Raw genomic sequence first — 225,083 nt, 5'->3', positions numbered from 1 at the left:
CCGCGCGCCGGGATCGCGCCGCCCTCGCCCACCCGTGCGCTGTGGAACGACTTCGCCGTCAACCGCGGCGCCGTCATCGGCCTCGCGGTGCTGGTGACGATCCTGCTGATCGCCGCCTTCGCCGATCTGATCGCCCTCCACGATCCGATGGAACAGTACCGCCAGCACGTGCTCCAGCCCCCGGTCTGGGCCGACGGCGGTTCGTGGGCCTTCCCCCTCGGCACCGACGACGTCGGTCGCGATCTGATGGCCCGCATCGTCCACGGCTCGCGCTATTCGCTGTTCATCGGCTTCTCGGTGGTGGCGGTCTCGCTCGCCGTCGGCGTCTGCCTCGGCCTCGCCGCCGCCTTCATGGGCGGCCTCGTCGACACCGCCATCTCGCGCATCATGGACCTGATCATGTCGGTGCCGAGCCTGGTGCTCGCCATCGTCGTCATCGCGGTCATCGGCCCGTCGCTCGCCAACACCATCGTCGCGGTGACCGTCGTCTACATGCCGCGCTACGTCCGCATCGTGCGCTCGACCGCCATGGGCGAACTCGCCCGCGACTACGTCACGGCGAGCCGCGCCGCCGGCTCCGGCCCGTTCCGTCTCGCCTTCGTGACGGTGCTGCCGAACTGTCTGGCGCCGCTGATCGTCCAGGCCGCCCTCGGCATCTCCGACGCCATCCTCGAGGCGGCCGCCCTCGGCTTCCTCGGCCTCGGCGCCCAGCCGCCGACGCCGGAATGGGGTGCCATGCTCTCCTCGGCGCGCGAGTTCATCCAGCGCGCGCCCCATGTCGTCACCCTGCCGGGCCTCGCCATCCTGATCACCGTCGTCTCCATCAACCTGATGGGCGACGGTCTGCGCGACGCGCTCGATCCCAAGCTGAAGCGGAGCTGAGCGCATGGCCCTGCTCGAGATCGAAAACCTGTCGGTCGACTTCGAAACCCGCGCCGGCGGCCTCTTCCGCGCCGTCGACGGCGTGTCCCTGAAGGTCGACCCGCGCGAGATCGTGTCGATCGTCGGCGAGAGTGGTTCCGGCAAGTCCGTCGCCATGCTCGCCGTCATGGGCCTCCTGCCCAAGACCGCCCGCGTCACCGCCGACCGCCTCGCCTTCGAAGGCATCGACCTCCTCGCCGCCTCCCGCGCCGTCCGGCGCCGGATCGTCGGCAAGGACATCGCGATGATCTTCCAGGAGCCGATGTCGTCGCTGAACCCCTGCTTCACCGTCGGCTTCCAGATCGGCGAGGCGCTCGCCACCCATCTCGGCCTCGGCCGGGCGGCGCGCCGCGCCCGCACGATCGAACTCCTGGAACAGGTCGGCATCCCCTCGCCGGAGAGCCGCCTCACCGCCTTCCCGCACCAGCTCTCCGGCGGCATGAGCCAGCGCGTGATGATCGCCATGGCGATCTCCTGCTCGCCCAAGCTCCTCATCGCCGACGAGCCCTCGACCGCCCTCGACGTGACCATCCAGGCGCAGATCCTCGACCTCCTCGTCCGCCTGCGCGACGAGAAGGACATGGCGCTGGTCCTGATCACCCACGACATGGGCGTCGTCGCCGAGACCGCCGAACGCGTCGTCGTGCAATATGCCGGCAACCAGGTCGAGGCGGCGCTGACGGAAGAGCTCTTCCGCGATCCCCACCATCCCTATACCGCCGCCCTCCTCGCCGCTCTGCCCGAGCGCGCGACGGAGAAGCGCCTGCCGGCGATCCCCGGCATGGTGCCCGGTCAGTGGGACCGTCTCGCCGGTTGCCGCTTCGCCCCGCGCTGCGGCGTGGCGACGCCGCTCTGCTCGACGCGGCCGCCGGTGCCTGCCGCCGACGCGCTCGGCCGCGCGCTCTGCCACACGCCGCTGGTCGACGGCCGGCCCACCCCCGCGACCGTCGAAGGAGTGCCGGCATGACCGCGTCCGCCGCCCGCACCGAGGCGCAGCACGCGCCGATCCTCGAAGCCCAGGATCTCGTAAAGACCTACGAGGTCGGCCGCGGTTTCTTCGCCGCCCCCGGCGTCGTCCACGCCGTCAACGGCATCTCGCTGTCGCTCGACCGGCGCCGCACCCTCGCGGTCGTCGGCGAATCCGGTTCCGGCAAGTCGACGCTCGGCCGCATGCTGGCCCTGATCGAACCGCCGACCGACGGCCATCTGGCGATCGACGGCCACGACGTCACCGGCGTCTCGGGCTCGCGCCTCAAGGGTCTGCGCCGTTCGGTGCAGATGGTGTTCCAGAACCCCTACGGCTCGCTCAACCCACGCCGCACCATCCGCGCCACGCTCGAGGAGCCGCTGCTCGTCAACACCGACATGCCGGCCGACGAGCGCCACGCCCAGGCCCTCGACATGCTGTCGCGGGTCGGCCTCCGCCCCGAACACGCCGAGCGCTATCCGCACATGTTCTCCGGCGGCCAGCGCCAGCGCATCGCCATCGCGCGCGCGCTGATGCTGAAGCCGAGCGTCATCGTGCTCGACGAGCCGGTCTCCGCCCTCGACGTCTCGGTCCGGGCGCAGGTGCTGAACCTCCTGGCCGATCTCCAGCAGGAGTTCGACCTCGCCTATGTCTTCGTCAGCCATGATCTGTCGGTGGTGCGCCACATCGCCGACGACGTCATGGTGATGTATCTCGGCGGCGTGGTGGAACAGGCCTCGAAGGACGAGATCTTCGCCGATCCGCGCCACCCCTACACCAAGGCGCTGCTGTCGGCGACGCCGGTCGCCGACCCCGGCCGCCGGCGCGATCGCATCGTGCTGCAGGGCGAGCTGCCCTCGCCCTTCGCCCCGCCGCCCGGCTGCGTCTTCAACCCGCGCTGCCCGGTCGTCACCGACCGCTGCCGCGTCGACAAGCCGGCGCTCCTCGGCGACGGACACCGCGTCGCCTGCCTGCTGGAAGAGTGAGCCGATGAGCCTTGCCGCTCGCCTCGCTTCGATCGCGGTCGCTGCCGCCCTCGCCGGCGGGACCGGCGGCGCCTTCGCCGCCTGCGCGACCCCGCCCGACCGGTTCGAGGCCGACGGGACGAGCGTCGTCGATCGTGAGACCGGTCTCGTCTGGCAGCGCTGCAGCCTCGGCCTTGCACCGCAGGGCGCCGCCTGCACCGGCGAGATCGGCCGCCTCACCCTTGCGGAAGCGAACGATGCAGCGACGCGGGCCGGCGACGGCTGGCGGCTGCCGACCGCCGACGAGATGATGAGCCTGCTCGATCCCGGCTGTGGCAGCCCGGCGATCGACGCCCGCGTCTTCCCCGACGTGCCGATCGACCCGTCGGGCGAAGGCAGCCTCTACTGGACCTCGACCGAGGCCGGTTTCGAAGAGATGCGCATCACCGTCGACTTCCGGCACGCCTTCCCCGACATGCATTCGCCGGGGCTCTCCTACCATGTGCGTCTGGTGAAGGACGGCCCGCGGGGGTGAAGGACGCGCCAGACGCCGAGAGCCCGCGGCAGATCGGCCTTGCGTCCGAAGCCCTACGTCCCCGCTGGCGCACCGCCCTCCGGCGGCGGAGGCGGAGCGCCCTGCGGCCGCTTCAGCCGCGGCCCGATGTTCTCCGCCAGTTGCCGCGCGTCGAGCGCCTTGGCCTTGTCGTCGGCGCTGGCGTCGGACTTCAAGAGGCGGATCATCACGTCCTCGCCCGACAACCCGTCGATCGAATGGCGATTGGCCCCTGTCATGTCGGACATCAGCCGCCCGCCGTCGGCGCCCGCGGCGCCGCCGAAGGCATAGAGCCCGGTCTGGCGGCCGTTGCGCGCGGTGCCGACCTCCGACAGGCCGATGATGACGAAATGCGTCCGCCCCGCCGCCAGCGTCGTCTCGGCCGCCTTGAGCAGCACGAAGTCCTGGATGCGGGTCGGCTCGGTCAGCGCATTGCCGCGCGCCGAGACGCGATAGACGTCCTCGGTCATCTTGGCCGCGGTGACGCCGCCGCCGGCGCTCAGTTCCTGATAACGCGAGGCGCAGCCGCCGAGAGCGAGGATCACAAGAGGAACGACCAGAAGACGCATGGCACACCCCGCAAGCCGGAAGAGACACGCCAGAGTGGCGTGATGCGTCCGAAAACGCGAGTGAATACGTCTCTACACGCCGGCGACGGATCGTCTCGGCGGCGGCACCCACGAAGAGGCTTGCGCCGAAACGACGAAGGCCGCCCCGAGGGGCGGCCTTTCGTGCGGTGTCTTGCGAGATGGTACAGCTGGGTGGACTCGAACCACCGACCTTCGGAGCCACAATCCGACGCTCTAACCAACTGAGCTACAGCTGCATGTCTCGCGACGGGCTCCTAATAGGGGCTGACGCCGCGCTTGGCAAGTCCCGTTCGTGATCGTCCACACCCCGACGTGCGGGAGGGCGGATACGAAAGCGCCGCCGAGACGGCGGCGCATCGCATCGATCGGCGGAAAGGCGCCGAATTCACTTCTTCTCGACGGCGTCGATGGCCTTGCCGACCACGTCGCGGGCGGCCTTGGAGGCCTCGCCGGCGACTTCCAGAGCCAGCGCCTGGATCTCCTTGGCCTGGGCGCTCAGCGTCTCGTACTGGCGGCGCAGGAAGGCCGTCTGCAGCTCGACCACCTCGGCCACCGTCTTCACGCCGATCAGGTCCTTGGCATGGCCGAGCGTCGCGTCGGTGTTGGTCTTGGCGTGGTCGATGCCCTTGCCGTTGAGCTCGACGATGCCGGCGCGGGTCGCTTCCCAGGCGTCCTCGAAGGCGTCGGTCGCCTCCTCGGTCAGGGTCTTCAGCGTCTCGTAGTTGGTGCGCGCCTGCGCGATCGCCTTGTCGGCCGCCTCGCGCAACGCCGCCGGAACCTCGATCTGGCCGAAGGCGGCGGTGTCGAACTTCGGCAGTTCGAACTTGGGCAGCTCGAAGGCCGGGAAGACCGGCGCCGCAGGAGCGGCCTTCGGCGCAGCGGCAGCCTTCGGCGCCGGAGCGGCCTCGACCTTCGGCGCGGGCGCGGCGGCGACCGCCGGAGCGGGAGCGGCGACCGGCGTCGCCTTCGGCGCGGCGGGGGCAGGCGCGGCGACGACGGCGGGTGCGGCAGCGGCGGCAGCCTTCGGGGCCGGGGTCTTGGTCACGCGCTTCGCCGGGGTCTTCGGCTCGGTGGTCATGTCGATGATCTCCTCGAAATCGGTTCGCCCCGCCATTGTCGGGCACCCTCGCGGGCCGGCGGCGGACCTGCCGCGCCGGTCTCGGCGGCGGCGACGAACACGTGTCACATGTAGCTCTGATTGTGCTGCAATGCAACATTATATTGCATCGCAATAATCCGGATGGCGCGCGTGGCGGCGAAACGAAAACGGGCGAGACACGTCCGTGCCCCGCCCGCGCATTCGATCCGACCGCGAGGCGGTCGTCGGATCAGCCCTTGGTGACCTTCTCGGTGATCGCCGAGACGGTCTTGGCGGCGGCGTCGCCGATCTGGCGGACCTGCTCGCCGAACGAGGCGGCCTGGGCCTTCAGGTAGTCGCCCTGCAGAGCGAGGACTTCCTGGGCGTCCTTGGCCTTGACCAGCTTCTGGGCGTGAGCGAAGGCGTTGGCGAGGTTCTCCTCCGCCAGCGCGAGGACCTTCTTGTTGAGGTCCAGGGCGCCCGACTGCACTTCCGCGGACGAGGTCTCGACCTTGTCGACGGCCTTGTGGGTGGCGGCGATGAAGTCGTCGACGGCCTTCTTGGCCTGCTCGACCGACTTCTCGGCGAAGGTACGGATCTGCTCGGGGATCTCGAAGGTCTTTTCGGCGGCCATGGGTCTCTCCTTGGAGCCGGCTAGCATCGCCGGCATCGACTGTGCTCGCGTCGCGAGCCGAACAAGGTCCACGCGGGCCTCCCGCGCGGGTCGCCGGAGGCGTTCCTCGGCGACGGTTCTGGTGTACGCCCTTTTCTGCTGCACTGCAACATAAATCTCGCAACGCACTATAACCCTGCGTCACTCCGAGATTAACCCTGCCCCGCGAAGAACGGGGTCGAAGCGGTCGGGCGAGTTGGACCCACCGCTGGTTTCGTCTATATTAACGAGAGGTTAACAGCGTGATGACGATCCCGTGGTCGTCGTCGACAGTCTTCGCCCTTAGCCCTGCGGTCGATGCGCACACCGAAACGTGCGCCGGTCGGTAGAGGGCGACGCGAAGACGTCGCGACCTCGGGAGAGAGAATGCGGACGATGAAGACGATGGTCGATGACTACGCTGCGATCTGGCCGATCGTCGCCCTCGACGGGGTGGGCGACCTGATCGGCGACGCGCGCCCCGGCTTCGTCGCCGTCGAGAGCGGTCATCGCCTCGCCTTCGCCAATGCCGCCGCCGGCCCGCTCGTCGCCGAGACCCCGTGGGGAGCACCGCTCGCCCTCGAGCCGCGGCTCACCGGCCGCATCACCCGTTTCGCCGCCCGCGCCGCGCCCGGCGAGGAGACGCGCGAGCTGCTGCGCTTCGCCGAAGACGGCCGCCCGACCCTGCGCAACGTCGTCCTCCGCCGTCCGATCGATTCCGACGACGCCGTGATCGTCCGCGTCGAGGGCTTCCGCGCCGCCCCCGAGACGGCCGGGCCCCAAGCGAGCCTCGCGCCCTTCGTCGCCGATGGCGGCCTGGTCGCGCTGTTCGACGGCGAGGGCGAGATCGTCGCCGTCGCCGGCGACGTCGACCTCGCCGAAGGCCTCGAGGACGAGATCGCCGCCGTCCTCGACGAAGCCGACGAGATCGCGGTCGTCGAGCGCGTCGTGACGCGCGGCGCCACCCGCCATCCCCTCGCCCTCGTCCGCCTCGGCGACCACGCCGACGCCCGCCGCCTGCTGCATCTCGGTCCGGCGATGGACGCCGCCCCGGCCGATGCGCCCGCGCCCACCGAGACGCCGATCGCTCCGGCCGCCGACGCTGCCGAGCAGGCGCCTGCGGACCACGAGCCGAGCGAGGCCGTCGCCGCGTCCGATGCCGTCGAAGCCGCACCGGCTCTCCCGGCCGCGCCCGCCGAGCCCGAAGTGGTCGCCGTCGCCGACGCCCCGGTTTCGCTCGAGCCGGAAGATCTCTTCGAGACGTCGTTCGAAGAGATCGCCCATCTCCTGCCGCCGCCGCCGGTCACCACCGCCGAGGCCGCGCCCGTCGTCGCGACGCCGGTTGCCGAGACCGTCGCCGACGAGGATCGTTTCGTCGCCGCGCCGCCGCTCGCCGTCGACCTCTTCTCGGATTTCGACGCCCCCGACGCCGAGCTCGACGCCGCCTGGGCCGATCGACCGGTCGCCGTGACGGCGCCGGAAGCGCCCACGGTCGACACCGCCGCCGAGACGCCCGTTCCCGTCGAGCTTCCGGTCGCTCCCGCCCCGTCGACGATCGAGGCCGAGGAAACCGAATCCCTGGCCGAAACCCCGGCACTCGCCGCCGAAGAGCCGGCGGCGCCGCTGGTCGGCGGTCGCCCGATCTCCGACGCCGCGCTCGAAGAGGTGCTGCCCGAGCCGAAGAGCGCCCTCGTCGCCCCGACCGTCGAGGCGGTCGAGGAGCCTGCGACGATCGAGACCACGGCCCTCGTCGCCCCGACCGACATCGCCCTCGCGCCCGCCGCCGAGGAAGCCGTCGAAGCGATCGACGCCGCCGATGCCGAAGAACCCGCGACCGGCTTCGCCTTCGCGCCGCTCGAACGCTCGGTGAAGTTCGTCTGGCAGATGGACGCCGACCACCGCTTCACCATGGTCTCCGACGAGCTCGCCGGCGCCGTCGGCCCCGCCGCCGCCGATCTGGTCGGCCGGCGCTGGGACGAGGTCGCCGCCCGTCTCGACCTCGACCGCGACGGCACCATCGCCGGAGCGCTCGCCCGCCGCGACACCTGGAGCGGCCGGACGCTTCTCTGGCCGATCGAGGGCGAGGCGCTGCGCCTGCCGGTCGATCTCGCCGCCCTGCCCGCCTTCGGCCGCGGCCGCACCTTCGCCGGCTTCCGCGGCTTCGGCACCGTCCGCGCCGAGGCGCCGGTTCCCGATCCGCACGCCGTCGGCCTGCGCCTCGCCACCGAGGAAGCCTCCGCGCCCGCGCCGCTCGCCGCCGAGGTCGCGGCGATCGAGGCCGCGCCGGTGGCCGAGACCGCCGTCACGCCCTCCGTGGCCGAAGCCGAGATTGCGGTGATCGAGCCGCCGACCTTCCCGGACGATTGCGAGAGTGCCGATCTTTCGCCCGATCACCCGATCGACGCCGCCTTCGCCGGCGACATCGGCGACGATCCGGTCTTCCATCTCCACGACGCCCCGACCCATGCGCCCGAGACGCCGGTCGCCGACGAAGCGCCCGAGGCCCCCGCGGCCGAGGCCCTGCCGGCGACGACCGCCGAGACGCCTGCGCCGGAGGCCCCGGCCGCGCTGCTCGCGGAAGCCCCTCCCGCCGAGGACGTCGAGACCGCTCACCCCACGCCCGAGCAGACCCCGGCCGAGACCGTCGCCCCGCTCGCCGCCGAAGCCGCGGCCGTCGCCGCCCGCGTCGTCTCGCTCGACGGCACGCCGCATGCGACCGCCGATCATCCGCGCCTGTCGGTGCCGGAACGCAACGCCTTCCGCCAGATCGCCGAGGCGCTCGGCGCGCGCATCGAGGGCGAGGCCGTCGGCCCTGCCGCCGACGACGGCGCCCCGCCGATCCCGCCGCCGCCCCTGACGCCCGCGACCGTCGTGCCGCCGCGCCGCCGTCTCAACGAGGCGACCGGCACCTCGATCGACGCCCGTCTGCTCGACCGCCTGCCCGTCGCCGTCGCCCTGCTGCGCGACGACCGGGTGCTGCATGCCAACGAGCGCTTCCTGTCGCTGCTGCGCTTCCCCGACCTCGCGACCTTCCAGGCCGCCGGCGGCGTCGATGCGCTCTTCGCCGGTCCCCACGTCGCCCGCCGCTTCGAGAGCGAGGCCGGCCGGGTCGTGCCGCTGATCGCCCACGACGGCACCATCGTGCCCTGCGACGTCGAGATCGGCACCGTGCCGGTCGAGGGTGGCAGTGCGCTGATGCTGACGCTGCTCGAACGCGACCTGTCCGCACCCGCCCCGCTCGCCGCCATCGCCACGGCCCCCACCGGCTCGGTGCCGGAGGCGATCTCCGCCGCCGACCGCGAACGCATCGCCGAGCTGCAGGCGATCGTCGACACCGCCACCGACGGCGTGCTGATGCTCGACGGCTCCGGCCTCGTGCTCTCCGCCAACACCGCCGCCGAGGCGCTGTTCGGCGCCGAACGCCGCGCCATGATCGGCCGCCCGCTGACCGAACGCCTCGCCCCGGAGAGCCATCGCTCGGCGATGGACTATCTCGACGGCCTCGCCTCGAACGGCGTCGCCTCGGTGCTGAACGACGGCCGCGAGGTGATCGGCCGGGTCGCCCCCGAAGGGCTGATCCCGCTCTTCATGACGATCGGCCGCGTCTCCACCGGCCCGATCGCCAAGTACTGCGCCGTGCTGCGCGACATCACCCAGTGGAAGAAGTCGGAAGAGGAACTGACCGCCGCCCGCCGCCGCGCCGAGGAGGCGTCGATCCACAAGTCCGACTTCCTCGCCAAGATCAGCCACGAGATCCGCACGCCGCTCAACGCCATCATCGGCTTCTCCGAGCTGATGATGGACGAGCGTTTCGGCCCGATCGGCAATGAGCGTTACAAGGACTACCTGCGCGACATCCACGTCTCCGGCAGCCACGTCATGAGCCTGGTCAACGACCTGCTCGACCTCTCCAAGGTCGAGGCCGGCAAGATGGACCTGCGCTTCGAGGCGGTGTCGCTCGCCGACGTGGTGGGCGAGAGCGTCGCCATGATGCAGCCGCAGGCCAACCGCGAGCGCATCATCATCCGCTCGTCGCTGCCCGCCGGCGTGCCCGCCGTCGTCGCCGATCCGCGCTCGATCCGTCAGGTGGTGCTGAACCTCCTGTCCAACGCCGTGAAGTTCACGCCCGCCGGCGGTCAGGTGATCGTCTCGACCGCGCTCGAGGACAACGGCGAGGTCATCCTGCGCGTCCGCGACACCGGCTACGGCATGAGCGAGAAGGAACTGGAGACGGCGCTCGAGCCGTTCCGCCAGCTCCACACCACCCGCTCGCGCTCCGGCGGCACCGGCCTCGGCCTGCCGCTGACCAAGGCGCTGGCGGAGGCGAACCGCGCCGTGTTCCGCATCGACTCGACGGTCGGTCAGGGCACGCTGGTGTCGATCACCTTCCCCGTCACCCGGGTTCTGGCGAGCTGAGCCCGACGACGTCTTTCGCGGGGACGAGCGGAACGATTTTCCGCATTTCCCCGCGATCGATCGTCCGGAAGAGCGAAATTTTCCACGGCCCCGGTCTAGAGTGGCCGTCGGCGGCGCCTTCGCCGCCCGCCCCCGAGAACCGGATCCGCCCATGCCCAGCCTCGCAGACTTCGAAGCGGCCGCCCGCCTGATCGCTCCCCACGTACCGCCGACGCCGCAATATGCCTGGCCGGTGATCGCCGAGACCCTCGGCGTCGAGACCTGGGTGAAGCACGAGAACCACACGCCGACCGGCGCCTTCAAGGTGCGTGGCGGTCTGGTCTTCGTCGACCGGCTGCTGCGCGAGAAGCCCGAGACCCGCGGCATCGTCTCGGCGACCCGCGGCAACCACGGCCAGTCCCTCGCCTTCGCCGCGCGCGCCCGCGGCATCGGCTGCGCCATCGTCGTGCCGAAGGGCAATTCGCGCGAGAAGAACGCCGCGATGCGGGCCTTCGGTGCCGAGCTGATCGAGATCGGCGACGACTTCGACGCCGCCCGCCTCGCCGTCCCCGGCCTCGCCGCCGAACGCGGCTTCGCGATCGTGCCGTCGTTCCATGCCGATCTCGTGCTCGGCGTCGGCACCTATGCGATCGAACTCTTCCGCGCCGTGCCCGATCTCGCCGTGGTCTTCGCGCCCATCGGGCTGGGCTCCGGCGTCTGCGGCCTGATCGAGGCCAAGGCGGCGCTCGGTCACACGGTCGAGATCGTCGGCGTCGTCTCGGACAAGGCCGATGCCTACAAGCGCTCCTTCGAAGGACCGGATCTGGTCGAGACCAGCCATCCGGCCACGACCTTCGCCGACGGCATGGCGGTGCGCTGCCCCTCGCCCGAGGCGCTGGCGATCATGCGGCGCGGGCTTTCGCGCGTCGTCACCGTCGACGACGCGGCGATCGCCGACGCCGCCCGCCTGATCTTCACCGCCACCCACAACGCCGCCGAAGGCGCCGGCGCCGCGGCGCTCGCCGCGCTTGCCGCCGAGCGCGGGCGCTGGCGCGGACGCAAGGCCGGCGTCGTCCTGTCGGGCGGCAACATCGACCGCGACTGGTATGCCGCGATACTCGCTGGAAACACGCCGGTGGTCGGCGCGTGAGGGCCGGAGTGGAGACGCGACGCCTCCTGCTTGCGATTCTCTCTCAATTCCGTGGACGACCGCCGATTTCGCGGCCGTCGCGGCATTGGTCCGTTGCAAGCCGGCGCGCGGGACGTTAACCGAAGTGAATGACGGCCCACCGCCACGTTTCCGGACGCGCGCCATGAAGCGCCTCATCGCCGCCCTGATCGCCCTCGCGGGGCTGATCGTCGGCGCGACGACGCTGCGCGGCGCCATCGCCCCCGACGAGATCCGACGCGAGGTCGAGACGACGCTCGCCGGCTGGATCGGCGCGCCGGTCCGCGTCGCCGGCGAGGCCCGTGCGACGCTGCTGCCGACCCCGCGCCTGCGCTGGACCGACGCCGCGATCACCGACGCCTCCGGCGCGACCATCGCCACCGCCGCCGAGATCGAGACGCCGATCTCGCTCGCCGCCCTTCTCTCCGGTCGGATCGAGACCGACGGGTTGGTCCTGCGCGGCGCGCGCCTGAAGCTCGGCGCCGAGGCTCTCCGGTCGCTCGCCCTGAGCGCCCGCCTCTTCGCCCTGCCGCCGATCGACCTGCGGCTGGAGAACGCCCGCATCGACGTCGCCCGCCCGGCGGACATCGAGACGATCGAGGCGCTCGATCTCACGATCGCCCACAAGGCGGTCGGTGCCGGCCTCGAGTTCGACGGCAAGGGCCGCTGGCGCGGCGAAGCCGTGAACCTCGCCGCCCGCCTGCCCGGCGATGCCGCTTCGCCGCGCTGGCGCCTGTCGCTGAGCGGTGCCGGGGCGACGCTCTCGGCCGACGGCGAGAAGACCGCCGATCCCGCGGCGCGCTGGAGCGCCTCGACCTCTCTCGACGTGACCGACCCCGCCCGTCTCGCCCGCCTCCTCGGCGTCGGCGCCGACGTGCTGCGCGCGCCGCTCCGCCTCGAGGGCGCGCTGACGGTCGCCGACGGCACGGCGACCCTGACCGACGCCGCGCTGCGCCTCGGCCGCGCCACCGCCAAGGGCAGTCTGGCGCTGGCGATGGGCGGCGACGAACCGACCATCGGCGGCACGCTCGCCTTCGGCACCATCGCCTTCCGTGCCGACGAACCGCTGTTCGGCGACGGCTGGCGCGATCTGGCCCTCGCCCGCGACCGTTTCGGCATCGCCCTGGCGCTGCGCCTGTCGGCGGCCGAACTCACCACGCCGCGCTTCACCCTGACGCGTCCGGCGGTCGCCCTCGACCTCGCCGGCGGTCGGCTCGATGCCCAGATCGGCGACGTCGGTCTGTGGGGCAAGCCGGCCTCGCTCGGCGTCGTCGGCAATCTCGGCGCCGGCGGCCTCTCCGCCCGGATCCGCGCCGTCGCCAAGGACCTGCCGGCGGCCGAACTCGCCACCCTCTTCGCGGTCGACGGCGTCGAGGCCGGTGTGGTCGAGACGTCCTTCGAGGGGGCGACCACCTGCGCCACGCTGGGGGCCTGCGTCGAGGCGATCTCGGGCCGCGCCACCATCGCCGCGACCGGCCTGACGGTGACCGGCCTCTCGCCCTTCGGCGACGTCACCCGCTTCCACCCGATCGTCCTCGGCCCGAAGAGCGCGCCGAAGAAGACGACCTGGTCGAGTGCCCGCGCCCTGATCGATCTCGCCGGCAACGATGCCCGCATCGAGACGGTGGAACTGATCGGCCCGGATGCCCGCTTCGCCCTCAAGGGAAAGGGCGACCTCGCCCACGGCGGCGTCGAACTGACCGGCCACGCCTATTTCCGCAACCTGCGCCCGACCCCGTCGCGTCCGACCAGCGACGAGATCCGCATTCCGCTCCGGGTCCACGGTACGGTGCAGCGGCTGGAGATCACCCCGGCGATGCCGGAACCGGTGCCGGTCGAAGCCCCCGGCCCGACCCTGGCGCCGATCCCGATCGTCCCGCCGGTCGGCGGCTCGGGTCAGTGAGCGGATCTCACGTCGTCGCGATCGCGTAGATCTTGCGGCAGGGCTCGATCGTCTCCCAGACGCCGGTGAAGCCGCGCGGGATGACGAAGGCGTCGCCCGGCCCGTACTCGGCCGAAGATCCGTCGTCGCTCGCGAGCCGCACCCGCCCCTCGAGGACGACGCAGAGCTCGCTCTCCTCGTAGGTGACCCGCCACGCCCCGACGCTCGACGCCCAGACGCCCGAATAGAACCCCGTCGCCTCGTCGTCGTGGACGGCGACGAAACCGGTCGCGGGCGTACCGGCGACGACCTTCTCGGGCGCGATCGCCTCGTCGGTCTGCGGCCGCAGCGAGGTGTCGACGGGCAATGTGGCGACCATGTCTTCCTCCGATGAAGGGACTTCTGCACAGTTCGGGAGAAGCGGCTTCGGTGTCGTGCGCGATGCTTCGAGACGGCGTTCTTCGAACGCCTCCTCAGCATGAGGCGTTTGTAATTGCCGGAGAAATCTCCAGCGCCTCATCCTGAGGAGCGCCGCAGGCGCGTCTCGAAGGATCGCGCCCGGACGTCGATCCGCTCCTCTTCGAATCTGCGCGGAGATCCAATGAAGGGGACGGCCTCAGCCGGCCGCCGCCGCCCGTTCCGCCCGTTCGCGCTCGAGTTCCTGCCGCTTGGTCAGGATCGAGGCGGTGACGACGGCGATCGAGATGACCGCGATCACCAGTGTGCAGACCGCGTTGATCTCCGGCTTCACGCCGAGGCGCACGTCCGAATAGATCTTCATCGGCAGCGTCGTCGCCCCCGGACCGGTAGCGAAGGAGGCGATGACGAGATCGTCGAGCGACAGGGTGAAGGCGAGCATCCAGCCCGACACCACCGCCGGCCAGATGATCGGCAGGGTGATGCGGAAGAAGGTGCCGAAGGGCCGGCAGCCGAGATCCATCGCCGCCTCCTCGAGGCTGCGGTCGAAGCCGACGAGGCGCGACTGCACCACCACCGCCACGAAACACATGGTGAAGGTGATGTGGGCGAGCGTGATCGTCCAGAAGCCGCGGTCGAAGTCGATCGCCACGAAGAGCAGCAGCAGCGACAGGCCGGTGATCACCTCCGGCATCACCAAGGGCGCATAGACCATGCCCGAGAACAGCATCCGCCCGGGAAACCGCCCCATCCGCGCCAGCGCGATCGCCGCCATCGTGCCGAGGACGGTCGCCACCGACGCCGAGGCGAGACCGACCTTCAGCGTCACCCAGGCGGCGTCGAGCAGCTGCTGGTCCTGGAAGACTTCCGCGTACCAGTGCACCGACCAGCCCTGCCAGACCGCGACGTTGCGGCCGGCGTTGAAGGAATAGATGATCAGGATGACGATCGGCACGTAGAGAAAGGCGAAGCCGAAGGTCAGCGACACGACGTTGAAGAGCGAGAAACGCCTCATCGATCCGCCCCTTCCGCCTTGGCCTGCGCATTCTGGAAGATGACGATCGGCACCACCAGCAACATCAGCAGCACGATCGCCACGGCGGAGGCCGCCGGCCAGTCGCGATTGTTGAAGAACTCCTCCCACAGCGTCTTGCCGATCATCACCGTGTCGGATCCGCCGAGCAGATCCGGGATGACGAACTCGCCGACCGCCGGGATGAAGACCAGGAACGAGCCGGCGATGACGCCCGGCAGCGACAGCGGGAAGGTCACCCGCCAGAAGGCCTGGAACGGCGTGCAGCCGAGATCCTGCGCCGCCTCGATCAGGGTGTCGTCCATCTTCTCGAGGCTCGAATAGAGCGGCAGCACCATGAAGGGCAGGTAGGAATAGACGATGCCGATGTAGACCGCCCGCTGGGTCGCGAGGAAGGTGATCGGTTCGGATATCACCCCGATCCCCACCAGCAGCGAGTTGAGCAGGCCCTCGTCGGAGAGGATGCCGATCCAGGCGTAGACGCGGATCAGGAAGCTCGTCCAGAACGGCAGGATCACCAGCATCAAGAGCGTCGGCCGCCACGCCTTCGGCGCCCGCGCCATGGCATAGGCGAGTGGATAGCCGATCGCCAGCATGATCAGCGTCGAGGTCGCGGCGATCCACACGCTCGACAGATAGCTCTCGACATAGATGCTCTCGGTGAAGAGACGCAGATAGTTGGCCGGCGAGAACTCGCCGATCTTGGCGAAGAAGTCGCCGATCGTCGCGATCACCGGCTCGTAGGGCGGCTGCGCGATGACGCTCGACGAGAAGGAGATCTTGGCGACGATCAGGAACGGCACCAGGAAGAAGACCAGCATCCAGACGTAGGGAAAGCCGACCAGAAGGAAGCGACCGACGCGCGGTTTCGACGAGCTCATCGCACCCTCCTCAGGCCTTCAGGACCACACCCGCCGTCTTCGACCAGGTGAGCCACACCCGATCGTCCCAGGAGATCGGCCGCTCGACCGTGCGGCTGACGTTGGCGACCGTCGCCCGGAAGGTCCCGCCGCCGTCGAGGCGGACGTGATAGACCGAGGTGTCGCCGATGTAGCCGATGTCCCAGACCTCGCCCGCGAGCGCGTTGACCGACGGATCGACCGGCTCGTCGAGCGAGACACGGACCTTCTCCGGCCGCACTGCCGCCCAGACGGTCGCGCCGACCTCCGGCTTCGCTTCGTCCTCGAGCACGATGGCGACGCGCGGCGAGGCCGCCTCCATCCGCACAACGTTGCCCTCGACCGAGGCGACGCGGCCCTCGACGATGTTGATGTCGCCGATGAAGTCGGCGACGTAGCGCGAATTCGGCTGTTCGTAGATGTCGGAGGGCGGGGCGACCTGGACCAGCTTGCCGTGATCCATCACGGCGATGCGGTCGGCGACGGTCATCGCCTCCTCCTGGTCGTGGGTGACGATCAGGAAGGTCATGCCGAGGTTCTGTTGCAGATCCATCAGCTCGAACTGGGTCTCCTCGCGCAGCTTCTTGTCGAGCGCACCGAGCGGCTCGTCGAGGAGCAGCACCTTCGGCCGCTTGGCGAGCGAGCGGGCGAGCGCCACGCGCTGGCGCTGACCACCGGAGAGCTGGTGCGGCTTGCGCTTGGCGAACTTCTCCAGCTTGACGAGCTTCAGCATCTCCTGGACGCGCGTCTCGATCTCGCCCTTGGGCATCTTGTCCATGACGAGGCCGAAGGCGATGTTCTTCTCGACGGTCATGTGCGGGAAGAGCGCGTAGGACTGGAACATCATGTTGACCGGCCGTTCGTAGGGCTGCATGCCCTCGAGCGACTGGCCGGCGAGCGTGATGTCGCCGTCGCTCGGGTGTTCGAAGCCGGCGAGCATCCGCATCAGGGTGGTCTTGCCGCATCCCGACGGCCCGAGCAGGGCGAAGAACTCGCGCTCGTAGATGCCGAGGGAGACGTCGTTCACCGCGGTGAAGTCGCCGAACCGCTTGATCACGTTCTTGAACTCGATCAGCGGGCGGGCCTGCGGATCGTCCCAGGGGGCGAATTTGCGGCGAACCGGGCCGAGTGTCTTGGCCATCGAGTACCTCCGGCGATCTCGGGAGACGACTGGGGAGCCGGCGGTCCCCGAGGGAGCCACCGAAGAGCAGAGGGGCGGTCGCCCGCCCCTCCGTTCATCCGTTCGTGATCACTTGCGCTTCATCTCGCGCCAGACCGAGGTCAGCACGCGCTGAGACTTCTGGTCGAAGGGGGTGATGACGTAGAGCTTCTTCATCGTCTCGACCGACGGATAGATGCTCTTGTCTTCCAGCACCGCCTTGTCGACGAACTTCTGCGACTCGAGGTTGCCGTTCGGGTACTTCACGAAGTTCGACGCCTTGGCGATCACCTCGGGCTTCATCATGTAGTTGATGAAGGTGTAGGCCTCCTCGACGTTCTTCGCATCCTTCGGGATGACGAAGTTGTCGAAGAACATGTAGGCGCCTTCCTTCGGAATGATGTAGCCGATCTCGACCTGCTTCTTCGGGTCCTTGACGGTCTTGTTCTTCTCCTCGGCGCGGCTGGCGGCCTGCTTGATGTCGCCGGACCAGCCGACCACCAGACAGGCGTCGCCGTTGGCGAGCGCGTTGATGTACTCCGAGGAATGGAACTTGCGGATTGCCGGCCGGATCTTCTTGAAGTATTCGGCCGCCTTCTGCAGGTCTTCCGGCTTCTTGGAATCCGGATCGAGGCCGAGATAGTTCATCACCGCCGGGACGATCTCGTCCGGCGCGTCGAGCATCATCACGCCGCAGCCCTTGAGCTTGAGGACATACTGCGGATCGAAGGCGAGCTTCCAGCTGTCGAGCGGCGCGTCCGGGATCAGTTCCTTGATCTTGGCGACGTTGTAGCCGATGCCGGTGGTGCCCCACATGTAGTTGACGGCGTACTTGTTGCCGGGGTCGTACTTGGCCAGGATGTCGGTGACGGTCGGCCACATGTACTTGATGTTCGGCAGCTTCGCCTTGTCGAGCGGCGTGAAGACGCCGGTCTGGATCTGACGGCCGAGGAAGTTGCCCGACGGCACCACGACGTCGTAACCGGTCTTGCCGGCCAGAAGCTTCGTCTCGAGAAGCTCGTTCGAGTCGAAGACGTCGTACTTAACCTTGATGCCGGTTTCCTTGGTGAAGTCCTCGAGGATCGACGGGTCGATGTAATCCGACCAGTTGTAGACGTTGACCACCTTTTCCTGCGCCTGCGCACCTGCGGTCCACAGGGCCGCCGCGACCACGGAGGCGAACATCGATGCGAAGTGATGCGTCTTCATGGGTGTCGATCCTTTTCGTCGTCGCGGGTGTCTCTCGTCCCGAGCAACCCAGCCTAGTCCCGTCCGTCCCGTCCTGTCAGCCCCCGTCGGATGCCCCGTGCTCGTTCGTCGCGCATGCCTGCGTTTTGGTCAGAGGTAGGTGGCCCGCTCCAGCGGCGTGATCTCGGCTTCGAAGGCGGCGACTTCCGCCTTCTTCAGATGTGCGTAGAGCGAGCGATACTCGACCCCGAGGGCGCGCCGGATGAAGTCCGAGCGCTCGAACAGGCGGATCGCGTCGTCCATGGCGTCGGGCAGGCGCTGCGCCGGCTCCTCGTACGCGTTGCGCACGATCACCGGCGGCGGCGCGATCTCGCGCTCGAGCCCCTCGATCATGCCGGCGAAGACGGCGGCGAGCACCAGATAGGGATTGGCGTCGGCGCCGGCGATGCGATGCTCGAGCCGCCGCGCGTCGGGCGGGCTCGCCGGGATGCGCACGCCGACCGAGCGGTTGTTGAGCCCCCACGACGCCGTCGTCGGCGCGTAGGAACCCGGCTGCAGCCGGCGATAGCCGTTCCAGGTCGGCACGAAGAGCAGCGTCGCCGCGTTCATCGTCTCGATCAGGCCGCCGATGCAGTGCTTGAGCTTGCCCTCGCCGGTCGCCGGGTCGGAGAAGATGTTGATGCCCGCCTTGTCGAGCAGGCTGACGTGGACGTGGAAGCCGTTGCCGGCGACGTCCATGAAGGGCTTGGCCATGAAGCTCGCCTTGAGCCCGTGGCGGCGCGCCACCTCGACGATCAGGCGACGCAGCATGACCCCGTCGTCGGCCGCCGCCATCGGGTCGGCGCGGTGCTTGAGATTGACCTCGAACTGGCCGGGTGCCGCCTCCGACACGATCGTGTCGATCGGCAGGCCCTGGAGCCGCCCCATGTCCCAGATGTCGGAGAAGACGGCGCGATGTTCGGCGAGGTCTTCCAGCGCGTACATGTTCTGCGGGCTGGGGCCCGAGGTCGCGCGATAGACCGGCGACGGCATGCCGTTGGGCATCGGCGGCGCCTTGGGGTCGAGCAGGTAGAACTCGAGCTCGATGGCGCAGCATGGCGTCAGCCCCATCGCCGTCATGCGATCGACGATGTTGGAGAGGCAGACGCGCGGATCGCCCTCGAACGGTCGACCGTCCTCGGAATTCATCGTCAGCAGCACCTGCGCCGTCGGCCTCTCGGCCCAGGGCACGATGCGCAGCGAGCCCGGCACCACGGTGCAGATGCCGTCCGAGTCGCCGGTCTCGACGTGGAGACCGGTCTCCATCACCTCGCGGCCCCAGACGTCGAGGCCGAACATCGAGACGGGGAAGTTGACGCCGGTGGTGAAGGCCTTCTTCAGGCTCTCGACCGGACCCCACTTGCCGCGCAGCACGCCGTTGGAATCGGTGATCAGATACTCGACCGCCTCGACGTTCGGATGGGCGGCGAGGAAGCGTTCCAGCTCCTCCACTCCGCCTTCCGCGCCTCGCGCCGTCGTCGGCTCGCTCGAAATCGTCATTCGTCGCCTCGGAGCCGGTCGCTCGTGCCGAAGGGCACGCGACGAGCCTTGTTGCAAGTCGACGAAAATGTGATCACATTGATTTGGTACTGTCAATCACGTACGCCGGGCTCCCGGCGAGATCGGGGAAGACCGCATGACGCGACGCACCACGGCCGCGACGCTCGCCCCCGAGGTCGGCGACGACGACGACATCGGCGACGGCCCGCTGCACGACAGGGTCTACCGTGCGTTGCGTGACGCATTGGTGACGGGTCGCATCGTTCCCGGTCGTGCCGTGACGCTGCGCGGTCTCGCCCAGTCGCTCGGCGTCTCGCCGATGCCGGTGCGCGAGGCGATCCGCCGCATTGCCGCCGAGGGCGGCCTGGTGGTCGGCGCCAACCGCCGCGTCTGGGTGCCCGACATGGACGTCGAGCGCTTCGACGAACTGGTGCGGGCCCGCTCGCTGCTCGAGCCCGAGGCGGCCGTGCGCGCCCTCCCCCACATCGATGCCGCCCGGTTGGAACGGCTCCGCACCATCGACGCGGCGATCGACGCCGCCCTCGAGAGCGGCGACGTCGAAGGCTACATGGCCGGCAATCATCGCTTCCATTTCGAGATCTACGGCGCCGGCCCGTCACGCGTGCTGGTGCCGCTGATCGAGAGCCTGTGGCTGCAGTTCGGCCCCTTCATGCGCTCGGTCTACGGCCGGCTCGGCACCGCCGCGCTGGTCGACCACCATGTCCATGCCCTCGCGGCCATCGCCGACGGCGACGCCGCCCGCCTCGCCGAGGCGATCCGCGCCGACATCATGGACGGCATGGACCTGATCGACGGTACCGTCCTCGGCCGCGTGCCGCCGCGACCGGTGCCGTGACGTGACAGAACGCGCGGCCGGTTGACGGACGAACCGGCCTCGCTCAAAATGTGATCACATTTTTTGAACGGGTGGCCCATGGCCAAGAAGAAGAAATCCCAGGGTTCGACCGCCGACCTGCGCGGCGTCGCCGACAAGAGCGCCGCCGCCGCGTGGCTCGAGGACCGCGGCCTCGAGGACATCGAGTGCATCGTGCCCGACATCGCCGGCGTGGCGCGCGGCAAGATGATGCCGGTGGCGAAGTTCGTCGACGCCCCCGTCATGTCGATCCCCGGATCGATCTTCACCCAGACGATCACCGGCGAATACCCGGACGAAGACGACGACTTCCAGGTCGACGACGCCGACGGCGACATCCGCCTGATCCCCGACTATTCGACGCTGGCCGTCGTGCCCTGGGCCTCCGACCCGACGGCGCAGATCATCCACGACGCCTATCACCAGGACGGCCGTCCGGTTGAGATCGCGCCGCGCCAGCTGCTGCGCCGGATCATCGACCTCTACGAGAAGAAGGGCTGGAAGCCGATCGTGGCGCCCGAGCTCGAGTTCTATCTGGTCGAGCGCAACCAGGACCCGGACTATCCGCTGAAGCCGCCGATCGGCCGCTCCGGCCGGCCGGAGAGCGGTCGCCAGTCCTACTCGATCGCCGCGGTCAACGAGTTCGACGATCTCTTCGACGACATCTACGACTTCTCGGAGACGCAGGGGCTCGAGATCGACACCCTCATCCACGAGGAGGGCGTCGCCCAGATGGAGATCAATCTGCGCCACGGCGATCCGCTGGCGCTGGCCGATCAGGTCTTCCTGTTCAAGCGCACCATCCGCGAGGCGGCGGTGCGCCACAACATGTACGCCACCTTCATGGCCAAGCCGATCGCCGGCGAACCCGGCTCGGCCATGCACATCCACCAGTCGATCGTCGACGTGGAGACCGGGCAGAACATCTTCTCCGGCCCCGACGGCGGCCCGACGCGGGAGTTCTTCCACTTCATCGGCGGCCAGCAGAAGTTCCTGCCGGTGGTGATGTGCATGCTCGCCCCCTACGTGAACTCCTATCGCCGCCTGATGCGCAAGTCGGCGGCGCCGGTGAACGTCCACTGGGGCTACGACAACCGCACCGTCGGGCTGCGCGTGCCCAATTCCTCGCCGGCCGCCCGCCGCGTCGAGAACCGCGTACCCTCGTCGGACGCCAACCCCTATCTCGCCATCGCCGCCTCGCTCGCCTGCGGCTGGATCGGCATGATCGAGGGGCTGAACCCCGGCGATCCGGTGGAAGGCTCGGCCTACGACCTCGACTTCGGCCTGCCGCGCGGCCTGCTCGAGGCGGTCGCCCTCTTCGAGGAGAGCGACGAGATGACCGACATCTTCGGCAAGTCCTTCTCCTCGACCTATCGGGCGATCAAGCAGGCCGAATTCGAGACCTTCATGCGGGTGATATCCCCTTGGGAACGCGAGTTCCTGCTGCTCAACGTCTGAGCCGTCGACGCCGCGCGAACCGCGGCCCGCTCGCCGTCTTCCCCGGCGAGGCGCGACGAGACCGAGGGAAGGGGATCCATGCGGCGCGAGCCCATGTGCCGCATGGATCCCCTTCCCCTCCGCACCCCCGAGGGTGCCCGGCCGGGGATGACGGCCGCAACGAAACCCAGCCGACGCCGGATCGCAGATCCGGCGAACGGTGAAGCCATGCCCATCGCGTCGGAGATCGCCTCGACATGACTGCCTCCAACCTCTACCCGACCGCCGAACTCCAGGCCCTCGACAGCGCCCACTACCTCCACCCCTTCACCGAATACGCGAGCCTCGCGCGGGAAGGAGCCCGCGTCATGGTGCGCGGCGACGGCGTGTGGCTGACGGATTCTGACGGAAGGCGCTATCTCGACGGCATGGCGGGCCTGTGGTGCACCAACATCGGCCACGGCCGTCGCGAGATCGCCGACGCCGTCCACGAGCAGATGCTGGAGCTCGCCTACTACAACTCCTTCTTCAAGACGACGAACGCCCCGGCGGTCCGCCTCGCCGAGAAGCTCGCGAGCGTCGCCCCCGCCCACATGAACCGCGTCTTCTTCTGCGGCTCTGGCTCGGAGGCCAACGACACCGTCTTCCGCATGGTGCGCTGGTACTGGGACCTGCTCGGCAAGCCCAAGAAGAAGGCCTTCATCTCGCGCCGCAACGCCTACCACGGCTCGACGGTCGCGGCCGCCTCGCTCGGCGGCATGAAGCCGATGCACGGCCAGGGCGACCTGCCGATCGCCGGCATCTCCCACATCGCCCAGCCCTACTGGTTCGGCGAGGGCGGCGACATGAACCCGCACGAGTTCGGCGTCTGGGCCGCCCGCGAGCTCGAACGCGAGATCGACCGCCTCGGCGAGGAGAACGTCGCCGCCTTCATCGCCGAGCCGATCCAGGGAGCCGGCGGCGTCATCATCCCGCCCGAGACCTACTGGCCCGAGATCAAGCGGATCTGCGCCGAACGCGAGATCCTGCTGGTCGTCGACGAGGTCATCTGCGGCTTCGGCCGTACGGGCGCGTGGTTCGGCGCCGACACCTACGGCGTGACGGCCGACCTCCAGCCGATCGCCAAGGGGCTCACCTCCGGCTACCTGCCGATGGGCGGCGTCATGGTCTCCGACAAGGTCGCGGCGGTGATCACCGCCGAGGGCGCCGAGTTCAACCACGGCTACACCTACACCGGCCACCCGACCTGCGCCGCAGCCGCCTTGGCCAATCTCGACATCATCGAGCGCGAGGGCCTCGTCGCCCGCGTCCGCGACGACATCGGCCCCTATCTTCGCGAACGCTGGCTGACGCTCGGCGACCACCCGCTGGTCGGCGAGGCGCGCATGAAGGGCCTCGTCGGCGCGCTCGAACTGGTACCGGAGAAGGCGTCGCGGTCGAAGCGTTTCGCCCAGGTGACGGACGAGGGCCGGGTCGGCACCATCGCCCGCGATCTGTCGTTCAAGAACGGCCTGATCATGCGCGCCGTGCGCGACAGCCTGATCCTGTCGCCGCCGCTGACGCTGTCGCACGCCGAGGCGGACGAGCTCGTCCGCCTCGCCGCCAAGACGCTCGACGACACGCATGCCGCCCTGAAGAAGGAAGGCCTGGTCAAGTCCTGACCAGTGGAAAGGTCGATGCCGCCGATCAGGCCCAGCGGGCGGATCGGCGGCATCGCCGTCTCCGATCGAACCGGCTGAGCCTGCGCTTCGCCGTGACGTTTCGCCCTCCGCAACGCCACCACCTCGACGAACGACGCGAGACGGGCGAGAAAGGGCAATTCGGCGGAAGTCCCCGCCGGCCGACACCGGACCCGCTCGGATGACCGAACCCGCCCCGCACGCCCCCTCCCTCTATGCCGCGACCGCCCACGAGGCGCCGGAGCGCCCGCCGCTCGACGGCGACGTCGCCTGCGACGTCTGCGTGATCGGCGCCGGCTACACGGGGCTCTCGACCGCGCTGCATCTGGCGAAGAAGGGGCGTCGGGTGATCGTGATCGAGGCGAACCGGGTCGGCTGGGGCGCCTCGGGCCGCAACGGCGGCCAGCTCCATTCCGGCCAGCGCCGCGACCAGGAGACGCTCGAGGACTGGTTCGGCATCGAGCGCGCCCGCGCCCTCTTCGACCTCGCCGAAGAGGCCAAGCGCACCGTCAAGGGACTGATCTCCGCCCACGGCATCGACTGCGACTGGCGCGAGGGCCTGATCCACGCCGTCCACAAGAAGTCGTGGCTGCGCGAGGCCGACCGCGAGGTCGAGCATCTGATCGCCCGCTACGGCTGGGACGGCGCCACCTTCCTCGACCGCGAGGCGCTCGCCCGCGCCATCGGCACCGACGTCTATTTCGGCGGTTGGCGCGACGGCACCGCCGGCCATCTCCACCCGATGAACTACGCCCTCGGCCTCGCCCGTGCCGCCGAGGAGGCGGGCGTGCGCATCCACGAAGGCACCCGCGCCGTCGGCCTGAACGGCGAGGTGGGCAGCGCGCGGCGCGTCGTGACCGCCACCGGAACGATCTCGGCCTCCGACGTGGTGATCGCCGCCAACGGCTATCTCGACGGGCTCGACCCCGAGATCGACGCCCATGTCATGCCGATCCGCAACTACGTGCTGGCGACCGAGCCGCTCGGCCCCCGCGCCTCGCGGCTGATCCCGCTGCGCGAGGCGGTCGCCGACAGCCGCTTCGTCGTCCACTACTGGCGCATCGCGGCCGACGGCCGCCTCGTCTTCGGCGGCGGCGAGACCTACGGCCACAGCGATCCGAAGGACATGAAGGCCTTCGTCCGCGCCCATATGCTGAAGATCTATCCCGACCTCGCCGACGTGAAGATCGACTATGCCTGGGGCGGCACGCTGGCGGTCACCATGAACCGCATGCCCTATTTCCGGCGACTGCGCCCCGGCGTCTACACCGCCGCCGGCTATTCCGGCCACGGCGTCGCCATCGCCACGCTGGCCGGCAAGCTGCTCGCGGAAGCCATCGAGGGCGACACGTCGCGTTTCGACGTCATGGCCTCGATCCCGGCCAGGTCCTTCCCCGGCGGACGACGCCTGCGCCACCCGTCGCTGGTGCTCGCCATGAGCTGGTACGCGCTGCGCGACCGCCTCGGCTGAGGCGGTCGCCGCTCGCCTTCGTCAGCGCACGTAACGCAGCGACGAATCGCGCGGATCGCGGTGCCAGTGGCACTGGACCTGGCGATGGAACGCCATGTCCTCGGTCGGCCAGGCGTGATAGTGGCAGTTTTCGCCCATGGGGCTGCGGCTCGACGCTTCGCGCGACGGGCGCTCGAAGGGCCTGAGTACGGGTCCGCGCGGCCGGTCTTCGAAGAAGGCCGGCGGCTGCCAGCCCCAACGCGGCCGCGGCACCACCACGATCTCCTCGTCGTCGTCCTCCGGCGGCGGCACGTAACGCGGCCTCTCGACGGCGCGGCGCGCTTCGTCGCGGCGGATGGCGGCCAGCCGATCGGCGAAGTCGCCGCCGCCGTCGGCACGCGGGATGTCCTCGTCGCGCGACGGCGCGCGCATCGCCTCGCGCTTCGGCGGCAAGGGTTTCGCCTTGGGCTCGACCGGCTTCGTCTCCGCAGCCTTGGGGGCGGTGGCGGCCGGACGGCTCGCCTCGACCGGCGGCGTGATCACCGTGGGCGCCGCGGACGGCGGCGCGGCGACCGGGGCTGCGGGCTCGGTCACCGCGACGGCCGGCTTCTCCGGCTGGGACGGCTGCGGCGCGACGGCGACCGGCGGCTGCGGCACCTGCGGCGGCGAGGCCTCGACGATCGATCCGCGCGGCGTAGCCGGTTCGACCGCAGCCGAAGGCGCGACGGTGGGAGCTGGCTTTTCGGGTTCGGCGATCCGGGTCGGCGGCGCGGCGGCCGCCGGATCGGTCATGTCGCCGGTGCGCTTGTCGATGCCGATCACCCGCACCGGACGGCCGTCGGGCCCGAGCGGCACCGGCGCCTCGGCGGTCGCGGCGGGCGCGGGGGTCGGAGCCGCGGCGGGAGCCGGCTCGGCGGCGGCGCTCGGCGCCGGAGCCGGTGTCGGCGTGGTGGCCTGGGTCGGGCGGGCGATGTAGGGCAGGTTGCCGCCGGAGGTCGACGGGGCGGGCTCCGCCTTGGCGGACGGCGTCTCCGGCTTCGCCGGGGCGACCATCTCGGTCTCGGCGACCTTGGCCGCCGGTGCGGCGTCGGCCGGCGCACCCGCCGTCCGCGTCCACATCGCCCAGGCACCGAGCGGCAGGCCGACGATGGCGACGGCGGCGAGGATAACACCGAGATTGCCGCGGCGCCTGGGGGGCCGCTCGTCGGGATCGGGTGGGGTGACGGGCGGGACCCAGAGAACCGGCAGATTGGACGACATGGGCGAAGCGCTCCGAAGCGACGCGTCCCGGCATCCCGGGACCGTTGCATCACAGGATCGGCCGCGATCTCGGCGAGACGAGGGCAGCTCTTCGGCCGGATCGCGGCGCGGCCCGTCATCGTGTCTCGGAATCGTTTCTGCCCCCCGGCGCTGGACAAGCGCGTCCGCCCGGACGATGGTCTGCGCCCAGCCCGACGGAGCCCGCCGTGACCGAACTCGAAGACGCCCTCGCCCGTATCGACCGCCTGGAGGCGACCGTCGCCGACCAGGACCGCACCATCGAGGAGCTCAACGCCATGGTGGTCCAGCAATGGAAGCGCATCGAGGTCCTCGATCGCCGCACCGCCATGCTGTCCGACCAGTTGCTGGAGATGGAGAGCCGCTCCGGCCTGTCGCGCCCCGCCGATCCGCCGCCGCCGCACTGGTGAGACGGCGACCGCCGGTCTATTTCGCCACGTCTCTATTTCACCACGTCGTAGAGCCGATAGAGCCCCACGTGGGCGCGCGGCGTCGCGCGGAAACCGACGAAGTCGGGCAGGGTCATGGCGTCGCGTTCGCCGATACCGAGCACATGGTCGAAGCGGGCGGCGTGATCGCCGACGTCCATGCCGAACATCGTGTAGTTCCGCCGCATGTCGGAGATCGTCGTCATCGCGTTCTCGGGCGTGTTCTGCAGCCACGCGTCGCGGAAGCGCAGCGGCTGTTGGCCGGGATAGACGAAGAGCGACTGGACGACGATGCCGCGCTCGATCACCGCATAGGCGGCGAGGTGATAGATCCCGGTGCGCCGCCGCCGTTCGGCGCGCGTCAGGTTGTGGCTGGCGTCGGTCTGGACGACGAAGACCCGTTCGCCCGGCTCGACCGCGGCGAGCACGGCCTCGAGATCCAGCCGCTCGCGGTCCGTCCCGGCCCAGCGCAGGGCGGTCGCCGCCGAGGCGAGGCCGACGACCACGACCAGCATTGCCACCCACGCCGTCGCCCATCGCCGGTCGAAGCGCACCGACGTCTCGATGCTCGCCGCCAGGAACAGGGCGGCGACCAGCAGCGGCCGCCAGCCCGCCATGTGGACGCCGCCGAAACTGTTGGGCGTGACGGCATAGAGCGCCAGAGCCATGAGGATCGCCGGTAAGGCCCGCCGGTCGATCCGGAGCGCGCCGAGAATCCAGGCGGGCAGCAGCAGGCCGATCACCAGCGTCAGCGCCACCGCGTTGTGCCACCACGGGCCGATGTCGAGCAACCGCTCGATCTGCCCGAGGCGGACGATCGGGTTCTCGAACCCGCGCACCGACGTGTCGATCACCGCCCATTCGGTCCGCGTCGCCCGTTCGAAGACGACGAGCGCCGCCACCGGCACGATCTGCGCCGCGTCGCGCGCCCAGCCGCGCAGGCGGTCGCCCATCCCCCCTCCCCGGCCGAGATCGCGCAGCCGCGCCCCGATCACCCACAGACCGTAGGCGCCGAAGCCGGCGAGATGGGCGGTGTAGAGCAGGAGGCAGAAGATCGCCCCGCCGACGCCCCTGAGCCACGGCCGACGGTCGTCGATCGCCTCCCAACACGCCGCGGCGAAGAGCATCAGCGCCATCGACAGATTGAAGGAGAGGAAACCGCGATCGAAACCGGAGTTGAAGACGAGCGGCACCGCGAGGAGCTGCGGCAGGCCGATCCGTCGCCGGAGCGCCCAGGACAGCGCCGCGACGCCGCCGAGCGTCAGAAGAGCGGTGACGAAGACGTAGAGCCGCCCGGCGTCCCAGACGTCGAGCAGGCGCCCGACGGCGACCATCCACAGATCGAAGGCGAGGTTGGGCACGAGCCCCCAGGCGGCGCGGTACTGCGCCGCGACAGCCGGATCGTCGAGATGGGTCAGGATCCAACCGCGCGCCAGGTGGTTCGGATAATCCTGCATGCCGAGATGGACGAAGACGACGACCGGCCAGATCGCCAGCGCGAAGAGCGCGACGCCCAGCACCAGCACCGCGCCCGAGGTCGGACGCACACCGCCGTCGGCCGCCGCCGCGCGGCGGGCGAGGAGACGACGCGCGGACGAGAACCGACCGTGCGGCTCGCCCGTGATGGCGTCTCTCTGCGACGTCCCCATCGCGCCCCCTCGTCTTCCACCCCGTGTCGGTCACCCGCCGCGGCGATCACACGTCGAGGACGCGGAGCGTGGCACCGTCCGACCGCGCGGACGGCGCGCCGTCAGGCCTCGACCTTCAGCACCTGGATGAAGGCTTCCTGCGGGATGTCGACCTTGCCGAACTGCCGCATGCGCTTCTTGCCCTCTTTCTGCTTGTCGAGGAGCTTGCGCTTGCGGGTGGCGTCGCCGCCGTAGCACTTGGCGGTGACGTCCTTGCGCAGCGCCCGGATCGTCTCGCGCGCCACGATCTTGCCGCCGATCGCCGCCTGGACGGGGATCTGGAACATGTGCGGCGGAATGACGTCCTTCAGCTTCTCGCAGATGGCGCGACCGCGGCTCTCGGCGCGGGTCTTGTGCACCAGCATCGAGAGCGCGTCGACCGCCTCGCCGTTGACCAGGATCTGCAGCCGGACGAGGTCCGATTCGCGATAGTCGGCGAGGTGATAGTCGAAGGAGGCATAGCCCTTCGACACCGACTTCAGCCGATCGTAGAAATCGAACACCACTTCGTTCAGCGGCAGCTCGTAGACCACCATGGCGCGCGAGCCGGCGTAGGACAGGTCGAGCTGGACGCCGCGCTTGTCCTGGCAGAGCTTGAGCACCGAGCCGAGATACTCGTCCGGCGTCATGATCGTCGCCTTGATCCAAGGCTCCTCGATCTCGCGGATGCGGCTGACGTCCGGCATGTCGACCGGGTTGTGCAGCTCGATCTCCGAGCCGTCGACCAGCTTCATCTTGTAGACGACCGAAGGCGAGGTCGCGATCAGGTCGAGATTGAACTCGCGCTCGAGCCGCTCCTGGATGATTTCCAGATGCAAGAGGCCGAGGAAGCCGCAGCGGAAGCCGAAGCCGAGCGCCGCGGAGGTCTCCATCTCGAAGGTGAAGGAGGCGTCGTTGAGGCGCAGCTTGCCCACCGCGGTGCGCAGGTCCTCGAAGTCGGCCGCGTCGACCGGGAACAGGCCGCAGAACACCACCGGCTGGGTCGGACGGAAGCCCGGCAGCCGCTCGGCGCAGGGCTTGCGCTCGTCGGTGATGGTGTCGCCGACGCGGGTGTCGGCGACTTCCTTGATCGAGGCGTTGATGAAGCCGATCTCGCCGGGGCCGAGCTCCTTGAGCTCCACCATCTTCGGCGTGAAGACGCCCATGCGCTCGACGTCGTAGGTGGCACCGGCCTCCATCATGCGGATCTTCTGACCCTTGCGCATGACGCCGTCGACGATGCGCACCAACACGACGACGCCGAGATAGGTGTCGTACCAGCTGTCGACCAGCATCGCCTTGAGCGGCGCGTCGCGATCGCCCTTGGGCGGCGGCAGGCGGGTGACGATGGCCTCGAGCACGTCGCCGATGCCGATGCCGGTCTTGGCCGAGATCGGCACGGCATCGGAGGCGTCGATGCCGATCACCTCTTCGATCTGTTCCTTGACGCGGTCGCAGTCGGCCGCCGGCAGATCGACTTTGTTGAGGATCGGCACGATCTCGTGATTGTTGTCGATCGCCTGATAGACGTTGGCGAGCGTCTGCGCCTCGACGCCCTGCGAGGCGTCGACGACGAGCAGCGAGCCCTCGCAGGCGGCGAGCGAACGAGAGACCTCGTAGGCGAAGTCGACGTGACCGGGCGTGTCCATCAGGTTCAGGACATAGGTCTCCCCGTCCTTGGCCTTGTAGTCGAGGCGCACGGTCTGCGCCTTGATGGTGATGCCGCGTTCGCGCTCGATCTCCATGTTGTCGAGCACCTGCTCGACCATTTCGCGCGTTTCGAGGCCGCCGGTCGTCTGGATGAGACGATCGGCCAGCGTCGACTTGCCATGGTCGATGTGGGCGATGATGGAGAAGTTGCGGATGTGCTTCAGATCGGTCGTCATGGCGCCGTGGATACCAGCGCCGACAGCCGAATGAAAGGCCCGCAGCGCGACTTTTCGGCCCTTCGCGGCCGTCGAGCCCCCACGATGTCGCACCACGCGCATGCGTTGCCGCACGCGACCGCGTCGCGCCTATTCCATGAGAACTTCATTACATAAGCATGTTCTGAACTCGCACCGTCGGAGGAGGGCCATTTCGACGGGCGAGCGGCCGACCGCGAGCGACCTCGGACGGGGACGTCGCGCTCGGGCACCCCGGAGACCGTTCCCATGAATCTCAGATCGATCGCCCTCGCCGCCACCGTCGCTCTCGTCGCTGCGCCTGCCTTCGCCGCCGGCCCCGACGGGGTCTACTCCCGCCCCAACGGCACCACCGCCAAGGTCACCACCTGCGGCGGCAACCTCTGCGCCAAGGTGCAGGAATCCGGCTTCGACATGTTCATGACCGGCATCGCCCCCGCCGGCGAGGGCAAGTGGAAGGGCGACATGAAGCATCCCGACATGCCGGGCTTCATGACCTTCAACGGCACCGTCACCACGACGCCCGGCGGCCTGAAGATCCAGGGCTGCGCCGTCGGCCAGTCGATGTGCGATTCGGAGGTGTGGACGCGCAAGTGAGCGTCCCGCCCGGCGACGTCGCCGCCGCCCCTCGCCTCGGCGATCCGGGCCCGCGCCCGGATCGTCCCGTTCACCGCTTGCGGCGCAACCGGATCGTCACCTCGCAGCCGACGATCTCCATGCCCTCGGGCGGGGTCGGCAGACGGTCGATGCCGACGTCGTCGGCCGAAACGTCCATCATCACGCCCTCGTCCTCGACGTAGAAATGGTGATGGCTGTCGACCCGGGTGTCGAAGAAGGACTTCGCCCCCGCCGCCGCGAGCTCGACCAGCAGGCCGGCCTCGGTGAACTGCTTCAGCGTGTTGTAGACGGTGGCGAGCGACACTTTCGCCCCCGCCGTCAACGCCTCCGAATAGACCTGCTCGGCCGAGAGGTGGCGATCGCCCTGGCTGAACAGCACGCCGACGAGATCGATCCGCTGCCGCGTCGGCCTCAGCCCATGGGCGCGCAGCCGCTCGACGGCGGGGCCGTCGCGACGGCCGATCGACACGACGACACCCTCGTCCGCGCCCTCGAAGGCGTCGTCGGACGGATCGGCGGCGTAGGCTCTGGCGGCTTCGAACATGCGGGCTCTCCGGTGGGTCGACGATTGATCATATAATGCGACGCATTCGCAAATTCTGCAAGAGCCACCCGACCGCGACTGCGACCATGGACGCGTTCCCCCGCAGGTCCACGGATCTTTCGGCGGCTTCGCCCCTGTGTTAGGAAGGCGCCGAACCTCCGCCCGCCCCGAGGACGACGCCGGCGCGACGCCCGTGGGACGAGCCACCATCCCGATCAGGGGGAAGAAGAAGAGACGATGTCCGAGCGCCCCTCCAGCCTCTCCTACGAAGACCTGCTCGCCTGCGGCCGCGGCGAGATGTTCGGCCCCGGCAACGCCCAGCTGCCGCTGCCGCCGATGCTGATGTTCGATCGCATCGTGGAGATCTCCGAGACGGGCGGCGCCAACGGCGTCGGTCTGGTGCGCGCCGAGTTCGACATCCGTCCCGACCTCTGGTTCTTCCCCTGCCACTTCCAGGGCGACCCCGTCATGCCGGGTTGCCTCGGCCTCGACGCGCTGTGGCAGCTGACCGGCTTCTTCCTCGGCTGGCTCGGCCTGCCCGGCAAGGGCCGCGCCCTCGGCGTCGGCGAGGTGAAGTTCTCCGATCAGGTCCTGCCGACCACCAAGCTGGTCGAGTATCGCGTCGACCTGAAGCGCGTCTTCAAGACCAAGCTCAAGATGGGCATCGCCGACGGCACGCTTCTCGCCGACGGCAAGCCGATCTACGAGGTCAAGGACATGCGCGTCGGCCTGTTCCAGGCCTGATTTCCGCGAAGGGTCCGGCGCACGTCGCCGTGTTCCGTGATAGAGTTCCCCGCGCCGCCCGAGCGGCGCGGGGTCGAACGCCGATGGGCGGTTCGAAGTTCGACACGAGCGCCGCCGGTGGGCGGACGCCAGCGAAAGAGGTGATCCCATGAGGCGGGTCGTCGTGACGGGTATGGGCATCGTTTCCTCCATCGGAAACGACAAGGCGGCAGTTCTGGACAGCCTGCTGAACGCACGCTCCGGCATCGAGCGCGCCGAGCAATACGCCCAGCTCGGCTTCCGCTGCCAGGTCCACGGCATGCCGCACATCGACGTCGAGGCGCTGATCGACCGCCGCAACATGCGCTTCCACGGCGGCGGTACCGCCTGGAACCACGTCGCGATGGATCAGGCGATCGCCGACTCCGGCCTCGAAGAGGGCGACATCAAGAACCCGCGCACCGGCATCGTCATGGGCTCGGGTGGACCCTCCACCCGCACCATCGTCGAGGCCGCCGCCATCACCCAGGACAAGGGCCCCAAGCGCATCGGCCCCTTCGCCGTGCCGAAGGCCATGTCCTCGACCGCGTCGGCCACGCTCGCCACCTTCTTCGGCATCAAGGGCGTGAACTATTCGATCTCCTCGGCCTGCGCGACGTCGAACCACTGCATCGGCAACGCCTACGAGATGATCCAGTGGGGCAAGCAGGACGTGATGTTCGCCGGCGGCTGCGAGGATCTCGACTGGTCGCTGTCGAACCTGTTCGACGCCATGGGCGCCATGTCGTCGAAGTACAACGACACGCCGGCCACCGCCTCGCGCGCCTACGACAAGAACCGTGACGGCTTCGTCATCGCCGGCGGCGCCGGTGTGCTGGTGCTCGAGGAGTACGAGCGCGCCAAGGCCCGCGGCGCCAAGATCTACGCCGAGATCGTCGGCTACGGCGCGACCTCGGACGGCTACGACATGGTCGCCCCGTCGGGCGAGGGCGCGATCCGCTGCATGCAGCAGGCGCTCGCGACCGTGAAGACGCCGATCGACTACATCAACCCGCACGCCACTTCGACGCCGGTCGGCGATCAGAAGGAAATCGAGGCGCTCCGCGCGGTGTTCGGTGCGAATTGCCCGCCGATCTCGGCGACCAAGTCGCTGACCGGCCACTCGCTCGGCGCCACCGGCGTGCAGGAGGCGATCTATTCGCTGCTGATGATGGAGAACGACTTCATCTGCAAGAGCGCCAACATCGAAGAGATCGACCCGGCCTTCGCCGACATGCAGATCGTGCGCGAGCGCATCGACGGCGTGAAGCTCGGCACGGTCCTGTCGAACTCCTTCGGTTTCGGCGGCACCAACGCGACGCTGGCGTTCTCGCGCCACGACATCTGATCGGGCACGCCCGATCCGAGGCAAGATCACGGCTTTCCCGATGGCGTGACCACGCCGCGGGAAGGCCGTCGTCTTTCCGTCACGAATTCGAAAGAAGACCGACGCGTCGTCCCGCGGGATCCGATGCGGCGGGGCAAGAAGAGAAAGGGACCCGATGAGCGGGATCATGGCGGGTAAGCGCGGCCTCGTGATGGGCGTCGCCAACGATCATTCCATCGCCTGGGGCATCGCCAAGAAGCTCGCCGGCCAGGGCGCCGAGCTCGCCTTCACCTATCAGGGCGAGGCCTTCGGCCGCCGCCTGAAGCCGCTCGCCGAGACGATCGGCTCGACGATGCTGCTGCCCTGCGACGTGGAAGACATCGCCTCGGTCGACGCCGTCTTCGAAAAGCTCGCCGCCGAATGGGGCAAGATCGACTTCCTCGTCCACTCGATCGGCTTCTCCGACAAGAACGAGCTCAAGGGCCGCTACGCCGACACCACCCGCGAGAACTTCTCGCGCACCATGGTGATCTCGTGCTTCTCCTTCACCGAGATCGCCAAGCGCGCGGCCGCGATGATGAACCGCGGCGGTTCGATGATCACGCTGACCTACGGCGGCTCGACCCGCGTCATGCCGAACTACAACGTCATGGGCGTGGCCAAGGCGGCGCTCGAGAGCTCGGTGCGCTATCTCGCCATGGACTTCGGCCTCGACGACATCCGCGTCAACGCCATCTCCGCCGGCCCGGTCCGCACGCTCGCCGGCTCCGGCGTCTCCGATGCCCGCGTGATGTACAACTATCAGAAGCGCAACTCGCCGCTCGGCCGCACCGTGACCATCGACGAGGTCGGCGGCACCGCGCTCTACCTCCTCTCCGACCTGTCCTCCGGCGTCACCGGCGAGATCCACTTCGTCGATTCGGGCTATTCGATCGTCTCGATGCCCCGCCTCGAGGAGCTCAAGGCCCAGGAGAGCCGCGAGGAAGCCGCCGGCAAGGTCTCCGCCGCCGAGTGATCCTCGGACACCCGAATGCACGGCGGCCGCGCGGGAGACACCCACGCGGCCGCTCTCGTTTCGCCGCCCCTTCGGAAGGCCGCCATGTTCGCATCGCTGTGGATCGTCACCACCGTCACCGCCGCCGGCGCCCAGACGCTGCGCAATGCGCTGCAGCGCGGGCTGACGACGTCGCTCGGCACGCTCGGCGCCACCAACGTGCGCTTCCTCTTCGGCCTGCCCTTCACCATCCTCTTCCTCGCGTCGCTGATGGCGGCGACCGGCGATCGACCGCATCCGCAGGCGCTGTTCTGGCTCTGGGCGATGCTCGGCGGCTTCGCCCAGATCACCGCGACCGCCCTGATGCTCGCCGCCATGCAGGATCGCTCCTTCGTGGTGACGATCGCGCTGACCAAGACCGAGGCGGTGCAGGCGGCGCTGTTCTCGCTGGTCTTCCTCGGTGAAGTGCCGACGCCGACGTTGGTCGTCGCGATCGCGCTGGCGACGCTCGGGGTGATGATCATGTCCTGGCCGAAGGGCGGCCTCGCGGCGGCGACCGGTTCGCGCTTCGCCCGCCTGCGCCCGGCGCTGCTCGGCATCGCCTCGGGCGGCTTCTTCGCCCTCTCCGCGGTGCTGTTCAAGGCGGCGATCCGGGCGGCCGATTCCGGCGGCTTCCTCGTCGACGCCGCCACCGCGCTGGTCACCTCGGTCGCGGCGCAGACCATCGTGCTGACCGGCTGGCTGGCGATCGCCCGGCGCGACGTGCTGGTCGCGACCTTGCGCGAGTGGCGCCCGTCGATCGGCGCCGGATTCCTCGGCGCCCTCGCCTCACAACTGTGGTTCGTCGGCTTCGCCATCGCGCCGGTCGCCGCGGTGCGCACCCTCGGCCTGATCGAGCTGCTCTTCGCGCAAGGCCTGTCGCGCGGGCTGATGAAGGAGAAGGCGAGCCTGCGCGAACTCGCCGGCATCGCCCTCCTCGTCCTCGGCGTCGTGCTGGTCTTGAGGGCCTGAGCCGAGGGAGAGCGGCGGTGCTCGACGGAGCAACTTGTTCGGCTTCATGTTGAGGTGCTCGGCAAAGCCGAGCCTCGAAACACGAAGCCTCGACGGGCCGTGCCACTCGGCCCTTCGCCCTTCGAGGCCCGGCTGCGCCGGGCACCTCAGGGTGAAGGACCTCTGCACTGATCCGACTTCGCCCGAGGAGCCCTCAGAACCCGCCGCCGGACGAGTTGTCTCCGCCGCCGCCGAAGCCGCCGCCGGTGGTGAAGCCGCCGCCGTCACCGCCGAAGCCGCCGCCACCACCGCCTCCGCCGCCGCCGAACCAGTCGCCGCCGCCGGGGACCCGCGGGCCGCCGCCGATCCAGCCGTCGTCGCGCCGATGCGGTGCCTGATAGCCGCCGAGGATGACGCGCCACAGCTCGGGGCTCGACACGATGCCGCCGATGATGCCGCCGATCACGCTGCCGAGCATGTTCTCGTTGTTGAAGGTGACGCCCGGCCGGTCGTAGCCCGACCGCAGGAAGCGATCGCGCGTCTCCTCGAGATCGGAGCGCCGCCGCGCCACTTCCGCCATCGCGGCGCGCGTCGTGGCGATGTCGTGCTCGGCCGCCTCGACCGTCTTGGCCAGCCCCTCGATGTCGCGGACGATCTTCTCGTCCTCCGGCGTCGGCGTGGCGAAGGCCTGGGCATAGAGCGTCTTGAGATCGGTCGCCGCCAGCGACGAGGCCACCCCGTCGAGGGCACGCGCCAGATCGGGGTCCTCGCCGGTCACCAACCGATCGTGGCTGGCGTCGAGCGTGGCGAGATCCGACTGGGTCGAAGAGATCCCCTTGTTGCCGGCGTCGATCTCGGCCTTGGCGGCGGCGAACTCCGCCTCCAGCGCCTCGATGCCGTCGGCCTCCAGCGCCCTGCGCTCGATCGCCGTGCGCAGCGCCGTCTTGTCGGCGACCTCGGCGCGCAAACGCTCGGCATGGGCCTTCAGCCGCACCGGGATCTCGGTGAGCATGGCGTAGTTCGGCCGCGCCTCGATGAAGTTGCAGAGCCGGGCGACCTTGCGGTCGAAATAGCGGGCGAAGAACGAGGCCGAATAGGCCGATGTGCCGAAACCGTTCTCCCACAGGTACATGAAGAGCCGATCGCTCTCGAAGGGCTTGCCCTTCTCGACCCGGTCGGCCTCCGCCTGCGTCGCCTTGGTCTCGGCGCGTGCGGCGACCTTCTCCGCCTCCTTGACGACACCGTCGGCGGCGACCCATTCGGCGACGCCCGGCAGCTTCGCCCGCGTCGCCGCGTCGAGCGCATGGATCTTGTCCGAAATCGCCTCGAGCCGGCCCGCCACCTCGTGGCGACGGCCCTGCGCCTCGGCGAGTTGCCTGTTCGCCGCCTTGCGCTTCTCGGCGAGCTCGGCGACCGCCTTGCGCTTCTCGGCGAGGATCGCCAGCGCCTCGCGCTCGGCCTGATCGAGCCGGGCGTCGACCTCGCTCCCGGCGAGGCTGTCTAGCCGCACCTTGGCCAAGCGGCGGAAGGCCGCCGTCTGGCTGGCGCGGGCGTCTTCGGCCTTGCCCGTGGCGGTCGCGAGCGCGTCGTCGAGACGGCTCTCGTCGGCGCGCGTCTCGGCGATCGCCTGTTCCAACTGTCGAAGGGCGTCACGTCCGGAAATCATGGGGTTCACCACTCGGTGATGGTGCCGGTCTCGACCGGCATGGACCAACGCACGTCGACGTCGCCGCGGGCCTTCTGGCCGAGGCGGTCGTTCTGGATGATGCCGTCGTTCTGCTTGTCGGCGGCCACCCGGTCGTAGGTCGCCTGCGGCACGCGCTGGCCCCAGATCGACACCGTCTTCTTGACCTGATTCTCCTCGTTGACGATCTCGCGCGGGATGGCCTTGCCGTCCGGTCCGATCGCCTCGACGATGAGATAGTAGTTGCGCGCCTGCTTGCCCGGCGGCAGCCGGAACACGCCGGAGCGCACGCCCGGCCGCGACACGATCCTGACGTCGTACGCCTGACGGAGCACGCCCACCAGCGTGTCGGCCTCGCCGATCGCGGCGCGGGCGGCCGGAACGTCCTTGCGCGCGATCGCCGCCTCGCCGCGCTTGGCGATGTCGTCGATGCGGGCGGTGGCCGCCGGTACACGCGCCTCGTCGCGGGCGGTGCGCACCGCCTTGGCGAGCGCCGCCGGCAGGGTCTGGGCGATTTCGACGCGCGCGGCTTCCGCCGCCCGCTTCTCACCGCCGACCACGAAATACGAATAGGACCCGATCGCCAGCGACAGCGCGATCACCACGCCGCCGACCACCGCCGCGACCCGGCCACGGTTCACCCAGGCGAGCGCCATGGTCCGGGCGAAGCTCGGCGGCGTCGGCGTGTAGGAGAAACGGCTCTGCTCGAGACCCCGCACGCCCTCCTCGATGATCGAGGGCGGCACCTCGATGCCCTGATCGGCATAGAGCTTCTTCAGGCGGGCGACGAGTTCGGCCTTGCGCGCGTCGTCGTCGAGTTCGCGGGTCGCCAGGCTCTCCTGGTGACGCAGCGTGTCGACGACGTCCATGGCGAGCATGAGATCGTCGAGCTTCTGGGGCGCCGCGGGCGCGGCAGGGGCGAGCCCTGCCGCGTTCGGCGACGTCGTGGCGACGTCGGTCATGGATCGGACCCTGTTCAGGAGGCCTTGTCGAGGTCGGCGCCGGCGGCGACGAGACGGGCGATACGGCGCTTGCCGTCCTCGACCGCGTCGCGGATCTCCGCCGAGTTCTTGGTCGAGGCATCGCGCATCTCGGCGATGATCTCGGTCGACTTGACCTGGAAGTTGACGACGCTGTCGACCAGCTTCTTGACCGCGTCGGCGCGGATCGTCGGGCCGTAGCCGGCGCGCACCGCCGCCTCCTGCACCTTGTCGCCGATCTCGGCCAGCGTCTCGAGGCTCTTCGACACGCCTTCCTTCATCGCGTTCAGCGTCTGGGTCGCCTCGTTGAGGCCGAACATGCCGGTGAACGAGGCCTTCAGCGCCGTCAGCACCGAATCGTTGGTCGAGAAGAAGCTGACCGCCTGCTGATAGACCCGCTCCTTGGCGTTGGTCGTCTGCATCAGACGCGCCATGATGACCTCGGACGTGTTGTAGCCGATGGTCAGGTTGTCGGAGAGGTCCTTGGCGATCTGGTAGCGCTTCTCCTCGTCCTGGGTGCGGCGGACGTATTCGTCGCGCTCGAGCTCGAGCTGCGCCTTGGCGGCCGGTTCGCCGGTGAAGGCGGCGACCTTCTGGGCGGCGGCGTCGAGGTCGACCTTGGAGGCGTTCCACTTGTCCTCGGCGGTCTTCAACACTTCGAGGGCGAGCACCTCGGCCTGCTTCAGCGCGCCGCGGAAATCGCGATAGCTCTCGAGGATGATGCCCTCGCGCTCGATCTGGTTGCGGGTCTCCTTGGAGACGTCGAGATAGATCTCGCGCACCTTGTCGAAGCGGTCGGCGATGTCGCCGCGGGAGAGCTTCATCCAGGCGTTGGTGGCGCGCTCGAAGATGTCGATCTTCCCGTCGGCGATCTGATCGACCATCTTCTTGGCGTCGTCGCGGATCGAGTCGAAACCGGCGGTGACCGCCTTGTAGCGCTCGCCGATCTCCATCTGCGAAACCTGATTGCGCACCACCTCGTTGAACACTTCGGTCTGGCCGAGCGTGCGGGTGATGATCGCGACCTTGTCGGGCGAGAGATCGGAGATCTTCTCGAGCAGGCCGACGATCGGCGCGTCCTGGGTGGCCGGCGGGGCGAGGCCGAGGTCGCGCAGCGCGCCCATGGCCTTGTCGAGATACTGCAGCGGCGTTTTCACGATGACGTCGGACACGGGGCTTCTCCCTGGGAAGTCGATGGCGGGTTCTCCGCCGCGCGAAGATGGTGACGAAACATCCCGTCCACCAGACCCCCTCGGAATGAATCCGTCGGATCACGGCGTGATGACGCACCGTCGCCGCCGCATTCGACACCGAGCCGACCGGGTTGTCCACCGGCGCGCCGCGACCCGACGCCGGAGACCCGACATTCATGACGCTTTTGACCGGAAGTTCGCGTCGCCCGACTGGCGCCCGTCGCCGGGAACGTTATGGTGCGGCAACAAGAAAGCACCGAGGAAACGCCTTGCCCACCCTCGTCGTCCTCGTCTTCGGCTACCTGCTCAGCCAGTTCTACCGCTCCTTCCTCGCCGTCATCGCGCCGGAACTCGCCCGCGACGTCGGCCTCGACGCGGCCTGGCTCGGCATCGTATCGGCCGCCTTCTTCGCCGCCTTCGCGGGCGCCCAGATCCCGATCGGCACCTCGCTCGACCGGTTCGGCGCGCGCCGCACCGTCGCCGGGCCGATGCTCGCCGCGGTGACCGGCGCGGTCGTCTTCGCCGCTGCGACCGCCCCCTGGGTGTCGGTCCTCGGCATGGCGCTGATCGGCCTCGGCTGCGCGCCGATCTACATGGGCGCCCTCTTCGTCATCGGCCGGACGACGACGCCCCACCGCTTCGCGCTCTTTTCCTCGGCGATCGTCGGCATCGGCTCGCTCGGCAATCTCGCCGCCGCCACCCCGCTCGCCGCTGCCGCCGCGACCTGGGGCTGGCGTGCCACGATGATCGCCATCGCCGCGGCGACCTTCGTCTCCGCCGTCCTCGTCTTCCTCGTGGTGAAGGACCCGCCGCCGCTCGAGAAGCACGAGGACGGCCCGCGCCCCGGCATCCGCGCCGTCCTCGCCATCCGCGAGCTGTGGCCGCTCTACCCGATCGCGCTCACCTCCTACCCGATCGTCGTGGCTGTGCGCGGCCTCTGGGTCGGCCCCTATTTCTCCGACGTCCACGGCCTCGGCCCGGTCGATCGCGGCAATGCCGTCTCCGTCATGGTCTTCGCCATGATCGCCGGCGCCTTCTTCTACGGCCCGCTCGACCGCTGGCTCGGCACCCGCAAATGGGTGGTCGTCGCCGGCACGCTGGCGACCGTCGCCGCCCTCGCCGCCCTCGCGCTCGCCCCCGACATGTCGGTCGGCCGGGCCTCGATCATGTTCGCGGTGATCGGCGGCCTCGGCATGACCTACGGCGTGCTGATGGCCCATGTCCGCGCCTTCCTGCCGACGCCGGTGCTCGGTCGCGGCCTGACGCTGATGAACATGTGCCTGATCGGTGGCGCCGCGGTCCTCCAGCCGCTCTCCGGCTTCTTCATGAAGGCGATGACGACGGCCGGCCTCTCGCAGGCGGTCGCCCACGGCACGCTCTACGGCACCTTCGCCGCGGCGCTCGCGGCGTCGCTCGTCGTCTATCTCTTCGCCCGCGACGCCCGTCCGCGCTGAGCCGCGACGGGACATCGGCCGGGCACGGCGGGCCTCGCGTTCTGTCGAAGGGCGGATGCGCGAAAATCTGTTTCGCGCCCGCCCGCGATTTCGCAATCGGCATCGGCGCGTCGCCCGCCCCCTTACCCTAGAAACGATCCGAGGAGTTCCGGCCCGTCCGAGGAGGGCCGGCGCTCGACGCAGCGTTTCCGAAGGGTCGACCGCCATGCAGATCGTCACCGCCAACCGCTTGATCGACGGCCGCGTCGTCTTCCGCGACGCCGACGGCGCCTGGGTCGAGGCCTTCGCCGCCGCCGCGGTGCTCGCGGACGCCGCAGCCGCACTCGCCGATGCCGCGAAGGACGAGGCGAGTGGCCTCGTCGTCGGCGCCTATGCGGTCGACGTCGTGACCGTCGACGGCCGTCTCGAGCCCAAGGCCCAGCGCGAGAAGATCCGCGTCACCGGCCCGACCTCGGGTTCCGAAGCCCGCGCCGCCCGCGTCGCCTGAAGCCATCGCCCGAGGAAGAGCGCCATGTACGTCTACGACGATTTCGACCACGCCTTCGTCCGCGCCCGCGTCGCCCAGTTCCGCGACCAGGTCGAGCGCCGTCTCGCCGGTGACCTGACCGAGGAACAGTTCCGTCCGCTGCGCCTGATGAACGGCGTCTATCTCCAGCTCCACGCCTACATGCTGCGCGTCGCCATTCCCTACGGCACGCTGTCGTCGAGGCAGATGCGGACGCTCGCCCACATCGCGCGCAAGTGGGACAAGGGCTACGGCCACTTCACCACCCGCCAGAACATCCAGTTCAACTGGCCGGCGCTGAAGGACATTCCCGACATTCTCGACGCCCTCGCCGAGGTCGAGATGCACGCCATCCAGACCTCGGGCAACTGCATCCGCAACGTCACCGCCGACCAGTTCGCCGGCGCCGCGCCCGACGAGGTCGCCGATCCGCGCCCCTATGCCGAAATCCTGCGCCAGTGGTCGTCGCTCCACCCGGAGTTCACCTACCTGCCGCGCAAGTTCAAGATCGCCGTCACCGGCGCCGCGGAAGACCGCGCCGCCGTGCGCTTCCACGACATCGGCCTGACGCTGAAGAAGAACGAGGCCGGCGAGATCGGCTTCGGCGTCCATGTCGGCGGTGGTCTCGGCCGCTCGCCCTTCGTCGCCTTCGAACTGCGCGAGTTCCTGCCGGAGGCGGATCTCCTCGCCTATGCCGAGGCGATCCTGCGCGTCTACAATCTCTACGGACGGCGCGACAACAAGTACAAGGCGCGCATCAAGATCCTGCTGCACGAGGCCGGTCGCGAGACCATCCGCGACGAGGTCGAGGCCGAGTTCGCCGCCATCGAGAAGACCGGCCTGAAGCTCGACCCCTCCGACGTCGCCCGCATCGCCGCCCACTTCGCCCCGCCGGCCTTCGCCGCCCTTCCCGAGCGCAGCGCGATCGAGGACGAGGCCCGCAGGATCGATCCCGACTTCGACTGCTGGGTCGCCGCCAACGTCACGCCCCACAAGGCGGCCGGCCATGCCTCGGTCACCATCTCGCTGAAGCCGGTCGGCGGCGTGCCGGGTGACGCCACCGCCGAACAGATGGAGGCGATCGCCGATCTCGCCGACGCCTACGCCGGTTCGGAGATCCGCATCTCCCATCGCCAGAACGTGGTCTTCCCCCACGTCCGCCGCGACGATCTTCCCCGTCTCCACGCCGGTCTCGTCGCGGCCGGCCTCGCCACCGCCAACGCCGGCCTCGTCACCGACACGATCGCCTGCCCCGGCCTCGACTTTTGCGCGCTCGCCAACGCCCGTTCGATCCCGATCGCGCAGGCCATCACCGAGCGTTTCGCCGACCCGGCGCGGATCGCCGAGATCGGCCCGCTCGACATCAAGATCTCGGGCTGCATCAACGCCTGCGGCCACCACCACGTCGGTGCCATCGGCATCCTCGGCGTCGACCGCAAGGGCCGCGAGTTCTACCAGATCACGCTGGGCGGCGATCCGGGCAACGGCGCCCGCATCGGCGACAGTGCCGGCCCCGGCTTCTGGCCCGACGAGGTGCCCGGCGCGGTCGAGACCATCGTCGAGACCTATCTTTCGCTGCGCAGCTCGCGCGCCGAGACCTTTCTCGAGACCTATGCCCGCGTCGGCCTCGCCCCCTTCAAGGCGGCACTGACCAGCGAGAGCGAGGCGGCATGACCTCCGTCTCGATCGTCGCGCCCGACCTCCGGCCCAAGACGACGGCGGCGACCGCCGCGGAGACCCGCGCGCGCGAACTCGACGCCACACACGCCGGCCTGCCGACCGAGGAGCTGATCGACCGCGCGGTCCATCGGCTGTTTCCCGGCCGGATCGCCGTCGTCTCCTCCTTCGGGGCGGAATCGGCGGTGCTGCTCGACCTGGTGGCGAGCGTCTCGACCGCCGTGCCGATCCTCTTCGTCGACACCGGCAGGCATTTCGACGAGACGCTGCGCCACCGCGACCGCCTCGTCGAACGCCTCGGCTTCACCGACGTCCGCGCCCTCGGCGCGAGCCGCGAAGAACTCGTGAACCGCGACCCCGACGACTGGCTGTGGAACGACGACCCCGACGCCTGCTGCGCCCTGCGCAAGGTCGAGCCGCTCGCCCGCGGCATGGAGGGGTTCTCGGCCTGGATCTCCGGCCGCAAGCGTTTCCAGGCCGCGACCCGCACGACGATCCCGACCTTCGAGGCCGACGGCGCGCGCATCAAGGTGAACCCGCTCGCCGCCTGGGAGCCGAGTGCGCTCGTCGAGCGCGCGCGTCTCCGTGGTCTGCCGGCCCATCCGCTGGTCGAGAAGGGCTACCCCTCGATCGGCTGCCTGCCCTGCACCAGCCGCGTCGCACCGGGCGAAGACCCGCGCGCCGGGCGCTGGCGCGGTCGCGCCAAGACCGAATGCGGCATCCATCTCGGCCTTGCGGCCGGATCCGAAAACGACGGCAGTGGGATCTGACCGATGAGCGACGTCTTCCGCAATTCCCGTTTCGAACCCGACGCCCGGGTCCTGGTCGCCGACGACGCGGAGCTTCCCGCCGGAGCCTTCTTCGTCTCGCTCGCCCGCTTCCTCGCCGAGCGCGAGACGCTGCTGGCGCGCGGTGGCGACCTCGGCATCCTGCTCGAACCCGCCGACAGGATCGAAGAGATCGGCGCCGACCTGCCCCGTGTCGGCGCGCTCGCCGTGCGCTTCCCCAAGTTCGGCGACGGTCGCGGCTATTCGACCGCCCGCCTCGCCCGCGAGCGCTGGGGCTTTGCCGGTGAACTCCGGGCGATCGGCGACGTGTTGTGGGATCAGCTCGAGGCCTACGGCCGCTGCGGCTTCGACACGCTGGTGATCGTCGACGGCCCGACCCGTCGTCGCCTCGAGGCGGGCGAACGCCCCGTCGTGCCGATCCACTACCAGCCGGCCGGCGACAGCCCCGCGGCTTCTCTCCCCGGCCGTCCCTGGGCCCACGTCGTCCGCTGAGACCATCGACCCCGAAAGAACCCGCGCTTCTCCCCCGAACGACGGAGGGCGCGGCGATTGATCGGGCGGCCCGGCTGGAGTATCCCCCCGGAACGCACGAGGAAGACGCCGTGACCAGCCCGCATGTTGCCGCCCCGATCTTCGACGAAGATCCCTTCGATCCCTTCGACGAAGGCGCGATCAAGATCCATGTCGTCGACCGCGACGGGGTCGAGCACACGCTCGCCGCCCTCGACGGGTTTCGCGTCATGGAGGTGATCCGCGACTGGGGTCTGCCGATCAAGGCGGAATGCGGCGGTGCCTGCGCCTGCGGCACCTGCCACGTCTATGTCGATCCGGAGTGGATGAGCGCAATCCCGCCCGCCACCGACGAAGAGATGGACCAGCTCGACCAGATCTTCGAGGTGCAGGACAACTCCCGCCTGGCCTGCCAGATCCTCACCGCCGAACACCTCGACGGTCTGAGGATCACGCTGCCCCCCGGTTCCGAGGTCGATTGAGATGAACGCGCCCGAAACGAAGACGGGCGCCCTGCCCTTCCGCATCCTCTCCCGCGAGACGCTCTGGAAAGGCTTCTGCACGCTGGAGCGCATCACCTTCGAGCGCACCCGCTCCGACGGCACGCCCCACGTCCAGAGCTTCGAGATCGAGAACCACGGCCGCGCCGCCGCCGTACTGCCCTACGATCCGATCACCCGCCGCGCGGTGTTGGTGCGCCAGCTGCGCCTGCCCCAGGCCCTCCAGGGCGACGATCCGCTGATGCTCGAAGTCGTCGCCGGTCTCCTCGACAAGGCGAACGAAGACCCGGAAGAGACCGCACGCCGCGAGGCGATGGAAGAGGCCGGGCTCGCACTCGGCCGGCTGGAGCTCGCCGGCGCCGTGCGTCCCTCCCCCGGCCTCGTCGGCGAGAAGGTCTGGGTCTATCTGGCGGAAGTCGACCTCTCGACCGCTCGTGTCGCCGAAGGCGGCGGCCTCGCCCACGAGGGTGAGGACATCGAGGTGGTGACGATGGATCTCGCCGAACTGGCGGCCTTCGTCGATCGCGGCGACAACCTCGACCTCAAGACCGCCTTCGCCGTCCAGACGCTGCGCGTCAGGCGGCCGGAACTGTTCGGCTGACATCACACGCCGCCGCACGCCACGCCCCGGGCGTCGTGCCGGTCACGGTGCGGAAGGCGCGGGTGAAGTGGCTCTGGTGGGCGAAGCCGCAGGCGCTCGCCACCTCGGCGAGGCCGACGCCCGCCCGCATCAGCCGCTTGGCCTCTTCCACCCTGAGATGCTCGAGGAAGGCACGCGGGCTGAGCCCGTGGCTCGCCCGGAACATCCGCTGGAAATGAAACGGGCTGAGGCCCGCCTCCGCCGCCAGATCCTCGAGGCTCGCCGGCCGATCGAGGTCCTCGCGCAGCCGCGCCGTCACCCGCCGCGACACCGCCGGCGAGAGCCCACCCCGGACCGGACGCGCCATCGTGCCCGCGCCCGGCGCGGTCAAGAGCCGATGGCAGATCTCGGCGATCACCCCTTCGGCGGCGAAGGCGTCGCCCGCCTCGCAGACCCGCGCCAGCGCCACCATGCCGGCGGCGAGTTCGCCGTCCTCCCAATAGGTCCGATCGGCGAGCGACACCCGCGCCGGATCGCGGTCGAGCGTCGCCTCGGCGAAGTGTCGGAGGCGGGCGTCGTCGAGATAGAGATGGACGAAGCGGAAGCACCCGCCGATGTCCCAGTCCGACGACGATCCCGCCGGCATCAGGGTCAGCGCCCCCGCCCAACCGCGCACCGCGCCGCGATCGAGCCGCCGGCTCTCCTCGCCGCCGACGAGATAGAGGCTCAGCGTGTGCAGCGCCGTGTCGTCGTAGCGCACCCGGTCGGCGTCGTTCGACCACACCGCCGCGCCGCGCCCGCGGCCGACGTCGAGCCGGTGCCACAGGTGGGCACGCGAGCGCGAGAGCTGATCGAAGACGGACTGGGCGGCGGTCATGGCGCCACTCTGCCCCTCGTCCGCCGACGCGGCAATCCCGCGCCCGCCCGCGCAGGATCTTCACCGCAAGATCGTGCAATCCGAGCGGCCGCCGACGGGTCCATCCTGCCGGCCGACCACCGCCGGAGCCCCATCGATGAATCTCGCCCTCTTCGCCGTCACCGTCTTCGTCTGGGGCACCACCTGGTTCGCCATCGCGCTGCAGCTCGGCCCGGTGCCGGTCTTGACCTCGATCTTCTACCGCTTCGCCCTCGCCGCCGTGATCCTCGGGCCCGGGCTGGCGATCGCCGGAAAGCTCGCGCCGATGCGCCCACGCGACCACGGCTTCGCGGCGCTTCTCGGCGTCTGCCTGTTCTCGATGAACTTCGTCTGCTTCTACAACGCCACGCGCTTCATCCCGAGCGGGCTGGTCTCGGTCGTCTTCTCGCTGGCGACGCTCTACAACGCCGTGCTCGCCCGCCTGATCTTCGGCGAGCCGATCGCCCGGCGCACCCTCTTCGCCGCAGCCCTCGGCCTCGGTGGCCTCGCCGTCCTCTTCGCCCCGGCGATCCGCGACGGCGCCTTCGGCACCGACGCGCCCGTCGGCCTCGCGCTCGCGGCCCTCGGCACGCTGTGCTTCTCGCTCGGCAACATGGTGTCGCGGCGCAACTCCGCCGCCGGCATCCCGCCGGCGACCGCCAATGCCTGGGGGATGAGTTATGGCGCCGCCTTCCTCATGGTGCTGCTCCTCGTCACCGGCACGCCGATCGTCGCCCCGCCGGATACGACCTACCTCCTGGCGCTCGGCTGGCTGGCGATCTTCGGCTCGGTGATCGGCTTCACCACCTATCTGATGCTGGTCGCCCGCATCGGCTCGGGGCGCGCGGCCTATGCGACGGTGATGTTCCCGGTCGTCGCCCTCGTTCTCTCCGGCCTCTGGGAAGGCTACGTCTGGGACGGCCGCACCGTCCTCGGTCTCGGCCTGACGATCGCCGGCAACGTCGTGATCTTCGCCGGCCCCGCCGTCCTCGACCGCCTGCGCGGCCTCGCTCGCGCGTGAGGCCGCATCGATCGGCGCGGTCTCGTGGACATCCCTCGCCGCGACGCCACCCCCTCTTGCATTTCCTCGCCCGATCCTCGATATGAACGCTCGGGAGGTCGGCGGTGGACGTTGTCACTCGCCGACCGGGTCAGGTCCGGAAGGAAGCAGCCCAGACGAGTCGGACGCGGGTCGCGCGTCGGCCTCCTTTTCGCCTTCGGGCGACGCCGATCGGCTCTGCCGATCCCCTCTCCGACCGGTTCGAGGAAAGGCTGAAGCGCATGGACGGTCTTCTTCCGCCCGATGCGACGCCCCCGGCCGCGTCCGGCGCCTATCGGGTCCTCGCCCGCAAATATCGCCCGCAGAGCTTCGATGACCTGATCGGCCAGGAGCCGATGGTGCGCACCCTGTCGAACGCCTTCTCGATCGGCCGCATCGCGCAAGGGTGGATGCTGACCGGCGTGCGCGGCGTCGGCAAGACCACCACCGCCCGCATCCTCGCCCGCGCGCTGAACTACGAGATCCCCGGTGAGATCGACCGGCCGACCATCGAGATGGACCGGCTCGGCACCCACTGCAAGGCGATCATGGAAGGCCGCCACGTCGACGTCATCGAGATGGACGCGGCTTCCCACACCTCGATCAACGACATCCGCGAGATCATCGAGGCGGTGCGCTACAAGCCCGTCTCGGCGCGGATGAAGGTCTACATCATCGACGAGGTGCACATGCTCTCCAACCAGGCCTTCAACGGCCTGCTGAAGACGTTGGAAGAGCCGCCCGAGCACGTGAAGTTCATCTTCGCCACCACCGAGATCCGCAAGGTCCCGATCACCATCCTGTCGCGTTGCCAGCGCTTCGACCTGCGCCGCATCGAGACCGACGTGCTGGTCGCCCATCTGAAGAAGATCGCGGACGCCGAGGCGGTCGAGATCGACGACGAGGCGCTGCGCCTCGTCGCCCGCGCCGCCGAAGGCTCGGTGCGCGACAGTCTCTCGCTGCTCGATCAGGCGATCGCCCACGGCGAGGGCCGCATCGAAGTGGCGGAAGTCCGCCAGATGCTCGGCCTCGCCGACCGCGCCCGCGTCATCGACCTGTTCGAACACCTGATGAAGGGCGACGCCGCCTCGGCGCTGGCCGAGTTGCGCGCCCAGTGGAACGTCGGCGCCGACCCGACCGTGGTGATCGCCGATCTCGCCGAGTTCACCCATTTCGTCACCCGCATGAAGCTGGTGCCGGAAGCGGCGAACGAGGCCTCGGTCTCCGAGGACGAGCGCGTCCGCGGCGGCGCCTTCGCCCGCGATCTCTCGGTGCGCGTGCTGTCGCGCGCCTGGCAGATGCTCTTGAAGGGCCACGACGAGGTCAAGAACGCCCCCAAGGCGCTCGCCGCCGCCGAGATGCTGCTGGTTCGCCTCGCCTACGCCAGCGACCTGCCGACCCCCGACGAAGCGCTGAAGATGCTGCGCGAGGGAACGCTTCCCCCCGCCGACGGCCCGTCCGCCGCCCCGCGCGGCCCCTCGGGCGGCGGCAACGGCGGTGCCTCGGCGATGACCCGCACGCAGGCCGTCGCCGGTACCGCGTTCGCCGCCCCCGGTCAGGCGCCGGGCATGCCGCAGGCCCGCCTCGCGGATGCGGCCCCCGCCCCCGCTCCCGGCCCGCGTCTCGTCGCCTCCAACGAGACGCCGCAACCCGCCGCCGCGCCGAAGCCCGCCGCCGCGCCGCGCCGCGGGCCGCGCCTGACCGACCTCGCCGACGTCGCCGCGCTCGCCGCCGAACATCGCGACATCCGTCTGAAGATCGCGGTCGAGCGCCAGATGCGCCTCGTCGCCTTCGCCCCAGGCCGCATCGACGTGTCGCTCGAGGCCGGCGCCTCCTTCGACCTGCCGCAGCTGCTCGCCGCCAAGCTCTCCGAGTGGACCGGCGAACGCTGGATCGTCGCCGTCTCGCGCGAGCAGGGTGGCGCCACGGTCGCCGAGGAACGCGAGGAGGCACGCGACAAGCTCGTCACCGACGCCCGCGCCGAACCGTTGGTCGCGGCCGTGCTGAAGCGCTTCCCCGGCGCCTCGATCGTCGACGTGCGGGTGCGCGCCGCCGAGGCGGCCGAGGACGACGGCGGTGACGGGCTCGCCTGGGACGCCCCGCCGGCCGGCGAGGAGAACGATCCGGGCTGGTCGCCGGACGACTGAAGAAACACGAGCGCGGAGAACGCCCATGGACTTCATGAAGATGATGAGCAAAGCCAAGGAGATGCAGGCCCGCATGGCGACGCTCCAGGACGAGCTCGCCGAGATCGCCGTGACCGGAACCTCCGGCGCCGGCCTCGTCGCGGTGACCATCTCGGGCAAGGGCGAGCTGAAGGGCGTGAAGATCGACCCGTCGCTGATGAACCCGGCCGAGACCGAGATCCTCGAGGACCTGATCGTCGCCGCCCATCGCGATGCCCACGTCAAGGCGGAAGCGGCGATCGCCGAGAAGATGGCCGACGTCACCGGCGGCCTCGGCCTGCCCGGCGCCCCGGGCGGCTTCAAGCTGCCGTTCTGAGAGCTCCGGTCGCGCCGGGCCCACCCGCGTCACCGAAAAGAAAGAAAAGGCCGGTCGAGCGAACTCGACCGGCCTTTTCTTTCCGCATCCTCGCGCCGTCGCGCTCAGGCCGTCTTGTCGACCAGCGTTCCTGTTCCCGGCGTCGGCCGCGCCTTGACGGCAGCCGCGCCGTCGTCCGCATCGCCGTCGGCGACGCGCTCGGGTCCGGGCCCCTCGCGGGTCTCGCTGGTACGGGCGACCGGTGTGCTCGAAGTCGTAGGCGAAATGGACATGCTCATCGGCGATCCCTCCATGCAGTCTTCGAACGTCATTGCACCGAAGCGACATTAAGGAATCGACAACATCCGGCCGGAACTCGACGTGACGACAGCGCTTCATCCATCGAGTCGACGAGAGGGGCACCGCGACGTCCCGTAGAGAACCCGGGAAACGCCGACGTGTTCGGCTACGGACGACGCCTTCCCGGCCGGTCTCGCCCGCCGCGGGAAACATCCATCGCCCGACCGCGGGGCGCGACGACCCGCATTCGACCCGTGCACGGCGAACACGCTAGATTGGGCGGATCGAATCATCAGACGAAGAGTGACTTCGTGGCACGTTCCGTCGCCGGACCCGAGATCGAGCGTCTCGTCCAACTCCTCGCCAAGCTGCCGGGCCTCGGCCCCCGCTCGGCGCGGCGCGCCGCGCTGCATCTGATCGAGAAGAAGGAGAGCCTGCTCGCCCCCCTCACCCGTGCCATGGATGTGGCGCTGGAGAAGGTCGGCGTCTGCTCGGTCTGCGGCAACATCGACACCTCCGACCCGTGCACCGTCTGCCGCGACGATCGCCGCGACGGTTCGGTCCTGGTGGTGGTCGAGGGCGTGTCGGACCTCTGGGCGTTGGAGCGTGCCGGGGCGATTTCGGCGAAGTATCACGTGCTCGGCGGCGTCCTGTCGCCGCTCGACGGCATCGGCCCGTCGGATCTGACCATCGACGCCCTGATCGAGCGCTGCCGCACCGAGCCGATCCGCGAGGTGATCCTGGCGGTCAACGCCACCGTCGAGGGCCAGACCACCGCCCATTACGTCACCGACCAGATCGCCCGTCTGGCGGAAGACGGCCGCGACATCACGGTGACGCGGCTCGCCCACGGCGTGCCGGTCGGCGGCGAGCTCGACTATCTCGACGACGGCACCATCGCCCAGGCGATGCGGGCGCGCACCAAGTTCTGATCAGGCGGCCCGCCGCGTGAAGCGCGGACCGAAGACGTTGACCACCAGCCCGGCCACCACCAGCGCCGCGCCGATCGCCTCGCGTCCGCCGATCGGCTCGCCGAGCACCAACCACGCGCTCGACATCCCGAAGACCGGCACCAGCAGCGAGAACGGCGCCACCGTGGCCGCGGCATGGCGCGACATCAGGTTCGACCAGATGCCGAAGCCGAGGACCGTCGTCGGCCAGGCGAGATAGGCGACCGCGCCGATTGCGATCGGGGTCGGATGGGCGAGCGCGGCAACGATCGCCGGCCAGCCCTCGAAGGCGAGAGACAGCGCGAAGAGCGGCAGCGGCGCCACCAGGCTCGCCCAGACGACGAAGCCGAGCATGTCGATCCGGCCGGCCTTCTTGGTGACGATGTTGGCGAGGCCCCAACAGGCCGCCGCCGCCAGCACCATCAGGAACGGCCCGAGCGCCGCCCCGCCGCCGGCCCGCGCCGAGGCGATGACGGCGATGCCGAGGGCGGCGATCACCGCGCCGGCGATCTGGATCGCCGCCGGCTTCTCGCCGAGGAAGACGAAGGCGAGGCCCATGGTGAAGAAGGCCTGCATCTGCAGCACGATCGAGGAGAGGCCGGCCGGCATGCCGGCCTTCATGCCGACGAACAGCAGGCCGAACTTGACGACGCCGAGGACGAGGCCGAAGGCGACCACCCAATGCCAGGCGCACGCCGGCCGCCGCACGAAGAACACCGCCGGCAGCGCTGCGAAGAGGAAGCGCAGGCCGGTCAGCAGCAGCGGCGGCACGTCCGCCACGCCGACCTTGATGACGACGAAGTTGAAGCCCCAGATCGCCACGACGACGAGGGCGAGGAGGACGTCACGGAAGCTCACGACGCCCCCCTTTCTCTCACGGTGCCATGCGGGCGATCAGGCGGCCGAGCCGCGCGATGCCTTCGCCGATGTCCTCGACCGTCGGCGAGGAGAAGTTGAGGCGGATGGTGTTGGCCATCGCGTCGGTGGCGAAGAACGCCTTGCCCGGCACGAAGGCGACCCGCTCCTCGGCGATGGCGCGCGCCAGAAGCTCGGCCCCGTCGATGCCTTCCGGCAGCGTCACCCAGGTGAAGAGACCGCCTTCCGGCTTCGTCCATTCCACGCCCTTCGGCATCGAGGCGGCGAGCGCCGCCATCAGCGCGTCGCGGCGGGTGCGATAGAGCGCGATCGCCCGGGCGACGTTGGCGTCGTAGGTCGTCTCGGCGAGCCGCGCCATGACCATCTGGTTCAGCGTCGAGGAATGCAGATCGCCCGCCTGCTTGGTCAGAACCAGCTTCTGGATCAGCGGCGAGGCCGCGACGATCCAGCCGATGCGCAGCGCCGGCACCAGCGTCTTGGAGAAGGTGCCGCAGAAGACCGTGCGGGTCTTCTCGATGTCGCCACCGTTGCGCGCCACGTCGAGCGACAGGATCGACGGCACCGCCTCCCCTTCGAAACGCAGCGCCTGATAGGCGGAATCCTCGATCACCGGGATCGCCAGCTCGGTCGCGAGATCCAAGAGCTTCTCGCGGTTCTCGACCGACAGGGTGATGCCGGTCGGATTGGCGAAGTCGGGCACGACATAGGCGAACTTGACCCGCCCGCCGGCCTTCGCCGCCGCCGCGGCATAGGCCGCCGGCGTGACGTTGCCGCCGTCGGGGATCAGCCGGTCGTAGCGCGGCTCGTAGCAGTTGAAGGCCTGCAGCGCGCCGAGATAGGTCGGCGCCTCGACCAGCGCGGTGTCGCCGGGCGACAGCAGCATCTTGGCGAGGAAGTCGAGCCCCTGCTGCGAGCCGCAGGTGATCAGGATGTTGTCGGGCGTGCACGGCACGCCGTTCTTGCCCATCAGATCGGCGATCCAGCGGCGCAGCGGCAGGTAGCCCTCCGAGATCGAATACTGCAGCGCCTGCGCCGCCTGCTTCGGATCCGACAGGATGGCGTTCTGGGCGTCGCGAATGGCCTCTACCGGGAACAGCGCCGGGTCCGGAATGCCGCCCGCGAAGGAGATGATGTCGGGCTGGTCGAGCAGTTTCAGGAGCTCGCGGATCTCGGAAGCGCGCATGCGTTCCGATCGCGTGGCGAAGACATGGGACCAATCGAGCGCGGTCATGGATAGACCCTTCCTTTTCGAACGGCCGGCACGCTACGCCCGAGCCGAAAAAAGGTCAACAGTGCTGACCTAAAAATCTTCCGAATTCCGCCGATTTCGGGATCATTCTTCCCGCAATGCAGCATCGCACCCGCTCGGCCGGGAAGGATCTTCCGTTTCCACGCCATCCGCGTCGCACCTCCCGGAGCGAGCCGAGAAGGGCGCCGGCGCGGAGGATCGAATGGCTCGCGGACATAAACGAACAGGTAAGATTAATTCCGCGAAGCCGGCGCTGGAATGTTTCTTTACCAACTCGTTTCACCTTTTGAACAGCAGCCCGAAGCCAGGATGCCTCAGGTGCGAACACGAATCCTAGAATGGGGTTGAAAATCCATGGCTACCATCCTGTCGACGGGCGTCCGTCAGAATCTGAACTCGCTGCAGTCCATCAAGACCCAGCAGACCGCCACCGAGAACCGCCTCGCCACCGGCAAGAAGGTCAACTCGGCGCTCGACAACCCGGTCAACTACTTCACCTCGGCGGCCCTCAACGACCGCGCCGGTGACCTGACCAACCTGCTCGACGGCGTCCAGAATTCGGTTCAGACTCTGCAGGCTGCGTCGAACGGCATCGAGTCGATCACCGCGCTGGTCAAGAACGCCCAGTCGGCCGCCAAGCAGGCGCTCCAGACCGCCGACAGCGAATCCGACGCCACCCTGTCGGGCTCGGTCTCCGATCTCAAGCGCTCGACCTCGCTGATCTCGACCACCTCCGGTCCGGGCTTCACGCAGGGCGACACCATCACCCTGACCTCGGGCACGGGAACGGACACCAAGGCCGTCTCCTTCACCATCGGTTCGGGTGCCGGTGAATATTCGACCGTCGGCGACCTGCTCAAGGCCGTCAACAACTCGTCGCTCGACGTCACCGCCACCCTCGACTCCAATGGCGAGATCGCCTTCGAAGAGACCGGCGGCGAAGATCTGGCGATCTCCTCGACCGGCACCACCGCGCTGACCTCGATGGGCTTCGGCTCGTCGAACCTGACCGCGACCGCCTCGACCTCGTCGACCCGCGACTCGTTCCGCCAGCAGTTCAACGACATCCTCGACCAGATCGACTCGATGGCGAAGGACTCCGGCTACAACGGCATCAACCTGCTGATGGGCAACGACCTGTCCACGATCTTCAACGAGAAGACCGGTACGGACCAGTCGAAGATGAACATCACGGGTACGGTGTTCAACTCGTCGGGCCTCGGCCTCGAGAAGCTCTCGACCGGCGACTTCCAGAACAACAAGCAGGTCAACCGCGTCCTCGACACGCTGACCTCGGCTCTGACTTCGCTGCGCACCCAGTCGTCGACCTTCGGTTCGAACCTGTCGATGGTGCAGGCCCGCAAGGACTTCACCAACAACATGGTCTCGACGCTGAACACCGGTGCCGATCAGCTGGTGGCGGCCGACACCAACGCGGAATCCGCGAACCTGCTCGCCCTGCAGACCCGCCAGAGCCTGTCGACCAAGGCCCTGTCGCTGGCCAACCAGGCCGACCAGAGCATCCTCCAGCTGTTCTGATCGAACGGCTCTCGGACGAAACGAAACGGCGGCGGCGAACCTCGGTTCGCCGCCGTCTTTCTTTGTCGTGAGGTCGCACGCGCGGTCTTCGCGAAGATGCATCGCGGCCATGCCGGCGAAGGATCCGCGCCCTCCCCCCTTGCGCGCCGCGCCGTACTCTGTCACCGTTCGCCTCGTTCCGAGGGGTGTTCTCGTACGAGAGCTGAGATGGCGCGGGCCCCGCGCCGAACCCTTCGAACCTGATCCGGGTCATGCCGGCGAAGGGACGGGAACCATGCCGACCGACGTCATTCATCCCTCCGGATCCGCCCGCCCGTGCCGCATGGCCCGTGTCGGAGGATCCCCATGCCCACGACGCTGACGCGCTTCGCCGCGCGCGCCGCTCATGGCCTCGTGCCGCTCGCCGCGCTCCTCGTGGCGTGGTGGATCGCGGTCGCGCTCTTCGCGCCGCCGGTCTGGCTGCTGCCGGGACCCGACCGGGTCGCCCGCGCCTTCGTCGCCAATCTCGGCCTCCTCCTCGACAACGGCCTCGTCACCGCGCTCGAGATCGTCCTCGGTCTCGTCTGCGGCGTCGTCTTCGGCGTCGCCGCGGCGATCGTCATGGCGCTCGTGCCCTGGACCGCCCGCCTCGTCCTGCCGGCGATCGTGGTGATCCAGACGTTGCCGGTCTTCGCCGTGGCGCCGCTCCTCGTGCTTTGGTTCGGCTTCGGCCTCGCCTCCAAGATCGTCATGGCGACGCTGGTGATCTTCTTCCCCGTGACGGCCAGCCTGCACGACGGCCTCGCCCGGCTCGATCCCGGCCTCGTCGATCTCGCCCGCGTCCACGGCGCCTCGCGGCTCGACACGTTCCGTTTCCTGCGCCTGCCCTCGGCCGTGCCGGCGTTGATCTCGGGGCTGAAGATGGCGGCGACCGTCGCCCCCATCGGCGCCATCGTCGGCGAATGGGTCGGCGCCTCGCACGGGCTCGGCCTGTTGATGATGCACGCCAACGCGCGGCTGCAGACCGACTTGATGTTCGCCGCCCTCGTCCTCCTCGCCCTCTTCGCGGTGGCCCTGCGCGCCGTCGTCGATCATCTCACCCGCCGCTGGGCCCCCTGGGCGGCGGAACCCGTCGTCCCTCGCTCCTGACAGGAACCCCGACATGAAACGTCTCGCATCGCTCGCCCTGGCGAGCCTCCTCCTGGCCACGCCCGCTGCCGCCGCCGACAAGATGACGGTGCTGCTCGACTGGTTCGTGAACCCGGACCATGCCACCCTCTTCGTCGCCCGCGACAAGGGCTTCTTCGCCGCCCGCGGCCTCGAGGTCGAACTCGTCGCCCCGGCCGACCCGTCCGCTCCGCCGCGCCTCGTCGCCGCCAAACAGGCCGACGTCGCCGTCACTTATCAGCCCGAGCACCTGCTGGCGTTGAAGGAGGGCATGCCGCTCGTCCGCTTCGCCACGCTGATCGAGACGCCGCTCAACTCGGTGATGGCGCTCGAGAGCGGTTCGGTGAAGTCGCTCGCCGACCTCAAGGGCAAGAAGATCGGCTATTCGGTCTCCGGCTTCGAGGACGCCATCCTCGGCGCCATGCTGGAGAAGGGCGGGTTGAAGCTCTCCGACGTGACGCTGGTCAACGTCAACTTCGCCCTCACCGCCGCGCTGCTCTCGAACCAGGTCGACGCGGTCGTCGGCGGCTACCGCAACTTCGAGGCGACCGAACTCGAGCTCGCCGGCAAGAAGGCGATCACCTTCTTCCCCGAGGAGAACGGCGTGCCGCCCTACGACGAGCTGATCCTCGTCGCCCACCGCGACGCGGTGAAGGACGCCCGCTTCGCGAAGTTCAACGCGGCGCTCGAGGAGGCAACGCTGTGGGCGACCAATCACCCGGCCGAGACCCGCGCGCTGATGGAGAAGGCCGACCCCAAGCTCGCCGACGAGCTCAACCGCCGGGCGCTGACCGACACGCTGCCGCGTTTCGCCAAGCGCCCAGGCGCGATCGACACCGTCCGCGCCGAGCGCTTCGCCGCCTTCCTGAAGGCGCGCGGCCTGATCGACACGATCCCGTCGCCCGAGAGCTACATGATCGAGCCGAAGTGATCGGAGGACCGGCATCGGCGCCGACGCGCCGGTGCCGGTCGATCGACGCGCGATGCCGCGCCCGCGCCGAGCCGATCGGGCGAAAGTCCGATCCCCGTCGCCTCGACGCGGCGCGTCCGAGCGCCTATTCCTGATCGCGACCCCGGGGCATGCCCCTTCCTCGCGCCCCTCGCCGGTCGGCACCGACCGCGACGCGTGGCGTGAAACCCCATGGAGCGACGATCATGTCCGAGACCAGTGCCGAGCGGGTGAACCCCGACGCCTCGAGCTTCGAGGACACCATTTCCGTCCGCATCTACTGGGAAGACACCGACGCCGGCGGCATCGTCTATCATGCCAGCCACGTCCGCTTCTTCGAACGCGGCCGCACCGAATATCTGCGCGCCCTCGACCTGTCGCAGTCGCAGATGCAGGCGATCCGCGGCATCGTCTTCGCGGTACGGCGCATGGAGATCGACTATCTCAGGCCGGCGAAGCTCGACGACCTCCTGTCGGTCACCACCCGCACCCGCATGGTCGGCGGCGCCCGCGTCGTGATGGAGCAGGTGCTCGCCCGCGGCGAGGAGACGATCGCCTCCGCCGTCGTCACCGTCGTCTGCCTCGATGCCGAGGGTCGGCCGCACCGCGTGCCGGCCGACCTCAGGTCCCTCTTCGGCCATCCGGAGTGAGATGCGTGCGCCGCAGCGCAGCATCGTAAACCGATCCTTAACCCTACCAATGGCTTGCTGGCTCGGCGCGGACCCGCTCGGGGTCCTCGTTTGGTCACATTCGCCGGGCAGAAGGAACGCGAGGTTCGAGATCGTCGCCGGTGATCGCGATCCGATGGCCGCTCTCCGAGAGCGGGCGTCGGCGAAAGGCGTTCGTTTCTCGCTCGACGCCTCGCACCGCTCCCACCGTCGCCCGAGCCGTTCTCGGCCGAAAGGGTACCCGACACATGAATCCCGAAGTCGCTCAGGCCGCGCTGGCCGCGCCGCATTCCGACATGACGCTCCTCGCGATGTTCTGGAGCGCGCACATCGTCGTCAAACTGGTGATGCTCGGGCTCTTCTCCGCCTCGGTGTGGTGCTGGGCGATCATCGTCGACAAGGTCTTCCTCTACATGAAGACGCGTCGGCAGATGGACAACTTCGAGCAGATCTTCTGGTCGGGCCAGAGCCTCGAGGACCTCTATCGCACGCTGTCGTCGCGCGCCAACCACGGCATGCCGGCGCTCTTCGTCGCCGCGATGCGCGAGTGGAAGCGCTCCCACGAGGGCGGTCGCCCGGCGATCGGATCGCTCCAGCAGCGCATCGACAAGGTGATGGACGTCACCATCAACCGTGAGGTCGAACGCTTCCAGTCGAACCTGCTGGTGCTCGCCACGATCGGTTCGTCGAGCCCGTTCATCGGCCTCTTCGGTACCGTCTGGGGCATCATGACGGCGTTCCAGGGCATCGCGGCCTCCAAGAACACCTCGCTCGCGGTCGTCGCGCCCGGCATCGCCGAGGCGCTCTTCGCCACCGCGATCGGCCTCGTCGCCGCCATCCCGGCGGTCATCGCCTACAACAAGCTGTCGTCGGACGCTGGCGCCCTCGGCGGCCGGCTCGAGACCTTCGCCGACGAGTTCTCCGCCATCCTGTCGCGTCAGATCGACGAGCGGCAGGCGGCCTGAGGAGGCGTACCCCATGGCGATGTCGGTCGGCGGATCGGGAGCACAGGGCGGGCGGCGCGGCCGTCGTCGCGCGCGCTCCGGCCCGATGAGCGAAATGAACATGACGCCGTTCATCGACGTCATGCTGGTGCTGCTCATCATCTTCATGGTGGCGGCACCGATGATGACGGTCGGCGTGCCGGTCGACCTGCCCGAGACCCGCGCCAAGGCGATGGAGGGTCAGACCCAGCCGATCACCGTGTCGCTGGACGGTCAGGGCCGCATCTACATCCAGGACGCCGAGTTCAAGCTCGACGATCTGGTTCCCAAGCTTCAGGCGATCGCCAAGAACGGCGTCGACGAGCGCATCCTGGTGCGCGGCGACAAGGCGACCGACTACGGCTCGATCCTGAAGGTGATGGGGCGGCTGAACGACGCCGGTTACAAGAAGATCGGCCTCGTCTCGCTTCCCGAAACGGCGTCGAGGTAAGGATCGATGCGTCCGGGTCTGCCGTCCTCCGCCGTGCTCCACGCGGCCCTTCTCGCCTGGATCCTGTTCGGATTCCCGGGCTTCGAGAAGCGCGAGGACCAGCCGGCGGTCGAGGCCATGCCGATCGAATTCGTGCCGATCGCCGACATCGCCGAGCTGAAGCTCGGTCAGAAGACGGCGAAGCCCAAGGAAGAACTCGTCCCCAAGGACACCGCCAAGTCCGCCAAGGAGGCCGAAGGCGCCCGCGCCGGCACCGACGCACAGGAAGAGCCGCCGCCGCCGATGCCGGAGGCCAAGCCCAAGCCGCCGGAGCCCAAGGCGGAGCCGAAGCCGGAGAAGGTCGCCGAGATCCCCAAGGTCGAGCCGGTCAAGCAGCCCGAGCCGAAGCCCGTGGTGAAGCCCGAACCGGTCAAGGCGCCCGAGCCCAAGCCGACGCCGGTCAAGCCGCCGGAGCCCAAGCCCGATCTGCCCAAGGAGGCGGAGAAGGCCAAGGACACCGGCGAGGGCGCGCCGCCCAAGCCCAAGGATCCGCCGAAGGACACCAAGGCGCTCGACAAGCTGATCGAAGAGCAGAAGAAGGTCGACGACAAGAAGGCCGCCGACGCCAAGGCTGCGGCAGATGCCAAGGCCGCCGCCGATGCCAAGGCCAAGGCGGACGCCAAGGCCAAGGCCGACAAGGCGGCGGCGGATGCGAAGGCTGCGGCCGACGCGAAGGCCAAGGCCGACGCCGCGGCGAAGCAGGCGTCCAACTCCAAGGCCTTCTCCTCGCAGATGTCGGACATTCTCAACCGCAACCATTCCGGCTCGTCGCAGGGCAAGGAGCAGAAGACGGCGAGCCTCGGCGCGCCCTCGGGCAAGCTCTCGGTGGTGCGGATGACCCAGGCCGAGACCGACGGTCTGATCGGCCAGATCAAGAAGTGCTGGAACCCGCCGATCGGTTCGGCCGAGGCCGGGCTCAAGGTGACGCTGCGCTTCTCGCTCAATCAGGACGGCTCGCTCAACGGCCAGCCGACGGTGGTCGAGGGACCGGCCCATCCGCTCGGCGTCAGTCTCGCGGCCTCGGCGCGTCGTGCGCTGATGCAGTGCGGGCCCTACAAGCTTCCCGCGGACAAGTTCTCGGCCTGGAGTCAGGTCGAGGCGACGTTCGATCCCAAGGATCTGTGATGTTTCGGGGGCAGTCTCGCGGACGGCGGGAACCCCCAGCGACGAGGACGACGATGACGACGACACCGAACCCGATCCGCTCCGCGAGCGAGGCCACGGCCGCGCCGCGGCTTCGTCGCGGCGGCGCGCTGCGGCGTGTTCTCGCCGCGGCGACACTCGCTCTGGCGACCGCCGCGGGCGCGCTCTCGCTCGCCACGGCACCGGCCGAGGCGCAGCTGCGCATCACGGTCACCCCCGGCGGCAGTTTCCAGCCGATGCCGATCGCGGTGCCGCAGTTCGGCGGCGATCCGGCGCTCGCCCAACAGATCTCGCAGATCGTCGCCTCCGACATGAAGACGTCGGGCTACTTCAACGTCCTCGATCCGAACTCCTATCTGGAGAAGACGGTCGGCGCCGACGTGACGCCCAACTTCAACAACTGGAAGGGCATCGGCGCCCAGGCGGTGATCGCCGGCACGGTGTCGCGCCAGGGCGGTCAGGTCGTGGCGCAGATCCGCGTCTGGGACGTGTTCGGCGGCTCGCAGGTGGTCGGCACCCAGGTCGGCACCTCGGGCGACAACATCCGCCGCCTCGCCCACATCGCGGCGGACGCGGCCTATTCCTCGCTGACCGGCTTCAAGGGCTTCTTCGACAGCCGCGTCGTCTTCGTCGACGAATCGGGGCCGAAGTCGAACCGGGTGAAGAAGCTCGCGATCATGGACTGGGACGGCGCCAACGTGCGCTACCTCACCCGCGGTCAGGAACTGGTGCTGACGCCGCGCTTCTCCCCGTCGTCGCAGCAGGTCGCCTACATGGCCTACGGCCAGGGCGAGCCGAAGGTCTTCGTGCTCAACGTCGCCTCCGGCGCCCGCCAGCTCGTCGGCGACTTCCCCAACATGACCTTCTCGCCGCGCTTCTCGCCGGACGGCAACACGCTCGTCTTCTCGATGCAGAAGGAAGGCAACGCCAACATCTTCGCCATGGCGCTCGGCGGCGGCGGCGTGCGCCAGCTCTCCGACGGCGCGGCGATCGACACCCACCCCTCCTTCTCCCCGGACGGTTCGCAGATCGTCTTCGAGAGCGATCGCGGCGGCACCCAGCAGCTCTACGTGATGAGCGCGTCGGGCGGCCCGGCCAAGCGCATCTCCTTCGGCTCCGGCCGCTACGCCACGCCGGTGTGGTCGCCCGATCCCGACAACCCGTTCATCGCCTTCACCAAGCAGGACGGTTCGGGCTTCAAGATCGGCGTCATGAAGCCGGACGGCTCGGGCGAGCGCATCCTCACCGAAGGCTTCCACGCCGAAGGCCCGACCTTCGCGCCGAACGGCCGCTACGTGATGTTCTTCAAGGAAGAGGGCGGCGACCCGGTGCTCTGGCTCGCCGACGTCACCGGCCACGTGCTGACCCAGGTCCGCACGCCCGCCGGCGCCTCCGACCCGGCGTGGTCGCCGCTGCTGAAGTGATGCAATTCGGCAACATTGGCGCGGCGACGGTCCCCGCCGCGCCCGCGCCGCGTGCCGGACACCATTTGGCCACGCGCCGGGGGTGAATTCGGTCCCGTCGAGTTTTGAAGAACGAGTCCTTTCGAAAATCGGTCGAAAAGAATTCGTTCACCACGTTCCTGAACCTCGATTTAACCACGGGCCGTCAAGGTTACCGGCAGGTCACTCGGGGTGTTCCGAAGGAGTTTTGTGATGTTCACCTCCATCGCGCTGACGCGCGGTTTCAAGTTTGCGGCGGTCATCGCCACCTCGCTGACGCTCGCCGCCTGCGCGAGCCAGCAGGACAATGCCGGTGACGGTGCCGGCGGTCTGGGCGCCGGTGGTGCCGCGACGCCGGGTTCGCAGCAGGACTTCGTCGTCAACGTCGGCGACCGTGTCTTCTTCACCGTCGATTCGACCGATCTCACCACCGAGGCGCGCTCGACGCTCGACCGTCAGGCGGTGTGGCTGGCCAAGTATCCGCGCTATGCCGTGACCGTCGAAGGTCACGCCGACGAGCGCGGCACCCGCGAGTACAACATCGCGCTCGGCGCCCGCCGTGCCGCCGTCACCCGCGACTACCTGATGGCCCGCGGCGTCGCCTCGACCCGCCTCAAGACCATCTCCTACGGCAAGGAACGCCCGGTGGCGGTCTGCGACGCCGAGAACTGCTGGAACCAGAACCGCCGCGCCGTGACCGTGCTCGGCGGCGCGCAGTGATCGAAGCGGCGCGTTTCGACGCCCGATCGGCATGACGACGACGGCGGCCCCTGCCCTGGGGCCGCCGTTCGTCGTTCTCGCCCTTCGAATTGCCGTGACGACGACAAATTTTGGCCGAACCGCGCGCGCCATGCTAGATCGAGGCCGATCGGTCGCGATCGGCGCGGTCGGCGGACACGAGGGGAAGGAGCGGCGTCTCCATGACGCAACGGAGTGAAGTCACGATCGGGGCTCTCGCCCGTCGGCTGCGAGGCATCGCCGCGACGCTGGCCGTCGGCCTGGCGCTGATGCTCGGTGCGAGCGCGACGGCCTCGGCGCAGGGGTTCTTCGGCGGCGGCAACAGCCGCAACGGCGGTGGCGACGACGGCCAGGTGGCCGACATGTCGGTCCGCATCAACCAGCTCGAAGGCCAGATGCGCGGCCTCAACGGCCAGATCGAGCAGCTGACCTTCCAGATCCGCCAGTTGCAGGACCAGATGGCCCGGCAGCAGAAGGACATGGAGTTCCGCCTGCAGGAGCTCGAGAATGGTGGACGGGCCAAGGCGTCCGCACCGCAGAAGAAGTCGGAGGCGCCGGACGCCGGCGGCCCGGCACTCGCCGCGGCGCCGGTGCCCGTCGCCACGCCCCCGGCGGCCCAGCCGCAGGTCGGCAATCGCGGCACCCCGCCGGCGAACCTCGGCAATCTGTCGTCGAGCGATCCGATCGGCGGCCTGATCGGCTCCGCCGCGCCGATGGAACTCGGTGCGACGGCGCGGCCGAAGCCGGCCGAGAGCCAGCCGGTGCCGGGCGTCGACCCGCGCTATGCCGCCGTCGCCCCGACGGCGAGCCCGCGCGACGAATACGACGCCGCCTACGGCTACATCCTGAACGGCGAATACGATCTCGCCGAACAGAGCTTCAAGACCTTCATGGGCAACCACCCGACCGACAAGCGGCTCGGCGCGGCGCAGTTCTGGCTCGGCGAGAGCTATTACGCGCGTGCCCGCTACAAGGAGGCGGCCGACAGTTTCCTCAAGAGCTACACCCAGTTTCCCGACGGGGCGAAGGCGCCCGACAGTCTGTTGAAGCTCGGCCTCGCCCTCAACGGGCTCGGCGAGAAGAAGGCCGCCTGCGCCTCCTGGGACGAACTGCTCGCCAAATATCCCAAGGCCTCGAAGGCGGTTCGCGATCGCGCCGCGACCGAGAAGGCCCGTGGCAAGTGCTGACGACGGCCCCGTCTCTCCGGTCGAGGCGCTCGCCGCCTTCGCGCCGTCGAAGGGACGTCGGGGCGTCGCGCTGGCCGTCTCCGGCGGCCCCGATTCGCTCGCACTGATGCATCTGTGGGCCGACGCCCGCACCCTCGATCCCGACCTGCCGCGCGCCGTCGTCCTGACCGTCGATCACGGCCTGCGCCCCGAGGCCCGCGCCGAAGCCGACTTCGTCGGCGCCGAGGCCGCCGCCCGTGGCCTCGACCACCGCGTTCTCCATTGGACCGGCCCGAAGCCCACCGCCAATCTCCAGGCCGAGGCCCGCGCCGCACGGCGACGCCTGATCTTCGCCGAAGCCGTCCGCGACGGGCTCGACACGGTGATCCTCGCCCATCAGGCCGACGATCAGGCCGAGACCTTCCTCTCTCGCCTCGCCCGCGGCTCCGGCGTGCGCGGCCTCTCGGCCATGGCGCGGATGCGCGAGGTCGACGGCCTGCTGCTCTTCCGCCCCTTCCTCGACCTCCCCCGCGCCCGCCTCGCCGCGACGCTGGCGGCGCGCGGCATCACGGCGGTCGAAGACCCCTCCAACCGCGATCCCCGCCACGAGAGGGCGCGGCTGAGACTGGCGGCCGATCTCTTCGCCGCACACGGGCTCTCCCGCGACAGGCTCGTCGCCACCGCCGCGGCGATGGCGCGGGCGTCGGAGGCGATCGAGGCGGCGGTCGACGCGCTCTTCGCCCGCGCCGGGACCGTCCATCCGCTCGGCTTCGCCCGGATCGACGCGGACACCGTCGCGGCCGAACGGGCGGAGATCCGCCTGCGTCTCCTCTCCCGCCTGATCGGCCTCTTCGGCGACGCGGTCCATGGGCCACGGCTCGACGCGGTCGAGGCGATCGACGCGGCGCTGACGGGCGCGAGCGGTAGGGTCGTGCGCACCCTCGGCGGCGTCAGGGTCGAACGGCGGCGGGGATCTCTGTGGTTCGCGCCCGAGGCGGGACGCGCCGAATCGATCGCGCTCGCGCCCGGCATGCGCCGGCGATACGGCGGCTGGCTCTTCGAACGGGCTCGAGGCGACGGACCGGCGGTCGCGATCGGCCCGCTCGGCGAGACCGAACGTCGCGCCCTGCGCGCTTCGGGGCGCCTCTCGCCGGACGTCGTCGGCGATCCGGCGCCCTCGGCGGCGCTCCTCTGCGGCATCGTCGTGCTGCGTGCGGCGAGCGCCCCGGCGTTGCTTCCCGGCGTCGACGACCTTCCCGCCGAACTCTCGGTCCGGGCCCGACCGCCGCGGCTCGCGGAGACCGACCGGTAACGAATTCGTCATGGCTCGGTCCCACTTTCGGGCCGTCGTCTTGGCATTCGCGGGGGGGAGACCTATCTTCACCCGCAGTACAAGGGATCGGACGGCGTCTGCCGATCGCGCGGATGCGGGAACAGGATCTTCGATGAACGCGAATCTCAGGAATTTCGCCATTTGGGTGATCGTCGGTCTTCTGGTGATCGCGCTCTTCCAGCTCTTCCAGAATCCCGGTCGCGGCGGCGGCTCGAACGAGATTGCGTTCTCGCAGTTCCTCGACGACGTCGAGAGCGGCAAGGTCAAGCAGGTCACGATCACCGACCAGCAGATCGCCGGCTCCTATCGCGCGCAGGGCACGTTCCAGACCTATGCGCCGCCCGGCGCCAATCTGGTCGACGAACTGCGCAAGAAGGACGTCGCCATCGTCGCGCGGCCGGCGGGCGAGAACTTCAGCCTCCTCGGCGCGCTGATCTCGTGGATGCCGATGATCGTCATCATCGCCATCTGGCTCTTCGTCATGCGGCAGATGCAGGGCGGGGCCGGCGGCAAGGCGATGGGCTTCGGCAAGTCCAAGGCCAAGCTGCTGACCGAGGCGCACGGCCGCATCACCTTCGAGGACGTCGCCGGTATCGACGAAGCCAAGGAGGATCTCCAGGAGATCGTCGAATTCCTGCGCGATCCGCAGAAGTTCCAGCGGCTGGGCGGTCGCATCCCGCGTGGCGTGCTGCTGGTCGGCCCTCCGGGCACCGGCAAGACGCTGACCGCGCGCGCCGTGGCCGGTGAGGCCAACGTGCCCTTCTTCACCATCTCGGGCTCCGACTTCGTCGAGATGTTCGTCGGCGTCGGCGCATCCCGCGTCCGCGACATGTTCGAGCAGGCCAAGAAGAACGCGCCCTGCATCATCTTCATCGACGAGATCGACGCGGTCGGTCGTCACCGCGGCGCCGGTCTCGGCGGCGGCAACGACGAGCGCGAGCAGACGCTGAATCAGCTGCTCGTCGAGATGGACGGCTTCGAACAGAACGAAGGCATCATCATCATCGCGGCCACCAACCGGCCCGACGTGCTCGACCCGGCGCTGCTGCGTCCCGGCCGCTTCGATCGCCAGATCACCGTGCCGAACCCGGACGTCAACGGCCGCGAGAAGATCCTCAAGGTCCATGTCCGCAAGGTGCCGATGGCGCCGGACGTCGACCTGCGCATCCTCGCCCGCGGCACGCCCGGCTTCTCCGGCGCCGACCTGATGAACCTCGTCAACGAGGCGGCGCTGCTCGCGGCGCGGCGCAACAAGCGCCTCGTCACCATGGCCGAGTTCGAGGACGCCAAGGACAAGGTCATGATGGGCGCCGAGCGCAAGTCGATGGCCATGAGCGAGGAAGAGAAGAAGCTGACCGCCTATCACGAGGCCGGCCACGCCATCGTCGGCCTGACGGTTCCGGCGGGGCTCCCCGTCCACAAGGCGACGATCATCCCGCGCGGCCGCGCGCTCGGCATGGTCAAGTTCCTGCCCGAGGGCGACCGCTATTCGATGAAGTACAAGGAGTACACCTCGCACCTCGCCGTCGCCATGGGCGGCCGCGTGGCGGAGGAACTGGCCTTCGGCAAGGAGAACATCACCTCCGGCGCCGTCGGCGACATCGATCAGGCCACCAAGATGGCCCGCGCCATGGTCACCCGCATGGGCTTCTCCGACGAGCTCGGCCTCGTCGCCTACGGCGAGAACCAGGACGAGGTCTTCCTCGGCATGTCGATGGGCCGCCAGCAGAACGTCTCGGAGGCGACCGCCCAGAAGATCGACCGCGAGGTCCGCCGACTGATCGAGGAAGCCTACGAGGAGGCCAAGCGCATCCTCACCGAGAAGCACGACGCCCATATCCGTCTCGCCGAGGCGCTGCTCGAATACGAGACGCTGACCGGCGACGAGATCAAGGACCTGCTCGACGGCAAGCCGCCGAGCCGCGACGGCACCACCACGACCAACGCGCCGCGCACCTCGTCCGTGCCGCCGACCGCCGGCCGCGACGCCAAGGGCGGTGAGCCGGGCACCGACCCGATGCCGCAACCGAGCTGATCGGAGCGCCGTTCCCGAAGACACGCGAAGCCCGCCCCCCCGGCGGGCTTCGTCGTTTCCGGCCCCGCGACGGGTGGGCGCGCGCGACGCGCTCGCCGCTGTATACGATCTGGCCCGGGACTTGCGAGGCCTTCGACGAGGCGCCGGGCCCGTGGGGGGCGGGCGCGTCCTGTTCGGAGGGATCCCGCATGTCGGACAAGGTCGAGCCGGTCGACGAACGTCTTCCGGCGCTACGCCTCGGTGCACTCGGTCTGCAACATGTCCTGGTGATGTACGCCGGTGCCGTCGCGGTGCCGCTGATCGTCGGACGGGCGCTGAAACTGCCGCCGGAGCAGGTCGCCGCGCTGATCGGCGCCGATCTCTTCGCCGGCGGCATCGCCACGCTGATCCAGGCCTGGGGCCTCCCGGGCGTCGGCATCCGCCTGCCGGTGATGATGGGCGTGACCTTCGCCTCGGTCGGACCGATGATCGCCATCGGCACCAACCCGGAGCTGGGACTGCTCGGCGTCTACGGCGCGGTGATCGCGGCCGGCCTGTTCGGCGTGCTGGTTGCACCTTTCGTGAGCAGGTTGTTGCCGCTCTTTCCGCCGGTCGTCACCGGCACGATCATCACGGTGATCGGCATCTCGCTGATGCGGGTGGGCGTCAACTGGGCCGGTGGCGGCATCGGCAACCCGGCCTTCGGCGATCTGCGCTTCCTCGGCATCGCCCTCTTCGTGCTCCTCGTCATCCTGAGCCTGTCGAAATGGGGCAAGGGCTTCGTCGCCAACGTCGCGGTGCTGGTCGGCATCGTCGTCGGCTGCTTGGTCGCGGCGGCGACCGGACTGATGAGCTTCGACAAGGTCGCCTCCGCCGCCTGGTTCGGGGTGGTGGTGCCCTTCCAGTTCGGCGTGCCGAAGTTCGATCTCTTCGCGATCCTCACCATGTGTCTGGTGATGGTCGTCGTCATGATCGAATCGACCGGCATGTTCCTGGCACTCGGCGAGATGACCGGCGCGAAGATCGACGAGAAGCGGCTGACCGCGGGCCTGCGCGCCGACGGTCTCGGCACGCTGATCGGCGGCCTCTTCAACACCTTCCCCTACACGTCCTTCTCGCAGAACGTCGGCCTCGTCGGCGTCACCGGCGTCAAGTCGCGTTGGGTGGCGGTGACCGGCGGCTTCATCATGCTGGCGCTCGGCCTCCTGCCCAAGCTCTCGGCGCTGGTCGAGGCGGTGCCGCAGTTCGTGCTCGGCGGCGCCGGCCTCTGCATGTTCGGCATGGTGGCTGCGACCGGCATCCGCATCCTCTCGGCGGTCGACTTCAAGGCGGCGAAGAACAACCTCCTCGTCGTCGCCATTTCGATCGGCTTCGGCATGATCCCGCTGGTGGCACCGAAGTTCTTCGAGCACATGCCGAAGGCGATGTCGCCGCTGCTCGAGTCGGGCATCCTGCTCGCCTCGATCGCCGCGGTGGCGCTCAACGCCTTCTTCAACGGGCTCGGCAAGGGCGACGCGCTCGCCGATGCGGCGGAGGCCGCCAAGGCCGTCGACCACGCCTGAGCGCAGCCCGACCGGTGATCCGCCCGTCGTTCACCCTGCCCGACGATCGTCGGGCGGGGTGCGCGACGGGTTTTTCGTCTCGCCGCGATCGGTGCTATAGGAGGCCCTTCATCGATGAGGCGGGAGCGCAGAGGCGTCCCCGCGCGAGAGAGAGACTTCGACGATGGCGCGCAAATTCTTCGGCACCGACGGCATCCGCGGTCGCGCGAATGCCTGGCCGATCACGCCGGAACTCGCCATGAAGGTGGCGATGGCGGTGGGTCTGTCGTTCCGCAAGGGGACGCATCGCCACCGCGTGGTGATCGGCAAGGACACGCGCCTGTCGGGCTACATGATCGAGACGGCGATGGTCGCCGGCTTCACCGCGGTCGGCGTCGACGTCTTCATGACCGGCCCGATCCCGACGCCCGGCGTCGCCATGCTGACGCGTTCGCTGCGCTGCGACTTCGGCGTCATGATCTCGGCCTCGCACAATCCCTATCAGGACAACGGCATCAAGATCTTCGGACCGGACGGCTACAAGCTCTCCGACGAGATCGAGGCCGAGATCGAGGCGCTGCTCGACGAGGACCTGACCGGGCGGCTCGCCGCCTCCGCCGACCTCGGCCGCGCCAAGCGCATCGACGGCGTGCAGGACCGTTACATCGAGTTCGCCAAGCGCACCCTGCCGCGCAACCAGTCGCTCGCCGGCCTGCGCGTCGTCATCGACTGCGGCCACGGCGCCGCCTATCGGGTGGCCCCGGACGCGCTGTGGGAACTCGGCGCCGAGGTCTTCAAGATCGGCGTCGAGCCCGACGGCCGCAACATCAACGACGGCTGCGGCTCGACCGCGCCGGGCCTCCTGCAGAAGAAGGTCCACGAGGTGCGCGCCGACATCGGCATCGCCCTGGACGGCGACGCCGACCGCGTCATCATCGTCGACGAGCTGGGCCAGATCGTCGACGGCGACCAGCTGATGGCGGTGATCGCCGAGAGCTGGGCCGAGGAAGGCCTCCTCGCCCGCAAGGGCATCGTCGCCACCGTCATGTCCAACCTCGGGCTCGAGCGCCACCTCGGCGGCCTCGGCCTCGAACTGGTGCGCACCGGCGTCGGCGACCGCTACGTCGTCGAGGCGATGCGGGCGGGCGGCTACAACGTCGGCGGCGAGCAGTCGGGCCACATCGTGCTCTCCGACCACTCCACCACCGGCGACGGCCTGATCGCCGCGCTGCAGATCCTCGGTGTCGTGCAGCGGCGCGGCCGGCCGGTCTCCGAGATCTGCCATCGCTTCGATCCGGTGCCGCAGATCCTCAAGAACGTCCGCTTCAAGGGCGGCAAGCCGCTCGAGGACGCCTCCGTCAAGCAGGTCATCCGCGACGCCGAGGCGCGCCTCTCCGGTTGCGGACGCCTGGTGATCCGCCCCTCCGGCACCGAGCCGCTGATCCGCGTGATGGGCGAAGCCGACGACGCCTCGCTGCTCGGCGCGGTGGTCGACGACATCGTCGACGCTCTCGGACGCGTCGCCGCCTGAGATTGCATTCTTCTTCCGAGTATCGCCGAAGAGGCGCGATCGCGCCTTCGCCCCCCGTGTCGCCACGGGGGGCTTTTTCGTGTTCGAACGATTGCGTTCAGTCTTCGTCAATCATGTTTTCCGTGGTTAACCGACACGGTTAAGAAATTGTCGACGTTTCTACTCCAGAACCGCCGTCGAGACGCGACGGTAGTTCGCTGCGCGCGTCGGGCGGGTTTCGGCTCTCTTCGGCGAAAATCGCGTAAATCGGGGACTTCGTCTCGTCGTCGAACATCGGCTCGGATGCGGCCTTCCGCGACGATCGACAGATGTCGGGCGACGACAACGAGAAACATGGTGAACACGACATGCCGAACACTGTCGGGACTAAACGCTTCATTAACCAAGTGCGTGCTGAAATCGGCTCGATCGAGACAGCGGGTCGGTTCGCCGTGCGAGCCTCCGAAAACGGCAGGAATGTTCCGATGACCAAGATCATGACGTCTCTTCTGGCCGGTACGGCCTTCTTCGGGCTCGCCGCAGCCGCCCAGGCGGCCGACATGGCGTCGCCGCTGCGCGGACCGACCGTGGTTCCCTCCATGGCCGAGCCGGCGTCGACCGCCAGCGGCTGGTATCTGCGCGGCGACATCGGCGTCGTGATCGACAACAAGGCCGGCTTCTCCGAATACGAGCCGGGTATTCCGAAGTCGATCGTCTCCGACAAGCTGTGGACCGCGCCGTCGATCGGCATGGGCATCGGCTATCAGTTCAACGAATATCTGCGTGGCGATCTGACCGGCGAGTTCATCTCGACCCGCGCGATGAAGGCCACCGCCACCTACACCGGCGGCACTGCGCTCGCGCCGACCAACAACACCAACCAGTACAGCGGCGACGTCACCTCGGCCGTGCTGCTGGCCAACGTCTATGCCGAACTCGGCACCTATTCCGGCTTCACGCCCTATGTCGGCGCCGGCGCCGGCGTGGCCTACAACCACATGTCGAACATCTACGAGTACGCCTCGTGGAACGGCTCGTCGTCGGGTACCAACTTCGGCGTCATCCCGGGCGGTTCGAAGTGGAGCCCGGCCTGGGCGCTGCATGCCGGCTTCGCCTACGATCTGTCGCCGAACCTGAAGCTCGACGTCGGCTACTCCTACAAGGACCTCGGCAAGGTCGCGAGCGTCGGCAACTCGAACTGCAACACCTCGGGCTGTCTGCCGGAGTCGATCGAACTGAAGCGCATCCAGAACCACTCGCTGCACGTCGGTGCGCGGTGGATGTTCGATGCCCCGGCGCCGCGCCAGCACTACTCGGCCCCGGTCATCGCCAAGTACTGATCCGGTCCGATCCGATCCCTTCGGAGGGCGCGACGAGCGATCGTCGCGCCCTTCGACGTTCCGGGTAAGGGATTCCGCGTGCGACGAATGCTCCCGCGGTGCAGCGACGGATTCGTTTGCTTCCCGAGCAGGAAACCGCTATCGGCGACGGCGGGACACCCCTCCCCACCGAGGGGCGCCCATCTGAAAGGATGGAATCAATGACGATTGCTCGCCCGGCCACCAAGCCCGCCTGCCCGAACTTCTCTTCCGGCCCCTGTGCCAAGCGCCCCGGTTGGTCTCTCGATGCTCTCTCCGGCGCCCTCGTCGGTCGCTCGCATCGCGCCAAGCCCGGCAAGGCCCGCCTCCAGCTCGCCATCGACCTGACCCGCGAAGTGCTCGGCGTCCCCGCCGACTACAAGATCGGCATCGTGCCGGCGTCCGATACCGGCGCCGTCGAAATGATCATGTGGTCCGCCCTCGGCGCCCGCGGCATCGACATGCTCGCCTGGGAGAGCTTCGGCGAGGGTTGGGTCACCGACGTCGCCAAGCAGCTGAAGCTCGAGGACGTGCGCGTCTTCAAGTCGGCCTACGGCGAGCTGCCGGACCTCTCGGCCGTCGACACCAAGACCCGCGACGTGGTCTTCACCTGGAACGGCACCACCTCCGGCGTCCGCGTGCCGAACGCCGACTGGATCGCCGCCGACCGTGAAGGCATCACCATCTGCGACGCGACCTCGGCCGCCTTCGCGCAGGACCTCGACTGGGCCAAGCTCGACGTCGTCACCTTCTCCTGGCAGAAGGTGCTGGGCGGCGAAGCGGCGCACGGCATGCTGATCCTCTCCCCGCGCGCGGTGGAGCGGCTCGAGAGCTACAAGCCGGCCTGGCCGCTGCCCAAGATCTTCCGCATGACCAAGGGCGGCAAGCTGATCGACGGCATCTTCGTCGGCGAGACCATCAACACGCCCTCCATGTTGGCGGTCGAGGACTATGTCGACGCGCTGAAGTGGGCGCAGTCGGTCGGTTCGCTGAAGGGCCTGATCGCCCGCGCCGACGCCAACACCAAGGTCATCGCCGACTGGGTGGCGGCGTCCAAGTCCTTCGCCTTCCTGCCGAAGGTCGAAGCGACGCGGTCGAACACCTCGGTGTGCCTGTCGATCGTCGATCCGCAAGTGGTCGCCAAGGGCGACGAGGTGGTCGCCAAGGTCGCCAAGGCGATCGTCGCGACGCTCGACAAGGAAGGCGTCGCCTACGACATCGGCGCCTATCGCGACGCGCCTGCCGGCCTGCGCATCTGGTGCGGCGCCACCGTCGAGGCTTCCGACGTGGCGGCCCTGACCGAGTGGCTCGACTGGGCCCTGGCCGAGGAAAAGGCCAAGCTCTGATCGCGACGAAGCAATCCCTGCCGATGAAAGCCGACCCCCACCTCTAGAACGGGAAGGGGCAAGCGATGTTCGAACCTGAAAACGACTTCGAACGGCGATTGGTGGAGGCGGCCTTACAGCCCGCCTCCCGTCGCGCCTTCGTCGGCTCGCTTCTGAAGGAGACGGTCCATCTGGCGCTGTTTCCCGACGAACGCGGGATGCAGTTGCTCGCTGGTCTCGATCCCGAACAGGGTGGGGTCCTTCCCGAGGGAGTGACCATGAACATGCGGATGGCGAACGTCGAAGGCGTTGCCTGCGTGCCGATGTTCACCTCGCCTGGGCGGATCTGGGATTTCACCCGAGACACTCACGTCGCGACGTCCGACACGATCGAAGCGGTGTTTCGCCGATACCCCGGAATGGGCTTCGTGCTCAATCCGTATGCCGAATATGGCAAGCACTTCCTTCCGGCGGAAGCGGAAGCCCTTCTGGCGGGAGCTGTTCCAGCCATGAAGGCCGTTGTCGTGCCCGAAGGAAGTCGCGTTCTCGTGGGCGTACCCGCGCAGAACACGACCGATATTCGCATGGCTCTGACGGCGCACTTCTCTCGCTTCGACGATGTCTCGTCTGCCTATCTGTCGATAGTCTCGATCGGAGGGCAGGCACCCAACCTTCTGGTGGAAGTCGTCGTCGCCGATCTGGCCAAGGCCGACCGCGAGGCGCTGGCAGCACCATTGCTCCAACTGGCGCGTCCCGAACGGATGATCGACTTCACCATTCGCGACACCGCCAAGTCCGTCATCGCCTTCGGCTCAGTGCCGCCATTCTATGTCAGCAAAAAGCGATCTCTCCTGAGCAGGCTCTTCAGGCGATGATCTCGTAATCTCACGAGGTATGCTCCCATGGCTCCGCGCGTACTCATCTCCGACAGCATGTCTTCCGCCGCCGTCCAGATCTTCAAGGATCGCGGCATCGAGGTCGATTACCTGCCGTCCCTCGGCAAGGACAAGGACAAGCTCGCCGAGGTCATCGGCGACTACGACGGCCTCGCCATCCGCTCCGCCACCAAGGTCACCGCCAAGCTGCTCGAGAAGGCGACCCGGCTGAAGGTCATCGGCCGCGCCGGCATCGGCGTCGACAACGTCGACATCCCCGCCGCTTCCGCCAAGGGCGTGATCGTCGAGAACACCCCCTTCGGCAACTCGATCACCACCGCCGAACACGCCATCGCGCTGATGTTCGCCGTCGCCCGTGAGATCCCCGCCGCCGATGCCTCCACCCAGGCCGGCAAGTGGGAGAAGAACCGCTTCATGGGCGTCGAGATCACCGGCAAGACGCTCGGCATCATCGGCTGCGGCAACATCGGCGCCATCGTCGCCGACCGTGCCCAGGGCCTGCGCATGAAGGTGATCGCCTTCGATCCCTTCCTGTCGCCGGAACGCGCGGCCGACATCGGCGTCGAGAAGGTCGAGCTCGAAGACCTGCTGAAGCGCGCCGACTTCATCACGCTGCACACGCCGCTGACCGAGAAGACCCGCAACGTGCTCTCGGCCGAGAACCTCGCCAAGTGCAAGAAGGGCGTCCGCGTCATCAACTGCGCCCGCGGCGGCCTGGTCGACGAGGCGGCACTGCGCGCGGCCCTCGATTCGGGTCACGTGGCGGGTGCCGGCTTCGACGTCTTCGTCGAGGAACCGGCGACCAGCAACGTGCTCTTCGGCCACCCGAGCGTCGTCTGCACGCCGCATCTCGGCGCCTCGACCTCGGAAGCCCAGGAGAACGTCGCCCTGCAGGTCGCCGAACAGCTGTCGGACTATCTGCTCACCGGCGCCGTCACCAACGCGCTCAACATGCCGTCGGTCTCGGCGGAAGAAGCGCCGAAGCTGACGCCCTTCGTGCGGCTCGCCGAGATGCTCGGCTCCTTCGCCGGCCAGTTGACGGAGGCCGGCATCGCCGGCGTGCGCATCGAGTACGAAGGTGAAGTGTCGGGCATGAACACCCGCGCGCTGGGTGCGGCGGCGATCGCCGGTCTGCTCAAGCCGCAGCTCGACGCCGTCAACATGGTTTCGGCCCCGGTCATGGCCAAGGAACGCGGCATCGCCGTCGAGGACGTCCGCCGCGATTCGGCCGGCACCTTCGACAGCCTGATCCGCCTCGTGGTGAAGACCGAAGGCCAGGAGCGTTCGGTCGCCGGCACCGTCTTCGCCGACGGCAAGCCGCGCATCGTCGAGATCAAGGGCATCCAGATGGACGCCGAGTTCGCCCCGTCGATGCTCTACGTCACCAACAAGGACAAGCCGGGCTTCATCGGCCGCCTCGGCACGCTGATGGGCGAGGTCGGCGCCAACATCGCCACCTTTGCCCTCGGCCGCAAGGCGGCGGGCGAGGACGCGATCTGCCTGATCGCCGTCGACGGCCCGGTGTCGAACGAGCTGATCACCCGCGTCGGCGCGCTCGAGGGCGTGGTGCATTCCAAGCGCCTGACCTTCTGAGACGGACACGCGCGAGAATCGAAACGGCGGCGGGAGCGATCCCACCGCCGTTTCTCATCTGATCAGGCCCAACCGCCGCGGCAGCCGCCCGTCGATCGCCGCGAGGCCGGCGCCGATCAGCACGACGCCGGCGACGTGTTGCGGCGCCAGTCTTTCGCCCAGCACGGCGAAGCCGAGGAAGATGGCGCTCGGTGGGATCAGGAAGGTGACGAGCGTCGTGTTGGTCGGGCCGACCAGCGTCGTCAGGCGGAAGAACAGGATGTAGGCGACCGCCGTCGACAGGATCGCCAGCGCGACGACGCAAGTCATCGCCGCCGCGCTCGGCACCGCCGCCGCCCACGGCGGCGAGACGATCAGCGCGACCGGCACCAAGACCACGCTCGACGCCGTGAACTGGCCGAGCGCCGTGGCGATCGGCGGATGCCCGCGGAAGCGCCGGCTCCAGAGCGCTGCGACGCCGTAGGAGAGCGCCGCGCCGAGGCAGGCGAGTTCGGCGGCGAGGTGATCGGCGAGACCGGCCAGCGCATCGACGCCGACCAGCACCACCACCCCGAGGAAGGCGACGGCGATGCCGACGAACTTCGCCGGCGGCGCCTTGTCGTCGGCGGTGAAGAGATGGGCGACGATCACCCCGAAGATCGGCGTGGTGGCGTTGAGGATCGAGGCGAGGCCGGCGCCGATCGTCTTCTGGCCCCAGACGATGAGGCAGAAGGGGACGATCGTGTTGAGCACGCCCATCACGGCGTAGTCGCGCCAGGAGGCTCGGTCGCGCGGCAGCGTCACACCGGTCGCCCGCGCCGCGACGAAGAGCACGATCGCGGCGAGGAAGACACGGCCGGCGACGATGTCGAGGGTCGCGATCTCGGCGACCGCGACGCGGTTGAACAGGAAGGACCCGCCCCACAGGGTGGACAGGACGAGGAGCATTCCCCAGGCGGCGACGGGCATGTCGGCTCCGAGTCTCGTTGGTCGAGGGGCATGAATGGGACGGCGCGGCCGACCGCGCCACCCGTTTTTCGACGTCAGCGCCGCTGCGCCAGAACGATGCCGGCCATCACCAGAGTGAGGCCGGCGGCCTGATACCAGCCGAAGGGCTCGCCGAGGAAGACGACCGCCATCGACGCCCCGAAGATCGGGATCAGGTTGACGAAGATGCCCGCCCGCCCCGGCCCGATCAGTTCGACGCCGCGGATGTAGAAGACCTGCGCCAGGAACGACGGGAAGATCGACACCAGGATGGTGATGATCCAGCCCTCCGGCGTCGGCCAGAAGGTGCCGGAGGTCGCGGCCTCGGCGATCGTCAGCGGCAGCGAGGTGACGAGCGCCACCGCGACCAGCGCGGTGAAGAGCGACAGCGAGGCGACCCGCGGCCGATCCTCGAGGCCGACGGTGTAGATCGCGTAGGAGATCGTCGCACCGACCATGAAGAGGTCGCCGAGGTTGAAGGCGAGCGTGCGGGCGACCTCCCAGTCGGCCCGAGTCGCCACGATCGCCACGCCGGCGACGCCGAGCGCCATGCCGAGCCCCTGCGCCAGCGTGATCTTCCGCCCGCGCACCAGGAAGGCGAGCGAGAAGACGAAGGCCGGCATCGCGCCCTGGACGATCGACATGTTGGCGCCCGAGGTGTGGTGGGCGGCGGCATAGAAGAAGGCGGTGAAGGCGGTGTAGCCGGTCAGCCCGAGCAGCGTCAGCAGCCAGGGCTTGGCCTTCAGCGCCGGCAGGTCGGGCGTGATCGCCCGGCCGTGGACGACCGTCAGCACCACGAGCACGATGCCCCAGCGCAGCGAGACGAGCAGCATCGGCGTGACGTGACCGACCGCGAGGCGTCCGGCCACGGTGTTGGCCGCCCACTGCAGCGAGGCGAGCGTCAGCAGGGCATAGGGGCTCGCCCACAGGGCGGAAGGAGAGGCACGCACGGGATCGGTTCACCGCAGCTCGAGGGAGGCGAAGGGAAGCCGAGCGGCGCGCGAATGTAAAGCGGCGGCGTGCGGACAAGGCATGCGACGGCTCCCGGCCGCCGCGCCGCGACCTCAGCAGGCGAGATAGATCGTCTCGGGATGGAGTACCGCCTCGCAGGCATGCGGCACCGCGTCCTCGCCCGAGCCCGTGGTCTGGGCGGCGACGACGCGGTTGCGGCCGCCGGTCTTGGCGGCGTAGAGCGCGACGTCGGACTGTTTCAGCAACTGGTCGACCGTCTGGCCCTGACCGTGTTCGGCGACGCCGATCGAAACCGTGACCGGGATCACCTGACCGCAGACCGCGATCGGCCGCTGGAGCACCAGCTGCCGCAGCCGTTCGGCCTCCTGATAGGCGTCGAGCAGGTCCCATCCCTCGAGCAGCACGGCGAATTCCTCGCCGCCGAGCCGCGCGGCGAGGCCGGGGCGCGACCGCAGCACCTCGGCGACGGCGCGCAGCACCTCGTCGCCGGCATCGTGGCCGAAGGTGTCGTTGACCCGCTTGAAGTGGTCGATGTCGAGCATCAGCACCGAGACCGGCTGCTCCGAGCCGCCGCGGCGGGTCGCCTCGCCGGCACGATCGAAGAAGGCACGACGGTTGGGCAGCTCGGTCAGCGCGTCGAGCGTCGCCATGCGCAGCAGTTCGCGGGCGGCGCGGGTGGCGCGTTCGGCGGCGCGCAGACGGGCGAAGAGCTCGGCCGGGACCGGCGGCTTGGTGACGAAGTCGTCGGCGCCGGAATCGAGCGCCTCGATCAGGCGGTCGCGGTCGTGGGTCGACGACATGGCGATGACGTGGATCGGGCGGTGGGAATTGGCGATGAGGCGCGCTTCCCAACACAGTTCGAGACCGGAGATGCCGGGGATCTCGAAGGAGGTCATCAGCACGTCGACGCTCTCGTCGGTGCGCAGGCAGTCGAGGACCGCGTGGCCGTCGCCGAACGCGAGAACCTCGTGCCCGCCGTCGGCGAGCATCTTCGTCATCAGACGCTGTCCGATGCGGCTGGGTTCTGCCAGGACGATTCGCATGACTTCCTCGTTCGCAACCCTGCGGCCGTTCTCCGAACGGTGCCGAGCCTCGACCGACACGTCGTTGTGTGGCCGTAGGCCTGACGCTAGCGTCACCGGGTTAAGAGGATCTTTCGGCGAGAAGGTTCTCCAGCGAAAACCCGTAGTGGAAACCCCCGAGGCTTGCGACCCGCCGTCGCAGGTGGACGAGCCTTCGTGCTCACCCCGACAAGGGGAGGGTCGCGCGGGCTGGCGTTTGTCGCTATAGTCCGCGCGCCGTCGCCGGCCCGGTCGCGTCGCGCGGGCGAAAAGGCGGATCGGTTCGATCGCTTCCCCCCTTCTTTCGTGCCCGATCACGAGGCGGAAAGGCGGGGGCGAGGCGTCGTCGCGCGTCGTCGGCCGCAGCCGACGGAGACGACGGATCACACCGGTCGCTGCCGGTGCGAGTGTTGGAACATGCCGGCCGAGGTCGGTGCAGAGTTTGGATCATGCCGGCTCCCGCCGGCAGGGGAAAGGGCGCAATGGCCAACGTGGTTGTCGTCGGGTCGCAGTGGGGCGACGAGGGTAAGGGCAAGATCGTCGACTGGCTTTCCGAGCGCGCGGACGTGGTGGTCCGCTTCCAGGGCGGACACAACGCCGGCCATACGCTGGTCATCGACGAGGTCTCCTACAAGCTCTCGCTGCTCCCCTCCGGCGTCGTGCGTCCGGGCAAGCTCGGCGTCATCGGCAACGGCGTGGTCTTCGATCCGCATGCCTTCATCGCCGAGGTCGGCCGCATCTCCGCCCAGGGCGTGAAGATCTCGCCGGAGAACCTGCGCATCGCCGAGAACGTGACGCTGATCCTGTCGGTCCACCGCGAGCTCGACCAGCTGCGCGAGGCGACGGCGTCGGCCAACGGCACCAAGATCGGCACCACCGGCCGCGGCATCGGCCCGGCCTACGAGGACAAGGTCGGCCGTCGCGCCATCCGTCTGATGGATCTCGGCGAACCCGCTTCGCTGCCGTCGAAGATCGACCGCCTGCTCGCCCATCACAACGCGCTGCGTCGTGGTCTCGGCCAGCCCGAGGTGGCGCCGGCGACGCTGCTCGAGGAACTGACCTCGATCACCGACGCGGTGCTGCCCTACATGGACGTCACCTGGCGCCTGCTCGACGAGCGCCGCCGTGCCGGTGCGCGCATCCTGTTCGAGGGCGCTCAGGGCGCCATGCTCGACATCGACCACGGCACCTATCCTTATGTGACCTCGTCGAACACCGTCTCCGGCCAGGCCGCCACCGGCTCGGGCCTCGGACCGGGCGCCGTCGGCTACGTCCTCGGCATCACCAAGGCCTATACGACCCGCGTCGGCGAAGGTCCCTTCCCGACCGAGCTCAAGGACGCGGTCGGCGAGAAGATCGGCGAGCGCGGCCACGAGTTCGGCACCGTCACCGGGCGCAAGCGTCGCTGCGGCTGGTTCGACGCGGTGCTGGTACGCCAGACCGTGCAGGTCTCGGGCATCGACGGCATCGCGCTGACCAAGCTCGACGTGCTCGACGGCTTCGACGAGATCAAGGTCTGCGTGAAGTATCTGCTCGACGGTCGCGAGCTCGACCACCTGCCGGCGAGCCAGGCCGAACAGGCCCGTGTCGTGCCGGTGTGGGAGACCATCGAAGGCTGGAAGGGTTCGACCCAGGGCGCCCGCTCCTGGGCCGATCTGCCGGCGCAGGCGGTCAAGTACGTCCGTCGCATCGAGGAGTTGATCGGCGCGCCGGTAGCGATGCTGTCGACCTCGCCCGAGCGCGAGGACACGATCCTGGTGCAGGACCCGTTCCGGGACTGAACCGGAACTGAAATCTCGCGAAACGAGCAGGCCGGCCCTGTTCGTTTCGCGTCGTGGTTGGAGTAGGCTCTCGCCGGAACTCTCGGGAACGGGGGCGACGGCGGACGGGGCGTTTCCGGGGGGGTCTCGCGGCGAGCCCCTCGGCGGATTCTCGGAAGGCTCTGAATGGCTGACTATCATGCGATCCTGAAGCGGGCGATCTCGTCCCTTCCGTCCGCGAACGGCGAGGCTCGCCGCGCGGTCTACGAGAAGGCCCGTTCCGCGCTGGTCAACCAGCTCAAGGCCTTCGATCCGCCGCTCACGCCTTCCGAGATCACCCAGCAGCGCCTCCAGCTCGAAGAAGCCATCCGCAAGGTCGAATCGGAGGCCGCCAAGGGTCTGCTGAAGCCGACGCCGCCGGTGCCGCCGGTGCTGCCGCCCGATACCCCCGTCGCGCCGCAGCCGGCGCCGCAGCCCCATGCCGGGATGCCGGCCGGCCATGCCGAGGCGACGCACGAGATGTCCGCCCGTCCGCCGGTCGTCGACGACGCGCCCTCGCGCGAGACGCCGCCCCATGTCTCCGGCCCGACGGCGCCCACCGCGGCGTTGCGCACCGTGGTCGACGAGGCCGGCCAGCTCGGCTCTGCGACCAAGGAACTCGGCCGTCAGGCCCGCGACGCTCTCGCCGAGACCGGGCTGCCGAGCTTCGGCCGCGAGAACGCCGAGCCGCCGCGCCGCCGCGAGACGGCCGAGCGCCGACGCCGGCGCAACGAGGCGGTCAACGGCGAACGCGGCCCCTCGCGCCTGCCGGTGGTGATCGGTCTCGGCGCCGCGATCATCGTCTTCGTCATCGGTATCGTCGCGCTGTGGTCGCAGCGCGAGGCGATTTCCGGCTTCTTCGGCGGCCGCGGCGAGAAGGTCGTCGACATGGCCTCGCGCGGCGGCGAGAAGCTGACGCCGAAGGTCACCGATCGCATCGCCTCCGACGACGCCGGCAAGAACGGGCCGGCCAAACCCGTGCCGACCCAGACCATCACCGCCTCGCCGCAGTTGCAGAGCGCCGACGGCTCCCGCCCCATCGACGCCGCCGTGCCGAAACAGGCCGTGCCGTTGGTCGCCCAGAAGGCCATCCTCTACGAGGAGGGCAAGGCCGGCGCCCAGGCGATCATCTCGCCCGGCAAGGTGGTGTGGCAGGTGGTGCCCGACCCGACCGGCGGCCGCGACGCCGTACTGCTGCGGGTGCGCGCCGAGATCCCCGACCGCAAGATGGTCGTGAACCTGTCGATGCGCCCCAACGCCGACACGTCCTTCCCGGCGAGCCATCTCGTCGAGATCAAGTTCCAGCTGCCGCCGGACTTCGACGGCAAGGCCGTCACCGGCGTGCCGGGCATGATCATGAAGGCGACCGAGCAGTCGCGCGGCGATCCGCTGATCGCGGCGTCGGCCAAGGTCGCCGACAACTTCTTCTGGATCGCGCTGGGCGCGGCGGAGACCGACCGCGAGCGCAACTTCAAGCTCATCAAGGAGCGCGGCTGGATCGACGTCCCGATCCTCTACGAAAACGGCCGACGCGGCATCCTGACGCTCGAGAAGTCCGGCGCCGGCGACACCGCCTTCGCCGACGCCTTCGCCGCCTGGGGTCAGGCCAACTGATTCGATCGATCGCCCTTCCTCCGGCCTCGTCCGTCGAGGCCCGAACCGCGAGTCCATCATGAGCACCCACGCAGAAGTCCGGCGCCGCACCGTCCGTGACATCCGCAACGCCAAGGGCAAGACGCCGATCGTCTCGCTCACCGCCTACACCGCGCCGATGGCGCAGATGCTCGACGACGAGGTCGACTTCCTGCTGGTCGGCGATTCGCTCGGCATGGTCGTCTACGGCCTGCCGTCGACGCTCGCGGTGACGCTCGACATGATGATCGCCCACGGCGCTGCCGTGGTGCGCGGCTCCAAGCGCGCCATGGTCGTCGTCGACCTGCCCTTCGGCGCCTATCAGGAGAGCCCGGAACAGGCCTTCCGCACCTCCGCCCGCGTGCTCGCCGAGACCGGCGCGGCGGCGGTCAAGCTCGAGGGCGGCACCGAGATGGCGCCGACCATCCGCTTCCTCGTCGAGCGCGGCATCCCCGTGATGGCCCATGTCGGCCTGACGCCCCAGGCGGTCAACGCCTTCGGCGGCTTCCGCACCCAGGGCCGCAACCCGGAAGAAGCGGCGAAGATCTTCGCCGATGCCGTCGCCGTCGCCGAGGCCGGCGCCTTCGCCGTGGTGATCGAAGGCACGGTCGAGCCGCTCGCCCGCCGCATCACCGAGGCGATCGCCATCCCCACCATCGGCATCGGCGCCTCGGTCGCCTGCGACGGTCAGGTGCTGGTGATCGACGACCTGCTCGGCGTCTTCTCCGACTTCACCCCGAAGTTCGTGAAGCGCTACGCCGAGCTCGCCCCCGTGATCCGCGCCGCCGCCAAGACCTACGGCGACGAGGTGCGCGAGCGCCGCTTCCCCGGACCGGAACACGTCACGCCGGGGGCGTGAAACACGGGGCGATCGACGAATCGGCGTGGCGTTCCGACCGGCGATCGGCTAATCGGACGCCATGGCCGCACCTCTTCTCACGCTTCGCGACGTCACGCTGACCTTCGGCGGCGCCCCTCTGCTCGAGGGCGCCGAACTGATGGTGCACGAGGGCGAACGCATCTGTCTCGTCGGGCGCAACGGCTCGGGCAAGTCGACCCTGCTCAAGGTCGCCGCCGACATCCTCCAGGCCGACGGCGGCGAACGTGTCGTGCAGGGCGGCGTCACCATCCGCTATCTGCCGCAGGAGCCGGATCTCTCGGGCTTCGCCACCACGCTCGCCTATGTCGAGGCCGGCCTCGGACCGGGCGACGACGGCCACCGCGCCCGCCTGCTGCTCGAGGACCTCGGCCTGACCGGCGACGAGGACCCGAAGACGCTCTCGGGCGGCGAGATCCGCCGCGCCGCGCTTGCCCGCGTGCTGGCGCCCGAACCCGACGTGCTGCTCCTCGACGAGCCGACCAACCATCTCGACCTGCCGGCGATCGAATGGCTCGAAGCCGAGTTGAAGACGATGCGCTCGGCGCTCGTGCTGATCTCGCACGACCGACGCTTCCTCGAGAACCTGTCGCGGGCGACGGTCTGGCTCGATCGCGGCCGGACGCGGCGGATGGATCGCGGCTTCCACGACTTCGAGGCCTGGCGCGACGACCTGCTGGAGCAGGAAGAGGCGGCGCGCCACAAGCTCGACCGCAAGATCGCGATGGAACTCGACTGGCTGCGCTACGGCGTGACCGCCCGGCGCAAGCGCAACCAGCGCCGCCTCGCCGACCTCGGCGCCCTGCGCGAGCGGCGCAAGACCGAGCGGCGGGTGCAGGGCGAGGTCAAGATGGCGCTCGCCGAGGCCGAACAGTCCGGCAAGCTGGTGATCGAGGCCAAGGGCATCGCCAAGAGCTATGACCGGCCGATCGTCGCCGACTTCTCGATGCGCATCGCCCGCGGCGACCGGATCGGCGTGGTGGGCGCCAACGGCGCCGGCAAGTCGACGCTGCTCGGGCTCCTCACCGGCCGCCTCGCGCCCGACGCGGGCACGGTCCGCATCGGCGCCAACGTCGAGATGGTGACGCTCGACCAGAAGCGCGAGGCGCTCGACCCGACGGCGACGCTCAAGGAGACGCTGACCGGCGGCCGCTCCGACAACGTCTCGGTCGGCGGCGAGATGCGCCACGTCATCGGCTACATGAAGGACTTCCTGTTCTCGCCCGATCAGGCCAACACGCCGGTGTCGGTGCTGTCGGGTGGCGAACGCGGCCGCCTGATGCTGGCGCGCGCGCTGGCGCGGACGGCGAACCTGATGGTGCTCGACGAGCCGACCAACGATCTCGACCTCGAGACGCTGGATCTGCTCGAGGAGATGCTCGGCGATCACCCCGGCACCGTCATCGTCGTCAGCCACGATCGCGACTTCCTCGATCGCGTCTGCTCCTCCGTGGTGATGGCGGAAGGCGACGGCCGCTGGGTCGAATATGCCGGCGGCTATTCCGACATGGTCGCCCAGCGCGGCGCCGGCGTCGCCGCCCGCCGCATCGAGAAGGCCGAAGCCCCGGCGCGCGCCCCCAAGGCGGAGACGCCGCGGGCCGAGGAACCGGCGAAGAAGCGGCGGCTCTCCTTCAAGGAGAAACACGCCCTCGAGACCCTGCCGGGAAAGATCGAGGCGCTGCAGAAGAAGCTCGGCGAGCTCCACGGCCTGATGGCCGACCCCGACCTCTACGCCCGCGATCCCGCCCGTTTCGACAAGGTGTCGAAGGCGGTCGACGAGACGCAGACGGCGCTGTCGGCGGCCGAGGACGAATGGCTTGCGCTGGAAATGCTGCGCGAGGAGATCGAGGGCTGAGGAGGCGCGAAGCGGGAGACGCTGCCGTTCGAACGTCTCGCGGAGACCCTTCATCCTGAGGTGCGAGCGAAGCGAGCCTCGAAGGGCGAAGGGTCGAGAGGTACGGCCCGTCGTGGCTTCGCCCTTCGAGGCCCGGCTTTCAGCCGGGCACCTCAGGGTGAAGCCGAACAGAGGTGGACGTACAGAGACGCCGGGAGTTCGGCGTCACTCCTCGTCGAGCCCGAGCCCCAGCTGCTCCGGCCGGCCCGTCGGCGGCTCCATGCCGATGTGGCGGAAGGCGGCTTGCGTCAGCATGCGGCCGCGCGGCGTGCGCTGCACGAAGCCCTGCTGGATCAGATAGGGCTCGACGATCTCCTCGATCGCGTCGCGCGGCTCGGACAGAGCCGCCGCGATCGTCTCGATGCCGACCGGCCCGCCGCCGAAGGACAGCGCGATGACGTCGAGATAGCGCCGGTCGAGCTGATCGAGCCCGGCGCGGTCGACCTCGAGCCGCAACAGCGCGCGATCGGCGATCTCGCGATCGATCGCGTCCTTGCCGGCGACGATGGCGAAGTCGCGCACCCGGCGCAGCAGGCGGCCGGCGATACGCGGCGTGCCGCGCGAGCGCCGCGCGATCTCGTTGGCGCCCTCTTCCGTCATGGCGAGGCCCATCAGCCGGGCGCCGCGCTTCACGATGTATTCGAGTTCGGCGACCGTGTAGAAATTCAGCCTGATCGGGATGCCGAAACGATCCCTGAGCGGCGTCGTCAGCAGACCCAGCCGCGTGGTGGCGGCGACCAGCGTGAACTTCGCCAGATCGATCTTCACCGAGCGCGCCGCCGGCCCCTCGCCGATGATGAGATCGAGCTGATAGTCCTCCATCGCCGGATAGAGGATTTCCTCGACGGCCGGATTGAGCCGGTGGATCTCGTCGATGAAGAGGACGTCGCGTTCCTCGAGATTGGTGAGAAGGGCCGCGAGATCGCCCGCCTTGGCGATCACCGGCCCCGAGGTCGAACGGAAGTTGACGCCGAGTTCGCGCGCCACGATCTGGGCGAGCGTCGTCTTGCCGAGACCGGGCGGGCCGACGAAGAGCACGTGGTCGAGCGCATCGCGGCGATGCTTGGCGGCCTCGATGAAGACGGAGAGGTTCTCGCGCGCCGCCTGTTGGCCGACGAAGTCGCCCAGCGCCTGCGGCCGAAGCGTCGCGTCGAGGTCCTCCTCGCGCTTCTCGCCCGATATCAGTCGCTTGGGTGTCGTCATCGAATCGTCCGTCCGCAGGCCGTCGCGCGCATCCCTAGCACGGGGCGTCGGCGGGACGAAGCGAGAACGCGAGGCGGCGCCTCCCCTCCCCTGCCCTCGGCACGCCCGCGTCGAACTTTCAACTGCCGCGACGGATTCGCCCCCTCCCACATCGCCGTTCCGGTGTAGGATCGGCCGAACGCATCCCCAAGGAGACGCGACGATGTTCTGTTCCCCGCGGCTTGCCGCCTCGGCTTCCGCCCTCGCCTCGATCCTGCTGCTCGCGCTGCCCGCCGCCGCCCAGGAGGCCGCATCGCCGGTCCTCTCCTGCACCGGGCCGCTCGGCGCGGACACGTCCCACGCCAAGCTCGTCGCCGCCTTCGGCAAGGACAACGTCGTCTGGAAGCAGGTCGACGGCGCCGAAGGCGAGAAGATCGGCGCCACCGTCCTCTACCCCAAGGATGCCAAGAAGCGGCTCGAGTTCTTCTGGGCCGACGACAAGAAGCGCGAGAAGCTCTCCTCGATCCGCCCGGCCCGCGACAACAGGATCGGCGCCCAGAACGGCGTCCGCCCCGGTCTCACGATCGCCGAGGTCGAGAAGCTCAACGGCAAGCCCTTCGCGCTCTCCGGCTTCGACTGGGACTACGGCGGCTCGGTCACCGACTGGAAGGGCGGCGAGCTCGACAAGCCGGCGCCGGGCGGCTGCATCGTCTCGGTGCGCTTCGCCCTGCCGTCGGGCGTTCCCGACAAGGCGGCGAGCGCGGTTGCCGGCGATCGCGAATTCGCCTCCAACGCCCCCGAGATGAAGGCCGCCAAGCCGATCGTCGATTCCATCGCCTTCGGCTGGTCGGTCGAGTGATCGACCGGACGGCGTGAGCCCACCCATGTCGCGCGCCGCCCGCCTCCTCGCCCTCGTTCAGGCGCTGCGCCGTCGCCGTACCCCGGTGACGGGGGCGGAGCTGGCGGCCGAACTCGGCGTGTCGCTGCGCACGGTCTATCGCGATGTCGCGACGCTCGTCGGCGAGGGCGCCGACATAGAGGGCGAGGCCGGCGTCGGCTACGTGCTGCGCTCCGGCTTCCTGCTGCCGCCGCTGATGTTCCGCGACGAGGAGATCGAGGCCTTGATGCTCGGCTCGCGTTGGGTCGCCGCCCAGACGGACGCGCGTCTCGCGCTGGCCGCCCGCGATGCCATCGCCAAGATCGCCGCCGTCCTGCCGCCCGATCGCCGCGCCGCGCTCGACGAGCCCTCGCTCATGGTCTCGACCACGCGACGCCATCCGCCGGAAGTCGTCGACCTCGCCCTGCTGCGCCGCGCCCTGCGGGAGGAGAAGAAGCTCGCTCTCGCCTATCGCGACGTCGAGGGTCGCGAGACCCGCCGCGTCGTCTGGCCGGTCGCCCTCGGCTTCATGGAGGAGACGCGGGTGCTCGCCGCCTGGTGCGAGACGCGCGGCGCCTTCCGCCATTTCCGCGTCGACCGCATGGTGACGGCGACGATCGAGGAGGCCCGGCTGCCGCGCCGCCGCCGCACCCTCGTCGCCGAATGGCGCCGCGCCGAGGGCATCGGCTCGCCGAAATGACGGCGTGCACGCTGCTGACGGAAACTGTCGGCAGCCCGTCGCATGGTGGCTCATCCTTCCAACACGAGGTGACACCATGACGACCGAAAACGAGACCACCATCACCCCCGGCCTGCTGATCCTCTACGTCTCCGACGTCCGCCGCTCCGCCGCCTTCTGGTGCGACCTCCTCGGCCGCGAGACGATCGACATCTCCGACACCTTCGCCATGCTGCCGCTCGCCGGCGGCCTGGCGCTCGGCCTGTGGCGCGCCGACGGCGCCCAGCCCGCGGCCTCCCACCTCGGTGGCGGCGGCGAGATCGCCGTCAGGCTCGCCTCCGACGACGCGGTCGACGCCACCCACGCCGACTGGGCCGCGCGCGGCCTGACGATCGCGCAAGAGCCGACCGCCATGGACTTCGGCCGCACCTTCACCGCCCTCGACCCCGACGGCCACCGCATCCGCGTCTTCCGTCCGTCGGTGGACTGACACCGATCCTTCGACCGAGCGATGCGGCGGGAAACGCCGCATCGCAACATCCCCGATCTGGCGCTGCGGCACCGCCCGTGCTCTCCTGTGGCTATCAGGGGGGCGAATGAATACGGACCGGACGATCGGACATTCCACCAATCTCGTCGGTCTGCCGACGGACTATCTCGGCACCGTCGCCTTCGTCGAGGCGCCGCGCCCGGTGCACGTCGCCGGCGTCGTCGAGATGAACCGTCCGCTGTTCGAGATGCTCGACCTCGCCGAGGACCTCGAGGAGGCCGGTCGCGCCTTTTCCGCCTACATGCGGGCGATGTTCGCCATCGATCGCGAGCAGCGAGAAAGCGGCGAGAGCGGGCCGAAACGCTATCTGTCGTCCTGGCTGCGCCTCGTCGCCGGCTGGGGCTTCGATTCCAACGGGCCCGAGGGTGCCGTGCTGAAGGGCTGGGTCGAGAGCCGATTCGGCATCTTCCCGACCTGGCACAAGGGCCCGATCACCCGCATCGGCACCGGTCGCTGGACGACCTATGTCGAGGAGAAGATGTCGAGCCGCTTCCACTCGAACTCGATCATGACGCAGCTCGATCTGCTCTACGAGTTCTGCCAGTGGGCGCTCCATCGCTTCGTCGCGCCGGGCGTCAGCCATCTGACGCTCCACCGCGGCGTCAACGACTTCGGCGAACACGTCGCGCTGCAGAAGATCGACAAGCGCCATGCGGTCGTCCGCATGAACGCGCTCGTCTCCTTCTCGGCCGATCGCGACACCGCCGGATGCTTCGGCGACACCATCCTGACCGCCCGCGTGCCGCTGCAGAAAGTGCTGTTCTTCTCCGGCCTGATCGCCGACCACCCGTTGAAGGGGGAAGGCGAATGGCTGGTGATCGGCGGGGATTATCCCGTCGAGACCTCGTGGTGAGGATCGCCCGATGACCACGCAGCTCTCCCCCGACGTCGCCGACCGCGCCCATGCCGCATTCCTCGGGCTGGCGATCGGCGATGCGCTCGGCGCCACGGTCGAGTTCATGACGGCGCGCGAGATCGCGGCGGAGTACGGCGTCCATCGCGACATCGTCGGCGGCGGCTGGCTGAAGCTGAAGGCCGGCGCCGTCACCGACGACACCCAGATGTCGCTCTGCCTCGCCCGTTCGCTCACCCGTCGCGGCGGCTTCGAGGCGATCGACGTCTGCGAGGAATTCGCCGCCTGGCTGCGCTCCAAGCCGCCGGACGTCGGCAACACCTGCCGACGCGGCATCCGCCGCTACATCACCGCCGGCACGGTCGAAGGCCCCTTCGCCGAGGGTGACGCCGGCAACGGTGCCGCCATGCGCTGCCTGCCGGTGGCGCTCGCCAATCTCGAAGACGCGAGCCGCGCCGCCGCCTGGGGCATCGCCCAGGCGCACGCCACCCACAACCACCCGCTCTCCGACGCCGCCAATCTGGCGCTGATCGACATGGTGCGGATCCTGGTCGCCACCGGCGACGTCGCCGCCGCCCGCGCCCGCGCCGATGCCCTCGTGGCGGCTCATCCCAACTTCGCCTTCACCGGCTACCACGGGCCGGCGACCGCCTACATCGTCGACACGATGAAGACGGCGCTCGCCGCCTTCTTCACCGCCGCGTCGTTCGAGGCGTGCGTCGTCGCCACCGTCAACCGCGGCGACGATGCCGACACCACCGGCGCCATCGCCGGCATGCTGGCGGGTGCCCGCTGGGGCACGAGCGTCATCCCGAAGCGCTGGCTGAAGGCGCTGGAAGCGGGCGCCCGCAACGAGATCGCCACGCTGGTGCCGAAGCTCCTCGCGCTGTCCGCGACGCCGCCGCCCTGAGAAGGCGGCGCGCCCCGCGTCGACGTGACGGTCGCCCCGCCATCGACGAAATCGCCGAAGGGCGCCACCATGCGCCCGACCGACGGGGCGAGTCGCCCCGTTCGCCAGCGGAGATCCGACGTGCAACGCGTGACCCTGACCTTCGACGACGACCTGATGGGCGAGATCGACCGTTTCATGGTCACCCGCGGCTATTCCAACCGCTCGGAGGCGGTGCGCGACCTGTCGCGCGCCGGGCTCGCCCGCGGCATCGAGGTGCTCGGCGAGAGCCGCGACTGCGTCGCCTCGCTGACCTTCGTCTTCGACCCCGAGACCCGCGAACTCGCCAAGCGGCTCGCCGCCGCCTATCGCGACCGCACCGACGTCCGCGCCACCCGCCTGCAACAGCCGCTGCCCGGTGGCGAGATCCTGGAGATCGCCGCGCTCTCCGGCGACGTCGCCGCCGTCCGCGCCTTCGCCGAGGCGATCCGCGCCGAACGCGGGGTGCGGAACGGCGAACTGGTGGTCATCCCGGCGCCGACCTGAGGCGCCTCACGCCAGTGCCAGTTCCTTGAGCCCCAGGCGGATCAGCGTCTCGGTCGTGGCGTCCTCGCCGGCGCTGCGGGCAGCAGCCGCCACCGCGGCGCTCGCGCGGATCTGCGGATAGCCGAGATTGACCAGCGCGGAGACCGCGTCGGCGAGCGGCTTCGGCGCCGTCTTCTCGGCGATGCCGCCGGCGAGCGCCACCAGGCCCGGATCGACCGAGGCGAAGCCCGGCGTCTTGTCCTTCAGCTCCTGACAGATGCGCTCGGCGAGCTTCTTGCCGACGCCCGAGGCGCGGCAGAGCGCCGTGACGTCCTTCAGCGCGATGGCAGACGCCAGTTCGCTCGTCCTGAGCACCGACAGGATCGCCAGCGCCACCTTGGTGCCGACGCCCTGCACCGTCGTCAGGATGCGGAACCACTCGCGTTCCTCGAGATCGGCGAAGCCGTAGAGGCGGATCATGTCCTCGCGCACGATCGTCTCGATCGACAGCACCGCCGCCTCGCCCGGCGAGGGCAGGTTCTGCAGCGTCCGCGCCGAGCAGAAGCAGACGTAGCCGACGCCGTTCACGTCGAGGATCACGAAGTCGTCGCCGTATTCGTCGACGATGCCCTTGAGCTTGCCGATCATCGATCTCTCCTCAGGCCCCGGCAATGCGCAGGGCGCGCGTCAGCGTCTGGCGATGGTGGGCGTGGCAGATGGCGATGGCGAGCGCGTCGGCCGCGTCCGCCCCCTTCCACACGGCTTTCGGCAGCAGGATCCTGACCATGTGCTGGACCTGATCCTTGTCGGCGTGCCCCGCCCCGACGATCGCCTTCTTGACCGCATTGGGCTGATATTCGGCGACCGAGAGCCCGGCCTTCGCCGGCACCAGCAGCGCCACGCCGCGCGCCTGACCGAGCTTCAGCGTCGAGGTCGGGTTGGTGTTGACGAACGTGTGCTCCACCGCCGCCTCGTCGGGCGCATGGTCGGCGACGACCGCCGCGAGTCCGTCGTGCAGCTCGACCAGCCGGCCGGCGAGTTCATCCTTGGCGGTCGAGGTGATGGTGCCGCAGGCGACGAAGGACAGGCGGTTTCCCGCGACGTCGATCACCCCCCAGCCGGTGCGCTGGAGGCCGGGATCGATGCCGATGATTCGAACGGTCGATGTCATGCCCGCGACGCTAGCATGTTCTCGGTTCGTTTCGCAAAGGGGGAGGTGAGGGACACCACTCGAAACGAGCTCGGGCATCGCCCCGCCGCAGCGTTCCCTTCTCCCCTTGCGGGAGAAGGTGCCCGAAGGGCGGATGAGGGGTCTCTTCGCCGAAGACAGAGACCACCACGTCGTCGACCCGGTTGCCGCTTCGCGGCGCCCCCTCATCCGGCCGCTCCGCGGCCACCTTCTCCCACGGAGGGGAGAAGGGGTGCCCGAAATCGCCCCCGCAAAACGCAACGGGCGCCGGAGGTCTCCCCTCCGGCGCCCGCCGAAATCATCTGCCGTCCCGCCCGCTCACATCGCGGCGAGCTTGGCCATCACTTCTTCGGAGATGTCGAAGTTGGTGTAGACGTTCTGCACGTCGTCGTCGTCTTCGAGCTGGCCGATGAGCTTCATCAGCGTCGTCGCCTTTTCCTCGTCGACCGGAACGGTGTTCTGCGGCCGCCAGTTCGGCTTGATCGACTCCGCCTGACCCAGCGCCGCCTCGAGCGCCTTGGAGACCTCCGAGAGGCCCTCGAAGGTGGTGACGATCACGTGGCTCTCCTCGTCGGAGACGACGTCGTCGGCACCCGCCTCGATCGCGGCTTCCAGCACCGCGTCGGCGCTGCCGGCGGAGGCCGGATAGACGATCTCGCCGATCCGGTCGAAGGAGAACGACACCGAATTGGTCTCGCCCAGCGCGCCGCCGAACTTGGTGAAGGCGGCGCGGACGTTGCCGCCGGTGCGGTTGCGGTTGTCGGTCAGCGTCTCGACGATCACCGCCGTGCCGCCCGGACCGTAGCCCTCGTAGCGGACCATCTCGTAGGTCTCGGCGTCGGAGCCGGAGGCCTTCTTGATGGCGCGCTCGATGTTGTCCTTCGGCATGTTCTCGGCACGCGCGTTGAGGATGGCGAGACGCAGCTTGGCGTTCATCGTCGGATCGCCGCCGCCGTCCTTGGCCGCCACGGTGATTTCGCGGGCGAGCTTGGAGAAGAGCTTGGAGCGGACTTTGTCCTGCTTGCCCTTCCGATGCATGATGTTCTTGAACTGTGAATGTCCGGCCATGGTCGTCGTCTCTCGCGATCGCGGTCGTGCGGGCTCGAGCGGGAACCGCCGACGCCCGGGAATGTCGGAAAGTGCGCCCTTATAGGCGGTGGCGCGGCGAAAATCCAGCCGGGCCGAATACGCGCCTCACGCCTTCGGCATCGCCTGCGACAATCGCCCGCCGAGGCGCAGCGGCTCGACCCGTTTCGCCAGTCCGGTGCGCTCGTCGGTCTCGACGAAGAGGCCGCAGACCGTCGCCTCGCCGCCGGCCGGCTCGAAACGGGCACGGCCGATCTTGGTGGTGAAGCGGTTGATCGGCTCGTCCTTCTCCATGCCGATGACGCTGTCGTAGTCGCCGCACATGCCGGCATCCGACTGGAACGCCGTGCCGCCGGGCAGGATCTGGTAGTCCGCCGTCGGGACATGCGTGTGCGTGCCGACGACGAGGGAGACGCGGCCGTCGAAATGATGGGCCATCGCCTGCTTCTCGGAGGTCGCCTCGGCATGGACGTCGAGGATGATCGCATCGGCCTGCTCGGCGAGCGGACAGGCGGCGATCTCGCGTTCGGCCACCGCGAAGGGGTCGTCGAGCGGGTCCATGTAGATCCGCCCCATCACCGAGACGACCAGCACCCGCGCGCCGTTCCTGGCGATGTAGAGATTGGCCCCCTTGCCCGGCGTGCCGGCGGGGTAGTTGGCCGGACGCAGCAGGCGCGGCTGGCGTTCGATGAAGACCAGCGCCTCGCGTTGATCCCAGGAATGGTTGCCGAGCGTCAGCGCATCGGCGCCGGCGTCGATCAGATCCTGCGCGATCTCCTCGGTGATGCCGAAGCCGCCGGCCGCGTTCTCGGCATTGACCACGACGAAGTCGAGCCCGAGGTCGTCGACGAGACCCGGCAGGCGATCGAGCACCGCCTTGCGTCCGGCCTTGCCGACCACGTCGCCGAGAAAGAGAAGTCGCATGGGGTCACTCCGAAGCGGTGGTCGCCGGCCGGATCGCGCCGGCCTCGGTGAGGATCAGATCGAGCGGCCGATCGTGCGGCTCTGCCGGCACCTCGTCCACCCGTTGGGTCGAAAAGGCAAGACCGATCGCCAGTCGCCGCGCCGTGGCGTCGAGCCGGGCGAGCGCCCGGTCGTAATGGCCCTTGCCGTAGCCGATGCGGTGGCCGAGGCCGTCGAAGGCGGCGAGCGGCACCAGCAGCACGTCGGGTTCGACCACCGGCGCACGCGCCGGCGGCACCGACAGGCCGAAGGAGGCGCGCTCCAGCGCCTCGCCCTCCCGCCACAGACGGAAGACCAGGCTCTCGCCGTCGCCCATCACGACGGGCAGCGCGAGATGCGCGCCGGAGGCCGCGAGCCGCCGCATCAGCGGGCGCGGATCGATCTCCGAACGGATCGGGAAATAGCCGGCGACGATCGTTCCGGCGGCAAGCGTGGGCAGGTCGGCATGGCTCGCCAAGGCTTCCGCAGCCCGCGCGCGGAAGGCCGCGTCGAGCCCGTCGCGGCGGGCGAGGGCCGCGCGACGGAGCGTGTCCTTGAGGGGAGCGAGGGCTGTGGGCGTGGCGGTCATCGACGGTCCGGCGGGCGGGTTGGGTGCCCGCGTGTTCGGCGACCGGCGCCACGAAAGGGGCAAAGTGACGAAGCCACCTCGACCGGTGGAGAATTCGATCCCGGGAAACCTACGAAGTAGGTGGGCGCCGTAATGAAGAAGTCCACGGACCTCCCCAGTGACAGCTCCCGTTAGGATCGATAAGGCCCCGGGGATGCAGACTCCTGCCGCGTCGCGCAGCCTCGTCGGGATCGAATATAGGGCTTGGCGCAGCGAAGTGCCAGTGTGGCGGACGCGCGGCCCGGGGGACCGCTCACATCACCGCCGCCACCACGAAGGGCAGCGCGGCATAGGAGAGCAGCGTCGAGCCGAGCACCACGCCGGCGACCTCCTCCGGCGAATTGTCGTGCATCCGCGCGAAGAGATAGTTGAAGACCGCGCTCGGCATCGAACTCTGCACCACCAGCACGCCGCGTTCCGCCCCGGTGAAGCCGAAGGCGGCGGCAATGGCGAAGCCGGTCGCGATGCCGATGCCGATCCGGAGCACCGAGACGACGAAGGCCCGCGGCAGTGCCGCGACCTCCAGCCGGGCGAGCGCCGCCCCGAGCGCCAGCAGCATCAGGGGGATGGTCGCCCCGCCGGCGAGCGCCGCGGTGTTGGCGACCCACTGTGGGACCGCGAGACCCAGCCCGCCGACGAGGAGCGAGATCCACACCGCGTGGATGAAGGGCACCTTCAGCAGCATCGCCGGCGATGGTTTGCCCGAGGCGATCGCCGGGCCGACGGTGAACTGGAACACCGAGGTGATCGCGAAGAAGATCGTCGCCAGCGTCAGCCCCCGCTCGCCGAAGGCGAAGAAGCAGATCGGCAGCCCCATGTTGCCGATGTTGGGAAAGACCACGGCCGGCAGATGGGTGCGCAGCCTCAGCCGCAGCGCGAGCAGTGCCGCGGTGCCGGCGAGCGCGAAGACGGCGAGGCAGACGGTCGTCGCCGTCACCATGGTGGCGACGTCGCGCCCGGGCAGCGGCGTCTTCGTCAGGGCCGAGAAGACGAGGCAGGGCGCGCCCACCATGGTGACGAGCCGGGTGACGAAGGCCTGATCGAAGGGATGCGGGCTCCGCCCCCAGAGGAAGCCGGCGAGCGTCAGGGCGAGTGACGGCGCCAGCACCGCCGCGAGATCGGAGACGAGTTGCAGCGACACGCGATCGATCCGTCGTTGGGGGGCTCGGGCGGAAGGGCTCAGCCCTCGTCGGTCTCGTCCGGTTCGGCGCGCCGGCGCCCCAACGCCTCGGCCACCGCGACGACGCGGCCCGCCGCCTCGTCGATCCGCCGGGCGATCTCGATCTCGATCTCGTCGCGCCGTTCGATCACCGCGGTGCGGGTCTCGCGCAGCAGGCTGTTCTCGGCCTCGAGGCTCTTCAGCCGGCGCTGGGTCTCGACCAGATCGTCCATCACGGTGACGGCCGCCATCACGGTCAGCCGCTGGTCGCCGATCTCGCCGAAGGAGCCGCGCAGCCCGTGGATGATCTCGTCCACCCGCTGGGCGAGGCTCTGGAGGTGACCCTCCTGCCCGTCCTCGCAGGCCATCCGGTAGACCCGGCCGTTGATGGTCACGTTGACCTGCGCCATGCCGCCTCGCCTCACCCGCCGTGCGCGTCGAGAACGGAGCGGATCGACTCCATCGCCGCCACCAGGCGACGCGACACTTCGCGATTGGTCTCCTCGAGGAGATTGCCCCGCGCCTTCTCCTGATCGAGGCTCTGGCCGAGGCGCGAGCGATCGTCGGCGATCCGCGCCACCTCTTCCTCGAGCTCGAGCGTGGTCCGGTCTGCCTCGAAACGGCGTTCGACCGCCGCCTCGAGCATCTCGAGGGCCGCCGCCAGCCGACCGAGCGCCGCCTCGACGGCGGGAGCCTGAACCATTCCGACCTCCTGCGACCGGTGACGGCAGCGCCGTCCCGCCGTCACGTCTCGCCGCCATGCCACCGCCCCGGGGCGCCGTCCCCGTTGCGGCCGGACCATGGTGCCCTCTGCCCGTCCGGCCGGAGGCACCCTGCGAACTCCTTGAAAACCGCGTGCGGATCATCCGCCCGACGCGGGATCGATCGCCTCGACCGATCGCGGCCCGCGCGATTCGTCGCGAGGTCGTCTCGGCCGGAATTTAGGCTTCCGGCGAAGGTCGGGTCAATGCGATCGCTCCGTCGTTTCGGTGCTTTCCCCGCCCTGCACATCCGGTTGCCGCCCGCGCACCGCCCGCTTGCGGCACCTCGCGCGACTGCAAGCGCGGAATGGTTCGGATTGACACCCCCGACCGACCTGCTACGAGTGCCCCCGTCCTCGATTTCGGGTTCGATCCCGGCCGGTGCACCCCCATGGGATGCACGATCGTCTCCGGAGGCAAGAATTCCCGGTGCCGCCCGGCCCCCAGTGGCCCCAAGGGCGCCCGGTCCGAGTGGTCCCTCCTCGCCCGACCGCGTGACGGACGTCGAGGCCCGCTCGCAAGACGTTCGAGTGCCGATCGGGCCCTCCGGTCGGCCGGCTGATCATTCGAGAGGAGAACTCCCATGGCTGTTCGTGTCGCCATCAACGGTTTCGGTCGCATCGGTCGCAACGTGCTCCGCGCCATCGTCGAGTCCGGCCGTACCGACATCGAGGTCGTCGCCATCAACGATCTCGGCCCGGTCGAGACCAATGCGCACCTCGTCCGCTACGACTCGGTCCACGGTCGCTTCCCCGGCACCGTGACGGTCGCCGGCGACACCATCGACGTCGGACGCGGCCCGATCAAGGTGACCGCCGTGCGCGATCCCTCGACCCTGCCGTGGAAGGAACTCGGCGTCGACATCGCGCTCGAGTGCACCGGCCTCTTCACCGCCAAGGAGAAGGCCGCCGCGCATCTGACCGCCGGCGCCAAGCGCGTGCTGATCTCGGCTCCGGGCGAGAACGCCGACCTGACGGTCGTCTACGGCGTCAACCACGACAAGCTGACCAAGGATCATCTGATCGTCTCCAACGCCTCGTGCACGACCAACTGTCTGTCGCCCTTCGCCAAGGTGCTGAACGACACGATCGGCATCGAGAAGGGCATGATGACGACGATCCACTCCTACACGGGTGATCAGCCGACCCTCGACACCATGCACAAGGACCTCTACCGCGCCCGCGCGGCGGCCCTCAGCATGATCCCGACCTCGACCGGTGCGGCCAAGGCGGTCGGCCTGGTGCTGCCGGAACTCAAGGGCAAGCTCGACGGCTTCGCGGTGCGCGTGCCGACCCCGAACGTGTCGGTGGTCGACCTCAAGTTCATCGCCAAGCGCCCGACGACGGTCGCCGAGATCAACGACGCCATCCGCGCCGCCGCCAACGGCGGGCTGAAGGGCATCCTCGGCTACACCGACGACAAGAACGTCTCGTCGGACTTCAACCACGATCCGCACTCGTCGATCTTCCACACCGACCAGACCAAGGTCATGGACGGCACCTTCGTGTCGGTCCTCTCCTGGTACGACAACGAGTGGGGCTTCTCCAACCGTATGAGCGATACCGCGGTCGCGATGGGCAAGCTCATCTGACCACGACCGAGTTTGGGGCGAAAAGAAGGGTCGGCCGCGTCGCGGCCGGCCCGTTCATCCACCTCCGACCGGAGAACTCGTCATGAGCGCATTCAAGACCCTCGACGACGCCGCGGTGAAGGGCAAGCGTTGCCTCGTCCGCGTCGATCTGAACGTCCCGATGGAAGACGGCCACGTCACCGACGACACCCGCATCCGTGCCGTCCTGCCGACCATCACCGAGATCGCCGACAAGGGCGGCAAGGTGATCCTGCTCGCCCACTTCGGCCGTCCCAAGGACGGGCCGGAAGCGAAGTATTCGCTGGAGCAGGTCGTCGCGCCGCTGGCCTCGCGCCTCGGCCGTCCGGTCGCCTTCGCGGCCGACAGCATCGGCCCGGTCGCCGAAGCGGCCATCGCCGAGATGGCCGACGGTGACGTCCTCCTGCTCGAGAACACCCGCTTCTACAAGGGCGAAGAGAAGAACGATCCGGCGCACGTGAAGAAGCTCGCCGCCCTCGGCGACGTCTTCGTCAACGACGCCTTCGCCACCGCCCACCGGGCGCACGCCACCACCGAGGGCCTCGCCCACGAGCTGCCGGCCTATGCCGGTCGCTGCATGCAGGCCGAACTCGACGCGCTGACCAAGGCGCTCGAGGCCCCGACCCGTCCGGTCGCGGCGGTCGTCGGCGGCGCCAAGGTGTCCTCGAAGCTCGAGCTGCTCGGCAACCTCGTCAAGAAGGTCGACTACCTGATCATCGGCGGCGGCATGGCCAACACCTTCCTCGCCGCCCAGGGCGTGGAAGTCGGCAAGTCGCTGTGCGAGCACGATCTGGCCCCGACCGCCCGCGAGATCGTCGAGAAGGCCAAGGCCGCCGGTTGCACCGTCGTCCTGCCGGTCGACGGCGTCGCGGCGAAGGAGTTCAAGGCCGGTGCCGCCAATCGCGTCGTGAAGAACGGCGAGATCGCGGCCGACGAGATGGTGCTCGACGCCGGTCCCGCCTCGGTCGCCGCGGTGATCGGTCTGCTCGACACCACGATCAAGACGCTGGTGTGGAACGGCCCCTTCGGCGCCTTCGAGATCGAGCCCTTCGACGCCGCGACCAACGCGGTCGCCCGCAAGGCCGGCGAGCTGGCCGCCAAGGGCGCGATCGTCGCGGTCGCCGGCGGCGGCGACACCGTCTCGGCGCTGAACCACGCCGGTGCGGCCGACGACTTCACCTACATCTCGACCGCCGGCGGCGCCTTCCTCGAGTGGCTCGAGGGCAAGGCCCTTCCGGGCGTCGAATGCCTGCGCAAGGCGTGAGACGCGGTCGACGCATGAACGAAGCGGCCCGGGAGCGATCCCGGGCCGTTTTCTTTCACGGATCTCGCCGAGCATCGCGCATCGCGAGCGACACCCTTCCCCCTTGCCACCGTCGTGCCGAAATCCCATAGGAAGACACCACGCGCGACCATGTCGGCTGCGCCGCCCTTTCCGAGGATATCGCCCGTGCCCCGTCTCTGCCTCGTCACCCCGCGCGACGTCGACGTCTCGACCTTCCCGGCGGTGCTCGACCAGACGCTCGCCGCCGGCGACGTCGCCTCGCTGATCGTCGCGCTGGAGACCGGATCGGAGATGGCGCGCCAGCGCATCGCCGAGCTCCTCACCCCGATCGCCCAGAAGCACGACGTCGCCGTCACCGTGCGCAACGACACCCGCACCGCCGGCCGCGCCAAGGCCGACGGCATCCATGTCGACACCGGCATCGCCGACCTGCGCTCCGCGCTCGAGACCTTCCACCCCGCCGGCATCGTCGGCGTCGGCGGTCTCGAGACCCGCCACGAGGCGATGGAAGCCGGCGAGACCCAGGTCGACTACGTCTTCTTCGGCAGCCTCGATCGCCCCGAGGCGCCCGAGGCCGATCCCCGCGCCCTGGACCTCGCCGTCTGGTGGGTGCCGCTGTTCGAGCCGCCGGTCGTGCTGATGGCCGGCTCGACGCTGGCCTCGCTCGAGGAGGCCGCCGCCACCGGCGCCGAATTCGTCGCCCTGCGCGACGCGATCTGGGCCGACCCGCGCGGGCCGGTCGCCGCCCTCGAAGAGGCGACCCGCCGCCTCGCGGAGGCCTGATCGCCATGGCTCCGCGCCGCACGCTTCGTCTACTCCTCCTCGCGACGCTCGCCGCGGCGCCCTTCGCGGCGGCGCCGGCCTTCGCCGTGACCGAGAAGCCGACGAAGCCCGCGGCCAAGAAGGAAGCACCGAAGAAGCCGGCGGCCGCCCCGTCGATCCCCGCCGGCGCCTTCGCGCCGCGGGTGGTGCCGGTCGCCCCCGGTCAGGCGCCGACCAGTCTCGAGGGCGCCACCCTCTCGCCCGCGCCGACGACGACGCCCGACGACGCCGACCCGGTCTATTCCGCCTTCCAGCGCGGCCGTTGGCTCGCCACCATGGCGCTGGCGATCCCACGCGCCGAGGCCGGCGACACCGCCGCCATGACGATGATCGGCACGCTCTACGAGGGCGGCCTCGGCGTGCCCGCCGATCTCGCCAAGGCGGCCCGCTGGTACGGGCTCGCCGCCGACAAGGGTGACCGCGAGGCCCAGGCCGCACTCGCCCAGATGCTGCTCGCCGGCCGCGGCCTGCCCCGCGACGACAAGCGCGCCTGGACGCTCTTTTCCGCCGCCGCCGAGAAGAACCAGCCGATCGCCCTCTTCAACGGCGCCGTCATGATGCTCGACGGCCGCTACGCCCCGCACGACGTCGACAAGGCCGCCGACTGGATGCGCCGCGCCGCCGAGCAGGGCAACATCGAGGCGCAATACGCCTACGCCACCATGCTGTCCGATCCCGACAACCCGCACGCCGATCCCGTCGCCGCCGCCCGGTGGATGCACGAGGCCGCGACCGCCGGCTTCGAGGCGGCCGAGATCGACTTCGCGCTGATGCTGATCAACGGCCGCGGCGTGCGGAAGTCGGCGGAGAACGCCTTCGTCTGGTTCCGTCGCTCGGCGCTGCGCGGCAACGCCATCGGCCGCAACCGGTTGGCACGCATGTATGCCGCCGGCATCGGCACGCCCCCCGACCCGGTCATGGCCCTCACCTTCCACATCCTCGCCAAGCGCCAGGGCCTCGCCGACGTCTGGCTGGAGACGCGGCTCGCCGACCTCTCCGACGCCGACCGCGCTCGCGCGACGCGCGAGGCCGACCGCCTCGACGCCCACGGCGCCGGTATCGAGGCCGAAGAGGCGGAAGCCGCCGCGAACGCGGCCGCGGCCCCCGCGAGCGGCGCCGACAAGCCTGCTCCGCGCCCCTGAGCGCCCTTTTTTCTTGAATCGAGCGGCATTTCGTGGTGACGAGAGGCCGCTCCACGAAAACCCGGAAAGACACGATGGCACGCTCGGCACTCCTCAACGTCATGGTCGACGCCGTCCGCAAGGCGGCTCGCTCGCTCGTGCGCGACTTCGGCGAGGTCGAGAACCTGCAGGTCTCCCACAAGGGCCCGGCCGACTTCGTCTCCGCCGCCGACCGCAAGGCCGAGGCGATCCTGCGCGAGGAACTCTCCCGCGTTCGTCCGACCTACGGCTTCCTGCTCGAGGAAGGCGGCGTGGTCGAGGGCTCCGACCCGACCCACACCTGGATCGTCGACCCGCTCGACGGCACCACCAACTTCCTGCACGGCATCCCGCAGTTCGCGATCTCGGTGGCACTGAAGCGCAACGACCAGATCGTCGCCGGTGTCGTCTACAATCCGATCCTCGACGAACTCTACGTCGCCGAGCGCGGCGGCGGCGCCTTCCTCAACGATCGCCGCCTGCGCGTCGCCACCCGCCGCGACCTTCACGAATGCGTGATCGGTACCGGCATCCCCTTCCTCGGCCACGGCGATCACGCCCGCTGGCTGAAGGAGGTCGGCGCGCTGAGCCGCGAGGTCGCCGGCATTCGCCGCTTCGGCGCCGCCTCGCTCGACCTCGCCTGGGTCGCCTCGGGCCGCCTCGACGGCTTCTGGGAGCGCGACCTGCAGCCCTGGGACATGGCGGCCGGCATCCTGCTGGTGCGCGAGGCCGGCGGCTTCGTCACCGACCTCAAGGGCGGCGAGCGCATGCTCGAGACCGGCTCGGTCATCTGCGGCAACGAGAACGTCTACAAGCGCGTCGCCAAGGTCATCACCGAGGCCTGATCGCGGACCTCCGTTCGCGGTTCCACCCGCCGTCGTCGAACCGTCGCGAAGGCGTGACCGATCCGTGCTTGTCTCGCGGCCCGGCGGCGTTCATCCTGCCGCCACCCCGCGAGACACGACATGGCACCGAGACACGAACACGAACGCCTCTCCTCCCCGCAGGTCTTCCTCTGGCGGATGGTGATCTTCCTGGTGATCGCCGGCTTCGTCGGCGTGATCCTCCAGCGCCAGGCGATGGCGGCCTTCTCGGCCAATCCGGCGCTGAACGGCTTCATCCTCTTCGTCGCCGCGCTCGGCATCCTCCTGGCGATGCGCCAGGTGATCCGGCTCTTTGCCGAAGTGCGCTGGGTCAACGCCTTCCGCGCCGCCGACCCGACCGCCCCCGCCCTGCCGCGCCCGCGCCTGCTCGGACCGATGGCGGCGCTGATCGGCGATCGCGGCACCGCCGGGCTGACGCCGGCGACGACCCGCTCGATCCTCGATTCGATCGGCATGCGCCTCGACGAGACGCGGGAGATCACCCGCTACATCGCCGCGACCCTGGTCTTCCTCGGCCTGCTCGGCACCTTCACCGGCCTCTCCGAGACCGTCTCCTCGATCGGCGACACGCTGAAGACGCTGAACGGCGGCGCTTCCGACCTCGGCGCCGTCTTCGAGGACCTCAAGACCGGTCTCGCCAAGCCCCTGTCGGGCATGGGCCTCGCCTTCTCGTCCTCGCTCTTCGGCCTCGCCGGCTCGCTGGTGATCGGCTTCCTCGACCTCCAGGCGGGCGCGGCGCAGAACCGCTTCTACAACGAGCTCGAGGATTGGCTGGCGACCGAGACCGATCTCGAACTCGACCGCCCCGCCTCCGGCGTCGAAGGGCTCCAGCGCTCGATCGACCGGCTGGCGCGCCTCACCGAGATGGGCTCGACCGGCGGCGGCAAGACCGCCTCGGCACTGGGTGAACTCGCCGAGAGCCTGCGCGGCCTCGTCGCCGAGGTGCGCGCCGAACAGGCGCAGATCCGCGGCCTGATCGACGCCCAGGGCGAGACCGCACGCGCCACGCTGACCGCGCTCGACCGCATCGCCGGCGCCCTCGATCCCGACGGCGGCACGCCCGCCCGAGCGCCGGCCGACACGCCCGCCGACGGGAGGTGACGATGCGCCTCGCCCGCCGTCGCCGCGAAGGGCCGATCGACTACTGGCCGGGCTTCGTCGACGCTCTGTCGACGCTGATTCTGGTGGTGGTCTTCCTGCTGTCGGTCTTCATGCTGGCGCAGTTCTTCCTGTCGAAGGAAATCACCGGCAAGGACAGCGCCCTCCTCCGCCTGCAGAAGCAGATCTCCGAACTGACCGAGCTGCTCGCCCTCGAGCGCGGCGGCAAGGCCGACGTCGAGAGCGAGGCGACGCGTCTGCGCGCCGGTCTCTCCGACGCCCGCGCGGAAGGCGATGCGCTGCGCGCCCGCATCGACGCGCTGGAGAAGAGTGCGGCCTCCGGCGCCGGTGCCGCCGCCGGAGCCGGTGCGGCGCTCGACGCCGAGAAGCGCCTGTCGGCGGAAGCCCTCGCCCAGGTCGACCTGCTCAACCGCCAGATCTCGGCGCTGCGCCGCCAGATCGCCGCCCTCGAGGAGGCGCTCGACGCCTCGGAGAGCCGCGACAAGGAGAGCCGTACCAAGATCGCCGACCTCGGCGCCCGCCTCAACGTGGCGCTGGCCCAGCGGGTGCAGGAGTTGCAACGCTATCGCTCCGACTTCTTCGGCCGCCTGCGCGAGATCCTCGGCAACCGCCCCGACGTCCGCGTCGTCGGCGACCGCTTCGTCTTCCAGTCGGAGGTGCTCTTCCCCGTCGGCTCCGACGCCCTCGACGACGCCGGCCGCGCCGCGATCGACCGCATCGCCGCGGCCATCCGCGACCTCGAACGCGAGATCCCCGCCGACGTGCCCTGGACGCTGCGCGTCGACGGCCACACCGACGAACGCCCGATCGCCGGCCGCTTCGCCTCGAACTGGGAACTCTCCGCCGCCCGTGCCATCGCCGTGGTGCGGCGGCTGGTCGAGGCCGGCGTCTCGCCGAAACACCTCGTCGCCGCCGCCTTCGGCGAGTTCCAGCCGCTGGAGGAAGGCAAGACCGAGGAGGTCTATGCCCGAAACCGCCGCATCGAAATCCGCCTGACCGATCGTTGAGCGAATGACGAGGAGCCGTCGTTGAACGACACCACAGGTCCCCGCGACGCCGTCCCCGACCTCGCCCGCACGCTTCGCGAGGTCCTGCCCTATGTCTCCGCCTACCTGCCCGAGGTCGTCGATCTCTGGGTGGCGTCGTGGACGAAGACCATGCCGGAGATCGACTTCGAGGCCCGTCGCGGCTGGCTGGTCGACCGGATCGCCGAGCATCTCTCGAACGGCGTCCACGTCGCAGTGGCGATCGCGGCGAACGGCGACGTCCGCGGCTTCGTCACGATCGACCCGGCGACCGGCTGGCTCGACCAGATCGCCGTCCATCCCGTCGTCTGGGGTGCCGGCTTCGCCGAGGCGCTCCTGGCCGAGGCCCGCCGCGTGTCGCCCGACCGCGTCGGCCTCGACGTCAACGCCGACAACGCCCGCGCCGTCGCCTTCTACGAGAAACAGGGCTTCGCCCGTGTCGGCGAAGGTCGAAACCCGCGCTCCGGTCTGCCGACGCTGGTGCTGGAGTGGCGGCCGGCGTGAAGGCATCGTGGTTCGAATGCCGTGCGTGATGCTTCGAGACGCGGGCCTTCGGCCCGCTCCTCAGCATGAGGCGCCTTTTTTCATTTTCGAAACAAGCACATGCGCCTCATGCTGAGGAGCGCCGAAGGCGCGTCTCGAAGCATCGCGCACCCCCGCCGACACGAACACCGCCCCAGAAAACATCGAGCGCCGCGGCGTGTCTCCACGCCCGGCGCTCGCGAAACTCGGGTCCGGTCGAGCCGGACGGGACGGTGGTTCAGGCGCAGCGCTTGAACAGGTCGTCCAGCGCCTGAAGGCGGCTGTCCATCGACTCGTTCATCGCATGGGCCACCGGAATGGCGGCGATGCCGATGCGCTTGCCCGTCGTCAGCGCGACGAAGATCTCGCCGCCGTCGCCGTCGACCGCGACCGACTTGACGGTGGGAAGATCCGAGACCATGGCGGCGATCAGATCGGTCATTTCGTGGACGGAAAGGCGGGCCTTGCCGAGAAGTTCGCTGGCGTTGACGTTTTGGCCGGCAGTCATGACGTGTACCTTGGGTCCTCTCCGGATCTTCCCCTCGAAGATCCTCCGATTTTGAGACAATTGTGACCGATCGAGTCTTGACCGAATCTTTCGACGCAACTCGACGGCGACTTTCGTCCCCGGCGAACGATCAGCGTGGTTTACCCTTCGTAAATCCGGCCGCCACCGGAAGACGACGGGCCGCGATGCCGTTCGCGAGAACTTCCTCGCAGCGGGTCATGTCTTTTTTGCGACCGCGAACTGGACGCGGTCGAGATCTCCACGACGTGATCGTCGACCCGCCCGGCGGCGCGGTCCACAGCCGCGGAAGACACCCGAAACGGCGGCGTATGGCGCGCCGTTTCATCGTCGATTAAGGTTTCCGATCGATGATGGTGACATCCGGAATTTCCGGATCGCGAGTGGCTTGCCCACTCGGCTCGTTGCCTCCTAAGAGACTCGGCGAGAGCCGCGCACTCCGCGGCTCTCCTTTTTTCCGAGATCGCGGCGACAACGGCCGGCGGTCGCGCGTCGCGCCTCCCCGCCGGACACGGCACGGCTCTTGCGACGGGAAGGTCGATGAAACGCGCGGTGTCCCGCTTCGGGGCAGGTCCCGCGTGTCGCTCGAGGAGATGGCGATGAACCCGGACGTTCCCACCGACCAGACCGAAGCCGCCGAGACCGTCGATTTCGCCGCGCGCTTCGCCGGATCGGAGACCTTCCGCCAGCTCTTCCGCGAAGGCATGGCGCTGGTCGAGGAGACCGCTTCCTATCTCGACGGCCCCGGCCGTTCCGAGAGCCGCGGCCTGTCGCGCGCCGCCTCGCTGATCTACGCCACCGAATCCATGCGCCTGACCACGCGCCTGATGCAGCTCGCCTCCTGGCTCCTGCTGCAGCGCGCCGTCAACGAAGGCGAAATGACGCAGCAGCAGGCGGGCCTCGAGAAGTCCAAGGTCCGCATCGAGGATCGCCCCGCCGATCGCACCGGCCCCGGCTGGGACGAGGTGCCGGAGACGCTGCGCGATCTGGTCGAACGCTCGCGCCGCCTGCAGGAGCGCATCCGCAAGCTCGACGACGCCATCTATGCCGAGACCGAGCGGGCACCGGCGCCGAACCCGGTCGCCGACCAGCTGGGTCTCCTCGCCCACGCCTTCGGCCGCGACGACTGACGATCCGTCCCGTTTCGGGACAGAAGGGCCGGCGCGAGCGATCGCGCCGGCCTTCGTCGTTCTCGCCGGCGGCGTTCGCGGACACACCGACCGAAAACGAAAAACCCCGGCCTTTCGGCCGGGGCAATCGTTTCGGACGGGTCCGAAGGGGTCGATCAGAGACCGAAGCCCTTGAACTTGTCCTTGAACTTGGAGATGCGGCCGCCGCGGTCGAGCAGCTGCTGCGAACCGCCGGTCCACGCCGGATGCGACGACGGATCGATGTCGAGGTTCAGCGTGTCGCCTTCCTTGCCGAAGGTCGAGCGCGTGGTGAACTCGGTGCCGTTGGTCATCACAACCTTGATGGTGTGATAGTCGGGATGGATGCCCTGCTTCATGGTCGTGCCCCGTTCCGTGACACCGCTGCCGGGTTCGGCGGCCGCGCTCACGCGATCGTGTCGATGAGGTTCGACAAAGACGAGGCCGCGTCGGTGCACGACACGGCCGTCTCGTCGGTTCGGCGGCGTTCATATAACAATCGGGCTCCACGAACAAGGGTGATCGCACCGATCGCCGGCGCTTTCCCCGCCTCGCCCGCCCGCGACCTTCGTCGCTTTCACGGTCTCGGGACTTGATCCCTCCGCTGGAAGCGTTCAAGGAAGTCGCGCCGGCAGAGGTCCGGCTCGACCGAGCGACGAGGGATCCACGGTGGCGAGAAAGACGAGCACCTCCGAGACCGGCAGCGAGCCGGCCAAGCGCCGTTCCGTGCGTCCGCTGAAGAGCCTCCTGCCCTATGTCGCACGCCATCGTGGTCACGTCTTCGCCGCGCTCTGCGCGCTGGTCGCCGCCGCCGGCGTGACACTCGCCCTGCCGCTCGCGGTGCGGCGCATGATCGATCACGGTTTCTCCGCCGCCGACAGCGCCTTCATCGATCGCTACTTCGCGGTTCTGATGGTGCTCGCCGGCGCCCTCGCGCTCGCCTCGGCCACCCGCTACTACCTCGTCACCTGGCTCGGCGAGCGCATCGTCGCCGATCTGCGTTCCCACGTCTTCGAACACGTGACGCGGCTCTCCGCCGATTTCTGGGATCGCTCGCACTCCGGCGAGATCGTCTCGCGGCTGACCGCCGACGCCACCCAGATCAAGTCCGCCGTCGGCGCCTCCGCCTCGATCGCGCTGCGCAACTTCTTCCTCTTCGTCGGCGCCGTGGCGATGATGGTGGTGACCTCCCCGCGCCTCTCGGCGCTGGTGCTGCTCGCCATTCCCTTCATCGTGCTGCCGCTGGTCGCCTTCGGCCGCAAGGTGCGCGCCCGCTCGCGCCTCGCCCAGGACACGCTCGCCAACGCCGCCGCCTTCGCCTCCGAGAGCATCGGCGCGATGCGCGCGCTCCAGGCCTTCACCAACGAGAAGAGCGCCGTCGGCCACTTCACCGCCGCGGTGGACCGCGCCTTCGAGGCCGCCCGTTCCTCCACCCGCGCCCGCGCCTTCCTCACCGCCGTCGCCATCTTCATGGTCTTCGGATCGGTCGTCGCGGTGCTGTGGATCGGTGCCACCGACGTGCTCTCGGGTCGCCTGACCCCCGGCACCCTGTCGCAGTTCGTGCTCTATTCGGTCTTCGCCGCCGGTGCGCTCGGTGAACTCTCGCAGGTCTGGGGCGAGATCGCCCAGGCCGCCGGTGCCGCCGAACGGCTCTCCGAGCTTCTCGCCGAACAGCCGACCATCGCCGCTCCGGCGAACCCGGTCGCCCTGCCGGAACCGGCCGCCGGCCTCGTGCGGCTCGACGCCGTCCGCTTCGCCTATCCCGGCGCGCCCGACCGCATCATCCTGGAGGAGCTCTCGCTCTCGGTCTCGCCCGGCGAGAAGATCGCCCTCGTCGGCCCCTCGGGCGCCGGCAAGTCGACGGTCTTCCACCTGCTCGAGCGCTACTACGACCCGCAGTCGGGCACCGTCTCGATCGACGGCGTCGACGTGAAGGCCGCCGATCCGACCGCCGTGCGCGACCGCATCGCCATCGTGCCGCAGGACACGGTGATCTTCGCCGACACGATCATGGAGAACATCCGCTACGGCCGCCGCGACGCCTCCGACGACGAGGTGATCGCCGCCGCCCGCACCGCCCTGGTCGACGAGTTCGTCGAGAAGCTGCCGGCGGCTTACGCCACCCAGGTCGGCGAACGCGGCGTGACGCTTTCCGGCGGCCAGCGCCAGCGCCTCGCCATCGCCCGCGCCGTGCTGCGCGCCGCGCCGATCCTGCTGCTCGACGAGGCGACCAGCGCGCTCGACGCCGAGAGCGAGGCCCTCGTCCACACTGCGCTCGAGCGCCTGATGGTCGGCCGCACCACGCTGGTCATCGCCCATCGGCTGGCGACCGTGCTCGCCTGCGACCGCATCCTGGTGCTCGACGGCGGCCGGGTGGTCGAGGAAGGCACCCACGACGAACTGGTGGCGAAGGACGGCATGTACGCCCGTCTGGCGCGCCTGCAGTTCCGCGCCGGCGAGGCGGGCCCGCTCGCCGACTGAGGGCGGCGTCTCTCTGTTCGGCTTCACCCTGAGGTGCGAGCGGAGCGAGCCTCGTGAGGCGCGAAGCCACGACGGGCTTTGCCACTCGGCCTTTCACCCTTCGAGGCCCGGCTGCGCCGGGCTCCTCGGGATGAAGGGCCTCCACGCGAGGCCGAAAGATCGAACCGTCCAGCGTGCCTCAGTTCCCGCCGCTCCACGCCGGCATCGTCTCCCAGCCGAGCTGTTCCTCGACCGTGACGCGGCGGCGCACCACGGCGAAGCGACCGTCCTCGACCAGAACCTCGGGCACCAGCGCACGCGCGTTGTAGGTGCTGGCCATCGTCGCCCCGTAGGCACCGGCCGTCGCCATGACGACCAGATCGCCGGCGTCGAGCGGCGGCAGCGTGTGGCGCTTGAAGGTGTCGGAGCTCTCGCAGATCGGCCCGACCACGTCGTAGACGACCCGCTCGCCGTCCTTCGGCCGGCGCACCGGCACGATGTCGTGGTGGCTGTCGTACATCGCCGGGCGCATCTGGTCGTTCATGCCGGCATCGACCACCGCGAAGGCGACGTCGGCGCCTTCCTTGACGAACTCGACCCGCGTCACCAGCACGCCGGCATCCGCGACGATCGACCGGCCCGGCTCGACCGCGAGCTGGCAGCCGAGATCGCCCACCGTCGAGCGGATCGTCTCGGCGATCTCGGCCGGCGTCGGCGCATGTTCGTTGCGATAGGGGATGCCGAAGCCGCCGCCGAGATCGAGCCGCTCGATCGCATGACCGCGGGCACGCAGCTCGCGCACCAGCTTCGCCATGCGGGCATAGGCCTCGGCGAAGGGGTTGGTCTTGAGGATCTGCGAGCCGATGTGGACGGCGAGACCGACGAGGCGGACGTTCGCCATCGCCTTCAGCTCGTTGTCGAGCCGGCCGAGGCGGTCGGCATCGACGCCGAACTTGTTGTCCTTCTTCCCCGTCGTGATCTTGGCGTGGGTGTCGGCGTCGACGTCCGGATTGACGCGGAGCACCACCGTCGCCACCTGCCCGAGCTCGCCGGCGATCCGGTCGATCCGCCACAGTTCCTCGTAGGACTCGGCGTTGATCTGGTGGATGCCGGTCCGCAGCGCCTGGGCGATCTCGGCATCGGTCTTGCCGACGCCGGAGAAGACCACCCGATCGGCCGGAATGCCGGCGGCGAGCGCACGCGTCATCTCGCCGCCCGAGACGATGTCGGCGCCCGCCCCTTCCTTCGCCAGGATCGACACCACCGCGCGGTTGGCGCAGGCCTTCATGGCGTAGTGGATCGAGACGCCGAGCGGCGCCAGTGCATCGGCGAGCGCGCGGTAGTTCTCGCGCAGGCGCTTGGCCGAATAGAGATAGAACGGCGTGCCGACTTCGGCCGCGATCGCCGAGACCTTGACGCCCTCGAGCGCGAGTTCGCCGTCGATCGTCGACCAACAGGAGGCGGGAAGGCGGCGCAGGAGTTCGGTCATCGTCGGGTCCGGTCGATTGGCGGGGATGAGGCGGCGTAGCACGTTTTCCCGACGGAGGGGAGAGCATGCCGCACACCCGTTCGGAATGCACAAAAACTAGGCCGCAATCGGTGATTTCACACACTGTTGCGGCGACGTTTCTCTGCTACCGTAGCGTCATTGCGAGACGGGGGCGGGCGCGAGCTTGCTTCACCTTTTCAGCGGTGCTTTCAGATGGGAAGAGCCCGGCGAGAGCGATCTCGCCGGGCTCTTTTTTCTCGTACCGAGGACGGCGATCAGCGCGTCAGCGGCTTGTACTTGATGCGGTGCGGCTCGACGGCGGCCGCCCCCAGACGACGGACCTTGTCGGCCTCGTAGTCCTGGAAGTTGCCCTCGAACCACTCGACGTGGCTGTCGCCTTCGAAGGCGAGGATGTGGGTCGCCAGACGGTCGAGGAACCAGCGGTCATGCGAGATGACCACGGCGCAGCCGGCGTAGTCCTCGAGCGCCTCCTCCAGCGCCCGCAGCGTATCGACGTCGAGGTCGTTGGTCGGTTCGTCGAGGAGCAGCACGTTGGCGCCCGACTTCAGCATCTTGGCGAGGTGAACGCGGTTGCGCTCGCCACCCGACAGCACGCCGACCTTCTTCTGCTGGTCGCCGCCCTTGAAGTTGAAGGTCGAGCAGTAGGCGCGGGAATTGATCTCGCGCTTGCCGAGATAGATCACGTCGTTGCCGCCGGAGATTTCCTCCCAGACGGTCTTGTTCGGGTCGAGTGCGTCGCGCGACTGGTCGACGTAGCCGAGCTTGACGCTCTCGCCGATCTTGATCGTGCCGGCGTCCTGGTTCTCCTGGCCCGTGAGCATGCGGAACAGCGTCGTCTTGCCGGCGCCGTTCGGGCCGATCACACCGACGATGCCGCCCGGCGGCAGCTTGAAGGTCAGGTCGTCGATCAGCAGGCGATCGCCGAAGCCCTTGGTGATGCCCTCGAAGTCGACGACGTTGTTGCCCAGCCGCTCGGCCACGGGAATGATGATCTCCGCCGTGCCGACCTGCTTGTTGGCGGCGCGCTCGACCAGTTCCTCGTAGCGCTGGATACGCGCCTTGGACTTGGCCTGACGAGCCTTGGGGGAAGCCGCGATCCACTCGGACTCGCGAGCCAGCGCGCGCTGGCGGGCGGCGTCCTCGCGGCCCTCCTGCTCGAGGCGCTTCTGCTTCTGGCCGAGCCAGGACGAGTAGTTGCCCTCGTAGGGGATGCCGCGGCCGCGATCGAGCTCGAGGATCCACGAGGTGACGTTGTCGAGGAAGTAGCGATCGTGGGTGATGATCAGCACGGCGCCCTTGTAGTCGCGCAGATGCGATTCCAGCCACGCCACCGATTCCGCGTCGAGATGGTTGGTCGGCTCATCGAGGAGCAGCAGGTCGGGGTGCGACAGCAGCAGCCGGCACAGCGCCACGCGGCGACGCTCGCCGCCCGAGAGCTTGGTCACCTCGGCGTCCGGCGCGGGACAGCGCAGCGCGTCCATCGCCATCTCGACCTGGCTGTCGAGATCCCACAGGCCCTGCGCGTCGATCTGATCCTGGAGCTTGGTCATCTCATCCATCAGCTCGTCGGAATAGTCTTCCGCCAGCTGCATGGAGATCTCGTTGAAGCGATCGATCAGCGCCTTCTTCGGCGCGACGCCGACCATGACGTTCTCGAGCACGGTCTTGTCCGGATCGAGCTTCGGCTCCTGCTCGAGGTAGCCGACGGTCGCGCCCTTGGCGACCCAGGCCTCGCCGGTGAACTCCTTGTCGATCCCGGCCATGATCTTGAGCAGGGTCGACTTGCCGGCGCCGTTGACGCCGAGCACGCCGATCTTGGCGTCGGGGAAGAACTGGAGATGGATGTTCTCCAGCACCTTCTTGCCGCCGGGATAGGCCTTGGTCAGGCCGTGCATGTAATAGACGTACTCGTAGGAGGCCATGTGGCGCGCGTCCTCGCAGGGCGGAAGGGAACGGCGGGGGATCGTCGCCCCCGCGAAACTCGGTGCGGCATCGGGGAAATCCCCGAAAGCCGCGGTCGCGCCCTATGTAGCGGCACCCGCGACGCCGGGCAATGGGCGCTCGAGGCGGAACGCCGCGAGCGAGTTCTCGCTCATGGTTGACCAATCGTTAACTCGGCCCGTTGCACCATCGTGGAATCGTCATGCGGAAGGAACCATCCGAGGGATCCCCGCCCATGTGCCGCATTCTCGCCTACGCCGGTCGCCCGATCCTGCTCGAGGATCTGGTCTGTCGCCCGAAACACTCGCTCGTCCATCAGGCCCTCGACGCCCACGAGAGCCGGACGACGACCAACGGCGACGGCTTCGGCATCGGCTGGTACGGCGAGCGCCCCGAGCCCGGCCTCTATCGCGAGACCCTGCCGGCGTGGTCGGACGAGAACCTGCGTTCGATCTGCTCGCAGGTGCGCTCGCGCCTGTTCTTCGCCCATGTCCGCGCCTCGACCGAGGCCGCGGTCGCCCGCGTCAACTGCCATCCCTTCGTCCACGGCCGCTGGATCTTCATGCACAACGGCCAGATCGGCGGTCACAAGAAGATCCGCCGAAGGCTCGAGGCAATGATCCCCGACGCGCTCTACGAGCGTCGCGTCGGGGCGACGGATTCGGAAGCCTTCTTCCTCGCCGCCCTCGGCCAGGGGCTCGACGCTGATCCGGTCGGCGCCATCGCAGCGACCATCCGTGCCGTCGTCGATTTCCAGAGCGAGGCGGGCGTCTCCGATGCCTTCCGCTTCTCCGCCTGCCTCTCCGACGGCAACCGCATCTGGGCCTTCCGCTGGTCCTCCGACGCCTTCCCGCCGACGCTCTATCTACGCGCCCGCGAGGACGGCCACGTCGTCGTCTCCGAGCCGATCGACGAGGAGGCCGACGACTGGGTCCCCGTCCCGCGCTCAGCTCTCCTGACCGTCGAACCCGACGGCCCGCCGATCTTCCGCGATCTCGACCGGCTGATCGCCGGTGCCGCCCGCGTGCGCGGCACCGCCACCGGTTGATCCGCCTCAAGGCCGGGTGCGCGTCTGCCGCGTAGGCTGACGACATTCGCCACAGAGCCCCGAACCCCGCGGGCACGCCCCGGGAATGCGGGGCGTGTCGTCGACCGCGTCGCCGCCTCCGAAGCGGCGCCCGCCAGAAAGGGCTTTCGCGCATGACCATGGAACACGCCGTCGACGAAGAGTCTCTGCCGCCCGTCACGATCGAACCCGCAGCACGCCCGGCGCCCCGCCGCCGCACTCGCGCGACCCCGGCCCCCGCGACGCCCGTCGCCGCGCCGAGCGACGTCGCGCCGGTCGCGGTCGAAGCGCCCGTCCCCGCGCCTGCCCCCGCCGCCGTCGAGCCGGCGGCCGTCGAAGCCGCCCCCGCCGAGGCGATCGACGATGGCGACGACGAGAGCCCCCGGGCGAAGAAGGACAAGAGGGACGGCGGCGAGACCCGTCACCATCTCGCCGAGATGCGCCGCGACCCGGCCGCCATCGCCCATGTCTTCGAGAGCGGCGAATACCCCTACGCCACCAAGATGCGCGGCAAGGTCTACGAGGCCCACAAGCTCGAGCTCCAGCGCGAGTTGCTCAAGCTCCAGCGCTGGGTCGAAGAGACCGGCGAGCGCATCGTCATGCTGTTCGAGGGTCGCGACGCCGCCGGCAAGGGCGGCACGATCAAGCGCTTCATGGAGCACCTCAACCCGCGCACCGCCCGCGTCGTCGCGCTGCAGAAGCCGACCGAACGCGAGCGCACCCAGTGGTATTTCCAGCGCTACATCACCCATCTGCCGGCCGCCGGCGAGATCGTGATGTTCGACCGCTCCTGGTACAACCGCGCCGGCGTCGAGCGCGTCATGGGCTTCTGCTCGCCCAACGACTACCTCGAGTTCATGCGCCAGGCGCCCGAATTCGAGCGCATGCTGGTGCGCTCGGGTGTCCGCCTGTTCAAATACTGGTTCTCGGTCACCCGCGAGGAACAGAAGCGCCGCTTCGACGCCCGCGAGCACGATCCGCTGAAGCAGTGGAAACTGTCGCCGATCGACCGCGCCTCGCTAGACAAGTGGGACGACTACACCGAGGCCAAGGAGGCGATGTTCTTCTACACCGACACCGCCGACGCGCCCTGGACCATCATCAAGTCCAACGACAAGATGCGCGCGCGCCTCAACTGCATGCAGCATTTCCTGTCGTCGCTGCCCTATCCGTCCAAGGACGGCTCGATCGTCACCGGCGTCGATCCGCTGATCGTCGGCTCGACCGAACACGTCATCGGCCGCGACAACAAGATGCTGGTGAAGGCGATCCATCCGGAGCTGAAGCGCGGGCGCTGATCGCCCCGCCTTCGCCCCTTTCGCCTGCCACGAAGGCTCCGACCGCCCCGGCCGGGGCCTTCTTCCCGGATGTGTCATGACCGTCACCAACGTCGTCTTCGACATCGGCCGCGTGCTGATCCAGTGGGATCCGACGCTCCTCTACACCCGCCTGCTGCCCGAACCCGGCCGTGCCGCATGGTTCCTCGCGACGATCCTGCCGCACGAATGGAACCTCGAGCTCGATCGCGGCACGTCCTTCGCCGAGGGCATCGCCGAACGGATCGCCGCCCATCCGGAATGGGAACGCGAGATCCGCGCCTGGGACGAGCACTGGCACGACATGGTGCCGGGCGCGATCGACGGCACCGTCGCCCTGCTCGAACACCTGCGCGCGAAGGGCGTGCCGACCTTCTCGATCACCAATTTCTCGGCCGAGAAATACGCCGAGGCGCGCGAGCGCTTCCCCTTCCTGCAGGGCTTCCGCGACACTGTCGTTTCCGCCCACGAGAAGCTGGTGAAGCCCGACCCGGCGATCTATCGCGTGCTCCTCGACCGCAACGGCCTCGCGCCCGAGACCTGCCTCTTCGTCGACGACATGCCCGAGAACGTCGAGGCCGCCCGCGCCCTCGGCATGAAGGCACACCGTTTCGTCACGCCGCAGGCCTTCGCCGCAGAGCTCGCCGCCAACGGCCTGCCGGTGCCGTGAGGCCTGCGCGACCCCGCGCATGCGAGAAGCGCGTCGGCCGCGCTTTCATCGTGTGGTCGTATGGGCCATTCTGAGAAGAATTCGCAAACGACGGATTCGAGGAGTGGCATGGCGGGCACGGCGATCGACCTGACGCAGATGAAGGACGTTCTGGTCGTCCTCGGCACCGCCGGTGTCGTCGTGCCGCTGATGCATCGCCTCAAGGTCGGCTCGGTGCTGGGCTTCCTGATGGCCGGCGCCATCCTCGGGCCCCACGGGCTCGGGCGGCTCGCCGACACCTTTCCGCCGATCGGCTGGGTCACCCTCCAGGCCTCGGAGGACATCGCCGGCATCGCCGACTTCGGCGTCGTCTTCCTGCTCTTCGTCATCGGCCTGGAACTGTCGATGGCGCGCCTGTCGGCGCTGAAGCGCCTCGTCTTCGGTCTCGGCGGCTTCCAGGTGCTGCTCTCCGCCTTCCTGATCGGCGCCACGGCCTTGCAGTTCGGCCAGACGCCGGCCGCCGCGCTGGTGCTCGGCACCTGTCTGGCGCTGTCCTCGACCGCCGTCGTCATCGAGGTGCTGGCCGAACAGAAGCGGCTGGCGACCGTCACCGGCCGCACCGCCTTCGCGGTCCTGCTGTTCCAGGATCTCGCGGTCGTGCCGATCCTCTTCATGGTCGATCAGCTCGGCGGCGGTCATGCCGGCGAGTCCGTCTGGATCGGCCTCGGTCTGGCGCTGATCAAGGGCATCGGTTCGGTCGCCGCCATCATCCTGCTCGGTCGCGTCGCGCTCCGCCCGCTGTTCCGAGCGGTGGCCGAGACCAAGTCGGTCGAGCTCTTCATGGCGACGATCCTCTTCGTCGCCATCGGCACCGGCGTCGCCACCGCCTTCGCCGGCATGTCGATGGCACTCGGCGCCTTCGTCGCCGGCCTGATGCTGGCCGAGACCGAATATCGCCGCGCCATCGAATCGATGATCGAGCCCTTCAAGGGCCTGCTGCTCGGCGTCTTCTTCTTCTCGGTCGGCATGAGCGTCGACCTCGACTACGTCGTCGCCCATCCGCTGTCGATCGTCGCCGGCTCGGTCGTCCTGGTCGCTCTGAAGGGCCTGGTCACCGGCCTCGGCGCCCGGCTCTTCGGCATCGACCATGCGCACGCGGTGAAGACGGCGCTGCTGATCGGTCCGGGCGGCGAATTCGCCTTCATCGTCGTCGGCCTCGCCGTGTCGCTGAAGGTCGTCGCCCCCGACACCGCCACCTTCGTCGTCGCCGTGGTCGGCCTGTCGATGGCCGCCATCCCCTTCTTCGACATGGCGGGACGGCGCGTCTCCACCGTCATCGTCCGCCATGCCCCCGCCGATCCCGCGACCCTCGTCGCCCCGCCGGAGAACCACGCCGCCCGCGCCCTGATCGTCGGCTGGGGCCGCGTCGGCCATGTCGTCGCCGACCTGCTCGACGAGCACGGCGTCAAATGGATCGCCGCCGACCTCGACCCCGCGAACGTCGCCGAGGGCCGCAAGGCCGAACGCCCGGTCTACTACGGCGACGTCACCAACCTGCTCTTCCTGCGCGCCTGCGGCGTCGCCGAGGCCTCCGCCGTCATCGTCACGGTCGACAATCCGTCCGCCGTCGACACCATCGTCGACGCGGTCAAGACGCTGCGCACCGACGTGCCGCTGATGGTGCGCGCCCGCGACGCCGCCCACGCCCGACGGCTCTACCGCAAGGGCGTCACCGAGGTCGTCCCCGAGACGATCGAGGCGAGCCTGCAGCTCTCCGAGGCCGCCCTCGTCGGTCTCGGCGTCGCCATGGGGCCGGTCATCGCCTCGATCCACGAGAAGCGCGACGGCTTCCGCAAGGAACTCTCCGACGCCGCCGCCCAGTCGCCGCAGGCCTCCACCGTGGCGCGCAGGCAGGGCCTGCGCTTCCGCCGCCGCGAACCCGGATGACCCCTACGAAAGTCACATACGCAACGCCCCCGACGGGAATCCGTCCATCTCGAAATCTCAACATTCGGCGTGTTAGAAATTTCTTGCCGAAAGAGAAGTGAGATCCGTCATGCCCACCGTACTCGTCGCCGGCGCCGCCGTGCAGGACTTCATCTACCGCTTCGACGCCGCGCCCGCCCGCGGCACCAAGGGCCGCGCCAAGGACTTCACCTCGATCGGCGGTGGCTCCGGTGCCAACGCGGCGGTCGCCGTGGTGCGCCTCGGCGGCAAGGGCCAGGTTCTGGCGCCGCTCGGCGACGACCTGATCGGCGAGATGATCATCCGCGGGCTGAAGTCCGAGGGCGTCGACACCTCGAAGATCCTGCGCATTCCCGGCCGCGAATCGCCGGTCTGCTCGGCGATCGTCGACGGCGACGGCGAGCGCACCATCCTGACCTGGCACCCGCCGCACGTCGCGCCGCCCGAGATCTCCGACGAGGAGGCCGAACGCCTCGTCGCCGACGTCGACGCGGTGATGACCGACGACCGTTATCCCTCGATCGCCGTGCCGCTGCTCGAGGCGGCCAAGCGCCGCGGCATTCCGGGCGTGCTCGACGGCGACCGCGCCGAGGGCGACGCGCCGCAGATGTTGCAGGCGGCCTCCCACGTGGTCTTCGGCACGCCGGGCCTGCGCGGCACGTCCGGCATCTCCGACCCGACCAAGGGCCTGCTCGCCATCGCCAAGATGACCGACGCCTTCCTCGCCGTGACGCTCGGCTCCGGCGGCGTCATGTGGCTCGAGGGCGACCGCATCCGTCGCCTCCAGTCCTTCCCTGTCCATGCCGTCGACACGCTGGGTGCCGGCGACACGTTCCACGGCTCGTTCGCTCTCGCCTTGGCCGAGAAGATGCCGGAGCCCGACGCCTTCCGCTTCGCCTCTGCCGTCGCCGCCATCAAGTGCTCGCGCTTCGGCGGCCGCGCCGGCGTGCCGACCCGCGCCGAGGTCGAGGAATTCCTCGAGTCGCATCCCTCCTGAGATCGACCACGGACGAAAACGACGACGGGGGCCCTTCGGCCCCCGTTCGCATGTTCGATCCGTGGGCGCGGGCTCAGCGGAAGAGCTGCACGCCGCCCCACACCACCAGCACCGCCACCGCGAGACAGACGAGCGCCGCAACGACCGATCCGGGCGTCGCGCGGGCTTCGTCGACATAGTCGCGCGCGGGCTTCTTGCCCGTCGCCATCGCCGGCACCAGCCGCTCCTTCCTGACGACGGCGTGGAAGGCCACCGCCGCGACATGGGCCGCCACCGCGATCAGCAAGAGATCGAAGGCGTAGTGATGGATGCGATGGGCGACGTGGACCGCCGCGTCGGAGAGCTTGGCCGCGAAGGGACCCTCGATGATCAGCCGATCGTCGTCGGCGTTGAAGAGGCCCGAAAGCCCCATCAGAGCCGGCAGACCGATCAGCACCGGCACCATCCAGCCGCCGAGCGGGTTGTGGCCGAGATAGTGCGCCTCGCGCCCGCGTAAGAGGTCGAGCCCATAGCGGATCGTGGCGACCGGCGAGCGCAGGAAATTGGCGAACCGCGACGTCGACCCGCCGACCACGCCCCACAGCAGGCGGAAGACGACGAGGACGAGGACGAAATAGCCGTTCCAGACGTGCCAGACGGGGTTGCCCCCGCCCAGCTTGTCGGACGCCCATCCGCCCGCGACTGCCAGGACCAGCGCCCATTTGAACAGGCGCGTCGGCCCGTCCCAGGCGAGGACCTTGACGGGTGCGGCAACGACGGCGTCGGTCATGGCGAGACTCACTTCTTCTCGCGGTAGTTGTCGTGGCAGGCCTTGCAGTTGCCGAGCACCTTGCCGATGTTGGCCTTGAACGAGGCCTCGTCGGTGATGGCGACCTTGGCCGCCTTGGCGTCGGTGCCGAGCTTGGCGAAGAGCGCCTCGAACTTGGCCTTCTCTTCCCAGATCTTCGGCGAGGCTTCGGTCTTGCCGGTCTTGGAATTGTCCGGGAAGAGGCCCGGCAGCTTCTCGGTGCCGGCGACATAGGCGTCGAGCGCGGCCTGCACCTTGGCGAGATCGAAGGGCGCCTCGCCCTTCAGCATGCCGCCGACCGGACGCGTGGCGTCGCCCCAGCCCTTGAGGATGGTCTGACGGTCGGAGAGGGCATCGGCATTGGCGATACCGGCGGCGGCGGCCAGGACGGCGCCGGCGAGCACGGCGGTGCGAAGCTTGATCATACGGTCGAATCCTCGTGAGAAAGCCGCGGACGGTGCGGCGGGAAGACGGGTTTCGATCGCACGATCATGAGAACGATTCCATTGAACTTCGCGTGAGTCCGGTCTCCGCCGCCTCGACGATCCGTCGCCGGATCAGCCCTTCTGATAGTCCTTGACGTCGGTGAAGCGCAGCGTATCCCAGCGATCTTCCTCGTATTTCAACGCGAAGGTCGAGGTCGCGAGATGCACCGGATCGCCGTCGAGGTCGGTGCAGTTGGCCGAGCTGTCGCGGCGCGAGAACTCTTCGACCTTGGTCGGGTCCTCGCTCGTCACCCAGCGGGCGACCGAGAAGCGCGTCGTCTCGAACGAGATCTCGAGCCCGTATTCGGCGGCGAGGCGCTCCTTCAGCACGTCGAGCTGGAGATTGCCGACCACGCCGACGATCGGCTGCGAGCCGTCGCGCGGCTGGAACACCTGCACGACGCCCTCTTCGGCCATCTGCTGCAGGGCTTCCTTCAGCTTCTTGGCCTTCATCGCGTCGCCGACGCGGACGCGGCGCAGAATTTCCGGCGCGAAGCTCGGCACGCCGCGGAAGGTCAGGTCCTCGCCCTCGGTCATCGTGTCGCCGATGCGCAGCGTGCCGTGGTTCGGAATGCCGACGATGTCGCCGGCGAAGGCCTCGTCGGCGATCGAGCGGTCCTGGGCGAAGAAGAACTGCGGCGCGGTGAGGCCGATCAGCTTGCCGGTGCGCACCAGCTTCGCCTTCATGCCGCGCTGGAGCCGGCCCGAACACACCCGCATGAAGGCGATGCGATCGCGATGGTTCGGGTCCATGTTCGCCTGGATCTTGAAGACGAAGCCGGTCATCTTCGGCTCGCCCGCCTCGACGACGCGGGTCGCGGCCCGTTGCTCGCGGGGGCTGGGCGCGAATTTGCCGAGCGCGTCGATCAGGTCCTGCACGCCGGTGTCCTTGAGCGCCGAGCCGAAATAGACCGGCGTCATGTGGCCTTCGAGGAAGGACTGGGCGACGAAGGGCTTGGACGCGCCCTGCGCCAGCTCGACCTCGTCCTTGAACTGGGCGAAGTCCTGCGGCGGCAAGAGCGCCTCGATCTGCGGGTCGTCGGGACCGGAGACCGGGATCGAGGCCTCGGCATCCTTCAGGCGGATGGTGTTGTCGTCGAGATCGTAGGTGCCGGCGAAGGCCCGGCCACGGCCGATCGGCCAGGTCTTGGGCGTGGTGTCGAGCGCGAGCGAATTCTCGATGTCGTCGAGCAGCTCGAACGGATCCATCGTGTCGCGGTCGCACTTGTTGACGAAGGTGACGATCGGGATGTCGCGCAGGCGGCAGACCTCGACCAGCTTCAGCGTCCGCGCCTCGACGCCCTTGGCGGCGTCGAGCACCATGACGGCGGCATCGACCGCGGTCAGCGTGCGATAGGTGTCTTCCGAGAAGTCCTCGTGGCCGGGCGTGTCGAGCAGGTTGAACACCCAGTCGCGGTACTCGAAGGTCATGACCGAGGTCATCACCGAGATGCCGCGTTCCTTTTCGATGCCCATCCAATCCGACCGGGTCTGACGCCGATCGCCCTTGGCGCGCACCTGACCGGCGAGCTGGATCGCGCCGCCGAACAGCAGCAGCTTCTCGGTCAGCGTGGTCTTGCCGGCGTCCGGGTGCGAGATGATCGCGAAGGTGCGGCGACGGGAGACGGGATCGGCGGCGGGGGCCGGAACGTGCGAGGACATGGAAAGGGTCTCGGAGACGGGTTGGACGCCGGGGGCGTCGCAGTCAGATGCCCGGCGGCGGGGGACGTGTCAACCTCGCTGCACGGGAGGGTCCCGGCGGAAAAGCTGGCGTGAGGCCGGCGAGGCCGGCTAACATCTTCCGATGTCAACTCCGTCGGCCGGTGCGCGTCGGCGACAACCCGACGGCATTCACCGATGGTGCCTCCCGATCTCGGCCGCCTGCGCTTCGCCGCCCGCCTCCTCTCCATGCGCGTGTGGCGGCGGCGGCTCGCCTTCTGGACCGGTGCACTCGCCGTCGGTCTGGCGGCGATCGCCTTCGCCAAGCTCTCGGATCTCGCTCAGATGGTCGGCGGCCATCTGCTGGCGACCGCCTGGTGGGTGCCCTTCGTGGTGACGCCCTCGGGCTTCGTCGTCTGTGCGTTCCTCACCCATCGCGTGGCGCCGGCGGCGGGAGGCAGCGGCATTCCGCAGGCGGCGGCGGCGAGCGAGATGCGGTCGTCGCGGGGACGCGATCGGCTGCTGGGAACACGGGTATGGGCGACCAAGATCGTCCTGACGGTCTTCGGTCTCGTCTGCGGTGCATCGGTCGGCCGCGAGGGACCGACGGTCCAGATCGGCGCCGGCATCATGCTCGCCACGGCGCGCCTCGCCGGCATCCAGCGCGAGCGGGCGCTGATCCTGGCGGGATCGGCGGCGGGCATCGCCGGTGCCTTCAACACGCCGCTGGCCGGCATCGTCTTCGCCATCGAGGAGATGAGCCGGGCCTTCGAGCAACGCACCCACGTCCTGGTGCTCTATGCGGTGATCATCGCCGGCCTCGTCTCGCTCGCCATCGTCGGCGACTACAGCTACTTCGGCCACACCACGGTCAGCGTGATCCGACCCGCCGACTGGATCGCGGTCGGGCTGGTCGGCATCCTCGGCGGTCTGGCGGGTGGGATCTTCTCCCGGCTGATGCTGGTCGGCACCCGTCGTATCGCGGCGTGGACGCGATCCTCCGCCCTGCCGCGGCGGCTCGCCGTGGCGGCGGCGTGCGGGCTCGTCGTCGCCGCGCTCGGCATCTGGTTCGACGGCGCCACCTTCGGGACAGGCTACGAACAGGCGCGCGCCGCGATCGAAGGGCGCGAGATCGTGCCGGGATTCTGGGTGGGAAAATTCGCCGCCACGCTGACGACGGCGCTGTCGGGCATCCCCGGCGGCATCTTCGCACCGTCGCTGGCGATCGGGGCGGGCTTCGGTGACTGGTTGGGATCGATCGTCGGCGGGCGCGAGCACGGGCTCGCGGCCATCCTCGGCATGTCGGCCTATTTCGCCGGCGTGGTACAGTCGCCGATGACCGCCTTCGTCATCATCATGGAGATGACCGACGACCATGCCGGTATCATTCCGCTGATGACGAGCGCGATCCTCGGCTGGGCCACGTCGCGTTTCGTCTCGCCGGAGCCGCTCTATCGCGGGCTGTCGAACGCCTTCATGGATCAACCCGCCACGCGGCCCAAGCGCGCCCGGACGTCGCCCGACCGACAGGCGTGAGCCTCTCTCACGCCGCCGGCAGGGCCTTCGCCTGCGCGCCCTTCATCACCGCGTCCTGCACCTTCTCGAAGGCGCGGACCTCGATCTGGCGGACGCGTTCGCGGCTGATGCCGAATTCGACCGACAGTTCCTCGAGCGTGATCGGGTCTTCCGCCAGACGCCGCGCCTCGAAGATGCGGCGCTCGCGCTCGTTGAGCACGCCCAGCGCATCGGCGAGCAGCGCCTTGCGGCCGTCGAGTTCCTGACGGTCGGCGAGCACGGTCTCCTGGGTCTCGGCGTGGTCGACCAGCCAGTCCTGCCACTCGGCCCCCTCTTCGTCGGCCCGGACCGGCGCGTTGAGCGAGGCGTCGCCGCCCAGCCGCCGGTTCATCGAGACGACTTCTTCTTCGCTGACGCCGAGCTTGGTGGCGATGTGCTTGACCTGATCGGGCTTGAGATCGCCCTCGTCCAGCGCCGAGATCTGGCTCTTGACGCGACGCAGGTTGAAGAAGAGGCGCTTCTGGTTGGCGGTCGTGCCCATCTTCACCAGCGACCACGAACGCAGGATGTATTCCTGGATCGCCGCCTTGATCCACCACATGGCGTAGGTGGCGAGGCGGAAGCCCTTCTCCGGCTCGAAGCGCTTGACCGCCTGCATCAGGCCGACGTTGCCTTCCGAGATCACCTCGGCGATCGGCAGGCCGTAGCCGCGATAGCCCATCGCGATCTTGGCGACGAGGCGCAGGTGCGAGGTGACGAGCCGTTCGGCCGCGGAAGGGTCCTGATGCTCGCGCCAACGCTTGGCGAGCATGTACTCCTCCTGCGGCTGCAGCATGGGGAAGCGACGAATTTCGTCGAGATAGCGAGAGAGGCCGCCTTCGAGCGAGGCGAGCGCGGGGAGAGAAGCCTGGGCCATGCGTTCAGCGCCCTTTCATCCGTGGCGGGGTCGAACCCCTTGCGCCGCCCCCGACCATCGGCGAGCCGCGCGGACGGCACCCCGTGATCCGGGCGTGCCGTGACCGTGATCATAATGCAACCTTCGGCAAAATTGCGACGGCTTTCGGGCCACGGTCGTTCACGTGAACGTCAGGAACGCGCGAGCGGCTCGCCTCAGGCGAGCGCCCTGAGCGCCTCGATCAGCCGGTCCATGTCCTCCGGCCAGTCCTCGTCGAAGCGCATCACCTTGCGCTTGTTGGCCGGGTGGGCGAAGGCGATGAGATGGGCGTGCAGCGCCTGCCGGCCGAGCGCCTTCAGCGCCTCCGCGGCGTCGGGGGCGATGCGCTCGAGCTTCTCGATCTTGGTGCGGAAGCCCGATCCGTAGAGATCGTCGCCGAGCAGCGGATGGCCGATCTCAGCCATGTGGACGCGGATCTGGTGGGTGCGGCCGGTCTCCAGCACGCATTCGACCAGGCTCGCCACCGGCCCCGCCTCCGCCTCGCGCACCTTGGCGCCGGGGCGTGGGCTGCCGAAGACCTCGAGCACCTTGAAATGGGTGATCGCCTCGCGCCCGCCGGTCTTCACCGCCGCCATCGCCTGACGATTGCGCGGATCGCGGCCGATCTGCGTGGTGATGGTGCCTTCGGTATATTTCGGCACGCCCCAGATCACCGCGTGATAGGCGCGCTCCAGCGGCCCGGTGCGGCCGTGGTCGGCGAACTGGGCGGCGAGCGACTTGTGGGCGCGGTCGGTCTTGGCGACCACCATCAGCCCCGACGTGTCCTTGTCGAGGCGATGGACGATGCCCGGCCGCTCCACCCCGCCGATGCCGGAGAGCGAGCCGGCGCAGTGGTGCAGCAGCGCGTTGACCAGCGTGCCGGTGGAATTGCCGGCGCCGGGATGGACGACCAGCCCCGCGGGTTTCACCAGCACCACCACCTCGTCGTCCTCGTGGACGATGTCGAGTGGGATGTCTTCCGGTTCGGGCGCCGCGGCCTTGGGCGCCGGCAGATCGACCACCAGGACGGCGCCCGCGTTGATCTTGCGCGAGGCGTCGGTTACGGTCGCGCCGCCGAGCGTGACCCGGCCCTCGCCGATCAGGCTCTTCAGTCTGGAGCGCGAAAGGGACGGGATACGCCGCGCCAGTGCCGCGTCGAGACGCTCGGCCGGGGCATCCGCCTCGATCGTGATCGCGATGGGTCCGGCACCCGGCGCTTCGGCCGCCTCTTCCTCGACCTCGTCGAGATCGTCCGTCGCCACGACGGTCGGATCGACGTCGAGAAGTCCGGCGGCATCGGCCGCGAGCTCGGCGGCGCGACGCGCCAACCGCTCTCGTCTAGTTTCCCTCGTCATGCCCGAGACCTCGCGTCGATGACCAATCCGAATTTCGAAGACGAAGAAAAGCCCCTCGACGCCGCCCAGCTCCGCCTGCAGGCGAGGCTCAAGAGGCTCTTGATGGGCTCGACGCTGGTGATGGTGGTCGGCTTCGTCGCCGTCTTCGCCGCGATCTTCTATCGCGTCACCCGCGTCGATGTGAAGCCCGCCGTCGCCGAACACCCCGTCGTCGCCGAACTGCCGCTGCCCGAAGGCGCGAAAGTGACGTCGACGCGGCTCGAAGGCGAGCGCCTCGTCGTCACCATGGAGGGGCCGAAGGGCGCCACCGTGCTGATCGTCGACGTCGCCACCATGAAGGCGATCCGCCGCCTCGACCTCAACGCCCGCTGACGTCGGCCTCGGCGAAGGCGATCACCACGATCTCCGTGCTCTCGTGGACGCGCAGCGACAGCCGGTGCCCACTCGCCGTCCAGGCGGCGAGCGAGGGCAGGTCGACGCGGATGTCCTCGTAGTCGAGCACCCGCCCGATCACCGGATGCACCGCCTTGTAGACCGCCTCCTTGGCACAGAAGGCGATGCGATCCGGCGCCTTGAACAGCGCGTCGCGCCAGCGGTCGCGCGGATCGAGTACCAGATCCCACACCTCTTCCGGCAAGGGCTCGGCCGGTTCGGCATCGATGCCGAGGAGGCCGATGCGGTCGGCCCGGGCGATCGCCGCGACCGCGGTCGCCTCGTCGTGGGCGAGCGAGCCGACCATGCCCTTCGGCCAGACGGGCGCCCCGAAGGGCGTGCGACCGATCACCGGCGCCGCGACGCCGTGGACATCGAGCAGTTCGCGCGCCAGCGCCCGCACCGCCCCGCCGGCCGCCAGACGCGCCGCGTTGGCGCCGTCGAAGGCGCGCCTCTCGTCGGCATGTAGATAGTGCGAATCGTCGATGTCGATGGTGCCCGCGGCGATCGAGACACCGGCCGGCGCGATGGCGCCGAGTGCCCGGGACAACTGATCGATACGCCTCATCGCGTCTCCCGTCGGTCCGCTTCCGCGCCGGCGAGATCCAGCACGGCGATCTGTTCGCCGTCCTCGTCCAGTCCGGTCTCGACGAAGCCGGCCGAGCGATAGAGCCGTCGCGCCGCCTCGTTCTCGGGCATGTAGCAGATTTCGACGCGCCGGACATGGGCGAGCCCTGATATTTCAACAAGGACCGCAGAGAGCGCCCGCCGTCCGAGGCCTTGCCCCTGGGCGACGCGATCGATCATGAAACGGTAGATCTTCGCGGTGTCGGAGGCCGCCGGCGCCTCGTACATCAGGAAGCCGACGAGCCGGTCGTCCGCCCGGATCGCCCGCGGCCGGGCGTCGGGATCGTGTTCGGCCTCGGCGAGGGATTCGGCGTTGGTGGCGACCCAGTCGGCTTGGCGCTCGGCGGTCGAAAGCGCCTCGAGCGCGGCGCGATCGGCCGCCCGGACCGGTTCGACGACGACGCGCCCCTCGCCCATCACGCCCCCTTCGCCGTCTCGCCCGGCATCTCACCCGAGGGCCGCGCGATGCGGCGCTGCGGCTTGGCGGGATTGCCGCCCCAGACCTCGTAGTCGCCGATCGCCTCGCCCTTCATCAGGAAGCTGTCGGGCTCCACCACCGCCCGCTCGCCGACCGTCGTGCCGTAGTGGACGAAGGCCGCCGGAGCGAGCGTGGCGCCGCGACCGATGCGGATGCGGTCGGACTTGAAGGCGCCCTCCTCCAGCGAATGGGCCTGCAGGATCGCGACGAAGTTGAGATTGGCGTAGTCGCCGACCTCGACCAGCGTGCGCTCGGTGGTGATGGCACCGCCGTCCCACACCATGCGCCCGACCTTCATGCCGAGCATACGCAGCACGATCGAGCGGAAGGGCGTGCCGGCGAAGAGCCGCGGCACCGGCGAATCCGACAGTTTCCAGTGCCGCTCGTGGCTCCAGAAATAGGGATCGTAGATCGTCGCGATCTTCGGCGCGAGCGGCCGGAACCACAGACTCGCCCGCTCGATCAGCGCGTAGAACAGCACCATCGCCACGAAGTCGACGCCCGAGCCGACCCACAGCGCGACGACGCCCTTGTCGTAGTACCAGTCGAGCACGTAGTCCCACATCACCAGCGACGCCCACACCACGAACCAGTGGCTCGCCAGGAACATCAGGATGGTCGCGAAGTTGTGCCGGTTCTTGCGCGAGAGACGCTTGAGACGGGTCGCCTCGTCGATGGCGCCGATCAGCGCCTTGTCGCTGTCGACCATGCGCGGGATCTCGAAGGCCGGCGCGCCGAGCAGGCCGACGTTCTCGCGCACGGGACCGTCGATCGGGATCATCACCTTGGTGGCGAGCAGCACGTTGGCGCCGGTCTTGCCCTCCGGCGGATAGTGGATGTCGTTGCCGAGGTAGTTGCGGTCGCCGATCTTCGTCGGCAGCACGCAGAAGGACGACGCCGACTTGTGCAGATTGATCAGCGAGAGGCCGTCGGAGACCATCGTGCCGGCGCCGATCTCGCAGAACAGCGGATTGTCGTGGATCTGGTTGGTGCCCATGTTCGAGCCGGTCTGCTCGACCTTGCCGAGCTTCCAGCCGATGGCGCGGATGTAGTGGACGACGGCCGAACTGTCGCCGAACAGCAGGTTCAGGATCCGCGAGTTGGAGACCGACGACACCAGCGTCTGCGCCAGATGGTGGATGCCGTAGAGCGAATAGACCTTGCCCGGCACCAGGAACGGCCGGACGAGCCGCGGCACGATCGTCGCCACCACGAAGGAGCCGACGAGCGAGCCGAACACCACCGCCAGCGACGCCCAGAACACCGAAGCCGACAGATTGTCGTCGCTGTTCTCGGCGAGATGCTCCCACCACGACAGCGCCAGCAGCGGCGTCGGCATCATCACCGCGACCAGCAGGAAGAGCTGGAACCCCTCGAACACCGTGCGCTGGAGGAGCGTGCTCGGCACGCTCTCGATCGCGCAGTAGTCGGCCGTGGTCGGCACCGCCGGCACGCCGTGGGCCCGCCCGCCCGCCGGGATCGACTGTCCCGACTGCAGACACGAGGCATGGCCGAGCTGGGCGCCGTCGCCGATCTCGGTGTGGATGTCGAGCACGCTCGCCTCGCCGACGAAGGCGTTGTCGCCGATGGTGATCGGCCCGACGTGGATGAAGTTCGACTGACCGCGATAGCCGAGCAGCACGACCTCCTTGCGCAGGATCGTGTCGTCGCCGATCGAGATCATGTCGGTGCACACCGGCACGGTGCGGCACTCGAGCACGACGTTGCGGCCGAGCTTGGCGCCGAGCAGCTGGAGATAGACCGAATAGAGCGGGCTGCCGCGGAAGATCGTCACCGGCGCCAGCCGCGTCATGGTGGCGACCACCCAGAAGCGGAAATAGGCGAGCGACCAGATCGGGATCTTCTCCGCCTTCCAGCGCCCGATCAGCGCCCATTTGAGCGCGATCGACAGGGCCGTGAGACCGAAGAACCCGCCGAGCGACACCAGCACCGCCCGCATGTAGAGCACCGGCAGCTGCTCGTAGACGTCGTAGATCCACTCGAGCCCGATGTCCGCCGCCCAGGCCATCAGCCAGCCGTAGGCGAGGTAGAAGCCGAGCTGCAGCGCGCCGCAGGTCCAGTAGGAGAGGACCGAGGGCGTGTGGAACGCCTCCTCGACCTCGGCGATGTCGCCCTCGCGGCCGAGCGCGTCGACATGGGCGGCGAGCCGGGCGACGGTCGGGTTGAGGTAGACGTCGCGCATCGACAGGGGCGGCAGGTCGGAAAGCGCCCGGAGCTTCGCCGTCACCCGCGCCATCAGCAGCGAGTTGGCGCCGAGCTCGTCGAAGAAGTGATCCTCGACCGACACCGCCTCGAGCCTGAGCACCTCGGCGATCACCGCGGCGAGCCGTTCTTGCGTCGGCGTCGAGGGCGCGACCATCGGCCGTTCCGACGTCAGCCGCGCCCCCTTGGGCGGCGGCAGGCGACGGTGGTCGGCCTTGTTGGAGACGGTCATCGGGATGACGTCGAGTTCCTCGAGGAAGGCCGGCACCATGTAGTCGGGCAGCCGCGCCTTGAGCGCGTGGACGAGGTCCTGTTTCGTCGGCTTCTCGATGCCGGTCTTGGGCGCGAAATAGCCGACGAGTTCGACCTGACCGGGGACCGGCTCGAAGGTCGTGACCGCCGCCTGCGCCACCTTCGGATGGTCGAGCAGGACGGATTCGATCTCGCCCAGTTCGATGCGATGGCCGCGGATCTTCACCTGGGTGTCGATGCGGCCCTGATACTCGATCTCGCCCTCGGCGTTGATGCGGCCGAGGTCGCCGGTGCGATAGATCCGCGCCGACGGATTGTGGGGAATGCCGGCGAAGTCGGGAATGAACTTCTGCGCCGTCAGATCCTCGCGGTTGAGATAGCCGCGCGCCAGACAGATGCCGGCGAGGCCGATCTCGCCCTGCTCGCCGTCGGGCATCAGCATCGGTTCGGTCGGATGCAGGATCACCGCGGCATAGGAGGGCAGCGGCGTGCCGATCGTCACCGGCTTGTCGGGCACGAGCTCGGTCAGCGTCGCGGTGACGGTCGCCTCGGTCGGCCCGTAGGAATTGAGGATGCGCCGGCCGGTGCGATACCAGCGCACGACGAGATTGTGCGGACAGGCCTCGCCGCCGACCAGCAGGATGCGCAGCAGCGGCACGTCGCTCTCGATCGTCGACAGCAGCGTCGGCGAACAGGCGATGAAGGTGATGGCGCGGGAACGCAGATAATCCGCGAGTTCCTCGCCGAGCAGCGTCGTTCCGGCCGGACCGGGCACGATGGTGCAGCCCGCCATGAAGGGCGCCCAGGTCTCCTCGACCGAGAAGTCGAACGCGACGGTCATGCCCTGATAGACGCGGTCGTCCGGCCGATAGCCGTAGGTCGCCGCCGCCACCCGGACGAAGTTGCAGATCGAGGGATGCTCGATCACCACGCCCTTGGGATTACCCGTCGTGCCCGAGGTGTAGAGGATGTAGCAGACGGTCTCCTCGACCGGCCCGGTCTCCTCGACCGTCGGGGCGAGCGGCGACTGCGCCGCGATCTCCTCGCCGATCGTGTCGATCGTCAGGCTCGGCACGCCCATCGTCGCCAGCCGCTCGGCGAACATCGACACAGAGACCACCAGCCCGATCTTCGAATCCGCCAGGATGTAGGCGATGCGATCGGGCGGGAAGGCGGTGGCGAGCGGCACGTAGGCGGCCTTGGCGCGCAGCACCGCGAGAAGCCCGACATAGGTCTCGATCGAGCGGTCGAGCAGCAGTCCGACGCGGTCGCCGGGCTTCACGCCGCGCGCCATCAGCACCCGCGCCAGCCGGTTCGCCTCCTCGTCGACCTCTCGGTAGGTCCAGACCCGCGTGCCGGTGTCGACCGCCGGACGCGCCTCGAAACGCCGCGCCGTCGCCGCGAAGACGTCTTCGAGACGGTCCTCCTGCCCCGCCCAGGGCGCGCCGCCCTGCGCCGTCAGGATGGTGCCGGGCTTCGCGGTGCCCAGCGTACCGCCGCCGGCCGTCATGGGATCGGCGGCGGCGTCCACGCCGATCGTGGCGGCCGAGTCCTGGGTGTCGAGATTGTCGAAGTTCATCGGGCGACGCTCCGGTCCGCGAGGGCTGCGGACCCGAATACGGAACGGTCCGACCTCCCGGTCGGTTCCGAGCGCCCGGCCACGCCGGATCGATGCCGACGCACCGCCCCCGCATGTCGCCCCCGAGCGTCGCCGGACAAGCCCCCCATGCCCGACGGCGGCATTCTTAGAGGAGGCCGTTTTGCTTGAAAAGAGACAGATTTACATTCGAGAAAACAAAAACGGCATCGATCCCGAAACGACGAAAGGGGCCACGGCGAACCGCGACCCCTTTCGCAACTTCGTGTCGTCCCGTGTGGACTCTACCCGTCAGACGCCGATGCCGCGCTCGCGGATCGCCGCCTCGATCTCCTCGAGCACCGAGGCGTCGTCGATCGTCGCCGGCATGTTCCATTCCTGATGATCGGCGATCTTCTGCATCGTGCCGCGCAGGATCTTGCCGGAGCGGGTCTTGGGCAGACGGTCGACGGTGATCGCCACCTTGAAGGCCGCGACAGCACCGATCTTGGAGCGCACCAGCGCGACGAGCTCCTTCTCGAGCGTCTCGGCGTCCTTGGTGACGCCGGCCTTGAGCACGACGAAGCCGCAGGGCATCTGGCCCTTCATCTCGTCGTGGACGCCGATGACGGCGCATTCGGCGACGTCCGGATGCGAGGCGAGCACCTCTTCCATGCCGCCGGTCGACAGGCGATGGCCGGCGACGTTGATGATGTCGTCGGTGCGCGCCATGATGAAGAGGTAGCCGTCCTCGTCCATGAAGCCCGCGTCGCCGGTCTTGTAGTAGCCCGGGAAGTCGATCAGGTAGCTGTCCTTGAAGCGCTGGTCGGCATTCCACAGGGTGGGCAGGCACGAGGGCGGCAGCGGCAGCTTGATGACGATCGAGCCCATCTCGCCCGGCTTCACCTGATGCATGCCGTCGTCGACGATCTGCACGTCGTAGCCCGGCATCGGCACCGTCGGCGAACCGTACTTGACCGGCAGGAGGCCGAGGCCGACCGGGTTGCCGGCGATCGCCCAACCCGTCTCGGTCTGCCACCAGTGATCGATCACCGGCACCTTGGTCTGGTCTTCCGCCCACTTCACCGTGTCCGGATCGGCGCGCTCGCCGGCGAGGAACAGGGTGCGCAACGACGAGATGTCGTACTTCTTCAGGTAGTCGCCGTTCGGGTCTTCCTTCTTGATCGCGCGGAAGGCGGTCGGCGCGGTGAAGAAGCCCGAGACCTTGTACTCGGAGATGACGCGCCAGAACGTGCCCGGATCGGGCGTGCCGACCGGCTTGCCCTCGAACACGATGGTGGTCGCGCCGTAGAGCAGCGTCGCGTAGCAGATGTAGGAATGGCCGACGACCCAACCCACGTCGGACGCCGCCCAGAAGACCTCGCCCGGCTCGATGCCGTAGTGGTTCTTCATCGTCCAGTAGAGCGCGACGGCATGGCCGCCGTTGTCGCGCACCACGCCCTTCGGGCTGCCCGTCGTGCCCGAGGTGTAGAGGATGTAGAGCGGATCGGTGGCGAGCACCGGAACGCAGGGCACGTCGCGGCCCTTGTTGGTCTCGACCAACGCGCCGAGGTCATGGTCGCGCGGCGCCTTCAACTCGGCGGCGACCTGCGGACGCTGGGTGACGAAGACCGCGGTCGGCTTGTGGGCGGAAAGCTCGATCGCCTCGTCGAGCAGCGGCTTGTAGGGCAGGACCTTCTTGCCCTCGATGCCGCAGGAGGCGGTGATGATCGCCTTCGGCTTGGCGTCGTCGATGCGGGTGGAGAGCTCGCGCGGGGCGAAGCCGCCGAACACCACCGAATGGATCGCGCCGAGACGCGCCACGGCGAGCATGGCGACCAGCGCTTCCGGGATCATCGGCATGTAGACGATGACGCGGTCACCCTTCACCACGCCGACGTCGGCGAGCGCGGCGGCGGTCGCCTGAACGCGCTCCAGCAGCTCGGCATAGGTGATCTTGGCCTTCACGCCCGTCACCGGGCTGTCGTAGATGATCGCGTCCTGCTGCGCGCGGCCGTTCTTCACGTGACGGTCGACCGCGTTCCAGCAGGTGTTCATCTCGGCGCCGACGAACCAGCGGCCGTAGGGACCGGAGGAGGGATCGAACACCTTGTCCCAGGGCTTCACCCAGTCGATGCCCTTCGCGGCTTCGGCCCAGAAGGCTTCCGGATCGGTCTTCCAGCTCTGGTAGACTTCGGCGTAACGGCTCGTCATGGGCTCTCCTCCGCTTCCGATCGTGGCGCGCTGCATCCCGATCGGCTCCGCGAGTGCTTTGTCACCCGGCGCGCCTGCCCCGCAATTCTACGTTCGACTACGCTTACCGCGGCAATTCGCCTTGTACCGGATCGACGTCGCGAAGCGGTGTCTCGGGAACGACTTTCGTCGGTCAGGGAAAACCGCTAGAGACTACGACCTTCGGCGCAGGCCCCTCCCCCGCGCCCGAGCCCCGAGAGCCCCCGCATGATCACCCAGGACGCCGCCTTCCTCCTCGCCGCCGTGCCGGCCGCCATGCTGGTCGGCCTGTCGAAGGGCGGGTTGCCGATGGTCGGCATGCTGGCGGTGCCGATCCTGGCGCTGGTGGTACCGCCGGTCCAGGCCGCGGGCCTCCTGCTGCCGATCTTCGTCGTCTCCGACATGTTCGGCCTGTGGGCCTGGCGACGCGAGGTCTCACGCCGCAATCTCGAGATCCTGATCCCCGGCGCCGTCGCCGGCGTCGCGCTCGGCTGGTGGACGGCGACCATCGTGCCGGAGGATGCCGTGACGCTGGTGGTCGGTCTGATCGGCCTCGCCTTCTCGCTCGACCGCCTGCTGACCATGGGCCGCGAGCGCCCCACCCGCCCCGCCGACGTGCCGCGTGGCCTCTTCTGGGGCGCGGTCACCGGCTTCACCAGCTTCGTGTCGCATTCGGGCGCCCCGCCCTATCAGGTCTACGTCCTGCCGCAGCACCTCTCCAAGGTCGCCTTCGCCAGCACGACGACCGTCTTCTTCGCCGTCGTCAACGCGGTGAAGCTCATCCCCTACTGGGCGCTCGGCCAGCTCTCGCTCGACAATCTGAAGTCCGTTCTGGTGCTGATCCCGTTCGCCGTCGCCGCGACCTTCGCCGGCGTGCGGCTGACCAAGATCGTGCCGGACAGGCTGTTCTTCCGCCTGATCGTGATCGCGCTGGCGGTGGTCTCGGTGAAGCTCGTCGTCGACGGCACGCGCGGCCTGATGCACGTCTGAGGGCGGAAACGAAAACGCCGCGGACCCTGTCCGCGGCGTCGACATGCCTCGATGGAGGAAGCTCCCTTCAGTGCAGCGTACCTTCGCCGCGGAGCTTGTTGATCTCATCCTTCAGCTGCAGCTTGCGGCGTTTCATCTCGGCGATCGCGAGAGAGTCGCTGCTGGGATGGGCGATGGCGTCCTTGATCTTGGTCTCCAGAGCGGCATGACGGCGTTCGAGTTCCGCGAGATGCGATTGGATGGACATTGGCGATGCCTCCGTCGTTGGAACCTCACGTCGTCAGCATGTCACAAATCCACCGACGCGCAACGGCGACGCGTCGATTCGGAGATCCGGCAAATGCCGGATTGGTCGACGCTTTTTTGATGGTGCGACGCACACTCAACGAAAGTTGATTCCAATCGGTTCGCGTCGACGCGACGGCATGGGCACGTGCGGCATATCCCCTTTTGCCACGCGATGCTCTATGCTGCGGCAAACGGCGGCCCCCAGCCGCTTCGTATCGGTCACAGCCCGCGGCGCCCGCTGCGCCGCTCGGTCGGGAAATTGCTCGCCCATGACGGAAGACGAAGAAGACGACATCCGCGCCGAGCTCGTTCATCTGCGCCAGGAACACCGCGACCTCGACAGCGCCATTGCCGCACTGGTCGACAGCGGACGCGGCGATCATCTGACGATCCAGCGCCTCAAGAAGAAGAAGCTGGCGATCAAGGACCAGATCAATCGGCTCGAGGACCGCCTCGTCCCCGACATCATCGCCTGACGACGCGTCTGCGGGCGGCTTGCGCCGTCCGCCGCCTTCGCCTATACGGCGCGCTTTCCCGACCTTTCCACGACGCGAGGGCTCGATGGCCTCCTCTACTCCGCCGGTCGCCATCATCATGGGCAGCCAGTCCGATTGGGAGACCATGCGCCACGCCGCCGAGACGCTCGACGCGCTCGGCGTCGCCCACGACGCGCGCATCGTCTCCGCCCACCGCACCCCCGAACGCCTCTTCGACTTCGCCCGCTCGGCCAAGGCCGCGGGCTTCAAGGTGGTGATCGCCGGGGCAGGCGGTGCCGCCCACCTGCCCGGCATGTGCGCCTCGATGACGCCGCTGCCGGTCTTCGGCGTGCCGGTCGAGAGCAAGGCGCTGAAGGGCAAGGACAGCCTTCTGTCGATCGTACAGATGCCGGCCGGCGTGCCCGTAGGCACACTGGCGATCGGCAAGGCCGGGGCGGTCAACGCCGCCCTGCTCGCCGCCGCCGTCCTCGCGCTCACCGACGAGGCGCTCGCCGAGCGGCTCGACGCCTGGCGCAAGCGCCAGACGGAGGCGGTCGCCGAGCGACCGGTCGACCATGTCTGAGGCCTCGTCCAGTCGCGGCCCCGTCCGCACCCCCGTGCTCACCATCGGCATCCTCGGCGGCGGCCAGCTCGGCCGCATGATGGCGCTGGCCGGCGCCCGCCTCGGGCTGAAGTCGGTCGTCTACTGCCCCGATCCGGAGAGCCCGGCCTTCGACGTCGCGGCCGCCCACGTCGTCGCTCCTTACGAGGACGAGACGGCGCTCGCCGCCTTCGCGGCTTCCGTCGACGTCGTCACCTACGAATTCGAGAACGTGCCGGCCGCCACCGCCGCCTTCCTCGACGCCCGCGTTCCCGTCCGCCCCGGCACCCGCTCGCTCGCGGTGTCGCAGGACCGGCTGGCGGAGAAGACCTTCCTCTCCGAACTCGGCATCGAGACCGCGCCCTTCCGCGCCGTCGACACCCGTGCCGACCTCGAGACGGCGATCGCCGAGATCGGCTTCCCCGCCGTGCTCAAGACCCGCCGCTTCGGCTACGACGGCAAGGGTCAGGTCAAGATCGCCGATCCCGACGACCTCGACCACGCCTTCGAGGCGATGAAGGGCCAGCCGGCGATCCTCGAGGGCTGGATCCCCTTCCGCCGCGAGATCTCGGTGCTCACCGCTCGCGGCCTCGACGGCGCCACCGTCGTCTGGGACGTGCCGGAGAACGAGCATTCGAAGCACATCCTGAAGTACTCCCGCGTGCCGGCCGAGCTGAAGCCCGACACCGAGGCGCGCGCCCGGGCGATCGGCGCGCAAGTCGCGACCGCCCTCGACCACGTCGGCGTGGTGGCGGTGGAGCTCTTCCTGCTCGACACGCCCGCGGGCGAACGGCTGGTCGCCAACGAGATCGCGCCGCGCGTCCACAACTCCGGCCACTGGACCGAGAGCGCCTGCCTCCTGTCGCAGTTCGAGGCCCACATGCGGGCGATCGCCGGCCTGCCGCTGGGCTCGGCCGAGCGGCACTCCGACGTCGTCATGGAGAACCTGATCGGCGACGACGCGGCCGACCCGGAACGTTTCCTCGCCGAGCCGGGCGCGAGCCTCCATCTCTACGGCAAGGCGGAAATCCGCCCCGGCCGCAAGATGGGCCACGTCAATCGGATCCGGCCGCGCAGCGACCGAAACTGACCCCTCCGCGACCGGCCCGACGACCGGGAGAGCGCTGCTTTCGGCGTTTTTTCACCCCGTTTGTCGGTTCGCCGTGTGGACATCTCCGATCGATTCTGCTACTCGTCCGCCACTTCGCGAGCAGCGCCTCCGGCGAGGCTCGGCCGTGCCCATTCCGAAGACGTCGACGCCTTCGCTCGGTTTACCGAACGGCGTCGGTCATTCGAAATCGGCACGGGACGGCTCAACGACTGACCAGATGGGATCGAACGCGTGCAGGTTCTCGTCCGCGACAACAACGTCGACCAGGCTCTCAAGGCGCTCAAGAAGAAGATGCAGCGCGAGGGTATCTTCCGCGAGATGAAGCTCCGCGGCCACTACGAGAAGCCTTCCGAGAAGAAGGCTCGCGAGAAGGCCGAAGCCGTCCGCCGCGCCCGCAAACTCGCCCGCAAGCGCGCCCAGCGCGAAGGCCTGCTGCCCGGCAAGCCCGCCGCCAAGCGCTGATCCCGCCGTTTACGGCCGGTCGATCTCGACCCATGGAACCGTGACGTGGGCAACCCGCGTGACGGTTCTTCGCGTTTGATCTAGGATCACGCTCCATCGGGATCGCTTCGGCCGCGGCACGCACCGACGGTCCCGCGCGATCCTCCCGCTCCCGGTCGCCGTTCCCCACGAGGCTCCCATGACGTCGTCGTTGCTCCGCCGTTCGTCCCTCGCAGCTGCCCTGCTCGGCGCCCTGGCGCTCTCGGGTTGCGGCGGCTCCGACAGCGGCTGGTCCTCCGCCGGCGGCTCGGCGACCCAGGATCTCGGCGCCGGGTCGGCCGCCAACATCTCCTCGCTCTCCGAGGTGATCCGCACCAACCCGCGCAACGCCGACGCCTACAATCTGCGCGGAACGGCCTATGCGCGCTCGGGCGACGCCAAGGCGGCGCTGGCGGATTTCGACACCGCCCTCAAGATCGACCCCGGCATGTACCGCGCCTGGGCCAACAAGGGCCTCGTCTTCCGCCAGATCAACCGCAACGATCTGGCGATCCAGGCCTACGATCAGGCCCTCGTCATCAAGCCGGACTATGCGACCGCCCTGCTCGGCCGCGGCAACGTCTACCGCCTGATCGGCCAGAACGAACGCGCCATCGCCGACTTCAACCAGGCGATTCGCGTCGACCCGCGCAATGCCGGCGCCTATCACGACCGCGCCCTGATCAAGCAGGCGATGGGCGACCGCTCCGGCGCCATGGCCGACTATTCCGCGGCGATCGAACGCGACGCCTCGGCGCCCGAACCCTTCAACGCCCGCGGCCTGCTCAAGGCCGCCGACGGCGACCTGCGCGGCGCGCTCAACGACTTCAACGGCGCCCTCAACAACGACCTGAACTATGGCGAAGCCTGGATCAATCGTGGCGTCGTCGAAGAGCAGCTCGGCGAGCGTCAGGATGCCCAGGCCTCCTGCAGCCGCGGCGTCTCGCTGGTGCCGCAGTCGCAGATCGGCCAGGACTGCATGAAGCGGCTCGCCGGCCGGGTCTGATTTTCGCTTTTTTCTCGAGAATTTGCACACCCGGTCCACCATCGGGCGTTGCGGCGGCGTGTGTTCGATGAAACAGTCGGGCAACGTAGGCCGTCGCCGGCCGACGCGGTGTCACAATTCGACCGCGAAATGCGGCGACACCTATGTTCGTCATTTCCGTCGGGAGGAGTACGCTCCATGATCAAATTCGTCGCCCCCCTCGCCGTCGCGCTCGCCCTGGCCGGCTGCTCGACCACGTCTCAGACCGACCGCACGCTCGGCGGCGCCGCCATCGGTGCCGGTGCAGGCGCCCTGATCGGCGCGGCGACCGGCGGCGGCACCGGCGCGGTGCTGACCGGAGCGGCCATCGGCGGCGCCGGCGGCGCCATCGTCGGCGCGGCCACCACCCCGAAGCGCTGCTGGGCCCGTGACGACTACGGCCACCGTTACCGCGTCGCCTGCCCGTGATCGCGTGACGTCGTCCGCGCCGGGCAACCGGCGCGCGGCAACCCATGAAGACGAAGAGCCCCGCATCGACCGATGCGGGGCTCTTTCTCTTTCGTCGGCGAGACGGACGGAACGGACCCGAATCGCGACGATCCGGGCCCGTGCCGATCAGACGTTCTTGGCGACCTCTTCCAGCATCTTCTTGGCGTCGCCGAACAGCATCCGGTTGTTCTCCTTGTAGAACAGCGGATTGTCGATGCCGGCGTAGCCCGAGGCCATCGAGCGCTTCATGACGATCGAGGTCCGCGCCTTCCACACCTCGAGCACCGGCATGCCGGCGATCGGCGAGGCCGGATCCTCCTGCGCCGCCGGATTGACGATGTCGTTGGCGCCGATGACGATCGCGACGTCGGTCTCGGGGAAGTCCTCGTTGATCTCGTCCATTTCCATGACGATGTCGTAGGGGACCTTGGCTTCGGCGAGCAGCACGTTCATGTGGCCCGGCATGCGGCCGGCCACCGGATGGATGGCGAAGCGCACGTCGACGCCCTTGTCGCGCAGCTTGCGGGTGATCTCGTTGACCGTGTGCTGGGCCTGCGCCACCGCCATGCCGTAGCCGGGGACGATGATGACGCTCTTGGAGTCGTTGAGGAGCTCGGCGGTCTCTTCCGCCGAGATCGCCGTGACCTCGCCCTGCGGCTGCGCCCCGTCCGACGTCGCGACGGTGCCGCCACCCGAGCCGAAGCCGCCGGCGATGACCGAGATGAAGTTGCGGTTCATCGCCCGGCACATGATGTAGGAGAGGATCGCGCCCGACGAGCCGACGAGCGCGCCGGTGACGATCAGGAGGTCGTTCGACAGCATGAAGCCGGTCGCCGCCGCCGCCCAGCCCGAATAGCTGTTCAGCATCGAGACGACGACGGGCATGTCGGCGCCGCCGATCGCCATCACCATGTGGACGCCGAAGGCGAGCGACACGGCGGTCATGACGAAGAGCGCCAGGAAGCCGACGAAGCCCGAGGTCGAACCGACGAAGACCCAGCCGAAGACGATCACCGCGATCAGACCGGCGAGGTTGATCCAGTGGCGCGCCGGCAGCAGCAGCGGCTTGCCGCCGATCTTGCCCGAGAGCTTGCCGAAGGCGACGATCGAGCCCGAGAAGGTCACCGCGCCGATCAGGATACCGACGTAGATCTCGATCTCGTGGATGGTCTTTTCCGCCGGCGTGGCGAAATGGGCCGAGGGATCGATCCAGCTGGCGAAGCCGATGGTGCAGGCGGCGAGACCGACGAGGGAGTGCATCAGCGCCACGAGTTCGGGCATCTGCGTCATCTGCACGGTCTTGGCGGCATAGAGGCCGACCGCGCCGCCGATCGCCAGAGCGATCACGATGAAGACCACGCCGACGCCGGTGACGCCCGGTCCGAAGACCGTGGCGAGCACCGCGAGCGCCATGCCGATGATGCCGAACCAGTTGCCGCGTCGCGCCGATTCCGGGTGCGACAGGCCGCCGAGCGACAGGATGAAGAGAATGGTTGCTCCGATGTAGGAGACGGTCACAAGTCCGAGAGACATCGCTCGTTCTCCTTACTTTCGGAACATCGCCAGCATGCGCCGGGTCACGGCGAAGCCGCCGAACATGTTGACCGCCGTCAGCGCGACGCCGACGAAGGCGATCAGTCCGATGAGGATGCTCGGACGTCCGGGCGGGGCGATCTGCACGAGCGCGCCGATGCAGATGATCGAGGAAATCGCGTTGGTGACGCTCATCAGCGGCGTGTGCAGCGACGGCGTCACGTTCCACACCACCATGTAGCCGACGAAGCAGGCCAGCACGAAGACCGTGAAGTGGCCGAGGAACACCACCGGCGCATAGGCGCCGACCAGCGCGAAGAGGGCCGCGCCGACACCGAAGGTGATGGCGAGCGACTTCACGTCCATCGGCTCGCCCGAGCCGTGACCGTGGCCGGACGACTTCTTCTCGGCGATCGCCGCGGCCGGCTTCGGCGGCGGCGGGGCGGGCAGCTTGAGCGGCGGCGCCGGCCAGGTGATCTCGCCCGCCTTGACGACGGTCAGACCGCGGATGGCGTCGTCTTCCATGTCGACGACGGCGTTGCCGTCCTTGGCCTTGCACAGCTCTTCGGTGAGACGCAGTAGGTTGGTCGCATAGAGCGTCGAGGACTGTTTGGCGAGCCGGCTCGCCATGTCGGTGTAGCCGACGATGGTGACGCCGTGGCGCACCACCGCCTCGCCCGGAACCGTCAGCTCGCAGTTGCCGCCCTGCTCGCCGGCGAGATCGATGATCACCGAACCCGGCTTCATCGAGGCGACCATCTCGGCCGAGATCAGCTTCGGCGCCGGCTTGCCGGGAATGAGCGCCGTCGTGATGACGATGTCGGCGTTCTTCACTTCGGTCGCGTACATCTGCCGCTGCGCGGCAAGGAAGCCCTCGGACATGACCTTGGCATAGCCGCCGCCGCCCGAGCCCTCTTCCTCGTAGTCGACCTTGACGAACTCGCCGCCGAGCGACTTCACCTGATCGGCGACCTCGGCGCGGGTGTCGTTGGCGCGCACCACGGCGCCGAGATTGGCCGCCGTACCGATCGCCGCCAGACCGGCGACGCCGGCACCGGCGATGAACACCTTGGCCGGCGGGATCTTGCCGGCGGCGGTGATCTGGCCGGCGAAGTAGCGGCCGAAGGCGTTGGCCGCCTCGATCACCGCGCGATAGCCGGTGATGCCGGCCATCGAGGTCAGCGCGTCCATCTTCTGGGCGCGCGACAGCTGACGCGGCAGGCAGTCCATGGCGAGCACGGTGACGCCGCGCGCCTTGAGGATCTCCATCAGTTCCGGGTTCTGCGCCGGCCAGACGAAGGAGATCAGCGTCGCGCCGTCCTTCAGCATCGCCACTTCGTCGGGCGTGGGCGCACGCACCTTGAAGACGACGTCGGCGCCGGCGAGAAGCGCCGCGGCACCGTCGACCAGCGTCGCGCCGGCCGCCTCGTAGAGCTCGTCGGGAATGTCGGCCGCAGCACCCGCGCCGCGCTCGACGCTGACCGTGAAGCCGAGCTTGATCAGCTTCTCGACCACCTCGGGCACCGTCGCGACGCGACGCTCACCCGCAAAGGTCTCCTTGGGTATTCCGATGTTCGAGCTCATGATGGTCTCATCCGTTCTCGTCATGTCGTCGAATGTCGTGCCGCGCCGTTCCGCTGTCGGGGGCCCTGCGCGGAGGCGACTTCATGCGCCGCGCCCCGGCCTCTCCGGCGGCACGACGCCCGTTGCGCCCGCGTTGCTTCCTCGCCCCGAAGTGTCGTCGTCGATAGCGCCCCCTCTGGTCGTCGCATTCGGCGCCGCCGCCCGTCCCGATGGACCGGCGGCGCGCCTGAGAGATCAGTGCCGAACCAGGAAGATCGCCATCAGGGCGAGAACGACCACGATCGATCCCGTTCCCCAACGCAACAGCGTCAGGAACCCTTCATAGGTCCGCTCGTGTTCGGCGAAGTTGCTCGTGTCGTGTCCGGCCATGGTGTCTTCTCCCCCGAGTCTTCGAGGCCCTCGTCGCGGGGCCCTGGAGAATTCATCGAAGCAGCAGTCACGACCGAACGCAACGACGAAGTCGCCGCGTCCTGCAAAAGGCGAAACTCGCCCTTCACCCTGCTCCGATTGGCATTTTCGCCGCAGCGCAAAAAGCTGTCACTGCCCCGCGGGGAGTAATTCGCAGGTGCGAAGCGCGGCAGATTGACGCTCGTGGAGTCGGCTCGCCTGGAATTCCTCGATCGCCGTCTCGAACAGGCGATGGAAGTTCAGTTCCGCGTCGAGATGGATGAAGACGCCGCCGAGCCCGAGCGCGGCGCGATCCATGAAGAGAAACTCGCGCGGCGGGGTGACCGGCCCGTGCGTCTTCAGCGCCTCCGCGACCGCCATCGCCTGCGCCCGGCCGAACTCGATCGGCGAGACGCCTTCGGCGATCTTGCGGGTGCGGTCGGTGAGGAGCGGGCCGTAGAGGAAGCGCGCCCAGATGTCGAGCGTCTCCATCAGTTCGTGCGTGAGATTGCGGAAGCCCCACGCCTCGTAGGCCGCCGCCACCCGGTCGCGGTCGTCGTGGAGGAGACCGCGGTAATGCTCGATCACCGCCTCGACGAAGTGGACGGGGAAGATCCGCACGCAGCCGAAATCGAGCAGGTTGATGCCACCGACCTCGCCACCCTCCTCGAAGGCGGCGTAATTGCCGAGATGCGGATCGCCGTGGATGACGCCGAAGCGGCAGAAGGGATGCCACCAGGCGCGGAACATCGCCTCGGAGATGCGATTGCGGACCTCCTGCGACGCCTCCTTGTGGGCCAGCAGCCCCCGCCCCTCGAGCCAGGTCATCGTCAGCAGACGACCGGTCGAGAGTTCGTCGACCGGTTCGGGGATACGCACGGTGGGGTCGTCGCCGTGTATCAGGCCATAGAGCCGCATGTGGCGGCGCTCGCGACCGTAGTCGAGTTCCTCGCGGATGCGCTCGCCGATCTCGGCGGCGATCTCGGTCGTGTCGATCTGCGGCCTCAGCCGCCGCATCAGTGCGAAGACGCCGGAGAGCTGCGAGAGATCGGCCTCGACCGCCGAGGCCATGTCGGGATACTGCAGCTTCACCGCCAATTGCCGCCCGTCGTGCGCCACCGCCCGGTGCACCTGCCCGAGCGAGGCGGCATGCGCCGGCTCGTGCTCGAAGCTCGCAAAGCGGCTCGCCCAGTCGGGACCGAGTTCCGCCTGCATCCGCCGCTTGACGAAGACCCGTCCCATCGGCGGCGCATGCGCCTGGAGACGGGCGAGTTCGGCCGCCCATTCGGCCGGAATGGCGTCGGGAATGGTGGAGAGGAACTGCGCCACCTTCATCAGCGGCCCCTTGAGACCGCCGAGCGCCTCGGCGATGAGCCGCCCCTCGCGCGCCGGATCTCCGCCGCCGATCAGCCGTCCGCCGGCGATCTTCGCCGCCGCCGTACCGACGTCGACCCCGATGCGGGCATGACGCAGCACGCGCCCGGCAAGCGAATTTCTCTCGTCGTCGGCCATGATGTCCTCACATGCGGCGGCTCTCGCTCGACAATATGGGGTGGGCGAGAGCGCAGGCGAAGAGGGGACGCCGTCACGGCATCGCGATCGGGTCAGCCGTCCGACGGCCAGCGGTCGCGGATCCAGCGGGCGAAGCTCTCCTCCGAGACGAGCCCGGCGGCGAGATCGAGCACGATCCGCGTCGCTTCCGCCGGCGGCGGGGCGAAGCGGACGCCGTTCTTGCGCAGGAAGAGCATCATCGCGACGAAGGCGGCGCGCTTGTTGCCGTCGACGAACGGGTGGTTGCGCGCGATGCCGAAGGCATGGGCGGCGGCGAGCATCGCCAGGTCGACGCCCTCGTATTCCCATTTGTTGCGCGCGCGGCCGAGTGCCGACTCGAGCACACCGCGATCGCGGATGCCCGCCGGTCCGCCGAAGCGTGCGATCTGCCGCTCGTGCAGCGCGATCACCTCCTCGACCGTCAGCCAGACGGGGCCGTACCCCGCCTGCCCGACGTCGGAGAAACCCGGCGCGCCGGTCATTTCGCCAGCTCCCGCAGCGTGTCGCGGTACTCGTCCATGATCTCGTCGACCATCGCCATCGAGCGCTCGAAGTCGGGATCGTAGGGCGTGAGCCGCAGCCCACCCGCCCCGTCCGGCACCGCGTGCAGCGTGGCGCCGGGCGCGAGGCCGAGCTTCGCCACCAGCTCCTTCGGCAGGATGAGCCCGGTCGAATTGCCGATCTTCTTCACTTCGAGCTTCATGGGAACATCCTCGCGATCCGTTCAACGAAACGTATAACGCAGAGCGCTGTTATACACAATGTTGAACGGAGCCGATACCGGCGGACCGGCGGCGGGCGCCAAGAGGCGATGCCGTGCGCGTGGTGCGCGATGCTTCGAGACGGGCGACCGCAGGTCGCCCTCCTCAGCATGAGGCCTATGTGTTCGTATCGAATATGAAAAACGCCTCATGCTGAGGAGGCGTTCGGAGAACGCCGTCTCGAAGCATCGCGCACGGCCTCGATACACGCTCCCCGAAGCCCCTCCCCCGAAACGCCGACGGCCGGGCTCTCGCCCCGCCGTCGCATCTCGTCGATCGCTCGAAAGCCCTCAGGCTTCCATCGCCTCGAGTTCGTCGATCAGACCCTCGATCACCGAGAGGCCGATCGACCAGAACTGCGGGTCGGTGGCGTCGAGGCCGAAGGGGGCGAGCAGTTCCTTGTGATGCCGCGTGCCGCCGGCCGAGAGCAGGGCGAAATACTTGTCCTCGAAGCCCGCCGGGTTCTTCTGGTAGGCGCCGTAGAGCGAGTTCACCAGACAGTCGCCGAAGGCATAGGCATAGACGTAGAACGGCGAATGGATGAAGTGGGAGATGTAGACCCAGAAGGTCTCGTAGCCCTCCGCCAACCGGATCGACGGGCCGAGGCTCTCGCTCTGCACCTCCATCCAGAAGCGGCAGATGTCGTCGGCGGTCAGCTCGCCCTCGCGGCGGGCGGCGTGGACCTTGCGCTCGAAGGTGTAGAAGGCGATCTGGCGCACGACCGTGTTGATCATGTCCTCGATCTTGGAGGCGAGCATCGCCCGCTTCTCTTCCTTCGTGGCGGCGTCCGCCAGCAGCGCGCGGAAGGTCAGCATCTCGCCGAAGACCGACGCGGTCTCCGCCAGCGTCAGCGGCGTCGGCGCCATCAGCGCGCCGTTGGGGGCGGCGAGGAGCTGGTGGACGCCATGGCCGAGCTCGTGGGCGAGCGTCATCACGTCGCGCACCTTGCCCATGTAGTTGACCAGCAGATAGGGGTGCGCCGACGGCACGGTCGGATGGGCGAAGGCCCCCGGCGCCTTGCCGGGACGGGTCGGCGCGTCGATCCACGGATTGTCGAAGAACTTCTTGCCGAGATCGGCGAGCTTCGGCGAGAAGCGGCCGTAGGCCGAGAGCACGGTCGAAACGGCTTCGGCCCAGGGGATCGCCCGCGACGGCGCCGAGGCGAGCGGCGCGTTGCGGTCCCAGTGCTCGAGCTGCTCCTTGCCCAGCCACTTGGCCTTCAGCGCGTAGTAGCGATGCGACAGTTTCGGGAAGGCGCCGCGTGCCGCCTCGACCAGCGCCGCGACCACTTCCGGCTCGACCCGATTGGAGAGGTGGCGGGCATCGGCGAAGTCGCCGAACTTGTGCCAGGTGTCGGAGATCTCCTTGTCCTTCACCAGCGTGTTCATGATCAGCGTGAAGGTGCGCAGGTTCGCCTTGAAGGTGACGGCGAGCGCCTCCGCCGCCTGCCGGCGCCGGGCCTCGTCGCCGTCCTGCAGACGGGCGAGCGTCGGCTCGAGCGTCAGTTCCTCGTCGCCGACGCGGAAGCGCAGGGACGCCACCGTCTCGTCGAAGAGCCGCGTCCAGGCGGCCGCGCCCGTCACGTATTTCTCGTGGAAGAGCTGCTCGATCTCCTGCGAGAGCTGATGCGGCTTCTCCTTGCGGATGTCCTCGAGCCACGGGCGATAGCGGCCGAGCGTCGCGTCATTGGCGATCAGCGCGTCGATCGCGGCATCCTCGATGCGGTTGAGCTCGAGTTCGAAGAACAGGAGCCGCGTCGTCGCCCTGGTCAGCCCGTCCTGCACGTCGCCGTAGAACTTGGCGCGCTCCGGATCGGTGGTGTCGCCCGAATAGACGAGACCGGCGAAGGAGGCGATGCGGCCGAGGAGATCCTGGATCGCCTCGTAGTCGACGACGAGAGCCGCGAGTTCGGCGGCGTCACCGGCCGCGACCAGCCTCGCCAACTTGCCCTCCGCCCGCGTCTGGAAGGCGCGGCAGCGCTCTTCGGCGCGAGCGAGATCGGCCTTCACCTCCGGCCCGTTCATCGACGGATAGAGATCGGAGAGATCCCATTCGGGCATCGGCCCGAAGGGACCGTCACCGCCGGTACCGGCGGCCTTGTCGTGGACGGCGGAGGGGAAGGACACGGTCATGGCGGACACCTCGTCGCGGCGGCGACGCAGCGCCGGCCGGGTTGGAAACGGTCGTCCATCCATATCGGGTTCGCGCCTGCCGCTTCAACCGTCCGACGGCGTTTCGTTTCGCGACACCTGCGACGGTGAAGAACGGGGACGAAGGCCTCGCGTTAACCTCTGGTCAACCTCCCCCCGCCACGATCGACCCGAATCGAGACGAATCCCTTAATCGGAGTTCCCCGAGGGTCATGGCCGAGCGCATTCTGATCTGCGACGACGATCCCATCCAGCGCCGCCTGCTCGAGGAGGCCGTTCGAAGGATCGGTCATCTGCCGATCGTCGTGGAGAGCGGCGTCGAGGCGCTCGCCCGCATGACCGGACCGGAAGGGCGCGGCGTCGCTCTGGTGATCCTCGATCTGGTCATGCCCGATCTCGACGGCATGGCCGTGCTCCTGAAGCTGCGCGAGGCCGGCGTCTCCGTCCCCGTCATCGTCCAAACCAGCCACGGCGGCATCGACACCGTGGTCTCGGCGATGCGCGCCGGCGCCTTCGACTTCGTGGTGAAGCCGATCTCGCCCGAGCGCCTCCAGGTCTCGATCCAGAACGCGCTGAAGTTCGGCGCCCTCGAGGACGAGGTGGCGCGCGCCCGGCGCACCGTCACCGGCACGCTGACCTTCGAGGATCTGGCGACCTCCTCGCCCTCGATGGAACGCGTCATCCGCCTCGGCCGCCGCGCCAGTTCCTCCAACATCCCGATCCTCGTCGAAGGCGAGAGCGGCGTCGGCAAGGAGCTGATCGCCCGCGCCATCCAGGGCTCGTCCGACCGTCGTGCCCGCCCCTTCGTCACGGTGAACTGCGGCGCCATCGCCGAGAACCTCGTCGAGTCGATCCTCTTCGGCCACGAGAAGGGCGCCTTCACCGGCGCCGTCGACAAGCACGTCGGCAAGTTCCAGGAGGCCCACGGCGGCACGCTCTTCCTCGACGAGGTCGGCGAACTGCCGCCCGAGGTCCAGGTCAAGCTGCTGCGCGCCATCCAGGAGGGCGAGGTCGACCCGGTCGGCTCGCGCAAGCCGGTGAAGGTCGACTTCCGCCTGATCTCGGCGACCAACCGCTCGCTGCTGGAGATGACCAAGGAAGGCCGCTTCCGCGAGGATCTCTACTATCGCCTCAACGTCTTCCCGATCTGGATCCCGCCGCTTCGCGACCGTCGCGAGGACATCCCGGCGCTGGTGAAGACCTTCGTCGCCCGTTTCGCGGCGGAAGAAAGCCGCCGTCGGCTGATCGGCGTCGACCCGCAGGCGATCGCCCTGCTCGAGAGCTACGACTGGCCCGGCAACATCCGCCAGCTCGAGAATGCCGTCTTCCGCGCCGTGGTCCTCTCCGACGGACCGTGGCTGACGGTCGACGAATTCCCCCAGATCGCCGCCCAGGTCGGCAACGCGCCCGTGTTGCCGCGACACCACAGGCTGGTCGCGATCGACGGCGGAGCGAAGGCTGCGGGCGAGACGATGCGCGAGGAAAGCCTGCGCTCCCGCATCGAGGTCGACGCCCAACCGGTCATGACCGGCTGGTCGCCGAGCGCCGCCGGTCTGACCTCCGGATCGGGGCCAACGCCTTTCGGTTTCTTGCGTTCTCTCGATTCCGAAGGTCACGTCCGCGACCTCGCGGCGATCGAGGAAGAGATGATCCGCGTGGCGATCGACCACTATGGCGGTCGCATGACGGAGGTCGCCAAGCGGCTCGGAATCGGCCGCTCGACCCTCTATCGCAAGCTCAAGGAATATGGTTTGGAGGAGGGGTCCGGCATCGAAGCGGCCGAGTGATTTCGGGATCACGCGTCTGTTTGTTTCCCGGGCGTCAATCACGTCATATCGTCGCAGCATGCGGGCCTCCTGGACCGATTCGAAGCCTTTCGGGGGTGGTGGGAAGATGAAGTCCGTCGGGTCCTCGCTGCTCCTGGGAGCACTTCTGGCCTCCGTCGCCGTTCTGCCGCTGCGCGCGGCAGACGAGACGGCACGGGCCGACGCGCCCGTCACCGTCGACGCGGCCGCCGCAACGCTGCCCGACGCCGACGCCGACCTCCTCACCGGTTCGATCGCCGCGCTGAACGCCACCGGCTCCGGCTCGCTGAAGCCACTCGCCCCGCGCGACGGCGCCGGCCTGCGTCCGGTCGAGGAAAGCAGGAAGAGCGCCGCCGCCGGCGACATGCCGCGCCCCGAGGCACCGCGCCCGCCGGCCACCCACGCCGAGGCGACCGAGACCCCCAAGCCCGCCGCGGCCCCGGTCGCCGAAGCGCCGAAGCCGGCCGAGCCGACGGCCCCCGCCGTCGCCGCCGAAGCCCCGAATCCCATCGAGCCCGCCCCCGCGCCGATCGCCGCCGAAGCGCCGAAGGCCGAGGACAAGCCCGTTGCGGCCGAAGTGCCGAAGGCGGACGAGAAGCCCGTCGCCGAGACCGCGCCCGCCGCCCCGGCGGTTGCCGCCGCGCCCGCCGAGACTGCGGCTCCGACCACCGAGGCGCCGAAGACCTTCGAGACCGCCGCTTCGCCGAAACCCGCCGATGCCCCGGCCGTCGCCGCGACGCCCGCCGCCGAGCCCGCGCCCGTCGTCGCCGAACCGGCAAAGCCCGTCGAACCCGCGCCGCTGCCGACGGCGAGTGCGCCGGCGCCGGCCGTCGAGCCCGTCGCCGCAAAGGTTGCGGAGCCCACCCCCGTACCGGCCGAGCCGGTCGCGGCCGCTCCCGAGGCGCCGAAGCCGGTCGCCGCGGTGATCGCGCCCGAGACCGTCGCCACCACGCCGACCGCTCCGGCCGCGGCCCCCGCCGACAAGGCCGCGACGCCGGCGACCGATGCCGCCATCGCCGCCGCCGAGGACGAACGCGCCATCGCCGAGGCGATGGAGAAGGCCGCGCCGAACACCGCCCACAAGGCCGGCACCGCCGACGAACGCGCCGAACGCGCCGCGGCCCTCGCCTTCTACCGCGAGCGTCATTGGCGTCCGCTCTTCGTCGGTCGCACCGACCTGACCGAGGAGGGCCGCGCCCTCGTCGCCGCCATCGCCGTCGCCGACCGCGACGGTCTCGAGCCGCGCGACTATGCCGTGCCGAAGCTCCAGGCGACGACGCCCGAGGCCCGCGCCGCCGCCGAATGGGCGACCGCCGAGACCGCGCTGCGCTACGTCCGCCATCTCGCCTCCGGCCGCTTCGATCCCGGCCGCCTGTCCGACCTCGTGACCCCGACGCTGCCCCGCCCCGACCCGGCCGCGGTGCTGCGGGCGCTCGCCTCCGGCGGTGACGTCGCGGCGAAGATCGCCGACTACGCGCCGCCGCAGGAAGGCTATCGCCGGCTCAAGGCCGAACTCGCCCGCCTGCGCGGCGAGGTCGAGACTCCGGTGGTGCGCCTGCCCGACGGGCCGCTGATCAACCCCGGTCAGAAGGACCAGCGCGTGGCGCTGCTGCGCGAACGCCTCGGCGTCGCCGCGACCGCCACCGATGCCGATCCCCAGACCTACGACACCGCTCTCGCCGACGCCGTGAAGACCTTCCAGCGCGAGCGCGGCCTCGTCGCCAACGGCAAGGTCGGCCGCTCGACGGTGGCCGCCCTCAACGACGAGGCGCAGGGCAACGGCGGCAAGATCGCCGAGGTGATCGTCAACATGGAGCGCTGGCGCTGGCTGCCGCGCGACCTCGGCGAGATCCACGTCTTCGTCAACGTGCCCGACTTCCACCTCGACGTGATGAAGGACGGCAAGTCGATCCACCACGCCCGTATCATCACCGGCCGGCCGGAGAACCAGACGCCGATCTTCTCGGAGACGATGAAGTACGTCGTGGTGAACCCCTACTGGCACGTGCCGCAGTCGATCATCCGCAAGGAGATGATGGGCAAGCTACAGTCGGGCGGCCGTCTCGGCGGCTCCTACGAGGTCGAGGTCGGCAACCAGACCGTCGATCCGGCCTCCGTCGACTGGGCGACCGTCGATCCGAGCCGCGTGGCGATCCGCCAGCGCCCCGGCGACGGCAACGCGCTGGGCAACATCAAGTTCCTGTTCCCCAACAAGCACTCGGTCTACATCCACGACACCTCGTCGCGCGGCCTGTTCGCCCAGACCTATCGCGCCATGTCGCACGGCTGCGTCCGCGTCCACGAGCCCTTCGCCTTCGCCGACGCGGTGCTCGGCGAGGAGCCCGGCGGCCTCGGCGGCGCCCAGCTGAAGAAGATGATCGGCCGCGGCGAGCAGCAGATCAATCTGAAGCACCAGGTGCCGGTGCACATCACCTACTTCACCGTCTTCGTCGACGACGCCGGCCAGGTGCAGACCCGCCGCGACGTCTACGGCCACGACGGCAAGATGCGCCGCATCCTCGGCCTCTGAGGCGCCGCGCGACCCGTTCGAGAGCCCGCGTGTCGGTCGAACCCGACGCGCGGGCTTTTTTTTTCGAACCCGCGAACGACGCGGCGAATCGCCCCTTTCGGCAGGCTCCGCGCAGAGTGCCGTGGCGAGAAAAGCACACACCACCGCGGATTTCCGCGACATCGCCGGGCGACATGCGACAAATTCGCACACCTCGGCATCCTGCGGAGGGTGAACGCATTCCTTACGACGGCGTCCTAAGGTAAAAGCTTCATTAACCGTTGTCGGCCGAAACTGAGGCCTTGAGGCGGAATGTCCCGATGTGGACACGATGTTCGGTTTCATCGTCGTGCGTTCCGTGGAATGAACCTTTCGGGTCGGTCGAGGCGCGTATTGATGACAAGACGCCGTGACGTTGCGAGGCTTCTCGCGGGTACGTTTCTCATGGTCGCGGCGACTTCCGCCGCAGAGGCCGAGACGCGTGCCCTGAGCCTCATCAACACGCACACTCAGGAACGCGCGACGATCGTCTTCAAGCGCGACGGCTCCTACGACCAGCGTGGCCTGACCGAGCTCAATCACATGCTGCGCGACTGGCGCCGCAACGAAGTCACCCGCATGGACCCCATGCTGTTCGACCTCGTGTGGGACGTCTATCGCCGCGTCGGCTCGCACGAGCCGATCCACATCGTCTCGGGCTATCGTTCGCCGGCCACCAATTCCGCCCTGCGCAACCGTTCGCGCGGCGTCGCCCGCTTCTCCCAGCACATGCTGGGCAAGGCGATGGACTTCTACCTGCCCGACGTCCCGCTCTCGACGCTGCGCGAGACCGGCATGAAGCTGCAGATGGGTGGCGTCGGCTTCTACCCGACTTCCGGCTCGCCCTTCGTCCACATGGACACCGGCTCGGTGCGCGCCTGGCCGCGCATGACCCGCGAGCAGCTCGTCCGCCTCTTCCCCGACGGCCACACCGCCCATCTGCCCTCCGACGGCGCGCCGCTGCCCGGCTACGAGCAGGCGCTCGCCGAGGCCCAGTCGCGCAAGGAGAGCGGCGGCGGACCGGTCGAGAGTTCGAGCTCCGGCGGTGGCCTTCTCGCCGCGCTGTTCGGCGGCGGCTCGTCGTCGTCCTCGTCCTATTCGAGCAATCGCGCGCCCGTCGCCGGCGACGACGAGGAGGAGGCCTCGGCGCCCGCCCCGCGTCGCCAGCAGGAGCTGCGCCAGGGCCCGCTGCCCGGCGTCGATCCCAAGGCTGCCCGCACCGCCCCGCCGCCGGCCCCGGTCGCCGTCGCCGTCGCCACCCCGACGCCGCGCCCGATCCAGGTCGCCGCCGCGCCGGTGCCGACCGCCGTCGCCGGCGGATCGCTCGTCGCCATGCCGGTGACCGGCCCCAATGCCGGGCCGACCCGTCCGGGCGCCGTCGCCGCCGCCCAGCCGCAGCCCTCGCGCTACGGCCCCGCCGCCGCCGACAACGGCCTGCCTCCCGGCTGGGTCGCCGGTCCGTCCGGCAAGCCGGTCGAGGAGCGGCCGCAGCAGATCGCCTTCACCCCCGGCCTCAAGCCGATGCCGGCGCCGTTGCCGGTCGCCCGCCCCAGCCGCGGCGGGACCGAGATGCTCGCCGCCGCCGTCGTGCTGCCGCCGGGCGTCGCCCTGCCCAAGCCGCGGCCGAACGCCCACACCGCCGATGCCCATGCCGCGCTCTCCGCCTTCACCGGCGACGATGACCGCAGCCGCGTCGCCCTCGGCTATGCCGATGCCGGCGCGCCGGCCGCCGCCGACGACGGCTATCGCCTCGCCTCGCTCGCCCAGCCGGCGCCGAGCGCCGCCGGTGCCGCCCACGCCGCGCCCGAGAGCCGCTTCTCGCCCGCCGCCGCTGCCCGCGGCAACGGCAAGTCCGATCGCGGCGCCGTCTCGGCCCGCGGCAAGGGCGATCGCGCCGTCGCCGACCGCATCTGGGACGCCGACGCCCATGCCGAAGGCGAGACCTTCGCGCAGATGCGTCACCCCGACCAGAACGCGCTCGACCCGCTCTTCACCAAACCGCGCATGTCGCTGGCGACCGGCTTCACCTTCGCCTCGCTCGACCTCGAAGGCTCGCACCGCTTCACCGGTCCCGCCGTGGTGTCGCTGCCGGTCATCCTGACGAAGTGATCGCGCGGGTCCCGCGCGATCACGCCGACAAACGAAAACGGCGCCCCGCGGGGCGCCGTCGTCGTTCATATGGTCGGTCGGAGCGATCAGCTCTCGACGCGGCCGTAGCCCATGCCGAGCGCCTGCATGTAGAGCTCGAGGATCGCTTCCATCTCTTCGCGCTCGGACTTGTCCTGCTTGCGGATGCGAATCACCTGGCGGAGGATCTTGACGTCGAAACCGTTGCCCTTGGCCTCGGCATAGACGTCCTTGATGTCGTCGGCGATGGTCTGCTTCTCTTCCTCGAGGCGCTCGATGCGTTCGACGAAGGACTTGAGCTGATCGGCGGCGACGCCGGCTGCATCGGACATGTCGGTCTCCTGGAATGGCTGCGGTCGGGCGAAACGGCGCGCGACCGGGGGATCTCGTGGCCGCGGATGAAGCCCCAATCGGGCCTGTCGGTCAAGCGTCTCGACCGCGCCTTCCCCCGGCCCTTTTCGTTCACGCGCCCCGCTCGGCGTCACGGATCGGACCGGTGCGCGAGCCGTGCAGCCGCGGCTCGGCGAAGTCGGCGCGTCGCCGCGCCTCCTCGAGGATCGGCACCAGCCGATCCGCCCAGGCCGCCCGGCCGGCCTCGTCGGCGATGAGATCCTGGCGGATCTCGAGGATGGCGTGGGCGAGGCCGCGCCGCGTGCCGTGGCGATACATCGTGTCGCCCTCGAGTGCGCCGTCGTAGGGCTCGTTGTCGCCGACCACCAGCGCCGGATCGGCCGCCAGCCGGTCGAGCAGGAACGTCGGCAGCCGCGGATCGGCGTCCCACAGCACGCCGCAGTGCCAGGGCCGCGGCCTTCCGCGCCACACCGGCGTGAAGGAATGCAACGAGAAGATCACCGGCGCCCGTCCGCCGGCAAAGACGGCATCGATCGTCGCCGCGATCGCCCGGTCGTAGGGCCGCCAGAACCGTTCGATCCGCGCCTCCCGCCCGACCGCGTCGAGCTTCGCATTGCCCGGAACCACCGCCCCGTCGGAGAGCCGCATCACCAGGGTGGGATCGTCGTCGCCGCGGTTGGGATCGATCACCAGCCGCGAGAAGCGCGAGATCACCGCCGGCGCGCCGAGCCGCGCCGCCAGCTCGCGCGCCAACGGCTCGACGCCGATGTCGAAGGCGATGTGGCGATGGAACTGCGCCTCGGCGAGGCCGAGGTCGGCGAGATCCTCGGGCACGCGGTTGGAGGCATGATCGGCGACGATGACGAGGCCGGCCTCGGCATCGCCGGGCACGATCTCGTAGGCGTCCTCGTCGCGGAGCGGCACGGCGAGAGAAAACGGAGGGGCGGCATGCATGCGCGGCGTGGACCTTCCTCGAACGATCGAATAGGAGAGGTTAGTTCATGTTCGCTTCCGACAGAACCGTCCGCCGCGAAGAACGCGTCGGCGCCCTCGAGCCGCACCACTCAGACGAGGCCCGATGCCCGCCAGCCGTTCGCCCGAGCCGCGCTCGTTCGTCGCCGTCGCCCTCGTCGCGCTGGTGATCGCGGCCTTCGCCATGGGCATCTCGCCGGTCTTCGTGCGCTACGCGGGCGTCGGTCCCTTCACCTCGGCCTTCTACCGCGTCTTCCTCGCCCTGCCGCTGCTGTGGGTGCTGGCGGCGATCGAGGTGAAGCGGGCGAAGGTGGCGGTGCCGAAGCGCTGGAGCCGGGCCGACGTGCTCGCCGGCCTGTTCTTCGTGCTCGACCTCTTCTTCTGGCACCTCTCGATCTTCAACACCACCATCGCCAACGCCACGCTGCTCGCCTGCATGGCCCCGGTCTGGGTGATGCTGTTCTCGCTGGTCATCGGCGAACGAGTGACCCGGCCCATGGTGGCCGGCCTCGCGCTCTGCGTCTCCGGCGCCGTGGCGCTGGTCGGCTCGAGCTGGCAGCTCGCGCCCGAACGCCTCCTCGGCGATCTCTACGGCATCGGCACCTCGCTCGGCTTCGGCCTCTACTTCCTCGCCATCCGCGTTGCCCGCCGCACCGCGCCGGCGGCCGTGGTGCTGGCGCGCTCGACGGTGATCACCACCGCCGGCCTCGCGGTGATCGCAGGCGTCGCCGAGAACTCGTGGGTGCCGGCGACGCTCGGCGGCGCCGTGGCGCTCGTCGCCATGGCCACGATCAGCCACGTCGGCGGCCAGGGCCTGCTCGCCTGGGCGCTCGGCCATCTCTCTGCCGCCTTTTCGTCCTTGGTGATCTTCTTGGAGGCTCTGGCCGGCGCGCTGTTCGGCTGGATCTTCTTCGGCGAGACGCTGGGCTTCTGGCAGATCGTCGGCGGTCTGGCGATCCTCGCCGGCATCTGGGTCGCCCGCCCGCGCGGCGCCCACGCCGAAGAGGGGCCGGCCGCGCCTTGATCCCGACACCGTCGAGGTGCCGAAATGGCGTGTCCGACGCGCGCCCGCAGCCCCGAGGTGCCCGCGGGCGTGGCCGGAACACCTTGCCACGGTTGACATCTCGCCCTTCGGCCATTGACACTCGCGCCGACATCGACGATCCACGTTGCGACATGCAGAAGCGCCAGGACGCCCTCAGAGCCGAGACACGCCGAGCCCCGACGGCTTTTGCCCGCGGCCTTCGTCGTGCCGTCCTGGCCGCGCTCGCCTTCGGCCTGCCGGCGATCGTCTACGCCGCCCCCGCCCACGCCGACCTGCGCATCTGCAACAAGACGACCAGCCGCATCGGCGTCGCCGTCGGCTACAAGGACGAAGAGTCCTGGAAGACCGAAGGGTGGTGGAACGTCGCCGCCAACTCCTGCGAGACGCTGCTCGCCGGTCCGCTGGTCTCGCGCTACTACTATCTCTACGCCGTCGACTACGACCACGGCGGCGAGTGGAGCGGCCGCTCCTTCATGTGCACGCAGGAAAGAACGTTCACGATCAAGGGCATCGACGATTGCCTGAAGCGTGGCTTCGAGCGCACCGGCTTCTTCGAGATCGACACCGGCGAACAGCGGACCTGGACGGTCCAGCTCACCGAACCGGGCCGCTCCTCGGCCGGGATGCAATGAACCTGCTTCCTGAAAGAATTTGCACCATTCACTGATTTTGCGCCTGTGCAGACGCTGCGTCAGGGTCTATGAACGTTTCAAAAGACGATCAGGGGACCCCCATGAAACGCGACCGGCGAGTGAAGATTCTGGCCACCCTCGGGCCGGCCTCCTCCGATGCTGCGACCATCGAGAAGCTGTTCCTGGCCGGTGCGGATGTGTTCCGCATCAACATGAGCCACACGAATCACGCCAAGCTCGCCGAGCTGGTCGCGACCATTCGCGGCATCGAGGCGCGTGTCGGCCGACCGATCGGCATTCTCGCCGATCTCCAGGGACCGAAGCTCAGGCTCGGCGCCTTCGCCGCCGGTCCGGTCGAGCTCGCCCCCGGCGCCCTCTTCCGTCTCGATGCCGATCCCGCGCCCGGCGACGCCACGCGCGTCAACCTGCCCCATCCCGAGATCCTCGAGGCGGTCGAACCCGGTCATCACCTCCTGATCGACGACGGCAAGGTCAAGCTGCGCTGCGTCGAGAAGCAGGGCCATACGCTCGTCTGCGAAGTGATCGTCGCCGGCCGCGTATCCGACCGCAAGGGCGTGTCGCTGCCCGACACCGACCTGCCGATCGGCGCGCTGACGCCGAAGGACCGCGACGACCTCGACGCGGCCTTGGCCGAAAACGTCGACTGGGTCGCCCTCTCCTTCGTCCAGCGCCCCGACGACCTCGCCGAGGTCCGCCGCATCGCCCGCGGCCGCGCCGGCATCATGGCCAAGATCGAGAAGCCGCAGGCGATCGATCGCCTCGCCGAGATCATCGAACTCTCCGACGCCGTCATGGTGGCGCGCGGCGATCTCGGCGTCGAGATGCCGCTCGAGCGCGTGCCGAGCCTGCAGAAGCAGATCAGCCGCGCCTGCCGCAAGGCCGGCAAGCCGGTGGTCGTCGCCACGCAGATGCTGGAGAGCATGATCTCCTCGCCGGTGCCGACCCGCGCCGAGGTCTCCGACGTCGCCATCGCCGTCTACGAGAGCTCCGACGCCATCATGCTCTCGGCCGAGAGCGCCGCCGGCAAGTATCCGGTCGAGACCGTGACGATGATGAACGCCATCGCCGAGGCGACCGAGGCCGATCCGACCTGGAAGGGCATCGTCGCCGCCCAGCGTCCCGAGACCGAGGCGACCGGCGCCGACGCCATCACCGCCGCCGCCCGCCAGATCGGCGAGACCCTGTCGGTCTCCGCCATCGTCTGCCTGACCCAGTCGGGCTCGACCGGCCTGCGCGCCGCCCGCGAACGGCCCTTCACGCCGATCGTCGCGCTGACCGCCTCGCCGGCGATGGCACGGCGTCTGGCGCTGGTGTGGGGCGTCCACTGCGTCGTCGCCCAGGACGCCCGCGACGTCGACGACATGGTCGACCGCGCCTGCCGCATCGCCCATGCCGAAGGCTGGGCGCGCCCGGGCCAGCGCGTCATCGTGGTCGGCGGCGTGCCCTTCGGCACCCCGGGCTCGACCAACATGCTGCGCATCGCCTTCGTCGGCGCGGACGGTTCCGGCGCGCTCTGAGCGCACCGCGTCTCACATCGACCGCACCGAGTTCGATCCTTTCGGCTCTGTGCAGAGGCCCTTCATACTGAGGTGCCCGGCGCAGCCGGGCCTCGAAGTGCGAAGGGCTGAGAGGCACTGCCCGTCGAGGCTTCGCCCTTCGAGGCTCGCTTGCGCTCGCACCTCAGGGTGAAGCCGAACGGAGCCGCAGGACCGGAACGCCCTGCTATCAAACTCACCCGTCGACCCGCGCCAGCAGATCCTCGATCGCGTCGATCGTCTCGGCCCGCGCGCCGTGGTGCGGCATGTGGCCGACGCCGCCGAGGGTGACCAGCCGCGCATTCGCGATCTGCCGCTCCAGCGCCTCGGCATGGATCGACGGCCACACCACCGTGTCGCCGTCGCCCTGGACGATCAGCGTCGGCGCGGCGATCTCGCCGTAGCGGTGCGCGCGGCGCTCGAGATCCGGCTTCAGCGCGATCATGTCCTGCGAGTTGGCGACGAACTCCGCCGGCCGCAGCACCATGTCGAACCCGGCGGCCTCGCGCAGGTCGGACGGCACCGGACAGGGCGCGAAGACCGAAGCCAGCATGCGATCGAACAGAGCCCGCCCGGCGAGCGGGATGACATAGGTGGCGATCGCCGGGCCGATCACCGGCCGGGTCACCAGCCCGTGCCAGACGTCGACACCGCCCGGCCAGGGATGGGTCGCGGGCGCGAGACAGACGAGACCCGCGGTGCGCTCCGCATGGTCGACCGCGAAGGCCGTCGCCACCGCCGCGCCCCAGGAATGGCCGACGACCACCGCCCGGTCGATGCCGAGCGCGTCGAGCACGCCGGCGACGATCGCCGCCTGCGCCGTCGGCGTCGCATCGGCCGCGCCCGCCCGCTCCGACCAGCCGTGACCGGGCCGGTCGAGGAAGACGCGGCGGCGTTCGGGAAAGGCGTCGCCGAAGGCGATCAGTGGATCGCGCAGGTTGCCGCTGGCGCCGTGCAGAAAGACGATCGGCGTGAGGTCGCGCGTCCCCGGCCGGTCGACGACATGGATCGACCGCTCGCCGACCGTCACGAAGCGCCCGACCGGCGCCGCCCGCCGTTCGACGCGTCGATCGAGGCCCGCCGTCGCCACCCGTCCCAGAGCCAGCGCCGCGACGCCCGCCGCCATTGCCGTCACCATCATTCGCTTCGTCCCTCCGGACGTGCCGCCCGCGGCTCCGGTCGACCGACGAGAAACGTCGCGACCACCGCGAATACGACGAACTGGACGCCGAGGATCACCAGCGAGAGGCCGACGAGCCAGCCCCCGAGAAGCGTGGCCGCCATGACCAGGACGGCCGTCCGCTTCACCCGCCGCGACACCGCCCCCTCGCGGCGCCAGTCGGCGATCACCGGTCCGAAGTGCGCATGATCGAGCAGCCACGCCTCGAGCCGCGGCGAGGAGCGCGCGAAGGCCCAGGCGGCGAGCAGCAGGAAGGGTGTGGTCGGCAGGAGCGGCAGGATCGCACCGGCGACCGCCAGGGCGAGTGCGAGGCAACCGAAGGCGAGCCAGAACCAACGCGTGATCATCGGCGAACTCCGGCGGGCGCCACCTCAGAGCTCCTGCCCGTCGACCTCGACGGTCAGCCGCTCGATCACGCCGGCACGCTCCTCGTCGCGCGGATCGAGCGCATGGGCGCGGCGCAGCAGAACCAGCGCCTCGCGCGCCCGGCCGTCCTTCATCTCGATCAGTCCGAGCATGTCGAGCACGGCGAAGTCGCGTTCCTCCAGCGCCAGCGCGCGGGTGAAGTCGGCCCGCGCCGCGGCGTGGTCGCCGCGCTTCAGCTGAATGGTGCCGCGCAGCTTGCGCGCGCCGGCCCATTTCGGCTCGAGCCGGATGGCCGCCTCGAGCACGGCGAGCGCCGCGCGCGTGTCGCCGGCGCCCTGGAGCACGAGGGCCCGCTGCATCAGGAGATCGACCCCGGCGCTGCCGGAGACCAGCCACATCGCCGCGAGCCGCGCCCGGATCCGCGCCGCCTCGACGTCGCTGTCGCTCGCGGCGAGGCGGGCGAGGAGGTCGTCGATCACCCCGGGCCGGCCGCGCGTCTCGGCAGGCGGCGGCTCTCCGGCCGCCCGCGCGGGCAGGACGGCCGGGCCGCAGGCGAGGACGATCGCCGGAACGACGAGGAGGGCGAGACCGAATCGGGGGCGCGAGAGCCCCCGGCCATGGAGACGAAACGAAGCGAGCCGCATGAAGGGAGTTTGCTCCCCTTCGTGCGGCTCGTCGAGATCATCCATGGACCGGGGCGCGCGAGCGCCGCCGTTCCCGAGCATCAGCCCTGGCGGGCCTTGAAGCGCGGGTTGGTCTTGTTGATGATGTAGACGCGGCCCTTGCGGCGGACCAGACGGTTGTCCCGGTGGCGGGTCCGAAGCGACTTGAGCGAGTTCTTGATCTTCATCGTCTGGTACCGATCGGTTGATCCGGGACGGCGGGCCTGACCCCCGCTCCGGACGTCGGCGTCGGAAGCCCCGCGAGGCCCCCTCGTCGCCGACGAGGAACATGGACGGGCAGCGCGGTCGCCCGCGCCTGCCTCGAATTCGGGCCGGACCATAGGGACGCGACCGCCGCCTGTCAATCGTCCGAAGGCCGCCGAACCGCCGTTTTCGACCACCTTCCCGCGGTTCGCGCCGCTGCGCGCCGCCACGGCACGTCCCGATCGTCGCTGCGTCCGCTTCCGACCCGGCGACGGCACACCCGCGCCCGTAACGCGCCGTACTTCGAAGGTCGAACGCGCAATTTCTGGCCAACGAGAGGCCATCGATCGACGACGAGTGAAGTCAACCTTTCGTAAACCATGACGATTTACTGAAAATTTTCCTTAAAATTCGACGGTAAATTTTGCCGACTGCCGGTGCGTCAATTCACCTGTAGACCAGGTGGAAGCAGATAACCACTCGTGGACATACATATGCCGCCGGTCAGCACTCTCCTCGTCTGGATCATCGCGACGCTCGCCGTCGCCGCCGCGGCCACCGCTCCGGTGGGCGTGGAAACCCAGGCGATCTGCGGCATCGCCATCGTCGCCGCGATGGTGATCGTGCGCCGGCTGACGCCGACCCCGGCCCGCCGCCAGATCTATCTGGCGCTCGGCACGCTGGTGGTGCTGCGCTACGTCTGGTGGCGCACCACCGAGACCCTGCCGTCGCTCTCCGATCCGGTCGGTTTCGGCTTCGGTGTGACGCTGTGGGCGGCCGAGATGTTCTGCGTCGGCATGCTCTTCGTCAGCCTCTTCGTCGTCGCCCAGCCGATCCGCCGCGCCCCCGCCCGCCGTCTGACCGACGACCAGTGCCCGACCGTCGACGTCTATGTCCCCTCCTACAACGAATCGGCCGAACTGGTCGCCGCGACGCTGGCCGCCGCCACCACCATGGACTGGCCGGCGGAGAAGCTGCGCGTCTGGCTGCTCGACGACGGCGGCACGGTGCAGAAGCGCAACCAGGCCGATCCGGTCGCGGCGGCCGAGGCCGAGCGCCGCCATGTCGAGATGCGCGAGCTCGCCGAACGCCTCGGCGCCCGCTACCTGACCCGCGAGAAGAACGAGCACGCCAAGGCCGGCAATATGAATGCCGCGCTGGCCCATACCGACGGCGACCTGATCGCGGTCTTCGACGCCGACCACGCGCCGACCCACGAGTTCCTGCGCGAAACGGTCGGCCATTTCGTCGACGACCCGCGCCTGTTCCTCGTCCAGACGCCGCACTTCTTCCTGAACCCCGACCCGATCGAGAAGAACCTCTCGACCTGGGCGCGCATGCCGTCCGAGAACGAGATGTTCTATTCGGTGATCCAGCGCGGCCTCGATCGTTGGGACGCCGCCTTCTTCTGCGGCTCTGCCGCGGTGCTGCGCCGCGCCGCGGTGGAGGAGGCCGGCGGCTTCTCCGGCGTCACCATCACCGAGGACTGCGAGACCGCGCTCGACCTGCATGCGCGCGGCTGGCACTCGCGCTTCGTCGACAAGCCGATGATCGCCGGCCTGCAGCCCGAGACGCTCGCCACCTTCATGGGTCAGCGCTCGCGCTGGTGCCGTGGCATGATCCAGATCCTGCTGCTCAAGAACCCGCTGATGAAGCGCGGCCTGTCGGTGGCCCAGCGCATCGCCTATGCCTCGAGCGCACTGTTCTGGCTGTTCCCGCTGCCGCGCCTCGCCTTCATCGTCGCGCCGCTGCTCTACATCTTCTTCGGCGTGAAGCTCTATGTCGCGAACTTCTCCGAGTTCGTCGCCTACACGGTCACCTACATGATCGTGAACATGCTGATGCAGAACTATCTCTACGGCCGCGTGCGCTGGCCCTGGATCAGCGAGCTCTACGAATACGTCCAGATGCCCTATCTGGTCGGCGCCATCGTCTCCGTCATCCGCAATCCGCGCAAGCCGACCTTCAACGTCACCGCCAAGGGCCTGACCTCCGACACCGCCCATCTGAGCGAGCTGGCGCCGCGCTACTTCGCCATCTTCGGCGTGCTGGCGCTCGCCTCGATCGTCGCCTTCCAGCGGGTGATAGCCGAACCGGAGGTCAACGACCTGATGCTGGTCGTCGGCCTGTGGAACACCTTCAATCTGGTGATCGCCGGCGTCGCCCTCGGCGTCGTCGCCGAGAAGCCGGAGCGCCGCCGTGCCCAGCGCCTCGACGTCACCCGTCGCGCCGAACTGATGGTCGGCAACGATTCGGTCTCGGTGGTGATCGAGGACATCTCGACCGGCGGCGTCCGCCTGCGTCCGCTCGGCGCCACCCTCGCCGGCCCGCGCATGACCGGGGCGCTCGCCACCCTGCTGGTGCCCGACCGCGCCGGCGGCCGCCCGACGCCGATCCGCGTCGTCATCCGCCGCGTCGCCTCCGACGACCACGGCCAGTTCATCGGCATGGCCTTCGACCAGCTGACCAGCGCCGGCTACGTCGCCGTCGCCGATCTGATGTACGGCCAGGCCGCCGTGCTCGACCAGTTCCGCGAACGCCGCCGCTCCGGTCGCAGCCTCTTCGCCGGCTCGCTGCAGTTCATCGCCTGGGGCGTCTCCCAGACCGGCCGCGCCCTGCGGCTCGCCGCCACCGACGCCCGCCCCGCCCGCCCGCGCGACGCGATCGAGGACGGCGATCTCGCCCCCGTCACCGTTGCGGTCCCGGCCGAAACCACGCGATTCGCCTGACGCGTCGCACGAGGACATCGCCATGACGGATCGCCGCCCCCCCCTCGCCCGCCGGACGTCGGCCCTCGCAGGCCTCGTCCTCGCCGGCCTCCTCGCCGGCACGGCCGCCTTCGCCGCCGCCCCGACCCCGGTTTCCCCGGCGCCGTCGCCCGACGACGCCGTCGCGACCGTCGCCACGGAGACCGGCGTGCTGCGCCGCCTGCCCTCGGTCGGCCGGCCGTCCAAGCTCACCGGCGAGATCGACCGCATCGCCTGGCCGGTGTTCCTGACCCCGGCCGAGGCCGCCGCCCGGCCGCGCCTGCGGCTGACCCACGTCGCCGCCGTCTCGGTGATGCCAGAGGCCTCGCATCTCGCCGTCTTCGTCGACGACCGCCGGGTCGCGAGCTTCCCGATCGCCACCAACGGTTCGCCCAAGACGGTCGAGGTGACCCTGCCCGAGGGCAGCCTGAAGGCCGGCTGGAACGCCCTGCGCGTCGAGGCCGAGCAGCGCCACCGCGTCGAATGCACCGCCGCCTCGACATACGAACTGTGGACCGAGATCGACCGCGCCCGCTCCGGTCTGGTCTTCGCCGACGGCTTCCAGCCCGAGCGCCGCAGCCTCGCCGACATCGCCGACATCGCGCCCGACGAGACCGGCCGCGTGCGGCTGCGCCTCGTCATGGCGCAGGATCCCGACCCCGCCCGCCTCGCCCGCGCCACCCGCTTCGCCCAGGCGCTGGCGCTCGCCGGCGGCTTCCTCGATCCGGTCGTAGCGATCGTCCGCGCCCCCGCCAAGGGACCGGGCGCCGACATCCTGATCGGCGCCAAGGCGCGCGACGGCGTCGCCGGCCTCGACAGCGTCGCCCCCGACGTCGTCGCCCTGCTCGACGACGCCGATCCGACCCGCCTGACCCTCGCCCTGCCGGACGATCCGGACGCCCTCGATCGGCTGATCGCCGATCTCGAGGACACCGCCGCCCACCCCGAAGGCAGCGAGCCCGGCCGTCGTGCCCGCACCGCCCTCGGCGGCATCGCCGTCTCCGGCGGCGAGACCGTGAGCTTCGCCGAACTGGGGGCGAGCTCGACCGAGTTCGGCGGCCGCCTGTTCCGCACCTCGGTCGACGTCCGCCTGCCCGGCGACTTCTACGCCGCCGACTACGCCAAGGCGGCGATCCGCCTCGCCGGCGGCTATGCCCCCGGCCTCGACCGCGACAGCCGGCTGACGCTGCGGGTCAACGGCCGTCAGGTCGCCGGCGCGCCGCTCTCGGCCCGCTCCGGCGAGACCTTCGCCGATCGCCGCGTCGAGATCCCGCTGTCGGCCTTCCGCCCCGGCCGCAACCGGATCGAGATCGAGGCCGCGGTGCCGGCCGCCGACGACGGCGCCTGCGATCCGACCGCCCAGATCGACGCGCCCAAGCGCTTCCTCTTCGTCGACACCGGCTCGATCGCCTTCCCCGCCTTCGCCCGCTCCGCCCGTCTGCCCGACCTCGACGCCACCGGCGCCGGCGTCTTCGCCACGCTCGACGAGAAGGTGCGCCCGGCCGTGTGGATGCCGCGCCCCGACCGCCTCGCCATGTCGGCCTTCGCCACGCTGACGACCCGCATGGCGGTGACCGCCGGCCGCGTTCAGGTGCCCGAGATCGCCTTCCGCAATCCGCCCGCCGACGTCCCCTCGGCCTGGGTGATCGGCGCCTTTTCCGATCTGCCGGCGACGATCGCCGGCGTCGTCGGCATCGAGCCCGTCGCCGTGCGCGACGCCTGGTCGAAGCGCCCGGCAACCGACCGCGTGTCGTCGCTCGACGATCCGGTCGCCGCCCGCGCCGAGATGCTGCGCCTCGCCGCACTCGACGAGGAATACGACATGATCACCACCGGCTCGGTGCAGTTCCGTCCGGCGACCGGTGGCAAGAGCGGCGATCTCGTCGACCAGTGGCGCCGTTCCATGGAGAACCCGTGGTCGCCGGCCGCCTTCGGCCGCGCCGTCGAAGGCCGTGTCGCCCGCGCCTTCGGCCCGCTCTTCGCCGACGCCCCGGCCGCCGCACCCTTCTCGCCGCGCCCGACCACCGGCATCCTCGTCGCTCAGGCGCTCTCGGCCGGTGGCGGCGTCTGGACGCTGACCACCGCCGCCACCGCCGCCGCGCTCGCCGACGGCGCCGAGGCCGTCACCGCGGCCGGCCGCTGGAACGAGATGAGCGGCGACGTCGCCGCCTGGGACAAGGTCGACGAGAAGCTCGAGACCGGATCGGCCAAGCCGCGCGCCTATTTCATGACCGCCGGCTGGTCGCCCGCCAACCTGCGCCTCGTCGCCGCCGGCTGGGTCGGTGATCACCCGATCGTCTTCGCCCTCTACGTGCTCGCGGCGACCGTCCTGCTCGGCTTCGCCACCTCGCGCATGCTGCCGCATCTGGGGGGCCGGTCGTGATCGTCGTCACCGCCACGCCGCCCGCCGCCGAACCGGCTCCCGTCGCCCCCACGACCGCCCCCCGGCGGCCGGGCCGCCGCGCCGTCTTCGGCGGGCTCGGCGCCGTGCTCGTCGTGGCGGCCGTCGCCGCCGGCCTTCTCCTCGGCCGCGCCGAGATCGCCCCCGCCGAGGCCGCGACCGCCGCCCCCGATGCGACCCTGCGCGGCGCACTGCCGGTGCCCGGTCTGTGGAAGGCCTATGCCGCCCGCTTCGTCACGGCGGAAGGCCGCGTCGTCGACGACGTCAACGGCGGCATCTCCCATTCCGAGAGCCAGGGCTACGGCCTGATCCTGGCGCTCGCCGCCGACGATCGCGACGCCTTCCGCCGCATCTGGACCTGGACCCGCGCCAATCTCTTCGTCCGCCGCGACGGCCTCGCCTCGTGGAAGTGGCAGCCCGGCCCCGCCCCCAACGTCCGCGATCCCAACAACGCCACCGACGGCGACGTGCTGATCGCCTGGGCGCTGATCGTCGCCGGCGACGCCTGGAGCGAGGCGGCCTACGCCACCGCCGGCCGGAAGATCGCCCGCGCCGTGTGGGACGAGACCGTGGTCTCGACCCGCCTCGGCCCGGTGATGCTGCCCGCCGTCGACGGTTTTCGCGCCAAGGACCGCCGCGACGGACCGGTGGTGAACCCGTCCTACTGGGTCTTCCCGGCGCTCGCCGACTTCGCCCGCGCCGTCCCCGACCGCGACTGGCCGCGCCTCGCCGAGGCCGGCCGCAGCCTCCTCGCCGCCACCCGCAACGGCAGGACCGGCCTGCCGTCCGAATGGGTGTCGCTCGCCGGCGACGGCGTCGCCACCGCCGAGGGCTTCCCGGCCACCTTCGGCTACAACGCGCTGCGCGTGCCGCTCTACCTCGCCATGACCGCCGGCGAGAAGCGCGAGGGCCTCGCCCCCTTCATGGCGCGCTGGTCGGCCGAGGGCTCCGCGAAGCCGAAGCTCGCCGTCGTCGATCTCGAGACCGGCCGCGACCTCGAACCCTTCGCCGATCCCGGCTACCGCGCGATCGCCGCGCTGGTCGCCTGCGGCCTCGAGGGCACGCGCTTCCCCGACGCGCTGCGCACCGCCGAGGTCGACCACTACTACCCCGCGACGCTGCGCGCCCTCGCGCTGGTCGCCGTCAACATGAGGCACCCGACATGCTGGTGAGAACCCGCCGTCTGCCCCGCACGCTCGCCCTCGTCCTAGCCGCTTCGGTCGCCTGGCCCGTCGCCGCCGCGGAGCCGGCCCGTCCCGGCGAGCGCGCCGGCTGGACCCAGGCGACGCTCGACGTCGGCAAGATGACCCGCGACGAGGCCGACCGCGCCTTCGCCGCGCCGCCGGCCGACCCCAAGCCCGCCGCCGGCGCCCGCGTCGACGAGAGCGCCCTGCGCTACTACGCCGCCCAGCACGCCACCGCCCGCGTCGATGCCGAGATCCGGCGCCTGCGCGCCCTCTATCCCGGCTGGGAGCCGCCGGCCGATCTCTATCGCCCGGCCGCCGACGAGCAGGGCCTGTGGGATCTCTACGGCAAGGATCAGGTCGCCGAGCTGAAGCTCGAGATCGAACGCCGCGCCGCCCGTCAGCCCGGCTGGCGCCCGTCGCAGGACATGCTCGACAAGCTGCACCGCAAGGAGCAGCGCCTCGAACTCCTCAAGGCCTCGGATTCCGCCGACTGGACCAAGGTCCAGAAGATGGCCGAGCGCGACCCGATGCTGGTCGCCGCCGACGATCTCGAAGTGGTCTGGCGCGTCGCCGAAGCCGCCGCCAGGACCGATGCCCGCCCGCGCGCGCTCGAGCTCTATCGCATGGCGCTCGCCGGCGCCAAGACACCCGACGAACGCGCCGGCACCGTGCGCAAGGCGCTCGCCGCCATGGGCGCCGAGGCCGCAGGTCCGCTCTTCGCCGAGGAACGCGTCGGCCCCGACGGCAAGGGCGAGTTCGAACCGCTACGCGTCGACGTCGCCCGCGCCACCCTCTCCGACTGGCTGCGCGCCGACGCCGGCAAGCCGGTGCCGAAGGACGCCTTCGATCGCGTCGTCCGCGTCGCCGAGACCGACGCCGGCTCGGCCGACGACGCCCTGCTGCTCGGTTGGGTCGAGCATCGCCGCAAGGCCGCCGCCCCGGCGCAGCGCTGGTTCGATCTAGCCGCCAAGCGCGGCGGCGGCGCCAAGGCGGCGATCGGCGCGGCGCTGGTGCGCGAGGGCTCCGGCCGTCACGCCGAGGCCGTCGCCCTGCTCGAGGGCGCGACCGACGACGCCGAGGCCGCCGCGCTCTTCCTCGATCTCGCGGCCGCCGACCTCGTGCGGCCGAACGCCGGGACGATCCCCGCCCCCCGCCTCGCCCGCATCGCCGCGGTGACGGAGAAGCTCGAATCCGGCGACGCCGCCCAGGCGCTCGGCTGGTACGCCCACGGCGCCCGCCAATACGAGGCCGCGAGCGCCTGGTTCGCCAAGGCGATGGCCTGGCGCCCGTCGGCAAAGTCGGCCGAGGGTCACCTCCTCGCCCTCGCCGCGCTGAAGAACCGCGACGCCTTCCGCCGGCTCGACGCCGACTATCGCGGCCGCTTCCCCGACATGGCCCGCGTCGTCTTCGACGAACCGCGCAAGGCCGCACCGGCGACCCGCGTCGCCGCCGCCCCGACGGCACCGAAGCGCGCCTGCCCGGCGCTGGTCGCCGATCGGGTTCTCGGCCGTTCGGGAAGCGCCGCCGAGGCGCTCGCCGCCGGCTGGTGCCTGATGGACATGAAGCGTGCGGAAGAAGCCGCCGCCGCCTTCGACGCCGCCCGCCGTACCGGCGACGCCACCGTGATGCAGGAGGCCGCCTATGGTCAGGCGCTCGCCGCCCTGCGTTCCGGCCGCACCGACGATGCCGCCCGCGTCGCCGCCTCCGGCGGCCTCGCCCGAGAGAGGCGCGACGAGATCGGCCGCATCGTGCTGGCGCAGCAGGCGATCGCGCTCTTCGACCGCGGCGACTACCGCGCCACGATCGACACGCTGAACCGCCGCCGCGCCCACGCCGACGAGCCGCGCGACCTGATGGCGATGCGCGGCTGGTCGCTCTATCACCTCGGGCTGCGGTCCGAAGCCTTCGAGGTCTTCACCCTGCTCGACCGACAGCTGTCCACCTCCGAGAGCCGCGCCGGTCTGGCCGCCGCCTCGAGCCCGGTGCGCGGCGGGAGAATCTGACATGACGATGGTCCGCCCCGCCCTCCTCGCCGCCATGCTGGCGCCGTTCGCCCTCGCCGGCTGCGCCTCGAGCCCGATGACCGCCGACGCCACCGGCACCACCGCCGGCCTCGGCGTCGCCGTCGGGCCCGAACGCGCCATGGCGGCGCTGCCGCCGGAAGCCGGCAACGTCGTCTCCGTCGTCGAACGACGGGCCGAGGGCACCGTCAACCAGACCATCACGCTGATGGGCGATGCCGCCGCCCGCGGCGACGACCGCATCGAGGTCGAGGCGCGCGAACGCCGCTTCGCCGCCGCGCGGCCGCGGCTCGAGGTCGAGACGATCGAGGCCGAGATGGCCGAGGCGTTGCCCGGCGTCGCCATGACGGTGTCGTCGCGCGTCGTCACCACGCCCTCGGGCCCGGTCGGCGTCGCCACCGGCCGCAGCGCCGACGGTCGCGGCTGTCTCTATGCCTGGTCGACGGCGGAGGCGCGCGGGCGCTCCGGCACGACCGCAGTGCTCGGCCTTTCGATCGCTTCCTCGACCAAATCGGATCTCTCGGTCCGGGTGCGGCTCTGCCGCCGCGGTCTCGACGAGACACGCCTGATCGCACTCGCCGAAGGCCTGCGCATCCGCTCCGATCTCGGCGCCGACGTCGCCACCCGGCCGGTCGCCGGCAGCGGCGGCGACGCGCTCGCCGCGGCCGGATACGCTTCGGCCACGCCGGCCGTCGCGCCCGCAGCCGTGGCCGCGCCGAAGCCGGCGGTGGCGGCCCGGGCCGTCGAACCCGTGCGCGCCGCAGCGAAGCCCCCGGTCGTCGCGAAGACCACCACGCGCCCGGCCGCGGCGCCGGCGCAGACCACCGCCGCGACGATCGCGGCTCCGATCCCGCTGCCCAGCTCGGGCGGCTGAGGGACACGCGGTCGGGAAGGTGACGAGGAGGGGCGGCGGTGTGCCGCCTCAGGCGAGCCGTTTGCGCCCGACGTATCGACGCACGGTCTCGCGGGTACGCTCGGCGAGATGCCGGGCGACGAGATAGAGCCGGCCCTTCAGCGTCAGGGCCGACTGCAGATCCCATAGTTTCTCGGTCTCGACACCGAAGTCGAGCTTGTAGGGCTCGTCGCCGATGGTGAAGTCGTAGACCGTGACACCGCGGGCGCAGAGATGGGCGATCGAGCTCTCGATCGCCAGGAGCCCCGGCGACCAGTTCTTGAAGGCGCCGTCGTGGGCGACGACGAGCAGCTGAAACGTCCGGTCGGTCAGCGTGCCGAAACAACCGGCGATCAGCCGATCGTCGAGCGTCAGCCGTCCGACGCGGGCGATGTCGGTGTGGCCGCAGAGCGAACGATAGAAGGCGTCGATGCGGCGCGTCTCCTCCGGCTCGGCGCCGTGGGCGAAGCGGGCGCTGCGCCATTCGAGGAGCCGTTCGAGCGTCGGCAGCGCATCGCACCCGGTCTCGAGCGCGAACTCGAGCCGCCCCTTGTTCATGAGCTTCTTGCGCTTCTTCGCCAGCGTCCGGCGATGGGTCGGATCGAAGCGGGTGGCGGCCAGCCGCTCGAAGTCGCCGTCGGCCGGCAGCGGCAGCGGATGGCGGGCGAAATGCGACGGGCGCACGCCCTCGACCATCAGCAGCGGATTGTCGACGTCGCCGATCACGGCCGGGACCTTCTCGAAGTCGACCACGTCGACGCCGGGCAGCGCCCCGACGATCTCACGCCACAGCCGCCGCATGTCGCCGGGCTCGGGGTGAAAGTCCTTCGACAGCACCGGACCGTTGTAGTCCGAGACGCCGCCGTCCCAGGCCTCGAGCCGGACGATGCCGCCGCGCCGCATCACCGTCAGCGGCAGCACGAAGACCGGCTCGCCGGTGGCGGGATCCTCGATCGTCGCCGCGAGCAGCGCGTTCGGCGCCTCGGCGGCGAAGGACCCGAACCAGGTCTCGAGCCATTGGGCGCGCTGGAAGGGCGATCGTTCCAGATCGGCGCGGTCGACGCCGACCAGCCGCGCGATCTCCTCGCGATCGGCGCTGATCGCGACCCGCCATGTCGAACCCGTCATAGACTCCGTCCCGTTCCAGAGCCAGGCGCCCCGATCGAGCGACACTAGGCCCGGAAAACTAAGAAAATGCGAAGCATCTAGCGGGGCGCGGCGTCGGCGCTGCGGCGCGCATGTCCGCCGATCGCCCGGGTGACGCGGGCCGCCGCCGCCGCCACCTGCGGTCCGATTTCGCCGATCCGCTCGCGCGTCACCCGGTGGCTCGGCCCCGAGATCGACAGACCGGCGATCGCCTCGCCGTTGTCGTCCCAGATCGCCGCGGCGATGCAGCGCATGCCGGCGCTGCGTTCCTCGTCGTCGACCGCGAAGCCGCGCGCCCGGATCGCCGCCAGCGCGTCGCGCAGGTCCTCCGCCGTGCCGATCGTCGCCGGCGTGTGGCGGGTCAACACCCGCCCGCGCAGCCAGCGCGCGAGGTCGGCCGGCGGCAGTGCCGCGAGCAGCGCCTTGCCGATGCCCGAGGCATGGGCCTCGCGCCGCTCGCCGGTGCGGAAGAAGGCGCGGATCGGCTCGTGGCTCTCGACCTGCGACACGAAGACGACGTCGCCGCCCTCGAAGATACCGAGATTGGCGGTCTCGCCGGTCGCCTCCATCAGCTCGCGCATCACCGGGCGGGCAAGCTCGATCGGCCGCAGCCGCCGCTGGAAGGCCTGGCCGACGCGGAAGGCCTCGATGCCGATGCCCCAGGTCTGCGTTGCCTCGTCGGCCTCGACGAAACCGTGGGCGGCGAGCGTGCCGATCAGCCGATGGACGGTCGAGACCGGAAGCCCTACCCGCTCGGCGAGCGCCGTCAGCGTCGCCCCGTCGCTCTCGGCGATCGCCGCCGTCAGGCGCAGGGCGCGGTCGAGCGACTGCACCCCGCCGGTGTCGACCTGCGGTCGCCCCGTCCCCCTCGGTCTGCCTCTCAGCGCCACGTCCGCCTCCCGGACGCGAAAAAAGTCGCGCCCCAAACGTTTGAATTTCACCGTTGGAAATCGGCTTTCCGCCTTATCATCAATGGCATGTACCATGTTCGGCAAAAAATGAAAAACGTTTCCAGAAAAATTGACCCGGCAGCCTGCCTGCGCCATCTTGCCCCATGACGGTGGCGCCCGCCCTATCGGCCCGACGACGGCGCCCGCAGCCCTTCGGAGACCTTCCATGTCCGCATCCCGGCAACACCTCCGCATCGCCGACATCTCGATCGATGCCGCGCTCGTCGCCTTCGTCGAGCAGGAAGCCCTGCCGGGCACCGGCATCGCCGCCGCCGACTTCTGGAAGGGCCTGTCGGGCCTCCTGAACGACCTCTCGCCGAAGAACGCCGCGCTCCTCGCCACCCGCGACGCGCTCCAGGCGAAAATCGACGACTGGCACCGCGCCCGCCGCGGCAAGCCGCACGACGCGGCCGCCTATCGCGCCTTCCTCGAAGAGATCGGCTACCTGCTGCCGGCGCCGGCCCCGCGTGCGGTCGCGACCGAGAACGTCGATCCCGAGATCGCCACCCTCGCCGGCCCGCAGCTGGTCGTGCCGATCGACAACGCCCGCTACGCGTTGAACGCTGCGAATGCCCGCTGGGGCAGCCTCTACGACGCCTTCTACGGCACCGATGCGCTGGGCGACACCGCCAAGGGCGCGGGCTACGACGCCGCCCGCGGCGCCCGCGTGGTCGCCGCCGCCAAGGCCCGCCTCGACGCCATCGCGCCGCTCGCCGCCAGCGGCTGGGCCGACGTCGTCGGCTTCGCCGTCGAGAACGGCGGCCTCGTCCTGTCGCTCGGCGACGACCGCGAGACCTGCCTCGCCGATCCGTCGGGCTTCGCCGGCTTCCGCGGCGAGCACGAGCGCCCGACCGCATTGCTCTTCCGCCACCACGGCATCCATGCCGAGGTGATCGTCGACCGCTCGACCCCGGTCGGCGCGACCGATCCGGCCGGCATCGCCGACGTCGTGCTGGAGTCCGCGCTCTCGACCATCATGGACATGGAGGACTCGGTCGCCGCGGTCGACGCCGAGGACAAGATCCGCGTCTATCGCAACTGGCTCGGCCTGATGCAGGGCACCCTGGAAGACACGTTCGAGAAGGGCGGCCGCAAGGTGACGCGCCGGCTCAACCCCGACCGCGTCTGGGGTCGCCCCGACGGCGGCACGCTGACGCTGCACGGCCGCTCGCTGATGCTGGTCAGGAACGTCGGCCACCACATGGCGACCGACATGGTGCTCGACGCCGCCGGCCGCCCGGTCCCCGAGACCATGGTCGACATCGCCATCACCGCCGTCATCGCCCGCCACGACCTCTTCGGCACGCACGACATCCGCAACTCGCGCGCCGGCTCGGTCTATGTCGTCAAGCCGAAGCTGCACGGCCCCGCCGAGGTGGCGCTCGCCGACGAACTCTTCGCCCGCGCCGAGGACGTCGCGAAACTCCCGCGCCACACGCTGAAGATGGGCATCATGGACGAGGAGCGCCGCACCACGGTCAACCTCGCCGCCTGCATCGACGCGGCGCGCCACCGCGTCGTCTTCATCAACACCGGCTTCCTCGACCGCACCGGCGACGAGATCCACACCGCGATGGAGGCGGGTCCCGTCGTCCGCAAGAACGCGATGAAGGCGGAAGCCTGGATCGGGGCCTACGAGAACAACAACGTCGACGTCGGTATCGCGATGGGCCTCACCGGCCGTGCCCAGATCGGCAAGGGCATGTGGGCGGCCCCCGACCGGATGGCCGACATGCTGACCCAGAAGATCGGCCACCCGCAGTCCGGTGCCTCGACCGCCTGGGTTCCGTCGCCGACGGCGGCGACGCTGCATGCGCTGCACTATCACGACGTCTCGGTCGAGGCCCGCCGCGCGGAGATCGCCGGCCGCACGCCCGCCTCGCTCGACGCCATCCTGACGCTGCCGCTGGCGAAGTCGAACTTCTCGCCCGAGGAGGTCCGCGAGGAGCTGGACAACAACGCGCAGGGCATCCTCGGCTACGTCGTGCGCTGGGTCGATCTCGGCGTCGGTTGCTCCAAGGTGCCGGACATCCACGACGTCGGCCTGATGGAAGACCGCGCGACGCTGCGCATCTCGTCCCAGCACATCGCCAACTGGCTGCGCCACGGCATCGTCACCGAGGCTCAGGTCGACGAGGCGCTGAAGCGCATGGCGGTCGTCGTCGACCGGCAGAACGCCGGCGATCCGGCCTATCGCCCGATGGCGCCGAGCTTCGACGGCCCGGCCTTCCGCGCCGCCCGCGCGCTGGTCTTCGAAGGCCTCGCCCAGCCCAACGGCTACACCGAGTTCGTGCTGACGACCTATCGCCGTGAGGCCAAGGCGCGCTGATCGGGGAGACAGGCCGAGCGCCGCATCGAGATGCGCCGCCCGGCCCCCTCGTCCTCCGTTCGGCTTCATGTTGAGGCGCTCGCGAAGCGAGCCTCGAAACACGAAGCCACGACGGGCGGTGCTCCTCGGCCCTTCGCCCTTCGAGGCCCGGCAGAGCCGGGCACCTCAGGGTGAAGGACCTCTGCACGACTTCGCCCCCTCGACGGACGAACGGGATGCCGGGCGATCGGTCCGGGTGCTAGGATGCCGCATGGGCTTTGCGACGCCGGCTTCGCACCATCGCGATGCGGCGGATCGACGGAGCGATTCGCGAGAGCGCGTGAGGATTTCGGGGTCGTTTTTGCCCACGTAAGCATCGTGGTCAAAAAACTTCACCAGACCCTCTCGACGGCCGCCGCGTCTCGAGCCAATGTCCGGCAAAAGCACAAGCCGATAATCGGGCGAGGAAACGATGTCCCTGACCATGCCCCTGCCGGAGCCGGAGATCCTGGCGGCCCGCGACGACATCGTCGCGCGCCTGCAGGCGATCCTGAAGCCCGAGAGCGTCATCCATCTCGAGCGTGAACTGACGCCGTGGGAGTGCGACGCGCTCACCATGTATCGCCAGAAGCCGCTGGTCGTGGCCCTGCCCGAGACCATCGACGAGGTGGTCGCGGTGATGAAGCTCGCCGCCGAGATGAACGTGAAGGTGGTGCCGCGCGGCGCCGGGACCTCGCTGTCGGGCGGCTCCTTCCCACTCGCCGACGGAATCCTGCTCGGCATGGCCAAGTTCAACCGCATCCTCGAGGTCGACTTCGACAACCGCGTCGCCCGCGTCCAGCCCGGCGTCACCAATCTCGCCATCACCAAGGCCGTCGAGCACCGCGGCTTCTACTACGCCCCCGATCCCTCCTCGCAGATCGCCTGTTCGATCGGCGGCAACGTCGCCGAGAACGCCGGCGGCGTGCATTGCCTGAAGTACGGGCTCACCACCAACAACGTGCTGGGCGTCGAGATGGTGCTGATCGGCGGCGAGATCGTCCGCCTCGGCGGCAAGCATCTCGATGCCGAGGGCCTCGACCTGCTCGGCTTGGTGGTCGGCTCCGAGGGCCTGCTCGGCGTCGTCACCGAGGTCACCGTCCGCATCCTGCAGAAGCCGGAGACGGCGCGCGGCGTCCTCCTCGGCTTCGACACGGTGAAGGCCGGTGCCGACTGCGTCGCGGCCATCGTCGCCGCCGGCATCATCCCCGGCGGCATGGAGATGATGGACAAGGCCGCGATCGACGCGGCCGAAGCCTTCAAGCCCTGCGGCTATCCGGAAGACGCGCAAGGGTTGGTCATCGTCGAACTCGACGGTACCGCGGCCGAGGTCGACCACCTCGTCGAGGCGGTGGAGAAGATCGCACGGGCCAACGGCGCCACCTCCTGCCGCGTCTCGACCTCCGAGGCCGAGCGCATCGGCTTCTGGTTCGGCCGCAAGAACGCCTTCCCGGCGGTCGGCGCCATCGGTCCCGACTATCTCTGCATGGACGGCACCATCCCGCGCGGCCGCCTGTCGGAGGTGCTGACGCGGATGGACGAGCTCGCCGCCTTCCACGGCCTGCGCGTCGCCAACGTCTTCCATGCCGGCGACGGCAACCTCCACCCGCTGATCCTCTACGACGCCTCGATCCCCGGCGACACCGAGAAGGCCGAGGCCTTCGGCGCCGATATCCTGCGCCTCTGCGTCGCCGTCGGCGGCGTGCTGACCGGCGAACACGGCGTCGGCATCGAGAAGCGCGACCTGATGGGCGAGATGTTCGACGCCGTCGACCTCGGCCAGCAGGAACGGGTCAAGTGCGCCTTCGACGAGAACCACCGGCTCAATCCGGGCAAGGTGTTCCCGACGCTCCACCGCTGCGCCGAGATGGGCTTCATGCACGTCCGCGGCGGCGATCTCCCCTTCCCCGAGATCCCGAGGTTCTGATGGCCGCGACCCACGCCCCCCGCGACGAGGCCGACCTCGTCGAGATCGTGCGCGCGGCCCGCGCCGCCCGCGAGACCCTCGCCATCGAAGGCCGCGGCACGCGCCGCGCCCTCGGCCACCCGGTCGAGGCCGACGCGGCCCTGTCGCTCGCGAGCCTTTCCGGCATCACGCTCTACGAGCCGGCCGAACTGGTGATGACGGCGCTGCCCGGCACGCCGCTCGCCGAAATCCGCGCGACGCTCGCCGCTCGTGGTCAAGAACTCGCCTTCGACCCGATCGACCACGCCGCCCTCTTCGGCCTCGAGCCGGGCTCCGGTTCGATCGGCGGCGCCTTCGCGATCAACGCAAGCGGCCCGCGCCGGCCGAAGAGGGGCGCGGCGCGCGACCATCTCCTCGGCTTCCGCGCCGTGAACGGTCTCGGCGAGACCTTCAAGTCGGGCGGCCGGGTGATGAAGAACGTCACCGGCTTCGATCTCTCCAAACTGGTCTGCGGCTCCTTCGGCACGCTCGCCGCCGTCTCGGAACTGACCTTCAAGGTCATGCCGCGCGCCGAAGCCTGCGAGACCGTCGCCGTCCTCGGCCTCGACGACGCGGCCGCGGGCAAGCTGATGCGCGAGGCGACCGGCCTGCCGCAGGAGGTCGACGCCGCCGCCCATCTGCCCGCCGGTGTCGACGGCCCGTTCCACGGCACCGCCGCCACGCTGATCCGCCTCGACGGCCCCGCCGTGTCGGTGGCGAGCCGCGAGGCCGACCTCGTCGCCCGCTGGCGCAGCCTCGGCGCCGTCGAGATCCTCGGCGAAGACGAATCGCTAGCCCTCTGGGCCTCGATCCGCGAAGCCGCGCCGATCACGACGCGTCCCGGCCCGATCTGGCGCCTGTCGCTCGCCCCGACCGACGGCCCGGCACTCGTCGCCGCGCTGCGCGACGTCGCGGCCCTCGATGCCTGGTTCTTCGACTGGGCCGGCGGCCTCGTCTGGCTGGCGACGGACGTCGACGCCGGGCCGCAGGCCGACCGCGTCCGCGCCGCCGTCGACCGCGTCGGCGGCCACGCCACGCTGGTGCGCGCGTCCGAGGCCGATCGCGCCGCGGTGCCGGTGTTCCATCCCCAGCCCGCCGCCCTCGCCGCACTCGCCGCGCGGGTGAAGGCCGCCTTCGACCCCGAAGGCCTGTTCTCGCCCGGCCGCATGGTCGCGATCCCCAACCCCGCTCGCTGAGGAGAGGCACGATGCAGACCCACTTCCTGCCTCACCTGCTCGAAGACCCGGACACCGCGCTCGCCGAGAAGATCCTGCGCAAGTGCGTCCACTGCGGCTTCTGCACGGCGACCTGCCCGACCTTCCTCGAGCTCGGCGACGAACTCGACAGCCCGCGCGGGCGGATCTACCTGATCAAGGACATGCTGGAGCACGATCGGCCCGCCGATCCGCTGACGGTGAAGCATCTCGATCGCTGCCTCACCTGTCTCTCCTGCGTGACGACCTGCCCCTCGGGCGTCGACTACATGCATCTGGTCGACCACGCCCGCGCCCATGTCGAGCGCACCTACCGGCGACCGCTCGCCGATCGCCTCTTCCGCAAGCTGCTCGGCCGGGTCATCCCCAACCCGACGATCTTCCGCCTGGCGCTCGCCGCCGCGGCGCTGGTCCGGCCCTTCGCGCGTTTCCTGCCCCACCCGGTCGCCGCGGTGCTCGGTCTCGCGCCGAAGACGCTCGCCACGCCCTCCTGGGTCGAGCGGCCGCAGGTCATCCCCGCCGCCACGCCGAAGCGGCTGCGCGTCGCGCTGCTGACCGGCTGCGCCCAGGCGGCGCTCGACAGCGCGATCAACGAATCGACCGTGCGGCTGCTCACCCGCCTCGGCGCCGAGATCGTCGTGCCGAAGGGCATGGGCTGCTGCGGCGCGCTCGAGCATCACATGGGCGAGACCGACGCCGCCCATGCCCGCGCGAGCCGCAACATCGACGCCTTCATGGCCGAGGCCGACGGCGACGGGCTCGACGCCATCGTCATCGCCACCTCGGGCTGCGGCACGACGATGAAGGACTACGGCCACATGTTCCGCCTCGACGCAGCCTGGGCCGACAAGGCGGCGAAGGTCGCCTCGCTCGCCAAGGACGTGTCGGAGGTCGTCGCCATGCTCGATCTCGCGAGCGCCGTGGTGAAGGAGGACCGCCCGCGCGTCGCCTATCACTCGGCCTGTTCGATGCAGCACGGCCAGAAGATCACGTCGCTGCCGGCGGAGCTTCTGGCGACGGCCGGCTTCGAGGTCGTCACTCCGCCGGAGAGCCACATCTGCTGCGGCTCGGCCGGCACCTACAACATCCTCCAGCCCGAACTCGCCGGGCGCCTGCGCGACCGCAAGGTCCGCAACATCATGACCGTCGCGCCGGACGTGATTGCGGCCGGCAACATCGGCTGCATGATGCAGATCGGCGCCGGTACCGACATACCGATAGTCCACACCGTGGAGCTTCTCGACTGGGCGACCGGCGGTCCCCGGCCAGAGGCTCTCGGCCCAACGAACTGAGGAGAACTCCCATGTCGCATCTGACCCTCGAGAAGGCGCAGGCCATCGTCGCCCGTTCGCTCGCCGTGGCGCGCGAGCGCAAGTTCAACCCGATGGCCGTGGTGGTCATCGACGGCCGCGCCGCGCTGAAGGCGGCGGGTGCCGAAGACGGCTGCCCGATCGTCCGCTGGAAGATCGCCTTCGGCAAGGCCAACGCCAGCGTCTCCTTCGGCGCCGGCACCCGCAAGATCGAGGCGATCGCCAAGGATCGTCCGCACTTCCTCGCCGGCCTCGAGAGCGTGATCGGCGCCGGCGGCGCGGTCCCGGTCCCCGGCGGCGTGCTGATCCGCGACGACAAGGGCAACATCGTCGGCGCCGCCGGCATGTCGGGCGACACCTCCGACAACGACGAGGCGGCGCTGGTCGTGGCGATCGAGGAAGCCGGCTTCAAGGCCGACGTGGGCTGAGGCTTCCCTTCTCCCCTCGCGGGAGAAGGTGGCGCGGAACGCGCCGGATGATGGGGCGCGCACCATGGTGCGCTCCCCTGTCCAACCCCGGTCGATGCGATCGACGGATCCTCACCGCCTTTTCGCCCATCAGGGGCTTCGCGCTTCGCGCGACACCCCTCATCCGCCCTTCGGGCACCTTCTCCCGCAAGGGGAGAAGGAAGAAGCGCCTCACCCGATCTCCGCCAACCGCGAGAGATCGAACCGGGCGACCTCCTCGAGCAGCTCGACGAAGCCCGCCGCCGCATGGTCGATCGCCGCGCGGCCCTTCTCCGCCGACGAGCGTCTCGGATCACCCACCGCACCGGTCGGATTGAGATCCTGCGCCGCCCAGCCGAAGGCATGCGGCCCGTAGGCCCGGAGATGGCGGAACTCGCGTTCCATCTCCCCCTGCAGCGACGGGAAGTCGGCGAACGCGTCTTTCCGCACCAGATCCGGACGCAGCGCCATCACCATCGAGGTCTCGACGTCGCCGGCATGGATGCCGAGGCGGCGTTCGTCGGCATCGAACAGTCCCTCGGGCCGCCCGAAGCGCGACCACGACGAGGCGACCGCCAGCATGCCGTGGCGCATGCGGAGTTCACGCACGACCAGATCCATGATCGGCACGTTGCCGCCGTGGGCGTTGACGATCACCAGCCGCCGCACCCCCGCCCGCGCCACCGAGGCACCGATCTCCAGCCACACCTTGGCGACGGTCTCCCACGAGAGCGTCAGCGTGCCGGGCGACGCCTCGTGTTCCGCCGACCACGCCACGGCCTGCGTCGGCAGGAAGACGACCGGCAGTGCCTCCGGCAGACGCGTGACGGTCGCGGCGACATGGCCGTCGGCGATGATCGTGTCGGTGCCGAGCGGCATGTGCGGCCCGTGCTGTTCCACCGCCGCGATCGGCAGCACGGCGACCCACGACGCGACTTGCGGGTCGGCGAAATCCGTGGCGACGAGATCGGACCAGAAGCGACGGGGAGCCATCGGGTGTTCCTTCACAGGCATTCGAGGAAGGCGCGCGCCGCCTCCCCGTGTTCGTGGCGAAGCTTCGCGACGTCGACGTCGACCGGCAGGCCGTCGACGACCTTCCACGCCCCCGCCACCATCACCCGGTCGGCGCGATGCGCGCCGCACAGGACGAGCGCGGCCAACGGATCGCCGGCACCGGAGAAGCGCAGCTCGTCGAGCGTGAAGAGCGCGAGATCCGCCTGTTTGCCGACCGCGATCTCGCCGATGTCGTCGCGCCCCAGGCAGCGCGCCGAGCCTTTCGTGGCCCAGCGCAGCGCGTCGAGATGGGAGAGCGTCGCGTCGTAGCGCAGACGGCCGAGCATCAGCGCGTGGCGGACGCCTTCCATCAGGTTGGAATTGTCGTTCGACGCCGAACCGTCGACCCCGAGACCGACCGGCGCGCCGGCGGCTTCCAGCTCCCGCGTGCGGCAGAGGCCGGAGGCGAGCACCGCGTTCGACGTCGGGCAATGGCAGACGCCGACGCCGTGGCGGCCGAGGCGGGCCACTTCTTCGTCGCCGAAATGGATGCCGTGGGCGAGCCAGGTGCGGTCGCTCATCCAGCCGACCTCTTCGAGATAGTCCACCGGCCGGCACTGGAACTTCGACAGACAGAAGGCATCCTCGTCGTGGGTCTCGCCGAGATGGGTGTGGAGGCGGCAGTCGTGCTTCGCCGCGAGATCCGCCGTTGCCTTCATCAGCGAGCGTGTCACCGAGAAGGGCGAGCACGGCGCCAGCGCGATCTGGGTGAACGAGCCTTCGGAACGGTCGTGATACTTCGCGAGCACCCGCTCGCTGTCGAGGAGGATCGTCTCCTCGTCCTGCACCGCGGCCTTCGGCGGCAGACCGCCGTCCTCGACCGAGAGGTTCATCGAGCCGCGCGACACCGTCATGCGAATGCCGAGCGCGCGGCCCTCCTCGACCTCGATGTCGACCGCGTTCTCGAGCCCCTTGGGGAAGATGTAGTGGTGATCGGCCGCCGTGGTGCAGCCCGACATCATGAGTTCGGTGTCGGCGAGCCGCACCGCCAGCCGGAAGGCGTCGGGCGAGAGCCCCCTGGTCCAGATCGGATAGAGCGCCTGGAGCCAGGGGAAGAGCTCCTTGTTGATCGCCTTGGGGTGGGCGCGCGTCAGCGTCTGGTAGACGTGGTGATGGGTGTTGACGAGGCCCGGGATCACCACGTGGCGCGCGGCGTCGAAGATCGTGTCGACCGGCGCCGCCGGCGAAGCCCCGGATGCCACCAGCTCGACGATGCGCCCGCCCTCGACGACGACACCGCCGCCGGCGTTCTCCGCCAGAATGGACAGGGGATTCTTCAACCACGACCGCATGCCGACACCTCGTCTCTTCGCGCCGCATCCTAGACGAGGCACGACGCCCCGTCACCGCGCGACGGTCGACGCAGCCCCCGCGGACCGCTAGTCTCCGGCCGTCCCGCCCGAAGAGGTCCGCACGCCCTTGTCCCTGCCACTCGCCGCCCTCGACCACGTCACCAAGTCCTTCGCCGGCGAGGCGATCGTCGACGACGTCTCGCTCGCGATCGGCGCGGGCGAGATCGTGGCGCTGCTCGGCCCCTCCGGCTGCGGCAAATCGACCGCGCTGCGCCTCGTCGCCGGCCTCGAGATGACCGATGCCGGCCGCGTCGAGGCGCCGCCGAAGGGGTTCGGACTGGTCTTCCAGGACCCGACGCTGATGCCCTGGGCGAGCGCGCTCGACAACGTCGCCCTGCCGTTGCGCTTCGCGAAAGTGCCCCGCACCGAGGCGCGCGAGCGGGCGCGCGCCGCGCTCGCCCGCGTCCATCTCCTCGATGCCGCCGACAAACGGCCGCGCGAGCTTTCCGGAGGCATGCGCATGCGGGTGGCGGTCGCCCGTGCGCTGGTGGTCGAGCCGAAGCTCCTGCTGATGGACGAACCCTTCGCCGCCCTCGACGAGATCACGCGTTTCCGCCTCGCCGACGACCTCGGCGAGCTCGCCGGCGAGACCGGGCTCGGCGTGCTCTTCGTCACCCATTCGGTGTTCGAGGCGGTGTCGATCGCCGACCGCATCCTCGTCATGACGCCGGCACCCGGCCGCGTCGCCGCCGAGATCGCGGTCGTGCCGGATGCCCCGCGCGGCGCGGCGTTTCGCGCCAGCCCCACCTTCGCGGCGACGGCGGCGCGCGTCTCGGCGACACTCGCCGCGGTCGCGACACCGGCGACGGTCGACGTCGCGGCCGCCGGCGGATAAAATTCGATAGCCGTCGTAAAACTGTTGCACGACCATGGCAGGGATCGGACATGAGCTTCAAACATCGCAAGTCCGTCACCCATCGTCTCGCCATGGCCGCCAAGGCGCACCGCGCCCGCTCCGGCACCCATCTGGCGCGGATCGGCCTCCACACGGGGCAGGAGTCGGTGCTCAAGGCACTCGGCGAGGAAGACGGCCGCACCATGAGCAACCTCGCCCAGGTGCTCGGCGTGCAACCGCCGACGGTCACCAAGATGATCTCGCGCATGGCCGCCGCCGGCCTCCTCCAGCGCGTCGCCTCACAGACCGACGGCCGCCTCGCCCGCGTCTTCCTGACCGAAGAGGGCCGCGGCCGCATCGACGAGATCGACCGGATCTGGACCCGCATCGAGCGCGAGGCGCTCGCCGGCTTCGACGACAAGGACAAGAAGAAGCTGCGCAAGCTTCTGCGCGCCATCGAGCGCAACCTGACGCTCCCCCTCGACGGCCTGGCCGAGCCGGCCTCGGTCGAGGAGCCGGACGAAGATCCCGAAGATTGATCCTACCCCGCTACCGCTGACGGACGACGCTTTGCCACGCAGCGCGAATGCGCGGCAAAGCGGCATACGTTTCACTGCGGGGGGTTGTTGCGCGGGATACGACTTTCCGGCAATAACGGACGACCGCGCGCGCGAGGGGCGCGACGCGCTTCGCCCTCTCTCCCCTCTTTCGAGATGACGATGGACACGCCTGGCGCCACGCCGAAACGACGTCTCACTCTGGCGATGATCGCGGAACGGCTCGATCTCTCCACCGCGACGGTTTCGCTCGCCCTGCGCAACTCGACGCTGGTGGCCGAGGAGACCCGCAAGCGCGTGCATGCGCTCGCCGAGGAGCTCGGATACATCTACAACCGCTCGGCCGCGAGCCTCCGGACGGCGCGCACCAACATCGTCGGTCTGGTCGTCCACGACATCCTGAACCCCTATTTCGCCGAGCTGGTCTCGGCGGTGGAGATCGAACTCGGCCGCCGCGGCCAGACGGTCATCCTGTTCAACCACGGCGACGATCCGCTGCGCCAGCGCCAGTTCCTGGAGACGCTGCTGCAGTATCGTGCCGACGGCATGATCCTGTGCCCGGCGGCCGGCTCCAAGCCGCAGGACGTCGCCCGCATCGTCGACGCCGGCCTACCGACCGTGCTGATCGCCCGCGAACTGCCGGATCTGCCGGAAGTCCCGGTCATCCGCGGCGACGACCGCACCGGCATCCGCTTCGCCGTCGAACATCTGATCGGCCTCGGTCACCGCCGCATCGCGCTGGTCGGCGGTCAGCAGGACAGCTCCGCCGCCTCCGAACGCCGCGCCGGCTACGAGGACGCGCTGCGCGCCGCCGGCCTGCCGGTCGACCCGTCGCTGGAGTTCCCGGCCGCGGGCTCCCGCCGCGCCGGCCGCGACATCTGCGGCGACGTGCTGGAGGCGAAGCCCACCGCCATCGTCTGCTTCAACGATCTCCTCGCCCTCGGCATCATGATGGAGCTGAAGCGGCGCGGCATCGACCCTGGTCAGGACATCTCGCTGACCGGCTACGACGACATCGACGAGGCCTCGGTCTGGTCGCCCGGCCTGACCACGGTGTGGAACGGCCAGCAGGAAGTCGGCCGCCTCGCCGCCCAGACGCTGGTCGACATCGTCGCCGGCCGCCGTCCGGAAGAAATGCGCGCGCTGGTCAAGCCGGTGCTGCGCCTGCGCGAGACCACCTGCAAGCCGGCCGCCTGATCGATCACGGCCCGAGACACGAAGACGGCGCGCCCCGCGGGACGCGCCGTTTCTCTTTCTCTGTGCGATGAAAGTGCCCTCAGGCGCCCTTCACCTGCCGCGTGATCTCCGCCACCAGCCCGGCATCGAGACCGAGCCGGCCGGCCAACGCCTCGAGATAGGCCTGCTCCGACGGCTGGTCGGGATCGATGGCGAGCAGCGAGGCGGCGTAGAGATGGGCGGCTTCCTGCGGCGTCGTCGCGAGGCTCGCGACTCGGTCGAGATCGAGCGGCTGGGCGAGTTCGGTCTCGAGGAAGGCCTTGGCCGCCGCCTCGACCGGCCCGACCCGCGAGAGGATCGCGGCGCGCTCGGCGTCGTCGACGTGACCGTCGGCCTTGGCCGCCTGGATCATGGCGATGATCGTCGCCGCCGCCAGCCGTTGCGTCGTCGCCGGATCGGTCGCCATTGCCTCCGGCAGAGGTGCGGGGGCGACCGAAGGGGCGGAAGCGGGCGCGACCGGGGTATCGACCGGCGCCGGCGCGGCGGATCCCGCCTGCGAGGCCTGCCACGCCTTCCAGGCGAGGCCGCCGAGGGCGGCGAGCGTACCGATCTGCACCGCCGAGCCGGCGACCTTGCGCCCCGTCTCGGTGCCGACGAGCAACGCCAGGAGACCACCGGCGGCGGCGCCCGTCGCCATCTGGTTGTTCTGGACGTAGTCCTTGGCCTTGGCGATGTTCTCGGCGCCGATCGTCTGCGTCGCCGTGGTCTCGAGCGACTGCAGGCTCTCGCCGAGGAAGGCCTTGCCGCGGGCCAGCCGATCGGCACCGACCACGCCCTCGACCGCCTTGGTGCCCTGCTCGATGTAGCCTTGCGCGGTGGCGGCGGCCTGCGGCCCGAGCAGTTGCTCCAGAAGCCTGGTGGCGTCGAACATGTCACGTCCTCCGAAGCCGCCGGAAGGCCCTCGGACGATCCGGAGCGCGCGGCGGCCCGACGAATCTGGTGACCGCGAAAGTCCGCCGCAAGATCCCGACGACCCTGCGGAAGGGAGAATTTTCGCGCACTGCCCTCCGGCCCCCGAAGACGAAAAAGGGCGCCCGGAGGCGCCCTCGTCGTCGGTTCGGCCGTGGCCTCACCAGGTCTTCTGCGGGTGCAGCTTGAACAGCCAGGTCTCGGTCAGCGCGGTCTCGCCGGAGCGCAAGTAGGCGCGGATGTCGACCGGATCCGGCCCCTCGGCCTTGATGTCGAACTGCAGCCGCCAGGCGTCGTTCCAGGTCGTGGTCTCGAGGAAGACCGACGAGATCTCGCCGCGCGACGGGGTGATCACCGCCTCCGGCTTCTTGGTCTTGTCGTCGCGCGGGAAGGCCGCGAGCGCCGAACCACCCGTGAACTCGACGACGATGCGCTTGATCTCCGGCGGGTTGGCGCGGGTGTAGGGGAAGCCGCCGCGGCCGATCCGCGTGGCGCTGGCGCGCGCCAGATCCGGACGCTCCGGCTCGTCGGCGTTCCAGTACATGCGATAGCGGAAGTCGAGCTCCTGGCCCGCCTTGATCGGCTGCTTGGGCACCCAGAAACAGCCGATGTTGTCGAAGTCCTCGTGATCGGTCGGGAACTCGACGAGATGGAAGGCGCCCTGCCCCCAGCCGCCGACCGGCTCGATCCACAGCGACGGCCGCCGCTCGTAGTTGAGGTAGCGGTCCATGTAGGCCTTGGGGTCGCGCTGGCGCTGCATCAGGCCGAAACCGCGCGGATTGTCGTCGACGAAGGCCGAGGTCGACGGACCCGGCGGGTTGACCAGCGGCCGCCAGATGCGCTCGCCCGCGCCCGTCCACATCGCCAGACCGTCCGAATCGTGCGCGCCCTCACGCCACTCGAGCTGGTAGCTCTTGTCGTAGTTGGAGAACCAGTACATCGACGTCATCGGCGAGATGCCGAGCTTGCCGATGTCCTTGCGGATGAACAGGCTGCACTCGACGTCGATGATCACGCCCTCGGTGCGGCGGATGGTGAACTTGTAGGCGCCGGTGATCGACGGACCGTCGAGCAGCGCGTAGACGACCAGCGGCTGGGTCTCCGCACTCGCCGGCTGGAGGTAGAACTCGGTGAAGTCCGGGAACTCCTCCGCCTTCGGGCTCGCCGTGTCGATGGCCACGCCGCGCGCCGACAGGCCGTATTCGCCGAGCGAGCCGATGGCGCGGAAATAGGAGGCGCCGAGGAAGGCACACCAGTCCTTCTTCTGCCAGTCCGGCCGCGACTTGGCCTCGCGGATCTGGAAGCCGGCGAAACCGGTGTCCTCCGGCAGCTTCTGCGCCGGGCTGTCGTCCGGCATGTCGAAGTATTCGGGCTCGTAGAGCACCTCGGCCGCCTTGTCGCCCTCGACCGCATGCATCTTGACGGTCTTGGGGAAGTACTTGCCGACCGGGAAGAACGTCACCGGATAGACGCCCTTCTCGTCGGAGAACATGGCGTGGTCGGGCCGGAACTTGATCTTGCCGTGCTGCTCGTAGCCGATCTGGTCGACGATCTCGGGCGCCGGCTTGCGCGGCGGCATGTAGGCCTTGGTCGCGAGCTTGCGCGCCCGTTCGGCGAGTGCCGCGAAGGAGAAGGGCTTGGCCGGGCCGAACTTCAGCTGTGCGGCTTCCGCCGGGCCGGTGGCCCCGAGGAGGCTCGCGACCGACGTGGCGAGGGCGGCGGAGAGAAGATCACGGCGAGAAAGGTCGGCGCTCATCGAGTGTCCCGAAGATGCGAGGGGAGGACCGGAACGAAGCGTGCCGAGGCTCGGCACCGTCTTCATTTAGTCTGCGTCATCAGCCACCGCAATCCGGCGGAATCGCGACGCTGCCCCCTGCGACGATCACTCGCCGGGTTCCTGCTCGCTCGAAGGGCTTCATCCCCGCGGCTTCCACCGCGTCAACGTCAGCGCATTGGTGACCACGGTGACCGAGCTCAGCGCCATCGCCGCACCCGCGAGCGCCGGCGTGAGATGGCCGGTCGCCGCCAGCGGCACGCCGACGACGTTGTAGAAGAAGGCCCAGAACAGGTTCTGGCGGATCTTCGCCCAGGTCGCCCGGGCGATCTCCAGCGCCGCCGGCACGAGGCGCGGATCGGAGCGCATCAGCGTGATGCCGGCCGTCTCCATCGCCACGTCGGCGCCCGAGCCCATGGCGATACCGACGTCCGCGGCGGCGAGTGCCGGCGCGTCGTTGATGCCGTCGCCGACCATCGCCACCACCATCTGCGACCGGCGCAGCAGTTCCACCGCCTCGACCTTTCCGGCCGGCAGCACCTGCGCCCGGACGATGTCGATGCCGACCGCCTGTGCCACGGCCTGGGCCGGGGCACGCGCGTCGCCGGTGACGAGCTGGGTCGAGATGCGATCGGCGGCGAGCCGTTCGATCGCCGGCTTGGCGGTCTCGCGCAGCGGGTCGGCGAGCGCGACGAGGCCGAGCGCCTCCTGGTCGCGCGCCACCACCACCACGGTCTTGGCCTCGAGCGACAGCCGCCGCGCCTCGATCTCGAAGAGGCGGAGATCGACGTCGAGCTCGCTCATCAGTCGGGCATTGCCGATCGCCACACGCCGACCGTCGACCGTCGCCGTGACGCCGCGGCCGACCTCGGCGCGGAAGTCGGTCGCCAGCGGCAGGGAGAGACCGCGCACCTCCGCCGCCGTGACGAAGGCCTTGGCGAGCGGATGTTCGCTCGTCGCCTGCACCGCCGCGGCGAGCCGCAGCATCTCGTCGCCCGAGCCACCGAGGACGAAGACGTCGGTGACCGCGGGACGGCCTTCGGTCAGCGTACCGGTCTTGTCGAAGACGACGCAGTCGACGGCATGCGCCCGCTCCAGCGCCTCGATGTCGCGGATCAGGATGCCGGCCCGCGCCGCAGCGCCCGTGCCGGCGACCAGCGCCGTCGGCGTGGCGAGCCCGAGCGCACAGGGGCAGGCGATGACCAGCACGGCGACGGCCGGCACCAGCGCCGCTTCGAAGTCGGCGCCGATCAGCCACCACGCCGCGAAGGTCGCGAGCGCGATGGCGACGATCGCCGGCACGAAGACGGCGGCGATACGGTCGACCAGCCGCTGCACCGGCGCCTTGGCGATCTGCGCCTGTTCGACCAGATGGGCGATACGGGCGACGGTCGTGTCCTCACCCGCCGCCGTGACGGCGACGGTGAGCGCGCCGGCACCGTTGATCGTGCCGGCGACGACCTTGTCGCCGATCTGTTTGGCGACCGGCATGCTCTCGCCGGTGACGAGGCTCTCGTCGAGTTCCGACGCACCTTCCGCGACCATACCGTCGGCGGCGACCCGTTCGCCCGGCTTCACCAGGATGCGGTCGCCGCGTCGCAGGAGATCGGCGGAGACGGTCTCCTGCGAGCCGTCGGCGGCGATCCGGACGGCGAGGTCGGGACGCAGCTGCATCAGCTTGGCGACCGCCGCGCTCGCCGAGCGCTTGGCCCGCGCCTCGAGCAGCTTGCCGAGCAGGATGAGGGTGAGGACGGTGGCCGAACCCTCGAAATAGAGATGCGGCCCGGCGTGCTCGCCGTGTTCGATCATCGCCCAGACCGAGAAGCCCCAGGCGGCCGTGGTGCCGAGCGCCACCAGCACGTCCATGTTGGCGGCGAACCCACGCAGCGACTTCCACGCCCCGACGTAGAAGCGGCGGCCGGCGACGAACTGCACCGGCGTGGCGAGCGCCAGCTGCATCCACGGCGCCAGCCAATGGGCGTGCACGCCCCAGGCCATCGGCACCATGGCGACGAGGAAGGGCGCGGTCAGCACGGCGGCGAAGACGAAGAGACGGAAGGAGCGCTTCTCCTCCTCGGCGCGCGCCGCTTCCGCCGCGGCGAGGGCGGCGCGGCGGGCGGCGATGGCGGTGTCGCGCGGCCGGGCGCCGAAGCCGGCGCGTTCGATCGCCTCGACGATCGTGTCGGCGGCAACGCCCGGCGCCACGACCTCGGCCGTCTCCAGCGCCAGATTGACGGTCGCCCGTTCGACGCCCGGCGTACGGCCCAGCACCTTCTCGATGCGGGCGGAGCAGGCGGCGCAGGTCATGCCGGTGACGTCGAGCACGATCGGCTCGGCAGTCGGAACGTCGGCGAGGGCGCTTCTGGCGGCGACTTGGTTCATGGCCGCCGACTTTGCCCCTTTCGCGTCGCCGGGTCGAGAGGGCACGTTCCGCTTCGTCGTTCGGCGTCGTCACATCCGTGTCAGCGCGGATGACCGTTGATCTCCTCCCGCGCCGACGCCTAAGGTCGCAGGGTGAACGAGGAAACGTCGTCGTCGTCGACGTGACGGACAGGAGAGCCACCGGATGGCCGGAACACGCGAGGAACGCCCCATCGGACCGATCGTCGAGGGATGGAGCGAAAGGGCCCGCCCGGTGCGCGCCACCATCGTCGGAACCTGGGGGCGGCTCGAGCCGCTGAGCGCCGCCAGACACGGCGCCGACCTGTGGGCCGCGGTGAAGGGCCACGATTCGGTCTGGACCTACATGTCCTACGGACCCTTCCCGGACGAGGCCGCCTTCCTCGCCTGGCTCTCGGGCCGCGAGGAACTGACCGATCCGCTGGCCTATGCCGTCGTCGACGCCGCCTCCGGCAAGGCGCTCGGCGTACTGACGCTGATGGAGATTCGCCCCGCCAACGGCGTGATCGAGATCGGCCACATCTTCTTCTCGCCGGTGTTGCAGAAGACCCGTGCGGCGACGGAAGCGATCTATCTCGCCATGCGCCACGCCTTCGACGACCTCGGCTATCGCCGCTTCGAGTGGAAGTGCGACGCGCTGAACGCCCCGTCGCGCACCGCCGCGATCCGCTTCGGCTTCACCTTCGAGGGCATCTTCCGCCGTCACATGGTGATCAAGAACCGCAACCGCGACACCGCCTGGTACTCGATCGTCGACGCCGAATGGCCGATGGTGAAGGCCGGCTTCGCGGCTTGGCTGAAGCCCGAGAACTTCGACGGCGAGGGCCACCAGAAGGCGCCGCTCGCCAATCTCCGCCCGAAGGCGGCGCACGCCCACTGAGGCGAGGCGATCCGAGAAATCGAAGGCCGGGCGATTGCCCGGCCTTTTCGTTTCACTTCTCCCGCGCCGCGGCCCTCGCCCGGATCGCCTCGCCGAAGGCGGCGAAGAGCTTGGCCGAGGGGGCGTCCGAACGCACCCAGTATTCGGGATGCCACTGGACACCGACCGCGAAGGCCTTCGCGTCGCGCACGCTCACCGCCTCGATCGTGCCGTCCGGCGCCGTCGCCTCGATCTGCAACCGATCGGAGAGCCGCGCCAGCCCCTGGCGGTGCAGCGAGTTCACCTCGACCGTGTCGGACCCGAGAATGCGGCCGATGCAACCTTCGGCCACCACGTGGACCGGGTGGCGGATGGCGAAACGATCGTCCCAGTCGGCGACGTCGGGGGCACGATGGTCCATCCGGCCCTCGAAGGTCTGGATCTCGGTGTGGAGCGAGCCGCCGAGCGCGACGTTCAGCTCCTGATAGCCGCGGCAGATGGCGAAGAGCGGCACGCCCTTCTCCAGCGCCCGGCGGATCAGCGGCAGGCTGGTGGCGTCGCGCGCCGGGTCGTAGGGCTCGTGCGCCGTCGTCGGCTCCTCGCCGTAGAGGCTCGGATGGACGTTGGACCGCGACCCCGTCAGCACCACGCCGTCCATCCGGTCGAGCACCGCGTCGAGATCGATCGCGGAACCGAGCGCCGGCAGCAGCACCGGCACCGCGCCCGCCCCGGCGAGCGTGCCCTCGATGTAGGGCGCCGGCGTCATGTGCCAGGAAAGACCGTCGATGATCCGGTGGTCACAGGTGAGCAGGACGAGCGGCGTCGCGGACATGGCTTCTCCCGAAATGGCTGCGTCGAGAGCCGATCCCGCCGCGGCAGGGTGCCGCCGGTCGGAGCCCGCCTCTCGAGCGGTCGTTCGGCAGATATGCCACGCCATGCAGGAAACGACCAGATCGCATCCCTTCGTCGCATGGCTCCCTTGCCGGGAATGCTCGACCCGGACGACTCACCTGTCTATGAAGGGCGCCGGGAGAGCCGCGCCCAGCCTCGGGGAGCACCATGATCAGACTAGCCGCCGCGATCGAAACGCTGAACGGCCGCATCGGCCGCTTCGTCGCCTGGGGCATCCTCGCCCTGGTGCTGCTGCAGTTCGCCGTCGTGATCCAGCGTTACGTCTTTGGCATCGGCTTCGTGTGGATGCAGGAAGCGATCACCTACGTCTACGCCTCGGTCTTCATGGCCGCCGCCGGCTTCACCCTGATGCGCGACGGCCATGTCCGTGTCGACATCTACTATCGCGAGGCCTCCGCCCGCGCCCGCGCCGCCGTCGACCTCCTCGGCACGCTGCTGCTGCTGTGGCCGGTGACCGGGCTGCTCGCGGCCGTCTCCTGGTCCTACGTGTCGCGGTCCTTCCAGATCCTCGAGGGTTCGCGCGAGAGCGGCGGCCTGCCGTTCCTCTATCTGCTCAAGGCCGAGATCCTGCTCTTCGCCGCGCTGCTCGCGTTGCAGGGCCTCGCCCGTGCGATCCGTGCGGTCGCCACGCTGCGCGGTGACCGCGAAGGGGAGATCGCCCGATGATGTCGCTTTCCGAATGGCTCGACGTCGGCATGTTCGTCGTCGCCTGCGTCGTCCTGCTCGCCGGCTATCCCGTCGCCTTCACCCTCTCCGGCACCGCCATCGCCTTCGCGGCGCTCGGCTGGGCGCTCGGCCTGTTCGACCCGACCTATCTCTCCGCCCTGCCGCAGCGCATCTTCGGCATCATGACCAACCCGGTCCTGGTGTCGGTGCCGCTCTTCGTCTTCATGGGCGTGATGCTGGAGCGCTCGAAGGTCGCCGAACTGCTGCTCGAGACCATGGGGCGCCTGTTCGGCCGCTTCCCCGGCGGTCTCGGCATCTCGGTGACGCTGGTCGGCGCGCTGCTCGCCGCCTCGACCGGCATCGTCGGCGCCACCGTGGTGACCATGGGCCTGCTGTCGCTGCCGACCATGCTGCGCTGGGGCTACGATCCCAAGCTCGCCGCCGGCTCGATCGCCGCCGCCGGCACGCTCGGCCAGATCATCCCGCCGTCGCTGGTGCTGGTGGTGCTCGGCGACGTGCTCGCCAACGCCTATCAGACCGCCCAGACCTCGATGGGCAACTTCGCCCCGGATTCGGTCTCGGTCTCCGACCTCTTCGCCGGCGCGCTGATCCCTGGACTGGTGCTCTCGGGCCTCTACATCGTCTACCAGATCGTCACCGCGATCGTGAATCCGAAGAGCTCGCCGCCGGCCCCCGAAGGTCTCGGCCGCGTCACCCTGGCCGAGGTCGCCGGTGCGCTGGTGCCGCCCGTGGCGCTGGTGCTCTGCGTGCTCGGCTCGATCCTGTTCGGCATCGCCACCCCGACCGAAGCCGCCGCCGTCGGCGCCATGGGTACGCTGCTGCTCGGCGCCCAGCGCCGCGCGCCGCGCCACACCCGCTTCTTCGTGGCGACCTGGATCGCTCTCGGCCTGCTCCTCGTGCTCGCCTCGACCGTCGACATGCGCCTCGGCCGTTCCGACACGACGACGCTCCAGACCGTCGCCATCGCCGTCGCCGTGGTGCTGTCGATGGTGCTCGCCGCTGGTTCGACGCTCGCCGTCGTCGTCAACTGGCGCGAGGACGTGCTGACCCCGGTGGTGCGCACCACCACCGAGATCACGACCATGGTCTTCACCATCGTCGTCGGCGCCACCTTCTTCAGCCTGGTCTTCCGCGGCCTCGGCGGCGAGGCGATGGTGGCGCGCCACCTCGAGGCGCTGCCCGGCGGTTCGGCCCAGGCGATCATCGTCGTCATGGTGGCGATGTTCCTGCTCGGCTTCTTCGTCGACTATCTGGAGATCGCCTACATCGTCGTGCCGATCGCCGCGCCGATCCTGCTCAAGATGCCGATGCCCGACGGGACGCCGATGAGCCCCGTGTGGCTCGGTGTGCTGATGAGCGTCAACCTGCAGACCTCGTTCATGCACCCGCCCTTCGGCGCGGCGCTGTTCTTCCTGCGCGGCGTCGCCCCGCCGGAGGTCAAGACCTCGCACATCTATCTCGGCGCCATCCCCTTCGTCGGCATCCAGATCGTCATGCTCTGGGTCCTGTGGCAGTGGCCGGCGATGGCGACCTGGCTGCCGAAGGTCCTCTACGGCGCCAACTGAAGAAGCGCGTCGCCTCCCGCGGCGGCGCGATCCCCCTCGCCCGACCGGATCGCGGTCGATCGCCATTGCCGCCATGCCCTTTGCGAGCATCGCGGCGAACGCGCGTTCGCTTCCGCGCCACAAAACACCGACAGCGCCGGAGACGATCGCCGCGGGGTCCCCGATCGGACCACCGCCGGCCTTCCGGATCGCCGGCCGACGGATCGCCCTCGCGCGATTCGCCCGGCGCCGTCCGACCCGTCCGCACGGAGGCCCGCGACCATCGTCGGCGACGGCGGAATTCCACGCCCGCCGGCCGCCGCCGCGATCTCGTCCCACCGACCACCCGGCTTGCGCCGCAGCATTTCCGCCTTCCCGCGACGCCGCCTTCGAAACCGCCTGCGACGACCTCCCGAATGCCGTCCGCCATCTCGCACCGCATCATTCGGCATGCATTCCGCATGCGTCGATGAAGAGCGATCTCTCGCCTTCCACGACTATGGGACGACTTGCATCCGAGGCAATTTTCGGATTTGATCCGATTTAATCGAACGATCGAGCGCCGCCGGTGACGGATGAGAATGGCTCGACGACGAGGGGAGAAGACGCTCATGGCGACGGCGGGAGAGACCCGTTCCGGCGAACGGGACACGTTTCCCAAGATCATGCTCTGGAATGCCGCGCATCGCCGTGACCGTCCGGCGATGCGCGAGAAGGATTTCGGCATCTGGCAGACCTGGACCTGGGGCGACGTCGCCGACGAGGTCCGCGACTTCGCGCTCGGCCTGCGTACGCTGGGCTTCACCGCCGGCGACAAGGTCGCCATCGTCGGTGCCAACCGTCCCCGCCTCTATTGGACCTTCGCCGCCGTGCAGTCGCTCGGTGGCGTGCCGGTGCCGGTCTACAAGGACAGCGTCGCCGACGAGATGGCCTATGTGCTGGAACACGCCGAGGTCGCCTTCGCCGTCACCGAGGATCAGGAACAGACCGACAAGGTCCTCTCCGTCTCCGACCGCCTGCCGGCGCTGCGCCACGTGATCTACGACGACCCGCGGGGCTTGCGCGACTACGAGCGCGGCCGACTGCACGCCTTCGAGGACGTCTCGGCCGCCGGCCGGGCGGCACTCTCAAAGGAGCCCGCGCTTCTCGCCGGTTGGCACGAGGGCATCGCGCTCGGCCGCGGCAGCGATCTCGCGGTGATGCTCTACACCTCCGGCACCACCGGCAAGCCGAAGGGGGTGATGCTCTCCTTCGACAACGTGCTGATCTCGGCGAAGAACGGCATCGCCTTCGACAAGTTGGACGAGACCGAGGAGGTCGTCGCCTATCTGCCGATTGCCTGGGTCGGCGACCACATCTTCTCCTACGCCCAGTCGCTGATCGCCGGCTTCTGCGTCTCCTGCCCCGAGAGCCCCGAGACGATCGACGACGACCGCCGCGAGATCGGTCCGACCTACGTCTTCGCCCCGCCGCGCGTCTACGAGTCGATGCTCACCCGCACCCATGTCCGCATGCAGGATGCCGGCAAGCTCAAGCAGAAGATGTTCGAGCATTTCCTCGCCGTCGCCGATCGGGTCGGCGAGGCGATCCTCGACGGCAAGCCGGTCACGCTGAAGGATCGGCTGACCTACGCGCTCGGCGAGTTCCTGGTCTACGGCCCGCTGAAGAACCGCTACGGCTTCTCGCGCACCCGTGTCGCCTATACCGCCGGCGAGGCGATCGGCCCGGAGATCTTCCGCTATTTCCGTTCGCTCGGCATCAACCTGAAGCAGCTCTACGGCCAGACCGAAGCCGCCGTCTACGTGACGATGCAGCCCGACGCCGAGATCCGCACCGACACCGTCGGCGTGCCCGCCCCCGACGTCGAGATCAGGATCTCCGACACCGGCGAGGTGCTCTACAAGAGCCCCGGCGTCTTCGTCGGTTACTACAAGAACGACGCCGCCACCGCCGAGACCAAGACGCCCGACGGCTGGGTCCGCTCCGGCGACGCCGGCTTCGTCGACGGAACCGGCCACCTCAAGATCATCGACCGCGCCAAGGACGTCGGCCGCCTCGCCGACGGAACGCTGTTCGCGCCGAAATACATCGAGAACAAGCTCAAGTTCTTCGCCGACATCAAGGAGGCGGTGGCCTTCGGGCAGGGACGCGACTGCGTCGGCGTCTTCGTCAACATCGACCTCGGCTCGGTCGGCGCCTGGGCGGAGAGGAACGACGTCACCTACGCCAGCTACCAGGAACTCGCCGGCCACCCGCGCGTCTACGAGCGCATCCGCGCCTGCGTCGACCGCGTCAATCGCGACCTCGCGGCCGAGCCGATGATGGCCGGCGCCCAGATCCGCCGCTTCCTGATCCTGCACAAGGAACTCGACGCCGACGACGGCGAGTTGACCCGCACCCAGAAGGTCCGCCGCTCCTTCATCGCCGATCGCTACGCGCCCCTCGTCGAGGCGTTGTGGGACGGCACCGAGCGCAAGCACGTCGTCACCGAGATCGCCTTCGAAGACGGCCGCAAGGGCACGATCACCGGCGACGTCGCGATCGAGACCATGCCGATCTACCCGACCGCCGCCAAGGAGGCCGCAGAATGACGGCGCTCACCCCCATCGAGAAGGGTCGCCAGATCCTCGCCGTGGAAAACATCTCGCTCTCCTTCGGCGGCGTGAAGGCCTTGACCGACGTCTCCTTCGACATCGTCGCCGGCGAGATCCGCGCCATCATCGGCCCGAACGGCGCCGGCAAGACGTCGATGCTGAACGTCATCAACGGCTTCTACCACCCGCAGATCGGCCGCGTGGTCCATCGCGGCGAGGCCCGCACGGGGCGCAAGCCGCACGAGGCGGCGCGCCGCGGCATCGGCCGCACCTTCCAGAACGTCGCGCTCTTCAAGGGCCTGTCGACGCTCGACAACATCATGGCCGGCCGCACGCTGAAGATGACGCGCGGCTTCTTCTGGCAGTGCCTGCGCTTCGGCCCGGCGCTGAACGAGGAGATCGACCACCGCCGCAAGGTCGAGGAGATCATCGACTTCCTGGAGATCCAGCACATCCGCAAGACGCCGGTCGGCAAGCTGCCCTACGGCCTCAAGAAGCGGGTCGAGCTCGGCCGCGCGCTGGCGCAGGAGCCGGAGCTGCTGCTGCTCGACGAGCCGATGGCCGGCATGAACCTCGAGGAGAAGGAGGACATGAGCCGCTTCATCCTCGACATCCGCGAGACCTTCGGCACCACGATCGCGTTGATCGAGCACGACATGGGCGTCGTCATGGATCTCTCCGACCGCGTCGTGGTGCTCGAATACGGCCGCAAGATCGCCGACGGCACCCCCGACGCGGTGCAGAGCGATCCGACCGTCATCGACGCCTATCTCGGCCGCCCGCACTGAGGAGAACGCATCCATGGATCTCCTCGCCTCGATCTTCGTCGACCCCTTCCTGAGGATGGCGACCAACCCGACCTTCCTGACCCAGGTCGTCTGGGAAGGCTTCGTCTCGGGCATCCTCTATGCCCTCGTCGCTCTCGGCTTCGTGCTGATCTACAAGGCCTCGGGTGTCTTCAACTTCGCCCAAGGCATCATGGTGGTCTTCGCCGCCCTGACGCTGGTCGGCCTCGCCGAGAAGGGCATGCCGGCCTGGATCGCGCTGGCCTTCACCGTCGCGGTGATGCTGGTGCTGGCGATCGGCATCGAGAAGCTGGTGCTGCGCCCGCTGGTCAACCAGCCCGACATCATCCTCCTGATGGCGACGATCGGCCTGACGCGCTTCCTCGTCGGCCTCGGCGAGATGGTCTTCGGCGGCGAGCCCAAGGTGATGATCACCGAGGCGCTCGGCATCCCGACCGACGTGCTGCGCATCCCCCTCTTCGGGCGCAATCTGATCATGAAGGAGATCGACATCACCGCCGCCGTCGTGGCGATGCTGATGGTCGGCTTCCTCGCGGTGTTCTTCGCCAAGACCAAGATCGGCCGCGCCCTCAGGGCAGTGGCCGACGACCATCAGGCGGCGCTCTCGGTCGGCATCAGCCTCGAGCGCATCTGGGTGATCGTGTGGTTCGCCGCCGGCATCGTCGCGCTCGTCACCGGCATCATGTGGGGCGCGCGCTCCCAGGTGTCGTTCGACCTCGAGATCATCGCGCTGAAGGCCCTCCCGGTCCTGATCCTCGGCGGCTTCACCTCGGTGCCCGGCGCCATCGTCGGCGGCCTGATGATCGGCATCGGCGAGAAGGTCGGCGAGATCTACTGGGGCCGTCTCTTCGGCGGCGGCATCGAGAGCTGGCTCGCCTATCTCATCGCCCTCGCCTTCCTGCTGTTCCGGCCGCAGGGCCTGTTCGGCGAGAAGATCATCGAACGCGTCTGACGGAGACATCGGCTCATGCTCTATCGTGAGGTCGGACAGTTCAAATCCACCTATGCGGCCGACATGGCGGTCTTTCCGATCCGCCAGGATCGGATCGGCATCCTCGTCATGCTGGCCTTCGCCGTCGTGGTGATCCCGCTCGTCTCCAACGACTTCGTGCTGACGTCGATCATGATCCCCGGCCTCGTCTTCACGCTGGCGGCGATCGGCCTCAACGTGTTGACCGGCTATGCGGGACAGATCTCGCTCGGCACCGGCGCCTTCATGGGGGTCGGCGCCTATGCCGCCTACAAGCTCGCCAACGCCTTTCCGGACGTGAACATCATCGTCTGGATCCTCGCTTCGGGCGTCTTCTCGGCCGGCATCGGCGTGGTCTTCGGCCTGCCGTCCCTGCGCATCAAGGGGCTCTATCTGGCGGTGACCACGCTCGCCGCGCAGTTCTTCCTCGAATGGTGCTTCGTGCGGATGGGCTGGCTCACCGACTATTCGTCGTCGGGCGCCATCGAGGCGGTGCGCCGCACCCTCTTCGGCCTACCGGTGACCGGGCCCGAGGCAGAACCGCTCACCCGCTACTTCGTGGTGCTGGGGCTGGTGGTGTTCCTCACCGTCGTCACCTCCAACCTCGTTCACGGCCGTATCGGCCGGACCTGGACGATGGTGCGCGACATGGACATCGCCGCCGAGCTGATGGGCGTGCGCCTGCTGCCGGCCAAGCTGATGGCCTTCGCGGTGTCGTCCTATCTGGCGGGCGTCGCCGGCGCGATGATGGTGTTCTTCTGGCTGGGCGCCGCCGAGCCCTCGTCCTTCGGCATCTCGCTGTCGTTCCAGGTGCTGTTCATGGTGATCATCGGCGGGCTCGGCTCGCTGCTGGGGGCTTGGCTCGGCGCCGCCTTCATCTGGGCGCTGCCCGTGGTGCTGAAGTTCGCACCCGGTCTCTTCGGCCTCGAGATCCCGTCCGCCACCATCGAGCATCTCAACTCGATGATCGTCGGCGCGCTCATCATCTTCTTCCTCATCGTGGAGCCCCACGGCCTCGCCAGGCTCTGGGCGGTGACCAAGCAGAAGCTCCGGGTCTGGCCCTTCCCCTGGTGAGGGGCGCCCGGACCGTCCCCCGCCACGGCCGAGCGGGAGACGGGAACGATCAGGCCTCGAGGGCGATCCCGGCGAGAGATCGGGACGGCCTCACAGTGGAGGAAACGACGATGTTCGGACGTCTTGGACTTGCCTTCTCGGTGGCCTCGGTGCTCGCCGCCGTGCTGCCTCCCGTCCAGGCGCACGCCGAGGACACCCTCTACGTGCCGCTGCTCACCTATCGCACCGGCCCCTATGCCGGCTCCGGCATCGGCATCGCCGACGGCATGCACGACTACCTCGAGATGCTGAACCAGCGCGACGGCGGCATCGGCGGCATCAAGATCGCCATCGAGGAATGCGAGACCGGCTACAACTCGCAGAAGGGCGTCGAGTGCTACGAGGCGACCAAGGGCAAGAGCCCGCTGGTCTACAATCCGTGGTCGACCGGCATCACCCTGCAGCTGATCCCCAAGGCCGGCGTCGACAAGATCCCCGTCCTGTCGATGGCCTACGGCCTGTCGGCCGCCGCCGACGGCAAGGTCTTCCCCTGGGTCTTCAACCCGCCGGCCACCTACTGGGACGGCGCTTCGGTGGCGATCAAGTACATCGCCGAGAAGTCCGGCGGCATGGCCAAGCTCAAGGGCAAGAAGGTCGGCTACATCTATCTCGACGCCCCCTACGGCAAGGAGCCGATCCCGCTGCTCGAGACGCTCGCCAAGGAGAACGGCTTCGAGCTGATGAAGTACCCGGTCCCCGGCGACAAGATGCAGGATCAGGCCTCGCAGTGGCTGAACGTGCAGTCGGACGCCCCCGACTGGATGATCATCTGGGGCTGGGGCGCCATGAACCCGACCGCCGTCAAGGAGGCCACCAAGATCGGCTTCCCGATGGACAAGTTCATCGGTGTCTGGTTCGCCGGCGGCGACGACGACGCCAAGGCCGGCGGCGCGGGCGCCAAGGGCTTCCTGACGCTGAACTTCAACGGCACCGGCGCCAACTTCCCCGCCATCGCCGACATCAAGAAGCACGTCTTCGCCAAGGGTCTGTCGCAGGTGAAGGGCGAGGACCGTATCGGCGAGAACAACTACAACCACGGCGTCTACAACTCGATGCTGATCGCCGAAGCGATCCGCACCGCGCAGAAGATCGCCGGCAAGAAGAAGGTCGACGCGGCCGATGTCCGCGCCGGGCTCGAGGCACTGAACATCGATGCCGCGCGCATCAAGGAGATGGGCCTCGAGGGCTTCATGGCGCCCGTGAAGATCACCTGTGACGACCACTCGGGCGAGAACCCGGTCTTCGTCCAGCAGTGGGACGGCGCCAAGTGGGTGAAGGTCTCCGACTGGATCGAGCCGATGAAGGACAAGATCCGTCCGACGCTCGTCGCCGACGCCAAGGCCTATGCCGAGAAGAACGCGCCCTGGCCGGCCCGCACCGAGGCCTGCGGCGGTCGTTGAGGCTCGTCGCCGACAACCGCGCGGCGGCCCCTCGCCGCCGCGCGTCCGGAGCTCGATCAGGCCTTCGCGGTCGATCCGAGCAGTCGCCGTGGGCGGGGCCGTCTGACCCGCGAACCGCCCACGGCGATCTCGAGACTTCCCGTTCCGCCCTCCGGGGCCATGCCCGCGAGACGATGCGCATGACCGAAGCGACCCCGACCGACCAGGCGCCTCTCCTCGGCGTCGACAACATCGAAGTGGTCTACGATCACGTCGCCCTGGTGCTGAAGGGCGTGTCGCTGACCGTGCCGAAGGGCGGCGTGGTGGCGCTGCTCGGTGCCAACGGTGCCGGCAAGACGACGACGCTGAAGGCCGTCTCCAACCTGCTCCACGCCGAACGCGGCGACGTCACCAAGGGCAAGATCGTCTTCCGCGGTGAGGAGGTGCAGGACCTCTCGCCCAACGAACTGGTCCGCCGCGGCTGCATCCAGGTGATGGAGGGGCGGCACTGCTTCGGCCATCTGACCGTCGAGGAGAACCTGCTCACCGGCGCCTTCACCCGGTCCGACGGGCGTGGCGCGGTCAAGGCCGACCTCGAGCGCGTCTACGCGTTCTTTCCCCGCCTGCGCCAGCGCCGCAAGAGCCAGGCCGGCTACACCTCCGGCGGCGAGCAGCAGATGGTGGCGATCGGCCGCGCGATGATGGCGCGCCCGACGATGATCCTGCTCGACGAACCCTCGATGGGCCTCGCGCCGCAGATCGTCGACGAGATCTTCGAGATCGTCCACCGCCTCAACGTCGAGGAGGGCGTGTCCTTCCTGCTGGCCGAACAGAACACCGCCGTCGCGTTGCGCTATGCGACCTACGGCTACATCCTCGAGAGCGGCCGAATCGTCATGGACGGCGAGGCCTCGGCGCTCGCCGCCAACGAGGACGTCAAGGAGTTCTACCTCGGCGTCGCCGCCGCGGGCCGCAAGAGCTTCAAGGAAGTCAAACACTACAAGCGGCGCAAGCGCTGGCTGGCATGAGAGGGGGCGTCCCATGGCGCGTGGCTACGATCGGCTGGAGACCCGCGGCCCCCGGGTGCGCGAGCGCGAACAGATGGCGGCGCTGTCGCAAGCGATCGCCGTGCTCGCCCGCAAGCGCCTGTGGCGCCGCCGCTTTTCGAGCGTCGACCCGACGGCGATGCGCCACTGGCGCGATCTCGCCGCCGTGCCCGTGCTGCGCAAGGACCAGCTGAAGACGCTGCAGTCCGAGAACCGCCCCTTCGCCGAGCTGACGCCCGCCGGTCTCGACGGCGTCGCCCATCTCTTCACCTCGCCCGGCCCGGTCTTCGAGCCGGAAGGGGCGAGCCCCGACTGGTGGGGCACGGCGCGCGCCATGCATGCCGCCGGCATCCGCAGGGGCGACGTGGTGATCAACACCTTCGCCTATCACCTCACCCCCGGCGGCTTCATCCTCGACGCTGGCGCCCGCGCGCTCGGCTGTCCGGTGATCCCGGCCGGCCCCGGCAACAAGGAGGCGCAGCTCGAGCTGATCGAGCACTATCGCCCCCGCGCCTATGTCGGCACGCCGGACTTCCTCAAGATCCTGCTCGACGCGGGGCGCGAACTCGGTCGCGACACCAATTCCATAGAGGTGGCCCTGGTCACCGGCGCCGCCCTGCCGGCGAGCCTGCGCGCCGAGCTGGAAGGCCGCGGCGTCAAGGTGCGCCAGTGCTACGCCATCGCCGACGTCGGCCTCGTCGCCTACGAGACCGACGCGCCCGACGGCTCGCCCAATCCGGGCATGGTGGTCGACGAGCGCATCGTGCTGGAGATCGTCCGCCCCGGCACGTCGGACCGTGTCGCCCCCGGCGAGGTCGGCGAGGTCGTCGTCAGCCGCGCGGACGCCGTCCATCCGGTGATCCGGCTCGGCACCGGCGACCTCTCGGCGCTGCTGCTCGAGCCCTCGCCCTGCGGCCGGACCGGCCCGCGCATCAAGGGCTGGATGGGCCGCGCCGACCAGAAGGCCAAGGTCAAGGGCATGTTCGTCGATCCGTCGGACATCGACCGGGTGGTCAAGCGCCACCCCGAGATCCGTCTCGCCCGCCTCGTCGTCACCCGCGACAGGGAACAGGACGCGATGGAGCTTCGGATCGAGACCGAGGCCGAGGAGGCGAGCCTCATCGCCAAGGTCGCGGCGACGCTCCAGGCGGTGACAAAGCTCAAGGGTGCCGTCACCCGCGTCGCCCCCGGCGGCCTGCCACGCGACGGCAAGGTCATCGCCGACGAGCGGCCGGTCGGCTGATCCGAAGAGGAAGAAACCGGCTCACCCGCCGGTCGGGTGGCCGAACAGCGCCGCACCGGCGAGCGTGACGCCGGCGGCGATGACGATCAGCGCGCCGCCGACCTCGGCCGAGCGCAGCACGCGCATCGCCCATGGCCCCTCGTCGCCGGCGATCCTGAGCGCGAGACCGCGCGCGCCGACGGCGATCGAGGCGAGCAGCGACACGGTGAAGCCGGTGCCGAGCGCCATCGCCAGGACCGAGGCGATGCCGGCGATCGGCATGCCCTGGGCATGGGCGAAGACCAGCACGATCAGCGCGCCGGTACAGGGCCGCATGCCCACCGCGGCGATCGCCCCGAGGGCGCGGCGCCAGTTGAACGGCCCCTTGATCAGCGACGGGTCGGGCATGTGCGCGACGCCGCAGGGGCAGGCCGCCGCCACCGCGGCCGGATCGCCGCCGATGGCGCAGTCGACGACGTCGGCCTCGCTGGCCGCGGCCGGCATCGCCTTCGCCGCGCGCCGTGCCCTGAGGATCGGCTCGACGATCTTGGTCCACCCCAGCCACAGGCCGAGGCCGAGGACGGCGAAGGCGGAGGTGTATTCCAGCGCCGTCGTGGCGTCGGTCATCTGCACCGCGGTCAGATTGAAGATGCGGATCGCCCCGCCGACCAGCACGATCGCCACCATGCCTTGCAGAAACGCCGAGACGAAGGAGAGCATGATGCCGCGCTTCAGCGTCTCGTCGTTGGCGAGCACATAGGAGGTGATCACCGCCTTGCCGTGTCCGGGGCCGGCGGCATGGAAGACGCCGTAGCCGAAGGACAGCGCCGCCATCCACAGGCCCGCATGCGGGTCGGACTTCATCGCCCTGAGGCCCGCCTTGAGCGAGAGATAGAACTGGTTCTGCTGGTGGATCACCCAGTCGAAGAAGGTGCCGTGCACGAGCATGGCGCCGAGTTCCGGAGCGCCGACGCCGAAGGGGCCGGCCTGGGCATGGGCCGCCGCCACGCCGAGGAGGCAGACGAGGCCCGCCGTGAGCCCGGCGACGATCGCCGCCCGATGGCGCTGTCCCGACCTCACGGGCAACGCACTGTGATGCGGTTGGCGAGATCGGAGGTCAGCGCCTTGAGCTCCGGCGGCAGATCGCGCTCGCTCGCCGGGATCTGACCGAGGATCGCCGCGGTCGCGGCATCCGGCGCACCCTTGCGCTGGATCGCGGCCTTGCAGGTCGCCGGCGCCTTCTCCAGCACCACGGGATCCTTCTCGACGAACTGGAAATCGACGAAATAGCCGGGATCGAACACGTCCAACGTCACCCCCTTGGCGTCCGGTTTCACCGGCTGCATCAGGTTCAGCGTGTAGAACAGCGTCAGGTAGCCGTCGCTCGACTGCAGCCAGTATTCGGTCGGGATCTTGAACCCGGTGCGTTTGCCGTCGACCCGCAGGAAGGTGAAGTAGTCGTAGTCCTTGAGCGAATCGACGTTGACCTTGGCCAGCGGCTGCAATTCCTCGACCGACAGGACGCCGTCGCCGTTCTTGTCGAGGCCCTGGGAGGCGAAGGCCGAGAAGGCGTCGTCGAAGCGCCAGATCTGGCGTACCGCGGTGATCTTGCCCTCGGCATCGAAGACGATCTGCGTGCGCGCGTCGACGAAGACGTGCGGATGCGCCGCCGCTCCGCCGACCGCGGCGAGAAGAGTGCCCGCGGCGAGCGCGACGGAAGCGAGAAACGACTTCGGACGAGACGGCATGGAACCTCCGGGACGGCCCCGCGCGGGGTCTCCGATTCGCGAGAGAGGATCATCGCATTGCGGCAACATCCGGGACAGGCGGCGCGACATCACAGGCAGGGATCGCGGCGCTTGCGGCGCTCGAACCAGCCGACCAGGAAGTCGACGAAGACCCGGACCTTGGCCGAGAGATGGCGGCGGTGGGGATAGACCGCGTTGACCGTCAGGCCGGAGATCTCGAACGCCTCGAGCAGGGCGACGAGACGCCCCTCCTCGATCGCCCGCGCCACCGCGAAGAGCGGCACCCGCGCGACGCCGATGCCGGCGATCGCCGCCGCCGCCGTCACCTGCGGCCCGTTGACGTTCATCCGCGGATTGACCGCGACCACCATGCGTTCGCCGTCGACGGTGAAGGGCCAGTGGTGCCAGTTGCGCGCATTGGTGTCGCAGATCGCCGGCAGGCCGAGCAGGTCCTCGGGCTTCTCCGGCCGACCGTACTGTTCGATCCAGCCGGGCGAGGCGACCGTCACCACCCGGAAGGCGGCGAGGCGGCGGGCGATCAGGCTCGAATCGAGCGGCTCGGAGATCCGGATCGCCACGTCGAAGCCTTCTTCCACCAGATCGACGAAGCGGTCGTCGAGCCGCAGGTCGACGGTGATGTCGGGATGGGCGGCGAGGAATTCGACCACCGCCGCACCGAGTTCGGCGTCGCCGTAGGACCGCGGCGCGGAGATCCTCAAGTGTCCGCGCGCCTGCGTGTGCGTGTCGCGCACGGACGCGGTGAGGTCGGAGAGACGCTGGAGAATGTCCTGCGCCTCGCGGTGATAGGCGGTGCCGGCCTCGGTCGGCGACAGCTGGCGCGTCGTGCGATTGAGCAGGCGGACGCCGAGTTCGTCCTCGAGGTCGCGGACATATTTGGAGAGAAGCGCCTTGGACTTGCCCGCCTTGCGCGCCGCCGCCGAGAAACCGCCGGCATCGACCACCTGGACGAAGGCCTGCATGCGGGTGAGCGTGTCCATGGTCCGTCTCCGTCTGTCGAACGATCGACGCCGAATCTAGCCGATCGTCGCCGAGAATACAGCCGCCGCCCGGCATTTTCCGCGACGCGGCGCGCATTCGCGAACGCGGGAGAAGCGCCACCGACGAGACGTCGCACCGCCCGTTCCGACCCCCTCGGAGGCTGTCGCGAAATTCTCGAAATTCGCTTTGCCGGCCAAGGAGTTGTCCGGGGTGTGAAAATGTCGGTCCGTCATCGAGAAATCACTTGTACCGCAGGGCGAAAGACCCTATACCCCGGCTGCCCAAATTCGCACGTGCCTGTGGCCGCGTGCCGGTCGGTGGACCACCCGAGACAAGAGGCTCGGGCCCTACCGGGGCAACCGGCAGCCGGAGATCTGAACCGGCGCACCTCGCGTCTCACGCGGGGAACGTGGCTTGAAGCAACGACGTAGAGGGCTTTTTTGGTCTCTGCCGGCTCGTCCAAAGGCCGGGGTTACTGAAGAGGCAACTACTTCCTTGCCGGCGTGCGGACGGGATTTCCCTTCCAAGCCATGGCAGCAAAATTCGCGATCGAGCCTACGGGTCTCGTGACCGGAAGGGCCGCGCCCCTCGTTTCGCGCGGGTTCGGGCCGATCGGACGATCGGCTCATCGGGTTCATGCAACCCGCGTTTCGTCGTCTCCAAAGCGACGTCATGCGGCGCGGCATGCATCCCCGACGACCTTCGCGGGCCCTCTCGCGGAGGAAACGCCCGGAGCGCCGAAAGGCGAGCCGGGGATGACCGAACCGCCGGGCTCGCCCGGCACTGCTGGTAGCATCCCGGAAGGATCCCGCCATGACCGACCGCATCCGCGAATTTCTCCGCACCCGACGTCCCGATGGTCCCTGCCTGGTGGTCGACCTCGACGTCGTGCGCGAGAAGTACACGTCCTTCGCCAAGGCGATGCCCGACACCCGCGTCTTCTATGCGGTGAAGGCCAACCCGGCGCCGGAAGTGCTCGCCCTCCTCGCCGAGCTCGGCTCGTGCTTCGACACCGCCTCGGTCGCCGAGATCGAGATGGCGCTCGCCGCCGGCGCGACGCCCGACCGCATCTCCTACGGCAACACCATCAAGAAGGAGCGCGACGTCGCCCGCGCCTTCGAGCTGGGCATCCGCCTCTATGCGGTGGACTGCGAGGCCGAGGTCGAGAAGATCGCCCGCGTCGCCCCGGGTTCCAAGGTGTTCTGCCGCATCCTGTCGGACGGTGCCGACGCCGAGTGGCCGCTGTCGAAGAAGTTCGGCTGCGATCCGGCGATGGCGCCGCGCGTGCTCGAGCTCGCCCACACCCGCGGCCTCGAGGCCTACGGCGTGTCCTTCCACGTCGGCTCGCAGCAGCGCAACACCAAGGCCTGGGACGCCGCGGTGGCGTCGGCCGCCGGCATCTTCCGCGAAATGGCCGACCGCGGCATCTCGTTGAAGATGGTCAACCTCGGCGGCGGCTTCCCGACCCGGTACCTCAAGAACGTGCCGGCGGTTCAGGCCTATGCCCAGGCGATCTCCGACTCGATCCTCGCCCACTTCGGCAACCACGTGCCGGAGACCATCATCGAGCCGGGTCGCGGCATGGTGGGTTCCGCCGGCGTGATCAAGGCCGAGGTCGTGCTGGTGTCGAAGAAGTCCGACGACGACGACGTCCGTTGGGTCTATCTCGACATCGGCAAGTTCGGCGGCCTCGCCGAGACCATGGACGAGGCGATCCGCTACCCGATCCGGACGGAGCGGGACGAGGACGAGAAGGCGCCTTGCGTGCTCGCCGGCCCGACCTGCGATTCGGTCGACGTTCTCTACGAGAAGGAGCCCTATTGGCTCCCGATCAGCCTGGAGATCGGAGACGAGGTCCTGATCGAGGGCACCGGCGCCTACACGACCACCTATTCGGCGGTCGCCTTCAACGGCTTCGAGCCGCTGAAGTCCTACGTCATCTGACCGGCGGGGAGTTCCTCCCCGCCCCTTCCCCAGATCCGTTCCCGACCGGCCGGTCTTTCCGGCACGAGGGTCGTCGTCCGCTCGTCCGAGGGATCTTCGATCCATGCATCACGTCCGTCCGCACCTCGCGCTCGCCACCCCAGCCTTCCTCGTCCGCGACGAGACCGCGGGCGACGTCGCCGCGCGCGAACGCCTGCTCGACGCCGCCTTCGGCCCCGCCCGTTTCGCCAAGACCTGCGAGCGCCTGCGCGAAGGCCGCCTGCCCGCCGAAGGCCTCGCACTCGTGGCGGAAGACGCCTCCGGCCGCCTGATCGGCACCGTGCGGCTGTGGCACGTCGAGGCGGGCACCGCCGGCGCGGCGCTGATGCTCGGCCCGATCGCGGTCGCCGACGAGGCGCGTTCGCTCGGCCTCGGCGGGGCGCTGATGCGGGTGGCGATCGAACGCGCCCGCCGCTTCGGTCATCGCGCCATCGTGCTGGTCGGCGACGAGCCGTACTATCGCCGCTTCGGCTTCCGCGCCGAGGCGACGCTCGGCCTCGACCTGCCCGGCCCGGTGGAGCGCGCCCGCTTCCTGGCGCTGGACCTCGTCGACGGTGCCCTCGACGGCGCGACCGGCATGGTCGAGGCGACCGGCGCCTTCGAGGCGATCGCCCGCGCCGCCTGAGGGCGACCGGCATCGATCCTGCTTCTCCCCGAGCATCCCGCGGACGAGCCCCCTCGCCCGCGTGAGCTCTGTCACGTTTCGTCGCGAAGGAGACGCAAGCCTTGACCCTCTCGTTCGATCTCGACGACGGCGACACGCCGCCCGACCCTTTCGCGATCCTCGAAGGGGCGCGGGCCGCCCGGACCGATCCCGAGCGCTCGGAGGCGGCCGTTCTCGCAGCGCTCCAGGTCGCCCCCGACGATCGAGACGTGCGGATGGGCGCCTACAAGTTCTATTTCTACGCCAATCGCCTGGCCGAAGCCGCGCCGCATGCGCTGTGGTGCATCCGCGACGGCGCCCGCGCGTTGGGCCTGTCGGAGGACTGGCGCAGCCTCGCCCCCGGTTCGGTCGACTGCACCGGCTTTCCGAAACCGCAGCGTTTCCTCGTCCAGTCGCTCGTCGCCTTCGGCTGGTGCAACGCCCGATCGGGCAACGTCGAGCTCGGCCTCGAGGCGCTCGCCCAGGCGGTGGCGATCGACCCGTCCGACGGCTTCGGTGCGGCGCGCATCGTCTACATCCTGACAAAAGCAGACGAAGATGACTGAAGCCCTATAAATCCAACCCCTTCTTCATAAACCCATCAAACAAATGAAGCTTTAGATTGTTCCCAAGCTGTTTTGATGTCAGATATTTTGAAATATCACTAAATACTAAAGACATATCAGACAAGTCGGAGTCTGTATATATCATAGTAAATATTCCGAATTTTTTAAAATAATCCTTATGCTTGGCCATTTCTGTTTCGAAGTTTTCCTGAGCTTCTGCGTTTATTTGCTTCTGAGTTTTTGTTTTTACCTTCGATAAATAGCCATGCGTCGACCATGGAGACAATTCAAAGCCAATCTTGTTTCCGGTATCGACGTCAATAACAGAAAAATCCAATCTATATTTATGCATAAAGTCTTTTCCACCATACCGTAGCTCTGGAATGAGAAGTAAAATCCCATCAGGGTCATTAGATGATTTTACAAAATCACAATAGTACTGAGCAATGTCTTTTTGATATTTTGACGCAGTCTGCCGCACCAGCACATTCCGGAAAAAAGACAGATAATCGTCAATAGTTTTGAATTTCATACGGTCATTTTTATCTGGTATAAGCAGTCCAGTCTCAATAATATGCCCTATAGACCAATATTTCTTTTTAAATCTCCTAATTTCACTTTTATCATTTTCCCACATCGCCCCATCAAACCGCGGCGTTACAAGTATGCCATAATCTGAATTATTTTGACCAAGCCAAATTTCTGCATCATCAGTTGCAGGTCTGCGTTTCGAAAGATTCTCATACTCCCGCCAATAAGTTCTCTCAAGAAATAGTATTAAGTATTTTCGGCCAATCTTTTCCGATGTTAGCCGCTCATAAAATTCACGGTACGGTGTAGCGCCTTCATTTTTTATATCGTTATTAAGACCTTCGATGAATAATTGAATATATACTTGTGGAGAAAAGATAACCTCCTCCCGAAGATCGATATAACTAGCCTTTCGTGTCGCAAAATATGCATGCATTTGATGCACACTTGAGCTCTGGGTAAGCTCGATGACGGCGGATTGCATCCCCTTCAATTCCGTGCCTAAACGCTCTATTAGGCGGTTGCGAGCTCGCTTTTCTTCTTTGTCGGGAGTCATGGCAGCCACTTGCAACTGATAGAATCGGACCCGCAAATGTTAGGCACCGACCGGCGAGCTAGCAAGCCGTGGAGGCTGTCGCGTTCTTGGAATGCCACCTTCCGAAGCGTTGAATCGCCAGAAGTACCAAGGTCCTTCAAGGCACAAAGCATCAAGAAGTGTCATTGAAGCTAGAAGTCTGCACAAACTTCCTTGAAATAGGAGATGGACGAATGACGAATTGGCCGATCTACGGCGAAATCACCGGCCCCATCGTGATGATCGGCTTCGGCTCGATCGGCCGCGGCACCCTTCCCCTGATCGAACGCCATTTCAAATTCGACAAGTCGCGCCTCGTGGTGATCGACCCGTCCGACGCCGACCGTAAGCTGGTCGACGAGCGTGGCTACGCCTTCGTCCATCAGTCCGTCACCCGCGAGAACTACCGCGACCTGCTGACGCCCTTCCTGAAGCGCGGCGAGGGCCAGCCCTTCATCGTCAACCTGTCGGTCGACACCGGCTCGCTCGACCTGATGAAGTTCGCCCGCGAGCTCGGCGCCCTCTACATCGACACCGTGGTCGAGCCCTGGCTCGGCTTCTACTTCGACAAGGCCGCCACCACCGCCTCGCGCTCCAACTACGCGCTGCGCGAGACCGTGCGCGCCGAGAAGGCGAAGAACCCCGGCGGCACCACCGCCGTCTCCTGCTGCGGCGCCAACCCGGGCATGGTCTCGTGGTTCGTCAAGGCGGCGCTCCTCAACCTCGCCCGCGACACCGGCGCTCCCGTCGCCAAGCCGACCACCCGCGAGGGCTGGGGCGAGCTGATGCAGTCGCTCGGCGTCAAGGGCGTCCACATCGCCGAGCGCGACACCCAGCGTTCGAAGAACCCGAAGCCGATGAACGTCTTCGTCAACACCTGGTCGGTCGAGGGCTTCGTCTCGGAGGGCCTGCAGCCGGCCGAGCTCGGCTGGGGCACGGCCGAGACCTGGATGCCGGACAACGCCCGCACCCACGAGGCGGGCTGCAAGGCGGCGATCTATCTCCTCCAGCCGGGTGCCAACACCCGCGTCCGCACCTGGTGCCCGACGCCGGGCACCCAGTACGGCTTCCTCGTCACCCACAACGAGTCGATCTCGATCGCCGACTACTACACGGTCGGCGACAAGGAGAAGCCAGCGTTCCGTCCGACCTGCCACTACGCCTACCATCCCGCCAACGACGCCGTGCTGTCGCTGCACGAGATGTTCGGCGCGGAAGGCCGCAAGCAGCCGGCGAACCACATCCTCGACGAGAACGAGATCGTCGACGGCATCGACGAACTCGGCGTGCTGCTCTACGGCCACGCCAAGAACGCCTACTGGTACGGCTCGCAGCTCTCGATCGAAGAGACCCGCGTGCTGGCGCCCTATCAGAACGCCACCGGCCTGCAGGTCTCCTCGGCCGTGCTCGCCGGCATGGTCTGGGCACTCGAGAATCCGGAGGCCGGCATCGTCGAGGCCGACGAGATGGATCACGAGCGCTGCCTCGAGGTGCAGACCCCCTATCTCGGCCCGGTCTGCGGCTACTACTCCGACTGGACGCCGCTCGACGGCCGCCCCGGTCTGTTCCCGGAAGACATCGACACGGCGAACCCGTGGTCCTTCCGCAACATATTGGTGCACTGATCCCTCGCATTCGAACCTAGCCCGACAGAGCCCGGAGAACCCCTCCGGGCTCTTTCAATTTGAGATGCGCGATCAAGACCTTGGAGTATATGCCCGAATACTCATAAAAACGATTTGTTTACGGCTCGTGACGCATTCTGCGACACCGATGAAAGGATGCTTTCCATGAAGAACGTCTCGATCGCCGTCAAACTCGCCATCCTTTTCGCAGCGACGGTCGTCGTGGCGATCGTGGTCGGTGTCGTGGGCCTGATGACCCAGGCGAGCCAGCGTGCGATCGACGAGGAGATGCGCCGTGCCTATGCCGGTCAGGCCTATGTCGAGCGCATCAACGGTCTGATCTATGCGGTCGTCATGGACAGCCGTGGCGTCTACATGTCGGCCGATCCCAAGGTTCTCGCCAAATATGCCGACGGCATGGCGAAGAACCTCGACCGCATGACGAAGGAAGTCGCCGACTGGAAGAAGGACGTCGCCCCGGCGCTGATGAGCCGCTTCCAGACGCTCGAGGCCCGCGTCGCCCAGTTCCGCGAGTTCCGCCTCGAGACCGCCCGTCGCGGCCGCGAGATCGGTCACGACGCCGCCCGCGAACACGGCGACAACGACGCCAACCGCTCGGTCCGCTCCGCTCTCAACAAGGACCTCGAGGCGCTCGCCGACGGCCTGTCGGAACAGGCCGAGACGGCCGCCGCCGACCTCGCCCAGGTCTCCGACCGTGCCCGTCTGGCGGTCGGCGCGCTGATCGCCTTCGCCTTCGCCGTCGGCGCCTTCGGCTTCTGGAACGTCCGCGCCCGCATCACCCGCCCGATCGACGATCTGGTCGAGACCATGTCGGCGATCTCCGCCGGTGACACCTCGGTCACCGTGCCGCACGGCAACCGCGGCGACGAGATCGGCGCCATCTCCGCCGCCGTCTCCGAGTTCCGCGAGACCGTGGCGCGCGCCCGTTCGATGCAGACCTCGCTCTCCGACGAGGCCGGCGCCCGCGCCGAACGGCAGAGCCGCATGGAGGCGACGATCGCCGGCTTCGAGGCCGAGATCCAGTCGCTGACCGCCGAGCTCACCAGCGCCGCCCGCACCCTCTCCGACGCCGTCGGCGAGCAGACCGGCGCCGCCCGCGAGGCCGGCCGCCGCACCCGCGAGGTCGCCGCCGCCTCCGAACGCTCCGCCGCCAACGTCGGCACCGTCGCCGCCGCCGCGGAGGAACTCTCCGCCTCGATCGCCGAGATCAACGCCCGCGTCGCCGACGCCTCGCGCACCGCCCGTGAAGCGGTCGACACCGCCGAACGCTCGTCGTCGGCCGTCCAGGGTCTCGCCGGCTCCGCCGCCCGCATCGGCGCCGTCGTCGACCTCATCCGCTCGATCGCCGAGCAGACCAACCTCCTCGCCCTCAACGCCACGATCGAGGCGGCGCGCGCCGGCGAGAGCGGCCGCGGCTTCGCCGTCGTCGCCTCCGAGGTCAAGGCGCTGGCCGACCAGACCGCCAAAGCGACCGAAGAGATCTCCGGCCAGATCGTCGAGATGCAGCAGACCACCCGCGCCTCGGTCGACGCGATCGAAGAGATCCGCACGACGATCCGCACCATCGACGGCATCACCATGTCGGTCGCCGCCGCGGTCGAGGAACAGGGTGCCTCCACCGACGAGATCGCCCGCAACGTCACCCATGCCGCCAGCGCGGCCAAGGACGTCGACGCCAACATCCGCGGCGTCGATGCCTCGGTCGAAGCCGCAGCACGTTCCGCCGAGAGCCTCGACAGCCTCGCCGCGACGCTCGACGGTCGCACCACCGACCTGAGGTCTCGGGTCGACGCCTTCCTGCGCACGATCGCCGCCGCCTGAGCCGGAGCTGTCGCTGCGTAAACGCGATCGAAAGGACCTCGGGCTCAAGATGGCCCGAGGGACTTGGAGGGAAGAGATGCGTGGATTGTCCGGTTTCGTCGTGGCCGCCTGCGTGGCCTCTTTCGTCGCGACCATGTGGATCGTCATGCTCGGCGACGGGCAATCGCTGATCGCCTCGTTCCGCCTGCCCGACCTGATGGGCGCACGCTTCCCCGACCTCGCGATCAACTTCCGCCGACTGCTGGCCTTCTACGCCGAGAGCTCCGCGCTGACCCGCGTGGCGATCGACCTGCCCTTCGGCATCGCCATCTTCCTGGTGATCAATCTGCCCGGCGCGCTGCTCCTGTGGGCGGCCGAGAACGCCTTCGGCGACGCGGCCCGCTGGAACACCTTCAAGCCGCTGTGGAGCGGTCTCGTCTATGCCCTGATGGCGACGACCTTCATGCTGGTCAGCTTCGAGTGGGGTCTGCCGCTGATCGCCGAGATCCGCCTGTCGCCGATCGGCGCGGCGCTCGCCGCGCTCTTCGCCGGTGCCGTCCTCGGCCTCTCGCCGTCGCGAGAGACCGACGATCTCGGCTACACGTCGCTGCCGCCCTCGCGCATCTGAGCGCGTCCGACCGTCGCGGCGCCTCAGCCGCGGATGTCGATCGTCCCGGCCTCGCCGTTCTCGCAGCCGAAGGCGACGCGTACGCCCGCCTTGTCCCAGGCCATCGCCGAGACCGGCGCGGCGCCCGGATGGCGCAGCAGCACTTCCGCCGAATCCGTGAAACGCGCGGCGACGATCATGCCGTCGTCGTAGCCGATCGCCACCACGTCTTCGCTCGGATGGCAGGCGACCGCCGTGACGATCCGATCGCGCGGGGCGAGTTCCAGCGGCGCCTTGCCCATCGGCCCGTCCTTGGAGAGGAACGGCCACAGGATCGCGGCATTGGCCCCGGCCGTCGCCAGGAACCGGCCCTTGGCCGACCACGAGATCGACTTCACCTTGGTCGGGTAGCCGGTCATCCGCATGTGCTTCATGTCGTCGATGCGCCAGCCGTGCAGCGCCGGCTCCTGCATCGTCGTCACGAGAAACTTGCCGTCGGGCGAGGTGGTGATGCCGGTGTGGGCGCCCTTCCACGGCATGTCGACCGGCGCGCCCTTGGCGGAGACCCAGTGCAGCACCGCCTTGTCGGTCGTCGCCGTGGCGAGCCTCAGTCCCTTGGGCAGGAAGGCGACGCCGCCCACCGCCTTGTCGTGGGGAAACTCGGAGACCTCGCCGTTGGCGAGCCTGACCCAGGCGATGCGGCCCGATGCGGTGGCGATCGCCCCCTGCGGCCCTTCGGCCAGCTGGTCGAGCCACTTGCCCTTTTTCTCGAACAGCACCTCGGTCTCGCCCGGCAGCGTCGTGCGCACGACGCGACCGTCGTCGCCCGAGGTGAGCAGCGAGCGGCCGTCGGCGGCGAAGCGGGCGGCGAGGATGCCGCCGTCGTGCGCCTCGACGGTCAGGTCCATCTCGCCGAGGGCGACGCGGACATGCCCGTCGCCGAGCGCGAAGACGGAGGCCTCACCGAGGAAGCCGGCGGCCACGACATAGGCGTCGAGGATCTTCGGGTCGATGCTGGGCATGGGATCACGCCGCCTTGCAGGCGTCGAAACCGGCCTTCAGCGCCGCGAAGTCGAGATCGCGGCCGATGAAGACGAGACGGGTGCGCCGTTCCTCGTCGGCCTTCCAGGCGCGCTGGTGATTGCCCTCGACGATCATGTGGACGCCCTGGACGACATAGCGTTCCGGATCGTCCTTGAAGGCGATGATGCCCTTGAGACGGCGGATGTTGGGGCCCTGTTCCTGGGTCGCCTTGTTGACCCAGTCGAAGAAGGCCTCCGGCTCCATGTCGCCGGCCTCGAGGCTGATCGACTTCACCGATTCGTCGTGGCTGTGGTGATCGGAGGTCAGGAACTCCGGCTCGACCAGCAGGATGCGGTCGAGGTCGAAGGCGCCGCGGTCGAGCACTTCGGCGAGGTCGACGGCGCAGCGCTCGGTCTCGACGACGCGGGCCTGCGGATTGATGGCGCGGATCTCGGCGCGGACGCGGGCGCGTTCCTCGGCCGTGACGAGGTCGATCTTGTTGAGCAGGATCACGTCGGCGAAGGCGACCTGATCCTCGGCTTCCGGACTGTCGTCGATGCGGGCGATGAGGTTCTTCGCGTCGACCACGGTGACGATGGCGTCGAGCCGGGTGCGGGCGCGCACGTCGTCGTCCATGAAGAAGGTCTGGGCGACCGGCGCGGGATCGGCGAGACCGGTCGTCTCGATGATCACCGCGTCGAACTTGCCCTTGCGCTTCATCAGCCCTTCGAGAATGCGGATGAGATCGCCGCGCACGGTGCAGCAGATGCAGCCGTTGTTCATCTCGAAGATTTCCTCGTCGGTGTCGACGACGAGGTCGTTGTCGATGCCCACCTCACCGAACTCGTTGACGATCACGGCGTATTTCTTGCCGTGGTCCTCGGTGAGGATGCGGTTGAGGAGCGTCGTCTTGCCGGCACCGAGGTAGCCGGTGAGCACGGTGACGGGAATGGCCGGAGAAGTCTGAGACGTCATGAATGAACCTCGTCGAGCCTCCTCCGGCCGATCCGATCACGAATCGAGCATCGCCGCCGTGAGGAGCTTCACGTTGTGGCGGACCATATCGACATAAGTGGTGGCCGGTCCACCCTTCGGCGAGAGGCTGTCGGAGAAGATCTCGCCGCCGAGTTTGACGCCGGTCTCCTCGGCGATGCGCTTCACCATCCGGCCGTCGGTCATGTTCTCGATGAAGACGGCGCGGATCTTCTCCTTGCGGATCTGGCCGATCAGCTTGGCGACGCCCTTGGCCGAAGCCTCGGCGTCGGTGGAGATGCCCTGCGGCGCCAGGAACTCCAGCCCGTAGGCGGCGGCGAAATAACCGAAGGCGTCGTGCGAGGTGATCACCCGGCGCTTCTCGGCCGGGATCTTGGCGATCGCCGCCGTGACCTCGCCCTCGAGCCCGTCGAGCTCGGCGAGGAAGGCCGCGGCATTGGCGACATAGGTGTCCTTGCCCGCCGGGTCGGCGGCGACGAGGCCGTCGCGGATGTTGGCGACGTAGATCTTCACGTTGGCGATCGACTGCCAGGCGTGCGGGTCGATGCCACCATGGTCGTGGCCCTCGTGGCCGTGACCGCCCTTGCCCTCGGCGTGATCTTCCTCGTCCTCGGCCTTGCGCGGTGTGATGCCCTTGGAGGCGACGACGATCGGCGCCTTGGTGCCGGACGACTTCACCAGCCGGTCCATCCAGCCCTCGAAGCCGAGGCCGTTGACGAAGACGAGCTTGGCCTCGACGAGCTTCCTGGCGTCGGCGGGCTTGGGCTGGAAGACGTGGGCGTCGCCGCCCGCCGCCACCAGCGTCGCGATCGTCACCCGGTCGCCGCCGACGCGGGAGACGAGATCGGCGAGGATCGAGAAGGAGGCGACCACGGGCAGGGCCCCATCGGCGAGAGCCGGCGTGGCGACGAGACCGGCGGCGAACAGGCCGGCGGAGGCGAGGAGAAGGGTACGACGGGTCGTTCCGGCCATGAGACGAATCTCCCGGTTGGACGTTGTGCGAAGGATGAGAAGAGCCGGCGTCGCGTCGGCTCAGGCTTCCAGGTGTCGCCGGCCGAGCCGGTCGGCGAGAAGGCCGCGCCGTCCCGCCAGAAGCGAGACGAACCAGGCCGCCCCCGCCGTCAGCACGATGGCCGGACCGGCGGGAAGCGAGAGGTGATAGGAGACGACCAACCCGACGAAGGCCGAGGCGACGCCGATCAGCGCCGCGACCGCGACCAGCGCCGTCAGGTCGTCGACCCACATCCGGGCACCGGCCGCCGGCAGCATCATCAGCCCGACCGCCATCAGCGTGCCGAGCGCATGGAAGCCGCCGACGAGGTTGAGCACCACGACGCCCATGAAGACCAGATGCACCGCCGCCCCGGACCGGCCGCCGACGGCGCGCAGGAACCCGGGATCGACGCTGTCGAGCGCCAGCGGCCGCACGATCGCCGCGAAGGCGAGGAGCGTCAGCGTGGCGATGGTGGCGATCATGATCAGCGCATCGTCGTCGAGCGCCAGCACCGAGCCGAACAGCACGTGCATCAGGTCGACGTTGGAGCCCTTGAGCGACACGATGGTGACGCCGAGCGCCAGCGAGGTGAGATAGAAGGCGGCGAGCGAGACGTCCTCGCCGAGCCGCGACGACCGCGCCACCGCTCCCGCCGCCACCGCCACCACGACGCCGGCGACGAGCCCGCCGAGCGCCATGGCGGAGAGCGACAGGCCGGCGAAGAGATAGCCGATCGCCGCACCCGGCAGAATGGCGTGGCTCATGGCGTCGCCGGTCAGCGACATCCGCCGCAGCATCAGCATGATGCCGATCGGCGCCGAGGCGAGCGCCAGGGCGATCGCGCCGGCGAGTGCGCGGCGCATGAATTCGAAATCCGCGAAGGGCGCGACGAAGACGTCGTGGAACATGGTGCCGTCTCCCTCACGCCACCCGCGCACAGACGTGCGCGTGGCTGTCGAAGGCCTCGATCATCGCCTGGGCGGCGGCGAGATTGGCCGCCGTCAGGACCGACGTCGTCCGCCCCCAGGCGACCGTCTCGCGGGCGATCATCAGCGTCTCGGGGAAATGCCGCAGCACCAGATCGAGGTCGTGCGACACCGCGATCAGCGTCCGCCCCTCGCCGTGCCAGCGATGGACGAGCGCGAGGAGATCGGCCTGGGTCGCCGCGTCGACGGCATTGAAGGGTTCGTCGAGCAGGATCACCGCGGCGTCCTGCATGACGAGGCGGGCGAACATCACCCGCTGCATCTGCCCGCCCGACAGCGTGCCGATCGGCCGGTTCTCGAAGCCCTCGAGCCCGACGGTCTCGAGCGCCTCCTCGACCCGGTGGCGCTCACGCGCGCCGATGCCGCCGAAGAGGCCGATCCGCGCCCAGCCGCCGAGTGCGACGAAGTCGAAGACCGAGATCGGGAAGCTCCGGTCGATCTCGGCGGCCTGCGGCAGATGGGCGACCGCGCGCCGGTCGAGCCCGTGGAGCAGGACTCGTCCGCCGATCGGCCGGAGCATGCCGACGATGCCCTTGAGCAGTGTCGACTTGCCGGCGCCGTTCGGCCCGACGATCGCCGTCAGGCTGCCGGTGGCGATCTCGCCGGAGAGGTGGTGCACCGCCGGATGCCGGTCGTAGCCGAGCGTCAGGTCTTCGAAGGTGAGGAGAGCGGTCACGAGGCGCCTCCGCCGATCGGCAACCGCGCCCACAGGACCAGCGCCCAGATCAGCACGGCGAGCCCGCCGGCGAGCGTCAGTCGCGCGCCCAGCGACGCGCGCAGGAACGACGGCGACAGCGTCACGCGCGCCGCCGCTTGCGCGACCCGGGGCGAAGCACCATGTGCAGGACCATGGTCGTGATCATGGCCATGGGCGGCGTGGGAATGGCCGTGTCCGTGGTCGTGCCCATGGTCGGCGTGGTCGTGGTGCGCCGCCAGCGGCGCGGAGGATGTCGCGATCATGGGAATGTTATAACGTAACACTCGACCGTCGACAAGCGCTCGTCGTCTCCCGTGCAGGCAGACCGGACCACCGCCGCTGGTGTAGAGTGGCCGCGCACGAATCCCGCCCTCGGAGTTCCTCCGTCCCGATGCCCCTCGCCGATCGATCCGCCGCCGCCGTGTCCACCCATGCGCCCGCCGATCATCCGGCGGTGGCGACCGGCCGCGTCGGCGTCCTCCTCGTCAATCTCGGCACGCCGGACGCCACCGACTACTGGTCGATGCGGCGCTATCTGAAGGAGTTCCTCTCCGACCGCCGGGTGATCGAGGTGCCGCGGGCGATCTGGTGGCCGATCCTCAACGGCATCATCCTGACGACGCGTCCCGGCCGAAAGGGCCGCGACTACGCCTCGATCTGGAACACCGAGCGCGACGAGGGACCGCTGAAGACCATCACCCGGTCGCAGGCCGAGAAACTCGCCGAACGCCTCGCCCCCCTCGGCGACCGCCTCGTCGTCGACTGGGCGATGCGCTACGGCAATCCGTCGATCGCCTCGCGGCTCGAGGCGCTGACGAAGGCCGGTTGCGAGCGCATCCTGGTGGTGCCGCTCTATCCGCAATATGCCGCCGCCACCACCGCGACCGTCGCCGACAAGACCTTCGACGCGCTGAAGGCGATGCGCCGGCAGCCCGCCGTCCGCATCGCCCCGCCCTGGCACGACGAACCGACCTACATCGCCGCCCTCGCCGCCTCGCTGACGGCCGATCTCGCGGCGCTCGACTGGGAGCCGGAGGTGATCGTCGCCTCCTTCCACGGCATCCCGCAGAGCTACTTCGACAAGGGCGACCCCTACTACTGCCATTGCGCCAAGACCATGCGCCTCCTGCGAGCGGCGACGGGTCTCGACGAGAAGCGGCTCCCGATGACTTTCCAGTCGCGCTTCGGCAAGGCGGAATGGCTGAAGCCTTATACCGATCACACCATCGCCGAACTGGCGCGCTCCGGCGTGAAGCGTCTGGCGGTGATCACCCCGGGCTTTGCCGCCGACTGTCTCGAAACCATCGAAGAGATCGGGGTAGAAAATGCCGAGATCTTCCACGCCAACGGCGGCGAGCGGTTCCACCGCGTCGCCTGTCTCAACGACGCACCCGGCGGCCTCGACGTGATCGAGACCGTCGTCCGCCGCGAGCTCGGCGGCTGGATCTGACGTTTCACAAGCGTGGTCCCCCGTCGCGACGGGCACCCGCGCAAGGAGGAAGCCATGAACCAAGCGGCATTCAACGGTCTGCCCCTCAGCGGGTTCGACATCGTCGTCATCGCCTTCCTGGCGCTGGTCGTGCTCGTCTTCTTCAAGGGCGTGAAGACGGTGACCCAGGGCGAGAACTGGACGGTCGAGCGCTTCGGCCGCTACACCCGCACGCTGAAGCCCGGCCTCAACGTCATCGTCCCCTTCGTCGACCGGATCGGCGCCCGCCTCTCGGTGATGGAGCAGGTCCTCGACGTGCCGACCCAGGAGGTCATCACCAAGGACAACGCCACCGTCGCCGTCGACGGCGTCGCCTTCTACCAGATCCTCGACGTCGCCCGCGCCGCCTACGAGGTGCAGCAGCTGGAGCTGGCGATCCTCAACCTGACCATGACCAACATCCGTACCGTCATGGGCTCGATGGAACTCGATCTGCTGCTCAGCCACCGTGACGAGATCAACACCAAGCTGCTGCACGTCGTCGACGCCGCCGCCGAAGCCTGGGGCATCAAGGTCACCCGCATCGAGATCAAGGACATCGTGCCGCCGGCCGACCTCGTCGCCTCGATGGGCCGCCAGATGAAGGCCGAACGCGACAAGCGCGCCGCCATCCTCGAGAGCGAGGGCCTGCGCCAGTCCGAGATCCTCAAGGCCGAAGGCCAGAAACAGGCGCTGATCCTCGCCGCCGAGGGCCGCAAGGAGGCCGCCTTCCGCGACGCCGAGGCGCGCGAACGCTCCGCCGAGGCCGAGGCCAAGGCGACCGAACTGGTCTCCAAGGCGATCGCCGAGGGCGACGTCCAGGCGATCAACTACTTCGTCGCCCAGAAATACGTCGAGGCACTCGGCCACCTCGCCTCGGCGCCGAACCAGAAGGTGCTGATGCTGCCGGTCGACGCCACCTCGATCCTCGGTTCGGTCGCCGGCATCGCCGAGATCGCCAAGGCGAGCTTCGGCGAGGGCTCGTCCCAGGCCCGCCGCCCCGGCGTACCGGACAGCCGCGGCTGAGGAGACGACGATGATCGACCTCCTCGCGGATCTGTTCCTGCGTTACGGCCCCTGGAGCTGGTGGCTGCTCGGCCTGGTGCTGCTCGGGCTCGAGATCGTCGTCCCCGGCTTCGTCCTGGTGTGGTTCGGGGCGAGCGCCGTGCTGGTCGGCGTGCTCGCGCTCGTCGTCGACTGGTCGGTGCGCAGCCTGTCGCTGATCTGGGCGATCCTGTCGATCGTGCTGCTGATCGTCGGGCGCGGCTGGTTTCACCGCACCGAGGCCGGATCGCAGGATCCCCTCATCAACGATCGCGCCGGCCGCCTGATCGGCCGCACCTTCACGCTGTCCGAACCGCTGGGCGAGAACGGCGGTCACCTCACCATCGACGACACGCTCTGGCGCATCCGCGGCCCACTGCTGCCGGCCGGCAGCCGTGTCGTCGTCCGTTCGGTCGAAGGGCCGATCCTGGTGGTCGAGGCCGGCTGACCGGGCGAGGGCCCCCCACGCGGTCGGCCGTCACCCTCACGCCACGCCGGCGCGCAGCAGGTCGTGGACGTGGACGACGCCGACCGGACGGCCGTCTTCGACGACGAAGAGCGCGGTGATCGAGGCGACGTTCAGCGTCGCGATCACCCGGCCGAGCAGCGCGTCGGGGCGCGTGACCTTGGGGTTGCGCGTCATCACGTCGTCGACCCGGGCCGACAGGAGATCGTCCGAGAGGTGGCGGCGCAGGTCGCCGTCGGTGACGATGCCGATGAGCAGCCCCTCGGCGTCGACCACGCCGACGCAGCCGAAGCCCTTGCCGGTCATGGCGATGATCGCCTCGCGCATCGGCGTTCCGGTCGCGACCACCGGAACGCGGTCGCCGCCGTGCATCACGTCGCGCACGGTGCGCAGCGACGAGCCGAGCTTGCCGCCCGGATGGAAGACGCGGAAATCTTCGGGCGTGAAGCCGCGGCCCTCGAGCAGGGCGACGGCGAGCGCGTCGCCGAGCGCCAGCTGCAGCGTCGTCGACGACGTCGGCGCCAGCCCGTGCGGACAGGCCTCCTCGACCCGCGGCAGCTCGAGCACCACGGTCGCGGCGCGACCGAGCGTCGAGACGGCGTTGGAGGTGATGGCGATCAGCGTCACGCCGAACCGGTCGGCGAAGGCGAGCACCGGCGCGAGTTCGGCCGATTCCCCCGACCACGACAGCGCCAGCACGACGTCGGTCGTGGCGATCATGCCGAGGTCGCCGTGGCCGGCCTCGGCCGGGTGGACGAAATAGGCGGGCGTTCCGGTCGAGGCCAGCGTCGCGGCGATCTTGCGCCCGACGTGGCCGCTCTTGCCCATGCCCGAGACGATCACCCGCGCCGCCGGATCGGCCATCAGATGGACGGCGCGCTCGAAGGCGCGGCCGAGGTCCCCGTCGAGCGCGACGCCCAGCGCTTCGAGACCGCGGGTCTCGGTGGCGATGGTGCGGCGGGCCGAGGCAAGGCTGATTTCGTTCATCGATCGATCCCGTAGGCCCCTCTGCGGGGCGAGGCCCGCCTGAATATCACGTTTCCGACCCCCGCCAACCCTCCCCGTCGTCACACCCGGCCCGAGCGGACGGCGCGCGCGGGCCGGCGCGGAACTAAGAAAGCGTTAACCACTTCCGTTTACTTTTCGGCAAGAAATGCCGCGAAGGCCAACCGTCGCGCGCCCTTTTCGAGGCCCCATGAGTTTCCGCCCCCGCCCCGCGACGCGTCCCGCGAGCCCCGCCCCGACCGGCGGCCGGCGCGCGGCTTCGCGCGCCTACGCGACGCTCGCGGTCTCGCTCCTCGCCCTGACCGTCTGCCTCGCCGGTCCGGCCGCCGCCCAGGTGCTGCGCGGCAACGACGGCACGACCGACGCCGAGGACGCCGCCCGCCGCGCCGCGCTGTCGAAGCCGAAGCCCGGCGCCGCCATGGCCAACCCGGACCCGCTCGGGCTCGATGCCTCCGGCACGCCCCGCCCGACCGCCGGCGACCCCGTCGCGTCCGGTGCCGATCCCACGGCCCCCGCCGCCGATCCCGCCACCACGGCAACGGTCGCGCCGCGCAAACCGAAGCCGGTCGCGATCCGCGGCCCTGTCGCCCCGGTCGCGCCGATGACGACCGCGGTCGTCCCCCGCCCGGTCGCCCCGCGTCCGGCGATCCAGCCCGATCCCCGCGACCCGCGCGCCACCGAGCGCGAGGAGGCGGAGAAGGAGGACGACGGCTACACCCAGCTCGGCCTGCGCTCGGGCGGCATGCTGTGGCTGCCGGCCGTCGAGGCCTCGGTCGGCCGCAAGTCCAACGTCGATTCGACCGCCGGCGGCCGCGGCAGCTGGTTCTGGATGCTGGAGCCGGAACTGATCGCCCGCTCCGACTGGTCGCGCCACGCGCTCGAAATGCGCCTGCGGGGCGGCTGGACCGGCTATTCCGGCGCCTCCGACCTGAGCCAGGGCCGTTTCGAGAGCGAGCTGCGCGGTCGCGTCGACATCGGCGAGGCGACCCGTGCCGACATCGTCGGCGGATGGTCGCGCCAGCGCGAGACGGCGTCGGCCAACGAGGCCTCGACCAACGGCGCCGGCACCGATCGCTCGACCCTGACCGGCTCGCTCGGGCTGACCCACGACGTCGGCCGCATCGGCGTCACCCTGCGCGGCGACGTCGAGCGCAACGACTACGTCGCCAATGGCGCGCTCGGCACCGGCGTCGTCGATCCGTCGATGCGCGACAACACGCTCTTCGTCGGCGCGCTGCGCGCCACCGTCGGCCCGCGCCAGGCGATCGCCCCCTTCGTCGAGGTACAGACCCGCGTCCGCCGCTACGACGAGCCGATCGTCTATTCCCACCGCCGCGACACCGAGGGCGGCGCCGTCAAGGTCGGCATCGCCGCCGACGCCGGGCCGATGCTGCGCGGCGAGATCTCGGTCGGCTGGGGCGTCGAACGCCCGCGCGACGCGGCGCTGTCGACCATCTCCGACTGGCTGGTCGACGCCAAGCTGACCTGGTCGCCGACGCGGCTGACCACGGTCAAGGTCAAGGCGACCACCACGGTCGAGCCCACCACCAACGTCGGCTCGCCCGGCGCCGTCGCCCGCGCTGCCGAGGTGGCGCTCGACTGGTCGCTGCGCCGCAACCTGACCGCGACCGTCGGCTCCGCCGTCGACACCCGCCACTACGTCGGCATCGACGTCGACGAGCGCACCGTCGGCGCCTTCGGTGGCCTCACCTACAAGTTCGATCGCAACTTCCAGACCTTCGTCCGCCTGCGCTGGGACCACGTCACGGCGTCGAACGCCGCCGCCTACGACGTCGGCACGGTGACGACCGGCGTCCGCATCCAGCGCTGATCCCGTCCGGAAACGCGAAACGGCCGGCCTCCCGCAAGGGAGACCGGCCGAAACGTTTCGTCGATGCGGATCGATCAGTGCGTCTCGAGGATCGCGGTGATCTCGGCCTTGAACTCGGCGGTCAGCTCCGGCCGCTCGAGGCCGAACGCGACGTTGGCGGCGAGGAAGCCGACCTTGGAGCCGCAGTCGTAGGTCTTGCCGTCGAACTTCACGCCCCAGAAGGCCTGTTCGTCCATCAGCGCCCGCATGCTGTCGGTCAGCTGGATCTCGTTGCCGGCGCCGCGCTCCTGCGTCTCGAGCAGCTCGAAGATGCGCGGCTGCAGGATGTAGCGACCGTTGATGAAGAGGTTCGACGGTGCGGTGCCCTTCGGCGGCTTTTCGACCATGGCGGTGATGCGGAAGGCGTCGCCCTTCTCCTCGCCGACGCCGACGACGCCGTACTGGTGGGCGAGCTCGGGGGCGCATTCCTCGACGGCGATGACGTTGTCGCCGGTCTCGCGATAGACGGCGGTCATCTGGGCGAGGCAGCTCTTGGTGCGGCCCTTCATGATCATGTCGGGCAGCATCACCGCGAAGGGCTCGTCGCCGACCAGATCGCGCGCGCACCACACCGCGTGGCCGAGGCCGAGCGGCTCCTGCTGGCGGGTGAAGGAGGCGGTGCCGGGCGCCGGGCGCTGGGCGTCGAGGATCGCGAGTTCGGCCTTCTTGCCGCGCGAGCGCAGCGTCTGCTCGAGCTCGTAGGCGAGGTCGAAGTGATCCTCGATGACGCCCTTGTTGCGGCCGGTGACGAAGATGAAGTGTTCGATCCCGGCCTCGCGGGCCTCGTCGACGATGTACTGGATGACCGGCTTGTCGACGACCGTCAGCATTTCCTTCGGCATCGCCTTGGTGGCGGGCAGGAAGCGGGTGCCGAGACCGGCGACGGGGAATACGGCCTTGCGAATCTTCTTCATCTGTCGAGCTTTCCTGAAACTCGTGGACGGCCGGGCGGCCGCCTTCCTCCTGCCTCGCGACGACGATGCCGCCGCGTCCGCGGGCGTGGGGTCCGTGCCCCTTCCCGCGCCGTCGTTTCATCCTAGATCCCGATGGCGGGATCGAGGCGGAGGCGTGGCGATCCGTCGTCGGCGCACACATCACCATCACACCGTTAAGGGCGTGTTAAGATGGGATTAACCATGATCCCTCGGCAAGGGCGCGGTGGACGCGCCGGAGGAGACATCGCATGGCGCCTGCGCCGCTCGACCCCCGAGGCTCTCTCGCCTCTCGCGGTTTCGCCCTGACGCGCCGCGGGCTCGTTCTCGGCCTCGCCTCGACCGGCCTGACCGCCTGTGCCTCCAACCCGATGGGCTCCTCGGTGCGTGCACAGCCCGGCGAGCCCGGCCCGCAGGCCTCCGAAGAGTTCCGCGACTGGGTCCGCACCTTCCGCGCCCGCGCGCTCGGCCGCGGCATCTCGGGTGCCACCTACGACCGCGTCATGAACGCCGTCGTGCCGGAGACCTCGGTCTACAAGTCCGACAAGTCGCAGCCCGAGGTGCAGGAGCCGATCTGGCGCTACGTCGAGAAGCGGACCAACGAATACAACGTCACGACCGGCAAGAAGCGGATCGTCGAATACGCCGCGCTGTGGGACCGCATCGAGGCGAAATACGGCGTCGACCGCTACACGCTGTGCGGCCTGTGGGGGCTCGAATCCTCCTTCGGCGATCTGGTGGTCTCGGCCAAGTACATGAAGCCGGTGCTGAACTGCCTCGCCGCGCTCGCCTGGGGCGAACCGCGTCGCCGCACCTACTGGGAGGCCGAGCTCCTCAACGCCCTCGTCATCGTCGACCGCGGCTGGGCCGAGCCCTCCGAGATGATCGGCTCCTGGGCCGGCGCCATGGGCCACACCCAGTGGATGCCCGAGGTCTGGCTCAACATGGGCGTCGACTTCGACGGCGACGGCAAGATCAACCCCTTCGGGCGGCCCGACGACGCGCTCGCCGGCACCGCCCGCTATCTCGTCGAACGCGGCAAGTGGCGCCGCGGCGACCACTGGGGCTACGAGGTGGTGCTGCCGCCGACCTTCGACGCCGGCCTCGCCGACCTCAAGACCCAGCGCACGCTCGCCCAATGGTCGGCGCACGGGGTGCGCCGCGCCGACGGTGGCGCCTATGTCCGCCTCGATTCGGTCGCCCGCCTGTGGCTGCCGGCGGGAGCCAACGGCCCCTGTTTCGCCCTCACCCAGAACTTCTTCGCGGTGAAGTCCTACAATCCCTCGACCAAATACGCGCTGGCGATCTGCCACCTCGGCGACAAGATCCGCGGCGAGGGCACCTTCGTGCGCCCCTGGCCGGTCCAGGAGCGCCTGCTGACGCTCTCCGAGACGCAGGAGATGCAGGAGCGCCTGACCGCGATGGGCTTCGACACCGGCGGCACCGACGGCCGCGCCGGCGAGAAGACCCAGGCCGCGATCCAGGCCTGGCAGAAGTCGGTCGGCATGACGCCGGCCGACGGTTATCCCTCCGACAAGGTTCTCGAGCGGCTTCGCGGCGGTTAAGATGCGCGTCGCGGACGGAAGGGTCCGACGACCCTTGGCCCGCGACGGAGACATTCGAGCATGCGCCGCAACTGGAGCGGACCGATCGCCCGTGTCGGTGCGATCGTCCTCGCCGCCCTGATCGTCCTCGACGCCGCGCCGGTGCGCGCGCAGGACCCGGTCACCGGCTTCTTCGACATGCTCTTCGGCGTGCGCCGCCAGCCCGCCGCGGGTGTCGGTGCGCCGATCGCTCCCGACCAGAAGAAGAAGCCGACCACCCCGGCCGAACCCAAGATCGTCGAGACGCCGAAGAATCCCGATGCCCAGACCGTGCTGGTGGTCG

General features: G+C 69.3%; 200 protein-coding genes, 1 tRNA gene, 2 other RNA genes and 1 riboswitch (2 of these 204 running past the window's edge). Of the genes, 122 read left to right on the top strand and 81 right to left on the bottom strand.

Features of this window, described 5'->3' with window-relative positions:
- The 4 genes in view from ACT53U_RS12440 to ACT53U_RS12425 are tightly spaced (at most 4 nt apart) and all read left to right on the top strand, a layout consistent with a single transcriptional unit that may run on beyond the window.
- A protein-coding gene (locus tag ACT53U_RS12440; RefSeq protein WP_476155513.1) for an ABC transporter permease subunit crosses the window boundary here: on the top strand, positions 1 to 882 show its 3' portion. It extends 27 nt beyond the left edge of the window; only the last 882 of its 909 coding nucleotides appear in the window; its start codon lies beyond the left edge, outside the window; the stop codon is at positions 880 to 882.
- Between the two features lie 4 nt (positions 883 to 886).
- Positions 887 to 1,888 carry an ABC transporter ATP-binding protein gene (locus ACT53U_RS12435; protein WP_476155511.1) on the top strand — a complete coding sequence of 334 codons (1,002 nt, stop codon included), beginning with the start codon at positions 887 to 889 and terminating at the stop codon, positions 1,886 to 1,888.
- Positions 1,885 to 2,874, top strand: a complete 990-nt coding sequence (locus ACT53U_RS12430) for an ABC transporter ATP-binding protein (protein WP_476155509.1) — start codon at positions 1,885 to 1,887, stop codon at positions 2,872 to 2,874. The genes ACT53U_RS12435 and ACT53U_RS12430 overlap by 4 nt, the downstream gene beginning before the upstream one ends.
- A gap of 4 nt (positions 2,875 to 2,878) precedes the next feature.
- Complete coding sequence (locus ACT53U_RS12425) at positions 2,879 to 3,388, top strand: Lcl C-terminal domain-containing protein (protein ID WP_476155507.1); 510 nt, start codon at positions 2,879 to 2,881, stop codon at positions 3,386 to 3,388.
- A gap of 53 nt (positions 3,389 to 3,441) precedes the next feature.
- Here the strand turns inward: ACT53U_RS12425 and ACT53U_RS12420 are convergent, their stop codons facing one another.
- From ACT53U_RS12420 to ACT53U_RS12405, 4 genes are all read right to left on the bottom strand, one after another.
- Positions 3,442 to 3,975, bottom strand: coding sequence for a CC0125/CC1285 family lipoprotein (locus tag ACT53U_RS12420; RefSeq protein WP_476155506.1), 534 nt, complete (start codon positions 3,973 to 3,975; stop codon positions 3,442 to 3,444).
- Positions 3,976 to 4,155: 180 nt separating this feature from the next.
- A tRNA-His gene (locus ACT53U_RS12415) sits at positions 4,156 to 4,232 on the bottom strand.
- A gap of 149 nt (positions 4,233 to 4,381) precedes the next feature.
- Positions 4,382 to 5,074 (bottom strand): phasin family protein, encoded by a 693-nt coding sequence (locus tag ACT53U_RS12410; protein ID WP_476155505.1) that lies wholly within the window; start codon positions 5,072 to 5,074, stop codon positions 4,382 to 4,384.
- A gap of 250 nt (positions 5,075 to 5,324) precedes the next feature.
- Positions 5,325 to 5,708, bottom strand: a complete 384-nt coding sequence (locus ACT53U_RS12405) for a phasin family protein (RefSeq protein ID WP_476155503.1) — start codon at positions 5,706 to 5,708, stop codon at positions 5,325 to 5,327.
- Between the two features lie 423 nt (positions 5,709 to 6,131).
- On the opposite strand from ACT53U_RS12405, the gene ACT53U_RS12400 reads away from it, so the two are divergent.
- The 3 genes from ACT53U_RS12400 to ACT53U_RS12390 all read left to right on the top strand — a co-directional run bounded on the left by ACT53U_RS12400 (position 6,132) and on the right by ACT53U_RS12390 (position 13,192).
- Positions 6,132 to 10,142, top strand: coding sequence for an ATP-binding protein (locus ACT53U_RS12400; RefSeq protein ID WP_476155501.1), 4,011 nt, complete (start codon positions 6,132 to 6,134; stop codon positions 10,140 to 10,142).
- 151 nt (positions 10,143 to 10,293) lie between these two features.
- Positions 10,294 to 11,271, top strand: coding sequence for a threonine dehydratase (locus tag ACT53U_RS12395; RefSeq protein WP_476155500.1), 978 nt, complete (start codon positions 10,294 to 10,296; stop codon positions 11,269 to 11,271).
- 163 nt (positions 11,272 to 11,434) lie between these two features.
- On the top strand, positions 11,435 to 13,192 hold the full coding sequence (locus ACT53U_RS12390; protein WP_476155498.1) for an AsmA family protein: 1,758 nt from the start codon (positions 11,435 to 11,437) through the stop codon (positions 13,190 to 13,192).
- A gap of 7 nt (positions 13,193 to 13,199) precedes the next feature.
- Here ACT53U_RS12390 and ACT53U_RS12385 read toward each other — a convergent pair whose 3' ends face one another.
- The 6 genes from ACT53U_RS12385 to ACT53U_RS12360 all read right to left on the bottom strand — a co-directional run bounded on the left by ACT53U_RS12385 (position 13,200) and on the right by ACT53U_RS12360 (position 19,406).
- Complete coding sequence (locus ACT53U_RS12385) at positions 13,200 to 13,550, bottom strand: cupin domain-containing protein (RefSeq protein WP_476155497.1); 351 nt, start codon at positions 13,548 to 13,550, stop codon at positions 13,200 to 13,202.
- 237 nt (positions 13,551 to 13,787) lie between these two features.
- Positions 13,788 to 14,603 (bottom strand): ABC transporter permease, encoded by an 816-nt coding sequence (locus tag ACT53U_RS12380; protein ID WP_476155495.1) that lies wholly within the window; start codon positions 14,601 to 14,603, stop codon positions 13,788 to 13,790.
- Positions 14,600 to 15,502, bottom strand: a complete 903-nt coding sequence (locus ACT53U_RS12375) for an ABC transporter permease (RefSeq protein WP_476155493.1) — start codon at positions 15,500 to 15,502, stop codon at positions 14,600 to 14,602. The genes ACT53U_RS12380 and ACT53U_RS12375 overlap by 4 nt, the downstream gene beginning before the upstream one ends.
- A 10-nt stretch (positions 15,503 to 15,512) precedes the next feature.
- A complete protein-coding gene (locus ACT53U_RS12370; RefSeq protein ID WP_476155491.1) occupies positions 15,513 to 16,661 on the bottom strand; it encodes an ABC transporter ATP-binding protein in 1,149 nt (382 codons plus the stop codon).
- A 108-nt stretch (positions 16,662 to 16,769) separates the two neighbouring features.
- Positions 16,770 to 17,888, bottom strand: coding sequence for a polyamine ABC transporter substrate-binding protein (locus ACT53U_RS12365; protein WP_476155489.1), 1,119 nt, complete (start codon positions 17,886 to 17,888; stop codon positions 16,770 to 16,772).
- A gap of 129 nt (positions 17,889 to 18,017) precedes the next feature.
- Positions 18,018 to 19,406: a glutamine synthetase family protein gene (locus tag ACT53U_RS12360; RefSeq protein ID WP_476155487.1), complete on the bottom strand. Its 1,389-nt coding sequence runs from the start codon at positions 19,404 to 19,406 to the stop codon at positions 18,018 to 18,020.
- Between the two features lie 136 nt (positions 19,407 to 19,542).
- On the opposite strand from ACT53U_RS12360, the gene ACT53U_RS12355 reads away from it, so the two are divergent.
- The 4 genes from ACT53U_RS12355 to ACT53U_RS12340 all read left to right on the top strand — a co-directional run bounded on the left by ACT53U_RS12355 (position 19,543) and on the right by ACT53U_RS12340 (position 24,867).
- Positions 19,543 to 20,262, top strand: a complete 720-nt coding sequence (locus ACT53U_RS12355; protein ID WP_476155485.1) for a GntR family transcriptional regulator — start codon at positions 19,543 to 19,545, stop codon at positions 20,260 to 20,262.
- Positions 20,263 to 20,340: 78 nt separating this feature from the next.
- Positions 20,341 to 21,738, top strand: a complete 1,398-nt coding sequence (locus tag ACT53U_RS12350; protein ID WP_476155483.1) for a glutamine synthetase family protein — start codon at positions 20,341 to 20,343, stop codon at positions 21,736 to 21,738.
- Between the two features lie 236 nt (positions 21,739 to 21,974).
- Positions 21,975 to 23,378: an aspartate aminotransferase family protein gene (locus tag ACT53U_RS12345; RefSeq protein ID WP_476155481.1), complete on the top strand. Its 1,404-nt coding sequence runs from the start codon at positions 21,975 to 21,977 to the stop codon at positions 23,376 to 23,378.
- 199 nt (positions 23,379 to 23,577) lie between these two features.
- Positions 23,578 to 24,867 carry an NAD(P)/FAD-dependent oxidoreductase gene (locus ACT53U_RS12340; protein WP_476155479.1) on the top strand — a complete coding sequence of 430 codons (1,290 nt, stop codon included), beginning with the start codon at positions 23,578 to 23,580 and terminating at the stop codon, positions 24,865 to 24,867.
- 21 nt (positions 24,868 to 24,888) lie between these two features.
- On the opposite strand, the gene ACT53U_RS12335 is transcribed toward ACT53U_RS12340, so the two are convergent.
- Positions 24,889 to 26,106 carry a hypothetical protein gene (locus tag ACT53U_RS12335; RefSeq protein WP_476155477.1) on the bottom strand — a complete coding sequence of 406 codons (1,218 nt, stop codon included), beginning with the start codon at positions 26,104 to 26,106 and terminating at the stop codon, positions 24,889 to 24,891.
- Between the two features lie 206 nt (positions 26,107 to 26,312).
- Between ACT53U_RS12335 and ACT53U_RS12330 the strand changes: the two genes are divergently transcribed.
- Positions 26,313 to 26,534: a SlyX family protein gene (locus tag ACT53U_RS12330; protein WP_476155475.1), complete on the top strand. Its 222-nt coding sequence runs from the start codon at positions 26,313 to 26,315 to the stop codon at positions 26,532 to 26,534.
- A gap of 32 nt (positions 26,535 to 26,566) precedes the next feature.
- On the opposite strand, the gene ACT53U_RS12325 is transcribed toward ACT53U_RS12330, so the two are convergent.
- Both ACT53U_RS12325 and lepA read right to left on the bottom strand, forming a co-directional pair.
- Positions 26,567 to 28,201: an NACHT domain-containing protein gene (locus ACT53U_RS12325; RefSeq protein ID WP_476155473.1), complete on the bottom strand. Its 1,635-nt coding sequence runs from the start codon at positions 28,199 to 28,201 to the stop codon at positions 26,567 to 26,569.
- A 101-nt stretch (positions 28,202 to 28,302) separates the two neighbouring features.
- Positions 28,303 to 30,105 carry a translation elongation factor 4 gene (gene lepA / locus ACT53U_RS12320; protein ID WP_476155471.1) on the bottom strand — a complete coding sequence of 601 codons (1,803 nt, stop codon included), beginning with the start codon at positions 30,103 to 30,105 and terminating at the stop codon, positions 28,303 to 28,305.
- A gap of 267 nt (positions 30,106 to 30,372) precedes the next feature.
- On the opposite strand from lepA, the gene ACT53U_RS12315 reads away from it, so the two are divergent.
- A complete protein-coding gene (locus tag ACT53U_RS12315; protein WP_476155469.1) occupies positions 30,373 to 30,720 on the top strand; it encodes a DUF2147 domain-containing protein in 348 nt (115 codons plus the stop codon).
- Positions 30,721 to 30,790: 70 nt separating this feature from the next.
- Here ACT53U_RS12315 and irrA read toward each other — a convergent pair whose 3' ends face one another.
- Positions 30,791 to 31,285, bottom strand: a complete 495-nt coding sequence (gene irrA / locus ACT53U_RS12310) for an iron response transcriptional regulator IrrA (protein ID WP_476155467.1) — start codon at positions 31,283 to 31,285, stop codon at positions 30,791 to 30,793.
- A 237-nt stretch (positions 31,286 to 31,522) separates the two neighbouring features.
- Here irrA and fabA point away from each other — a divergent pair, with 237 nt between their 5' ends.
- From fabA to ACT53U_RS12290, 4 genes are all read left to right on the top strand, one after another.
- A complete protein-coding gene (gene fabA / locus ACT53U_RS12305; protein ID WP_476137549.1) occupies positions 31,523 to 32,029 on the top strand; it encodes a 3-hydroxyacyl-[acyl-carrier-protein] dehydratase FabA in 507 nt (168 codons plus the stop codon).
- 148 nt (positions 32,030 to 32,177) lie between these two features.
- A complete protein-coding gene (gene fabB, locus ACT53U_RS12300; RefSeq protein ID WP_476155465.1) occupies positions 32,178 to 33,395 on the top strand; it encodes a beta-ketoacyl-ACP synthase I in 1,218 nt (405 codons plus the stop codon).
- 154 nt (positions 33,396 to 33,549) lie between these two features.
- Positions 33,550 to 34,389 carry an enoyl-ACP reductase FabI gene (gene fabI / locus ACT53U_RS12295; RefSeq protein ID WP_476155463.1) on the top strand — a complete coding sequence of 280 codons (840 nt, stop codon included), beginning with the start codon at positions 33,550 to 33,552 and terminating at the stop codon, positions 34,387 to 34,389.
- Positions 34,390 to 34,473: 84 nt separating this feature from the next.
- Positions 34,474 to 35,379, top strand: coding sequence for an EamA family transporter (locus ACT53U_RS12290; protein ID WP_476155462.1), 906 nt, complete (start codon positions 34,474 to 34,476; stop codon positions 35,377 to 35,379).
- A gap of 193 nt (positions 35,380 to 35,572) precedes the next feature.
- Here the strand turns inward: ACT53U_RS12290 and ACT53U_RS12285 are convergent, their stop codons facing one another.
- From ACT53U_RS12285 to ACT53U_RS12275, 3 genes are read right to left on the bottom strand one after another with little or no spacing between them, the layout of a single operon-like run.
- Positions 35,573 to 37,024: a hypothetical protein gene (locus tag ACT53U_RS12285; RefSeq protein WP_476155460.1), complete on the bottom strand. Its 1,452-nt coding sequence runs from the start codon at positions 37,022 to 37,024 to the stop codon at positions 35,573 to 35,575.
- A 5-nt stretch (positions 37,025 to 37,029) separates the two neighbouring features.
- Complete coding sequence (locus tag ACT53U_RS12280) at positions 37,030 to 38,004, bottom strand: DUF6384 family protein (protein ID WP_476155458.1); 975 nt, start codon at positions 38,002 to 38,004, stop codon at positions 37,030 to 37,032.
- Between the two features lie 14 nt (positions 38,005 to 38,018).
- Entirely contained in the window at positions 38,019 to 39,194 is a 1,176-nt protein-coding gene (locus ACT53U_RS12275; RefSeq protein WP_476155456.1) for a cell surface protein, read from the bottom strand.
- Positions 39,195 to 39,484: 290 nt separating this feature from the next.
- Here ACT53U_RS12275 and ACT53U_RS12270 point away from each other — a divergent pair, with 290 nt between their 5' ends.
- The 7 genes from ACT53U_RS12270 to ACT53U_RS12240 all read left to right on the top strand — a co-directional run bounded on the left by ACT53U_RS12270 (position 39,485) and on the right by ACT53U_RS12240 (position 45,250).
- The gene (locus ACT53U_RS12270; RefSeq protein WP_476155454.1) at positions 39,485 to 40,669 is read left to right on the top strand and encodes an MFS transporter; all 1,185 of its coding nucleotides are present in this window, start codon (positions 39,485 to 39,487) and stop codon (positions 40,667 to 40,669) included.
- Positions 40,670 to 40,874: 205 nt separating this feature from the next.
- Positions 40,875 to 41,156 (top strand): DUF2849 domain-containing protein, encoded by a 282-nt coding sequence (locus ACT53U_RS12265; RefSeq protein ID WP_476155453.1) that lies wholly within the window; start codon positions 40,875 to 40,877, stop codon positions 41,154 to 41,156.
- Between the two features lie 24 nt (positions 41,157 to 41,180).
- Positions 41,181 to 42,848, top strand: coding sequence for a nitrite/sulfite reductase (locus tag ACT53U_RS12260; protein WP_476155451.1), 1,668 nt, complete (start codon positions 41,181 to 41,183; stop codon positions 42,846 to 42,848).
- Positions 42,845 to 43,621, top strand: a complete 777-nt coding sequence (locus ACT53U_RS12255; protein ID WP_476155449.1) for a phosphoadenylyl-sulfate reductase — start codon at positions 42,845 to 42,847, stop codon at positions 43,619 to 43,621. Before ACT53U_RS12260 ends, ACT53U_RS12255 begins: the two co-directional genes overlap by 4 nt.
- Before the next feature lie 3 nt (positions 43,622 to 43,624).
- Entirely contained in the window at positions 43,625 to 44,131 is a 507-nt protein-coding gene (locus tag ACT53U_RS12250) for a DUF934 domain-containing protein (RefSeq protein WP_476155448.1), read from the top strand.
- Between the two features lie 179 nt (positions 44,132 to 44,310).
- Positions 44,311 to 44,631: a 2Fe-2S iron-sulfur cluster-binding protein gene (locus ACT53U_RS12245; RefSeq protein WP_476155738.1), complete on the top strand. Its 321-nt coding sequence runs from the start codon at positions 44,311 to 44,313 to the stop codon at positions 44,629 to 44,631.
- A gap of 1 nt (position 44,632) precedes the next feature.
- A complete protein-coding gene (locus tag ACT53U_RS12240) occupies positions 44,633 to 45,250 on the top strand; it encodes an NUDIX domain-containing protein (protein WP_476155447.1) in 618 nt (205 codons plus the stop codon).
- Here ACT53U_RS12240 and ACT53U_RS12235 read toward each other — a convergent pair.
- Positions 45,225 to 46,106 carry a helix-turn-helix transcriptional regulator gene (locus ACT53U_RS12235; RefSeq protein ID WP_476155445.1) on the bottom strand — a complete coding sequence of 294 codons (882 nt, stop codon included), beginning with the start codon at positions 46,104 to 46,106 and terminating at the stop codon, positions 45,225 to 45,227. The two genes, ACT53U_RS12240 and ACT53U_RS12235, sit on opposite strands and share 26 nt — an antisense overlap.
- 136 nt (positions 46,107 to 46,242) lie before the next feature.
- Between ACT53U_RS12235 and ACT53U_RS12230 the strand changes: the two genes are divergently transcribed.
- The 4 genes from ACT53U_RS12230 to ACT53U_RS12215 all read left to right on the top strand — a co-directional run bounded on the left by ACT53U_RS12230 (position 46,243) and on the right by ACT53U_RS12215 (position 49,665).
- A complete protein-coding gene (locus tag ACT53U_RS12230; protein WP_476155443.1) occupies positions 46,243 to 47,145 on the top strand; it encodes a DMT family transporter in 903 nt (300 codons plus the stop codon).
- Positions 47,146 to 47,238: 93 nt separating this feature from the next.
- Positions 47,239 to 47,335, top strand: an RNA gene (gene ffs / locus ACT53U_RS12225) — signal recognition particle sRNA small type.
- 70 nt (positions 47,336 to 47,405) lie between these two features.
- Entirely contained in the window at positions 47,406 to 49,310 is a 1,905-nt protein-coding gene (locus ACT53U_RS12220) for a DNA polymerase III subunit gamma/tau (RefSeq protein WP_476155441.1), read from the top strand.
- A gap of 25 nt (positions 49,311 to 49,335) precedes the next feature.
- Complete coding sequence (locus tag ACT53U_RS12215) at positions 49,336 to 49,665, top strand: YbaB/EbfC family nucleoid-associated protein (protein ID WP_476137533.1); 330 nt, start codon at positions 49,336 to 49,338, stop codon at positions 49,663 to 49,665.
- Positions 49,666 to 49,769: 104 nt separating this feature from the next.
- On the opposite strand, the gene ACT53U_RS12210 is transcribed toward ACT53U_RS12215, so the two are convergent.
- A complete protein-coding gene (locus ACT53U_RS12210; RefSeq protein WP_476155440.1) occupies positions 49,770 to 49,937 on the bottom strand; it encodes a hypothetical protein in 168 nt (55 codons plus the stop codon).
- A gap of 318 nt (positions 49,938 to 50,255) precedes the next feature.
- Here ACT53U_RS12210 and recR point away from each other — a divergent pair, with 318 nt between their 5' ends.
- The gene (recR, locus tag ACT53U_RS12205) at positions 50,256 to 50,876 is read left to right on the top strand and encodes a recombination mediator RecR (RefSeq protein WP_476155438.1); all 621 of its coding nucleotides are present in this window, start codon (positions 50,256 to 50,258) and stop codon (positions 50,874 to 50,876) included.
- Here the strand turns inward: recR and ACT53U_RS12200 are convergent, their stop codons facing one another.
- A complete protein-coding gene (locus ACT53U_RS12200) occupies positions 50,877 to 51,752 on the bottom strand; it encodes an EamA family transporter (protein ID WP_476155436.1) in 876 nt (291 codons plus the stop codon).
- Between the two features lie 16 nt (positions 51,753 to 51,768).
- Positions 51,769 to 53,001: an aminotransferase-like domain-containing protein gene (locus tag ACT53U_RS12195; RefSeq protein ID WP_476155435.1), complete on the bottom strand. Its 1,233-nt coding sequence runs from the start codon at positions 52,999 to 53,001 to the stop codon at positions 51,769 to 51,771.
- 372 nt (positions 53,002 to 53,373) lie between these two features.
- On the opposite strand from ACT53U_RS12195, the gene ACT53U_RS12190 reads away from it, so the two are divergent.
- The 18 genes from ACT53U_RS12190 to serA all read left to right on the top strand — a co-directional run bounded on the left by ACT53U_RS12190 (position 53,374) and on the right by serA (position 74,853).
- Entirely contained in the window at positions 53,374 to 54,558 is a 1,185-nt protein-coding gene (locus ACT53U_RS12190; RefSeq protein WP_476155433.1) for a flagellin, read from the top strand.
- Between the two features lie 171 nt (positions 54,559 to 54,729).
- A riboswitch (TPP riboswitch) is annotated at positions 54,730 to 54,841 on the top strand.
- 62 nt (positions 54,842 to 54,903) lie between these two features.
- The gene (locus ACT53U_RS12185; RefSeq protein WP_476155431.1) at positions 54,904 to 55,686 is read left to right on the top strand and encodes an ABC transporter permease; all 783 of its coding nucleotides are present in this window, start codon (positions 54,904 to 54,906) and stop codon (positions 55,684 to 55,686) included.
- A gap of 13 nt (positions 55,687 to 55,699) precedes the next feature.
- Positions 55,700 to 56,635, top strand: coding sequence for an ABC transporter substrate-binding protein (locus tag ACT53U_RS12180; protein ID WP_476155429.1), 936 nt, complete (start codon positions 55,700 to 55,702; stop codon positions 56,633 to 56,635).
- Between the two features lie 224 nt (positions 56,636 to 56,859).
- Complete coding sequence (gene ybgC / locus ACT53U_RS12175; protein WP_476155427.1) at positions 56,860 to 57,303, top strand: tol-pal system-associated acyl-CoA thioesterase; 444 nt, start codon at positions 56,860 to 56,862, stop codon at positions 57,301 to 57,303.
- Positions 57,304 to 57,569: 266 nt separating this feature from the next.
- On the top strand, positions 57,570 to 58,286 hold the full coding sequence (gene tolQ, locus ACT53U_RS12170) for a protein TolQ (RefSeq protein WP_476155426.1): 717 nt from the start codon (positions 57,570 to 57,572) through the stop codon (positions 58,284 to 58,286).
- Positions 58,287 to 58,299: 13 nt separating this feature from the next.
- On the top strand, positions 58,300 to 58,755 hold the full coding sequence (tolR, locus tag ACT53U_RS12165; RefSeq protein WP_476155424.1) for a protein TolR: 456 nt from the start codon (positions 58,300 to 58,302) through the stop codon (positions 58,753 to 58,755).
- A gap of 6 nt (positions 58,756 to 58,761) precedes the next feature.
- Positions 58,762 to 59,919, top strand: a complete 1,158-nt coding sequence (gene tolA, locus ACT53U_RS12160) for a cell envelope integrity protein TolA (RefSeq protein WP_476155422.1) — start codon at positions 58,762 to 58,764, stop codon at positions 59,917 to 59,919.
- A 53-nt stretch (positions 59,920 to 59,972) separates the two neighbouring features.
- Positions 59,973 to 61,361, top strand: a complete 1,389-nt coding sequence (tolB, locus tag ACT53U_RS12155) for a Tol-Pal system beta propeller repeat protein TolB (RefSeq protein ID WP_476155420.1) — start codon at positions 59,973 to 59,975, stop codon at positions 61,359 to 61,361.
- Between the two features lie 231 nt (positions 61,362 to 61,592).
- Positions 61,593 to 62,099, top strand: a complete 507-nt coding sequence (gene pal, locus ACT53U_RS12150) for a peptidoglycan-associated lipoprotein Pal (protein ID WP_476139244.1) — start codon at positions 61,593 to 61,595, stop codon at positions 62,097 to 62,099.
- Between the two features lie 200 nt (positions 62,100 to 62,299).
- The gene (ybgF, locus tag ACT53U_RS12145; RefSeq protein WP_476155418.1) at positions 62,300 to 63,304 is read left to right on the top strand and encodes a tol-pal system protein YbgF; all 1,005 of its coding nucleotides are present in this window, start codon (positions 62,300 to 62,302) and stop codon (positions 63,302 to 63,304) included.
- Entirely contained in the window at positions 63,291 to 64,595 is a 1,305-nt protein-coding gene (gene tilS, locus ACT53U_RS12140) for a tRNA lysidine(34) synthetase TilS (RefSeq protein ID WP_476155417.1), read from the top strand. The genes ybgF and tilS overlap by 14 nt, the downstream gene beginning before the upstream one ends.
- Positions 64,596 to 64,728: 133 nt before the next feature.
- Positions 64,729 to 66,651: an ATP-dependent zinc metalloprotease FtsH gene (gene ftsH / locus ACT53U_RS12135; protein WP_476155415.1), complete on the top strand. Its 1,923-nt coding sequence runs from the start codon at positions 64,729 to 64,731 to the stop codon at positions 66,649 to 66,651.
- A 188-nt stretch (positions 66,652 to 66,839) separates the two neighbouring features.
- A complete protein-coding gene (locus ACT53U_RS12130; RefSeq protein ID WP_476155413.1) occupies positions 66,840 to 68,192 on the top strand; it encodes a nucleobase:cation symporter-2 family protein in 1,353 nt (450 codons plus the stop codon).
- Positions 68,193 to 68,355: 163 nt separating this feature from the next.
- Complete coding sequence (gene glmM, locus ACT53U_RS12125; protein WP_476155411.1) at positions 68,356 to 69,702, top strand: phosphoglucosamine mutase; 1,347 nt, start codon at positions 68,356 to 68,358, stop codon at positions 69,700 to 69,702.
- A 464-nt stretch (positions 69,703 to 70,166) separates the two neighbouring features.
- Entirely contained in the window at positions 70,167 to 71,021 is an 855-nt protein-coding gene (locus tag ACT53U_RS12120; RefSeq protein ID WP_476155409.1) for an outer membrane protein, read from the top strand.
- Positions 71,022 to 71,221: 200 nt separating this feature from the next.
- Positions 71,222 to 72,385 (top strand): phosphoserine transaminase, encoded by a 1,164-nt coding sequence (locus ACT53U_RS12115; RefSeq protein WP_476155407.1) that lies wholly within the window; start codon positions 71,222 to 71,224, stop codon positions 72,383 to 72,385.
- A gap of 65 nt (positions 72,386 to 72,450) precedes the next feature.
- Positions 72,451 to 73,239 (top strand): enhanced serine sensitivity protein SseB C-terminal domain-containing protein, encoded by a 789-nt coding sequence (locus tag ACT53U_RS12110; RefSeq protein WP_476155405.1) that lies wholly within the window; start codon positions 72,451 to 72,453, stop codon positions 73,237 to 73,239.
- A gap of 27 nt (positions 73,240 to 73,266) precedes the next feature.
- A complete protein-coding gene (serA, locus tag ACT53U_RS12105) occupies positions 73,267 to 74,853 on the top strand; it encodes a phosphoglycerate dehydrogenase (RefSeq protein ID WP_476155403.1) in 1,587 nt (528 codons plus the stop codon).
- A 54-nt stretch (positions 74,854 to 74,907) separates the two neighbouring features.
- Here the strand turns inward: serA and ACT53U_RS12100 are convergent, their stop codons facing one another.
- The 3 genes from ACT53U_RS12100 to ACT53U_RS12090 form a co-directional block, all read right to left on the bottom strand.
- Positions 74,908 to 75,801 (bottom strand): DMT family transporter, encoded by an 894-nt coding sequence (locus ACT53U_RS12100; RefSeq protein WP_476155402.1) that lies wholly within the window; start codon positions 75,799 to 75,801, stop codon positions 74,908 to 74,910.
- A 74-nt stretch (positions 75,802 to 75,875) separates the two neighbouring features.
- Complete coding sequence (locus tag ACT53U_RS12095) at positions 75,876 to 76,769, bottom strand: DMT family transporter (protein ID WP_476155401.1); 894 nt, start codon at positions 76,767 to 76,769, stop codon at positions 75,876 to 75,878.
- Positions 76,770 to 76,883: 114 nt separating this feature from the next.
- Complete coding sequence (locus tag ACT53U_RS12090; protein ID WP_476155399.1) at positions 76,884 to 77,834, bottom strand: GGDEF domain-containing response regulator; 951 nt, start codon at positions 77,832 to 77,834, stop codon at positions 76,884 to 76,886.
- Positions 77,835 to 78,334: 500 nt separating this feature from the next.
- Between ACT53U_RS12090 and ACT53U_RS12085 the strand changes: the two genes are divergently transcribed.
- The 4 genes from ACT53U_RS12085 (at position 78,335) to ACT53U_RS12070 (ending at position 84,015) form a co-directional block, all read left to right on the top strand.
- The gene (locus ACT53U_RS12085; RefSeq protein WP_476155398.1) at positions 78,335 to 79,633 is read left to right on the top strand and encodes an adenylosuccinate synthase; all 1,299 of its coding nucleotides are present in this window, start codon (positions 78,335 to 78,337) and stop codon (positions 79,631 to 79,633) included.
- Positions 79,634 to 79,798: 165 nt separating this feature from the next.
- The gene (locus ACT53U_RS12080; protein ID WP_476155397.1) at positions 79,799 to 81,265 is read left to right on the top strand and encodes a hypothetical protein; all 1,467 of its coding nucleotides are present in this window, start codon (positions 79,799 to 79,801) and stop codon (positions 81,263 to 81,265) included.
- 58 nt (positions 81,266 to 81,323) lie between these two features.
- Positions 81,324 to 82,142, top strand: coding sequence for a 3-methyl-2-oxobutanoate hydroxymethyltransferase (panB, locus tag ACT53U_RS12075; RefSeq protein ID WP_476155395.1), 819 nt, complete (start codon positions 81,324 to 81,326; stop codon positions 82,140 to 82,142).
- A 61-nt stretch (positions 82,143 to 82,203) separates the two neighbouring features.
- On the top strand, positions 82,204 to 84,015 hold the full coding sequence (locus ACT53U_RS12070) for an ABC-F family ATP-binding cassette domain-containing protein (protein ID WP_476155393.1): 1,812 nt from the start codon (positions 82,204 to 82,206) through the stop codon (positions 84,013 to 84,015).
- A 204-nt stretch (positions 84,016 to 84,219) separates the two neighbouring features.
- Here ACT53U_RS12070 and ruvB read toward each other — a convergent pair whose 3' ends face one another.
- Positions 84,220 to 85,257: a Holliday junction branch migration DNA helicase RuvB gene (gene ruvB, locus ACT53U_RS12065; protein WP_476155391.1), complete on the bottom strand. Its 1,038-nt coding sequence runs from the start codon at positions 85,255 to 85,257 to the stop codon at positions 84,220 to 84,222.
- 202 nt (positions 85,258 to 85,459) lie between these two features.
- On the opposite strand from ruvB, the gene ACT53U_RS12060 reads away from it, so the two are divergent.
- The 6 genes from ACT53U_RS12060 to nikR all read left to right on the top strand — a co-directional run bounded on the left by ACT53U_RS12060 (position 85,460) and on the right by nikR (position 89,630).
- Positions 85,460 to 86,095: a hypothetical protein gene (locus ACT53U_RS12060; RefSeq protein ID WP_476155389.1), complete on the top strand. Its 636-nt coding sequence runs from the start codon at positions 85,460 to 85,462 to the stop codon at positions 86,093 to 86,095.
- Positions 86,096 to 86,120: 25 nt separating this feature from the next.
- Complete coding sequence (locus ACT53U_RS12055) at positions 86,121 to 86,813, top strand: helix-turn-helix transcriptional regulator (RefSeq protein ID WP_476155387.1); 693 nt, start codon at positions 86,121 to 86,123, stop codon at positions 86,811 to 86,813.
- 76 nt (positions 86,814 to 86,889) lie between these two features.
- On the top strand, positions 86,890 to 87,282 hold the full coding sequence (locus ACT53U_RS12050; protein ID WP_476155385.1) for a VOC family protein: 393 nt from the start codon (positions 86,890 to 86,892) through the stop codon (positions 87,280 to 87,282).
- 106 nt (positions 87,283 to 87,388) lie between these two features.
- Positions 87,389 to 88,195 (top strand): NAD(+)--dinitrogen-reductase ADP-D-ribosyltransferase, encoded by an 807-nt coding sequence (locus ACT53U_RS12045; protein WP_476155383.1) that lies wholly within the window; start codon positions 87,389 to 87,391, stop codon positions 88,193 to 88,195.
- 10 nt (positions 88,196 to 88,205) lie between these two features.
- Entirely contained in the window at positions 88,206 to 89,105 is a 900-nt protein-coding gene (gene draG / locus ACT53U_RS12040; RefSeq protein ID WP_476155381.1) for an ADP-ribosyl-[dinitrogen reductase] hydrolase, read from the top strand.
- A 120-nt stretch (positions 89,106 to 89,225) separates the two neighbouring features.
- Positions 89,226 to 89,630 carry a nickel-responsive transcriptional regulator NikR gene (gene nikR / locus ACT53U_RS12035; protein WP_476155379.1) on the top strand — a complete coding sequence of 135 codons (405 nt, stop codon included), beginning with the start codon at positions 89,226 to 89,228 and terminating at the stop codon, positions 89,628 to 89,630.
- 6 nt (positions 89,631 to 89,636) lie between these two features.
- On the opposite strand, the gene ruvA is transcribed toward nikR, so the two are convergent.
- The 9 genes from ruvA to ACT53U_RS11990 form a co-directional block, all read right to left on the bottom strand.
- Positions 89,637 to 90,257: a Holliday junction branch migration protein RuvA gene (ruvA, locus tag ACT53U_RS12030; protein ID WP_476155377.1), complete on the bottom strand. Its 621-nt coding sequence runs from the start codon at positions 90,255 to 90,257 to the stop codon at positions 89,637 to 89,639.
- Between the two features lie 10 nt (positions 90,258 to 90,267).
- Positions 90,268 to 90,780 carry a crossover junction endodeoxyribonuclease RuvC gene (ruvC, locus tag ACT53U_RS12025; RefSeq protein WP_476155375.1) on the bottom strand — a complete coding sequence of 171 codons (513 nt, stop codon included), beginning with the start codon at positions 90,778 to 90,780 and terminating at the stop codon, positions 90,268 to 90,270.
- Between the two features lie 336 nt (positions 90,781 to 91,116).
- Positions 91,117 to 91,866: a YebC/PmpR family DNA-binding transcriptional regulator gene (locus ACT53U_RS12020; protein ID WP_476155373.1), complete on the bottom strand. Its 750-nt coding sequence runs from the start codon at positions 91,864 to 91,866 to the stop codon at positions 91,117 to 91,119.
- Between the two features lie 126 nt (positions 91,867 to 91,992).
- The gene (locus ACT53U_RS12015; protein WP_476155372.1) at positions 91,993 to 92,808 is read right to left on the bottom strand and encodes a TIGR00282 family metallophosphoesterase; all 816 of its coding nucleotides are present in this window, start codon (positions 92,806 to 92,808) and stop codon (positions 91,993 to 91,995) included.
- A 4-nt stretch (positions 92,809 to 92,812) separates the two neighbouring features.
- Positions 92,813 to 93,415, bottom strand: a complete 603-nt coding sequence (locus ACT53U_RS12010; RefSeq protein ID WP_476155370.1) for a 5-formyltetrahydrofolate cyclo-ligase — start codon at positions 93,413 to 93,415, stop codon at positions 92,813 to 92,815.
- A 66-nt stretch (positions 93,416 to 93,481) separates the two neighbouring features.
- Positions 93,482 to 93,640: non-coding RNA, 6S RNA (gene ssrS, locus ACT53U_RS12005), on the bottom strand.
- Between the two features lie 67 nt (positions 93,641 to 93,707).
- Entirely contained in the window at positions 93,708 to 94,595 is an 888-nt protein-coding gene (locus ACT53U_RS12000) for an AEC family transporter (protein ID WP_476155368.1), read from the bottom strand.
- Between the two features lie 38 nt (positions 94,596 to 94,633).
- Entirely contained in the window at positions 94,634 to 95,023 is a 390-nt protein-coding gene (locus tag ACT53U_RS11995) for a cell division protein ZapA (protein ID WP_476155366.1), read from the bottom strand.
- Positions 95,024 to 95,034: 11 nt separating this feature from the next.
- The gene (locus ACT53U_RS11990) at positions 95,035 to 95,316 is read right to left on the bottom strand and encodes a DUF4164 domain-containing protein (RefSeq protein WP_476155365.1); all 282 of its coding nucleotides are present in this window, start codon (positions 95,314 to 95,316) and stop codon (positions 95,035 to 95,037) included.
- A gap of 641 nt (positions 95,317 to 95,957) precedes the next feature.
- Here ACT53U_RS11990 and gap point away from each other — a divergent pair.
- The 8 genes from gap (at position 95,958) to ACT53U_RS11950 (ending at position 103,782) form a co-directional block, all read left to right on the top strand.
- Positions 95,958 to 96,965: a type I glyceraldehyde-3-phosphate dehydrogenase gene (gap, locus tag ACT53U_RS11985; RefSeq protein ID WP_476155363.1), complete on the top strand. Its 1,008-nt coding sequence runs from the start codon at positions 95,958 to 95,960 to the stop codon at positions 96,963 to 96,965.
- 82 nt (positions 96,966 to 97,047) lie between these two features.
- Positions 97,048 to 98,247 (top strand): phosphoglycerate kinase, encoded by a 1,200-nt coding sequence (locus ACT53U_RS11980; protein ID WP_476155361.1) that lies wholly within the window; start codon positions 97,048 to 97,050, stop codon positions 98,245 to 98,247.
- Positions 98,248 to 98,433: 186 nt separating this feature from the next.
- On the top strand, positions 98,434 to 99,051 hold the full coding sequence (locus tag ACT53U_RS11975) for a thiamine phosphate synthase (RefSeq protein ID WP_476155359.1): 618 nt from the start codon (positions 98,434 to 98,436) through the stop codon (positions 99,049 to 99,051).
- Between the two features lie 5 nt (positions 99,052 to 99,056).
- Positions 99,057 to 100,232 (top strand): tetratricopeptide repeat protein, encoded by a 1,176-nt coding sequence (locus ACT53U_RS11970; protein WP_476155358.1) that lies wholly within the window; start codon positions 99,057 to 99,059, stop codon positions 100,230 to 100,232.
- 74 nt (positions 100,233 to 100,306) lie between these two features.
- Positions 100,307 to 101,095, top strand: a complete 789-nt coding sequence (locus ACT53U_RS11965; RefSeq protein ID WP_476138352.1) for an inositol monophosphatase family protein — start codon at positions 100,307 to 100,309, stop codon at positions 101,093 to 101,095.
- A 120-nt stretch (positions 101,096 to 101,215) separates the two neighbouring features.
- Positions 101,216 to 102,235 (top strand): flagellar motor protein MotA, encoded by a 1,020-nt coding sequence (locus ACT53U_RS11960; protein ID WP_476155356.1) that lies wholly within the window; start codon positions 101,216 to 101,218, stop codon positions 102,233 to 102,235.
- 2 nt (positions 102,236 to 102,237) lie between these two features.
- Complete coding sequence (locus tag ACT53U_RS11955) at positions 102,238 to 103,260, top strand: peptidoglycan -binding protein (RefSeq protein WP_476155354.1); 1,023 nt, start codon at positions 102,238 to 102,240, stop codon at positions 103,258 to 103,260.
- Between the two features lie 21 nt (positions 103,261 to 103,281).
- On the top strand, positions 103,282 to 103,782 hold the full coding sequence (locus ACT53U_RS11950; protein WP_476155352.1) for a GNAT family N-acetyltransferase: 501 nt from the start codon (positions 103,282 to 103,284) through the stop codon (positions 103,780 to 103,782).
- 256 nt (positions 103,783 to 104,038) lie between these two features.
- Here the strand turns inward: ACT53U_RS11950 and ACT53U_RS11945 are convergent, their stop codons facing one another.
- A complete protein-coding gene (locus tag ACT53U_RS11945; protein WP_476138348.1) occupies positions 104,039 to 104,308 on the bottom strand; it encodes a hypothetical protein in 270 nt (89 codons plus the stop codon).
- Between the two features lie 617 nt (positions 104,309 to 104,925).
- On the opposite strand from ACT53U_RS11945, the gene rcdA reads away from it, so the two are divergent.
- On the top strand, positions 104,926 to 105,456 hold the full coding sequence (gene rcdA, locus ACT53U_RS11940; protein WP_476155350.1) for a protease adaptor protein RcdA: 531 nt from the start codon (positions 104,926 to 104,928) through the stop codon (positions 105,454 to 105,456).
- 155 nt (positions 105,457 to 105,611) lie between these two features.
- Here rcdA and rpmE read toward each other — a convergent pair whose 3' ends face one another.
- A complete protein-coding gene (rpmE, locus tag ACT53U_RS11935) occupies positions 105,612 to 105,833 on the bottom strand; it encodes a 50S ribosomal protein L31 (RefSeq protein ID WP_476138346.1) in 222 nt (73 codons plus the stop codon).
- A 310-nt stretch (positions 105,834 to 106,143) separates the two neighbouring features.
- On the opposite strand from rpmE, the gene ACT53U_RS11930 reads away from it, so the two are divergent.
- Positions 106,144 to 107,955, top strand: coding sequence for an ABC transporter transmembrane domain-containing protein (locus ACT53U_RS11930; protein WP_476155348.1), 1,812 nt, complete (start codon positions 106,144 to 106,146; stop codon positions 107,953 to 107,955).
- A 178-nt stretch (positions 107,956 to 108,133) separates the two neighbouring features.
- On the opposite strand, the gene lysA is transcribed toward ACT53U_RS11930, so the two are convergent.
- Both lysA and ettA read right to left on the bottom strand, forming a co-directional pair.
- Positions 108,134 to 109,423 carry a diaminopimelate decarboxylase gene (gene lysA, locus ACT53U_RS11925; protein WP_476155346.1) on the bottom strand — a complete coding sequence of 430 codons (1,290 nt, stop codon included), beginning with the start codon at positions 109,421 to 109,423 and terminating at the stop codon, positions 108,134 to 108,136.
- Positions 109,424 to 109,698: 275 nt separating this feature from the next.
- Positions 109,699 to 111,366 carry an energy-dependent translational throttle protein EttA gene (gene ettA / locus ACT53U_RS11920; protein ID WP_476155344.1) on the bottom strand — a complete coding sequence of 556 codons (1,668 nt, stop codon included), beginning with the start codon at positions 111,364 to 111,366 and terminating at the stop codon, positions 109,699 to 109,701.
- 254 nt (positions 111,367 to 111,620) lie between these two features.
- Between ettA and ACT53U_RS11915 the strand changes: the two genes are divergently transcribed.
- The 5 genes from ACT53U_RS11915 (at position 111,621) to ACT53U_RS11895 (ending at position 117,378) form a co-directional block, all read left to right on the top strand.
- Positions 111,621 to 112,433: a class II glutamine amidotransferase gene (locus ACT53U_RS11915; RefSeq protein WP_476155342.1), complete on the top strand. Its 813-nt coding sequence runs from the start codon at positions 111,621 to 111,623 to the stop codon at positions 112,431 to 112,433.
- A gap of 152 nt (positions 112,434 to 112,585) precedes the next feature.
- On the top strand, positions 112,586 to 113,749 hold the full coding sequence (ppk2, locus tag ACT53U_RS11910) for a polyphosphate kinase 2 (RefSeq protein WP_476155341.1): 1,164 nt from the start codon (positions 112,586 to 112,588) through the stop codon (positions 113,747 to 113,749).
- Positions 113,750 to 113,825: 76 nt separating this feature from the next.
- A complete protein-coding gene (locus tag ACT53U_RS11905) occupies positions 113,826 to 114,437 on the top strand; it encodes an HAD family hydrolase (protein WP_476155339.1) in 612 nt (203 codons plus the stop codon).
- Positions 114,438 to 114,545: 108 nt separating this feature from the next.
- Positions 114,546 to 116,363, top strand: coding sequence for a cation:proton antiporter domain-containing protein (locus tag ACT53U_RS11900; RefSeq protein WP_476155337.1), 1,818 nt, complete (start codon positions 114,546 to 114,548; stop codon positions 116,361 to 116,363).
- A gap of 109 nt (positions 116,364 to 116,472) precedes the next feature.
- Positions 116,473 to 117,378 (top strand): PfkB family carbohydrate kinase, encoded by a 906-nt coding sequence (locus tag ACT53U_RS11895; RefSeq protein ID WP_476155336.1) that lies wholly within the window; start codon positions 116,473 to 116,475, stop codon positions 117,376 to 117,378.
- A gap of 73 nt (positions 117,379 to 117,451) precedes the next feature.
- On the opposite strand, the gene ACT53U_RS11890 is transcribed toward ACT53U_RS11895, so the two are convergent.
- From ACT53U_RS11890 to ACT53U_RS11880, 3 genes are all read right to left on the bottom strand, one after another.
- Positions 117,452 to 118,147, bottom strand: a complete 696-nt coding sequence (locus ACT53U_RS11890; protein WP_476155334.1) for a cytochrome b/b6 domain-containing protein — start codon at positions 118,145 to 118,147, stop codon at positions 117,452 to 117,454.
- Between the two features lie 8 nt (positions 118,148 to 118,155).
- Positions 118,156 to 118,590, bottom strand: coding sequence for a c-type cytochrome (locus ACT53U_RS11885; protein WP_476155333.1), 435 nt, complete (start codon positions 118,588 to 118,590; stop codon positions 118,156 to 118,158).
- A 132-nt stretch (positions 118,591 to 118,722) separates the two neighbouring features.
- Positions 118,723 to 120,312, bottom strand: coding sequence for a peptide chain release factor 3 (locus ACT53U_RS11880; protein WP_476155331.1), 1,590 nt, complete (start codon positions 120,310 to 120,312; stop codon positions 118,723 to 118,725).
- 195 nt (positions 120,313 to 120,507) lie between these two features.
- Between ACT53U_RS11880 and ACT53U_RS11875 the strand changes: the two genes are divergently transcribed.
- Positions 120,508 to 121,845 carry a chloride channel protein gene (locus ACT53U_RS11875; protein WP_476155329.1) on the top strand — a complete coding sequence of 446 codons (1,338 nt, stop codon included), beginning with the start codon at positions 120,508 to 120,510 and terminating at the stop codon, positions 121,843 to 121,845.
- A gap of 7 nt (positions 121,846 to 121,852) precedes the next feature.
- On the opposite strand, the gene rpoH is transcribed toward ACT53U_RS11875, so the two are convergent.
- Positions 121,853 to 122,740: an RNA polymerase sigma factor RpoH gene (gene rpoH / locus ACT53U_RS11870; protein ID WP_476138334.1), complete on the bottom strand. Its 888-nt coding sequence runs from the start codon at positions 122,738 to 122,740 to the stop codon at positions 121,853 to 121,855.
- Positions 122,741 to 122,934: 194 nt separating this feature from the next.
- Positions 122,935 to 124,113, bottom strand: coding sequence for an RluA family pseudouridine synthase (locus tag ACT53U_RS11865; RefSeq protein WP_476155327.1), 1,179 nt, complete (start codon positions 124,111 to 124,113; stop codon positions 122,935 to 122,937).
- Between the two features lie 18 nt (positions 124,114 to 124,131).
- Here ACT53U_RS11865 and ACT53U_RS11860 point away from each other — a divergent pair, with 18 nt between their 5' ends.
- On the top strand, positions 124,132 to 124,485 hold the full coding sequence (locus ACT53U_RS11860) for a DUF6476 family protein (RefSeq protein ID WP_476155325.1): 354 nt from the start codon (positions 124,132 to 124,134) through the stop codon (positions 124,483 to 124,485).
- Here the strand turns inward: ACT53U_RS11860 and ACT53U_RS11855 are convergent.
- The 4 genes from ACT53U_RS11855 to ACT53U_RS11840 all read right to left on the bottom strand — a co-directional run bounded on the left by ACT53U_RS11855 (position 124,472) and on the right by ACT53U_RS11840 (position 131,915).
- Positions 124,472 to 125,113, bottom strand: coding sequence for a 4'-phosphopantetheinyl transferase family protein (locus tag ACT53U_RS11855; RefSeq protein ID WP_476155323.1), 642 nt, complete (start codon positions 125,111 to 125,113; stop codon positions 124,472 to 124,474). The genes ACT53U_RS11860 and ACT53U_RS11855 overlap by 14 nt on opposite strands.
- Positions 125,110 to 125,589 carry a GNAT family N-acetyltransferase gene (locus tag ACT53U_RS11850; RefSeq protein ID WP_476155321.1) on the bottom strand — a complete coding sequence of 160 codons (480 nt, stop codon included), beginning with the start codon at positions 125,587 to 125,589 and terminating at the stop codon, positions 125,110 to 125,112. The genes ACT53U_RS11855 and ACT53U_RS11850 overlap by 4 nt, the downstream gene beginning before the upstream one ends.
- Positions 125,589 to 129,704 carry a Pls/PosA family non-ribosomal peptide synthetase gene (locus ACT53U_RS11845; RefSeq protein ID WP_476155319.1) on the bottom strand — a complete coding sequence of 1,372 codons (4,116 nt, stop codon included), beginning with the start codon at positions 129,702 to 129,704 and terminating at the stop codon, positions 125,589 to 125,591. The genes ACT53U_RS11850 and ACT53U_RS11845 overlap by 1 nt, the downstream gene beginning before the upstream one ends.
- Before the next feature lie 309 nt (positions 129,705 to 130,013).
- Complete coding sequence (locus ACT53U_RS11840) at positions 130,014 to 131,915, bottom strand: propionyl-CoA synthetase (RefSeq protein ID WP_476155317.1); 1,902 nt, start codon at positions 131,913 to 131,915, stop codon at positions 130,014 to 130,016.
- A 246-nt stretch (positions 131,916 to 132,161) separates the two neighbouring features.
- On the opposite strand from ACT53U_RS11840, the gene ACT53U_RS11835 reads away from it, so the two are divergent.
- A complete protein-coding gene (locus ACT53U_RS11835) occupies positions 132,162 to 132,923 on the top strand; it encodes a sulfite exporter TauE/SafE family protein (protein WP_476155315.1) in 762 nt (253 codons plus the stop codon).
- A gap of 67 nt (positions 132,924 to 132,990) precedes the next feature.
- Here ACT53U_RS11835 and ACT53U_RS11830 read toward each other — a convergent pair whose 3' ends face one another.
- A complete protein-coding gene (locus ACT53U_RS11830; protein ID WP_476138326.1) occupies positions 132,991 to 133,170 on the bottom strand; it encodes a YdcH family protein in 180 nt (59 codons plus the stop codon).
- Between the two features lie 310 nt (positions 133,171 to 133,480).
- Here ACT53U_RS11830 and ACT53U_RS11825 point away from each other — a divergent pair, with 310 nt between their 5' ends.
- The 6 genes from ACT53U_RS11825 (at position 133,481) to ACT53U_RS11800 (ending at position 137,332) form a co-directional block, all read left to right on the top strand.
- Positions 133,481 to 133,687 carry a YdcH family protein gene (locus ACT53U_RS11825; RefSeq protein WP_476138325.1) on the top strand — a complete coding sequence of 69 codons (207 nt, stop codon included), beginning with the start codon at positions 133,481 to 133,483 and terminating at the stop codon, positions 133,685 to 133,687.
- Positions 133,688 to 133,772: 85 nt separating this feature from the next.
- Positions 133,773 to 134,270, top strand: coding sequence for a 5-(carboxyamino)imidazole ribonucleotide mutase (gene purE, locus ACT53U_RS11820; RefSeq protein ID WP_476155313.1), 498 nt, complete (start codon positions 133,773 to 133,775; stop codon positions 134,268 to 134,270).
- Positions 134,263 to 135,378: a 5-(carboxyamino)imidazole ribonucleotide synthase gene (locus ACT53U_RS11815; RefSeq protein ID WP_476155311.1), complete on the top strand. Its 1,116-nt coding sequence runs from the start codon at positions 134,263 to 134,265 to the stop codon at positions 135,376 to 135,378. The genes purE and ACT53U_RS11815 overlap by 8 nt, the downstream gene beginning before the upstream one ends.
- Positions 135,379 to 135,630: 252 nt before the next feature.
- Positions 135,631 to 135,861 carry a 30S ribosomal protein S21 gene (gene rpsU / locus ACT53U_RS11810; RefSeq protein ID WP_333825715.1) on the top strand — a complete coding sequence of 77 codons (231 nt, stop codon included), beginning with the start codon at positions 135,631 to 135,633 and terminating at the stop codon, positions 135,859 to 135,861.
- A 178-nt stretch (positions 135,862 to 136,039) separates the two neighbouring features.
- The gene (locus ACT53U_RS11805) at positions 136,040 to 136,885 is read left to right on the top strand and encodes a tetratricopeptide repeat protein (RefSeq protein ID WP_476155310.1); all 846 of its coding nucleotides are present in this window, start codon (positions 136,040 to 136,042) and stop codon (positions 136,883 to 136,885) included.
- Between the two features lie 177 nt (positions 136,886 to 137,062).
- The gene (locus ACT53U_RS11800; RefSeq protein ID WP_476138321.1) at positions 137,063 to 137,332 is read left to right on the top strand and encodes a bacteriocin; all 270 of its coding nucleotides are present in this window, start codon (positions 137,063 to 137,065) and stop codon (positions 137,330 to 137,332) included.
- Between the two features lie 147 nt (positions 137,333 to 137,479).
- On the opposite strand, the gene pntB is transcribed toward ACT53U_RS11800, so the two are convergent.
- The 7 genes from pntB to ACT53U_RS11765 all read right to left on the bottom strand — a co-directional run bounded on the left by pntB (position 137,480) and on the right by ACT53U_RS11765 (position 145,301).
- A complete protein-coding gene (pntB, locus tag ACT53U_RS11795; RefSeq protein ID WP_476155309.1) occupies positions 137,480 to 138,886 on the bottom strand; it encodes a Re/Si-specific NAD(P)(+) transhydrogenase subunit beta in 1,407 nt (468 codons plus the stop codon).
- A gap of 12 nt (positions 138,887 to 138,898) precedes the next feature.
- Positions 138,899 to 140,470 (bottom strand): Re/Si-specific NAD(P)(+) transhydrogenase subunit alpha, encoded by a 1,572-nt coding sequence (locus ACT53U_RS11790; RefSeq protein ID WP_476155307.1) that lies wholly within the window; start codon positions 140,468 to 140,470, stop codon positions 138,899 to 138,901.
- A 234-nt stretch (positions 140,471 to 140,704) separates the two neighbouring features.
- Entirely contained in the window at positions 140,705 to 140,839 is a 135-nt protein-coding gene (locus ACT53U_RS11785; protein WP_476155305.1) for an aa3-type cytochrome c oxidase subunit IV, read from the bottom strand.
- 168 nt (positions 140,840 to 141,007) lie between these two features.
- A complete protein-coding gene (locus tag ACT53U_RS11780; protein ID WP_476155303.1) occupies positions 141,008 to 142,369 on the bottom strand; it encodes an ABC1 kinase family protein in 1,362 nt (453 codons plus the stop codon).
- 92 nt (positions 142,370 to 142,461) lie between these two features.
- On the bottom strand, positions 142,462 to 142,890 hold the full coding sequence (locus ACT53U_RS11775) for a type II toxin-antitoxin system death-on-curing family toxin (RefSeq protein ID WP_476155301.1): 429 nt from the start codon (positions 142,888 to 142,890) through the stop codon (positions 142,462 to 142,464).
- On the bottom strand, positions 142,887 to 143,111 hold the full coding sequence (locus tag ACT53U_RS11770; RefSeq protein WP_476155299.1) for an AbrB/MazE/SpoVT family DNA-binding domain-containing protein: 225 nt from the start codon (positions 143,109 to 143,111) through the stop codon (positions 142,887 to 142,889). The genes ACT53U_RS11775 and ACT53U_RS11770 overlap by 4 nt, the downstream gene beginning before the upstream one ends.
- Positions 143,112 to 143,459: 348 nt before the next feature.
- Positions 143,460 to 145,301 carry a M3 family oligoendopeptidase gene (locus ACT53U_RS11765; protein WP_476155297.1) on the bottom strand — a complete coding sequence of 614 codons (1,842 nt, stop codon included), beginning with the start codon at positions 145,299 to 145,301 and terminating at the stop codon, positions 143,460 to 143,462.
- Between the two features lie 230 nt (positions 145,302 to 145,531).
- Between ACT53U_RS11765 and ACT53U_RS11760 the strand changes: the two genes are divergently transcribed.
- The 3 genes from ACT53U_RS11760 (at position 145,532) to mepK (ending at position 151,781) form a co-directional block, all read left to right on the top strand.
- Positions 145,532 to 147,106 carry a sigma-54-dependent transcriptional regulator gene (locus tag ACT53U_RS11760; protein WP_476155295.1) on the top strand — a complete coding sequence of 525 codons (1,575 nt, stop codon included), beginning with the start codon at positions 145,532 to 145,534 and terminating at the stop codon, positions 147,104 to 147,106.
- A gap of 106 nt (positions 147,107 to 147,212) precedes the next feature.
- Positions 147,213 to 149,654 (top strand): L,D-transpeptidase family protein, encoded by a 2,442-nt coding sequence (locus tag ACT53U_RS11755; RefSeq protein WP_476155293.1) that lies wholly within the window; start codon positions 147,213 to 147,215, stop codon positions 149,652 to 149,654.
- A gap of 423 nt (positions 149,655 to 150,077) precedes the next feature.
- The gene (gene mepK / locus ACT53U_RS11750; RefSeq protein ID WP_476155291.1) at positions 150,078 to 151,781 is read left to right on the top strand and encodes a peptidoglycan L,D-endopeptidase MepK; all 1,704 of its coding nucleotides are present in this window, start codon (positions 150,078 to 150,080) and stop codon (positions 151,779 to 151,781) included.
- Positions 151,782 to 151,867: 86 nt separating this feature from the next.
- On the opposite strand, the gene ACT53U_RS11745 is transcribed toward mepK, so the two are convergent.
- Complete coding sequence (locus ACT53U_RS11745) at positions 151,868 to 152,131, bottom strand: DUF2312 domain-containing protein (protein WP_476138310.1); 264 nt, start codon at positions 152,129 to 152,131, stop codon at positions 151,868 to 151,870.
- Between the two features lie 130 nt (positions 152,132 to 152,261).
- Entirely contained in the window at positions 152,262 to 153,104 is an 843-nt protein-coding gene (locus ACT53U_RS11740) for an N-formylglutamate amidohydrolase (protein WP_476155289.1), read from the bottom strand.
- Positions 153,105 to 153,228: 124 nt separating this feature from the next.
- On the opposite strand from ACT53U_RS11740, the gene ACT53U_RS11735 reads away from it, so the two are divergent.
- The 3 genes from ACT53U_RS11735 (at position 153,229) to pyk (ending at position 156,337) form a co-directional block, all read left to right on the top strand.
- Positions 153,229 to 154,146: a DMT family transporter gene (locus tag ACT53U_RS11735; protein ID WP_476155287.1), complete on the top strand. Its 918-nt coding sequence runs from the start codon at positions 153,229 to 153,231 to the stop codon at positions 154,144 to 154,146.
- Positions 154,147 to 154,298: 152 nt separating this feature from the next.
- Complete coding sequence (locus ACT53U_RS11730; RefSeq protein ID WP_476155285.1) at positions 154,299 to 154,799, top strand: DUF1036 domain-containing protein; 501 nt, start codon at positions 154,299 to 154,301, stop codon at positions 154,797 to 154,799.
- Positions 154,800 to 154,900: 101 nt separating this feature from the next.
- On the top strand, positions 154,901 to 156,337 hold the full coding sequence (gene pyk / locus ACT53U_RS11725) for a pyruvate kinase (protein WP_476155283.1): 1,437 nt from the start codon (positions 154,901 to 154,903) through the stop codon (positions 156,335 to 156,337).
- Between the two features lie 214 nt (positions 156,338 to 156,551).
- On the opposite strand, the gene ACT53U_RS11720 is transcribed toward pyk, so the two are convergent.
- From ACT53U_RS11720 to ykgO, 4 genes are all read right to left on the bottom strand, one after another.
- Positions 156,552 to 157,496, bottom strand: a complete 945-nt coding sequence (locus ACT53U_RS11720; protein WP_476155281.1) for an alpha/beta fold hydrolase — start codon at positions 157,494 to 157,496, stop codon at positions 156,552 to 156,554.
- Positions 157,493 to 157,882 carry a YbaN family protein gene (locus tag ACT53U_RS11715; protein ID WP_476155279.1) on the bottom strand — a complete coding sequence of 130 codons (390 nt, stop codon included), beginning with the start codon at positions 157,880 to 157,882 and terminating at the stop codon, positions 157,493 to 157,495. The genes ACT53U_RS11720 and ACT53U_RS11715 overlap by 4 nt, the downstream gene beginning before the upstream one ends.
- Positions 157,883 to 157,906: 24 nt before the next feature.
- Positions 157,907 to 158,545, bottom strand: a complete 639-nt coding sequence (locus ACT53U_RS11710; RefSeq protein ID WP_476155277.1) for a tetratricopeptide repeat protein — start codon at positions 158,543 to 158,545, stop codon at positions 157,907 to 157,909.
- Positions 158,546 to 158,625: 80 nt separating this feature from the next.
- Complete coding sequence (ykgO, locus tag ACT53U_RS11705) at positions 158,626 to 158,751, bottom strand: type B 50S ribosomal protein L36 (RefSeq protein WP_333825316.1); 126 nt, start codon at positions 158,749 to 158,751, stop codon at positions 158,626 to 158,628.
- A gap of 510 nt (positions 158,752 to 159,261) precedes the next feature.
- On the opposite strand from ykgO, the gene bcsA reads away from it, so the two are divergent.
- Genes bcsA through bcsN form a run of 5 tightly spaced genes read left to right on the top strand, consistent with a single transcriptional unit; the run spans position 159,262 to position 167,997 of the window.
- Positions 159,262 to 161,496 (top strand): UDP-forming cellulose synthase catalytic subunit, encoded by a 2,235-nt coding sequence (gene bcsA, locus ACT53U_RS11700; protein ID WP_476155275.1) that lies wholly within the window; start codon positions 159,262 to 159,264, stop codon positions 161,494 to 161,496.
- A gap of 22 nt (positions 161,497 to 161,518) precedes the next feature.
- Complete coding sequence (locus ACT53U_RS11695; RefSeq protein ID WP_476155273.1) at positions 161,519 to 163,897, top strand: cellulose biosynthesis cyclic di-GMP-binding regulatory protein BcsB; 2,379 nt, start codon at positions 161,519 to 161,521, stop codon at positions 163,895 to 163,897.
- Positions 163,894 to 165,087, top strand: a complete 1,194-nt coding sequence (locus tag ACT53U_RS11690) for a family 8 glycosyl hydrolase (RefSeq protein WP_476155271.1) — start codon at positions 163,894 to 163,896, stop codon at positions 165,085 to 165,087. Before ACT53U_RS11695 ends, ACT53U_RS11690 begins: the two co-directional genes overlap by 4 nt.
- Positions 165,078 to 167,105 carry a hypothetical protein gene (locus tag ACT53U_RS11685; protein ID WP_476155269.1) on the top strand — a complete coding sequence of 676 codons (2,028 nt, stop codon included), beginning with the start codon at positions 165,078 to 165,080 and terminating at the stop codon, positions 167,103 to 167,105. The genes ACT53U_RS11690 and ACT53U_RS11685 overlap by 10 nt, the downstream gene beginning before the upstream one ends.
- 1 nt (position 167,106) lies before the next feature.
- Entirely contained in the window at positions 167,107 to 167,997 is an 891-nt protein-coding gene (gene bcsN / locus ACT53U_RS11680) for a cellulose biosynthesis protein BcsN (RefSeq protein WP_476155267.1), read from the top strand.
- A 48-nt stretch (positions 167,998 to 168,045) separates the two neighbouring features.
- Here the strand turns inward: bcsN and ACT53U_RS11675 are convergent, their stop codons facing one another.
- Together ACT53U_RS11675 and ACT53U_RS11670 are read right to left on the bottom strand one after the other, a co-directional pair.
- The gene (locus ACT53U_RS11675) at positions 168,046 to 169,143 is read right to left on the bottom strand and encodes a GNAT family N-acetyltransferase (protein WP_476155265.1); all 1,098 of its coding nucleotides are present in this window, start codon (positions 169,141 to 169,143) and stop codon (positions 168,046 to 168,048) included.
- A 77-nt stretch (positions 169,144 to 169,220) separates the two neighbouring features.
- Positions 169,221 to 169,994 (bottom strand): IclR family transcriptional regulator, encoded by a 774-nt coding sequence (locus ACT53U_RS11670; protein ID WP_476155263.1) that lies wholly within the window; start codon positions 169,992 to 169,994, stop codon positions 169,221 to 169,223.
- 283 nt (positions 169,995 to 170,277) lie between these two features.
- Between ACT53U_RS11670 and ACT53U_RS11665 the strand changes: the two genes are divergently transcribed.
- From ACT53U_RS11665 to ACT53U_RS11645, 5 genes are all read left to right on the top strand, one after another.
- Positions 170,278 to 172,440, top strand: coding sequence for a malate synthase G (locus tag ACT53U_RS11665; protein WP_476155261.1), 2,163 nt, complete (start codon positions 170,278 to 170,280; stop codon positions 172,438 to 172,440).
- 451 nt (positions 172,441 to 172,891) lie between these two features.
- On the top strand, positions 172,892 to 174,385 hold the full coding sequence (locus ACT53U_RS11660) for an FAD-linked oxidase C-terminal domain-containing protein (RefSeq protein WP_476155259.1): 1,494 nt from the start codon (positions 172,892 to 172,894) through the stop codon (positions 174,383 to 174,385).
- Positions 174,385 to 175,599, top strand: a complete 1,215-nt coding sequence (locus tag ACT53U_RS11655; RefSeq protein ID WP_476155257.1) for an FAD-binding protein — start codon at positions 174,385 to 174,387, stop codon at positions 175,597 to 175,599. The genes ACT53U_RS11660 and ACT53U_RS11655 overlap by 1 nt, the downstream gene beginning before the upstream one ends.
- A gap of 11 nt (positions 175,600 to 175,610) precedes the next feature.
- Positions 175,611 to 176,909: a glycolate oxidase subunit GlcF gene (gene glcF / locus ACT53U_RS11650; RefSeq protein WP_476155255.1), complete on the top strand. Its 1,299-nt coding sequence runs from the start codon at positions 175,611 to 175,613 to the stop codon at positions 176,907 to 176,909.
- A gap of 11 nt (positions 176,910 to 176,920) precedes the next feature.
- The gene (locus ACT53U_RS11645) at positions 176,921 to 177,355 is read left to right on the top strand and encodes a GlcG/HbpS family heme-binding protein (protein WP_476155253.1); all 435 of its coding nucleotides are present in this window, start codon (positions 176,921 to 176,923) and stop codon (positions 177,353 to 177,355) included.
- Between the two features lie 210 nt (positions 177,356 to 177,565).
- Here ACT53U_RS11645 and ACT53U_RS11640 read toward each other — a convergent pair whose 3' ends face one another.
- On the bottom strand, positions 177,566 to 178,366 hold the full coding sequence (locus ACT53U_RS11640) for a creatininase family protein (RefSeq protein WP_476155252.1): 801 nt from the start codon (positions 178,364 to 178,366) through the stop codon (positions 177,566 to 177,568).
- Positions 178,367 to 178,377: 11 nt separating this feature from the next.
- Entirely contained in the window at positions 178,378 to 179,718 is a 1,341-nt protein-coding gene (locus ACT53U_RS11635; RefSeq protein WP_476155250.1) for an 8-oxoguanine deaminase, read from the bottom strand.
- Positions 179,719 to 179,845: 127 nt separating this feature from the next.
- On the opposite strand from ACT53U_RS11635, the gene ACT53U_RS11630 reads away from it, so the two are divergent.
- The 3 genes from ACT53U_RS11630 (at position 179,846) to ACT53U_RS11620 (ending at position 182,367) form a co-directional block, all read left to right on the top strand.
- Positions 179,846 to 180,613 (top strand): ABC transporter ATP-binding protein, encoded by a 768-nt coding sequence (locus tag ACT53U_RS11630; protein ID WP_476155248.1) that lies wholly within the window; start codon positions 179,846 to 179,848, stop codon positions 180,611 to 180,613.
- Positions 180,614 to 180,663: 50 nt separating this feature from the next.
- Positions 180,664 to 181,152 (top strand): MarR family winged helix-turn-helix transcriptional regulator, encoded by a 489-nt coding sequence (locus ACT53U_RS11625; RefSeq protein ID WP_476155246.1) that lies wholly within the window; start codon positions 180,664 to 180,666, stop codon positions 181,150 to 181,152.
- 180 nt (positions 181,153 to 181,332) lie between these two features.
- Complete coding sequence (locus tag ACT53U_RS11620) at positions 181,333 to 182,367, top strand: LacI family DNA-binding transcriptional regulator (RefSeq protein ID WP_476155244.1); 1,035 nt, start codon at positions 181,333 to 181,335, stop codon at positions 182,365 to 182,367.
- A gap of 79 nt (positions 182,368 to 182,446) precedes the next feature.
- Here ACT53U_RS11620 and ACT53U_RS11615 read toward each other — a convergent pair whose 3' ends face one another.
- The 3 genes from ACT53U_RS11615 to ACT53U_RS11605 all read right to left on the bottom strand — a co-directional run bounded on the left by ACT53U_RS11615 (position 182,447) and on the right by ACT53U_RS11605 (position 187,471).
- Entirely contained in the window at positions 182,447 to 183,277 is an 831-nt protein-coding gene (locus ACT53U_RS11615; protein ID WP_476155242.1) for a tellurite resistance TerB family protein, read from the bottom strand.
- Between the two features lie 198 nt (positions 183,278 to 183,475).
- A complete protein-coding gene (locus ACT53U_RS11610) occupies positions 183,476 to 185,071 on the bottom strand; it encodes an OpgD/OpgG family glucan biosynthesis protein (protein WP_476155240.1) in 1,596 nt (531 codons plus the stop codon).
- A gap of 159 nt (positions 185,072 to 185,230) precedes the next feature.
- Positions 185,231 to 187,471 carry a heavy metal translocating P-type ATPase gene (locus tag ACT53U_RS11605; RefSeq protein ID WP_476155238.1) on the bottom strand — a complete coding sequence of 747 codons (2,241 nt, stop codon included), beginning with the start codon at positions 187,469 to 187,471 and terminating at the stop codon, positions 185,231 to 185,233.
- A gap of 184 nt (positions 187,472 to 187,655) precedes the next feature.
- On the opposite strand from ACT53U_RS11605, the gene ACT53U_RS11600 reads away from it, so the two are divergent.
- On the top strand, positions 187,656 to 188,369 hold the full coding sequence (locus ACT53U_RS11600; RefSeq protein WP_476155236.1) for a GNAT family N-acetyltransferase: 714 nt from the start codon (positions 187,656 to 187,658) through the stop codon (positions 188,367 to 188,369).
- A 52-nt stretch (positions 188,370 to 188,421) separates the two neighbouring features.
- Here the strand turns inward: ACT53U_RS11600 and ACT53U_RS11595 are convergent, their stop codons facing one another.
- A complete protein-coding gene (locus ACT53U_RS11595) occupies positions 188,422 to 189,180 on the bottom strand; it encodes a gamma-glutamyl-gamma-aminobutyrate hydrolase family protein (RefSeq protein WP_476155235.1) in 759 nt (252 codons plus the stop codon).
- Between the two features lie 227 nt (positions 189,181 to 189,407).
- Between ACT53U_RS11595 and ACT53U_RS11590 the strand changes: the two genes are divergently transcribed.
- The 9 genes from ACT53U_RS11590 to ACT53U_RS11550 all read left to right on the top strand — a co-directional run bounded on the left by ACT53U_RS11590 (position 189,408) and on the right by ACT53U_RS11550 (position 200,642).
- Complete coding sequence (locus ACT53U_RS11590) at positions 189,408 to 189,926, top strand: TRAP transporter small permease subunit (protein ID WP_476155233.1); 519 nt, start codon at positions 189,408 to 189,410, stop codon at positions 189,924 to 189,926.
- On the top strand, positions 189,923 to 191,512 hold the full coding sequence (locus ACT53U_RS11585) for a TRAP transporter large permease (protein WP_476155231.1): 1,590 nt from the start codon (positions 189,923 to 189,925) through the stop codon (positions 191,510 to 191,512). Before ACT53U_RS11590 ends, ACT53U_RS11585 begins: the two co-directional genes overlap by 4 nt.
- Before the next feature lie 590 nt (positions 191,513 to 192,102).
- Complete coding sequence (locus ACT53U_RS11580) at positions 192,103 to 194,082, top strand: AMP-binding protein (protein ID WP_476155229.1); 1,980 nt, start codon at positions 192,103 to 192,105, stop codon at positions 194,080 to 194,082.
- Complete coding sequence (locus ACT53U_RS11575) at positions 194,079 to 194,873, top strand: ABC transporter ATP-binding protein (protein ID WP_476155227.1); 795 nt, start codon at positions 194,079 to 194,081, stop codon at positions 194,871 to 194,873. Before ACT53U_RS11580 ends, ACT53U_RS11575 begins: the two co-directional genes overlap by 4 nt.
- A gap of 13 nt (positions 194,874 to 194,886) precedes the next feature.
- A complete protein-coding gene (locus tag ACT53U_RS11570; RefSeq protein ID WP_476155225.1) occupies positions 194,887 to 195,843 on the top strand; it encodes a branched-chain amino acid ABC transporter permease in 957 nt (318 codons plus the stop codon).
- 15 nt (positions 195,844 to 195,858) lie between these two features.
- A complete protein-coding gene (locus ACT53U_RS11565; RefSeq protein WP_476155223.1) occupies positions 195,859 to 196,935 on the top strand; it encodes a branched-chain amino acid ABC transporter permease in 1,077 nt (358 codons plus the stop codon).
- Between the two features lie 110 nt (positions 196,936 to 197,045).
- Positions 197,046 to 198,374 carry an ABC transporter substrate-binding protein gene (locus ACT53U_RS11560; RefSeq protein WP_476155221.1) on the top strand — a complete coding sequence of 443 codons (1,329 nt, stop codon included), beginning with the start codon at positions 197,046 to 197,048 and terminating at the stop codon, positions 198,372 to 198,374.
- A 179-nt stretch (positions 198,375 to 198,553) separates the two neighbouring features.
- The gene (locus ACT53U_RS11555) at positions 198,554 to 199,381 is read left to right on the top strand and encodes an ABC transporter ATP-binding protein (protein ID WP_476155219.1); all 828 of its coding nucleotides are present in this window, start codon (positions 198,554 to 198,556) and stop codon (positions 199,379 to 199,381) included.
- A gap of 13 nt (positions 199,382 to 199,394) precedes the next feature.
- Positions 199,395 to 200,642 (top strand): phenylacetate--CoA ligase family protein, encoded by a 1,248-nt coding sequence (locus ACT53U_RS11550; RefSeq protein ID WP_476155217.1) that lies wholly within the window; start codon positions 199,395 to 199,397, stop codon positions 200,640 to 200,642.
- A gap of 21 nt (positions 200,643 to 200,663) precedes the next feature.
- Here ACT53U_RS11550 and ACT53U_RS11545 read toward each other — a convergent pair whose 3' ends face one another.
- From ACT53U_RS11545 to ACT53U_RS11535, 3 genes are all read right to left on the bottom strand, one after another.
- Positions 200,664 to 201,701, bottom strand: coding sequence for a nickel/cobalt transporter (locus tag ACT53U_RS11545; protein ID WP_476155216.1), 1,038 nt, complete (start codon positions 201,699 to 201,701; stop codon positions 200,664 to 200,666).
- Positions 201,698 to 202,369 carry a DUF1007 family protein gene (locus ACT53U_RS11540; RefSeq protein WP_476155214.1) on the bottom strand — a complete coding sequence of 224 codons (672 nt, stop codon included), beginning with the start codon at positions 202,367 to 202,369 and terminating at the stop codon, positions 201,698 to 201,700. Before ACT53U_RS11540 ends, ACT53U_RS11545 begins: the two co-directional genes overlap by 4 nt.
- Before the next feature lie 89 nt (positions 202,370 to 202,458).
- Positions 202,459 to 203,367, bottom strand: a complete 909-nt coding sequence (locus ACT53U_RS11535; protein ID WP_476155212.1) for a LysR family transcriptional regulator — start codon at positions 203,365 to 203,367, stop codon at positions 202,459 to 202,461.
- 814 nt (positions 203,368 to 204,181) lie between these two features.
- On the opposite strand from ACT53U_RS11535, the gene ACT53U_RS11530 reads away from it, so the two are divergent.
- The 3 genes from ACT53U_RS11530 (at position 204,182) to ACT53U_RS11520 (ending at position 206,560) form a co-directional block, all read left to right on the top strand.
- Positions 204,182 to 205,312, top strand: a complete 1,131-nt coding sequence (locus tag ACT53U_RS11530; protein ID WP_476155210.1) for a type III PLP-dependent enzyme — start codon at positions 204,182 to 204,184, stop codon at positions 205,310 to 205,312.
- 103 nt (positions 205,313 to 205,415) lie between these two features.
- Positions 205,416 to 205,976, top strand: a complete 561-nt coding sequence (locus ACT53U_RS11525) for a GNAT family N-acetyltransferase (protein ID WP_476155208.1) — start codon at positions 205,416 to 205,418, stop codon at positions 205,974 to 205,976.
- Between the two features lie 101 nt (positions 205,977 to 206,077).
- On the top strand, positions 206,078 to 206,560 hold the full coding sequence (locus tag ACT53U_RS11520; RefSeq protein WP_476155207.1) for a hypothetical protein: 483 nt from the start codon (positions 206,078 to 206,080) through the stop codon (positions 206,558 to 206,560).
- A 4-nt stretch (positions 206,561 to 206,564) separates the two neighbouring features.
- On the opposite strand, the gene ACT53U_RS11515 is transcribed toward ACT53U_RS11520, so the two are convergent.
- Positions 206,565 to 207,647, bottom strand: coding sequence for a hypothetical protein (locus ACT53U_RS11515; RefSeq protein ID WP_476155205.1), 1,083 nt, complete (start codon positions 207,645 to 207,647; stop codon positions 206,565 to 206,567).
- 212 nt (positions 207,648 to 207,859) lie between these two features.
- Between ACT53U_RS11515 and ACT53U_RS11510 the strand changes: the two genes are divergently transcribed.
- From ACT53U_RS11510 to ACT53U_RS11500, 3 genes are all read left to right on the top strand, one after another.
- The gene (locus tag ACT53U_RS11510; RefSeq protein WP_476155203.1) at positions 207,860 to 209,290 is read left to right on the top strand and encodes a homospermidine synthase; all 1,431 of its coding nucleotides are present in this window, start codon (positions 207,860 to 207,862) and stop codon (positions 209,288 to 209,290) included.
- 165 nt (positions 209,291 to 209,455) lie between these two features.
- Positions 209,456 to 211,132, top strand: a complete 1,677-nt coding sequence (locus ACT53U_RS11505) for a methyl-accepting chemotaxis protein (protein WP_476155201.1) — start codon at positions 209,456 to 209,458, stop codon at positions 211,130 to 211,132.
- A gap of 76 nt (positions 211,133 to 211,208) precedes the next feature.
- Positions 211,209 to 211,739 (top strand): hypothetical protein, encoded by a 531-nt coding sequence (locus ACT53U_RS11500; protein ID WP_476155199.1) that lies wholly within the window; start codon positions 211,209 to 211,211, stop codon positions 211,737 to 211,739.
- 23 nt (positions 211,740 to 211,762) lie between these two features.
- On the opposite strand, the gene ACT53U_RS11495 is transcribed toward ACT53U_RS11500, so the two are convergent.
- From ACT53U_RS11495 to ACT53U_RS11470, 6 genes are read right to left on the bottom strand one after another with little or no spacing between them, the layout of a single operon-like run.
- On the bottom strand, positions 211,763 to 212,740 hold the full coding sequence (locus ACT53U_RS11495; protein WP_476155197.1) for a WD40 repeat domain-containing protein: 978 nt from the start codon (positions 212,738 to 212,740) through the stop codon (positions 211,763 to 211,765).
- Between the two features lie 4 nt (positions 212,741 to 212,744).
- Positions 212,745 to 213,716 (bottom strand): CobW family GTP-binding protein, encoded by a 972-nt coding sequence (locus tag ACT53U_RS11490; RefSeq protein ID WP_476155195.1) that lies wholly within the window; start codon positions 213,714 to 213,716, stop codon positions 212,745 to 212,747.
- Between the two features lie 36 nt (positions 213,717 to 213,752).
- A complete protein-coding gene (locus ACT53U_RS11485) occupies positions 213,753 to 214,706 on the bottom strand; it encodes a metal ABC transporter substrate-binding protein (RefSeq protein WP_476155193.1) in 954 nt (317 codons plus the stop codon).
- Positions 214,707 to 214,766: 60 nt separating this feature from the next.
- A complete protein-coding gene (locus ACT53U_RS11480) occupies positions 214,767 to 215,636 on the bottom strand; it encodes a metal ABC transporter permease (protein ID WP_476155191.1) in 870 nt (289 codons plus the stop codon).
- Between the two features lie 13 nt (positions 215,637 to 215,649).
- Positions 215,650 to 216,390, bottom strand: a complete 741-nt coding sequence (locus tag ACT53U_RS11475) for a metal ABC transporter ATP-binding protein (RefSeq protein ID WP_476155189.1) — start codon at positions 216,388 to 216,390, stop codon at positions 215,650 to 215,652.
- Positions 216,387 to 216,674: a hypothetical protein gene (locus ACT53U_RS11470; RefSeq protein ID WP_476155187.1), complete on the bottom strand. Its 288-nt coding sequence runs from the start codon at positions 216,672 to 216,674 to the stop codon at positions 216,387 to 216,389. Before ACT53U_RS11470 ends, ACT53U_RS11475 begins: the two co-directional genes overlap by 4 nt.
- 128 nt (positions 216,675 to 216,802) lie before the next feature.
- Between ACT53U_RS11470 and hemH the strand changes: the two genes are divergently transcribed.
- From hemH to ACT53U_RS11455, 3 genes are read left to right on the top strand one after another with little or no spacing between them, the layout of a single operon-like run.
- Entirely contained in the window at positions 216,803 to 217,861 is a 1,059-nt protein-coding gene (gene hemH / locus ACT53U_RS11465) for a ferrochelatase (protein WP_476155186.1), read from the top strand.
- Between the two features lie 54 nt (positions 217,862 to 217,915).
- A complete protein-coding gene (locus ACT53U_RS11460) occupies positions 217,916 to 218,905 on the top strand; it encodes an SPFH domain-containing protein (RefSeq protein ID WP_476155184.1) in 990 nt (329 codons plus the stop codon).
- A gap of 10 nt (positions 218,906 to 218,915) precedes the next feature.
- The gene (locus tag ACT53U_RS11455; protein ID WP_476155182.1) at positions 218,916 to 219,371 is read left to right on the top strand and encodes an NfeD family protein; all 456 of its coding nucleotides are present in this window, start codon (positions 218,916 to 218,918) and stop codon (positions 219,369 to 219,371) included.
- A 36-nt stretch (positions 219,372 to 219,407) separates the two neighbouring features.
- On the opposite strand, the gene ACT53U_RS11450 is transcribed toward ACT53U_RS11455, so the two are convergent.
- Positions 219,408 to 220,376, bottom strand: a complete 969-nt coding sequence (locus tag ACT53U_RS11450; RefSeq protein ID WP_476155180.1) for a KpsF/GutQ family sugar-phosphate isomerase — start codon at positions 220,374 to 220,376, stop codon at positions 219,408 to 219,410.
- A gap of 208 nt (positions 220,377 to 220,584) precedes the next feature.
- On the opposite strand from ACT53U_RS11450, the gene ACT53U_RS11445 reads away from it, so the two are divergent.
- Positions 220,585 to 222,225 (top strand): outer membrane beta-barrel protein, encoded by a 1,641-nt coding sequence (locus ACT53U_RS11445; protein WP_476155178.1) that lies wholly within the window; start codon positions 220,585 to 220,587, stop codon positions 222,223 to 222,225.
- A 74-nt stretch (positions 222,226 to 222,299) separates the two neighbouring features.
- Here ACT53U_RS11445 and galU read toward each other — a convergent pair whose 3' ends face one another.
- The gene (gene galU / locus ACT53U_RS11440) at positions 222,300 to 223,178 is read right to left on the bottom strand and encodes a UTP--glucose-1-phosphate uridylyltransferase GalU (RefSeq protein WP_476155177.1); all 879 of its coding nucleotides are present in this window, start codon (positions 223,176 to 223,178) and stop codon (positions 222,300 to 222,302) included.
- Between the two features lie 269 nt (positions 223,179 to 223,447).
- Between galU and ACT53U_RS11435 the strand changes: the two genes are divergently transcribed.
- Positions 223,448 to 224,761, top strand: a complete 1,314-nt coding sequence (locus tag ACT53U_RS11435) for a lytic murein transglycosylase (RefSeq protein ID WP_476155175.1) — start codon at positions 223,448 to 223,450, stop codon at positions 224,759 to 224,761.
- Between the two features lie 60 nt (positions 224,762 to 224,821).
- Positions 224,822 to 225,083 carry the 5' end (the start) of an SGNH/GDSL hydrolase family protein gene (locus ACT53U_RS11430; RefSeq protein ID WP_476155173.1) on the top strand. Its footprint extends 929 nt past the window's final position, so the window shows 262 of its 1,191 coding nt (coding positions 1–262); it begins with the start codon at positions 224,822 to 224,824; its stop codon lies off the right edge, out of view.

The sequence above is a fragment of the Pinisolibacter sp. DMC19 genome, from assembly GCF_056313985.1.
This window is presented reverse-complemented; position numbering and strand designations above follow the sequence as displayed.

What these genes read in the sequence shown, in the direction of transcription:
- ACT53U_RS12435 (WP_476155511.1), top strand. Translation starts at nt 887, where the DNA reads ATGGCCCTGCTCGAGATCGAAAACCTGTCGGTCGACTTCGAAACCCGC.
- ACT53U_RS12430 (WP_476155509.1), top strand. Translation starts at nt 1,885, where the DNA reads ATGACCGCGTCCGCCGCCCGCACCGAGGCGCAGCACGCGCCGATCCTC.
- ACT53U_RS12425 (WP_476155507.1), top strand. Translation starts at nt 2,879, where the DNA reads ATGAGCCTTGCCGCTCGCCTCGCTTCGATCGCGGTCGCTGCCGCCCTC.
- ACT53U_RS12420 (WP_476155506.1), bottom strand. Translation starts at nt 3,975, where the DNA reads ATGCGTCTTCTGGTCGTTCCTCTTGTGATCCTCGCTCTCGGCGGCTGC.
- ACT53U_RS12410 (WP_476155505.1), bottom strand. Translation starts at nt 5,074, where the DNA reads ATGACCACCGAGCCGAAGACCCCGGCGAAGCGCGTGACCAAGACCCCG.
- ACT53U_RS12405 (WP_476155503.1), bottom strand. Translation starts at nt 5,708, where the DNA reads ATGGCCGCCGAAAAGACCTTCGAGATCCCCGAGCAGATCCGTACCTTC.
- ACT53U_RS12400 (WP_476155501.1), top strand. Translation starts at nt 6,132, where the DNA reads ATGGTCGATGACTACGCTGCGATCTGGCCGATCGTCGCCCTCGACGGG.
- ACT53U_RS12395 (WP_476155500.1), top strand. Translation starts at nt 10,294, where the DNA reads ATGCCCAGCCTCGCAGACTTCGAAGCGGCCGCCCGCCTGATCGCTCCC.
- ACT53U_RS12390 (WP_476155498.1), top strand. Translation starts at nt 11,435, where the DNA reads ATGAAGCGCCTCATCGCCGCCCTGATCGCCCTCGCGGGGCTGATCGTC.
- ACT53U_RS12385 (WP_476155497.1), bottom strand. Translation starts at nt 13,550, where the DNA reads ATGGTCGCCACATTGCCCGTCGACACCTCGCTGCGGCCGCAGACCGAC.
- ACT53U_RS12380 (WP_476155495.1), bottom strand. Translation starts at nt 14,603, where the DNA reads ATGAGGCGTTTCTCGCTCTTCAACGTCGTGTCGCTGACCTTCGGCTTC.
- ACT53U_RS12375 (WP_476155493.1), bottom strand. Translation starts at nt 15,502, where the DNA reads ATGAGCTCGTCGAAACCGCGCGTCGGTCGCTTCCTTCTGGTCGGCTTT.
- ACT53U_RS12370 (WP_476155491.1), bottom strand. Translation starts at nt 16,661, where the DNA reads ATGGCCAAGACACTCGGCCCGGTTCGCCGCAAATTCGCCCCCTGGGAC.
- ACT53U_RS12365 (WP_476155489.1), bottom strand. Translation starts at nt 17,888, where the DNA reads ATGAAGACGCATCACTTCGCATCGATGTTCGCCTCCGTGGTCGCGGCG.
- ACT53U_RS12360 (WP_476155487.1), bottom strand. Translation starts at nt 19,406, where the DNA reads ATGACGATTTCGAGCGAGCCGACGACGGCGCGAGGCGCGGAAGGCGGA.
- ACT53U_RS12355 (WP_476155485.1), top strand. Translation starts at nt 19,543, where the DNA reads ATGACGCGACGCACCACGGCCGCGACGCTCGCCCCCGAGGTCGGCGAC.
- ACT53U_RS12350 (WP_476155483.1), top strand. Translation starts at nt 20,341, where the DNA reads ATGGCCAAGAAGAAGAAATCCCAGGGTTCGACCGCCGACCTGCGCGGC.
- ACT53U_RS12345 (WP_476155481.1), top strand. Translation starts at nt 21,975, where the DNA reads ATGACTGCCTCCAACCTCTACCCGACCGCCGAACTCCAGGCCCTCGAC.
- ACT53U_RS12340 (WP_476155479.1), top strand. Translation starts at nt 23,578, where the DNA reads ATGACCGAACCCGCCCCGCACGCCCCCTCCCTCTATGCCGCGACCGCC.
- ACT53U_RS12335 (WP_476155477.1), bottom strand. Translation starts at nt 26,106, where the DNA reads ATGTCGTCCAATCTGCCGGTTCTCTGGGTCCCGCCCGTCACCCCACCC.
- ACT53U_RS12325 (WP_476155473.1), bottom strand. Translation starts at nt 28,201, where the DNA reads ATGGGGACGTCGCAGAGAGACGCCATCACGGGCGAGCCGCACGGTCGG.
- lepA (WP_476155471.1), bottom strand. Translation starts at nt 30,105, where the DNA reads ATGACGACCGATCTGAAGCACATCCGCAACTTCTCCATCATCGCCCAC.
- ACT53U_RS12315 (WP_476155469.1), top strand. Translation starts at nt 30,373, where the DNA reads ATGAATCTCAGATCGATCGCCCTCGCCGCCACCGTCGCTCTCGTCGCT.
- irrA (WP_476155467.1), bottom strand. Translation starts at nt 31,285, where the DNA reads ATGTTCGAAGCCGCCAGAGCCTACGCCGCCGATCCGTCCGACGACGCC.
- fabA (WP_476137549.1), top strand. Translation starts at nt 31,523, where the DNA reads ATGTCCGAGCGCCCCTCCAGCCTCTCCTACGAAGACCTGCTCGCCTGC.
- fabB (WP_476155465.1), top strand. Translation starts at nt 32,178, where the DNA reads ATGAGGCGGGTCGTCGTGACGGGTATGGGCATCGTTTCCTCCATCGGA.
- fabI (WP_476155463.1), top strand. Translation starts at nt 33,550, where the DNA reads ATGAGCGGGATCATGGCGGGTAAGCGCGGCCTCGTGATGGGCGTCGCC.
- ACT53U_RS12290 (WP_476155462.1), top strand. Translation starts at nt 34,474, where the DNA reads ATGTTCGCATCGCTGTGGATCGTCACCACCGTCACCGCCGCCGGCGCC.
- ACT53U_RS12285 (WP_476155460.1), bottom strand. Translation starts at nt 37,024, where the DNA reads ATGATTTCCGGACGTGACGCCCTTCGACAGTTGGAACAGGCGATCGCC.
- ACT53U_RS12280 (WP_476155458.1), bottom strand. Translation starts at nt 38,004, where the DNA reads ATGACCGACGTCGCCACGACGTCGCCGAACGCGGCAGGGCTCGCCCCT.
- ACT53U_RS12265 (WP_476155453.1), top strand. Translation starts at nt 40,875, where the DNA reads ATGCAGATCGTCACCGCCAACCGCTTGATCGACGGCCGCGTCGTCTTC.
- ACT53U_RS12260 (WP_476155451.1), top strand. Translation starts at nt 41,181, where the DNA reads ATGTACGTCTACGACGATTTCGACCACGCCTTCGTCCGCGCCCGCGTC.
- ACT53U_RS12255 (WP_476155449.1), top strand. Translation starts at nt 42,845, where the DNA reads ATGACCTCCGTCTCGATCGTCGCGCCCGACCTCCGGCCCAAGACGACG.
- ACT53U_RS12250 (WP_476155448.1), top strand. Translation starts at nt 43,625, where the DNA reads ATGAGCGACGTCTTCCGCAATTCCCGTTTCGAACCCGACGCCCGGGTC.
- ACT53U_RS12240 (WP_476155447.1), top strand. Translation starts at nt 44,633, where the DNA reads ATGAACGCGCCCGAAACGAAGACGGGCGCCCTGCCCTTCCGCATCCTC.
- ACT53U_RS12235 (WP_476155445.1), bottom strand. Translation starts at nt 46,106, where the DNA reads ATGACCGCCGCCCAGTCCGTCTTCGATCAGCTCTCGCGCTCGCGTGCC.
- ACT53U_RS12230 (WP_476155443.1), top strand. Translation starts at nt 46,243, where the DNA reads ATGAATCTCGCCCTCTTCGCCGTCACCGTCTTCGTCTGGGGCACCACC.
- ACT53U_RS12220 (WP_476155441.1), top strand. Translation starts at nt 47,406, where the DNA reads ATGGACGGTCTTCTTCCGCCCGATGCGACGCCCCCGGCCGCGTCCGGC.
- ACT53U_RS12215 (WP_476137533.1), top strand. Translation starts at nt 49,336, where the DNA reads ATGGACTTCATGAAGATGATGAGCAAAGCCAAGGAGATGCAGGCCCGC.
- ACT53U_RS12210 (WP_476155440.1), bottom strand. Translation starts at nt 49,937, where the DNA reads ATGTCCATTTCGCCTACGACTTCGAGCACACCGGTCGCCCGTACCAGC.
- ACT53U_RS12195 (WP_476155435.1), bottom strand. Translation starts at nt 53,001, where the DNA reads ATGACCGCGCTCGATTGGTCCCATGTCTTCGCCACGCGATCGGAACGC.
- ACT53U_RS12190 (WP_476155433.1), top strand. Translation starts at nt 53,374, where the DNA reads ATGGCTACCATCCTGTCGACGGGCGTCCGTCAGAATCTGAACTCGCTG.
- ACT53U_RS12185 (WP_476155431.1), top strand. Translation starts at nt 54,904, where the DNA reads ATGCCCACGACGCTGACGCGCTTCGCCGCGCGCGCCGCTCATGGCCTC.
- ACT53U_RS12180 (WP_476155429.1), top strand. Translation starts at nt 55,700, where the DNA reads ATGAAACGTCTCGCATCGCTCGCCCTGGCGAGCCTCCTCCTGGCCACG.
- ybgC (WP_476155427.1), top strand. Translation starts at nt 56,860, where the DNA reads ATGTCCGAGACCAGTGCCGAGCGGGTGAACCCCGACGCCTCGAGCTTC.
- tolQ (WP_476155426.1), top strand. Translation starts at nt 57,570, where the DNA reads ATGAATCCCGAAGTCGCTCAGGCCGCGCTGGCCGCGCCGCATTCCGAC.
- tolR (WP_476155424.1), top strand. Translation starts at nt 58,300, where the DNA reads ATGGCGATGTCGGTCGGCGGATCGGGAGCACAGGGCGGGCGGCGCGGC.
- tolA (WP_476155422.1), top strand. Translation starts at nt 58,762, where the DNA reads ATGCGTCCGGGTCTGCCGTCCTCCGCCGTGCTCCACGCGGCCCTTCTC.
- tolB (WP_476155420.1), top strand. Translation starts at nt 59,973, where the DNA reads ATGACGACGACACCGAACCCGATCCGCTCCGCGAGCGAGGCCACGGCC.
- pal (WP_476139244.1), top strand. Translation starts at nt 61,593, where the DNA reads ATGTTCACCTCCATCGCGCTGACGCGCGGTTTCAAGTTTGCGGCGGTC.
- ybgF (WP_476155418.1), top strand. Translation starts at nt 62,300, where the DNA reads ATGACGCAACGGAGTGAAGTCACGATCGGGGCTCTCGCCCGTCGGCTG.
- ftsH (WP_476155415.1), top strand. Translation starts at nt 64,729, where the DNA reads ATGAACGCGAATCTCAGGAATTTCGCCATTTGGGTGATCGTCGGTCTT.
- ACT53U_RS12130 (WP_476155413.1), top strand. Translation starts at nt 66,840, where the DNA reads ATGTCGGACAAGGTCGAGCCGGTCGACGAACGTCTTCCGGCGCTACGC.
- glmM (WP_476155411.1), top strand. Translation starts at nt 68,356, where the DNA reads ATGGCGCGCAAATTCTTCGGCACCGACGGCATCCGCGGTCGCGCGAAT.
- ACT53U_RS12120 (WP_476155409.1), top strand. Translation starts at nt 70,167, where the DNA reads ATGACCAAGATCATGACGTCTCTTCTGGCCGGTACGGCCTTCTTCGGG.
- ACT53U_RS12115 (WP_476155407.1), top strand. Translation starts at nt 71,222, where the DNA reads ATGACGATTGCTCGCCCGGCCACCAAGCCCGCCTGCCCGAACTTCTCT.
- ACT53U_RS12110 (WP_476155405.1), top strand. Translation starts at nt 72,451, where the DNA reads ATGTTCGAACCTGAAAACGACTTCGAACGGCGATTGGTGGAGGCGGCC.
- serA (WP_476155403.1), top strand. Translation starts at nt 73,267, where the DNA reads ATGGCTCCGCGCGTACTCATCTCCGACAGCATGTCTTCCGCCGCCGTC.
- ACT53U_RS12100 (WP_476155402.1), bottom strand. Translation starts at nt 75,801, where the DNA reads ATGCCCGTCGCCGCCTGGGGAATGCTCCTCGTCCTGTCCACCCTGTGG.
- ACT53U_RS12090 (WP_476155399.1), bottom strand. Translation starts at nt 77,834, where the DNA reads ATGCGAATCGTCCTGGCAGAACCCAGCCGCATCGGACAGCGTCTGATG.
- ACT53U_RS12085 (WP_476155398.1), top strand. Translation starts at nt 78,335, where the DNA reads ATGGCCAACGTGGTTGTCGTCGGGTCGCAGTGGGGCGACGAGGGTAAG.
- ACT53U_RS12080 (WP_476155397.1), top strand. Translation starts at nt 79,799, where the DNA reads ATGGCTGACTATCATGCGATCCTGAAGCGGGCGATCTCGTCCCTTCCG.
- panB (WP_476155395.1), top strand. Translation starts at nt 81,324, where the DNA reads ATGAGCACCCACGCAGAAGTCCGGCGCCGCACCGTCCGTGACATCCGC.
- ACT53U_RS12070 (WP_476155393.1), top strand. Translation starts at nt 82,204, where the DNA reads ATGGCCGCACCTCTTCTCACGCTTCGCGACGTCACGCTGACCTTCGGC.
- ruvB (WP_476155391.1), bottom strand. Translation starts at nt 85,257, where the DNA reads ATGACGACACCCAAGCGACTGATATCGGGCGAGAAGCGCGAGGAGGAC.
- ACT53U_RS12060 (WP_476155389.1), top strand. Translation starts at nt 85,460, where the DNA reads ATGTTCTGTTCCCCGCGGCTTGCCGCCTCGGCTTCCGCCCTCGCCTCG.
- ACT53U_RS12055 (WP_476155387.1), top strand. Translation starts at nt 86,121, where the DNA reads ATGTCGCGCGCCGCCCGCCTCCTCGCCCTCGTTCAGGCGCTGCGCCGT.
- ACT53U_RS12050 (WP_476155385.1), top strand. Translation starts at nt 86,890, where the DNA reads ATGACGACCGAAAACGAGACCACCATCACCCCCGGCCTGCTGATCCTC.
- ACT53U_RS12045 (WP_476155383.1), top strand. Translation starts at nt 87,389, where the DNA reads ATGAATACGGACCGGACGATCGGACATTCCACCAATCTCGTCGGTCTG.
- draG (WP_476155381.1), top strand. Translation starts at nt 88,206, where the DNA reads ATGACCACGCAGCTCTCCCCCGACGTCGCCGACCGCGCCCATGCCGCA.
- ruvA (WP_476155377.1), bottom strand. Translation starts at nt 90,257, where the DNA reads ATGATCGGCAAGCTCAAGGGCATCGTCGACGAATACGGCGACGACTTC.
- ruvC (WP_476155375.1), bottom strand. Translation starts at nt 90,780, where the DNA reads ATGACATCGACCGTTCGAATCATCGGCATCGATCCCGGCCTCCAGCGC.
- ACT53U_RS12020 (WP_476155373.1), bottom strand. Translation starts at nt 91,866, where the DNA reads ATGGCCGGACATTCACAGTTCAAGAACATCATGCATCGGAAGGGCAAG.
- ACT53U_RS12015 (WP_476155372.1), bottom strand. Translation starts at nt 92,808, where the DNA reads ATGCGACTTCTCTTTCTCGGCGACGTGGTCGGCAAGGCCGGACGCAAG.
- ACT53U_RS12010 (WP_476155370.1), bottom strand. Translation starts at nt 93,415, where the DNA reads ATGACCGCCACGCCCACAGCCCTCGCTCCCCTCAAGGACACGCTCCGT.
- ACT53U_RS11995 (WP_476155366.1), bottom strand. Translation starts at nt 95,023, where the DNA reads ATGGCGCAGGTCAACGTGACCATCAACGGCCGGGTCTACCGGATGGCC.
- ACT53U_RS11990 (WP_476155365.1), bottom strand. Translation starts at nt 95,316, where the DNA reads ATGGTTCAGGCTCCCGCCGTCGAGGCGGCGCTCGGTCGGCTGGCGGCG.
- gap (WP_476155363.1), top strand. Translation starts at nt 95,958, where the DNA reads ATGGCTGTTCGTGTCGCCATCAACGGTTTCGGTCGCATCGGTCGCAAC.
- ACT53U_RS11980 (WP_476155361.1), top strand. Translation starts at nt 97,048, where the DNA reads ATGAGCGCATTCAAGACCCTCGACGACGCCGCGGTGAAGGGCAAGCGT.
- ACT53U_RS11970 (WP_476155358.1), top strand. Translation starts at nt 99,057, where the DNA reads ATGGCTCCGCGCCGCACGCTTCGTCTACTCCTCCTCGCGACGCTCGCC.
- ACT53U_RS11965 (WP_476138352.1), top strand. Translation starts at nt 100,307, where the DNA reads ATGGCACGCTCGGCACTCCTCAACGTCATGGTCGACGCCGTCCGCAAG.
- ACT53U_RS11960 (WP_476155356.1), top strand. Translation starts at nt 101,216, where the DNA reads ATGGCACCGAGACACGAACACGAACGCCTCTCCTCCCCGCAGGTCTTC.
- ACT53U_RS11955 (WP_476155354.1), top strand. Translation starts at nt 102,238, where the DNA reads ATGCGCCTCGCCCGCCGTCGCCGCGAAGGGCCGATCGACTACTGGCCG.
- ACT53U_RS11945 (WP_476138348.1), bottom strand. Translation starts at nt 104,308, where the DNA reads ATGACTGCCGGCCAAAACGTCAACGCCAGCGAACTTCTCGGCAAGGCC.
- rcdA (WP_476155350.1), top strand. Translation starts at nt 104,926, where the DNA reads ATGAACCCGGACGTTCCCACCGACCAGACCGAAGCCGCCGAGACCGTC.
- rpmE (WP_476138346.1), bottom strand. Translation starts at nt 105,833, where the DNA reads ATGAAGCAGGGCATCCATCCCGACTATCACACCATCAAGGTTGTGATG.
- lysA (WP_476155346.1), bottom strand. Translation starts at nt 109,423, where the DNA reads ATGACCGAACTCCTGCGCCGCCTTCCCGCCTCCTGTTGGTCGACGATC.
- ettA (WP_476155344.1), bottom strand. Translation starts at nt 111,366, where the DNA reads ATGGCCTCCTACGAGTACGTCTATTACATGCACGGCCTGACCAAGGCC.
- ACT53U_RS11915 (WP_476155342.1), top strand. Translation starts at nt 111,621, where the DNA reads ATGTGCCGCATTCTCGCCTACGCCGGTCGCCCGATCCTGCTCGAGGAT.
- ppk2 (WP_476155341.1), top strand. Translation starts at nt 112,586, where the DNA reads ATGACCATGGAACACGCCGTCGACGAAGAGTCTCTGCCGCCCGTCACG.
- ACT53U_RS11905 (WP_476155339.1), top strand. Translation starts at nt 113,826, where the DNA reads ATGACCGTCACCAACGTCGTCTTCGACATCGGCCGCGTGCTGATCCAG.
- ACT53U_RS11900 (WP_476155337.1), top strand. Translation starts at nt 114,546, where the DNA reads ATGGCGGGCACGGCGATCGACCTGACGCAGATGAAGGACGTTCTGGTC.
- ACT53U_RS11895 (WP_476155336.1), top strand. Translation starts at nt 116,473, where the DNA reads ATGCCCACCGTACTCGTCGCCGGCGCCGCCGTGCAGGACTTCATCTAC.
- ACT53U_RS11890 (WP_476155334.1), bottom strand. Translation starts at nt 118,147, where the DNA reads ATGACCGACGCCGTCGTTGCCGCACCCGTCAAGGTCCTCGCCTGGGAC.
- ACT53U_RS11885 (WP_476155333.1), bottom strand. Translation starts at nt 118,590, where the DNA reads ATGATCAAGCTTCGCACCGCCGTGCTCGCCGGCGCCGTCCTGGCCGCC.
- ACT53U_RS11880 (WP_476155331.1), bottom strand. Translation starts at nt 120,312, where the DNA reads ATGTCCTCGCACGTTCCGGCCCCCGCCGCCGATCCCGTCTCCCGTCGC.
- ACT53U_RS11875 (WP_476155329.1), top strand. Translation starts at nt 120,508, where the DNA reads ATGGTGCCTCCCGATCTCGGCCGCCTGCGCTTCGCCGCCCGCCTCCTC.
- rpoH (WP_476138334.1), bottom strand. Translation starts at nt 122,740, where the DNA reads ATGGCCCAGGCTTCTCTCCCCGCGCTCGCCTCGCTCGAAGGCGGCCTC.
- ACT53U_RS11865 (WP_476155327.1), bottom strand. Translation starts at nt 124,113, where the DNA reads ATGACGAGGGAAACTAGACGAGAGCGGTTGGCGCGTCGCGCCGCCGAG.
- ACT53U_RS11860 (WP_476155325.1), top strand. Translation starts at nt 124,132, where the DNA reads ATGACCAATCCGAATTTCGAAGACGAAGAAAAGCCCCTCGACGCCGCC.
- ACT53U_RS11855 (WP_476155323.1), bottom strand. Translation starts at nt 125,113, where the DNA reads ATGAGGCGTATCGATCAGTTGTCCCGGGCACTCGGCGCCATCGCGCCG.
- ACT53U_RS11850 (WP_476155321.1), bottom strand. Translation starts at nt 125,589, where the DNA reads ATGGGCGAGGGGCGCGTCGTCGTCGAACCGGTCCGGGCGGCCGATCGC.
- ACT53U_RS11845 (WP_476155319.1), bottom strand. Translation starts at nt 129,704, where the DNA reads ATGAACTTCGACAATCTCGACACCCAGGACTCGGCCGCCACGATCGGC.
- ACT53U_RS11840 (WP_476155317.1), bottom strand. Translation starts at nt 131,915, where the DNA reads ATGACGAGCCGTTACGCCGAAGTCTACCAGAGCTGGAAGACCGATCCG.
- ACT53U_RS11835 (WP_476155315.1), top strand. Translation starts at nt 132,162, where the DNA reads ATGATCACCCAGGACGCCGCCTTCCTCCTCGCCGCCGTGCCGGCCGCC.
- ACT53U_RS11830 (WP_476138326.1), bottom strand. Translation starts at nt 133,170, where the DNA reads ATGTCCATCCAATCGCATCTCGCGGAACTCGAACGCCGTCATGCCGCT.
- ACT53U_RS11825 (WP_476138325.1), top strand. Translation starts at nt 133,481, where the DNA reads ATGACGGAAGACGAAGAAGACGACATCCGCGCCGAGCTCGTTCATCTG.
- purE (WP_476155313.1), top strand. Translation starts at nt 133,773, where the DNA reads ATGGCCTCCTCTACTCCGCCGGTCGCCATCATCATGGGCAGCCAGTCC.
- ACT53U_RS11815 (WP_476155311.1), top strand. Translation starts at nt 134,263, where the DNA reads ATGTCTGAGGCCTCGTCCAGTCGCGGCCCCGTCCGCACCCCCGTGCTC.
- ACT53U_RS11805 (WP_476155310.1), top strand. Translation starts at nt 136,040, where the DNA reads ATGACGTCGTCGTTGCTCCGCCGTTCGTCCCTCGCAGCTGCCCTGCTC.
- ACT53U_RS11800 (WP_476138321.1), top strand. Translation starts at nt 137,063, where the DNA reads ATGATCAAATTCGTCGCCCCCCTCGCCGTCGCGCTCGCCCTGGCCGGC.
- pntB (WP_476155309.1), bottom strand. Translation starts at nt 138,886, where the DNA reads ATGTCTCTCGGACTTGTGACCGTCTCCTACATCGGAGCAACCATTCTC.
- ACT53U_RS11790 (WP_476155307.1), bottom strand. Translation starts at nt 140,470, where the DNA reads ATGAGCTCGAACATCGGAATACCCAAGGAGACCTTTGCGGGTGAGCGT.
- ACT53U_RS11785 (WP_476155305.1), bottom strand. Translation starts at nt 140,839, where the DNA reads ATGGCCGGACACGACACGAGCAACTTCGCCGAACACGAGCGGACCTAT.
- ACT53U_RS11780 (WP_476155303.1), bottom strand. Translation starts at nt 142,369, where the DNA reads ATGGCCGACGACGAGAGAAATTCGCTTGCCGGGCGCGTGCTGCGTCAT.
- ACT53U_RS11775 (WP_476155301.1), bottom strand. Translation starts at nt 142,890, where the DNA reads ATGACCGGCGCGCCGGGTTTCTCCGACGTCGGGCAGGCGGGGTACGGC.
- ACT53U_RS11770 (WP_476155299.1), bottom strand. Translation starts at nt 143,111, where the DNA reads ATGAAGCTCGAAGTGAAGAAGATCGGCAATTCGACCGGGCTCATCCTG.
- ACT53U_RS11765 (WP_476155297.1), bottom strand. Translation starts at nt 145,301, where the DNA reads ATGACCGTGTCCTTCCCCTCCGCCGTCCACGACAAGGCCGCCGGTACC.
- ACT53U_RS11760 (WP_476155295.1), top strand. Translation starts at nt 145,532, where the DNA reads ATGGCCGAGCGCATTCTGATCTGCGACGACGATCCCATCCAGCGCCGC.
- ACT53U_RS11755 (WP_476155293.1), top strand. Translation starts at nt 147,213, where the DNA reads ATGAAGTCCGTCGGGTCCTCGCTGCTCCTGGGAGCACTTCTGGCCTCC.
- mepK (WP_476155291.1), top strand. Translation starts at nt 150,078, where the DNA reads ATGGTCGCGGCGACTTCCGCCGCAGAGGCCGAGACGCGTGCCCTGAGC.
- ACT53U_RS11745 (WP_476138310.1), bottom strand. Translation starts at nt 152,131, where the DNA reads ATGTCCGATGCAGCCGGCGTCGCCGCCGATCAGCTCAAGTCCTTCGTC.
- ACT53U_RS11740 (WP_476155289.1), bottom strand. Translation starts at nt 153,104, where the DNA reads ATGCATGCCGCCCCTCCGTTTTCTCTCGCCGTGCCGCTCCGCGACGAG.
- ACT53U_RS11735 (WP_476155287.1), top strand. Translation starts at nt 153,229, where the DNA reads ATGCCCGCCAGCCGTTCGCCCGAGCCGCGCTCGTTCGTCGCCGTCGCC.
- ACT53U_RS11730 (WP_476155285.1), top strand. Translation starts at nt 154,299, where the DNA reads ATGCAGAAGCGCCAGGACGCCCTCAGAGCCGAGACACGCCGAGCCCCG.
- pyk (WP_476155283.1), top strand. Translation starts at nt 154,901, where the DNA reads ATGAAACGCGACCGGCGAGTGAAGATTCTGGCCACCCTCGGGCCGGCC.
- ACT53U_RS11720 (WP_476155281.1), bottom strand. Translation starts at nt 157,496, where the DNA reads ATGATGGTGACGGCAATGGCGGCGGGCGTCGCGGCGCTGGCTCTGGGA.
- ACT53U_RS11715 (WP_476155279.1), bottom strand. Translation starts at nt 157,882, where the DNA reads ATGATCACGCGTTGGTTCTGGCTCGCCTTCGGTTGCCTCGCACTCGCC.
- ACT53U_RS11710 (WP_476155277.1), bottom strand. Translation starts at nt 158,545, where the DNA reads ATGCGGCTCGCTTCGTTTCGTCTCCATGGCCGGGGGCTCTCGCGCCCC.
- ykgO (WP_333825316.1), bottom strand. Translation starts at nt 158,751, where the DNA reads ATGAAGATCAAGAACTCGCTCAAGTCGCTTCGGACCCGCCACCGGGAC.
- bcsA (WP_476155275.1), top strand. Translation starts at nt 159,262, where the DNA reads ATGCCGCCGGTCAGCACTCTCCTCGTCTGGATCATCGCGACGCTCGCC.
- ACT53U_RS11695 (WP_476155273.1), top strand. Translation starts at nt 161,519, where the DNA reads ATGACGGATCGCCGCCCCCCCCTCGCCCGCCGGACGTCGGCCCTCGCA.
- ACT53U_RS11685 (WP_476155269.1), top strand. Translation starts at nt 165,078, where the DNA reads ATGCTGGTGAGAACCCGCCGTCTGCCCCGCACGCTCGCCCTCGTCCTA.
- bcsN (WP_476155267.1), top strand. Translation starts at nt 167,107, where the DNA reads ATGACGATGGTCCGCCCCGCCCTCCTCGCCGCCATGCTGGCGCCGTTC.
- ACT53U_RS11675 (WP_476155265.1), bottom strand. Translation starts at nt 169,143, where the DNA reads ATGACGGGTTCGACATGGCGGGTCGCGATCAGCGCCGATCGCGAGGAG.
- ACT53U_RS11665 (WP_476155261.1), top strand. Translation starts at nt 170,278, where the DNA reads ATGTCCGCATCCCGGCAACACCTCCGCATCGCCGACATCTCGATCGAT.
- ACT53U_RS11660 (WP_476155259.1), top strand. Translation starts at nt 172,892, where the DNA reads ATGTCCCTGACCATGCCCCTGCCGGAGCCGGAGATCCTGGCGGCCCGC.
- ACT53U_RS11655 (WP_476155257.1), top strand. Translation starts at nt 174,385, where the DNA reads ATGGCCGCGACCCACGCCCCCCGCGACGAGGCCGACCTCGTCGAGATC.
- glcF (WP_476155255.1), top strand. Translation starts at nt 175,611, where the DNA reads ATGCAGACCCACTTCCTGCCTCACCTGCTCGAAGACCCGGACACCGCG.
- ACT53U_RS11645 (WP_476155253.1), top strand. Translation starts at nt 176,921, where the DNA reads ATGTCGCATCTGACCCTCGAGAAGGCGCAGGCCATCGTCGCCCGTTCG.
- ACT53U_RS11640 (WP_476155252.1), bottom strand. Translation starts at nt 178,366, where the DNA reads ATGGCTCCCCGTCGCTTCTGGTCCGATCTCGTCGCCACGGATTTCGCC.
- ACT53U_RS11635 (WP_476155250.1), bottom strand. Translation starts at nt 179,718, where the DNA reads ATGCGGTCGTGGTTGAAGAATCCCCTGTCCATTCTGGCGGAGAACGCC.
- ACT53U_RS11625 (WP_476155246.1), top strand. Translation starts at nt 180,664, where the DNA reads ATGAGCTTCAAACATCGCAAGTCCGTCACCCATCGTCTCGCCATGGCC.
- ACT53U_RS11620 (WP_476155244.1), top strand. Translation starts at nt 181,333, where the DNA reads ATGGACACGCCTGGCGCCACGCCGAAACGACGTCTCACTCTGGCGATG.
- ACT53U_RS11615 (WP_476155242.1), bottom strand. Translation starts at nt 183,277, where the DNA reads ATGTTCGACGCCACCAGGCTTCTGGAGCAACTGCTCGGGCCGCAGGCC.
- ACT53U_RS11610 (WP_476155240.1), bottom strand. Translation starts at nt 185,071, where the DNA reads ATGAGCGCCGACCTTTCTCGCCGTGATCTTCTCTCCGCCGCCCTCGCC.
- ACT53U_RS11605 (WP_476155238.1), bottom strand. Translation starts at nt 187,471, where the DNA reads ATGAACCAAGTCGCCGCCAGAAGCGCCCTCGCCGACGTTCCGACTGCC.
- ACT53U_RS11600 (WP_476155236.1), top strand. Translation starts at nt 187,656, where the DNA reads ATGGCCGGAACACGCGAGGAACGCCCCATCGGACCGATCGTCGAGGGA.
- ACT53U_RS11595 (WP_476155235.1), bottom strand. Translation starts at nt 189,180, where the DNA reads ATGTCCGCGACGCCGCTCGTCCTGCTCACCTGTGACCACCGGATCATC.
- ACT53U_RS11590 (WP_476155233.1), top strand. Translation starts at nt 189,408, where the DNA reads ATGATCAGACTAGCCGCCGCGATCGAAACGCTGAACGGCCGCATCGGC.
- ACT53U_RS11585 (WP_476155231.1), top strand. Translation starts at nt 189,923, where the DNA reads ATGATGTCGCTTTCCGAATGGCTCGACGTCGGCATGTTCGTCGTCGCC.
- ACT53U_RS11580 (WP_476155229.1), top strand. Translation starts at nt 192,103, where the DNA reads ATGGCGACGGCGGGAGAGACCCGTTCCGGCGAACGGGACACGTTTCCC.
- ACT53U_RS11575 (WP_476155227.1), top strand. Translation starts at nt 194,079, where the DNA reads ATGACGGCGCTCACCCCCATCGAGAAGGGTCGCCAGATCCTCGCCGTG.
- ACT53U_RS11570 (WP_476155225.1), top strand. Translation starts at nt 194,887, where the DNA reads ATGGATCTCCTCGCCTCGATCTTCGTCGACCCCTTCCTGAGGATGGCG.
- ACT53U_RS11565 (WP_476155223.1), top strand. Translation starts at nt 195,859, where the DNA reads ATGCTCTATCGTGAGGTCGGACAGTTCAAATCCACCTATGCGGCCGAC.
- ACT53U_RS11560 (WP_476155221.1), top strand. Translation starts at nt 197,046, where the DNA reads ATGTTCGGACGTCTTGGACTTGCCTTCTCGGTGGCCTCGGTGCTCGCC.
- ACT53U_RS11555 (WP_476155219.1), top strand. Translation starts at nt 198,554, where the DNA reads ATGACCGAAGCGACCCCGACCGACCAGGCGCCTCTCCTCGGCGTCGAC.
- ACT53U_RS11550 (WP_476155217.1), top strand. Translation starts at nt 199,395, where the DNA reads ATGGCGCGTGGCTACGATCGGCTGGAGACCCGCGGCCCCCGGGTGCGC.
- ACT53U_RS11540 (WP_476155214.1), bottom strand. Translation starts at nt 202,369, where the DNA reads ATGCCGTCTCGTCCGAAGTCGTTTCTCGCTTCCGTCGCGCTCGCCGCG.
- ACT53U_RS11535 (WP_476155212.1), bottom strand. Translation starts at nt 203,367, where the DNA reads ATGGACACGCTCACCCGCATGCAGGCCTTCGTCCAGGTGGTCGATGCC.
- ACT53U_RS11530 (WP_476155210.1), top strand. Translation starts at nt 204,182, where the DNA reads ATGACCGACCGCATCCGCGAATTTCTCCGCACCCGACGTCCCGATGGT.
- ACT53U_RS11525 (WP_476155208.1), top strand. Translation starts at nt 205,416, where the DNA reads ATGCATCACGTCCGTCCGCACCTCGCGCTCGCCACCCCAGCCTTCCTC.
- ACT53U_RS11515 (WP_476155205.1), bottom strand. Translation starts at nt 207,647, where the DNA reads ATGACTCCCGACAAAGAAGAAAAGCGAGCTCGCAACCGCCTAATAGAG.
- ACT53U_RS11510 (WP_476155203.1), top strand. Translation starts at nt 207,860, where the DNA reads ATGACGAATTGGCCGATCTACGGCGAAATCACCGGCCCCATCGTGATG.
- ACT53U_RS11505 (WP_476155201.1), top strand. Translation starts at nt 209,456, where the DNA reads ATGAAGAACGTCTCGATCGCCGTCAAACTCGCCATCCTTTTCGCAGCG.
- ACT53U_RS11500 (WP_476155199.1), top strand. Translation starts at nt 211,209, where the DNA reads ATGCGTGGATTGTCCGGTTTCGTCGTGGCCGCCTGCGTGGCCTCTTTC.
- ACT53U_RS11495 (WP_476155197.1), bottom strand. Translation starts at nt 212,740, where the DNA reads ATGCCCAGCATCGACCCGAAGATCCTCGACGCCTATGTCGTGGCCGCC.
- ACT53U_RS11490 (WP_476155195.1), bottom strand. Translation starts at nt 213,716, where the DNA reads ATGACGTCTCAGACTTCTCCGGCCATTCCCGTCACCGTGCTCACCGGC.
- ACT53U_RS11485 (WP_476155193.1), bottom strand. Translation starts at nt 214,706, where the DNA reads ATGGCCGGAACGACCCGTCGTACCCTTCTCCTCGCCTCCGCCGGCCTG.
- ACT53U_RS11480 (WP_476155191.1), bottom strand. Translation starts at nt 215,636, where the DNA reads ATGTTCCACGACGTCTTCGTCGCGCCCTTCGCGGATTTCGAATTCATG.
- ACT53U_RS11470 (WP_476155187.1), bottom strand. Translation starts at nt 216,674, where the DNA reads ATGATCGCGACATCCTCCGCGCCGCTGGCGGCGCACCACGACCACGCC.
- hemH (WP_476155186.1), top strand. Translation starts at nt 216,803, where the DNA reads ATGCCCCTCGCCGATCGATCCGCCGCCGCCGTGTCCACCCATGCGCCC.
- ACT53U_RS11460 (WP_476155184.1), top strand. Translation starts at nt 217,916, where the DNA reads ATGAACCAAGCGGCATTCAACGGTCTGCCCCTCAGCGGGTTCGACATC.
- ACT53U_RS11455 (WP_476155182.1), top strand. Translation starts at nt 218,916, where the DNA reads ATGATCGACCTCCTCGCGGATCTGTTCCTGCGTTACGGCCCCTGGAGC.
- ACT53U_RS11450 (WP_476155180.1), bottom strand. Translation starts at nt 220,376, where the DNA reads ATGAACGAAATCAGCCTTGCCTCGGCCCGCCGCACCATCGCCACCGAG.
- ACT53U_RS11445 (WP_476155178.1), top strand. Translation starts at nt 220,585, where the DNA reads ATGAGTTTCCGCCCCCGCCCCGCGACGCGTCCCGCGAGCCCCGCCCCG.
- galU (WP_476155177.1), bottom strand. Translation starts at nt 223,178, where the DNA reads ATGAAGAAGATTCGCAAGGCCGTATTCCCCGTCGCCGGTCTCGGCACC.
- ACT53U_RS11435 (WP_476155175.1), top strand. Translation starts at nt 223,448, where the DNA reads ATGGCGCCTGCGCCGCTCGACCCCCGAGGCTCTCTCGCCTCTCGCGGT.